This is a genomic window from Rhodospirillales bacterium, from assembly GCA_023898785.1.
Lineage (GTDB): Bacteria > Pseudomonadota > Alphaproteobacteria > Micavibrionales > Micavibrionaceae > TMED27.
The window spans coordinates 1,783,563-2,014,248 of sequence record CP060239.1 but is presented as its reverse complement, the minus strand read 5'-3'; the positions used below and the strand labels follow the sequence as shown (position 1 = coordinate 2,014,248).

Annotated in this window: 200 protein-coding genes, 2 tRNA genes, 1 other RNA gene and 4 pseudogenes (1 of these 207 running past the window's edge); 119 read left to right on the top strand and 88 right to left on the bottom strand. The window is 49.4% G+C overall.

What is annotated here, in order from left to right:
* The first annotated feature begins 177 nt into the window (after nucleotides 1-177).
* Both H6859_10025 and H6859_10020 read left to right on the top strand, forming a co-directional pair.
* On the top strand, nucleotides 178-1,584 hold the full coding sequence (locus H6859_10025; protein ID USO05460.1) for a hypothetical protein: 1,407 nt from the start codon (nucleotides 178-180) through the stop codon (nucleotides 1,582-1,584).
* Complete coding sequence (locus H6859_10020; protein ID USO05459.1) at nucleotides 1,538-1,792, top strand: helix-turn-helix transcriptional regulator; 255 nt, start codon at nucleotides 1,538-1,540, stop codon at nucleotides 1,790-1,792. Before H6859_10025 ends, H6859_10020 begins: the two co-directional genes overlap by 47 nt.
* Nucleotides 1,793-2,492: 700 nt before the next feature.
* Here H6859_10020 and H6859_10015 read toward each other — a convergent pair.
* From H6859_10015 to H6859_09990, 6 genes are all read right to left on the bottom strand, one after another.
* The gene (locus H6859_10015; GenBank protein ID USO05458.1) at nucleotides 2,493-2,744 is read right to left on the bottom strand and encodes a hypothetical protein; all 252 of its coding nucleotides are present in this window, start codon (nucleotides 2,742-2,744) and stop codon (nucleotides 2,493-2,495) included.
* Nucleotides 2,745-2,797: 53 nt separating this feature from the next.
* Nucleotides 2,798-3,592: an undecaprenyl-diphosphate phosphatase gene (locus H6859_10010; protein USO05457.1), complete on the bottom strand. Its 795-nt coding sequence runs from the start codon at nucleotides 3,590-3,592 to the stop codon at nucleotides 2,798-2,800.
* Nucleotides 3,593-4,022: 430 nt separating this feature from the next.
* Complete coding sequence (locus H6859_10005; GenBank protein USO05456.1) at nucleotides 4,023-4,478, bottom strand: TRASH domain-containing protein; 456 nt, start codon at nucleotides 4,476-4,478, stop codon at nucleotides 4,023-4,025.
* Between the two features lie 26 nt (nucleotides 4,479-4,504).
* Nucleotides 4,505-5,131: a DUF2231 domain-containing protein gene (locus H6859_10000; GenBank protein ID USO05455.1), complete on the bottom strand. Its 627-nt coding sequence runs from the start codon at nucleotides 5,129-5,131 to the stop codon at nucleotides 4,505-4,507.
* Nucleotides 5,132-5,141: 10 nt separating this feature from the next.
* Complete coding sequence (locus H6859_09995; protein USO05454.1) at nucleotides 5,142-5,873, bottom strand: copper resistance protein B; 732 nt, start codon at nucleotides 5,871-5,873, stop codon at nucleotides 5,142-5,144.
* Nucleotides 5,863-6,984 (bottom strand): multicopper oxidase domain-containing protein, encoded by a 1,122-nt coding sequence (locus H6859_09990; protein USO05453.1) that lies wholly within the window; start codon nucleotides 6,982-6,984, stop codon nucleotides 5,863-5,865. Before H6859_09990 ends, H6859_09995 begins: the two co-directional genes overlap by 11 nt.
* On the opposite strand from H6859_09990, the pseudogene H6859_09985 reads away from it, so the two are divergent.
* Nucleotides 6,881-7,186 (top strand): annotated as a pseudogene (locus H6859_09985) (DNA cytosine methyltransferase). The gene H6859_09990 and the pseudogene H6859_09985 sit on opposite strands and share 104 nt — an antisense overlap.
* A gap of 942 nt (nucleotides 7,187-8,128) precedes the next feature.
* Nucleotides 8,129-9,385, top strand: a complete 1,257-nt coding sequence (locus H6859_09980; GenBank protein ID USO05452.1) for a site-specific DNA-methyltransferase — start codon at nucleotides 8,129-8,131, stop codon at nucleotides 9,383-9,385.
* Between the two features lie 96 nt (nucleotides 9,386-9,481).
* Here H6859_09980 and H6859_09975 read toward each other — a convergent pair whose 3' ends face one another.
* On the bottom strand, nucleotides 9,482-9,853 hold the full coding sequence (locus H6859_09975; GenBank protein ID USO05451.1) for a DUF983 domain-containing protein: 372 nt from the start codon (nucleotides 9,851-9,853) through the stop codon (nucleotides 9,482-9,484).
* A gap of 237 nt (nucleotides 9,854-10,090) precedes the next feature.
* On the opposite strand from H6859_09975, the gene H6859_09970 reads away from it, so the two are divergent.
* The 3 genes and pseudogenes from H6859_09970 (at nucleotide 10,091) to H6859_09960 (ending at nucleotide 13,293) form a co-directional block, all read left to right on the top strand.
* Nucleotides 10,091-10,351, top strand: a complete 261-nt coding sequence (locus tag H6859_09970) for a helix-turn-helix transcriptional regulator (GenBank protein ID USO05450.1) — start codon at nucleotides 10,091-10,093, stop codon at nucleotides 10,349-10,351.
* Nucleotides 10,352-10,353: 2 nt separating this feature from the next.
* The gene (sulP, locus tag H6859_09965; GenBank protein ID USO05449.1) at nucleotides 10,354-12,036 is read left to right on the top strand and encodes a sulfate permease; all 1,683 of its coding nucleotides are present in this window, start codon (nucleotides 10,354-10,356) and stop codon (nucleotides 12,034-12,036) included.
* Nucleotides 12,037-12,187: 151 nt separating this feature from the next.
* A pseudogene (locus H6859_09960) lies at nucleotides 12,188-13,293 on the top strand (IS3 family transposase).
* Nucleotides 13,294-13,419: 126 nt separating this feature from the next.
* On the opposite strand, the gene H6859_09955 reads toward H6859_09960, so the two are convergent.
* On the bottom strand, nucleotides 13,420-13,653 hold the full coding sequence (locus H6859_09955; GenBank protein USO05448.1) for a hypothetical protein: 234 nt from the start codon (nucleotides 13,651-13,653) through the stop codon (nucleotides 13,420-13,422).
* A gap of 130 nt (nucleotides 13,654-13,783) precedes the next feature.
* Between H6859_09955 and H6859_09950 the strand changes: the two genes are divergently transcribed.
* On the top strand, nucleotides 13,784-13,996 hold the full coding sequence (locus tag H6859_09950) for a hypothetical protein (protein ID USO05447.1): 213 nt from the start codon (nucleotides 13,784-13,786) through the stop codon (nucleotides 13,994-13,996).
* On the opposite strand, the gene H6859_09945 is transcribed toward H6859_09950, so the two are convergent.
* Genes H6859_09945 through H6859_09930 form a run of 4 tightly spaced genes read right to left on the bottom strand, consistent with a single transcriptional unit; the run spans nucleotide 13,993 to nucleotide 17,668 of the window.
* The gene (locus tag H6859_09945; GenBank protein ID USO05446.1) at nucleotides 13,993-14,334 is read right to left on the bottom strand and encodes a hypothetical protein; all 342 of its coding nucleotides are present in this window, start codon (nucleotides 14,332-14,334) and stop codon (nucleotides 13,993-13,995) included. The genes H6859_09950 and H6859_09945 overlap by 4 nt on opposite strands.
* Complete coding sequence (locus tag H6859_09940) at nucleotides 14,315-15,214, bottom strand: ParB N-terminal domain-containing protein (GenBank protein ID USO05445.1); 900 nt, start codon at nucleotides 15,212-15,214, stop codon at nucleotides 14,315-14,317. Before H6859_09940 ends, H6859_09945 begins: the two co-directional genes overlap by 20 nt.
* Complete coding sequence (locus tag H6859_09935) at nucleotides 15,207-16,097, bottom strand: ParB N-terminal domain-containing protein (protein ID USO05444.1); 891 nt, start codon at nucleotides 16,095-16,097, stop codon at nucleotides 15,207-15,209. The genes H6859_09940 and H6859_09935 overlap by 8 nt, the downstream gene beginning before the upstream one ends.
* Nucleotides 16,097-17,668 (bottom strand): recombinase family protein, encoded by a 1,572-nt coding sequence (locus H6859_09930; protein ID USO05443.1) that lies wholly within the window; start codon nucleotides 17,666-17,668, stop codon nucleotides 16,097-16,099. The genes H6859_09935 and H6859_09930 overlap by 1 nt, the downstream gene beginning before the upstream one ends.
* Nucleotides 17,669-17,789: 121 nt before the next feature.
* On the opposite strand from H6859_09930, the gene H6859_09925 reads away from it, so the two are divergent.
* The 6 genes from H6859_09925 to H6859_09900 all read left to right on the top strand — a co-directional run bounded on the left by H6859_09925 (nucleotide 17,790) and on the right by H6859_09900 (nucleotide 21,955).
* Nucleotides 17,790-18,371, top strand: coding sequence for a DeoR family transcriptional regulator (locus tag H6859_09925; protein ID USO05442.1), 582 nt, complete (start codon nucleotides 17,790-17,792; stop codon nucleotides 18,369-18,371).
* A gap of 472 nt (nucleotides 18,372-18,843) precedes the next feature.
* The gene (locus H6859_09920; protein USO05441.1) at nucleotides 18,844-18,993 is read left to right on the top strand and encodes a hypothetical protein; all 150 of its coding nucleotides are present in this window, start codon (nucleotides 18,844-18,846) and stop codon (nucleotides 18,991-18,993) included.
* 22 nt (nucleotides 18,994-19,015) lie between these two features.
* On the top strand, nucleotides 19,016-19,576 hold the full coding sequence (locus H6859_09915) for a dCTP deaminase (GenBank protein ID USO06756.1): 561 nt from the start codon (nucleotides 19,016-19,018) through the stop codon (nucleotides 19,574-19,576).
* Nucleotides 19,461-20,879, top strand: a complete 1,419-nt coding sequence (murA, locus tag H6859_09910) for a UDP-N-acetylglucosamine 1-carboxyvinyltransferase (protein USO05440.1) — start codon at nucleotides 19,461-19,463, stop codon at nucleotides 20,877-20,879. Before H6859_09915 ends, murA begins: the two co-directional genes overlap by 116 nt.
* A gap of 97 nt (nucleotides 20,880-20,976) precedes the next feature.
* Nucleotides 20,977-21,219, top strand: a complete 243-nt coding sequence (locus H6859_09905; protein ID USO05439.1) for a hypothetical protein — start codon at nucleotides 20,977-20,979, stop codon at nucleotides 21,217-21,219.
* Nucleotides 21,179-21,955 carry a hypothetical protein gene (locus H6859_09900; GenBank protein USO05438.1) on the top strand — a complete coding sequence of 259 codons (777 nt, stop codon included), beginning with the start codon at nucleotides 21,179-21,181 and terminating at the stop codon, nucleotides 21,953-21,955. Before H6859_09905 ends, H6859_09900 begins: the two co-directional genes overlap by 41 nt.
* Nucleotides 21,956-22,048: 93 nt before the next feature.
* Here H6859_09900 and H6859_09895 read toward each other — a convergent pair whose 3' ends face one another.
* A complete protein-coding gene (locus H6859_09895; protein ID USO05437.1) occupies nucleotides 22,049-22,411 on the bottom strand; it encodes a response regulator in 363 nt (120 codons plus the stop codon).
* Between the two features lie 125 nt (nucleotides 22,412-22,536).
* Here H6859_09895 and H6859_09890 point away from each other — a divergent pair, with 125 nt between their 5' ends.
* The 7 genes from H6859_09890 to H6859_09860 all read left to right on the top strand — a co-directional run bounded on the left by H6859_09890 (nucleotide 22,537) and on the right by H6859_09860 (nucleotide 28,850).
* Nucleotides 22,537-23,196: an ATP phosphoribosyltransferase gene (locus H6859_09890; protein USO05436.1), complete on the top strand. Its 660-nt coding sequence runs from the start codon at nucleotides 22,537-22,539 to the stop codon at nucleotides 23,194-23,196.
* Nucleotides 23,193-23,687: a UPF0262 family protein gene (locus H6859_09885; protein USO05435.1), complete on the top strand. Its 495-nt coding sequence runs from the start codon at nucleotides 23,193-23,195 to the stop codon at nucleotides 23,685-23,687. Before H6859_09890 ends, H6859_09885 begins: the two co-directional genes overlap by 4 nt.
* Before the next feature lie 129 nt (nucleotides 23,688-23,816).
* Nucleotides 23,817-24,035 carry a translation initiation factor IF-1 gene (gene infA, locus H6859_09880; GenBank protein ID USO05434.1) on the top strand — a complete coding sequence of 73 codons (219 nt, stop codon included), beginning with the start codon at nucleotides 23,817-23,819 and terminating at the stop codon, nucleotides 24,033-24,035.
* The gene (maf, locus tag H6859_09875; protein ID USO05433.1) at nucleotides 24,025-24,606 is read left to right on the top strand and encodes a septum formation protein Maf; all 582 of its coding nucleotides are present in this window, start codon (nucleotides 24,025-24,027) and stop codon (nucleotides 24,604-24,606) included. Before infA ends, maf begins: the two co-directional genes overlap by 11 nt.
* A 21-nt stretch (nucleotides 24,607-24,627) precedes the next feature.
* On the top strand, nucleotides 24,628-25,857 hold the full coding sequence (locus H6859_09870) for a ribonuclease E/G (protein USO05432.1): 1,230 nt from the start codon (nucleotides 24,628-24,630) through the stop codon (nucleotides 25,855-25,857).
* Between the two features lie 246 nt (nucleotides 25,858-26,103).
* The gene (locus H6859_09865) at nucleotides 26,104-28,188 is read left to right on the top strand and encodes a PAS domain S-box protein (protein USO05431.1); all 2,085 of its coding nucleotides are present in this window, start codon (nucleotides 26,104-26,106) and stop codon (nucleotides 28,186-28,188) included.
* Complete coding sequence (locus tag H6859_09860) at nucleotides 28,185-28,850, top strand: response regulator (protein ID USO05430.1); 666 nt, start codon at nucleotides 28,185-28,187, stop codon at nucleotides 28,848-28,850. The genes H6859_09865 and H6859_09860 overlap by 4 nt, the downstream gene beginning before the upstream one ends.
* Nucleotides 28,851-29,195: 345 nt before the next feature.
* Here the strand turns inward: H6859_09860 and rplT are convergent, their stop codons facing one another.
* The 3 genes from rplT to H6859_09845 all read right to left on the bottom strand — a co-directional run bounded on the left by rplT (nucleotide 29,196) and on the right by H6859_09845 (nucleotide 30,697).
* Nucleotides 29,196-29,573 (bottom strand): 50S ribosomal protein L20, encoded by a 378-nt coding sequence (gene rplT / locus H6859_09855; GenBank protein USO05429.1) that lies wholly within the window; start codon nucleotides 29,571-29,573, stop codon nucleotides 29,196-29,198.
* A 3-nt stretch (nucleotides 29,574-29,576) separates the two neighbouring features.
* Nucleotides 29,577-29,825, bottom strand: coding sequence for a 50S ribosomal protein L35 (rpmI, locus tag H6859_09850; GenBank protein ID USO05428.1), 249 nt, complete (start codon nucleotides 29,823-29,825; stop codon nucleotides 29,577-29,579).
* A 104-nt stretch (nucleotides 29,826-29,929) separates the two neighbouring features.
* Complete coding sequence (locus H6859_09845) at nucleotides 29,930-30,697, bottom strand: hypothetical protein (GenBank protein ID USO05427.1); 768 nt, start codon at nucleotides 30,695-30,697, stop codon at nucleotides 29,930-29,932.
* Nucleotides 30,698-30,802: 105 nt separating this feature from the next.
* Here H6859_09845 and H6859_09840 point away from each other — a divergent pair, with 105 nt between their 5' ends.
* Nucleotides 30,803-31,645 carry an ion transporter gene (locus tag H6859_09840; protein ID USO05426.1) on the top strand — a complete coding sequence of 281 codons (843 nt, stop codon included), beginning with the start codon at nucleotides 30,803-30,805 and terminating at the stop codon, nucleotides 31,643-31,645.
* Between the two features lie 9 nt (nucleotides 31,646-31,654).
* On the opposite strand, the gene polA is transcribed toward H6859_09840, so the two are convergent.
* Together polA and rlmB are read right to left on the bottom strand one after the other, a co-directional pair.
* Nucleotides 31,655-34,501 (bottom strand): DNA polymerase I, encoded by a 2,847-nt coding sequence (gene polA / locus H6859_09835; GenBank protein ID USO05425.1) that lies wholly within the window; start codon nucleotides 34,499-34,501, stop codon nucleotides 31,655-31,657.
* A 470-nt stretch (nucleotides 34,502-34,971) separates the two neighbouring features.
* On the bottom strand, nucleotides 34,972-35,796 hold the full coding sequence (gene rlmB / locus H6859_09830) for a 23S rRNA (guanosine(2251)-2'-O)-methyltransferase RlmB (protein USO05424.1): 825 nt from the start codon (nucleotides 35,794-35,796) through the stop codon (nucleotides 34,972-34,974).
* 88 nt (nucleotides 35,797-35,884) lie between these two features.
* On the opposite strand from rlmB, the gene H6859_09825 reads away from it, so the two are divergent.
* Nucleotides 35,885-35,970 (top strand) — tRNA-Tyr (locus tag H6859_09825).
* Nucleotides 35,971-36,219: 249 nt separating this feature from the next.
* On the opposite strand, the gene H6859_09820 is transcribed toward H6859_09825, so the two are convergent.
* On the bottom strand, nucleotides 36,220-37,068 hold the full coding sequence (locus tag H6859_09820; GenBank protein USO05423.1) for a MerR family transcriptional regulator: 849 nt from the start codon (nucleotides 37,066-37,068) through the stop codon (nucleotides 36,220-36,222).
* Nucleotides 37,069-37,570: 502 nt separating this feature from the next.
* On the opposite strand from H6859_09820, the gene H6859_09815 reads away from it, so the two are divergent.
* Nucleotides 37,571-38,164, top strand: coding sequence for a hypothetical protein (locus H6859_09815; protein USO05422.1), 594 nt, complete (start codon nucleotides 37,571-37,573; stop codon nucleotides 38,162-38,164).
* Between the two features lie 29 nt (nucleotides 38,165-38,193).
* Nucleotides 38,194-39,048 carry a hypothetical protein gene (locus H6859_09810; protein USO05421.1) on the top strand — a complete coding sequence of 285 codons (855 nt, stop codon included), beginning with the start codon at nucleotides 38,194-38,196 and terminating at the stop codon, nucleotides 39,046-39,048.
* Nucleotides 39,049-39,552: 504 nt separating this feature from the next.
* Here the strand turns inward: H6859_09810 and H6859_09805 are convergent.
* The 4 genes from H6859_09805 to H6859_09790 form a co-directional block, all read right to left on the bottom strand.
* Nucleotides 39,553-40,365 carry a hypothetical protein gene (locus H6859_09805; protein ID USO05420.1) on the bottom strand — a complete coding sequence of 271 codons (813 nt, stop codon included), beginning with the start codon at nucleotides 40,363-40,365 and terminating at the stop codon, nucleotides 39,553-39,555.
* 87 nt (nucleotides 40,366-40,452) lie between these two features.
* Nucleotides 40,453-43,614: a hypothetical protein gene (locus tag H6859_09800; GenBank protein USO05419.1), complete on the bottom strand. Its 3,162-nt coding sequence runs from the start codon at nucleotides 43,612-43,614 to the stop codon at nucleotides 40,453-40,455.
* Nucleotides 43,615-43,857: 243 nt separating this feature from the next.
* Nucleotides 43,858-44,925 carry a glycosyltransferase gene (locus tag H6859_09795; GenBank protein ID USO05418.1) on the bottom strand — a complete coding sequence of 356 codons (1,068 nt, stop codon included), beginning with the start codon at nucleotides 44,923-44,925 and terminating at the stop codon, nucleotides 43,858-43,860.
* A 40-nt stretch (nucleotides 44,926-44,965) separates the two neighbouring features.
* Entirely contained in the window at nucleotides 44,966-45,652 is a 687-nt protein-coding gene (locus H6859_09790) for a hypothetical protein (protein ID USO05417.1), read from the bottom strand.
* 537 nt (nucleotides 45,653-46,189) lie between these two features.
* Between H6859_09790 and H6859_09785 the strand changes: the two genes are divergently transcribed.
* Both H6859_09785 and H6859_09780 read left to right on the top strand, forming a co-directional pair.
* On the top strand, nucleotides 46,190-47,383 hold the full coding sequence (locus H6859_09785; protein USO05416.1) for a Glu/Leu/Phe/Val dehydrogenase: 1,194 nt from the start codon (nucleotides 46,190-46,192) through the stop codon (nucleotides 47,381-47,383).
* Between the two features lie 3 nt (nucleotides 47,384-47,386).
* On the top strand, nucleotides 47,387-48,046 hold the full coding sequence (locus H6859_09780) for a hypothetical protein (GenBank protein USO05415.1): 660 nt from the start codon (nucleotides 47,387-47,389) through the stop codon (nucleotides 48,044-48,046).
* 262 nt (nucleotides 48,047-48,308) lie between these two features.
* On the opposite strand, the gene der is transcribed toward H6859_09780, so the two are convergent.
* The 4 genes from der to H6859_09760 form a co-directional block, all read right to left on the bottom strand.
* Nucleotides 48,309-49,748 (bottom strand): ribosome biogenesis GTPase Der, encoded by a 1,440-nt coding sequence (der, locus tag H6859_09775; GenBank protein USO05414.1) that lies wholly within the window; start codon nucleotides 49,746-49,748, stop codon nucleotides 48,309-48,311.
* A gap of 33 nt (nucleotides 49,749-49,781) precedes the next feature.
* Nucleotides 49,782-51,107 carry a PQQ-binding-like beta-propeller repeat protein gene (locus tag H6859_09770; GenBank protein USO05413.1) on the bottom strand — a complete coding sequence of 442 codons (1,326 nt, stop codon included), beginning with the start codon at nucleotides 51,105-51,107 and terminating at the stop codon, nucleotides 49,782-49,784.
* A gap of 6 nt (nucleotides 51,108-51,113) precedes the next feature.
* The gene (locus tag H6859_09765) at nucleotides 51,114-51,794 is read right to left on the bottom strand and encodes a hypothetical protein (protein USO05412.1); all 681 of its coding nucleotides are present in this window, start codon (nucleotides 51,792-51,794) and stop codon (nucleotides 51,114-51,116) included.
* Between the two features lie 77 nt (nucleotides 51,795-51,871).
* Nucleotides 51,872-52,423, bottom strand: coding sequence for a thioredoxin family protein (locus H6859_09760; protein USO05411.1), 552 nt, complete (start codon nucleotides 52,421-52,423; stop codon nucleotides 51,872-51,874).
* A gap of 40 nt (nucleotides 52,424-52,463) precedes the next feature.
* On the opposite strand from H6859_09760, the gene H6859_09755 reads away from it, so the two are divergent.
* The 4 genes from H6859_09755 to H6859_09740 all read left to right on the top strand — a co-directional run bounded on the left by H6859_09755 (nucleotide 52,464) and on the right by H6859_09740 (nucleotide 56,170).
* Complete coding sequence (locus tag H6859_09755) at nucleotides 52,464-52,796, top strand: hypothetical protein (GenBank protein USO05410.1); 333 nt, start codon at nucleotides 52,464-52,466, stop codon at nucleotides 52,794-52,796.
* Between the two features lie 268 nt (nucleotides 52,797-53,064).
* Complete coding sequence (locus H6859_09750) at nucleotides 53,065-53,814, top strand: hypothetical protein (protein ID USO05409.1); 750 nt, start codon at nucleotides 53,065-53,067, stop codon at nucleotides 53,812-53,814.
* Nucleotides 53,801-55,012, top strand: a complete 1,212-nt coding sequence (locus H6859_09745) for an NADP-dependent isocitrate dehydrogenase (GenBank protein USO05408.1) — start codon at nucleotides 53,801-53,803, stop codon at nucleotides 55,010-55,012. Before H6859_09750 ends, H6859_09745 begins: the two co-directional genes overlap by 14 nt.
* On the top strand, nucleotides 55,013-56,170 hold the full coding sequence (locus H6859_09740; protein USO05407.1) for a L,D-transpeptidase family protein: 1,158 nt from the start codon (nucleotides 55,013-55,015) through the stop codon (nucleotides 56,168-56,170).
* 392 nt (nucleotides 56,171-56,562) lie between these two features.
* Here H6859_09740 and H6859_09735 read toward each other — a convergent pair whose 3' ends face one another.
* Nucleotides 56,563-56,760: a hypothetical protein gene (locus tag H6859_09735; protein USO05406.1), complete on the bottom strand. Its 198-nt coding sequence runs from the start codon at nucleotides 56,758-56,760 to the stop codon at nucleotides 56,563-56,565.
* A gap of 215 nt (nucleotides 56,761-56,975) precedes the next feature.
* Nucleotides 56,976-58,154 carry an N-acetylmuramoyl-L-alanine amidase gene (locus H6859_09730; protein USO05405.1) on the bottom strand — a complete coding sequence of 393 codons (1,179 nt, stop codon included), beginning with the start codon at nucleotides 58,152-58,154 and terminating at the stop codon, nucleotides 56,976-56,978.
* Between the two features lie 420 nt (nucleotides 58,155-58,574).
* On the opposite strand from H6859_09730, the gene H6859_09725 reads away from it, so the two are divergent.
* Nucleotides 58,575-61,148, top strand: a complete 2,574-nt coding sequence (locus H6859_09725) for an Rne/Rng family ribonuclease (protein USO05404.1) — start codon at nucleotides 58,575-58,577, stop codon at nucleotides 61,146-61,148.
* Nucleotides 61,149-61,221: 73 nt separating this feature from the next.
* On the opposite strand, the gene H6859_09720 is transcribed toward H6859_09725, so the two are convergent.
* Complete coding sequence (locus H6859_09720; protein ID USO05403.1) at nucleotides 61,222-62,583, bottom strand: MBL fold metallo-hydrolase; 1,362 nt, start codon at nucleotides 62,581-62,583, stop codon at nucleotides 61,222-61,224.
* A 76-nt stretch (nucleotides 62,584-62,659) separates the two neighbouring features.
* On the opposite strand from H6859_09720, the gene H6859_09715 reads away from it, so the two are divergent.
* On the top strand, nucleotides 62,660-63,337 hold the full coding sequence (locus H6859_09715) for a TIGR00730 family Rossman fold protein (GenBank protein ID USO05402.1): 678 nt from the start codon (nucleotides 62,660-62,662) through the stop codon (nucleotides 63,335-63,337).
* Between the two features lie 38 nt (nucleotides 63,338-63,375).
* On the opposite strand, the gene H6859_09710 is transcribed toward H6859_09715, so the two are convergent.
* Both H6859_09710 and H6859_09705 read right to left on the bottom strand, forming a co-directional pair.
* Nucleotides 63,376-64,374, bottom strand: a complete 999-nt coding sequence (locus H6859_09710) for a TIGR00341 family protein (protein USO05401.1) — start codon at nucleotides 64,372-64,374, stop codon at nucleotides 63,376-63,378.
* A 13-nt stretch (nucleotides 64,375-64,387) separates the two neighbouring features.
* Complete coding sequence (locus H6859_09705; GenBank protein ID USO05400.1) at nucleotides 64,388-65,578, bottom strand: cation:proton antiporter; 1,191 nt, start codon at nucleotides 65,576-65,578, stop codon at nucleotides 64,388-64,390.
* Nucleotides 65,579-65,632: 54 nt separating this feature from the next.
* On the opposite strand from H6859_09705, the gene H6859_09700 reads away from it, so the two are divergent.
* From H6859_09700 to H6859_09680, 5 genes are all read left to right on the top strand, one after another.
* On the top strand, nucleotides 65,633-65,926 hold the full coding sequence (locus H6859_09700; GenBank protein USO05399.1) for a hypothetical protein: 294 nt from the start codon (nucleotides 65,633-65,635) through the stop codon (nucleotides 65,924-65,926).
* 362 nt (nucleotides 65,927-66,288) lie between these two features.
* The gene (gene radA, locus H6859_09695) at nucleotides 66,289-67,698 is read left to right on the top strand and encodes a DNA repair protein RadA (protein USO05398.1); all 1,410 of its coding nucleotides are present in this window, start codon (nucleotides 66,289-66,291) and stop codon (nucleotides 67,696-67,698) included.
* A 69-nt stretch (nucleotides 67,699-67,767) separates the two neighbouring features.
* Nucleotides 67,768-68,619, top strand: coding sequence for a hypothetical protein (locus H6859_09690; protein USO05397.1), 852 nt, complete (start codon nucleotides 67,768-67,770; stop codon nucleotides 68,617-68,619).
* Nucleotides 68,620-68,691: 72 nt separating this feature from the next.
* Nucleotides 68,692-69,417, top strand: a complete 726-nt coding sequence (locus H6859_09685) for a CvpA family protein (protein ID USO05396.1) — start codon at nucleotides 68,692-68,694, stop codon at nucleotides 69,415-69,417.
* A 6-nt stretch (nucleotides 69,418-69,423) separates the two neighbouring features.
* The gene (locus H6859_09680) at nucleotides 69,424-70,914 is read left to right on the top strand and encodes an amidophosphoribosyltransferase (GenBank protein USO06755.1); all 1,491 of its coding nucleotides are present in this window, start codon (nucleotides 69,424-69,426) and stop codon (nucleotides 70,912-70,914) included.
* Here H6859_09680 and H6859_09675 read toward each other — a convergent pair.
* From H6859_09675 to H6859_09665, 3 genes are all read right to left on the bottom strand, one after another.
* A complete protein-coding gene (locus H6859_09675; GenBank protein USO05395.1) occupies nucleotides 70,904-71,860 on the bottom strand; it encodes an EAL domain-containing protein in 957 nt (318 codons plus the stop codon). The two genes, H6859_09680 and H6859_09675, sit on opposite strands and share 11 nt — an antisense overlap.
* A 15-nt stretch (nucleotides 71,861-71,875) precedes the next feature.
* Complete coding sequence (locus tag H6859_09670; protein USO05394.1) at nucleotides 71,876-73,561, bottom strand: heparinase II/III family protein; 1,686 nt, start codon at nucleotides 73,559-73,561, stop codon at nucleotides 71,876-71,878.
* A gap of 65 nt (nucleotides 73,562-73,626) precedes the next feature.
* Nucleotides 73,627-74,286: a ribulose-phosphate 3-epimerase gene (locus tag H6859_09665; protein ID USO05393.1), complete on the bottom strand. Its 660-nt coding sequence runs from the start codon at nucleotides 74,284-74,286 to the stop codon at nucleotides 73,627-73,629.
* Nucleotides 74,287-74,542: 256 nt separating this feature from the next.
* Between H6859_09665 and H6859_09660 the strand changes: the two genes are divergently transcribed.
* Entirely contained in the window at nucleotides 74,543-74,950 is a 408-nt protein-coding gene (locus H6859_09660; GenBank protein ID USO05392.1) for a hypothetical protein, read from the top strand.
* A gap of 112 nt (nucleotides 74,951-75,062) precedes the next feature.
* Here the strand turns inward: H6859_09660 and H6859_09655 are convergent, their stop codons facing one another.
* From H6859_09655 to H6859_09645, 3 genes are all read right to left on the bottom strand, one after another.
* Nucleotides 75,063-75,227, bottom strand: coding sequence for a hypothetical protein (locus H6859_09655; protein USO05391.1), 165 nt, complete (start codon nucleotides 75,225-75,227; stop codon nucleotides 75,063-75,065).
* A gap of 130 nt (nucleotides 75,228-75,357) precedes the next feature.
* Complete coding sequence (locus H6859_09650; GenBank protein ID USO06754.1) at nucleotides 75,358-76,650, bottom strand: RsmB/NOP family class I SAM-dependent RNA methyltransferase; 1,293 nt, start codon at nucleotides 76,648-76,650, stop codon at nucleotides 75,358-75,360.
* Between the two features lie 65 nt (nucleotides 76,651-76,715).
* The gene (locus H6859_09645; protein ID USO05390.1) at nucleotides 76,716-77,027 is read right to left on the bottom strand and encodes a chorismate mutase; all 312 of its coding nucleotides are present in this window, start codon (nucleotides 77,025-77,027) and stop codon (nucleotides 76,716-76,718) included.
* Nucleotides 77,028-77,072: 45 nt separating this feature from the next.
* Between H6859_09645 and H6859_09640 the strand changes: the two genes are divergently transcribed.
* The 3 genes from H6859_09640 (at nucleotide 77,073) to H6859_09630 (ending at nucleotide 78,385) form a co-directional block, all read left to right on the top strand.
* Nucleotides 77,073-77,255 (top strand): DUF1674 domain-containing protein, encoded by a 183-nt coding sequence (locus tag H6859_09640; protein USO05389.1) that lies wholly within the window; start codon nucleotides 77,073-77,075, stop codon nucleotides 77,253-77,255.
* A 126-nt stretch (nucleotides 77,256-77,381) separates the two neighbouring features.
* A complete protein-coding gene (locus H6859_09635) occupies nucleotides 77,382-77,987 on the top strand; it encodes a DUF1223 domain-containing protein (protein ID USO05388.1) in 606 nt (201 codons plus the stop codon).
* Nucleotides 77,988-77,989: 2 nt separating this feature from the next.
* Nucleotides 77,990-78,385 (top strand): ankyrin repeat domain-containing protein, encoded by a 396-nt coding sequence (locus H6859_09630; protein ID USO05387.1) that lies wholly within the window; start codon nucleotides 77,990-77,992, stop codon nucleotides 78,383-78,385.
* A 10-nt stretch (nucleotides 78,386-78,395) separates the two neighbouring features.
* Here H6859_09630 and xth read toward each other — a convergent pair whose 3' ends face one another.
* From xth to ffs, 5 genes and pseudogenes are all read right to left on the bottom strand, one after another.
* The gene (xth, locus tag H6859_09625; protein USO05386.1) at nucleotides 78,396-79,196 is read right to left on the bottom strand and encodes an exodeoxyribonuclease III; all 801 of its coding nucleotides are present in this window, start codon (nucleotides 79,194-79,196) and stop codon (nucleotides 78,396-78,398) included.
* A gap of 10 nt (nucleotides 79,197-79,206) precedes the next feature.
* Entirely contained in the window at nucleotides 79,207-79,959 is a 753-nt protein-coding gene (locus H6859_09620; GenBank protein USO06753.1) for an SDR family NAD(P)-dependent oxidoreductase, read from the bottom strand.
* A 14-nt stretch (nucleotides 79,960-79,973) separates the two neighbouring features.
* Nucleotides 79,974-80,294: a YbaB/EbfC family nucleoid-associated protein gene (locus H6859_09615; GenBank protein ID USO06752.1), complete on the bottom strand. Its 321-nt coding sequence runs from the start codon at nucleotides 80,292-80,294 to the stop codon at nucleotides 79,974-79,976.
* Nucleotides 80,294-82,075: pseudogene (locus H6859_09610) on the bottom strand (DNA polymerase III subunit gamma/tau). The gene H6859_09615 and the pseudogene H6859_09610 overlap by 1 nt, the downstream one beginning before the upstream one ends.
* Nucleotides 82,076-82,136: 61 nt before the next feature.
* Nucleotides 82,137-82,235: signal recognition particle sRNA small type (gene ffs, locus H6859_09605), an RNA gene on the bottom strand.
* A 97-nt stretch (nucleotides 82,236-82,332) separates the two neighbouring features.
* On the opposite strand from ffs, the gene H6859_09600 reads away from it, so the two are divergent.
* The 5 genes from H6859_09600 (at nucleotide 82,333) to H6859_09580 (ending at nucleotide 92,531) form a co-directional block, all read left to right on the top strand.
* On the top strand, nucleotides 82,333-83,436 hold the full coding sequence (locus tag H6859_09600) for a cytochrome c biogenesis protein ResB (GenBank protein USO05385.1): 1,104 nt from the start codon (nucleotides 82,333-82,335) through the stop codon (nucleotides 83,434-83,436).
* Complete coding sequence (gene ccsA / locus H6859_09595) at nucleotides 83,433-85,298, top strand: cytochrome c biogenesis protein CcsA (GenBank protein USO05384.1); 1,866 nt, start codon at nucleotides 83,433-83,435, stop codon at nucleotides 85,296-85,298. The genes H6859_09600 and ccsA overlap by 4 nt, the downstream gene beginning before the upstream one ends.
* On the top strand, nucleotides 85,295-85,867 hold the full coding sequence (locus H6859_09590) for a TlpA family protein disulfide reductase (GenBank protein ID USO05383.1): 573 nt from the start codon (nucleotides 85,295-85,297) through the stop codon (nucleotides 85,865-85,867). The genes ccsA and H6859_09590 overlap by 4 nt, the downstream gene beginning before the upstream one ends.
* A 114-nt stretch (nucleotides 85,868-85,981) precedes the next feature.
* Nucleotides 85,982-87,541: a chemotaxis protein gene (locus tag H6859_09585; GenBank protein USO05382.1), complete on the top strand. Its 1,560-nt coding sequence runs from the start codon at nucleotides 85,982-85,984 to the stop codon at nucleotides 87,539-87,541.
* Between the two features lie 190 nt (nucleotides 87,542-87,731).
* Nucleotides 87,732-92,531: an NAD-glutamate dehydrogenase gene (locus tag H6859_09580; protein ID USO05381.1), complete on the top strand. Its 4,800-nt coding sequence runs from the start codon at nucleotides 87,732-87,734 to the stop codon at nucleotides 92,529-92,531.
* Here the strand turns inward: H6859_09580 and H6859_09575 are convergent.
* Nucleotides 92,528-93,433: a 4-hydroxybenzoate octaprenyltransferase gene (locus tag H6859_09575; GenBank protein USO05380.1), complete on the bottom strand. Its 906-nt coding sequence runs from the start codon at nucleotides 93,431-93,433 to the stop codon at nucleotides 92,528-92,530. The two genes, H6859_09580 and H6859_09575, sit on opposite strands and share 4 nt — an antisense overlap.
* A 93-nt stretch (nucleotides 93,434-93,526) precedes the next feature.
* Here H6859_09575 and H6859_09570 point away from each other — a divergent pair, with 93 nt between their 5' ends.
* From H6859_09570 to H6859_09525, 10 genes are all read left to right on the top strand, one after another.
* Nucleotides 93,527-94,237, top strand: a complete 711-nt coding sequence (locus H6859_09570; GenBank protein USO05379.1) for a 16S rRNA (uracil(1498)-N(3))-methyltransferase — start codon at nucleotides 93,527-93,529, stop codon at nucleotides 94,235-94,237.
* A gap of 152 nt (nucleotides 94,238-94,389) precedes the next feature.
* A complete protein-coding gene (gene coxB, locus H6859_09565; protein USO05378.1) occupies nucleotides 94,390-95,229 on the top strand; it encodes a cytochrome c oxidase subunit II in 840 nt (279 codons plus the stop codon).
* A 43-nt stretch (nucleotides 95,230-95,272) separates the two neighbouring features.
* A complete protein-coding gene (gene ctaD, locus H6859_09560) occupies nucleotides 95,273-96,859 on the top strand; it encodes a cytochrome c oxidase subunit I (protein USO05377.1) in 1,587 nt (528 codons plus the stop codon).
* Between the two features lie 129 nt (nucleotides 96,860-96,988).
* On the top strand, nucleotides 96,989-97,615 hold the full coding sequence (locus H6859_09555; protein USO05376.1) for a hypothetical protein: 627 nt from the start codon (nucleotides 96,989-96,991) through the stop codon (nucleotides 97,613-97,615).
* Nucleotides 97,616-97,661: 46 nt separating this feature from the next.
* Entirely contained in the window at nucleotides 97,662-98,567 is a 906-nt protein-coding gene (locus H6859_09550; protein ID USO05375.1) for a protoheme IX farnesyltransferase, read from the top strand.
* A 231-nt stretch (nucleotides 98,568-98,798) separates the two neighbouring features.
* Nucleotides 98,799-99,203 (top strand): hypothetical protein, encoded by a 405-nt coding sequence (locus H6859_09545; protein ID USO05374.1) that lies wholly within the window; start codon nucleotides 98,799-98,801, stop codon nucleotides 99,201-99,203.
* A 28-nt stretch (nucleotides 99,204-99,231) separates the two neighbouring features.
* Nucleotides 99,232-99,834, top strand: coding sequence for a cytochrome c oxidase assembly protein (locus H6859_09540; protein USO05373.1), 603 nt, complete (start codon nucleotides 99,232-99,234; stop codon nucleotides 99,832-99,834).
* A 37-nt stretch (nucleotides 99,835-99,871) separates the two neighbouring features.
* Nucleotides 99,872-100,777, top strand: a complete 906-nt coding sequence (locus tag H6859_09535) for a cytochrome c oxidase subunit 3 (protein ID USO05372.1) — start codon at nucleotides 99,872-99,874, stop codon at nucleotides 100,775-100,777.
* A 17-nt stretch (nucleotides 100,778-100,794) separates the two neighbouring features.
* Complete coding sequence (locus H6859_09530) at nucleotides 100,795-101,154, top strand: DUF983 domain-containing protein (GenBank protein ID USO05371.1); 360 nt, start codon at nucleotides 100,795-100,797, stop codon at nucleotides 101,152-101,154.
* A gap of 6 nt (nucleotides 101,155-101,160) precedes the next feature.
* Nucleotides 101,161-101,943 (top strand): SURF1 family protein, encoded by a 783-nt coding sequence (locus H6859_09525; protein USO05370.1) that lies wholly within the window; start codon nucleotides 101,161-101,163, stop codon nucleotides 101,941-101,943.
* 10 nt (nucleotides 101,944-101,953) lie between these two features.
* Here the strand turns inward: H6859_09525 and H6859_09520 are convergent, their stop codons facing one another.
* The 5 genes from H6859_09520 to H6859_09500 all read right to left on the bottom strand — a co-directional run bounded on the left by H6859_09520 (nucleotide 101,954) and on the right by H6859_09500 (nucleotide 108,576).
* A complete protein-coding gene (locus H6859_09520) occupies nucleotides 101,954-103,486 on the bottom strand; it encodes a peptidoglycan DD-metalloendopeptidase family protein (protein ID USO05369.1) in 1,533 nt (510 codons plus the stop codon).
* A 311-nt stretch (nucleotides 103,487-103,797) separates the two neighbouring features.
* On the bottom strand, nucleotides 103,798-104,304 hold the full coding sequence (locus H6859_09515) for a hypothetical protein (protein USO05368.1): 507 nt from the start codon (nucleotides 104,302-104,304) through the stop codon (nucleotides 103,798-103,800).
* A gap of 124 nt (nucleotides 104,305-104,428) precedes the next feature.
* Nucleotides 104,429-104,965 carry an RNA methyltransferase gene (locus H6859_09510; protein USO06751.1) on the bottom strand — a complete coding sequence of 179 codons (537 nt, stop codon included), beginning with the start codon at nucleotides 104,963-104,965 and terminating at the stop codon, nucleotides 104,429-104,431.
* 16 nt (nucleotides 104,966-104,981) lie between these two features.
* Nucleotides 104,982-106,253: a pyridoxal phosphate-dependent aminotransferase gene (locus H6859_09505; protein ID USO05367.1), complete on the bottom strand. Its 1,272-nt coding sequence runs from the start codon at nucleotides 106,251-106,253 to the stop codon at nucleotides 104,982-104,984.
* A 196-nt stretch (nucleotides 106,254-106,449) separates the two neighbouring features.
* Nucleotides 106,450-108,576: an acetoacetate--CoA ligase gene (locus H6859_09500; GenBank protein ID USO05366.1), complete on the bottom strand. Its 2,127-nt coding sequence runs from the start codon at nucleotides 108,574-108,576 to the stop codon at nucleotides 106,450-106,452.
* 113 nt (nucleotides 108,577-108,689) lie between these two features.
* Between H6859_09500 and H6859_09495 the strand changes: the two genes are divergently transcribed.
* The 3 genes from H6859_09495 (at nucleotide 108,690) to H6859_09485 (ending at nucleotide 113,511) form a co-directional block, all read left to right on the top strand.
* Nucleotides 108,690-110,804, top strand: coding sequence for a thioredoxin family protein (locus H6859_09495; GenBank protein USO05365.1), 2,115 nt, complete (start codon nucleotides 108,690-108,692; stop codon nucleotides 110,802-110,804).
* Nucleotides 110,805-110,824: 20 nt separating this feature from the next.
* Nucleotides 110,825-111,433 carry a redoxin family protein gene (locus H6859_09490; GenBank protein ID USO05364.1) on the top strand — a complete coding sequence of 203 codons (609 nt, stop codon included), beginning with the start codon at nucleotides 110,825-110,827 and terminating at the stop codon, nucleotides 111,431-111,433.
* A gap of 140 nt (nucleotides 111,434-111,573) precedes the next feature.
* Entirely contained in the window at nucleotides 111,574-113,511 is a 1,938-nt protein-coding gene (locus tag H6859_09485) for a PAS domain-containing protein (protein USO05363.1), read from the top strand.
* A gap of 10 nt (nucleotides 113,512-113,521) precedes the next feature.
* Here the strand turns inward: H6859_09485 and H6859_09480 are convergent, their stop codons facing one another.
* The 6 genes from H6859_09480 to H6859_09455 form a co-directional block, all read right to left on the bottom strand.
* Nucleotides 113,522-114,259, bottom strand: a complete 738-nt coding sequence (locus tag H6859_09480) for a hypothetical protein (protein USO05362.1) — start codon at nucleotides 114,257-114,259, stop codon at nucleotides 113,522-113,524.
* A 16-nt stretch (nucleotides 114,260-114,275) separates the two neighbouring features.
* Complete coding sequence (locus H6859_09475) at nucleotides 114,276-115,190, bottom strand: SDR family oxidoreductase (protein USO06750.1); 915 nt, start codon at nucleotides 115,188-115,190, stop codon at nucleotides 114,276-114,278.
* A 57-nt stretch (nucleotides 115,191-115,247) separates the two neighbouring features.
* On the bottom strand, nucleotides 115,248-115,916 hold the full coding sequence (locus H6859_09470; protein USO05361.1) for a glutathione S-transferase family protein: 669 nt from the start codon (nucleotides 115,914-115,916) through the stop codon (nucleotides 115,248-115,250).
* Between the two features lie 104 nt (nucleotides 115,917-116,020).
* Nucleotides 116,021-117,271, bottom strand: coding sequence for a cytochrome b/b6 domain-containing protein (locus H6859_09465; GenBank protein ID USO05360.1), 1,251 nt, complete (start codon nucleotides 117,269-117,271; stop codon nucleotides 116,021-116,023).
* 30 nt (nucleotides 117,272-117,301) lie between these two features.
* A complete protein-coding gene (locus tag H6859_09460; protein ID USO05359.1) occupies nucleotides 117,302-117,910 on the bottom strand; it encodes a polyisoprenoid-binding protein in 609 nt (202 codons plus the stop codon).
* Nucleotides 117,911-117,969: 59 nt separating this feature from the next.
* Nucleotides 117,970-118,188 carry a hypothetical protein gene (locus H6859_09455; protein USO05358.1) on the bottom strand — a complete coding sequence of 73 codons (219 nt, stop codon included), beginning with the start codon at nucleotides 118,186-118,188 and terminating at the stop codon, nucleotides 117,970-117,972.
* 50 nt (nucleotides 118,189-118,238) lie between these two features.
* Between H6859_09455 and H6859_09450 the strand changes: the two genes are divergently transcribed.
* A complete protein-coding gene (locus tag H6859_09450) occupies nucleotides 118,239-119,057 on the top strand; it encodes an undecaprenyl-diphosphate phosphatase (protein ID USO05357.1) in 819 nt (272 codons plus the stop codon).
* Here the strand turns inward: H6859_09450 and rsmD are convergent.
* Together rsmD and H6859_09440 are read right to left on the bottom strand one after the other, a co-directional pair.
* Complete coding sequence (gene rsmD, locus H6859_09445) at nucleotides 119,054-119,611, bottom strand: 16S rRNA (guanine(966)-N(2))-methyltransferase RsmD (protein ID USO05356.1); 558 nt, start codon at nucleotides 119,609-119,611, stop codon at nucleotides 119,054-119,056. The two genes, H6859_09450 and rsmD, sit on opposite strands and share 4 nt — an antisense overlap.
* The gene (locus H6859_09440) at nucleotides 119,611-120,363 is read right to left on the bottom strand and encodes an rRNA pseudouridine synthase (protein USO05355.1); all 753 of its coding nucleotides are present in this window, start codon (nucleotides 120,361-120,363) and stop codon (nucleotides 119,611-119,613) included. Before H6859_09440 ends, rsmD begins: the two co-directional genes overlap by 1 nt.
* Before the next feature lie 34 nt (nucleotides 120,364-120,397).
* On the opposite strand from H6859_09440, the gene H6859_09435 reads away from it, so the two are divergent.
* Complete coding sequence (locus H6859_09435) at nucleotides 120,398-120,832, top strand: nucleoside deaminase (protein USO06749.1); 435 nt, start codon at nucleotides 120,398-120,400, stop codon at nucleotides 120,830-120,832.
* Here the strand turns inward: H6859_09435 and purD are convergent, their stop codons facing one another.
* Nucleotides 120,833-122,125 (bottom strand): phosphoribosylamine--glycine ligase, encoded by a 1,293-nt coding sequence (gene purD, locus H6859_09430; GenBank protein ID USO05354.1) that lies wholly within the window; start codon nucleotides 122,123-122,125, stop codon nucleotides 120,833-120,835.
* A gap of 42 nt (nucleotides 122,126-122,167) precedes the next feature.
* A complete protein-coding gene (gene putA, locus H6859_09425) occupies nucleotides 122,168-125,248 on the bottom strand; it encodes a bifunctional proline dehydrogenase/L-glutamate gamma-semialdehyde dehydrogenase PutA (protein USO05353.1) in 3,081 nt (1,026 codons plus the stop codon).
* 47 nt (nucleotides 125,249-125,295) lie between these two features.
* Between putA and H6859_09420 the strand changes: the two genes are divergently transcribed.
* Nucleotides 125,296-126,753, top strand: a complete 1,458-nt coding sequence (locus H6859_09420; protein USO05352.1) for an exodeoxyribonuclease VII large subunit — start codon at nucleotides 125,296-125,298, stop codon at nucleotides 126,751-126,753.
* Between the two features lie 216 nt (nucleotides 126,754-126,969).
* Here H6859_09420 and H6859_09415 read toward each other — a convergent pair.
* Nucleotides 126,970-128,075: pseudogene (locus tag H6859_09415) on the bottom strand (IS3 family transposase).
* A gap of 20 nt (nucleotides 128,076-128,095) precedes the next feature.
* Entirely contained in the window at nucleotides 128,096-129,187 is a 1,092-nt protein-coding gene (locus H6859_09410) for a hypothetical protein (protein ID USO05351.1), read from the bottom strand.
* A 206-nt stretch (nucleotides 129,188-129,393) separates the two neighbouring features.
* Here H6859_09410 and H6859_09405 point away from each other — a divergent pair, with 206 nt between their 5' ends.
* The gene (locus H6859_09405) at nucleotides 129,394-129,918 is read left to right on the top strand and encodes a hypothetical protein (GenBank protein USO05350.1); all 525 of its coding nucleotides are present in this window, start codon (nucleotides 129,394-129,396) and stop codon (nucleotides 129,916-129,918) included.
* A 17-nt stretch (nucleotides 129,919-129,935) separates the two neighbouring features.
* Here H6859_09405 and H6859_09400 read toward each other — a convergent pair whose 3' ends face one another.
* The 5 genes from H6859_09400 to H6859_09380 form a co-directional block, all read right to left on the bottom strand.
* Nucleotides 129,936-130,577 carry a TerD family protein gene (locus H6859_09400; protein ID USO05349.1) on the bottom strand — a complete coding sequence of 214 codons (642 nt, stop codon included), beginning with the start codon at nucleotides 130,575-130,577 and terminating at the stop codon, nucleotides 129,936-129,938.
* 68 nt (nucleotides 130,578-130,645) lie between these two features.
* Nucleotides 130,646-131,629, bottom strand: coding sequence for a calcium/sodium antiporter (locus H6859_09395; GenBank protein USO05348.1), 984 nt, complete (start codon nucleotides 131,627-131,629; stop codon nucleotides 130,646-130,648).
* Nucleotides 131,630-131,702: 73 nt separating this feature from the next.
* The gene (locus H6859_09390) at nucleotides 131,703-132,443 is read right to left on the bottom strand and encodes a Tellurium resistance protein TerA (protein ID USO05347.1); all 741 of its coding nucleotides are present in this window, start codon (nucleotides 132,441-132,443) and stop codon (nucleotides 131,703-131,705) included.
* A gap of 71 nt (nucleotides 132,444-132,514) precedes the next feature.
* On the bottom strand, nucleotides 132,515-133,153 hold the full coding sequence (locus H6859_09385) for a DNA-3-methyladenine glycosylase I (protein USO06748.1): 639 nt from the start codon (nucleotides 133,151-133,153) through the stop codon (nucleotides 132,515-132,517).
* A 22-nt stretch (nucleotides 133,154-133,175) separates the two neighbouring features.
* Complete coding sequence (locus tag H6859_09380) at nucleotides 133,176-133,760, bottom strand: TetR/AcrR family transcriptional regulator (GenBank protein ID USO05346.1); 585 nt, start codon at nucleotides 133,758-133,760, stop codon at nucleotides 133,176-133,178.
* 274 nt (nucleotides 133,761-134,034) lie between these two features.
* Between H6859_09380 and ettA the strand changes: the two genes are divergently transcribed.
* The 4 genes from ettA (at nucleotide 134,035) to H6859_09360 (ending at nucleotide 144,646) form a co-directional block, all read left to right on the top strand.
* Complete coding sequence (gene ettA, locus H6859_09375; protein ID USO05345.1) at nucleotides 134,035-135,708, top strand: energy-dependent translational throttle protein EttA; 1,674 nt, start codon at nucleotides 134,035-134,037, stop codon at nucleotides 135,706-135,708.
* A gap of 263 nt (nucleotides 135,709-135,971) precedes the next feature.
* Nucleotides 135,972-138,971 carry a DotA/TraY family protein gene (locus H6859_09370; GenBank protein ID USO05344.1) on the top strand — a complete coding sequence of 1,000 codons (3,000 nt, stop codon included), beginning with the start codon at nucleotides 135,972-135,974 and terminating at the stop codon, nucleotides 138,969-138,971.
* A 69-nt stretch (nucleotides 138,972-139,040) separates the two neighbouring features.
* Nucleotides 139,041-141,812: a DotA/TraY family protein gene (locus tag H6859_09365; protein USO05343.1), complete on the top strand. Its 2,772-nt coding sequence runs from the start codon at nucleotides 139,041-139,043 to the stop codon at nucleotides 141,810-141,812.
* Nucleotides 141,813-141,862: 50 nt separating this feature from the next.
* Complete coding sequence (locus H6859_09360) at nucleotides 141,863-144,646, top strand: DotA/TraY family protein (GenBank protein ID USO05342.1); 2,784 nt, start codon at nucleotides 141,863-141,865, stop codon at nucleotides 144,644-144,646.
* Between the two features lie 41 nt (nucleotides 144,647-144,687).
* Here the strand turns inward: H6859_09360 and H6859_09355 are convergent, their stop codons facing one another.
* The 4 genes from H6859_09355 to lptF form a co-directional block, all read right to left on the bottom strand.
* On the bottom strand, nucleotides 144,688-145,356 hold the full coding sequence (locus H6859_09355; GenBank protein USO05341.1) for an ABC transporter substrate-binding protein: 669 nt from the start codon (nucleotides 145,354-145,356) through the stop codon (nucleotides 144,688-144,690).
* 43 nt (nucleotides 145,357-145,399) lie between these two features.
* Nucleotides 145,400-146,197, bottom strand: coding sequence for a VacJ family lipoprotein (locus tag H6859_09350; protein ID USO05340.1), 798 nt, complete (start codon nucleotides 146,195-146,197; stop codon nucleotides 145,400-145,402).
* A gap of 149 nt (nucleotides 146,198-146,346) precedes the next feature.
* A complete protein-coding gene (lptG, locus tag H6859_09345) occupies nucleotides 146,347-147,474 on the bottom strand; it encodes an LPS export ABC transporter permease LptG (protein USO05339.1) in 1,128 nt (375 codons plus the stop codon).
* The gene (lptF, locus tag H6859_09340) at nucleotides 147,471-148,703 is read right to left on the bottom strand and encodes an LPS export ABC transporter permease LptF (protein USO05338.1); all 1,233 of its coding nucleotides are present in this window, start codon (nucleotides 148,701-148,703) and stop codon (nucleotides 147,471-147,473) included. Before lptF ends, lptG begins: the two co-directional genes overlap by 4 nt.
* On the opposite strand from lptF, the gene H6859_09335 reads away from it, so the two are divergent.
* The 3 genes from H6859_09335 (at nucleotide 148,685) to H6859_09325 (ending at nucleotide 151,841) form a co-directional block, all read left to right on the top strand.
* On the top strand, nucleotides 148,685-150,211 hold the full coding sequence (locus tag H6859_09335) for a leucyl aminopeptidase (GenBank protein ID USO05337.1): 1,527 nt from the start codon (nucleotides 148,685-148,687) through the stop codon (nucleotides 150,209-150,211). The genes lptF and H6859_09335 overlap by 19 nt on opposite strands.
* 92 nt (nucleotides 150,212-150,303) lie before the next feature.
* Complete coding sequence (locus H6859_09330; protein USO06747.1) at nucleotides 150,304-151,386, top strand: lysine-2,3-aminomutase-like protein; 1,083 nt, start codon at nucleotides 150,304-150,306, stop codon at nucleotides 151,384-151,386.
* Nucleotides 151,387-151,391: 5 nt separating this feature from the next.
* Nucleotides 151,392-151,841, top strand: a complete 450-nt coding sequence (locus tag H6859_09325) for a DNA polymerase III subunit chi (protein USO05336.1) — start codon at nucleotides 151,392-151,394, stop codon at nucleotides 151,839-151,841.
* Between the two features lie 86 nt (nucleotides 151,842-151,927).
* Here the strand turns inward: H6859_09325 and H6859_09320 are convergent, their stop codons facing one another.
* The gene (locus H6859_09320; protein USO05335.1) at nucleotides 151,928-152,536 is read right to left on the bottom strand and encodes a cytochrome c family protein; all 609 of its coding nucleotides are present in this window, start codon (nucleotides 152,534-152,536) and stop codon (nucleotides 151,928-151,930) included.
* Nucleotides 152,537-152,669: 133 nt separating this feature from the next.
* Between H6859_09320 and H6859_09315 the strand changes: the two genes are divergently transcribed.
* Together H6859_09315 and H6859_09310 are read left to right on the top strand one after the other, a co-directional pair.
* Nucleotides 152,670-153,536, top strand: a complete 867-nt coding sequence (locus H6859_09315; GenBank protein ID USO05334.1) for a prephenate dehydratase — start codon at nucleotides 152,670-152,672, stop codon at nucleotides 153,534-153,536.
* A gap of 208 nt (nucleotides 153,537-153,744) precedes the next feature.
* The gene (locus tag H6859_09310) at nucleotides 153,745-153,957 is read left to right on the top strand and encodes a hypothetical protein (GenBank protein USO06746.1); all 213 of its coding nucleotides are present in this window, start codon (nucleotides 153,745-153,747) and stop codon (nucleotides 153,955-153,957) included.
* Here H6859_09310 and H6859_09305 read toward each other — a convergent pair.
* Nucleotides 153,954-154,322, bottom strand: a complete 369-nt coding sequence (locus H6859_09305) for a hypothetical protein (GenBank protein USO05333.1) — start codon at nucleotides 154,320-154,322, stop codon at nucleotides 153,954-153,956. The genes H6859_09310 and H6859_09305 overlap by 4 nt on opposite strands.
* A 292-nt stretch (nucleotides 154,323-154,614) precedes the next feature.
* On the opposite strand from H6859_09305, the gene H6859_09300 reads away from it, so the two are divergent.
* The 3 genes from H6859_09300 to recR all read left to right on the top strand — a co-directional run bounded on the left by H6859_09300 (nucleotide 154,615) and on the right by recR (nucleotide 158,525).
* Complete coding sequence (locus H6859_09300; GenBank protein USO05332.1) at nucleotides 154,615-157,122, top strand: DNA translocase FtsK 4TM domain-containing protein; 2,508 nt, start codon at nucleotides 154,615-154,617, stop codon at nucleotides 157,120-157,122.
* A gap of 136 nt (nucleotides 157,123-157,258) precedes the next feature.
* A complete protein-coding gene (locus tag H6859_09295) occupies nucleotides 157,259-157,918 on the top strand; it encodes an outer membrane lipoprotein carrier protein LolA (GenBank protein ID USO05331.1) in 660 nt (219 codons plus the stop codon).
* A gap of 10 nt (nucleotides 157,919-157,928) precedes the next feature.
* Nucleotides 157,929-158,525, top strand: a complete 597-nt coding sequence (recR, locus tag H6859_09290; protein ID USO05330.1) for a recombination protein RecR — start codon at nucleotides 157,929-157,931, stop codon at nucleotides 158,523-158,525.
* Between the two features lie 75 nt (nucleotides 158,526-158,600).
* Here the strand turns inward: recR and H6859_09285 are convergent, their stop codons facing one another.
* On the bottom strand, nucleotides 158,601-159,431 hold the full coding sequence (locus H6859_09285; GenBank protein USO05329.1) for a DNA-binding response regulator: 831 nt from the start codon (nucleotides 159,429-159,431) through the stop codon (nucleotides 158,601-158,603).
* Between the two features lie 154 nt (nucleotides 159,432-159,585).
* On the opposite strand from H6859_09285, the gene H6859_09280 reads away from it, so the two are divergent.
* From H6859_09280 to H6859_09235, 10 genes are all read left to right on the top strand, one after another.
* Nucleotides 159,586-159,673 (top strand) — tRNA-Leu (locus H6859_09280).
* Between the two features lie 104 nt (nucleotides 159,674-159,777).
* The gene (locus H6859_09275; GenBank protein USO05328.1) at nucleotides 159,778-160,389 is read left to right on the top strand and encodes a ribonuclease H-like domain-containing protein; all 612 of its coding nucleotides are present in this window, start codon (nucleotides 159,778-159,780) and stop codon (nucleotides 160,387-160,389) included.
* Nucleotides 160,390-160,464: 75 nt separating this feature from the next.
* A complete protein-coding gene (locus tag H6859_09270) occupies nucleotides 160,465-161,448 on the top strand; it encodes a KpsF/GutQ family sugar-phosphate isomerase (protein USO06745.1) in 984 nt (327 codons plus the stop codon).
* A 37-nt stretch (nucleotides 161,449-161,485) separates the two neighbouring features.
* On the top strand, nucleotides 161,486-162,205 hold the full coding sequence (lptC, locus tag H6859_09265) for an LPS export ABC transporter periplasmic protein LptC (GenBank protein USO05327.1): 720 nt from the start codon (nucleotides 161,486-161,488) through the stop codon (nucleotides 162,203-162,205).
* Nucleotides 162,202-163,044 carry an ostA-like family protein gene (locus H6859_09260; GenBank protein ID USO05326.1) on the top strand — a complete coding sequence of 281 codons (843 nt, stop codon included), beginning with the start codon at nucleotides 162,202-162,204 and terminating at the stop codon, nucleotides 163,042-163,044. Before lptC ends, H6859_09260 begins: the two co-directional genes overlap by 4 nt.
* A gap of 33 nt (nucleotides 163,045-163,077) precedes the next feature.
* Nucleotides 163,078-163,707, top strand: coding sequence for a LysE family translocator (locus H6859_09255; GenBank protein USO05325.1), 630 nt, complete (start codon nucleotides 163,078-163,080; stop codon nucleotides 163,705-163,707).
* 16 nt (nucleotides 163,708-163,723) lie between these two features.
* Nucleotides 163,724-164,503 carry an LPS export ABC transporter ATP-binding protein gene (gene lptB / locus H6859_09250; protein ID USO05324.1) on the top strand — a complete coding sequence of 260 codons (780 nt, stop codon included), beginning with the start codon at nucleotides 163,724-163,726 and terminating at the stop codon, nucleotides 164,501-164,503.
* A gap of 29 nt (nucleotides 164,504-164,532) precedes the next feature.
* Nucleotides 164,533-165,981 (top strand): RNA polymerase factor sigma-54, encoded by a 1,449-nt coding sequence (gene rpoN, locus H6859_09245; GenBank protein ID USO05323.1) that lies wholly within the window; start codon nucleotides 164,533-164,535, stop codon nucleotides 165,979-165,981.
* An 82-nt stretch (nucleotides 165,982-166,063) separates the two neighbouring features.
* Nucleotides 166,064-166,663 carry a ribosome-associated translation inhibitor RaiA gene (gene raiA / locus H6859_09240; protein USO05322.1) on the top strand — a complete coding sequence of 200 codons (600 nt, stop codon included), beginning with the start codon at nucleotides 166,064-166,066 and terminating at the stop codon, nucleotides 166,661-166,663.
* A 286-nt stretch (nucleotides 166,664-166,949) separates the two neighbouring features.
* The gene (locus H6859_09235; protein ID USO05321.1) at nucleotides 166,950-167,420 is read left to right on the top strand and encodes a PTS sugar transporter subunit IIA; all 471 of its coding nucleotides are present in this window, start codon (nucleotides 166,950-166,952) and stop codon (nucleotides 167,418-167,420) included.
* A 193-nt stretch (nucleotides 167,421-167,613) separates the two neighbouring features.
* On the opposite strand, the gene H6859_09230 is transcribed toward H6859_09235, so the two are convergent.
* From H6859_09230 to H6859_09220, 3 genes are all read right to left on the bottom strand, one after another.
* A complete protein-coding gene (locus H6859_09230) occupies nucleotides 167,614-167,844 on the bottom strand; it encodes a DUF1150 family protein (protein ID USO05320.1) in 231 nt (76 codons plus the stop codon).
* Between the two features lie 131 nt (nucleotides 167,845-167,975).
* Nucleotides 167,976-168,473: an Hsp20 family protein gene (locus H6859_09225; protein ID USO05319.1), complete on the bottom strand. Its 498-nt coding sequence runs from the start codon at nucleotides 168,471-168,473 to the stop codon at nucleotides 167,976-167,978.
* Between the two features lie 118 nt (nucleotides 168,474-168,591).
* Nucleotides 168,592-168,774 (bottom strand): zinc-finger domain-containing protein, encoded by a 183-nt coding sequence (locus H6859_09220; protein USO05318.1) that lies wholly within the window; start codon nucleotides 168,772-168,774, stop codon nucleotides 168,592-168,594.
* A 99-nt stretch (nucleotides 168,775-168,873) separates the two neighbouring features.
* Between H6859_09220 and H6859_09215 the strand changes: the two genes are divergently transcribed.
* Nucleotides 168,874-169,263, top strand: coding sequence for a hypothetical protein (locus H6859_09215; GenBank protein ID USO05317.1), 390 nt, complete (start codon nucleotides 168,874-168,876; stop codon nucleotides 169,261-169,263).
* A 24-nt stretch (nucleotides 169,264-169,287) separates the two neighbouring features.
* Nucleotides 169,288-170,019: a hypothetical protein gene (locus H6859_09210; GenBank protein ID USO05316.1), complete on the top strand. Its 732-nt coding sequence runs from the start codon at nucleotides 169,288-169,290 to the stop codon at nucleotides 170,017-170,019.
* Between the two features lie 100 nt (nucleotides 170,020-170,119).
* On the opposite strand, the gene H6859_09205 is transcribed toward H6859_09210, so the two are convergent.
* Nucleotides 170,120-171,493: a cysteine--tRNA ligase gene (locus H6859_09205; protein ID USO05315.1), complete on the bottom strand. Its 1,374-nt coding sequence runs from the start codon at nucleotides 171,491-171,493 to the stop codon at nucleotides 170,120-170,122.
* Between the two features lie 83 nt (nucleotides 171,494-171,576).
* Here H6859_09205 and folE point away from each other — a divergent pair, with 83 nt between their 5' ends.
* Nucleotides 171,577-172,179 (top strand): GTP cyclohydrolase I FolE, encoded by a 603-nt coding sequence (gene folE, locus H6859_09200; protein USO05314.1) that lies wholly within the window; start codon nucleotides 171,577-171,579, stop codon nucleotides 172,177-172,179.
* 185 nt (nucleotides 172,180-172,364) lie between these two features.
* Here folE and H6859_09195 read toward each other — a convergent pair whose 3' ends face one another.
* Both H6859_09195 and pyrC read right to left on the bottom strand, forming a co-directional pair.
* On the bottom strand, nucleotides 172,365-173,270 hold the full coding sequence (locus H6859_09195; protein USO05313.1) for a response regulator: 906 nt from the start codon (nucleotides 173,268-173,270) through the stop codon (nucleotides 172,365-172,367).
* Nucleotides 173,271-173,370: 100 nt separating this feature from the next.
* Complete coding sequence (gene pyrC / locus H6859_09190; protein ID USO05312.1) at nucleotides 173,371-174,465, bottom strand: dihydroorotase; 1,095 nt, start codon at nucleotides 174,463-174,465, stop codon at nucleotides 173,371-173,373.
* Nucleotides 174,466-174,489: 24 nt separating this feature from the next.
* On the opposite strand from pyrC, the gene H6859_09185 reads away from it, so the two are divergent.
* From H6859_09185 to rapZ, 17 genes are all read left to right on the top strand, one after another.
* Nucleotides 174,490-175,683 (top strand): hypothetical protein, encoded by a 1,194-nt coding sequence (locus H6859_09185; GenBank protein ID USO05311.1) that lies wholly within the window; start codon nucleotides 174,490-174,492, stop codon nucleotides 175,681-175,683.
* 168 nt (nucleotides 175,684-175,851) lie between these two features.
* Nucleotides 175,852-178,044 (top strand): EAL domain-containing protein, encoded by a 2,193-nt coding sequence (locus H6859_09180; GenBank protein ID USO05310.1) that lies wholly within the window; start codon nucleotides 175,852-175,854, stop codon nucleotides 178,042-178,044.
* A 55-nt stretch (nucleotides 178,045-178,099) separates the two neighbouring features.
* On the top strand, nucleotides 178,100-179,428 hold the full coding sequence (gene aroA / locus H6859_09175) for a 3-phosphoshikimate 1-carboxyvinyltransferase (protein ID USO05309.1): 1,329 nt from the start codon (nucleotides 178,100-178,102) through the stop codon (nucleotides 179,426-179,428).
* Nucleotides 179,428-180,102 carry a (d)CMP kinase gene (locus H6859_09170; protein USO05308.1) on the top strand — a complete coding sequence of 225 codons (675 nt, stop codon included), beginning with the start codon at nucleotides 179,428-179,430 and terminating at the stop codon, nucleotides 180,100-180,102. The genes aroA and H6859_09170 overlap by 1 nt, the downstream gene beginning before the upstream one ends.
* Nucleotides 180,103-180,214: 112 nt before the next feature.
* The gene (rpsA, locus tag H6859_09165) at nucleotides 180,215-182,068 is read left to right on the top strand and encodes a 30S ribosomal protein S1 (protein USO05307.1); all 1,854 of its coding nucleotides are present in this window, start codon (nucleotides 180,215-180,217) and stop codon (nucleotides 182,066-182,068) included.
* 391 nt (nucleotides 182,069-182,459) lie between these two features.
* Nucleotides 182,460-182,783 carry an integration host factor subunit beta gene (locus H6859_09160; protein USO05306.1) on the top strand — a complete coding sequence of 108 codons (324 nt, stop codon included), beginning with the start codon at nucleotides 182,460-182,462 and terminating at the stop codon, nucleotides 182,781-182,783.
* 23 nt (nucleotides 182,784-182,806) lie between these two features.
* Nucleotides 182,807-183,166: a LapA family protein gene (locus H6859_09155; GenBank protein ID USO05305.1), complete on the top strand. Its 360-nt coding sequence runs from the start codon at nucleotides 182,807-182,809 to the stop codon at nucleotides 183,164-183,166.
* A 27-nt stretch (nucleotides 183,167-183,193) separates the two neighbouring features.
* A complete protein-coding gene (gene pyrF, locus H6859_09150; protein ID USO05304.1) occupies nucleotides 183,194-183,889 on the top strand; it encodes an orotidine-5'-phosphate decarboxylase in 696 nt (231 codons plus the stop codon).
* A complete protein-coding gene (locus H6859_09145) occupies nucleotides 183,886-184,524 on the top strand; it encodes a phosphoribosylanthranilate isomerase (protein USO05303.1) in 639 nt (212 codons plus the stop codon). Before pyrF ends, H6859_09145 begins: the two co-directional genes overlap by 4 nt.
* Nucleotides 184,525-184,530: 6 nt before the next feature.
* The gene (gene trpB, locus H6859_09140; GenBank protein ID USO05302.1) at nucleotides 184,531-185,760 is read left to right on the top strand and encodes a tryptophan synthase subunit beta; all 1,230 of its coding nucleotides are present in this window, start codon (nucleotides 184,531-184,533) and stop codon (nucleotides 185,758-185,760) included.
* The gene (locus H6859_09135) at nucleotides 185,753-186,223 is read left to right on the top strand and encodes a GyrI-like domain-containing protein (GenBank protein ID USO05301.1); all 471 of its coding nucleotides are present in this window, start codon (nucleotides 185,753-185,755) and stop codon (nucleotides 186,221-186,223) included. Before trpB ends, H6859_09135 begins: the two co-directional genes overlap by 8 nt.
* Nucleotides 186,220-186,996, top strand: a complete 777-nt coding sequence (locus H6859_09130; protein ID USO05300.1) for a tryptophan synthase subunit alpha — start codon at nucleotides 186,220-186,222, stop codon at nucleotides 186,994-186,996. The genes H6859_09135 and H6859_09130 overlap by 4 nt, the downstream gene beginning before the upstream one ends.
* 77 nt (nucleotides 186,997-187,073) lie before the next feature.
* Nucleotides 187,074-187,940, top strand: coding sequence for an acetyl-CoA carboxylase carboxyltransferase subunit beta (locus H6859_09125; GenBank protein USO05299.1), 867 nt, complete (start codon nucleotides 187,074-187,076; stop codon nucleotides 187,938-187,940).
* A 15-nt stretch (nucleotides 187,941-187,955) separates the two neighbouring features.
* Entirely contained in the window at nucleotides 187,956-189,242 is a 1,287-nt protein-coding gene (locus tag H6859_09120; protein USO05298.1) for a bifunctional folylpolyglutamate synthase/dihydrofolate synthase, read from the top strand.
* 4 nt (nucleotides 189,243-189,246) lie between these two features.
* On the top strand, nucleotides 189,247-189,957 hold the full coding sequence (locus H6859_09115; GenBank protein ID USO05297.1) for a response regulator transcription factor: 711 nt from the start codon (nucleotides 189,247-189,249) through the stop codon (nucleotides 189,955-189,957).
* A complete protein-coding gene (locus H6859_09110; protein ID USO05296.1) occupies nucleotides 189,926-191,683 on the top strand; it encodes a sensor N-terminal transmembrane domain-containing protein in 1,758 nt (585 codons plus the stop codon). Before H6859_09115 ends, H6859_09110 begins: the two co-directional genes overlap by 32 nt.
* On the top strand, nucleotides 191,680-192,525 hold the full coding sequence (gene rapZ, locus H6859_09105) for an RNase adapter RapZ (protein ID USO05295.1): 846 nt from the start codon (nucleotides 191,680-191,682) through the stop codon (nucleotides 192,523-192,525). Before H6859_09110 ends, rapZ begins: the two co-directional genes overlap by 4 nt.
* A 258-nt stretch (nucleotides 192,526-192,783) precedes the next feature.
* Here the strand turns inward: rapZ and H6859_09100 are convergent, their stop codons facing one another.
* The gene (locus H6859_09100; protein USO05294.1) at nucleotides 192,784-193,170 is read right to left on the bottom strand and encodes a hypothetical protein; all 387 of its coding nucleotides are present in this window, start codon (nucleotides 193,168-193,170) and stop codon (nucleotides 192,784-192,786) included.
* 56 nt (nucleotides 193,171-193,226) lie between these two features.
* On the opposite strand from H6859_09100, the gene H6859_09095 reads away from it, so the two are divergent.
* The 3 genes from H6859_09095 to H6859_09085 all read left to right on the top strand — a co-directional run bounded on the left by H6859_09095 (nucleotide 193,227) and on the right by H6859_09085 (nucleotide 197,731).
* Entirely contained in the window at nucleotides 193,227-194,549 is a 1,323-nt protein-coding gene (locus H6859_09095; protein USO05293.1) for an adenosylhomocysteinase, read from the top strand.
* 443 nt (nucleotides 194,550-194,992) lie between these two features.
* Complete coding sequence (locus H6859_09090) at nucleotides 194,993-196,648, top strand: type I secretion C-terminal target domain-containing protein (protein USO05292.1); 1,656 nt, start codon at nucleotides 194,993-194,995, stop codon at nucleotides 196,646-196,648.
* A gap of 45 nt (nucleotides 196,649-196,693) precedes the next feature.
* A complete protein-coding gene (locus H6859_09085; GenBank protein USO05291.1) occupies nucleotides 196,694-197,731 on the top strand; it encodes a class I SAM-dependent methyltransferase in 1,038 nt (345 codons plus the stop codon).
* Between the two features lie 185 nt (nucleotides 197,732-197,916).
* On the opposite strand, the gene H6859_09080 is transcribed toward H6859_09085, so the two are convergent.
* A complete protein-coding gene (locus tag H6859_09080) occupies nucleotides 197,917-198,873 on the bottom strand; it encodes an ATP-dependent Clp protease ATP-binding subunit (GenBank protein ID USO05290.1) in 957 nt (318 codons plus the stop codon).
* A 129-nt stretch (nucleotides 198,874-199,002) separates the two neighbouring features.
* Entirely contained in the window at nucleotides 199,003-199,905 is a 903-nt protein-coding gene (gene serB / locus H6859_09075) for a phosphoserine phosphatase SerB (GenBank protein ID USO05289.1), read from the bottom strand.
* 124 nt (nucleotides 199,906-200,029) lie between these two features.
* Between serB and H6859_09070 the strand changes: the two genes are divergently transcribed.
* Nucleotides 200,030-201,208, top strand: coding sequence for a phosphoserine transaminase (locus tag H6859_09070; protein ID USO06744.1), 1,179 nt, complete (start codon nucleotides 200,030-200,032; stop codon nucleotides 201,206-201,208).
* 9 nt (nucleotides 201,209-201,217) lie between these two features.
* On the opposite strand, the gene H6859_09065 is transcribed toward H6859_09070, so the two are convergent.
* Nucleotides 201,218-201,850: a hypothetical protein gene (locus tag H6859_09065; protein USO05288.1), complete on the bottom strand. Its 633-nt coding sequence runs from the start codon at nucleotides 201,848-201,850 to the stop codon at nucleotides 201,218-201,220.
* 165 nt (nucleotides 201,851-202,015) lie between these two features.
* On the opposite strand from H6859_09065, the gene H6859_09060 reads away from it, so the two are divergent.
* A complete protein-coding gene (locus H6859_09060; protein USO05287.1) occupies nucleotides 202,016-203,593 on the top strand; it encodes a phosphoglycerate dehydrogenase in 1,578 nt (525 codons plus the stop codon).
* A 75-nt stretch (nucleotides 203,594-203,668) separates the two neighbouring features.
* Nucleotides 203,669-204,049, top strand: coding sequence for a hypothetical protein (locus H6859_09055; protein USO05286.1), 381 nt, complete (start codon nucleotides 203,669-203,671; stop codon nucleotides 204,047-204,049).
* Between the two features lie 59 nt (nucleotides 204,050-204,108).
* Here H6859_09055 and H6859_09050 read toward each other — a convergent pair whose 3' ends face one another.
* Together H6859_09050 and H6859_09045 are read right to left on the bottom strand one after the other, a co-directional pair.
* The gene (locus tag H6859_09050) at nucleotides 204,109-204,612 is read right to left on the bottom strand and encodes a hypothetical protein (GenBank protein USO05285.1); all 504 of its coding nucleotides are present in this window, start codon (nucleotides 204,610-204,612) and stop codon (nucleotides 204,109-204,111) included.
* 116 nt (nucleotides 204,613-204,728) lie between these two features.
* A complete protein-coding gene (locus H6859_09045; GenBank protein ID USO05284.1) occupies nucleotides 204,729-205,229 on the bottom strand; it encodes a response regulator in 501 nt (166 codons plus the stop codon).
* Nucleotides 205,230-206,476: 1,247 nt separating this feature from the next.
* On the opposite strand from H6859_09045, the gene H6859_09040 reads away from it, so the two are divergent.
* From H6859_09040 to H6859_09010, 7 genes are all read left to right on the top strand, one after another.
* Nucleotides 206,477-216,274 carry a VWA domain-containing protein gene (locus tag H6859_09040; protein ID USO05283.1) on the top strand — a complete coding sequence of 3,266 codons (9,798 nt, stop codon included), beginning with the start codon at nucleotides 206,477-206,479 and terminating at the stop codon, nucleotides 216,272-216,274.
* Between the two features lie 250 nt (nucleotides 216,275-216,524).
* Nucleotides 216,525-217,961, top strand: coding sequence for a TolC family outer membrane protein (locus H6859_09035; protein ID USO05282.1), 1,437 nt, complete (start codon nucleotides 216,525-216,527; stop codon nucleotides 217,959-217,961).
* Nucleotides 217,962-218,031: 70 nt separating this feature from the next.
* Nucleotides 218,032-220,347, top strand: a complete 2,316-nt coding sequence (locus H6859_09030) for a type I secretion system permease/ATPase (GenBank protein ID USO05281.1) — start codon at nucleotides 218,032-218,034, stop codon at nucleotides 220,345-220,347.
* Between the two features lie 83 nt (nucleotides 220,348-220,430).
* Nucleotides 220,431-221,846: an HlyD family type I secretion periplasmic adaptor subunit gene (locus tag H6859_09025; protein USO05280.1), complete on the top strand. Its 1,416-nt coding sequence runs from the start codon at nucleotides 220,431-220,433 to the stop codon at nucleotides 221,844-221,846.
* Nucleotides 221,847-221,858: 12 nt separating this feature from the next.
* Nucleotides 221,859-223,862: a threonine--tRNA ligase gene (gene thrS, locus H6859_09020; protein USO05279.1), complete on the top strand. Its 2,004-nt coding sequence runs from the start codon at nucleotides 221,859-221,861 to the stop codon at nucleotides 223,860-223,862.
* 6 nt (nucleotides 223,863-223,868) lie between these two features.
* The gene (locus H6859_09015) at nucleotides 223,869-224,330 is read left to right on the top strand and encodes a tryptophan-rich sensory protein (protein USO05278.1); all 462 of its coding nucleotides are present in this window, start codon (nucleotides 223,869-223,871) and stop codon (nucleotides 224,328-224,330) included.
* Nucleotides 224,331-224,451: 121 nt separating this feature from the next.
* Nucleotides 224,452-225,000, top strand: coding sequence for a translation initiation factor IF-3 (locus H6859_09010; GenBank protein ID USO06743.1), 549 nt, complete (start codon nucleotides 224,452-224,454; stop codon nucleotides 224,998-225,000).
* Nucleotides 225,001-225,041: 41 nt separating this feature from the next.
* Here H6859_09010 and trxA read toward each other — a convergent pair whose 3' ends face one another.
* The 3 genes in view from trxA to addB are tightly spaced (at most 50 nt apart) and all read right to left on the bottom strand, a layout consistent with a single transcriptional unit that may run on beyond the window.
* Nucleotides 225,042-225,362, bottom strand: a complete 321-nt coding sequence (gene trxA, locus H6859_09005; protein USO05277.1) for a thioredoxin — start codon at nucleotides 225,360-225,362, stop codon at nucleotides 225,042-225,044.
* Between the two features lie 50 nt (nucleotides 225,363-225,412).
* Nucleotides 225,413-228,943: a double-strand break repair helicase AddA gene (gene addA, locus H6859_09000; protein ID USO05276.1), complete on the bottom strand. Its 3,531-nt coding sequence runs from the start codon at nucleotides 228,941-228,943 to the stop codon at nucleotides 225,413-225,415.
* Nucleotides 228,940-230,686 carry the 3' portion of a double-strand break repair protein AddB gene (gene addB / locus H6859_08995; protein USO05275.1) on the bottom strand. 1,265 nt of this gene lie beyond the right edge of the window, so the window shows 1,747 of its 3,012 coding nt (coding positions 1,266-3,012); the start codon falls outside the window, past its right edge; its stop codon occupies nucleotides 228,940-228,942. Before addB ends, addA begins: the two co-directional genes overlap by 4 nt.

Below are 230,686 nucleotides of genomic sequence, written 5' to 3'. Positions count from 1 at the left end.
TGCGACATCCTGCGCAGAAATTCAAAAATAAACACTATTAAAAAATAATATTATATATGAATTAATTTGCAGCTAACACGCCACCATCTTGCCCCTTTATTCGAAAAATGTAAACTCAACATTCGAGGGGGTGATTGTATCCCCAACTTCAATCTACAGAAAATAAAGGATACCGTCATGTTTAGGAACGCCCTTTTACTTACGTCTGCGTCTGGTTTGATTTTTGCGGCAAGCCCGGCGCTAGCCGAGCAAATGTCGATGGAAGAAATTCAGGCGCAGCTGCAGCAATTATCGGCTCAGGTTCAAAACCTATCCAAAGTTGTTGAACAACAAAACGAAGTCATTAAGAATCAGGAAGCCGCGTTGCAAGCGCAAAAGCAAGCCTCTGCCGAAGCAATATCGGAGGCGGTTGCCAACATACAACCGGCTGCAGGAGGCGTTGTCGGCGACGTCAAAATTTCGATGAAGCCATCCCCGAAAATTGAATCGGCAGACGGAAAATACTCTTTCCAACCATTCGGTCGTGTACACCTCGATACGACACAGTTCGACGATGACGCTTTTGACTACGCCAACAATTCAAATTTCCGCCGTGCCCGCCTTGGGTTTAAAGGCAATCTCGGCGAAGACTTCAATTATAAATCTGAAATCGATTTTGCCGGCGAAGCTGTCGCTTTTAAGGAAGTGACCCTGACCTATACCGGACTTGATGCTGCGGACATTAAAGTCGGTCACCAAAAACCATCCGTAGGTATGGAACAAAACACAAGCTCCAACTATCTGATGTTTATTGAGCGCTCCGCTCCGACCAATGCTTTCACACGTGATGAGGAAATCGGTGTGAATGTTCTGGCCGGCGGGGACAACTGGTCCCTGGGTGCGGGCGTCTTCAATGAAGATGGAGGCAATAGTGGAACGGGTGAGGATGAAGACGTTACCTTCGATGTTCGGGGCTCTGTAAATGTTCTGGGTCTTGGCAGCAATGCCTCTGACAGTGTATTGCATCTTGGTGCCGGTTATAGCCACCGCGAACCCACAGGCAATGTCCGCTTCAGAGCCCGTCCCGGAACAGGCGACGGAGCCCGCACGATCGACACAGGGAATTTCGGTTCCGTTGACGATGTCGGCGTTTACAACGCCGAACTGGCCGCCGTGTTTGGCCCGGTCAGTTTCCAGGGTGAGTATTTAAAAGCGGATGTCAGCCGTAGCGGTGGAAATCAGGACGCTGATTTTGATGGCTATTATGCCCAGGCAGGCTGGTTTTTAACGGGCGAGAGCCGCCCTTACAACGGGAAAATAGGGAATTTCAAACGCGTGAAACCTAAAAATCCGTTCAGCCTGAAAAATGGCGGCTGGGGCGCGTGGGAAGTTTTGGCCCGCTATGATAATACGGATCTGAATGATGCAAGCGCGGGTATTACCGGCGGAGAAATGGATACTGTGAGCGTGGGTGTAAACTGGCACTTGACGGACCATATCCGCCTCATGGCTAATGTTATTGATGTGGATTCGGATGCTAACGCTGCCACCGCAGCAAATGACGATCCAACAGTTTATAACTTCCGCGCACAGTGGGATTTTTAAATCAAAAGCGACCCCTTTTAATTACAAAAAGCTCCGCGAACATGCGGAGCTTTTTTATAAAGACACTTTAAGCCAAAAACTCACGCAGGAACAACTGGCCGTTCTGGCGGGTGTGAGCAAGCCGACGCTCAACAGTTTCGAACAGGGCAAGACAACGATAAAGCTGGAGAGCGCGCTCAAGATTTTAAAGGTGCTGGGTCTGGCATAAGGAAAATTGCAAACATACTCTCATGATTTTTTGGACGAATCTTCGAAAATCACCCGTGACATTTCCGGAAAAGTATTGTAGTTTCCAGCCCATAGCAAAAGGCCGCGGTAGCTCAGTGGTAGAGCGCACCCTTGGTAATTAAGAAAAATTGCCTCCTCGCTTGGAAACTGGCGAGAGAACACTGCTCAAATTCGGGGAAACCTCCCGGACTTAAACAAAGTCCATGGCAATCCCGAGCCAAGCCTCTTAGAATGGGGGAAGGTGTAGAGACTAAACGGGCAGCACCTAAAGCCCCGGACTTGATCCGGGGGTATGGTGAAGAGATAGTCCAGGCTGCAAACGCCCCAAATTTCATATGATTTGAGGGGCGGCGGTGAAAGCCGTGGCGGTATGAAGGGTGAGGTCGAGAGTTCAATTCTCTCTCGTGGCACCATTTTAACAATTACGAACTTTGTCTACGCTTTTTCACCTCCCCTGTGAAGCCCAGTATATGTAAGGTTGCCCTGTGAATTTACCGCCCAAAAGACCACACCCTTCGGGGAGAGATTCTCTCTCTGGGGCCGTTTTTCTCTCAAAGGGTGTGACCTCGCGTAATTGAGTCACACCCCTAAGAATTGTTATTTTTAAGTATGTTGCAATGTATTAAAAAATTAACGGTTTAAGGATGCTCTGCATACCAATAGATAGGAGAGGCAAACTTTTAATGATGGTGCATAGTTTCATCCATAGCACCGTGATCATGGCTCATTTCCGGCATCGGGCCGCTGGCATATTTCTGGAAGTTTTCTTCATTCTCGAAATAATAGACCGTTTTGTCCGGTCCGGCACCAATAACAGCTTCGGCCTTATTTACGGTATTGCCGCTAACCGGATCGACAGCAGAACGAACAGGGTTTTCCGCCTGACGCGGATCGCGGACTGAATGACGATGGCCAGTACGTTGACTCGGCATACGCGAGAGCTGGATAGCAAGGTCATCAATTTCATGAAGAACGTGAAAGCAGCCTAAAAGAAAACAACCGCAATCACGATGCCTGCTGCGATGCGGTACCAAGCGAACGGCACAAAGCCGTGGCGGCTGATAAAATTCACGACAAACTTTATAACCAGCAGGGCGCTTAGGAAGGCAGCAATAAAACCTGCGGCCAAAAGCCCAGTTTGGTCAAACGCCATGATTGCTTCGCGGTTTTTATAAGTGTCGTAGAGAACAGCTGCAAACATCACGGGGATTGAAAGAAAGAATGAGAACTCTGTTGCCGCTGGTTTTGAAAGGCCAAACGTTAGCCCGCCCATGATGGTTGCGCCCGAGCGCGAAACACCGGGAATGAGCGCCAACATCTGGCAGCAGCCAATCAGCAGCGCCTTGCGCGGGGTGATTGCATCGACATTCTCGACCGTAGTGTTTGTAAAGCGTTTTTCAAAAATCAACATGATGATTGCGCCGATAATCAGCGTGAAGGCAATAACATGTGGATTATAGAGCATGGTTTTGATGGCGTCATGAAACAAAGCGCCAATAAGCAGGGCTGGCATGCTTCCGAGAATAAGGTTGAGTGCAAATATCTGTGATTGCTTTTCACGGAGGATGCACATGGCTGTGTGAAAAAGTTTAACCCGATAGAGCCACATCACTGCAAAAATCGCTCCGATCTGGATGAAAACCTCGAACACATGTCCCGGCGGCGAGGGGAAGTTCAGGCCATCGACAAGCACGATCAAATGCGCAGTCGAGGATACGGGGATAAATTCCGTCAGGCCTTCGACGATGCCGACAAAAATGGCGGTAAGAAAATCATACATCGGTGGGAGTATTCCGTTTATTTGAGTTATGGTGGTTCCGACTGGACTTGAATCCGCATGGCCTTACGGCCAACGGATTTTAAGTCCGTTGTTATAATATTGCACCCTTGATTTAATTTAACAATTTCATTTTTTATAAAAAAGCGTGTAAGTTTTTGTGCGCTTGTGTAAGCCAAAATCTGCTGCGCCTAAGTCAGCCGTAGACGCTTACACAGCGTTTTTCAGACTGATAAGTATAGAGATGTTACCACCTTTCAAAAGACCCAAAATTCCGATTTATAGACTTAGGCAGAAGTTAGTCACACTAAACGCAGCCGCAAGGTATTTGCTATCACGCTTATGATCCCAGCATGGGTGCGCATTATAATCATACTCATGATGAGAGTGATGCGATTTATCCTGATTCATTTTTTCTCTCTTAAATATAGAGTTAATGATGGTCTTCGTGTTTTTGAGGTGTATTATCTCCATTCATCATAGAGTGATCCATGCCTTCCATATGATCATGGTTCATTTCCGGCATCGGGCCGCTGGCGAATTTCTGGAAATTTTCTTCGTTCTCGAAATAATAAACCGTTTTGTCCGGTCCGGCACCAATAACGGCCTCGGCTTTGTTCACGGGATTGCCGCTAACTGGATCGACAGCAGAACGAACAGCGGGGTCTTTAGCAAGCCTGTCTTTGCACATCGGGCAGCAGCCGTAATAGGTTTTACCTTCGACCTCTACAGCGATTTGCGGCGTGTCGTAGCTTTGATTATTCACCATACATACAAATTGTGCCTCGACAGGCTTCAGCCAATCTGCGGCATGATCGTGGGAATGTTCCTGCGCCATGGCCGGAACAGTCATAATCGCGAGTATTAGTGTCATAAGTAGTTTTTTCATTTTCTTTCTCCTTTTTAGAGTTGGGGTTAATGTTGATGTGCGTTGTGATCGTGATGACTTTCATCCGTATCAGGCATTTCCGTGCTCGGCATGGTGTCGTGATGTTCTTCTGGGCTTTTTTCAGTATGCTCGTGTCCGCCGTGGCTATGGTGATGACCTCCGGCCATACTCATCTGCATGGGAATAACGCCAAGGCCGTGGCGGTAAACAAGCTCCGCTCCTTTATATCCGGTTGTCGCCAGCATAAGTCCAGCTATTGTAATAAGCCCTACAAAGACCAAATTTGTTCCTTTTCCGAAGTCAGCTTTGACGCGCAAAGTCACAGAAAAAGACCATAGTGCCAGAAGCACAAACAAGGCAGCGGTGCTTAAAGCCCATTTACGGTGATCGAGCATGGCAAGATGCTGATGTTCACTGCTATGGGGAACAGAATTAAAGGCATAAAATCCGGCTATCACCGTAGCAATAGTGGCCAAAGCCCCAAGCCATAAATTCCACCTTGCAACCGTTACAAGCTGGATATGCCAGGACTGTTTCCTGACAAATATCTCTGCGATAAACAACACGGCAGAGACGCTTAAAAGCGCGATTGTAAAATGCACCAATATGGGGTGCCAGTTTGGTATAATTTCCATGTTCATCATCATGTCCATGATCTTCCTCCTAAAACATTAAGCGCAGGCCGACCCCTGCAATAAAGTTGTCATTGTCCTCACCGTTACTTTTGGCAATCGAAGAGGTTTCACCGAATTTGCGCTCATAACGGACATCGATATAAGGCGCGAATTTACGGGTAAACTCGTAGCGGGTTTGAAGGCCGATTTCGCCATCAGTCAAACCTGCACCGATTTCCTGATCCTCAACATCCTGCGCCGATAAATTGACTTCTGCGTATGGCTGTAAGATTAGGCGCTGTGTTACAAGAAAGTCGTTTTCCTCTCGCAATCGCGCCGTAACATCGCCCTCGTCACTAACGAATAGATGCGCCTCCGTTTCAAAGAAATACGGCGCAAGCCCTTCAACCCCAAAGACTGCATAGGTAGTAGAAGTCGGCTGCGTATCGTGGCGAAGCCCTGCCTGTAAGTCCCAGAAGGTTGCAACATTACGGCTGTAGAGCGCTTGAAATTCGGCTTTTTCTGTTACGCCATCGGAGTTTTCAACTTCGCTTCTGAGCCAGAGTTTATTTTCATCCGTCCCATACCAGCCATCAATATCGAAACGGGCAACTGGGCCGTGTTCTCCGGCTCCGTAATCCGTTTCTACCCTGAACATGTGATAGGCTTCCGATCCATGCTGATGATCGGCAGGATTGTGGTTATGAGCCTCTTCAGCAAAGGCAGGCATAGCCATGGCCAATAAGAACAATGATGTTGTGAAAAAAAGTTTAGTGCGCATGGTTGTGCCCTCCTTGCGTTTCAGTTTTTGTGTCGTGGTTCATTTGGGAGTGATCCATTTTACTATGATCCATACCTTCCATGGCGGGCATATCCATTTTCATTTGCCCGTGATCCATTTGAGAATGGTCCATCTTGGAATGATCCATGCCGCCCATATCATGATGCATTGGCTTTGCCGCTGCATTCGGCCTATAAGGCGCGGCCTTTGCGTAATCAGGGATGTCCGATGGATCAAGTTTGGCGACAACAGCTTTCGTCATCATGCCAGCGGCCATGTGGTAGAGAAGATGGCAGTGGAATGCCCATTCTCCTGCCTCATCTGCCGTCAGCAATACAGAATAGCTCCCGCCAGGCGGTACAATCACTGTATGTTTATTGGGCAGCTTTTCCATCGGCTGGCCGTTTTCAAGCTGCACAAACATTCCGTGTAAGTGCATCGGGTGCGCCATCATGGTGTCATTGACAAATTTCAGTCTGACACGCTCACCATATCTTAACTTCATCGGCCCAGAGTCGGAGTATTTCTTGCCATTCATCGTCCAGATATAACGCTCCATATTGCCGCCGAGACGCACCAGAATTTCACGCTCAGGCTGGCGCACATCCTTTTGTGTGCCAAGATAGCGCAGGTCGGAATAGCTAAGCTGCTTATCACCCTTGGGGGTGCCCGCTTTCGCCCAGCCGCTTTCCATCTCAGCCATCATATCCTCCATTTCTTCTGGCGTCATTTTACTATGATCCATGCCGCTCATATCATGTCCCATACCCATGTCGGCCATGGTTAAAAGAGTGCGGAAACGCTGCTCAGGAATTTCACCCTTCATGCCGTCACGCGGAGCCAGTGTGCCAAGTGCAAAGCCACTGCGATCAATCGGTTCTGCTGTAATCGTATAGGCTTTATCTTCCTTGGGCGTTACGATGACATCGTATGTTTCAGCCACACCAAAACGAAACTCATCAACAGAAACAGGCTCAACATTCTGCCCGTCCGATGACACAACCTGCATTTTCAGGCCAGGTATCCTCACTGCAGGATATCCGTGCCAGCCGTTCTCAATCGCCGGATCCAAACGCGCCGAAAAAGACCCTCGGCACCTCTGGCCGCACATCAAGGATATTGTCGGCGTTATCGAACCAGAAATTTGTTTCTTTGAAAACGTCTCTCACCACCTACGTCTGGGCTTCCAGCAAGTCCATGACGACTTACGATCAATGGGTTACAGCGTTGCGGCGGGCTTGTTTACTGCGGAAGAAGTCGGTGCGCCGCATAAGCGAGAACGCTTATTCATCCTGGCCTACCGTGACCGCGACCGATGCCTCGGTGAACACGGCACGGCCTGCGGAGAAAATGATCCGCAAGGACGGTCGCAATGTGCTGCGGACACCATCGCTGGCGGAGACAGTCATGCAACCGGCCGACTTCCCGTACACGAAACAGGATCTGGAAAAACAGAAATCCGGTCAGGATTACAAGACGGCGAAAGTCCAGTGGCCGACACCTCGGGCGCACGAGCCAGGGTCGAACAAGCCGCCGTTCAGCAAGGGGCTGTCACAGACAGCACGGCAATGGCTGACCCCGCGGGTGAGCGAGAGTGGCGAGAAGCAGGAAACCTTCCTGAAGCGGATGAACGACCGGACGGACGAAGTCCACAGTTCTCTGACGGCACAAGCCAAAGCATGGCCAACGCCATGCGCTCGGGACTGGAAGGATTCCCCAGGCATGAACGACCGGAAGACGCAGCAGATTTCGTTACCGTTTCTGGCTTTCCGGTCTGGCCACCATCCCCAGGCGACCGAGAGCAATGGGGATATGTCGCAGATGCGTTTAAACCCGCTGTTCACCGAATGGCTGATGGGATGGCCTTTCGGGTGGACAGACTTCGGCTCTGTGGAAACGGAGTGGTGCCACTGGTGGCAGCTTATGCGTTCCGAATTTTGCTTGCTGCTCTCCGTGCATGAACGGCACATCGCATCGTAATCCTGTGTTGCGGGATTGTTGCGGGCTTTGTCAACCAAGTGCCGAATTGTCAACCAGAGCGATCCTGTCAACCAAGCGGAAATCAAGTCGAAAGATTATCTAAAGAAATCAAAAGGTTGCAATCCCTGTTCTGTCAACCTGTCAACTAAGTTGCGAGGTCTGACGCTAAAAAACAAATGCGCGTTCGCCGCCCGTATCCGTTCGCCGCCCACAGTACCTTTTTTATTTTTGCGCTCTCGCGCAACAACCCCAGCAACATGAAAGCAGAGTGAAAAATGCACGAGCTCAAGGTCGAGTATCGATCAATAAATGATGTCACCCCCTACGAGGGGAACGCCCGCGCACACAGCGAGCAGCAGATCAAACAAATCGAACGCTCCATCATGCGGTGGGGCTTCTATAACCCAATCAAGGTAGACCAGAACGGTATTATTATCGCCGGACACGGTCGCCTCAAAGCTGCACAAAACCTCGGGCTTAAAGAGGTTCCGGTCATCGCTGTTCACTGTGAGACCGAGGCCGACCGTCGTGCGCTCACCATCGTTGACAACAGCATTGCTGAGAACGCTACGTGGAATGAACAGCTTTTAAAGATCGAGGCTGAGTTTTTACGTGAGGTCGAGGATTTTGATCTGGAAGATTTGGCACTCGATCCAGTGTTTCTTGATGAGTTGTTACTGTCAGACGGCAGTGAGGACGACCAGGGCGAAGGCGAAGAAGAAAACGTGCCAGAGCCACCGGACGATCCGGTGTCGCGTGTGGGGGATCTGTGGTTATGTGGCAGGCATAAGGTGCTGTGCGGTGACTCCACAAAGAAAGAGGATTACGAGAAGCTCTTTGGGGCGGAAGAGTTGGCCGACATGGTGTTTACCGACCCCCCGTATAACGTGAATTATGGCCGGACGGAGGAGACACGCGCCCGTGGTAAGGGCAAGAAAATAAAAGGCCGTGAAATTAAAAACGATAATCTGGGCGCGGCATTCGGCAAATTCCTCTCCGATTTGTGCGCCCTGGCACTCGAATATACCAAAGGCGCCATTTACATCTGCATGTCCGGCAGCGAAATGGCCAATCTGGAAAAGGCATTTACTGAGAATGGCGGTCATGTTTCCACGCAGATTATATGGGCGAAAAACCATTACACGCTCGGCTGGTCTGATTATCACAAGCAATATGAGCCGATTATGTACGGCTGGCGCAAAGGTAACGACCATTACTGGTGCGGTGCGCGAGATCAAAGCGACTTGTGGCACGTAAACCGCCCACAGGTTAACACCGTCCATCCGACAATGAAGCCGGTCGCGTTGGTCGAAAAGGCGATCCTCAATTCCAGCAAAACGCAGGATATTATCCTCGATCCGTTTGGCGGATCCGGCACGACTATGATTGCTGCGGAAAATACAGGGCGTTATGCGCGTCTGATCGAGCTTGACCCCAAATACGTGGACGTGATTGTCGAACGCTGGCAAGAAGCCACAGGAAAAACGGCCATCCACGCTGATACGGGGAAGGCATTCAAAATGAATGATTAACAATATCTTTATATCAAACTTTACGGGTGAGAAGACTGCAATGCTCTGCTTTTGGCTTTAGAGCTTCTCCACATCTTTCGCAATTGACGATAAATTTCAGTCGCTGTCTTTTTTGTTTCGGGTAAGCCAGATTGCCGCAATGAAAAGTCCTTTGGCGCGCGGCAGAATAAGAAAGACGCAAAGCAAAGCTATTATAATCAGTATAGTTGTTTCTACAACGTCCGGAAAAACATCATGTGTTACAAAATAAAATATAAACGGTGCCATGATGTGGCCCGTAATAAGAATTGTCAGCCACGGCGGTGCATCATCAGCGCGGATGTCTGAGAAATCTTCATGACAAACAGAGCAAATTTTGTTTTGTGTTATATATGATTTAAAAAGATTCCCTTGTCCGCAATTCGGGCAATCCCCTTTTATGCCGCGCCAGAGCACGTCCTGGGTTTTGTTTGTCTTGTTTTTGTTCATTTTCATATGCGCCAAATGATGTTTTATACATGATATTTATATCTTGAAACATTCTTTTATAATGCTTATATATGATTTATGAAGTCAAATACACAGCCTAAAATTATCAAAGATGATCTTCCAATCAAAAAACCGCCTCAAAAACAGTGGATCGATAAGCGTGCAGCCAATCAAAAAGAGCCAAAATACTTACTTCCCAAAGAGGAAGATTGCAGCAACAGAGCTACGGATTGAGTCATGATTACGTCACCACAACTTCGCGCCGCCCGCGCCTTGTTGGGCTGGGATCAAAAACAACTAGCTGAGCTTTCCGGCCTTTCACTGCCAACGATCCAGCGTATGGAGAGCAGTGATGATATGGTACGTGGCAATGTCGATTCTCTTACAAAAATAATAAGCGCCCTAAATGAAGCTGGGGTTGAGTTGATCGGTGAATCCGTCATCAGCACCGGCCAAGGCCGGGGCGTTCGCCTTATCAATAAATCCGAAGCGTCTTGAATATGATTCCTGCACATTTTACACCCAAGCTTTTTTCACTTCTCCGTCAGGGCTATAATTTTGATACGTTTAAATCAGATGTTATGGCTGGGCTAACCGTAGCTATTGTGGCTCTGCCCTTGTCGATGGCATTGGGAATTGCCAGCGGCGCATCGCCGGATAAGGGACTAATTACTGCCGTCATTGCCGGATTTTTAATCTCGTTTCTTGGCGGGTCGCGGGTTCAGATTGGTGGGCCGACTGGCGCGTTCATTGTTGTTATCTTTAACGTGATTGCCCAGTACGGCTATGATGGCTTGATTCTGGCCACGCTTCTGGCCGGAATTATCCTTGTCATTGCCGGGTATGCAAAATTTGGACGGGTCGTCAAATATATTCCCTATCCTGTTGTCACAGGCTTTACCGCCGGAATAGCGGTCATTATAGCCTCCTCACAGATCAAGGATTTTCTCGGTCTGCATGTTCCCGAAGTCCCCGCAGAATTTATTGCCAAATGGCAATCCTATTTTTTGCATATTGATACATTTAGCCTGATAACCCTCATCGTTGGGTTGGCAGCATTGCTAACGATCATCTTGTTAAAACGCTTTGCACCCAAGTTACCGGGCTATCTTATCGCCGTGGCGATAACGGCACTCACCGTTTTTGTTTTTCACTTGCCGGTTGAGACAATCGGCTCACGGTTTCCCGATATGCCTTCGGGGCTGCCAATGCCCCATATCCCAGCTTGGGATTTTGAAAAATTTATTAGCATCGTTCCGTCTGCTTTTACCATTGCCTTTCTGGCAGGCGTGGAATCTTTGCTCTCTGCCGTAGTAGCGGACGGTATGACAGGATATAAGCATCGCTCCAATCAGGAGCTTGTCGGGCAAGGTGTTGCCAATATCGCCTCAGCCTTCTTCGGTGGAATGCCCGCGACTGGGGCCATAGCCCGCACGGCTACAAACATAAAAGCAGGTGGAAAAACTCCAATGGCAGGGATGTTTCATGCCTTATTCATCCTGCTGTTCATCCTGTTTGCAACCGATATCATGGCTTTTGTGCCGCTTGCCGCGCTATCGGCGATTTTATTTATCGTGGCCTGGAATATGAGCGAATTTCAACATTTTATCCATATCTTCAGGCTCTCAAAAAGCGACCGTACTGTTATGCTTCTAACTTTTGCCCTGACGGTTCTGGTTGATTTGACTGTGGCTATTGGTGTCGGCGTGACCCTAGCTTCCTTATTGTTTATGCGTGAGATGAGCAAATCCGTTGTACTGCGTTCTCAGGGACGTCATATACGCGATATCTTTAACGATAACGAAGAGGATGTAGAGCAAAGGGATGATCTCCCTGTCGGCGTTGAGGTTTTTCGCATCACCGGACCACTCTTTTTTGGTGTTGCCGGAACGATGCTCGAAACCCTCCAATCTATGGGCGAAGTGCCAAAAATTCTTATTATCCGCATGAAACTGGTACCGTATATGGATGTGGCAGGCTTGAATGCCATGAGAAATCTTATGAAGGGATGCCATACCAAACACACAAAAGTGATCTTGAGCGGTTTGCAGCCTCAACCTGGGGATATGCTGGACAAGGCGGATATAAAAGACAATCACACAAATTTATGGATATCGGCCAGTTACGATGATGCCATTGCTCTTGCGCACCAGCTTGTCGCGGAACCTACGGTTTCAATGTAGATTGATGTTTTATGTCTCTCTTTTTTTGATTACGTAACTTTCTTTTCTTCAGATTCTGTATCAAGTTTTTCGATTTTATAGGCAGAGGTGGCCCCAAGAATTCGGACAGTGAGTTAAGCTACGATCTATGACCGAAGGAGGGTCATGGATTATGAGTAAGACAAGGAAGAACTACCCGGCGAAGTTTAAAGCGCAGGTTGCGCTGGCGGCGTTGCGGGAGGACGCGCCGATCACGGAGCTGTCATCCCGTTACGGGGTGCATGCGACGGTCATTCACCGTTGGAAGAAGGAGGCTCTGGCTGCGCTGGAGGCGGGTTTTGCGGGCAAGCTGGAATCGCGAGCGGACGCGCATAACGCCGAGGTCAGGGACTTGCACGCCAAGATCGGACAGCTGACAGTGGAACGTGATTTTTTAGCCGATGCCTCCGCCCGGTTGCGGTCCGGGGGCGGCAGGAAATGGTAGACCCGTCCAATGACAATATCGGCATCGCGGCGCAGTGCCGGTTGCTGGGGATCAGCCGCTCTGGCTGGTATTACGAGCGGCGCGGGGAGAGCGCGGACAATTTGGCGCTGATGCGGCTGATTGACGCGCAATTCCTGCAAACCCCGTTTTACGGGTCCCGTCAGATGGCCCGGCATCTGCGCCGTCAGGGGTACGAGGTAGGCCGCACCCGCGTGCGGCGTCTGATGCGCCTGATGGGAATCGAGGCGGTCTATCAAAGGCCGCGCACTTCGATGCCGCATCCCGGCCACCGGATTTATCCCTACCGGCTCAAGGGGCTCACGATCACCCGCCCGAACCATGTATGGTGCGCGGATATCACGTACATCCCTGTCAAACGCGGGTTTTTGTATCTGGTAGCGATCATGGACTGGGCCAGCCGGAAGGTGCTGGCCTGGCGGCTGTCGAACACGATGGAAACGCGCTTTTGCGTGGAGGCGCTGGAGGAAGCCATCGCCCGCTACGGGCCGCCGGAGATCTTCAATACCGATCAGGGCAGCCAGTTCACGGCGGACGCGTGGACGGGCGTCCTGAAAGAAAACGGGATCGCGATCTCGATGGACGGCAAGGGCCGCTGGATGGACAATGTGTTCATCGAGCGGCTGTGGCGGAGTCTGAAATATGAATGCGTGTATCTGAACGCGTTCGAGAGCGGCCTGCAAGCCAGGCGGGATATCGGGCGCTGGCTGGCGTTTTACAACGCGCAGAGGCCGCATTCGGTATTTGATGGACAACCCCCGGACGACGTTTATGATGAACGAAATTTTGTTTCTCCGGCCTCGGGCTTGCCGCCGCCGCCTAACGGCTCCGGCGGCCGCGCCCTTCACCCGGAGAAACAAAACCACAGGCAGGCGGCATGACAATAACCAACCGATCGTAGCTTAACTTCGCCGCAAAGCTGGCCGAAGAACCGAGACCACCTCTCCATTCACGCCTTTGGGAAGAAGATCGGCAATTTTGTTAAGGGTATCGACGCTGGATTTATTCGCGTAATCTATGACGAGAGTCTTGGGATCGCAGGTCAAAACATTGAGAGGCAAAACGTCAAGCAACGCTGCAAATTCTGGTTTTGATGTTAAAAATGGAATTGTTTTCTTCAATGCAGCCTGTCCCATAAGGTCCTCCTAGGGGGGGGTATTTTTAATTTTCTTTAGTAATTTTAGACTTTTATCTTTAAGTTATAAAGGGGGGGGTAAACTGAACAGCATTATTTTTTGGATTTAAACAACTTTTTAAGGATTTCTTTTGAAGACTGTTGTTGATTTTAACGTAAAGAGGCAAGAACGCATAAAGGCGGAACAGGATGCTGAGGATTTAGCAGCCAAAGAGATACATACCTTAGAGCTTAGTTCCCATTTGATGCGTATTAGCTCATCTCTGCATGGCTTGCTTCCTGATCTTATGTTGCTGCAAGCAAAGGCATTGGAGCTGAATCAGGTTCTTAAAAAGAAGTTTTAATCCTGGATGTTTATATTTTGCGGCGCACTGACAGAAAGACCTGAAGCTATCCAACTGCCAGTGCGCTCACATTCCGGCGTATCCGAATTGATATGCTGGAAGGCTGGGCATATAACGCGCCAGCCTTGGCAAGCTCCGTGCGGGTTCGCCGCCATTCCTGCCGCCGTGCTCGCTCCATGTCTGGCCGTAACCAGACGGCTTCTCCCACGGTCCCGGCGCTTCTCACGGCTCGCACGTGAAAGGATCCCGGTCTCCTTATGGCCTCTTGAATGACGGCTGCGGGTAAATCCACGACCTTTTAAAACCGCGCCGCCTGCTTCAGCTTGATTTCGGGTCACCGCCCTTGAGCGTCATATCGGTGATTTTCTGAAATTCCTCCAGAATATCGGGATAATGCTGTCTCAAAAACCGCTCGACACGGGCATTATCCAGCAAGCGCGCCAGATAGTTTTTGGTGAATTGCAGAACGAGATTTTTCTGTCCCCGATCATCCTTGATGAGCTTGTATTCACGCGCCAGCTTGTCCATTTCCTCCTGCATGCGCGCGCGCTTTTCCGAGGACAAGCCTCTTTTCACTTTGGGTTTGATGGGATCTGTAAGCTCATCGTCTTTTGAGCTTTCCAGCAAAGCCTGGGCATAACGCACGGTAAAATCGTTCATGTCGACCATCAGCATGGCGCATTCGATCTGGCGGGCGGGTTTCATTTTCTTCAAATACCGGAACGCGATCGTCGCCACCATCTTGTCTTTGAGCAGATCGATGGCTTCGGGGCAAATGCCGTCGAGCAAGCTACGCTTTTGAATGATGCTTTTGACGTTGATATTGAGCGTTCTGGCAATCTTCGCTTCCGATACGCCGTTTTTCACCATCGTCTGGATCATCTTGTGTTCCTGAATGGGGGCTTTGCGGCTGATATATTTGTTATAAGTAAATGCCTCATCGTCGGTCGAAATCAGACAAACGGCGCTGGTCTCTCCCATCTGTTTCAGGGCTTCAAGGCGCATATGCCCATCCAGCAGCATATAGCATTTGGATTTTGGGGATTGCCTGCTAACTACGAGCGGTTCGATGATGCCGACTTCTTTGATTGAGGAGATAATTTGCTTAAATTTCCGGCTTTCCAGATTGGATTTGCTCAGTATCTTAAGCGGCACGATCTGATCCAGGTCAAGTTCGATGGTTTCGCCTTCAAAGCCGCTCGTGACATCATCAGACATGGCTGGCCTCCCGCTGCTCGATCATTTCTGCCAGAGTTTCCGGCATGGTGTTCAGGCTTTCAGCGCGCAGGAGCGTTTTGAAATTCTCATCCTGCAAAAGATTGTAAAAGGACTCGACAGCGATCATCAGCGTGGCTTCGGTCTTATTGGCCTTTTCGACAAGGGAACGCATCCTGTCCATTTCGGTTTTGAATTTCTGCACCATCTGCCGTGCAGACAAGGTTTCGCCTTCCTTGTTCTTGCGCAGGCCGCCGCCTTTCATGCCCTTGCCAAGGCTGCGGCGTTTTTCAATGAGGCGCTGCGCAGCGACAAAACGATTACCCCTCAAACCTTCTTTCTCATAGGCTTCCTGCAGAGCTTTTTGCTCCGCGCCTGGGGAAGACGCGATCTTTATAGCGATGCTTAAGGGAATGTGGCCTTTTTCAACGGCGGAAAGCAGCCGCTCCTCACCTTTGTTCAGCAATGTCAAAATGCCGGAAACATAAGAGTCCGCCAGACCCGTTTTGCGGGAAATATCCATCACGCCATATCCCTGGCTTTTCAGCAGATCTATCCCTTTCATCAAGTCCATGGCCGTATGCTGCCTGCGAGCCATATTCTCCACTAGACTCATGACATAGGCGTCTTCTTTGGAAAGATCATGCCGGACAATGGCCGGAATGCTATCCTGTCCCAGAGCAATAAAGGATTTTAAACGGCCTTCGCCGCAAACCAGATCATAGCCGTCGCTCTCATCGGACGGGCGCACGGTTACGGGCTTTTTAAGCCCAACACTTTCAATATTGCCTTTGACGGCCTGGAAGCTCTTTTCGCTGCGGTCGCGTGAATTGATGACGATGATTTTATTAATGGGAATAGTCTGAATGTCGTATTTTCGTTTCATTATGCAGCCTCCTGTATCGTGATGCGGCGGGTTAAAGGGAAAAAATCTTCCAGCTCGTCAAAGCGGTAACAATCAAGCGCCAGCCCGTTATTATCGGCCAGTCGCAATTTGGGGTCTTCAATATCGATGGCGGGCAGGATGTAATAATCGAGCGGGTGTTCATTGGCCGGATCCATGCGTACGACAATCGTGATGTCCGGCTCCAGCCCTGTATCCAGACGAACCTTCCATCTGTTACGACCGGCTTTGGTTTGGTGGCAGCGGGAAATAACAATCGAGACCTTGACCTCTTCATTGACCACGATCAGATCGGATGTAACCTCTCGGTAGACATGACCGCCCATATCCTCTATCCGGTGAATAACACCTTCGGCAATATCGGGGTGAAGCCTACGGATATGGCGGTTGATCTCGATATAACGTATGTCGCGGCTTGGCGTATAGCCGATCATTTTATACGCCTCAATCAGGCTTCCAAAACGGGAGGCATAAGCGCTGCTTGAAGGCATATCTTCGTTTTCGTCGATTAATATTCCCGAGAGCCAGCCCTGCCGCTCATGCAAAATCCGCAGTTTATCCAGCATCTCTTCATTGGAATATTTGCGGTTGCGCTCACGGATAATGCCCTGAGCAAAGTAAAAATAGCTGGGCTTGATGATGGCCTCGAAAGCGTTTTCCTTTTTAACCCATTCCTCTTCAGGGTTATTGATCCGCTTTTCTTTGAGTTTGAAAGATCGGCGGTTGAAAACATTGGTGCCGATATATTTCTCGTTGGTCAAAATCTGATGGACGCTTGCCCGTGTCCAGGGCCGTTCAAAATCCGTTAAAATCTCCCTGCGGTTCAGATCGGCGGCGATCTGGGTTTCATTCCAGCCCTCATCGACAAACATCCTGTAAATCCAGTTTACAATCTCAATCTCTTCTTCCGGCCCAGGTACCAGAATAACGCGGTCGGTGGTGATGCTTTTTTGTTCACCGATTTCAAGTTGGCCTTTGGGGTTGCGGTTTTCATCAATCAGCATACGTCGCAGACCAAATCCGGCCGGGCCGCCCTGCCGGAATCCGCGTTCGACATGATGGCACTGACCGTTAAAGACCTTGGAGGATAATTCGCGGCTGTATTCCGCCGCCATGGTGCGCTTGACGGTTTTAACCAGCTCGGAAATGGGGGAACCGTCATTGGTGAATTGTTCGGCTACGTAATGGACTTCCAGCCCCGCAAGGCGGCAGATATGCTCATAATGCGCGCTTTCGTCCGTGCGCTGGAACCGTCCCCAGCGCGAAACGTCATAGACCAGCAGAAGAGAAAAATCGAGATCGGCTTCCTTGTTTTCGACATCGGCAATCAGTTTTTGAAAAGAATGGCGTCCCGTTGCGACCACGCCGCTTTTGCCTTCATCGGCATAGGTGCAAACGATCTCAATATCGTTTTTCTCGGCATAGGCTCTGATAATTTTTTCCTGAATTTCAGTGGAGCATTCCTGCCTCGGATCTGACATCCGCAAATACATTGCGGCCCTCTTTCCACCCGCGGCCTGCCCGCCGTTTCCCTGATTACGCTCGTCGTACATTTATAATTAGCCCGTCTCATAGCCGTTAACTCGCTGCCAATGCTGATAATGACCCAGGGTAAAATCCTTGGATCGCCTGCATAACTGCTTCTTTTTGCATCATAAAGAAAGGAGCATACATATGTCTTTGCGTAAAACGGACCGGGTTTTTCAAACCCGAAATCAGGAACTATCCAACAAGAAACTGGCTGAAATTATTGCGGGCGCGCTGCGTTCGGATTTTGGCGATCTATACTCTTCGGTCAAGGAGATCGACAGGGCGACAGGCATCAAATTCAACACCGTGAAAAAATGGTATGAGGCAAGCACAGTGCCGTCGCTGCGGCATTTTTTATTGCTGCTCGAATGCAGTTCATCACTACGGGAATTTGTGCTGTGTTATTTGTTCGGAGAAGATATTCTGGATGATCTGGCGTTGATTTCAAGTGTAGATCAAAGCCGTCCAGTTTTTGAGAATAACACAGATTTTGAGCCAAAAAATGTCACTATAAATGACACAATAAGACTCAATGAACGACAGAAGTGGTTCCTTCTTTTACTACAGAATGAACGAAAGGCAGCAGCAAAAAACATCGTTGAAAAATGGGGTGTCAGTTTTAGAACGGCCAGAAGAGATATTCAGGGGTTGAAGGAAGATGGCAGAATCGAATATTGTGGCTCCAATAAATCTGGTCGCTACAGCATCAATAGATTAGGGCATTAAATTTAAGCCAAAAACGGGGATTGAAAAAATCTGTGCGATGATTTAATTGTAAAAACAAGCACTTGTGGCGGAGAAAAAGTTTCATTTTGGTCGCTCTGGTGCACCATATGCCTTATTTGCTTACCCCATTCCCTCATTATCCCCTGTTAGATTGCCTTTTCCACCCCTTGCTTACCCGGTGCTTACCCGGACAAAAATCGTGTCGGCAGGAAAAATGTCCGACCGCGCAAATATTTGATAAATTTAGAAAAAACGGGGCTAAGAATCGCCGGAAAAGATGAGGGCGTCACCTTACCAAGGGTGCGCTCTACCACTGAGCTACAGCAGCAGCTTTTGTAACGGCGCAAAAACTACAATAAAAGTTTGCGCCTGTCACGTCCCTTTTTACAGCGGGGGCGCATCAGAGCTTTCCCCAGAGAATTTTGTGCTCCAATCATTATTCCCTTTCGCTTTCCATATGGTTTTGTATGATATGACGATCATGAAAAACACCAAGCAGGACAAACTGGACAAGCGTGCGGCGGCGTTGCGGGATAATCTCAAACGCCGCAAAACACGGGCGCAGAGTGAAAAGGACGAAAAAAACGATGCCACAGATACTGAAAAAAACCGGGCAGGATAACCAGCAGGATTCCGCGAGCCTCATGCCGCCCGGCCTGCTGGCCGATCACCAGATTCGCGAACTCGCGCGCTCCCAAGGCATGATCGAACCCTTCGAAGAAAAACAAAAGCGCGAAGGCAATATTTCCTACGGACTGTCTTCTTATGGCTATGATGCGCGCTGCGCCGCCGATTTCAAAATCTTCACAAATGTCGATAACGCCATCGTCGACCCCAAAGACTTCTCGGCGCAGAGTTTTGTTGACAGAGAGACCAATGTTTGCATAATCCCTCCCAACAGCTTTGTGCTGACCCATACGGTCGAATATTTCCGCATCCCAAAAGATGTGCTGGTAATCTGCCTTGGGAAAAGCACCTATGCGCGTTGCGGCCTCATTGTGAATGTCACACCGCTAGAGCCAGGCTGGGAAGGTCATGTGACGCTGGAAATTTCCAACACCACACCCCTTCCAGCCCGCGTTTACGCCAATGAGGGCATTGCGCAATTTTTGTTTTTTAAAGGAAGCAAGCCCTGTGAAACCAGCTACGCAGACCGATCCGGCAAATATATGGGACAGCGCGGCGTTACGCTCCCGCGGCTTTAGCGAAAGCCCGCCATCCGCAAAAGCTCCAGCCTCATCTTCCCTCGATAAAATTAAGGTCGTTGGCGGTCGGCCTTTACATGGAGACATCCCAATCAGCGGGGCGAAGAACTGCGCACTCAAGCTGATGTGCGCTGCCCTGCTCACCGACCAATCCCTCTATTTCGAAAATTCGCCCAATTCCTTGCGCGATATGAACTCGCAAACCGAATTGCTCGAATATTTGGGGTGCGCCGTTAAACGCGAAGGGCCACTGATGGCGATCAATGCCGGACCGGTACATACCCAAACCGCACCGTATGATATTGTCCGCAAAATGCGCGGATCAATCCTCGTGCTCGGCCCGTTGCTCGCCCGTTTCGGCGAAGCCAAGGTCTCCCTGCCCGGCGGCTGCGCCATCGGCACCCGTCCCGTCGATATGCATATCAAGGCGTTGGAAGAACTCGGCGCAAAAATCACATTGGAAGAAGGCTACATCCACGCAACAGCGCCGCAAGGCGGACTGCAAGGCACCAAAATCCTCTTCCCCAAGGTGTCCGTTGGCGCAACCGAGAACCTGCTCATGGCTGCAACCTTATCCAACGGCGAAACGGTATTAGCCAACGCTGCGCGCGAACCTGAAATTACCGATCTGGGCGAATGCCTCATCAAAATGGGCGCAAAAATCACCGGATTAGGCACGGACACAATCCGCATCGAAGGCGTCAGCCACATGCATGGTGCGCACCACGCAATCGTCCCCGACCGCATTGAAACCGGCACTTATATGGTTGCCGCTGCCATGACAGGCGGATCTTTACGTCTGCAAAATGCCCACCTTGAACATTTAAGCGCCGCCGCCGGACATCTGTCCCAAACCGGGGTTGAAATTGATCAGGATGGCAGTGACATCATTGTCAGCCGCGATCCGGAGTGCCCGCTCAAGGCCATCGACATCATGACCGAACCGCACCCGGGCTTCCCCACTGACTTGCAAGCCCAGTTCATGGCCATGCTGACCATCGCCGAAGGCGCAGGCCTCGTCACCGAAACCATCTTCGAAAACCGTTTCATGCATGTACCAGAGCTTAACCGCATGGGTGCCAACATCACCGTACAGGGCCACTCTGCCATCGTGCGCGGTGTACCCAAACTGACCGGCGCCGAAGTCATGGCCACCGATCTGCGCGCCAGCGTTGCCCTCGTTCTTGCCGGCCTCGTCGCCGAAGGTGAAACCACCATCAACCGCATCTACCACCTCGAGCGCGGCTACGAAAATATCGTCGAAAAACTCAGTGCCTGCGGTGCACAAATTAAACACGCTTAAACCATCAAAACCGTCCTCCAAAAACAAATATGACAAAAGCTTGACATACCGTAAATATTATGGTAAAAGAGAGTGTTTTTTTGAGTATGGAAATATAATGAGTGGCGCAGTAGCATTCAATAATTTATCTTTTGACAAAGAGCAAGAAGATGAAAATTATAAAATTCGGGAAATGGAAGTTCCCGAGTCTTATATCCCTCTAATCGATGCACTCCAAAAACAAATCACAAACCAGCATAAAAACTGGACTGGGGAGAATGAAAAGCCTAAGGCCGTCAGCTGGATAGGCAAAGTTTTTTTTGAGCCTTACGAATGCTTTAGAGAATCTTTTTTGCGATAGAACCGCAGAAAATGTTCTGGCTTATGAACACGCACGCGATCAAGCCGATAGAGGTTTTTTCCGATTATTAACAAAAGATCCTCAAACTCAAACAAACGGCATTTTACGCTGCTATGTCCGAAAAACACGTGAATCCATAAACGCTCTGATCAATGATCAAGAAATTCAAGATCTCTGCCAAAGCACCTATGAAACTGATGTCCCTGAAATTTTTGATATCCTTAAGGCCTACCAAGACGGCAAGAAGCTTCAAGCTTTTAAAATGGCACACAAACTACAAGACTTACCTGAAGATGTAAGGACGCGCCAAAGTGATCTGGTTATTAAAGCGTATCGTTCAAACCAGCCATGGGCAATAAAATATAGAAAAATTTTACAAGAGGCCGGCGCTACACGGCCCCCCCATGCTTTTTCGCAACACACACAACAGGCTAAACCCAACACCAAATTCGTAAGCCCATGTCCAGAAATAGAAAGAATGCCCAAAAATATTCGTAATGTTCTCTTCGCATATGGAAATGAAAATACAACAAAAGCATATTCCCTTATTGATACGTTTTCCGTCATCAATCCACAACAAAACAGGATTGAAAGTGATTGCGTAATCAAAAACCTCAGAAATGGCTCTTCATGGGCTAAAGCTTTTGCAAAAATCGCAAGAGAAGCCAACACCGCGCGCTTTACCCGTCAACACCAGAAACCCTTGAACATTCTTGAATTTAGCCGAACACTTTAACTTTTGTCGCAACGCTCCATTCGCACAATACAAAACCAACCCATACTCGTACTGCCCAAGGGCCTGATTAATTTGACAGCATTTAAGCCAACCTTATGCTACCAGACGTTCAATCGTCTCGATAAGCTGATTTTTGTGGAACGGCTTGGTCATCACTTCATCAGCAAACATCTCAGCCAAAACCACATAATCCTCCAGCGCATTTTCCAACCCGCCTGTCATCGCCAAAACCGGCATGCTCGGCGTTTTAGATTTAACATAAGACGCGAGCTTCGTCCCATCCTTTTCCGGCATCACAATATCGGTAATCACCAAATCACACTCCGACCCGCCCTCTAAATACGAAATTGCTTCATCAACGTTACTTTTAGGATGAATCTTATAGCCTTGACCAGCCAACATTTTTGAAATTATCTCTAAAATAAAAGCATTGTCATCAACAATCAAAATATCCATAATGCCCCCATGAATCCTAAGCAACCATAACAATTTATCCTAAAGACTTATACAACGTAAAGCACAAGCTCTTACAGATAAGAAAAAATCTTGCCGCGGCGCATCATTCAGGCTATCCAATGGCCATGACTACTGATAGGAAACTCATTCTCGCTGTGCCCAAGGGCCGCATCCTCGAAGAGCTTATGCCTTTGCTCAGCGCCTGCGACATTGTCCCTGAGGATGATTTCATGAGCGACTCCAGCAGAAAGCTGAGCTTTTCTACTAATCACGCGGACCTCGACATTATCCGCGTACGTGCCTTCGATGTAGCCACTTTCGTTGCCTATGGCGGTGCCCAAATTGGCGTTGTCGGTTCTGATGCAATTGAGGAATTCAGCTATGACGAACTTTATGCCCCCGTTGATTTGGGTATTGGCAAATGCCGCCTGTCCGTCGCCATGCCCGATGCCGATGCGAAGAAACAGAATACCGTGCATGAAAGCCATATCCGCATTGCCACCAAATACCCCAGCCTTACCGCCCGTCACTATGCACGTAGCGGTATTCAGGCCGAATGCATCAAGCTGAGCGGTGCCATGGAAATCGCTCCCAGTCTTGGCCTCTGCCGTCGCATTGTCGATCTGGTTTCCACCGGCTCAACGCTCAAAGCCAATGGCCTCACCGAAACTGAAACAATCCTGGAAATATCATCGAAACTTGTTGTAAACCGCAGCGCCGTAAAAACGGATGCCGAACGTATTGGCCACTGGGTCAACGCTTTCCAGTCCGCCGTACAAAAATGACCAAGCCATCAAAAACAGCGATCAAATCCATCCGCATCGAAAATATCACAGCCGCGCCAGAAGGCACGCTCATTGCCCGCGACCGCGATATTGCCCTGCGCGATCTTGAAGCCGCCAGCCGCTTTATCCCCTTTAAAGATACCGCCGGCCCCTATGATGTTTGCTTGACGCTCGAAGAAAACCGCCTCGTCTTTCGCATACAAAATGCGCAAGGGAATAAATTGCCAATGCTGGTCCTGTCCCTTAAGCCCTATCGCCGTCTGATTAAAGACTATTTTCTGATTGTTCGCAGCTATGATGCGGCCGTTCAAGACGGCAAGCCATCACGCATTGAGGCCATTGATATGGGCCGCCGCGGCCTGCATAATGAAGGTGCCGGCCTGTTAATCGAGCGCCTTGAAGATAAAATAGAAATGGACGAAGACACCGCCCGGCGCCTCTTCACCCTCATCTGCGTTCTGCATAGCGCTCATGCGCCGGCACTGTGGTAACGCCATGTGGAGAAAAGCCGTTGCATTCTTGCCCGCAGCGGGTGTATACCCATATTCTCTAAAGAAACAACACCATAGAATTTTAAGGTGCGTGATAATGCAGCTTAAAAAACAAAGACACAGGACAAGATGGCTAAAGAAGATTTAATGGAATTCAAAGGGGTCGTATCCGAGATTCTGCCCAACGCGATGTTCCGCGTCACGCTGGAAAACGACCATGTCATTTTGGCCCACACCGCTGGTAAAATGCGTAAAAACCGCATCCGTGTGTTGCAAGGCGATGTCGTCATCGTCGAAATGACCCCCTACGACCTTACCAAAGGCCGCATTATTTACCGTGAAAAATAAACTCATCCTTGCCTCGGCGTCACCACGGCGGCTAGATCTCCTTAAACAAATCGGCATCATCCCCGATAAAATCCTTCCGGCCGATATTGACGAAACACCGCTTAAAGGCGAACACCCCCATGATCTGGCCCAGCGCCTCGCTCGCGAAAAAGCCGCCGCCATCGCCAAAAAGAATCCCGGTAACTTTATCCTCGCTGCTGACACAGTCGTTGGTGCAGGCCGCAAAATCCTCGATAAAGCCGAAGACAAACCCTATGCCCGTCATTGCCTGGAAAGCCTCTCAGGCCGCCGCCATCACGTCTACGGAGGTATAGCCCTTATCGCGCCCACAGGAAAAACCGTCCACCGCCTCATCGATACTTTGGTCCAATTCAAACGCCTCACCCCTTCAGAAATTGATCAATATCTCCACTTTGGGCAGTGGCGGGGCAAGGCGGGCGGTTATGCTATTCAAGGCTACGCCGAAAGCTATATAAAATTCATCCGCGGTTCATATTCAAACGTGGTCGGCCTATCGCTTTATGATACAATGAGAGTATTAGAAGGCGCTGGCTTTAAAACTGACGCCTAAGAGCAACAGTGAGGAAACACGGTGGATATACTCATAGAAGAGTTGGAAGGTAGTCTCTGGGCAGCAGCCCTTAAAAACGGACGCCTTGAAGGTCTTGAAGTCGACCCGCCGTACGAAGAAATACGCTGGGGTTCTATCTATTGGGCAAAAGTCAAAACCATCGATAAAGCGCTTGATGCTGTCTTTGTCGATCTCGACGGCGATAATACCGGAATTTTATACAATGCGGATGTACGTTGGCGCGACGATGATGGCAAAGTGCATAAAGGTGGCGACGAAAGTATATCCAAACGTTTTCAACCCGGCGATATGGTTGCGCTGCAGGCTAAAACCGCTTACTTATCAAACGATCAGGACGATTTTACCCCTTCCGAAAACAAAATTCCGCAAATGAGTATGGACATCACTCTGCCGGGCCGCTACCTGATCTATTGCGCCAATATGGACTGCAACCGCATTTCCCAACGCATCCGCGATAAAAAACTGCGTAAACAGCTCCATAAAATGATGGATAATATGGTCGACATTCAGGGTTGCATTCTACGCCTTGCCGCAGCTCACACCCAAAGCGATGTTCTGATCCGTGAAGGAAAAATCCTCAAAAGCGCTTGGGAAGAAATCCAGAAATACTTTGAAGGCCCAGAGCCGGGCTTAATTGCCCTTGGCCCCGATGCCATCCAGCGCACCTTAAGTGATCAGGCTAGCCAAGCCATTGATCGCATTGAAATTGTTACAATGGAGCATTTTAAACATATCGAGGAATGGTGTTCAATCTTCGCCCCTGATCTAGTTACCAAAATCGACCCCATTGAACTTGATAACGCCTCTGAAGATCTCGCTTTGTTTCACTATCGCGATATTATCGGCCAGATCGAAGACCTGTTTCACCCCTACGCCCTGTTACCAGGCGGAGGTAACATCATCATTCAGGGTACCGCCGCGCTCACCGCCATCGACGTCAATAAAGGTGGCAGCCGCGCTTCCCATCTGGACGTCAATATTGAAGCAGCCCGCGAAGCCGCGCGCCAGATCCGCCTGCGCAATTGCGGCGGCATCATCGTGATTGACTTCCTCAAATCCCAGGACCGCAAAGATCAAGGCAAACTCCTCGCCGCGCTCGAAGCAGCCATCGACGAGGATCCCTGCACCGTGCAAATCCACGGAATCACTGCTCTGGGCCTCATCGAAATCACCCGCAAACGCCGAACCCCTCCTCTGGCTGACCGTTTTCAAGGCATGCTGATTGAATAATTATTAATAAGGGGCTGCCCTATTTAATTAGGCCAATCATTGCCACAACCCATAGAAGAGTGTATAGTACCAGAACAAGCTGGACGGGTTGTGTTATACATGCATGCAAGCTCAAAAAGTAACCTATCCAGGAAGACGTTTTTGTATAAAATTCATGGTTGCAGATGACAGTCTTTCTGATGATGTGCCTAAATGGCATCAAAATGGCCGTTATTTCTGAATTTACGGAGATAAAATAAACAAGGTATGCTGCATGAGCCACAATCTTTTCTGGAACACTTCTTTCTCTTTGGCGATATTCCGCCAAACGCATATTATGGCACCTATGCCATTCCACTTGTTATTCTGTCTTATGTTATAGCATCGCTGGGATCTTTCACAGGCTTGCGGCTGGCAACCGACATTCATAAGGCCAAAACAGAAAAACAAAAATCATATCTTCATATTGGCGGCGCTTTTGCATTTGGAGCCGGAATATGGTCGATGCATTTTATCGGCATGCTGGCCTATAACATGGATATGGTGCACACCTATGACCCATTCCTGACTTTTGTATCCATGATCATTGCCGTTGCCATCGCCTATGGCGTTTTGCAGATTATCCGCACTGGAAAGATTGAGATTCTACAGTTAGTTATCAGCGCTTTATTGTTGGGAACAGCAATATGCGGCATGCATTATACAGGCATGGCCGCTATGGAAATGGATGCCGATTTACGTTATACGCCAGGACTGTTTTCCCTGTCCGCCTTGATTGCCGTAACCGCATCAGGTGCCGCCCTGTTCATCGTTTTTATGTTGGGACAGCATGAGGGGCGTGGAAAGACCTTTTGGCAGGCAGCGGCGGCATTAATCATGGGTGCGGCAATTTGCGGAATGCACTACACCGGCATGGCCGCTTCCGTTTTTATTCCTTATGCCGACTGCCGCTACGATTCTGTCCAAAGCTATAACGCGTTGGCGATGATTGTAGCCATAACCAGCAGCACTATTTTTGCAATCACCATAATCCTGAGTCTGTACAAGCCAACTGAAGGCAAGGCATCAGAAGTGGAAGACAATCAATATTCAGGGAATGCCGTTTTTCTTCAACTCTCATCGCTGTTAAGTCTCTTTCTGGTTCTTCTTGTGGGATCTTATTTTTTCTCCAACGCCAGCGTAAGCGAGAAAAAAAACGATAGTGCCCTGTTAAACGCAGCAAGCCTGCAACGTCTGTTGTTGGTTCACTACACACACCAAACCTCGATCATTATGGCTACTCATGCGGCACACAACTGGAAAGAAGCCGCGCAAAATAATAAGATTGTACAACAAGACGAAAAGCACATTGAGGCTAATTATAAAGGATTGCTTGAAGGCGGGATGGTTATTTTGAGCGTTGACGGAAACAAAACGCTTGAGATAACTCCTTTTAATGACAAGGATACCCGGTCAGCATTGCTGACAGCCCAAAAAGAATGGGGGCGTCTTAAACATCTGGCCGTCACAACATTGCAGTCTGACATCAAAACAATTATCAACACGCCGCAGAATGATGAACTCGCAACACAACTGCGCATAACGCTGGAAGCGCAAGACGAATCCGTTAAAAGCATCCAAAAATATCTGGAACAAAAAAGCCAGAATTTGGAGATCAAACAACAGATAATTCTAGGTATCGGGTTTTTAGTTTTTCTCTCAACGGTGCTTTATGCGCGTTTCTTTATTGCCAACCCGATTGAGAAAGCTCGAAAAGACCTTAAAAACAGCCGTGATAATCTTGAAAAACGCGTTGAGGAACAGACCGCAGATTTGCGGAAGTCCAAGGAAGACGCTGAGCACTTAAATGCCATTATCGAAAAAGAAAAAACGTATCTTGACGCTATTTTGAATAATATGATGCAAGGCGTCATCACGATAGATAAAAATGGCATCATTCAGACGTTCAACCAGTGGGCGGAATTTATTTTCAGTTATCAGGCTCACGAAGCTATCGGTAAAAATGTCAGCATGCTCATGCCGGAACCGCATCACAGCCAGCATGACCAGTATCTTAAGAACTATCTGGAGACAGGCGAATCCCATATCCTGGACACAGGAGTAGATGTTGAAGGCCTCAGAAAAGGCGGTCAAACCTTTCCTATGAAGCTGAGTGTGACAGAAATCAAAAATGATCATGAGACGACTTTTCTTGGATTGACTTTGGATATCTCAGAGCAAAAAGAAAAAGAAAACGCGTTAAAGGAAGCAAAACGGGTTGCCGAAGAGGCCAGTCGTGCCAAGAGCGATTTTCTGGCTAATATGTCGCACGAAATCCGCACACCAATGAATGCCATATTGGGAATGTCATGACCACAAAAGCTTGTCATTTATCACAGGCTGAAATTCTTGAAAAGCTATTAATCGCCTACAAAGAGCATGAAGGTATTGTTTATGCTCTCAAAGAACGCAAGATCGTTTGCCTGGTTCGCCTTGGCGTTATCAATAATTACGCTAATATAAAATCAGACTTAGAACAAAAGATGCCTGAGCAAGCATGTCGTGTGCTCGCCAGAAAAATGAGTCCCACAGGCTTAAAACAAATTCAAATCGACTTGTTGGATAAAGAGGATGGGCAATCCATAAATATGTTTCGAGAACGCGAAGAGCGGAAGAAAAACATTCTGATGGTTGCCGATGATGACATGTTTGTCCGCAAAGCCATGCAAAAAATTCTGGGTTTTTATGGAGACGTAGTAGAAGTCGATAGCGGTGACAAGGTAGTCAGTGAATATCTCAGGCATAATCCCGACGTACTTCTATTGGATATTCATATGCCGGGTAAAAGCGGACTTGAATTGATAGATAAAATTATCGAAGTCGATACAGATGCTTTTATTATCGTATTCAGTGCCGATAGTGTGGCGGATAACGTTCTACAGGCAATAGAAAAAGGCGCTGTTGGCTTTGTTTCAAAGCCGCCCAAAAAAGAAAGAATTATGGATTACCTAAATCGGTGCATCACAATCCATTAAACAGCGAGCAACAAAAATTCTACATGTCTGTAAAAATTCAGCATTAGTAACTTAGTATAGATAATTAATCCAGTTATCCGCGAAGAATATGGTGAGCGTGGCCTGAACCATGTGTTCGGGAGCAATCTGACGATAGGCCGGATAGTATAGTAATTTAAATTACTATATTTACCAAGGTTACCCAAAAAGCGCCGACCAGCCGATAATTCATAATCGTCAGATCAAGCCTTGACTTTTACACGTCAGATTAAACTCATCATTTTACACATAACAAAGCAAGGCGTTGACCACTAAGCGGTATGGCCCCTTATCAGATCCCTGCTTTAGCAGGGAAAACACGTTTTATTAAGCCACGGCTTTTTCAGCTTTACCAAGCGCATCCTTGGCTTGCTTGGCAATCGCAGCAAAGCCTTTCTCATCGTGGATAGCAATCTCGGACAGAGATTTGCGATCCAGCTCAATTCCCGCCAGCTTCAAACCATGCGTGAATGTTGAATACGTCATATCATGCAAACGCGCAGCTGCATTGATCCGCTGAATCCACAATTTGCGGAATTCGCGTTTCTTGGCGCGACGGTCGCGATATGCGTACTGACCGGCTTTTTCAACCGCTTGGACGGCCGTGCGGAAACAACTTTTCCGGCGGCCATAGTAACCTTTAGCCGCTTTGATAACTTTTCTGTGACGAGCGTGCGCTCTTGGTCCACCTTTAACGCGTGCCATAGTCTAGCCCTCCTTCTTTTCTGAAACGCCGCCAGACGCTTTCTTTTTCTTCCGGGAATAAGGCAACCAGTTACACAGCACAATGCGTTCATCGGCATCACACAACGTGGTTTGCCCTTTAGCCTTACGTTTCATGGACTTGGGTTTATTCATTTGCATGTGGCGCATTTTGGCCTGTTTGACCTTAACCTTGCCACTCGACGTAACGCGGAAACGCTTCTTAGCGCCCGACTTGGTCTTCATTTTCGGCATTTCATATCTCCTTAAAATAAGGTTGTTATCTGATAGCCGAGGCAGCCGTACTCGCCAGGCCATCTATTCGTATGCGGGTTTATAGCGCCATTGTCATGCAAAAATCAAGTATATTTCTCGATAAACTGGCGGATATGAAAAAACATCGATTTACGGTGGTTTTCTTGCGGCAGGCCGTGCGTTCCATCCTGAAAGCTGGTGATTTCAACACGGCGGTGGCCTGCGCAAGCGCGAAACATATCAAGCTGCTCAATCGGCGAAACCTTGTCCTGCGCGCCATGCATAATCAGCAGAGGCTTTCCAAGGTCTTTAAGGATCTTGGTCATTTTTGCTTTTTTAAGCTGTTGAAGAAATGGAATGCCGATACGGCTATCCTCTTTCATAATGTAGCCTGCCTTTTTCCAATCTTCTTCAATCTCTTCGGCCTGAAAAACATGCTGGGCAATCATCGGCAAGTCAACCATCGGCCACAACAAGACGTAACATCTTGCTTCCTTTGGAGCATTCATCAGCGCTATTGAAGCGCCGAGTCCATCACAGATAAAGACAAAGCGCTCATACCCCCTGTCTTTGGCCCATTTTATCACGGTTTCGAAATCTTCGGAGGCGCTGTAAAGCGTGAAATCTTCGGCCAGCCCGTCGCTGGCACCACAGCCACGAAAATCAAAACGCAGTGTGTGATAACGTTTTTCACTAAGAACATGTTCAAGGTCTACAAAAATATTATTACAAGCATTTTTATCACCCGGAAAGCCGTGAACCATGATAACCAGCAAGCGATCGACACTTTGCATTAAGTGCTCCTTTGGCTTTGCAAAAGAGGCCCGGATATATTGGCTCTGCCCTACAAGAATTTGGATGGTTTCATTCATAGATAAAAAACTCTTCCCTTACCTTCATAACAACATAAATTTTCAATTTAAAACAGAGGCAAAACTTGTTAGGAGTGAACAAACACATAAACAAGGACACTAAAAATGGTTCGCCCGACCAATCTCAAAGACATTCAGTTTACCGCTCTGCGTGGGCGCGTAGCACGTTTCATAGAAAATAAGACTTTTACCAATTTTATTATCGCTATCATTATCGTGAATGCCGCAATTCTTGGTCTTGAAACCGATTCCAGCGTTATGACCCGCTATAGCGATGTGCTGGTTTACCTCGATGAAATTGCACTGACGATCTTTGTTGTTGAACTTGCGCTCAAGTTATTTGTTTATCGCCTGTCCTTTTTCCGGCAAGGCTGGAATGTTTTTGACTTTGTTATTGTTGGCATTGCCCTTATTCCCGCCAGCGGACCTTTGGCTATTCTGCGGGCATTGCGGATCTTGCGGGTCTTGCGGTTGGTATCCGTGGTGCCCTCTATGCGCCGGGTGATCGCCGCGCTATTTCATGCCATCCCCGGTATGGCTTCCATCATGGCCGTGTTACTGATTATTTTTTATGTAGCGTCTGTGCTATCTACAAAGCTGTTTGGACAAACTGAGGAATTTGCCATGTTTTTCGGCACGATTGGAGCATCGATGTACACACTGTTCCAGATTATGACGCTAGAAGGCTGGAGCGAGGAAATCGTCCGCCCGGTCATGGAAGTCTATCCTTATGCCTGGGTGTTCTTTATTCCCTTTATTATCACTACGAGCTTTGCAGTCCTCAACCTTTTTATCGGGATTATCGTTGATGCCATGAATATCATCCATGAAAAAGAGGAATATAAAGGCCCAGAGCGACGGAAAAACAATATTGTCTCCGGGAATGAAATTATAGCACTGCACCGTGAAATGGCAGAACTGAAAGAACTTATCCGAAAAAAATCTTAGGCGCTCACGCTAATGCGCCTCAGCCCAGCTATGCCCGGACCCCGCCTCGGCGATGAGAGGTACGGAAATCTCCACGCCCATAATCTTCCATGCATTTTCCATGATCTCACGCACCAGCTTTGAGGTTGCTTCCAACTCTTCCACCGGCAGCTCGAAGATCAATTCATCATGCACCTGCAGCAACATCTTGGCTTTTAATCCAGCGCGCTCCAAAGCCACAGGCATTTTTGCCATCGCGATCTTCATAATATCCGCTGCCGTGCCCTGCAAAGGCGCATTAACGGCCGCACGCTCTGAGCCTGCCCGCTGGGCCGGGATTTTCGCATTAATATTGGGCGTAAAGCATTTGCGGCCATAGAGCGTTTTGACAAAGCCGTTGGCACGCGCTTCATCCTTTTTCTCTTCCATGTAATCCTTGATTTCAGGAAAGCGCGCAAGATAGCGCTTGATAAAATCAGCCGCATCTGCAGGATCGTAGCCCAGCTGCTTGGCCAACCCCCAACCAGATATGCCATAGATAATGCCGAAATTCACCGCCTTGGCCCGCCTGCGCGTTTCAGAATCGACATTATCCAGTGGAACATCGAAAACCTGGGATGCAGTCAACGTATGAATATCCACCCCGTCCTTAAAAGCTCGTTGCAATGCCTCAACGCCAGCCATTTCCGCCGCCAGCCGCAACTCAACCTGAGAGTAATCAACCGAGAGCAAGACGCAGCCCGTATCAGCGATAAAGGCTTCACGTATTTTGCGCCCGTCTTCGGTGCGGATCGGAATATTTTGTAAATTCGGATCGGACGAGGCCAAACGCCCGGTTGAGGTCCCGGTCATATGATAGGAGGTATGCACACGGCCTGTTTCCGCGACAACCTGATCCTGCAGCGCGTCCGTATAGGTGGATTTGAGCTTTGAAAGACCACGCCAGTCGAGAATTTTTTGCACAATCTCGTGGCCCTGCAAAGCAAGTTCTTCAAGCGTTTTTACATCTGTAGAATGTTGGCCGGTCTTGGTTTTTTTGCCACTATCAAGGCCCATCTGGTCAAACAGGATTTCGCCGATTTGTTTGGGCGAAGCGATATTAAACGGCGTACCGGCGAGTTTGTGAATTTCTTCCTCAAGATCGGCTATGCGCTTGCCGAAATCCGTGCTCATGGATTTTAAAATCGCAGGATCAACTTTGATTCCCTCCAGCTCCATCTGCGCAATAACCGGGATCAGCGGCCGCTCAATATTCTCATAGACGCTTACCATTTTCTCGAGTGCGAGGCGCGGTTTGAGCAACTTATACAGCCGCAGCGTGACTTCCGCATCTTCAGCGGCATAATCCAGCGCTTTTTCGATTGTCACCCGATCAAAGGTCACTTGTGATTTCCCGGTCCCCGCCACTTCTTTATATGGTATGGGCGTGTGGCCTAAATATCGCTCAGAAAGCGAATCCATCGAATGCTTGTGCGAAGAACCGTCCAGCACGTAGGAGATCAGCATTGTGTCGTCGCACGGAGCTACGTGAATTCCGGCCTGCGCAAAAATCTGCCAGTCATATTTCATGTTATGCGCGACCTTCATCACGCTTTCGTCCTCCAGTAAAGGTTTAAGCATCCCCAGCGCTTTATCCATCGGCAGTTGAGGGACGTCCGCACCTTGGGTCTCGCCTAAGAGGTCAGCTTGCTCGGCCACATGAGCGAGTGGAATATAGGCCGCCTTGCCCACCTCACTGGTCAGGGAAATACCCACTAATTTGGCCTTGGCCGGGGTCAGCGCCGTTGTCTCCGTATCGATACACACCGCACCGCGCTTATATGCATCATCAATCCATTCTTGCAGGGTCTTCTCATCATTAATGAGAGTATATTGGTTATCTTTTATTTCAGGTGCACGCTTAGTGTCTTCTCCACGCAAGCGAGAATCTTCTTCCAAGGTCCGCGCTTGCGCGGGAGAAACAGAAACAAACTCACCACCCAATCGCTTGATAATCGAATTAAAAGCATGTTTCTGCAGGAATGCCATTAACTCCGGCTTGTCCGGGTCGTGGATTTTTAGTTCCTCGATCGGCAGCGGCAGCGGCGCATCCTGATCCAGCCGCACGAGCTGTTCGGACACGCGCGCATCCTGCGCATGATTAACCAGTTTTTCGCGGCGCTTGGGCTGTTTAATTTCTTCAGCGCGCGCCAGTAATTCTTCCAGGGACCCATATTCATTGATCAGTTGCGCCGCCGTTTTCACGCCAATGCCCGGCACGCCGGGAATATTATCGGTGCTATCCCCGGCCAGCGCTTGTACGTCCACAACGTGCTCCGGCTTAACGCCGAATTTCTCAACGACTTCCGCTTCGCCCACCCATTTATTCTTCATCGGATCAAGCATGCGCACGCCGGGCTGGACGAGCTGCATCAAATCCTTATCAGAAGATACAATCACGACCCGTTTGCCCAACTCCAGCGCCCGTTTGGTATAAGCCGCAATCAAATCATCGGCTTCATAGCCCGGTTGTTCCAGCGCCGGGATATCAAAGGCCCGCGTAGCCTCACGCACCAGTGGAAATTGCGGCACCAGATCTTCTGGCGGCACATCGCGGTTGGCCTTATATTCGGGATAAAGATTATTGCGAAAGCTACCGCCCTTGGGGTCAAATACTACCGCCAGATATGGCGCGTGATAGTCGTTCAACAATTTCATCAGCATCTGTGTAAAGCCGAACACCGCCGAAACCGGAACACCATCGGGGTTGGTCATTTCGCCGCGACCAGAATAGGTCATCGCGAAATACGCCCGGAATATAAACCCCGAACCATCAACAAGATAAAGCTCACCATCTTGAGAGTCTTCGGGAGCAACAGAAATTTGTGAATCAGCCATGTCGTTAAAGTGGCCCAAGCTTCTGGCGGAGTCCAGAGTTGATGCTTAGCCATAAACAAAAAAAACCCCGCATGCAGGGGGAGAGCATGCACGGGGGCGGGAAGTATGGGTGAAACCAGCCTGAAGCCCTACAACAGGGAAAAGAGCTTTAAGCCTTAGCGGGTTTCCGGGGGTAACAATTGCAAAGGTAATTTTTACGCAGGAAAGGTTGCAGGAAAGGAAGGAGCGGCCTTACGCTCCGATAAAACCGAAAACAAGATACGATAATGTGAGATTCATTATGCGCTCTGCGCAGACTCGACTGGGCACCGATAAGCTCCATGATTGCACATCCCTCTACTTTTTACTGCCGTTGTCCGGCTCATTCTTGAGAAATCTTCTTTAGCGATTTCCTTGCCCTTTAATTGTACATTGACGGCTTAAGAGATGTCAAAAATTTTACTAAAATTGTATGTAAAGTTAGACTGGATCTAATTTTTGGAAAATTCGCACAGCGCCACCGCTGCCGCGTTTGAGACATTAATGCTCGGCATAGGGCCACGCATAGGCAAGGCAAGCAGACCATCGCAGTGTTCTTTAACTAGGCGTCGCAGCCCCGGTCCTTCTGCGCCCAGAACCAAAACGGATTTCCCGCCAATATTAGCAGTAGCAAGCGCCGCGCCGCGCTCATCTAGACCGTAAACAAAATAGCCATTTTCCTGCAGAGTTTCGATACAGCGGCTTAAGTTCGTTTCAAAAGCCACAGGCACATGCTCCAATGCGCCGCAGGCCGTCTTGGCCAAAACGCCGGTTAGCTCAGGCGCATGTTTCTTTTGTACAATCATCCCTGCCGCCCCAAATGCACAGGCCGAACGCAAAATCGCGCCCACATTATGCGGGTCGGTAACCTGATCAAGAATAATCAGCAAGCTGCGCTCATTTTTGCGCTCACGAATAAGAATGTCTTCAATTCCGACATCGTCCAGCGCGCTGCAGTCCAGCGCCAAACCTTGATGCACCGCGCCAAGTGGCAAAATCTTCTCTAAAGATTGTTTATTAAGAATTTGCGGCGCCGGACGCTCTAAGCCTTTTTTCCTTGTAGTCTCCAGAGCTTCCTGAAAACCATCCAGCGCACTTTGTGTACAATACAGCGCCTGAACGCGACGATTTTCATTCAGCCACGCCTCACGTACCGCATGAAATCCATAAAGGCTAGCAGTACGTAAACGCTGCTCTTGCGGTATAGGGTTTTTGTGACGGCGAGTATCCGGTTTGCCGCTATGCTTGATTTTGTCTTTTTTCGAGTGTTTTTTCATCGCCCAGCAGATTACAGGCTTGACATCAGGGGTGAAAGTCTTTTTTCTGCTGTTTAAATCTCACACGGGATTTTCTTATTATATGTGTGGAGGGGTGGTCGAGTGGTTAATGGCACCTGACTGTAACTCAGGCCTCTTCGGAGTACGCTGGTTCGAATCCAGCCCCCTCCACCATTTAGTCCGGCTTTCTGGACATTCGGAGAATTTCTCCCCGCAAGCCCCGCTGACAGCGGGGTTTTTGTTTTGGCGCATCGCCGAGACACACAGAGAATTTCATTTTTGGGCTCAGAACTACCATTTTTCTCTACAGCGCATTTTTGAGTGTCCCGAGATCCTGAATTCCCTGTTTATCAGGGAATTAACAGGGAATTTTTCTAAATTTTGAATGCTGAAGATGAAACAAAGCCAGAGAATATCTGTGCTTCAGAACAATTCACAATCAAAATAAACAGGGAAATATCGAGAATTATATTGCCATAAATATTTTGTTCGACTAACGACTTTACCCTTCTCTATACGAAGAAGAATATCGCCATAAGCTATTCCAGAAATGGCCTCATTTAGGGGAGATTTATCCGGCGGCTCTGGTATGATTTTTGTTATATTCACACCGTTTTTTGTACGTTTTGCGGTTAGCTCTTTGTAATCCTCCATGAGGATTGACTCGAAAACCTCAAGCTCATCTTCTTCCAGCTGAACGGTAATAGTTTTGAGAGGTTTATAGTTTTCAGTATTGAGTATTTCTCGACATAACCTGTTTATCGATATTTTAATAAAAGGGTAATGGCCGTCAGCCATCGTTTCTACTAATTCCAATCTGTTTTCAGTCGCTAAGTGGGCGTTCCCATCGCTAAAAACCAAAAGATAGATATGCTGGGGGGTTTTTCGTAGGCACAAACATATATAAGTTCGAAAAACTAAATAGGAATGGTCAACTCCTGATGTGTATAAAGAGGCGCGCGTATTTTCAATCTTCTCTAGCGGCATTCCAAACAAACGTAATTCCCTGATAATTCTAAGCCACACCAAGTCTATGAAATTGAACTTCTTCCACTTATCTTTATGATTATGCTCCCCTAGCAAGCCTTTGCTAGCCCAGTGATTAATAACCCTAGAAGAATAACCCCCCGTGCTTTTGACAGTGAATCTTTTGTCTTCAATAATTTTTGAAGCACCGTCCCACCCGTCTCCTCCCTCAACTTGATGTCTTAGAGCTAAATTGGGTTCGTCAAGAAACCCTCGAACGGCCTTATGAAATATGTCTATATCCATTTTGATTACCAGCGGTGTTTTATATGAAATCGAATCTTAGAATATTAAAAGTTTACACTAATGTAAACTTTTAATATTCTTCACCACTGTAAAAAACCCATAACACGCTGGAAACAAACAAAAATAATATTGACGCGTTGTTAGGCAATACAAAAAATTTCTCGGTCACTAAAGAGGGTATGCGCTCGAACGGCACCCGCAGGAGTAAAGGCTAAGAAGGACCCAACTCTCATGAGGTCTGTTTCGATTGTAATAGGCGATCCCGTGGTTTAAGTTCATCTCAGGCCTTTAATAAGGAGGCTCTGGGGCTTTTCATCCCCAATCGTAAGCGGCTAAGACACTGCCGGAAATGTGTCGCTACTCGGTCTATGGCTGGGTGGCGATGTCATGTCCAAGGCGTACGCCCAAAAGCATCGCGCCGTTTCTTGCGATACGGATGAAAACACCCAGTCACCAGAGCAATCTGGTGGCTTTTTTCTAACCACTGCAAGAAAGAGATATTATGAATAAAAAAACAAAAAAAGCACTATTGGGCAACATAGCAGGCTGGTTTTTTGGGATTCTATTCTTACTATCGGGAACTGTTAGTTTCTTTGAGCCCACAATGGGCGTGATCGCAGGGATATTTTATTTTTCGGCAGCGGTTTTGTGCCTTCCCCCAGCATATCAAGCTATATCCATGAAATTCAAAACACCACTCTCCACTGGCAAGAGGATCGCCTTTGCGGTTCTTCTTATGATAATGGCCCCATTAAGCATGAGCTTGTTAAATGCGGCGGATGAAGCAGCCAAAAGTTCTATTAAAGCTATTGAAAACAGTGTTCCAAGTAGCAAAGGACTGGTTGTAGAGGATGTCGAATTTAAAACGAAAAAATACGGAAATAAAGTATTGGTTGGTATTCTCAAAAACACAACCGATCGCGAATACGGATATGTGCAAATCCAATTTAACTTGTACGACAAAGACGGCGTTCAGGTCGGTAGCACACTCGCAAACGTAAATAACCTAGAGCCGCAGAGCACGTGGAAATTTGAGGCCGGTATCATCGAGGAAAATGTAACCATGTTTAAGGTTAAAGACATAACAGGCTTTTAGATGGGTTTTGGGTTGGTTAATATGGCGCGATGAACGCAACAAAGACAAAACTTCCTGATTTTTCGGATGTTGAAAAGGAAATATGCATCCTTTTATCCTGTCGAAAGTCTATAAAATCTATGGTTAATCGAGCCATGTTATGTGTTGGCGATTCCCCAGAGGGGGCGACCATAAGGCCTAACGATTCCTACAATGCCGAGTTATTTAACATTCTGCTCGTAGACTTTATTTCTCCCGTTAATTCTGACTTTGGCCAAGCGGATAGTCTTTGCTCAGCACTATCACAGATTTGCAACTCCCCTAATTTCGATCATGACAATTCACTCTCTGAATTAAAGGAAGCGGTAAGCGCGCTTTCTGATTGGATGAATCACGAGGCCATGTTTGAAAAAATTTGGCTCCCCTCCATAGAAAAAGAAATGTCGATTACGATGAAAAGAGAGGAATTTATCCGTATATGCGGTGATATTTCAAAACATAACCCACTGCGTTTGTCGAGAACGTCCAAACGGATATTCGATATTTTGCAAAAAAGCGAACCCACGCTGGATATTGAGGATGCTTTTTCGGTATTGGAAGAATTTTACGAATGGTTTCATAGGGACGTTTTTTATTATCACCTCACCAAAATATCAGAGCTCCTCAACAATATAGGTTGGGGGATTCAAACATATCTTGCTGGCGAATTTTCTCGATCCTATACCGTCGACCCAGAAAAGACGGAAAAATATGGTATGGGTCTGGACGTTTACTATTTCCAATACCCCCGCACTGTTAAAAGTAAGCTTGGGAAATATTATTACTGGGATTTAATGAATGAGATTAGGGCTGGAATGTATATTCCCCGATTTTCCACCTGTAAATACCTGCAAGGACGTTATTAGGCTTTTTAATAATGCTTTGCTCGCTCGCTGCGCACTGTGTGTGGGGCCTCCGCGTCGCTCGCTATCAGCATTGTTAAAAAGCCGCTGGGGGTTGGAATGCCTTCCGGTGGTAACAAAATGAGCAGAATTGTTGCAAAATGCCCCCTCCAGCGTCTATGCGTAACATCCATGATAATTTGATTGTTGGCGCTGGTGAAAGACTATTGCCCAGTTTTCCAAGATAGTGGATACTTGGTTCCAAGTTTCAGGTGGTATGTCCACCATTTCAGATTTTCCGACGTTAATTTCTCCTAAAACCAAAAATGGAAAGGCCTTTCCAGCGGTTTCAACTGCGCTGCCCAAGCTTGTATCTATGTTGTAAACTTGGCTAGGGAAAGCAACGCTCTATACGCTTTAACTGCTCCGGGGACAACAAAAACAAATCGCTCATAATGAAAGCTCCTTTCATCGCAAGTGAATCGCAATTTCTCTGCGCTGTGAATCCATAATCAATATGTCTAGAGCTTAACTTGCCTGATCCGAAGGCGGCGCTGAACAAGAAGAATCATCTTCTTCCTTTCGATCCTTTGAAGACACAAACTTCATCGACACGGATTTTTGCGCGGATTGCTCCCCTTGCGACAAAGCGGGCTGTTCAGCCAAAGAAGTTTCCTGCACAGGCGCAGCAACCTGCACGGAAGCAGCCTCGGGCGCAGGCTCAGGCGACGGCGCACCGGCAGGCGGCGATATTTCAATCGGCCTTACACGCTCATCCGGCAGACTCATATCAATCGGTTTCACGTCAAAGGGCTCAGAAACGGGATCGGAAACCATCTCAGAAGATTCTGAAACAATTTCTGTTTCCTGTGAACCTTCAGAATCCTTCACCGCTTCATCTTCTGTCTCAATCTGAAGAGGCTCAGGCGGCGGCTCTATAAACTTATCGACAATCTGACGGCCATACACACACAGCGCCAAATCACGCCCCATTTTTTCAACTTTCTCACGCACGAAATTAATCTGCAAAGCGCCTTTCTCAACGCTCCTTTCTTCAATCGCATCCATAAATTCCAATAGCGAAAGCCGTCGCTCTTCAGCCTCTCGTTCAAGCTCTGCCCGGTGCTCTTTATCATCCGCACCTTCCTGATCATACCGGATCAAATCCGCCCCCAAAACGTAAGCCGCCGGCGCTTCCCATTTTTGAGCAAACTGTATACGGCCGCTAATATTGGCGATAATATACAAAACCTCAAGCGCCTCTTTAAGCTCATCAAAATGCTCACTGGTCAATTGGTTTTCGGAGTTAACTTCTGAATTCGGTATAGAAGCATTAGACATAGTACTTGCACATCCCTAAAAATAAAAAACACAAAAACATGATAGCGCCATTCGAAACGTTAATGAAGGCTTAGTTACGCTTATGCCCTATTCCAGAGGACGGCTCAAATCATAAACCGGTGCAGGCTCTCGTAAGGGCAACGATTGCTGCCCGGCGCGATCTCCAGCAATTTCCCGTCCATTTTCTTGGATTTCGCGGGTTTTCTGAACAGATTGATCCGGCTTTTCGGAAGCACCAACGCCAAAAACTCTTTTGATTCCTTCAACCGCACTTGAAAAACCCCTCTTCATAGACGACCCCAATGCCTCCATCGCATTTTCGCTACGGTTAGGCCGGCCCATTTCAACTCTGTATTGTTCATTAGACAGATACACCGGAGGTCTGCTTGAAACTGAAAGGTTGCTCTGCAGTTCCACGCCCTTCATGAAACGCAAAAATTCCCTGCGAAAACCGAGATATTGATAAGGCTGTGAGGTATCGCCAGCCGAAAGAACGGCGCGCTCGGCACCCTTCGCAGAATAACCGTTCATCAAAGCGAATAATTCCGGCTGCTCTCTGCGAATCTTGTCCATCATCGTCATATCGTCCGTTTTATGCACCTCCTCCATAAGCGCTTTACGGGCAGCGGTATCACGAAGAACGCGCGGCGTTTCAATCAACCGGACTTTTTGTTCATGCCTGTCATAAAGAGCGATCAACGGACCGGAAGTACCACTTGGCATCTCAATGCCCTTAATCCGCACCTGCGTTCCGGCCTCAATAGAGCTTCCAAGCGTTAATTCCCGCCCCGCATTGCGGGAAAAAGCCTCAAGCACATCCCGGTCCCGCGGTCCCAAAACAACCGGACTGCTATAAAGTTTACGGCTGGTAAACTGGCTGATCAACTGCAGATCTTCGCTGCTGGGAAGCGCTGCCGCTTTATCAAATTCCGCTGCGCCCGCACGCCTGGCCGCAGACTTAAACTGCTGCGGCGCAGGCTCTTTAGGAATAAACAAATCAGGATTCCACTGCGCCTCATCGTTCAGGCGTTGAATATTGCCCGCATGAATATCTTGCGCCTCTTTCCTGTATTTCTGCACAAAATCCCCAAGCTTGGGAACATCTTCAGACTCAACATCCACCAAAAGATTCGAATACGAATACGAGCCATTTTGAATATGACCGCGCTGATCAACCAGCAAGGCAAAGCCGGGATCAAGATCGCGTATTTCAGTCCATGGCCTCCCCGGCTTATCTTTGAGGGCTTTTCTAATCGCCGCGACATCGATCTTCTCAACTGTGAAAATCATCGAATCTTTATCAATACCCGCAACATAACGCTGACCCTCATCATCCTGAAAAATCATAAATTTCTGCTGATAAAGCGGATTGGCCATCCCGCGCTTTTGAAAATCCCCCTGTGCAACCGCCAGATTATAATCATCATAAGCCTGGGCAATATCCGTAGAATTATAAGCATGCCCGCCGGACGTAATTTCAAGAGAGGTCAGCCCCGGCTTCCAGACCGGAACGCTCCGATCATAAGACTCAACATATGCAGGCGCGCCGCCTTCCTGCGTTTTATGAAGCTCTACCGCATACGTTGAAACTTTATCGGCAAACATTTTCGCCGCCGCGTCAGGATCACTGATCTTTCCAGCCTCCGCCAAAGCATCGCTCATCGCATCTTCAAAATGCTCACGATACGCGCGGTTACCATAGGGCAGGGTCATAGCCGTATTGATCAATATGATCATATCGGTATGAAAATTATCTTCTTTATCGCCGTATTTTTCCCGTGCTTCTTTATAAAACTGCGCCAGACGATCTCGCGGACTTTTGCTGGCGTCAATTTTTCCAAACAAATCCGGAATTGCCAGATCCGGCATCAATGCGGCCATACCCATAGAATTCGTATATGTGTGCGTCAGGGAATCAAGTAAACGCAGCATATCGGGATTACCATCTTTATGCTCTTCAATCCGCTGCGCAAATTGCCGCTCGACCAGATCCGGCATGCTCAAAATGCTGTTATCTGGATTGATAAACAACTCGTGGGAAATCATGCCCTCTTTAGCGAGATAATCCAGAGAATCGAGCAACTCAGGCAAAACCTTTTTCAGGTCCGCAAGCTGCTCATCACTGATTTTCCCTTTCAGCTTTTCTTCAAAATGCTCGCGAATATATTTACCTTTTGTGACCGTATACTCATGATCACCAACGCCCTTTTCAGCCGGGATTTCCAGCAACATCGGATGGCTCAAAACCAGCATCATCCCCTGCAGGGATGCCTGCGTGCGCATATCGAAAATACCATCCGGCTCACCAACTTCAGTTATGCGCCGATCAAGAATCCCGCCGGTAATGAAATCTTTAAGTAACTGCCCCATAAACCCACCGGGCATTTGCGCGTTCTTCTCTTCCAGCTGCGCATTCAACTTGGGCACGAGCTCGCCCAACATCGCCTCAACCTTCAGCGTTGCATCAAACGCGGTGAGCTGCTTTTCCGGCGGGTTATACGCCCCAGAGCTACGCAAAGCATCCAGCGCCGGAATAAAGGCCTGCAACTGCGCCGCGTCATAACCAGCCGGCACAGGGCCGGCAGCCAGTTGCTGTGTGAGTTTCTTCGAGGTTACCTCATCAAACGCGCCGTAACGCCTGGCTTCGGGAAAACCAAAATCACTTTGCAGCTTGGTAACATACTCTTTCAACGCGGCCTGCGTCTCCGGCGCATCCCACGCCTTGCCCTCCTGCCCGATGGTTTTAAGAACAGTTTCGGTATCGCTTTGCGTTTTTTCCACGCGCGCTTTTTGAACCTGCTGAACACCTTTGTCATTGGCAATCTCGTTTAGGTCAGCGACAACCTGCTTACGATCTTTGATGAACGCCAGCAAACCGCCAAGCTTAATCTTGCCCCATTGATCCTCTGGAATGCCCGCATCTTCCAAATAACCACGAATAACGCTCTTAGTTGGCGTCCAGCTCTTATCGAGTTCAAGATCAGAATTTTCTTTTATACTCTCAATATCTTCTGCTAATTTGCCGCTTTTTTCATTTGCCGCCAAGCGATCAAGCACCTGCCTGCCAAATTCCGGCGTATAGCCGGTAACACCAGGCATATCCAAAAACGCCGCCAAAAACCGCACCGCCTTATCCCGCGCATCGACAAACGCCTCATCTGCCACGCCATCAACTTGAGCAGGCGTAAGCAAACCAAGCCCCTGAAGCTTTTCTTCAATCAATTGAATTTTGGGAGTTAAGTCCGCCAAATAATCACCCCTCTTTATTTTTTTAAGCCGACCCTGCTTTTTTATCGTTTTATGGGCCGTTTACTCTATATATATATCGCCACCTTAACCACTTGTTTCCATTATATAGTTTTCATGCTCTTTTCGCGCATGACGGTTAAGTTAAGTGCAGTATGCCACAGAACTACACATTTTTCAAACTTTTTTCAATGAAATCAAATGGTTAACAAAAGGTTAACGCGCACCCCAGCGGCCATAACTCTGTTAACGACCCAAGAGACCTTCACGCTCAAGAATATCGTGATAAAATTGCAAATACCCCTGCAAACTCGCCTGCTTGGTAAATTCAGCTTCATAGCGCGCATGACCGCCGCGCACCAAACGCTCCACCAAGTCCGGCTCTTCAATCAACTGCCGGATATACGCCCCAATCGCCTCCACGTCATCAATAGGCGCCATCAACCCGTCTTCTTCGTGACGAACAAACTGACGCGGCCCGTCGGCCTCACACACCACCACCGGTATGCCCTGCGCCCAGGCCTGCACAAACACCGTACCAAACCCTTCATCGCGCGAAATAAACGCACAAATATCTGCCGCCCGCAACAAAGCCGCCCGGTCAGTGCGCCATCCCAAAAGCTTCACACGATTCCCCACGCCAAGCTTTTCAATTAAACTCTCCAGCTCCGCGCGCTGCGGCCCTTCTCCAGCAATCCACACATACAAATCCGGCTGCGCCGCCGCGACTTCAATCAACGTATCAAACGCCTTATCCGGATGCAGCCGCCCTAACCCCAGCACCAACGGGGCGCCTTCCGGCGTATCGAAATCAGCCCGGTTAATGGCCTGCGTAACAGGCTCGACCTCCGCAAAATTATTGATATGAACGACATGATCCCCGACCACACCATGCGCCAATATGTGCTCACGTATCAACGGCGTAATCGCAACAAAATACTCCGCCGTTTTGAAATACTTCATTTTGTATGGACTGCCCAGCCGCGCGACATGCACATAACGCGGACACCCCATCGAAGCCTTCCAGCGCGGCACCTTCGACGGTGCCCGGCTCATCCAGCTTTGCACAATATCAGGCCTGAATTTTTGGATAATTTTGCGCAAACGCGCGCCTGTATAAACATCCACTGCCCCGCCAAACGGCAATATATGCACCGGGATTCCGGCTTTTTGCAAACGAGGCACCCGAATATCATTGGCCCGGGTTGCTACTTCAACCACTTCCCCGGCCTCATGCAACGCCAGACACATATCGACAAAAGCTGTTTCCGCCCCGCCATGCTCCGCCCCGGCCATAACTTGAAGGATTCTCATGCGTATACGGCTTTTTTACAAACGGCGCTGTTCTTGGCTATCATCTGGTCTCAGCCTCACCGGCTTCTTCTTCCGCCTTTGCTCTCTCCGCCGCTTCTTTCTCCGCAGCCTCTTTCTCCGCCGCTACTCTGGCTTCTTCTTCCTTTTGCTCCTGATCCTGCTGCTGCATGACCATCGGCAAACTTACCAAAGTTGTTTTCAAAAGCCGGGTCATTTCAGGCTGAGTCTTATCCATATTTTCCAACAAAGTCTGACACGCCTCAGGCGACGTCACCGGAACTTTTTCAACCTCCTTGTCTTTATCCTTGCGCACCGTATCAACCAGCTTAAAAAATTTCTTAATCTCACGCGGCTTCGCATATTCCTGCGCCAAAATCATATTACCGACATTTGCATCAGCCTCTTCCATAATCGGCTTAATCGCCGCTTTCCATTCATCAAAACGCGTTTCCAGAGGCTCTTTCATATCCGGGTTAGTCTCACCGCAAGCTTCCACCGCCATCCCCACATGATCACGCACCGATTCAACGACCTTGATAAGATTATAATTTCCATACATAATACTAAAATGCCGTTGGCTTCGCTCATCCAGATCTTTCATGAACGCATCGGCCGCTTCTAAAACTTCATTCTTCTTAGGCACCTCTTCTGCTTTATCTTCGGCCCAAACGACTACGGGGCTAAAGGCAATAAGCAGGAAAGAAAATACAAATACTAACTTTTTCATGGATCACGCGCTCACTGTTTTTAAAATATTGCAGACATAAAAATAGCCCGTAAACGGGCAAAAAAAAAGCCTGTATGCTTTTTTGTCCGGGAATAAAATGGGGCAACACAATTCCCAAACTCATCATACAGGCCAGTGCGCATGACATAAGAGATAAACCAAAAATATTTTTAAAACCTTTTGTCTGAACGTTTTCAGACACGAACCCTAATTTTTTATTAAGCGGGCCTTCCCTTGCCCAATTCCGGCTTCTCGTCTCAAAAGAAGCCAATTTGTCCCTAAATCACTGGTCTTTCTACCAATTGAAGGAAAGGATCACACCGGAGTTACTGATCACTTACCCTATATATTTAACATAACATATAAAATCTAAAGAGAAAGTAAATAAAATTCGATATGAATTTCTTTAATTTTAAAGATGAATTTTGTAATATTTTCCTACGTTCTACTCTTCTAGATTTTTCAGGATTTTACTTGCGCATAAAGCCATTTTATGGCCTCTTAACCCATTAAAATAATTATATAAAAGTAAGAATCATGCAAAATACAAAAGCTTCGCCCCACATCAAACCGGAAAACATAGACGTCACAGAAATTTCTGCTGCGTCTCACCCCCAATATATGGACCATGAAAAAATCTATAAAATCCACGCGCCAGAGCAAAATATCACCGCTTTTGTTGGCATCCACAACACAGCTCTCGGACCAGCCTTGGGCGGCATCCGCTTCAAATATTACGAAGATGAAAATACGGCGCTGACAGATGTTTTACGCCTCTCCGAGGCCATGACCTGGAAAAATGCCGCCGGAAACCTTGACCACGGCGGCGGCAAAAGCGTAATCATGGCCCCATCTGCCGATCTGCGCCACCCAACCGATGAAATACTGGCTATATTTGCGCAAGGGCTCAACATCATCAACGCAGGCACACCCGTCTATTTCGGTGCTGAAGACATGAACACGGATGAAACCAGCATGAATAAACTGCTCGAAACAACCAGATGGATTAAAGGCGGCACCGCGCCCTCTCCTGATGTCGTTGGCGGCACGCCCTCTCCCCTGACCGCCATCGGTGTATTCGAATGCATGAAAATCGCAGCCCGCCACAAGCTCGGCAAAGAAAACCTTAAAGATGTGCATATCTCAATGCAAGGCCTTGGCAATGTAGGCGGCGCACTCGCGCAATATCTCCACGAACAAGGCGCAATTCTTACAGGCTGCGACGTCGTCGATTCCGTATTTGAAGATCTCGAAACTAAAGGCGTACAGGTTGTACGTGTCGGCCTTAATGAAATTTACGATGCACCAGCAGACATCTTCGCACCCAACGCCATTGGAGGCACATTAACGGACACCAACATCAAACGCCTCAAAACCGCAGACGTACAAATCGTCTGCGGCGCCGCCAACAACCAGCAACAAGATCAATCCGGTGGCCACCAAAGCCGCCTCATGCACGACCTGGATATGCTTTATTGCCCTGATTATATCGTCAATGCAGGCGGTGTCATCTGGGTTGCAAAAGTCGGACAAGACGCAAAAACTGTAACAAAAGAGATTAGCACCGGCGTCCCGCGCCGCTTCGAAGAAATCTTGCAAATCTACGAATCCGCCACTGACCAGGACATGGCCTCCCTCGCCGCCCGCTACGCCCGTCGGCGCGTTGAAACCGCCCAATCTCAAAACTCACAAAACACTGGGACCGAAACACACAACATGATAGGAGCTTAAAGCATGTACACTGAACGCGGAAATGTCCTGTGGTTTATTCTCATCGCCGTCGCACTGCTCGCCGCGCTCACAATGGTGCTCAGCCGTAGCGGATCAACCGTCGATCAAAGCGGCGATATTGAACAGCAACGCGTCAAAGCCAGCCAGATCCTGCGCACAGCCAAAAGCATCGAAGCCGGAATCCAGCAAATGCGCCTGCGCGGCGTCTCTGAAAACGATATGTCTTTCTGGCATGACAGCAATGGCGACAATACAGAAGACGGCTCCGACACTTACTACAACGCCAACTGTACCATAACCGATTGTAAGCTGTTCGACGCAGGCGGCGCAGGCCTTACCTATTCCAGCCCGCCCAGCGGCGTCAATGACGCCAGCGAATGGATTTTCAATGCCACCAATGACGTACTGGATGTCGGCACAGGCGCGCCCGACTTGCTCATCATCCTGCCAAACGTCAAAACCTCAATTTGCGCCCAAATCAACCGCATGCTCGGTGCCTCTTACGCCGGCACGGAAAGCGATGTCGATTTCACCGCCTTCACCGGCACGTTTACGCTGACCGAAACTATCGATTTGGCTGCAGGCCAGGAAGCAGGCTGCATTGACTACGACAACGCCGGCTCCACCGAACCCTTCTTCTACCAGGTCCTGATCAAACGTTAAAAAACAAGGATCTATACCACTTTAGCAGTCAATGTTTGGCGTATTTATAGCTAAATCTATAAATGACCGTAGAAACAGCTATAATCAACGCTATTCTCAACTTTCTTCTTTTCAGCGAAATACAAAACCCCGTGAAACCCCGCACTTGATGCGGGGTCCATATGATACATAGTCAAATTCCATGGACCCCGGCTTTTCGCCGGGGTTTCGTTCTTCTTTCTATTTCAATCCTTTAAAAGAAGTTGAGAATTAGGCACAATCACTATTTTTTTGTTTCTGCGTACGGGTTTTTAGATTTGCGTACAAGCAGGCGTATGGGGACGCCGGGAATCTTGTAATCACGACGCAGACCATTGATAATGAATCGTTTATGCGATTCAGGCAACTTATCAGGTCGGGCAACCCACAGGGCGAAAGTCGGCGGACGGGTTTTAATCTGGGTGATATATTTCAAACGGTTTGAACGTCCGGAGATCAGCGGAGCGGGATTTTGGCTTTCCATTTTTGCCAGCCAGCGGTTGAGACCGGCGGTAGAGATACGCTTGTTCCAAATAGTGTACGTGTCCAGACAGCGATCAAGCAGTTTGTTGATATTCTTGCCGTTAAGGGCTGAAATAGTTTGGTAGGGGATGTCTTTGAGCTGGGCGAGTGAAGTTTCAGCCTTGTATGCCAATTCTTCAAGGGCTTCATCACGATCACGCACGCTATCCCATTTGTTGACGGCAACAACCAGCGCGCGGCCCTCATTGATGATATGTTCGGCAATTTGGAGATCTTGTTTTTCAAAAATCGCATTGCCGTCGATGACGAGGATGACGATTTGAGCGAGGCGAATAGCGCGCATGGAATCTTCGACGCTCATTTTCTCTATATTATCCTGAACCTTGCTTTTCCTGCGCATACCGGCGGTGTCAACCAATTTGAAGCTGCGGTCTTTATAATCCCAATCCACAGCAATAGCATCGCGGGTAATACCGGCTTCGGGGCCGGTCATGACGCGCTGGTCATTGACGATGGAATTGAGCAACGTGGATTTTCCGACATTGGGGCGGCCGACAATGGCGATTTTAAGCGGTTTTTCAGGATCGTCTTCATCCTGATTGAAAGTAAAATCTTCACAGCCTTCGAGATCATCTAATCCCTCCTCACCCCAACCCTCTCCCTCAAAGGAGAGGGAATTTTCTTCACCGTCGTTGGTGGTGTCGGTTTTGGAAATGAGAGGTTCGAGCGCATGGTAAAGTTCTTCCATACCGATGCCGTGTTCGGCGGAGATACCGATGGGTTCGCCAAGACCTAGCCGAAAGGCTTCACCGATTGTGGTTGCAATCGCTTTTTCGTTTTCACCTTTATTAACGGCTAGAATCACAGGTTTTTTTTGTTTGCGCAACCAACCTGCGAAATGTTCGTCAAGCGGGGTGAGACCGGCGCGACCATCGATGATGAAGAGTACAGCATCAGCGTTTTTGAGAGCGGCCTCGGTTTGCTGGCGCATACGGCCTTGAATAGAGTCATCAAAGCTTTCTTCGAGACCGGCGGTGTCGATGATGCGTAAGGTGTGGTCGAACAGCGCCCCTTCAGCGCTGCGCCAATCGCGAGTGATGCCCGGCGTATCATCGACAATCGCCAGCTTTTTTCCGGCCAGGCGATTGAAGAGGGCTGACTTTCCTACGTTTGGTCTTCCAACGAGCGCGAGTGTAAACATGTGCGCTTGTTTACATGGTTCTTGTGAAACTGTCTAGCGATAAGCGGTCAGGGTTCCGTCATTGGTGAGCAGGTAGAGCGTTCCACCAGCAATAACAGGGCTTGTCGATACGGTGGCGCCCGCATCCCATTCGCCCAGGATTTTGCCGTTTTCCGGCGCGATTTCGATGACGCGGCCATCTGTTCCGGCTAAGATTAAACGTCCTCCGGCCAGAACGGGGCCGTTAAAAACTTGAGGATCATCATCTTCGAAGCGTGGGAGTTCTGTCGTCCAGCGGATGGAGCCGTTTTCGCGGCCCAGCGCAATGAGCTGGTTTTCGGAGGATAGCACAAAGATATGATTTCCGGCCATCCACGGGGTTTGCGATCCGCTGATCTCGCGTTGCCAGATGCGTGTGCCGGTGCGCTCGTCGATAGCGACGAGGCGGCCGGAAAAGCTGATGGCAAAAACGACACCTTTATCCATTACAGGCAAAGCGCGGATGTCTGAAATGGTCGACAATCCGCCAAAGCTGCGGACATTTGAGAGATTGTCCGACCAGGCAATGGAACCGTTTTCTATACGCAAGGCGGTGATTTCACCGGATGAAAAGACGGGCACGACGATGTCCTGATTGGCCGCTGGAGAGGCTGCGCCGACTAAGGTGGCGTCATCGCTGATGCCAGTATATTCCCACAGGATGCTGCCGTCTTTGGCGTTTAAAGCCATGACACGGCCATCAAGTGTGGTGACAAAGACGCGTTCTTCCATGATGGTGGGAGCGGCGCGTGACGGGGCGGGTATGGTTTTGCGCCATATGATCTGGCCATCATCCGGTTTTACAGCTAACACTTCGTTATAGCCATTGGTGACGTACAGCATACTGCCACTGAAAGCAATACCGCCGGCAATAACAGGGTCATCTTCGTTTTCGGCCTGCACGTCTGTGTCCCAGAGTTTTTTGCCGTTTTCGATATTGAAAGCAGACAGGCGGTTGTCGGTATCGAGTGTAAATATCCGATTATCGATGATAATGGGTTGTGTAATAAGTGGCAGTTCATCAGTGGCACCATCGCCAATATTAGCACTCCAAAGACGTTTTAAAGGACTGGCAGGCAAGGAGAGGTTTTGCATTGAATGGTTCGGGTAACCTCCGACTTGCGGCCAGAATTCGTTGTTCCATTCTGCTGGCGCTAAAAGCCCCTGGCTTTCCAGAACCGGATTGTCCGGTTCGAGATTTTTCTGCATTTGCATGACGCTGATGCGTTCACCTTCAAGCGGTGGTGGGCCGTCTTTTTCAAACCAGCCGGAAGCGCCGCAGCCGGAGAGGAAAACGGTCAGAAGGACAAGGGAAGTAAGGCATAGACAGCGTTTGATCATGGGATATTATCCTGTTTCATCTTGTTTTTCTGATACGGATTTATTTTTCATGTCGTACAGATGCGCCAGGGCACGAGCACGACCAGTCAGGCTTTGTGGCAAATCAGGCGTATCGAGCACAGCATTGAGATGTGTAAGTGCGCCCTTGTAATCGCCAAGTTTATCGGCGGTGATAAGAGCCGCTTCGATACGGGCATGATGGACCCATGGGCTTTGAGGATTGCTTATCAGCGGTATGAGTTGATCAAGCAAGGCCTGGCCACCCTGATCGTCTTGGTCTATTTGCAAGCGTACGCTCATGAGTGTGCCGAGATCTTTAAGTTCATCGGGAAGTGCTTTGTCATGGCTGATGCGTTTATATAGCATGAGAGCGTCTTCGGTTTTATCCTGATCGAGGAATTTTCCGGCTGCTTGCAAAAAGGCTATACCGCGCAGGCCTGCGCGCATTGGAAGCTTTTCGGCGGTCAAAATGTTGTCGGGATATTCCGGGGATTCTTGCAGGGCAATGAGCGCGGCGGTTTGCTTTTCTTTGACACTGGAATTCCAACTGCGATAGCCGGAAATTAGCCCGGTCAGTAAAATTGTGCCGAGAATGACGCCGATGATGTAGGTTTTATTTTCGGCCCAGAATTTCTCGACGCGCTCCTGGCGCATTGCTTCGTCTACCTCGCGGAACAAGTCGGCCATGTGTTACTCCTTCTATTTCTTCGCTTCTTTTTAGCATGAAGATCAAAAAAGTCACGCGAAGATCGCAACGTTATTTTTTATTTCCATTTAATTGAACAACCCATAGATGGGGTTTGGTTGGCGGGGCCGACGCCATCTTGAGCGATTTGTGTCATGGCGTTTACGAGTTCTTTGACCGTTTTGGAGGTCGCTTCGTTGGGGCCGGCGGAATCAAGACGGCCGCGATATTGAAGCTGGCCATTGGCATTAAAGCCGAAGATGTCGGGGGTGCATACGGCGCCATAGCTTCTCGCGACTTCTTGCGTTTCGTCGATTAAATAAGGGAAGGTGAAGCCGTTTTCTTCAGCGAAGAGCACCATGTTTTCTTGCGAGTCGGCCGGGTAGTTGCCGGTATCGTTGGGCATGATGGCGGCGACGGCAATGCCGAGATCTTGCAGAGTTTGGGCGTCTTGTACAAATCGTTCGATGATTGCCTGAACGTACGGGCAATGGTTGCAGATGAAGGCGATAACGGTGCCTTTTTTGCCTTTAATGTCATTATAGGTCAGAAATTTGCCGTCGATATTTTGGAGTTTGAAATCCGGAGCGTAGAAATTGTCGTCTTTTAAAGGTGTTTCGAGTAAGGCCATGGCTGTTCTCCTTTACTAAAAAAAGTGGTATGATGAACATATGTCAGAAATTATCCCTTTTTCAAGGGCGAGTCATGCTTCAGGTTTTACCAATGCGCAGTTCAAGAAACTTGACGGATTGTATTTGCGCGCGGCAGCAGCGGGCGTTTTGACTTATCGCAGTGTGGAGTGCGATTTTGATGAGGGCGTGGCCAGCTATACCTATTGCAAATCCGAGCATATGAGCCCGTACCTACAGTTTGTGATCCGTAAAGTGGGGCCGCGCGCAACGATGTATGAGGTATATTTGCAGGATAAGGGGCGCGTGATTAAAAGCGGAGTGTTTGATAAAGCGTTTGCACGCCTTCAGGATGAAGTGGAAAAATTATTTTAACCACCTCTGAACACAGCATAGACACAGATGTTTTGAGCATATAGCGTATCTGTGTTAATCCGTGTGTATCTGTGGTTTTTTAAAAGGTTTTTTTATGTCCAAGATCAAAGTTAAAATCTGGCCAATGGTCAAGGAATCTTATGCGCAAGTGAATAGAACACGCGCTATCTGGTCGCCTGTTGTCTGGTTGCCTCTGGCTTTGATTTTTGTGTGGTATTCTATATTCTGGTTTTTTCCCGAATTTCGTCTTTTTATCAGCACGGACCTGTTGAATGCAGGCGGGGGCGCCGATTTCTTTGATTACTGGTTTGTCTTTGAAACCTTTATGACGTCGGTTTTTATGGTTGCGTTGTACCGCTTTTTTATTCTGGACGAAAAACCGGACATAAAATATATCGAGTACAAAAAAGGCATTCCCGAACTCAAAACGGTTTTTAAGCTCCCCTATTATTTTCGGTTTGGCCGCCGGGAATTTGTGTTTGCGCTTTTTTCCTCGTTATTGGGCGTCTTTTTCTTATTGCTTCAGGATGTTTTTAGACTTTATTGGTTGAATAACCTGGCGGCTGATGGGCTTTCTGGTTGGATACAAGCTGATTTAACGCATTCTGCATTCCTTTATACGGGCATTGTCTATTTTTTACAGTTTTTAGAACTTTTGGTTTATACCGTTCTGGTTTTGGTTTTTCCGTTTTTGGCGCTCCACGATTCTTATGCTTTTAAAAATATTTCTGAAATGGTCAAAGCTGTTAAAGGGAATATCTTTCGGATTTTAATTATAGTGTCCCTGATATACTTGCCCTATGATGGTTTTAATTCAGCTATAAATCTGGTCTATGTCTATGCTTTTAAGATGGGTTTGTTATCCGATTCCTCTCCTTTTAGGGAGGATATTCTTTTTCACGTAGGCTGGATTCGTTATTATGCAAGTTTAGGTGTTTATTACGTCTGCGTTCTTGCTGATATTATATTTTTAAGCATCATTTATAAAAGGCTCGTACTCGAAAATGACAAAAATTAAAGTTAAAAATCCGATTGTTGAAATTGATGGCGATGAGATGACGCGCATTATTTGGGCGTTTATCAAGGAGCGTTTAATCCTGCCGTATCTCGATGTCGATTTGAAATATTTTGACTTGTCGATTCAAAGTCGCGATGCGAGCGATGACCAGATTACTGTGATGGCTGCGAATGCTATAAAAGAGCATGGCGTGGGTGTGAAGTGCGCAACGATTACGCCGGACGAGGCACGGGTGGAGGAATTTGGCCTTAAGAAAATGTGGAAGTCTCCGAACGGGACAATCCGCAATATTTTGAACGGGACGGTGTTTCGCGAGCCGATAACCACTGCAAATGTACCGAAATATGTGCCGGGCTGGATAGAGCCGATTGTCATTGGCCGTCATGCTTTCGGCGATCAGTATAAGGCCACGGACATTAAGGTGCCGGGGCCGGGTAAGCTGGAGCTGGTTTATACGCCCGAAGGCGGAGAGCCGGAAGTGCATGAGGTGTTTGATTTTCCATCCAGCGGCGTGGGGATGGCGATGTATAATCTGGACGAAAGCATTGAAGGCTTTGCAAGAAGCTCTTTTAATTATGGGCTTAGCCGAAAATATCCAGTTTATATGTCAACGAAAAATACGATCCTGAAACAATATGACGGGAAATTCATCGAGATTTTCCAGCAAATTTTTGATGAGGAATTTAAAGCCGATTTTGAGAAGCATGATTTGTGGTACGAACACCGTTTAATTGATGACATGGTGGCGCAGGCGATTAAATCCAAGGGCGGGTTTGTCTGGGCGTGCAAGAATTATGACGGAGACGTACAGAGCGATATTGTCGCGCAGGGATTTGGATCACTGGGGTTGATGACTTCTGTTTTGCTGACACCGGATGGGAAATGCGTTGAGGCGGAAGCGGCGCACGGAACAGTGACGCGCCATTACCGCGAACATCAAAAAGGCAATCCGACTTCGACCAATCCGATTGCTTCGATTTTTGCCTGGACGCGCGGACTCAAATATCGCGGGGAATTTGACGGGACGCCGGAGGTCGTTGATTTTGCCGATACGCTGGAGCGGGTTTGTGTGGAAACTGTTGAAGCCGGGCACATGACCAAGGATCTGGCGCTCTTGATTGGTGAGCAACAAAAATGGCTGACGACACAGGAATATCTTGATAAGGTTGTGGCTGGATTAGAAAAGGCAATGCAATAAATGCGTACGGTGTACGTTTTTCAAATTCTTGTTTCTGTATTTTTGGCTCTGGTCAGTGCGCAGGCTTATGCAGGCTATGATAAGCCGTATGTCGGCGACATGATTGAATATGATGCGAAGTATGAAGATACGTTTATTCATTTGGCGCGGGATTATAATCTGGGTTTTACAGAGCTTCGTGCGGCTAACCCTTATGTGGATCCGTGGATGCCGGGGCGAGGCACTGATTTAATTTTGCCAACGCGGCATTTGCTGCCCGATGCGTCGAGAGAGGGCATCGTGATTAATCTGGCAGATATGCGGCTGTATGCTTTTATCAATGGTGATGAAGCGCCTTACCATACGCCAATTGGTGTGGGGCGTGAGGGTCTTAGTACGCCGGAAGGGGTAACCGAAATTGTGCGCAAAGTGGAAGGGCCGGTCTGGCGTCCGACGCCGCGGATGCGCAAGGCAGATCCGACATTAAAAGAGGCTTATTATCAGGGACCGGATAATCCGATGGGTACGCATGCGCTGTATTTAGGATGGCCGCAATATGCACTGCATGGAACCAACCGGCCATTCGGAATTGGGCGGCGGGTTAGTTCTGGCTGCATTCGTTTATATCCGGAAAAAATATCCGAGTTATTTGAGCTTATACCTGTGGGCACGAAGGTAACAGTGGTTAATCAGCCGATAAAAGTCGCCTGGATTGATGATGAACTATTTTTGGAGGCTAACCCTTCTTTGGCGCAGTCAGTGGCGATGGAAGAATATGGCGAAGTCCCGGAAGAGAAAATCAGTAATGATGAGATGCGTTTGATTGTTAAAACGGCAGGAGACTGGCAAGATCGGTTGCGTTGGCCTGCGATTCGCAAGGCGCTGAAAGAGCGTAATAGCTATCCGGTTTCGATTGCCCGCCGCCCTTCACTGGAAGTTAAGGGCGATGTTATTATTGAACATGAGAAGGCTGCATTCATTGAAACACCTGAAGAAGCAAAGGATCTTATTGAAGGGTATGAGCCCGCACCTGAAAAACGCGATGATATAGAAAAGGCGCAGGATAAAAATTCCAAGACTGGTGAAGATACAGATAAGATTCGGATGGCTGAGGGTGAGACGACAGAGCAGGATCAGGATCAGGATCAGGATAATCCCGCCAGAATGCTTAATCCATAGAGTAGCGGTAACAGCGCTGGAAAAAGCAGGAATATCAGCCGTAATTTGCTTTTTACGAGAAAAAACCCCAGAGAAAATAATGCGCAAAAAATCCATGTTATCGCGGTGGCGGTGAAGAAATTTGTCTGCAGCGTTACTGCATTGGTCTCGAGCACTTCGGAAGATAGGTTTCCTGAAAGCAACGCAGCGTTATAGGCTATTGGCGCGGCCATAAAGCCCAAGCCGTTTGCGAGAAGAAATAAGACGATCTTACGGATAATGTTCATGTGGCTATTCTACTTTAAGAACGTCTGTTTAGCTTTTTCTACAGCTCATCTTACATAGAGTTTCTGCAAAGAAAAAGGGCCGCCTTAAGGCCGCCCTTAAATCTTTTTATCAGCTTAATATAAAGCTTATTTTGTTTGGTATTCTCTGAATACGCGCTCTGCAGGGGCCGGAGCCGGAGCAGGGGCAGGTTCGGATGCATAACCGGCTGTGCGCTCACTTGCGTAAGGAGGAGCCGTGTCAACATCACCCATTTTAGTTGTATCACATGCGGACAGAGCAATAGCTGTTCCGGCGATGCAAAGAGTTGCTGCAAATTTTTTCATTGTGACCTCTTTAAAATTTTAATGTTAAACCAAGAAAAACTATGCCCTGTAATATTGAGCAGTCGCTTCGTAGTCTCTCTTTATACACAAACGAAAACGCATTGCACACTGTTTTTCAAGAGTTTTTTTGTTTTTCTGGGTGGATGGTGGCGGATTTTTGAAAGATTAATACATTATAAAAAATATATAATTTCGACAGATTCGTTCAACGATGCCTATATCCTCTGGTTTTTGCGAACTTGTTCAAAATAGCGATCAATGCCTTTCGTGAGCGCGGTGGCAATTTTTTGTCGGTGGTGGCTGGTATTAAGTAAAGTCGCTTCTTTTTCGTTAGACATAAATCCTGCTTCGATCAGCACAGAAGGAATATCCGGGGCTTTTAAAACGGCAAAGCCGGCATAGCGGTGTGGGCGGGGCAGCGTTTTTACGCCATTGGCGTTAAAGCTGTTCACCAGGGTATTGGCAAAAAATTTTGACTGATTCATCGTATCGCGCATAGCCAGATCCATAAGGATGCCCACAACATCCTCATCTTCGATGCTAAGATCTATTCCTGCGATGAGATCGGCCTTATTTTCCCGGGCGGCGAGCTTGGCGGTCTGGGCATCGGAGGCTTTTTCGGACAGAGTATAGACCGAAGCACCTGTAATACTTTTATTTTCCATTGAATCGGCATGCAGTGAGATGAAGAGGTCACCTCCATGTTTGCGGGCAAATTTGACGCGGTTTGAGAGCTTGATGAAGTGATTGTCTGCGCGTGTCATTTTAACACGGTATTTGCCGGAGGATTCAAGCTGAACTTTGAGGTCTTTAGCCAGAGCGAGCACAACATTTTTTTCGTACAGGCCGTGCGGGCCGGAGGCACCGGGATCAATGCCGCCATGGCCGGGATCGATGATGATAAGAGGTTTTTGGTCTTGTGGTTTGGGCGGCGGCGGCGGGGCTAAAGTCGCAATATTTGCATTTTGTGTTTGGATTCTATCAGGATCAAGAGAGCCATGAACAGTGCTTTTGATTTGCTCAAACAAACTGGGCGAAACATTGCTGAAATCAATGACAAGCCGGTCAGGTTTGCCTGCGCCGCCAGGCAGCGTGAAGGCTTTTTGAATGCTGATCGGGCGATTGAGGTCAAAGACAATGCGTGAAATGCCGGGTTTGAGGCTGCCATGGCGGGTAGCTTGTACGCCCGCGTCTTGCGGGGATTGGACTTTTCCGGCTTGCCATTCAAAGCTGGGCAGGTCGATGACCATACGATAGGGCTCAGACAAGACGAAGGCGCGGAAATCGGCTGGCTTGTCAAGATCCAGCACAAGCCTGGTTTTTTCTTCGTAAAGGCCAAAGCGTACGGATTCTATATTGAGAGCACGCGCATTTAACGGCGAAAGCAGAGTCAATAGCAAGATCATTAGAGCAAAATGGAAGGGTTTCAATGCCAAGATAGTTACTCATTGATTGTGTTAAATATGCGCTTTCTTATATATCATAAATGGGCGTGGGTGTGTAAAGCTCTTAATCTCGTAAGCAAGGCTTGCCGCCTGTGGGAAGAGCGCTATTATGGTGGAGAAATTTTTAGCATTTATACTTGTTTTAATGCTTGTGTAATTTACCCGGCGCGTGTACTGTGCGCTTAAGTGTTTAGTGGATTGCGGTTTTAGCGCTTAAAGTTTTTAAAGGTTTCGCGAACTGCACTCCCCAAAATTGATACAACAAGTTTAGCGCGCTTTTGCGCCGCTTTCCCCTATGTAAACACTCGAAGTTTATCTTCAGCGGAGAAAGAGGAAGCGTTCTTATGCGCGTTTAATGGAGAATAAATAATGTCTAAGAAAATGTTGATTGATGGGACCCACAGTGAAGAAACGCGGGTGGCCATTGTTGAAGATGGACGGCTGGAAGAGTTTGATTATGAAAGCGCGTTCCGTAAACCGTTGAAAGGAAACATCTATCTGGCGAAAGTGACACGCGTTGAGCCATCGCTGCAAGCTGCGTTTGTAAATTTTGGCGGCAATCGCCATGGGTTTTTGCCGTTTTCTGAAATTCATCCTGATTATTTTCGTATTCCGGTGTCGGATCGCGAGGCGTTGATCGCCGAACAGGAAGCAGATCTGGAAGCACATGATGAAGAAGAGGCGCTGGAAGAACAGGAATTGCCTGAAGACGATGTTGATGAAGAAGACGCTGTTGAAGAGCTGGGCGGCGATTTAACTCTTGAGGATGGCGATAAGGATGGCGAGTCGGAGGAAGAAGACGTTAAAGCTGAGAAAAAACCGCGCGGGGGTCGTAAATCTAAAAAAGACACTGAGGTAGACACTGCCGATGCTGTGGATGCCGTGGAGGAAGATCCCGAGGATTCAATTGGTAACCGGATTGAAGAGCCGGAGGCAGATATTGATGGTAACAACGCGGATGCACAGGGTGAAGATGCCGATGGCAACATGTATGGTGGACGTGGGCGCGGACGTGGGCGCGGCAGACGTGATAATGGGCGCGGACGTGGCGGACGTAGCCGCAATGCAGCGCACCGGGCCAGGCGCGTAGAAACTTTTGGCGGCGAGGATATGGATGACGAGCAACGTTTCCGTTTTAATTTGCGCCGAAAGTACAAGATCCAGGAAGTGATCAAACGCGGTCAGATTATGCTGGTTCAGGTTTCAAAAGAAGAGCGCGGCAATAAAGGTGCTGCTGTAGGGTCGTATTTGTCTTTGCCGGGGCGCTATTGTGTGTTGATGCCTAATAGTCCGCGGGCGGGCGGTGTATCGCGCAAGATTTCGAATTATAAGGATCGCGCAAAAATGCGCGACATGATGAAGGATCTGGAAGTACCTAAGGGTATGAGCGTTATTTTGCGTACAGCGGGCGTTACGCGTACGAAGGTGGAAGTGAAGCGCGATCTGGATTATCTTTTGCGGCTTTGGAATACCATTCGCGAGAAGACGCTTGAATCGAGTGCGCCGGCTTTGGTGTATGAAGAGGCTGATCTTATCAAGCGCGCGGTGCGTGATTTGTATACGCGTGATATTGAGGAAATTCATGTAGCCGGGGACGAAGGTTTTAAGACGGCAAAAGAGTTCATGAAGATGATGATTCCTTCGCATGTAAAGAAGGTCAAAGAGTATAAGGATGTTGATACGCCTTTGTTCAACAAATTTAGGGTTGAGGAACAGATTGCCGAAATTGGCGAGACAGAAGTACGGCTCAAATCCGGCGGGTATCTGGTGATCAATCCAACTGAAGCGCTGGTGTCGATTGATGTGAACTCCGGCAAAGCAACCAAGGAGCGTCATATTGAAGAAACGGCGTTAAAAACCAATTTGGAAGCTGCCGATGAAGTGGCGCGGCAGCTTCGCTTACGTGATCTGGGGGGGCTGGTTGTAATTGACTTTATTGACATGGAGGACCGGCGTAATAACGGTAAGGTTGAGCGCAAGATGCGTGATGCGCTTTCCGGAGACCGCGCGCGAATTCAGATGGGACGGATTTCCTCTTTTGGTTTGATGGAGCTTTCACGTCAGCGTTTGAGCGCATCGTTGAGCGAAAGTCAGTTTGAGACTTGTCCGGGGTGTCAGGGCGCCGGACGGATACGTACGGCTGATGCGGCCAGTATTATGGTGCTACGCGCGATTGAAGCAGAAGGCATTAAAGGTCGTGCCTCACAGGTGATTGTACAGGTTTCCAATGAGGTGGCGCTGTATATTCTGAATAACAAGCGCGATAATCTGGCTGTTATTGAAGAGCGTTACGGTTTTGCTGTGCTTATCCGCGTTGATGATACGCTCGGGGCTTCGGGCTTCCGGGTTGAAGTGTCCAAGCCCGTTGATAAAACAGAGGATGATAGCGACGATACACCTGCTGGTGAGGATGATCAGGATGGTAATAATCGCCGTGACGGTCGTCGACGGGGCCGCCGTGGCGGCCGTAATCGCGGAATGCGTAATCAGCCCCGCAAAGATGATAATGCCGGTGAAGAACAAGCCGATCAGAAGTCACAGAATGCCGTAGTGCAAGCCGATTCGAAAGTGGACGAAAAAGCGCCTCAGGAGAAGAAGAAACCTTCTGCTTCCGCCGAGAAGGCTACAGTGGACGCGGCTTCGAAAAAGGTCAGGGTTAAGAAAGAAGAGTCTACAGGGAAAGACGATAAGAAGCCTTCTGCCTCCGCCAAGACCATGGCAGACGGGGCAACGAAGAAAGCTCCTGTAAAAAAGGCTAAGAAGAACGATGAGCCGGTCGAACCTAAAGATGAAAAGCCTGCCAAGGTGGTGAAAGTGTCCAACGATGATGCCAAGCCCAAAAAGGTTGCGGTGAAGGCAAGAAAAGACGATGCCCCTAAGGACTATGAAACCGTGAATGAGGCGCCGAAAGCGAAGAAAAAAGGCTGGTGGAACCTTAAATAATAGGCATCTTTTGCGCTGGACGTTGTTGTATTACTGATAACCTTTTCAAGTTATTATTAGGACAGCCCCAAAACTAAAGCTCCGCCATCTGTTCATATTCCGGGATTTCAACGTTCCAATCTAAATGCTCTTTGATCTTGAACTTAAATGAAGTGGCTGCTTTCGGCTCCCCATGCGTAAGGAAAGTTCTGCGCGGAGGTTCGCGGAAATGCCCGAGCCAATCGATAATTTCCTGATAATCGGCATGAGCTGAGATATTATCAAGCATGTCAATTTCAGCCCGCACCCTTAACAACTCGCCATGGATTTTGATTTCTACTTCACCGTGAGCCAATCGCGCGCCGCGCGTTCCCTCTGCCTGGAACCCGGCTAAAAGGACTGTGTTTCTCGGATCGCTAATATAATGTTTGAGGTGATGCAGGACGCGCCCGCCTGTAGCCATGCCGCTGGCAGAAATAATTACCGTCGGCATGCCGTTATTCTTGCTATAAATCGCCTTTGATTGTTCCACGGTTTGTGTGTAAATCACGCTGTTGCAAACCTTTGCGCATTCTTCCTTCGACAGGCGATGTTCAGCATGATGTTGCTGCAAAAGCTTCGTGGCGCTGATAGCCATGGGGCTATCGAGATAAACCGGAATACCGGGAATACGTTTCATTTCCTTTAGCTTGTAGATATAATACATCAGGCTTTGCGCGCGCCCGACGGCGAAAGCCGGAATGACGACCGTGCCGCCACGCCCAGATGTTCTGATGATAATATCTTCCAGCTGATCGAGAGGATCTGTCGTTTCATGCAGGCGGTCACCATAGGTGGATTCAAGGATGAGATAATCAGCCTCCTGAATCTGTGCCGGCACCTTCATCACCGGATCACGCGGACGTCCAAGATCACCGGAAAAAACAATATTGGTTTGCCCATCAGAAATATGCACACAGGATGCGCCCAGAATATGTCCGGCATGAGTTAAACGGAAAGAGAGTATATCGCTTAATGCATGTTCATCGCCAAAGGAAACGGGCTCTATTTTTTCAAGCGCGTTGTAGGAATCTTCCTGCGTATAAAGCGGCAGGGCGGGTTTGTGCCGCGTATAGCCGTAACGATTGGCCCGCTCTGCATCTTCTTCGTGTAGATGCGCACTATCAGGCAGAAGAATATCACACAAATCAGCAGTGGCGGAAGAACAATAAATCTGGCCGTCAAAGCCGTTCTTAACCAGCAAGGGTAAATAACCGCTGTGATCAATATGGGCATGGGTAAGGATAACAGCATTTATGGAAGCAGGATTAACGGGCAGATTCTCCCAGTTACGTTGCCGCAGCTCCTTCATCCCCTGAAACAAACCGCAATCGATCAATATCTTTTTGTTGTCATCTTCAAGCAGATATTTCGAACCGGTAACCGTTCCAGTTGCTCCCAAAAATGTCAGCTTCATTCTTCTTTCCTTTAAAACCGTTTTTCCTGTAAAAACGAATAATATATGACACCCACCTATACAACAGAGGATACCCGTGCAAAAAGACCCTGATTGTTATTTACTGAAAGAAAATAAAAATTCTTATCCGTTTGATCTCTGGCGCTCTTTTAAAATCTGGCGCGAATTTCAGAAAGGCTTTCGTGCCTTACGCTGCATCAATCATTGTATCACGTTTTTCGGTTCCGCCCGCTTTGGGGAAGATGATCCGTATTACAAGATGGCCAGGGAAACGGCTTTTGAGCTTGGCAAAGCAGGTTTTTCGATTATGACAGGTGGCGGCCCGGGCATCATGGAAGCCGCCAACCGGGGGGCAAAAGACGCTGGCGCTCTATCCATCGGATGCAATATCAAACTGCCGCATGAACAAAAACCCAACCCCTATACCGACATCAATATACAGTTTGATCACTTTTTTGTCCGCAAGGTCATGCTGCTCAAATATTCCTGCGCCTTCGTCCTTTTGCCTGGCGGTTTCGGAACAATGGACGAGATATTTGAAACGGCAACCCTGATTCAAACCGGAAAGATTTGTGATTTTCCGATCGTTGCTATGGGCAGTGAATACTGGGGCGCTCTGGGGCCTTTTTTAAGAAATACCATGATCGAGTATGGCACCATCGACGAGAAAGACCTTGATTTCGTGCGCATCACCGACCATCCAAAAGACGTTTTAGAGATTATACGGGCACGTAAAACAGGAGTGCATTTATAGGCTAAACACCCCACCTGCCCGCCGCAAAAGCACATTCCTTATCCTGTTCCCCCATGGTGCCAAAAATATATCAACGCAATAAGAAGCAAGAGTAAAATCCCCCAGAAAGTTAAACTGATTTTCAGGGATTGGCGGGATTTCTTGCGCTGATACCATGTGCGCGGGCGGATGCCTTTTAGCGTAAAAACAGCCTTGGCCGCGATATTGACGCAGATAATATTAATGGCCAGAAGAAGGGCCGCGCCATAGGCTTGTGCAAATGCACCTTCCCCCAGCGATAGCCCCATAGCGACAGCAGGCGGCATAAGCGCTACGGCGACCATGACACCTACCATCGTACTTGAAATCCCAGCAGTCAACGAAAGAACAGCCGCCGCTCCGGAAGCAAACGCCAGAATAATCCCGTCATAACCGACATTTGTACGCAGGAGATATTCCCGGCTGTCCGCAAAAACTTCATAGGGGATGAGAGCACCGGCCAGAATACTCAGCAACATTGTTAGACCAAACCCCATGGCATTGGCCTTCAGGGATTCCGCCACCATATCGCGGTCGCCAAGCGTCACCCCAAAACTCAGAGCTAAATTTGGTCCCAGCAGCGGCGCTATGACCATAGCCCCGATAATCACAGCCAGATTATCCGTGACCAGGCCGATGGCCGTGACAATCGTTGAAAGAACAACCAGAATGATAAAATCCGTGTTGGTTTTTGTTCCTTTTAAAATTTGGTCATACAGCGCCTCTCTGGTCAGGCTGCCATAGGCTTTCTTGGCGTTGGCATTTTCCTCTTCTTTTTCTTCATGGCGAGGAATGGTTGTTTCCACAGGTGTAATGATAATCCGCCATTCCTTTTCCTTACTAAAACGCCGTTGCAGCTTATCAACCAGATCCTGCAAGTATTCGGAAGCAACCAGAACATTTATTTCTCTGGGCTTTCCCTTTGGCTTTGCGCCGGACCAAAATTCAATGATGTTTGTCTCTTCAGCAAGAGCCTTAAGCGTTTCTTCACCTCCATTCGGAGCCAGTATCGTTAACATTCGCAAGGCCATTTTACGCTTCCGTTTTGTTTCGATACAACCAGTTTCGAAGAAGAAGCGGCGCAATAATCGTTGTTAGCAGGCTCATTAATATCAAACCCACGAAAGCGGGCTGCTCAATAACGCCGCTGATAAAAGCCAGCAGCGCAACCGTCATGGCGACTTCCCCCCGCGGCGACATACCTACGCCGACAACTAGGGAATCATGAACGCTCATGCCGCTTAATCGAGCCAAAATACCGCAACCGACAAGTTTTGTCAGCACAGCAACAATTGTTAACGCCAGCGCAAACCACGCTGCCTCCCATGTAAAGTTTTTGAAATCTGCCAGAATGCCCAGCGATATAAAGAAAATAGCACCAAAAACAATGCGCAGATACTCCGAGCCCACCCGAAAATCCTTGCTCCGCTGCGTATGAACATGCTCCAGTGAAACGCCCGCAACAAAAGCCCCAACAATCGCGGACAGCCCCATCAACTCGGCGGCCATAGCGTAGAAAAAAGCAACCATCATAATCAGGATGAATATGAAGTCCGGGTATTTTTCAGCAATTTTTGAGCGATCAATCCGATGAACCAGCGGCGTTAAAACCTTGTCTCCAAACAGGGCCCCGGCAACAAGAAAAATAATAGCCTTGAGGGTAAAAACGCCGACGACAGCGGCATCAACACCACCATCAGACAATTGCTGGGCAATGGCGAGCGCCAGAAGCGCCAGAACATCGTCAATGATGGCCGCGCCTATGATGGCCTGCGCGGCCTCGGATTTCAGTTTCCCCATTTCCCGGAGCGTATCGGCGGTAATTGCAATACTCGTTGCCGAAAGAGCCACGCCAATGATGATGGCTTTACTGAACTCAAAACCGAAAGCTAACGCGACTGCATACCCACCCGCCCAAGGTAGAAGGATACCGCCTAAAGCAATTAGGAAATAGGAGGGCTTCGTAATCTCTTTTAGGTGAAACTCCAGACCAATAACAAACAGAAGGATAATGGCTCCGATATGGCCGATACTGGCAACAAAATCAGAATAATGAATAAGATTGAAACCGGTCGGGCCTATCAGGATGCCCGCCAGAATAACGCCTACAACAGCAGGCTGACCAATACGATTGGAAAGTAGATAACCGCCCAGCGCCATAAAAAGCAGCAGACTCATCTGAAATTCAATAGATTCCGTTAGGGCATGTTCAGCAATTGTCATGAGCTATCGCTTTCGTGCACTTTATTAACTTCAATAAGAATAAGGTTTTTTTTCGTGAATGTCTTGCCGATTTTATTGAGTTTGGTGTTGCTGCTTGCAGGCGGCGAAGAACTGTTACGCAGCAGCGTGGCCTTGGCCCGCCGGCTCTATACTGAAAAAAACCGCCGTCACCGCAGATACGTCATTCGTCCCGGTCATAGGCTAACCAGACCCGGCATTTATTTCTTTTTTGGACAAGCCGCAAGCTTTACATTTATAGCGCTGTTTAGAATGAACTTTAGCGTTTTTAACCGCCTCGGTATGGCTATATTTAGGACATCGCATCCCGTAAGAATGCAATATCTATAATTATTTACCAAGACCTGGAATTTGAAGACCTGAAAATTCTTGTTGTCGAAAATATAGCCTTGCTCGAGAGCGTTATGGGCAAGCCTTCGCGTTTAAATTTTTAAAATACCGACCGGTCGGTATTTTTTGTGCGTTTGTTTGCAGGCGCGACGTTGTCCGTTTAATCTCTTTCAGGTTTAATTCCTCGCCGCTTGCGACGTAATCGTCATCGCGAGCGCAGCGAAGCGATCCAGTGCCACAAGGATAAATTTTGGATTGCTTCACCGCCTTTGGCGGTTCGCAATGACATGATACCTCGCCTCTTGGGGCGGGGGCGTTCATTTTGTTCTTGAATTGTTCTATTTTTTCGCTACAGTGATCTTATGGCGAAGGTGAAAAAATCATATGTGTGTCAGTCTTGTGGAGCAGTGTCGAGTCGCTGGGCTGGTAAGTGTGAATCGTGCGGTGAATGGAACAGCATCGCGGAGGAAACGCTAGCGCCTTCAGTGCCTAAAGGGATGGATGGCGCGAAGGGGCGCAAGATTGATTTCGTGTCGCTCAGTGATCCGGCCCGCAGTGATTACCCGCGGCATGTCTCAGACATTCAGGAATTTGACCGTGTTGTCGGCGGCGGATTGGTGCCGGGATCAGCGGTTTTGATTGGCGGTGATCCGGGGATTGGCAAGTCAACCTTGCTGTTACAGTTGGTGTGCAGACTTTCGCAAAAGAACACACGTTGCGTGTATGTGTCAGGGGAGGAGTCTGTTGACCAGGTGCGGATGCGGGCGCAGCGTTTGGAGCTGGCCGAAGCTCCGGTGCAACTGGCCAGCGCAACGAGTATACGCGATATTTTGGCAAGTGTGGAGCCTGTTGGTGATAATGGGCCTGTTGAATTGCTGATCATTGATTCAATCCAGACAATGTATGTTGATAATATTGATTCGGCGCCCGGTACAGTGACGCAGGTGCGCAGCTCGGCGCAGGAGATTATTCGTTATGCCAAAACATACGGAATGGCGGTGATGTTTGTTGGACATGTGACAAAAGACGGCCAGATAGCGGGTCCGCGGGTGCTTGAGCATATGGTTGATACGGTTTTGTATTTTGAGGGTGATCGCAGCCATCAATTTCGTATTTTGCGCGGCGTTAAAAATCGTTTTGGCCCGACCGATGAGATCGGCGTGTTTGAAATGGCGGGCGGGGGATTGCAGGAGGTGGAAAACCCGTCGGAGATTTTTTTATCGCAGCGTAATCAGGATGTTGCAGGAAGTGCAGTTTTGGCGGCGCTGGAAGGATCGCGGCCGATGCTGGTTGAGGTGCAGGCTTTGGTGGCGCCGTCATCGCTGGCGTCTCCGCGGCGCAGCGTGATTGGCTGGGACCCGAACCGGCTGGCGATGATTGTCGCCGTGCTTGAGACGCGCTGCGGTTTGCAAATTGGTTCATGCGACATTTTTCTCAATATTGCCGGAGGGATCAGGATTAATGAGCCTGCTGCGGATCTGGCGGTAGCGGCGGCGCTGGTGAGCGCTTTGCAGAATAATCCGTTGCCGCCGGAGACGGTATTTTTTGGCGAAGTTGGCTTGGCCGGGGAAATTCGGCAGGTGGCGCAGCCGGATTTGCGTCTGAAGGAAGCGTCAAAACTCGGCTTTCGTGAGGCTGTGGTGCCGAAGGGCAAGAAAAGTCAAAAACCGGAAAAGGTTTATGGAGATGCCATCCGCGTTTCCGAAATTGATCATGTGCAAATGCTGGGGGAAATTTTTGGCGATGGGCGGGCCCCGCGTGCGGTGGCATAGGCTCAGGCTATTAAAAAAACTTTACATTTTACGTAAACATCTATATTTCTTCTGCCTTGGAGGTTTAGGATGTTAAAATCCGAGAGGCAACATTTACCAGTTTTGATCAAGGCAGACGATCTTTCTTTTTTTATGCCAGGGCTTACTGAATTGGCTCAAAGCGCTTATTTGCAAAGACAGTTTGACGCTGCTGTCAGTGGGCCAAAGGAGTATCGTATAAAATTGAGAGATACGATTACTTTGTCTTGGGATGGCGGAATATCGCGCCAAAGACCTTCTGAAACTATGAGAGTGAATTACGATTGTGGGTATATTTATTCTTCTCAGGAGGCTAAGAGCGAGGTTTCAGTAGGGGCGCTCGGGTTTTCGGTGAATATGCACTTTCTGGATTTACAGCATATTGTTATCGAATCTTGTAATTTTGATGATAAGGCTGTTGGGTTGGTTCGTGAGCATATAGATGTTTCTCATGATATTAATGCAGACCCTGTTCATGAACAGCTCATTTATACGCTATTTTTTACTGCTTTGTCTCGTGCTTTGCCGTCGGGCACTTTACCATCTTCATCTGAAGGATCTAAGCATTCGAAATTTTTGGGCCTGGGGTTGAAAGCAGCGGCGGATTTGATTGCCTCAAAGATTGAGTCGAGCGGTCATCATGGTTATGAGCGCACTTTGTATTATCCTGTTCGTGTTGGAAATTCTGAGGATGTACAACATTATAATATGCTTCATCCTGGTGTTCCGGATTTTGTTCATAATGTTGTTACGCACTTTGCCCTCTCTCAGGGGCACAAAGGTCCTGATAAAATTATTCGTAAGAGCGATATCCCTTTATTGGATGTTCAACCATCCGCACCGCTTCAGAATCATCCATCGTCTGCTGTTTTATTGAAATATGAAGGCCCTGAAACAAACTGAGAAGGCTTGCTTTTTGAGATGGTTTTGCCTAAATATGAGGCTTATCTGATCCAAAAAGGACCTGACGTTTCCATGATCGCTGATATTTTTGTTCTTGCCGTTCTTTTGATTTCGGGCCTGATTGCCTTTCTTCGTGGTTTTATTCGTGAAGTTTTAACTATTGCCGGTGTTGTCGGCGGGTTGGCGGCGGCATATCTCGGCGGGCCGTTATTGATGCCGCATATGCATGGCTGGTTTGGGATTGAGGAAGGCGCTGAGGTTGAGCGACTGTTTGAAATTTTGCCTTATGGTATTATTGCAGACGCGCTGTCTTACGGGGCGATCTTTATTATTGTGGTGATTATTTTGTCTATTCAGAGCCATCTTTTGGCGGAATGGGCCAAAAAGATCGGGCTTGGGGCTATTGATCGCACGTTGGGGTTTGTGTTTGGTGTTGTGCGCGGGATTATTTTGCTTGGTTTGTTGTATTTGCCGGTGCATTTCTTTGTTGATCAGGAGAGAAAAGAGGAATTTTTTAGCGAGAGTAAAACGCATTTTTATTTGGAGAAAACCTCGGAAATTTTGGCTGGTTTTATTCCTTCCGGTGCTTTTGAGGAGGTTGAAGAGGGGGTTGCTTCGCTTGAGAAAACATCAAAGACGCGCAAGAAGCTTGAAGAGATTAATCTTTTAAAAAAAGACAATGGTGGCGGGGAGCAACAACAACCTGCCGAGTCTCCGGAGAGTAGTGGTTATAGCGATGAAATGCGTCAGCAGATGGACCAGCTGTTTGATGAAAAAACAGATGGTTTGAATGAGTGAGATATGATGATAGCGGATATGCCAGTTTTTGATGATGACAAGTTCCATGAGGAATGCGGCGTGTTTGGCGTGTTTGGTAGCGAGGATGCGGCTGCTTTAACGGCTCTTGGTTTGCATGCTTTGCAGCACCGGGGGCAGGAAGCGTGCGGAGTCGTATCTTATGACGGACAAAATTATTACTCGCATAAAGCTTTGGGGCTGGTGGATTCGAATTTCAGTGATGTGAGCGTTATTGAAAAGCTGAAAGGGCATGCCGCAATCGGGCATAATCGTTATTCAACAAGCGGTGAACCGGCTTTGCGTAACGTACAGCCGATGTATGCGGATATGGATTTTGGCGGTTTTAGCGTGGCGCATAACGGGAATTTAACCAATGCTCATATGCTACGCAAAGAGCTGGTCAAGCGCGGATCTATTTTTCAATCGACGAGTGATACGGAGACGATTGTGCATTTGGTGGCCGTGTCACGAAAGAAGTCTGTGGCGGATCGTCTGGTCGATGCGGTGAAACAGATTAAGGGGGCGTATTCGCTGGTGGCGTGTGCGCAAAGCCAGATCATAGGTGTACGTGATCCGTATGGTATTCGACCATTGGTTTTGGGACGGCTGGGTGATGCTTATATTCTGGCGTCTGAGACTTGCGCTTTGGATATTATTGGGGCGCGTTTTGAGCGCGATATTGAATCCGGTGAAATGGTGATTTTGGATGAAAGCGGTTTGAAATCTCTGTTTCCATTTAAAAAGCAACCTAAACGTTTTTGTATTTTCGAGTATATTTATTTTGCGCGACCTGACAGCTCTATGGAAGGACATAGTGTTTATGAAATGCGTAAAAATATTGGCGCGGAGCTGGCGCGGGAAAATCCGGTTGAAGGCGCTGATTTGATTGTACCTGTTCCCGATAGCGGCGTACCGGCGGCGATTGGGTATGCGGAGGCGAGTGGTGTGCCGTTCGAGCTTGGGATTATTCGTAATCATTATGTCGGGCGTACATTTATTGAGCCGACCGATAAAATCCGGCATTTGGGCGTACGTCTGAAGCATAATGCAAACCGGAAATTCATTGAGGGTAAAAGCGTTGTGCTGGTTGATGATTCTATTGTACGCGGGACGACGAGTAAGAAAATTGTCGAGATGATTAAAGATGCCGGGGCGCGAGAAGTGCATATGCGGATTTCTTCGCCGCCGACGATCAAAAGCTGTTTTTACGGGATTGATACACCGTCATCCAGCGAGCTTTTAGCCGGGCAGAAATCGGTTGAGGAAATTCGTGAATATATCAAGGCTGATTCGCTGGCTTATATTTCACTGGACGGACTTTATAAAGCCGTTGGGGAAACCAAGCGTAATGCCAAGGCGCCGCAATATTGCGATGCGTGTTTTACCGGTGATTATCCGGTTGAACTGGTGGATCATGATAGAAACTGTGCCGATGAAAAGGTGACTGACCTGCAAGAGCGCCGGGTGAAGCCCCTAAAAAAATTATCTAAGATCTAGCAGATGCAAGCCCCTGATCCGACTGCGCCGCCTTAAATTCACGCTGAAACACCTCACGTTCATCGGGCAGATATAATCCTTGCGCATAAAGAATCGATGGATATTTTTGTACAATATCCCATGCATGTTCCGCTGTTTGTACCCCTTCCGCGACACATAACGTACCGGGCATCAAAGTCTCCACAAACGACATCACCTGATCAAGCGCATAAGCCTCACCCTCTGGTGCACACACCGTATGTCGATCAAGTTTTACAAACTCCGCCAACCCCTCAAAATCCGCCAGACGCAACACATCATTCATATTCATCCCAACATCATCAATCACAAACCCGACCCCGACCGCCCGATAAAGCTCCAGAACCTGACGGCTTAAACTTAAATGCGGCGCACTTTCATGAATCTCTATCAAAACTTTCTCATCGCTGACCAGATCCAGACTTTCAAGCCGCGCTAAGGTCACCTTTACAAAATCAGAATCACGCAAAGACCGCGCTGAGATATTAATACTCACCTGCTTTTCACGCCCGGTTTGGCGCATACGCTGAAATTGACCAAGAGCAGCCAAAAATAAAATCCCGTCAATCTGCGCCGTATAACCATGATCGTAAAACGCCATAATCGCCTCATAAGGCGGCATATTCTTGTTCTTAAAATCCTTCACCCGCAGCAGCATCTCGCCAGGCATTGAAAGCGGGGCATGCGCAGAAATAATATGCCAGGGCTCAATCTCAAACATATCACGTTTCTGCAAAACCATATTGGCCAGAGCGACCAACACACGCAAACCGTAGACCATTGCCCCTTCACATGCCGAACCTTGCGCATCACGAACCTGTGCTTGAAAACCGCGAATAAGATCCTCTATACGCGCCAAAAGCTCCGTATCATAAACGCAACGTTTAGAGTCTTGCTTAGAGCCTTGAGAGGCCAATTCTTGCGTCATATACGCAGGCCTCCCTTAACCTTCGCGTTGCACAGCCCACTTTATTTTCGATGAATTATCAATAATTTGACCATAAATAACCAATTGTTTGCTCTTACGGATAGAAGTCCCGCACCCCAAATACACACTATCTTCCAGCTCCAACCGCCCATTGCGCAAATCCGATCCCTGATGAAAGCGCCAGCCAACCCCGCCAGGCAACCGCAAGAGCGCCTCTTGCCCATCGCGAATCAGCGATACCATCACCTTAGGATGCAAATGAAAGCGCACTGCCACATCCACAGGCCGTACCGGCAACACATCCGCGCTGAGCACATCCTCGCCGCGCACATCATGCCCCTGATCAGAAAGATAAATCCGGCGCTTATGATGAAACCCATTCACCGGAACATACCCGTTATGAGAAGCCTCCAGCAACGCCGCATGCCTCAAATCCTCACGTAAAACCACAGCAGGCGCAAAACTGCCACGCCCGCAGCGCCCCTGCAAACCACAAGCATTGCGCGCATCAAGGCTAAGGGCCGTATGCGCAGGCGTTGAACACAGCGCTTCACGCCAATCTTCATCCAGCGGGTGAGCGCCGCAATTCACAAACAACCGCGCCCGTCCGTAACTCATCTCAAAGCTGAGCGGTGAGGCATGCGCACTATCTGCATACGGCCAATCCGGCGCGCCCGCACAATCCATCATCACACACGTACGCCCCAGACTAAGACGCTCATATCCCGTGCACGGCAAGGCGCTCAAAATCTTTCCACGTGCCCCGGCTTGCTGCAAAACCGAATCGATCCGCTCCGCGGCGCCTTCTTGCGCACCCTGAAACAACGCCAAATGCTTGTCGCTATAACGGAAAAACCGTAAAGCCGGCCCCATCCGGTCAATAGCATGCTGAACTTTTTCCGGCAAAGGCCGATCAGCAGCGCGCAGCACCATACGTATATCGAGCAAAATCTGCAAAATCTCTAAGAGCTGCGCCGGAGAGCGCGAACGATGCGCCCCGTCCCCGGCAATCTGCGCATCAAGCTCAAACGCAAGCTGCTCAAGAGCCTGATCAGCCCAATGCTCAAAACCTTCAAACGCAATCCCCGCATACAGCAATCCCTGAACTGCATAAAACCGCCCGGGCCCCCGACACTCATCGACCTCACCATGCGCGATGGCGCGTGATAAATGCCGCGCCTGACGGGTGCAGCTATCAAAAAACGCATTCTGAAAATCTTCCTCATCCTCAGGCTCAATAAACTCAACCGCACTAAAAAATTCATACGCCGAAATCCACATCGCCAATCGCTGACCGGCCACATCCATCCGCCAGCTCTGCGGCTGCCACGTCTCATTCATTTCAATCCAGCTGCGGATCATCATCTTGGCATGCGTACGTGCCACCGCGCCCATTCCGCGCTCCCCGCTTAAAGACCGCAAATCCCTGAGCCATGAAAATCCATGCAAATGCGCCATCCACCCTTCCGGCAAATCATCCATCTGCCAACACCCTGCACCAAATGGCATCTGCGCACCTTCAAACATCAACGCGCCCTCACACAAAGCCTTGCCCGCCTCCATAGAGCCCGGCCACGGGTCTACCGGACGCACCACCATTCGCTCCGGCGCTTCGCCCTGCAGGCTCCAGTTATAAAACACGCTATTATAGGCCATCTGACTGGCGCGGCGTTTCAAATGCTGTATAAGCTGAACAGGCATCGATCCTCTTAAAACCTTGTAAATTCATAAAAAACGCACAACGACCGCCGCACGTTCAGGTAAAATCAGCCCCGCAGAGCTTCGATATTCTTCGCATAACTTTCCGGGCCATCCTTAAACACAGCCGTCCCGGCCACCAGAACATCCGCCCCGGCAGCAATACATTCTTTGGCCGTCTGCGAATTAACTCCGCCATCAACCTGTAAATCTATTTTCCGCCCAGATTTTTCAATCATTGCGCGCGTAGCGGCAATCTTGTCCAGCAACGGAATAAAACTTTGCCCGCCAAAACCGGGGTTCACAGTCATAATCAAAATCAAATCCACCATATTCATCACATGTTGGACAGCCTCAATCGGCGTATGCGGATTAAGCGAAACTCCGCACCTGACGCCTGCGGCCTTAATCGCCTGCAACGTCCGGTGCAAATGCGGCCCCGCCTCAACATGCGCAGTAATAATATCGGCTCCTGCCTCAACAAAATCTTCAATAAGCGGATCAACCGGAGAAATCATCAAATGTACATCAAACGGCTTCTTCGTAACTCCGCGAATGGCTTTGACCACTGGCGCACCAAATGTCAGGTTCGGCACAAAATGCCCGTCCATAACATCAATATGGATGTAATCGGCGCCCGCCTTATCAATCGCAACCACCTCCTCACCCAATTTCGAAAAATCGGCTGACAAAATCGACGGAGCAATGCGAACAGATTTTTGGGGCATTTCAAAACTCTTAACAACCGTGGATAGAACTGTGAATAAAGCACCTAAGCGCTTCACTTATAATAGTTTTAACAGAGTTTTATATGCAAATCTAGAAATGAGTGAACCATCGTCGAATTTATCTATATTTACGAACCAAAAAACACCTCCGTCATTGCGAGAAGCCCTGCGACGAAGCAATCCATAACACCACACCTCTACATCTCTATGATTAAAAACCCTTGACAAAATAGGAATAATATCCTATATATTGCACATGCTTGACCCCGATGAAATAGAACATCTATACAAAAAAGCCGAAGAACAGAGCGAATGCGCACGAATTCGCAAGCAAAAAGAACAGACGGAACAAAAAGCGCGACAAAAATATCATGACGGCCTATCCCCGGACGAACTGGCCCGCCGTCTCCGCTCCAGATGCAACCTCAACGGGCTAGAAACCTTGAAAGACCTTGAAAAACGGCTGCTGGACCAGGCCCTCACACTCGACAGCTCCTTTTTTGTCTCCATGCATCAGGCCGGGCTGGGCAAAAAATCCTCTCTCTCGCCCGAGGCCTTAAACATGGCTCTGCAAAGCCAAAGACTTTGCCGCCAAACCTTCAGCACTCTCAAAGAATCGCAAAAATCTGAAAACAAACTAAAGAACGATGAAAAATCAAAATAAAACAAAAGGATGGCCACCTGAAAGACGCGCCACCCAAGCCGCGCGCATCCGCGCGCACCGACCCTGGACCAAATCCACCGGCCCCAGAACCCCACAAGGCAAAGCCCGTTCATCACAAAACGCCACCAAACACGGTTTCCACAACCGCGATTGGCGCGCCCTGCGCGCCGCCCTCACCCTTTACCACAAATTCCTCAAAACCGCCCAAACCTTCCTCGCAAAGAGCAAACAGAACTTTTATCCTGCCCCAAAACAAAAGCGCAGAGAATTTGTGCAAGAGCTAAAAACATTCTCAAAGAGCGAACAGAATTTTTGCCCTGACAAGGCAGCCGAAGCGAGGTGCGCGGAACGTACACACCAGTACGTGAGCACACCGAGACTGAAGGATAACGCAGTCAGGGTGAAAATTATGGAGCGACCTTCGTTAACCGCGCAATGTAAAACCCATCCATCCCGCCAAGCGCAGCCTGATGGAACGGCAAGATCCGCAAATCTCCGTCCTCGGTGAGAGCCTCATCAAACCCGCCAAGCTCGCGCGCCGTTATTGGCAAACGCTGCGCATCTTGATGTGCAACCAAAAATCTTTCAATCTGACGCTCACCTTCCGCCTTTTGCAAAGAACACGTACAATAAACAAGTACGCCGCCAACCATCAGCATGTCAAAGGCATTCTCCAACAACGCTTCTTGTAAATGTGAAAGCCGCTCAATATCCTGCGGCACCTTCAAATGCAAAGCATCCGGATGACGGCGGATCGTCCCCGTCGCACTGCACGGCGCATCCAGCAAAACATACCCGGCCTCGCCTTTCGGCCGCCAACTCCCTGCATCGGCCGTAATGACCTCCACCCGATCCGAAAGCTGCATCCGCTCCAGATTTTGCTTCAATTTCTTCAACCTGTTAGCACTGCGATCCAGTGCCGTAACCTGCGCTCCCATGGCCGCAAGCTGCAAAGCCTTGCCCCCCGGCGCCGCGCACAAATCATACACATGCTGCCCGTCGACATCACCAAAAAGCTGCGCCGGAATCGCTGCGCTTGCATCTTGCACCCACCAATGTCCTTCATCAAAACCCTGTAAATCATGCACAGCGCCGCCCGAATTCTTGCGCAGCGTACCCGTCGTCATTTGGGTAGCCTTAAAATTACTCGCCCAGAAGTTGCGCGACTCGCGGTCCCGCACGGAAATATCCAGCGCCGCTTCAGACAAATTCGCCTTTGCAATCTCCGCCGCCATACGCAAGCCATAATCCTCAATCCAGATTTTCAAAAGCCATTCCGGCGTATTCAGCCGCACTTCATCTTGAAGTTCGCGCCAATGCACACCTTCACGCGTCACCGTACGAAGCACAGCGTTCACAAATGCTTTTTGCTTCTCCATACCCAGCTTTTCCGCCAGCTTAACAGACGTATCAACCGCCGCATGATCCGCCACATCCATAAACAAAATCTGGACCACGCCAATGCGCAAAACATTTTGCACAGTAATATTACGCGGCACTTCACGCTCAATCGCGCGCTCAATAATGTTATCAATTTGCCCCAAACGCCGAAGAATCGTCGAAACCATCATACGGGTAAAAGCCCGGTCACGCATCGGCAACGCCTTAAATGCCTGCTGCTGATCCAGCGCTTGATCCAACGCCTGCTTGCGCTGCAATACGTCTTCCAACAGCATCAGCCCCGCATACCGCGCAGCCATACCGTCAGTGGACACCTCTTCACTTTCAGACCGACCAACCTCAACAAGCGGTTTTTCCTGACTCATCACTCGCCCTTATCCTGCGCATCTTGCGCCAAAATCTCATGTTCAATATCATGTGCATAATCAATCATCACCTCATAAAGCCTGCGTATAAAATCGGAATCCAGACCCAGCTCCTGACCGAGCCTCACCGCCCGATCCTTCACAGCCTGCTCCCGCGCCGATTGAATCGCCTCCATCTGCGCACCAACCTTAAACGCACCAACCTGACGCACCACGTTAAAACGCCGCGCCAAAACATCAATCAATTCCTGATCACATTCATCAATTTGCTGACGAAAAACCTCAAGCTCTGGTGGAGTATCTTGATTCATGTTTACCCCTTTTCAAATACCTCTAAATGCCCTACATCATGAAATATGAACGATAAAAAACCAACCCCCGAAACACAGGCCGCCGCGAAAAAAAACAAAGCAGCAGAACAACACAAAAAGCCATCTGCAAAGACAGAAAAAGAAGTTGGCGGCTTTGCCGATTCCGGCCTTCTCGAACCCACCCGCTTTGGAGATTGGGAAGTTAAAGGACGTTGCAGCGACTTTTAAAAATAAAACAAAATGAACAAATTAGCCATTTACATCCAATTAATACCCCTACTCCTCTGTGCATCGAGTATGGCTTTTTATAGCCCCCAGGCACAGGCAACACAAGCAACGCAAAGTGCACAGACAATGCCAATTGTTGTAGAGCTTTTCACCAGTAAATTCTGCCCGGCCTGCCCAAATGCCGATCACAATTTTAACCAACTCATCGCGAAAGATCCCAATATTATCGGCCTGTCATGTCATGTAAGCTACTTTAACCGCAACGGGCGTGGCGACAAACTCGCCCGCCCCTTTTGCGACGCCCGCCAAAATGTATATAAACTCGCCCTTAATACCGGCGGCATCTATACGCCCATGACCATCATCAATGGCAGCGCCGTAACAACAGGCATCAAACAAAACGAACTCAACCCCTTAATCCAAAAGACAAAAACGGCAAAAAACCGACCGGTTGGTTTTTTGCGCAACGGCGAATATCTTAACATCAGCCTCCCACAAATAAATCTGCCCCACGGTGCGGACATATGGCTTTTTGAAATTGAAAATCGCCCTGATGAAGAAAACTACACACACTACCGCAACACAGTGAAAAACATCACCAAGCTGCTACGCTGGGACGGGAAGAAACTAAACATGGCTTTTCCGGCAGAGCAAAAGGCCGGCATTAGCTATGCCCTTATCATTCAGACATATAAAGGCGGCATCATCGCCGCCGCGCAAACAGGATCCTAAAAGTGGCAAAAAAAGAAAAACATAAAAACCGGCAAACACTTGAAGAAATTCTACAATCTATCTCCGGTATTATGTTTCCGGCAGAACCAGAAAAACATATCGACATAAATTGCCATGGTTATTGTGGAGACACGCCGCTACATGTAATGCTCTGGAATAACAATAACCACGGTGCGGAGTTACTGATCGAAGCTGGCGCAAACGTCAACACAAAAGGCGAAATGGACGAAACACCGCTACACGTTGCATTACGGCAGAAAAACACCAAACTCATTAAACTGCTTCTGCAAAAAGGGGCAAAAGACAATATAAAATCAGAATTTGACGAAACACCTCGTGAAATGGCAAGGTTTATGGACAAGGATATCCAGAAACTGTTTCAGTTCAAAAACCTCTAAAAACCAGCATTTAAAGTTCTATATCAACAATTACAGGTGCATGATCAGAAGGCTTTTCCCAATCCCGTGCTTTCGAAAACACCTGATGCGCCTCCAGCGATTCACGAAGCGGCGGCGTTACCCAGACATGATCCAGCCGCCGCCCGCGATTAGATTTTTTCCAATCCCGGTTACGATAGCTCCACCACGTATAACACTTCTCATCCATCGCCACAAAGCGCCGCGCAACATCCACCCAATCTAGCGAACCAAGCATACCGGCCAGCCGGTCTGTTTCCGGAGGCGTATGTGAAACAACATTTAAAAGCTGCTTATGCGACCATACATCATGCTCATAAGGCGCAATGTTAAAATCACCGACCGCCACCAGCTTTTGATCCGCGCTATAGCGGTCCTTAAACCAGTCGGTCATTTCATCAACAAAATCCAGCTTATGCGCAAACTTATCATTCACATTCGGGTCCGGCTCATCCCCACCCGCCGGAATATACAGATTATGCAGCTCGAATCCCCCGGAAGGCGTGGAGATACTCGCCGCAATATGCCGACAATCCTCGCGCCCAACCCGGTGGTGTACATCGCGCGCATCCATCGGCAAACGCGACAATATCGCCACGCCATTATAACCCTTCATCCCGTGAAAATGCTGATGCTCATAGCCCATCGCCCGCAAATCACCAGTCGGAAAATACTCATCCGGGCATTTGGTTTCTTGCAAGCATAAAATATCCGGCGCAGCTTCTTCAGTAAGTCTTTTCACTAGCGGCAAGCGCAAGCGTACAGAGTTTATATTCCAGGTCACCAGCCGCATGCACGCTCCTCTAATCCCGATCCACCGCCAAAGGTCCCGGTGCCTGACGGGTTGGCATTAACTCAATCCGGTTTATATTGACATGGCTGGGCTGACTTGCTGCCCAAAAAACGCTTTCGGCTACATCATCGGCTGTAAGCGGAGTTGTGTTTGCATAAACCGCATCCGCAGCTTTTTGATCGCCTTTGTAGCGAACCAACGAAAACTGCGTTTTCACCATGCCCGGTTCAATATTGGTTACGCGGATATTTTTGCTGTACGTATCAGCCCGCAAAGCCAAAGAAAACTGCTTCACAAACGCCTTCACCGCACAATAAACATGCCCACCTGGATACGGGTAATTCCCCGCTGTCGAACCGATATTAATGATATGCCCACGCCGCCGCACGCTCATCCCCTGCAAAACAGGATGTGTCACCGCCACCAGTGCACTGTTATTGATCTCGATCATTTTCAGCCAATCATCCAGCGTACTTTCATCAGCCGGAGATTGCCCCAGGGCCCCGCCCGCATTATTGATCAGCAAATCGATTGCACCAAACGCTTCCGGGATAGAGTCTATCGCCTCGGCTATCGCAGCTTGATCGGTCACATCAAAGCAAAGTGTATGCGCACGTACATACGGAAATTCTTCAGCCAACGCATCAAGCTTTTCCTGCGAACGTCCATGTAAAATAAGCGCAGAGCCAACCCCTGCAAAGCGCCGGGCGAACGCCCGGCCAAAATCACCCGTTGCCCCGGTAATGAACACTATTTTGGGAATGTAACCCGTCACACTTAAAACGGCAGCTTCGTGCCCGCAGGCAAGCCCAGCCCTTCCATCATACCCGTCGTTTCGGTTTTAATGCGCTCGTCTTTAGCATCATTGGCGTTATTCATTGCCGCAACGATTAAATCTTCCAATGTCTCTTTATCATCAACATTGATGACAGAAGAATCAATTGCGATAGCGCGCACTTCACCGCCGCAAGACATCGTCACCTTGACCATGCCGCCGCCAGCCTCGCCTTCGACCTCGATATCCTTCATCTTTTCCTGCAACTCTTCGAGCTTGAATTGCATCTGTTGAGCTTGCTGCATCATATCTTTAAAATTCATCATGGCTTGTCATGTCCCTTATTGTTAACCATTTCGATTGATTGTATTTCCGCATCTGGAAACACGCTTAAAATTTCCTGCATTATCGGCAGCTTGATAATCTCTGCTCGCTCGGCCTCCAAGCGCGCTCCGGCCACCTGCGCCAACGTCGGCTCTCCGGGCGCACCTGAGACACTGACAATCCAGCGCGCTTCTGATATCCGGCTCAGCGCCTGTCCCAGATCCTGCGCCATTTTCGGCGATGCCTCGGCTTCAGGACGAATTTCTATCAATCCCTTCTCCAGCTTCACCAAATGCGCATATTGATACACCTGTGAAGCCAGCAACACCTCACGATGTTCTTCCAGCACCCATACAATATCTTCAAGATTGCGAATTTCCAAGGGCGATGGTGGCTCAACCTTCGGCACAACCGCCAGAGCCGCACGCTCACCGCCAGATCCTTTCCCGGAAGGGGGGCCAGCAAAAGACCGACCGGTCGGTATGCCTGTGCGTGCTCCAGCATTCAAGGATTGAGACGGAGAAGACGCGTTCGAAACCGGCGCACCTACAGGAGCAGATGCAGACTGTGAAATGCCGCCAGCATTTGATGTCACAGGCCCGCTCTCTTGCCCTTGCAAGGTTTTGATCAACGCTGCCGGATCTGGCAAATCCGCCGCATAAGCCAAGCGTATCAACACAATCTCTGCGGCGCTTTGCGGGTTGGGCGCTGCCTGCACTTCTGCCAAACCTTTCAACAATATCTGCCACGTTTTGCCCAATGTCGGCATTGAAAGCTTCCCAGCCAACTCTGCCGCGCGTTTAACCTCATCGGCTGCCATCGCATGGCTCATTTCTTTGGCTTCAGGCACGGCGCGCAACTTCGTCAGCGTATGCGTCAAATCCAGTAAGTCTTGTATAAGTGCTACCGGGTCTGCTCCGGCGCGATACAAATCATCCATGATTTCCAACGCCTCCGGCATATCGCCGCTCAAAGCTCGCTCCAGCAGATCAAGTGACCGCGCCCGGTCAGCTAGCCCTAACATATCTTCCACGGCCTGCGATGTGATAGATTCCCCATTCAATGCCATTGCCTGATCAAGAATCGACAGTCCGTCGCGCACCGACCCATCCGCTGCACGTGCGATCATCGCAATAGCTTCAGGTTCGGCCTTAACGCTTTCTTTTTCGCAAATCGAAGTAAAATGCGCGGACAATGTCGGCACATCCACCCGGCGCAAGTCAAAACGCTGACACCGCGAGAGCACGGTAATCGGCACTTTACGAATCTCAGTCGTCGCGAAAATAAACTTCACATGTTCCGGCGGCTCTTCCAGCGTTTTAAGCAAAGCGTTAAACGCGTTTTTCGAAAGCATATGCACTTCATCTATCACATAGACCTTATAACGTGCCTCGCTCGGCGCATAGCGCACCCCGTCCAGAATTTCACGAATATCATCAACGCCCGTGCGGCTGGCCGCATCCATCTCAATCACGTCCGGATGCCGGTCCTCGGCAATCGCCTGGCAAATTTTACAATCCTCAGTCGCCCCCGTTGTCGGCCCGGCCTTACCATCAGCCCCGACATAATTAAGCGCCTTGGCAATAATCCGCGCCGTCGTAGTCTTCCCGACGCCCCGTACACCGGTCAACATAAACGCATGCGCAATCCGCCCCGATTCGATCGCATTGGTGAGCGTACGCACCAGCGCATCCTGACCAATCAATTCATCAAAACTTTGCGGACGATATTTCCGCGCCAAAACGCGGTATGGAACTTGAGCCTCAGACATACCTTATATGTAGGGCGATTCCCTTACCAGAACAACACCAAACAGCTTTTCATTTAGACAGGAAAAAACATTAAGTGGAAGACGGACACGACCCGAAAAAATCACTTACGGCTGCTGGCTCTCGCCCCTGACCGGGTTGGGCAATATCTCGCCCGCGCCGCCTTCCGGCATCTATATAGAAAACCTGCATCCAAAACGCAAGGGGTGATGAATTTTCTTCGGCCAGCATATTTCACTTCGCATCACTTTATGCTTTAACAGCATCCATGAAAAATCTGGTCTCACTCCTCACCCGCCTCGCCGATGCCGATATGGTGTTCTGGCTGCTGCCGCCGCTCATGGCGCTGCTGGTCTCCGGAACGCTGGCCCAGCGCTGGATGGGTCTCTGGCCCGCGATGGAAATGTTCTTTTCCAGCTTCATCATTTGGGCCGGCCCTGTCCCACTGCCCGGCGCTTATACATTGCTCGGCATTCTCAGCATAAACCTGACACTCAAATTCCTGCTTAAAAGCCGCTGGCAATGGGAAAAATCCGGCATCATCCTCTCACATCTGGGCGCCATCATTCTGCTGCTCGGTGGCCTGCTCACCGCCATGACTGCCCGTGAATATTACATGCTGATCCCCGAAGGTCAGGAAAGCCCCTTTATCTATGAGTATCACCGCCGCGCTTTGAATATTTTCGAAAATGACCGCCAGATCGCCCGTCTACCCTTTGAAAACATTGAAAACTGGGACCTGTCAGCCCTGCCATTCCAGATACGCATACAAAATTCATGTCAAAACTGCGACATCCAAAAACGCCAGGAACAACCGGGTTACGATCCGGAGCAGCCCTGGCAGGGTATGGCGCGTTTTATGGTCTTCGACCCTAAACCAAATGAAAAAGACCCGGAAAGCGATCTCTCCGGCCTGCAGTTCGAAGTAACAGGAACGGATCAGGACGGCATCTACGTCGCCTTCGATGCCATGCCCAAACCAATTGAAATTACAAAAGGCGAAGCCATCTATCGCCTCATGTTCGGTAAACGCCAAAGCATCCTGCCCTTCACTATTGCCCTTACTGATTTCGTCAAAAATGAATATGGCGGCACCGCTATGGCGCGCAGTTATCACTCCGACATCATCATCAAAGACGGCTCCCTCGAATGGCCTGCACGCATTGAAATGAACAAACCGCTGCGCTATCGCGGCTACACATTTTTCCAATCATCATTTGAACAAGGCCCCGATTTCGAAGCCACCATCCTCGCCGTCGTTGAAAATAAAGGCCGCCTGTTCCCCTATATCGGCAGCATAGTCTTAGGCCTTGGCCTGATCCTGCATATGGGGCTTATACTGATCCGAAAAAACACAAGGAGCAAAGCATGAGAATTTTTTTGATCCTTGCCTCGATCATCACCGCATTATTACTCCCCCAAAATGCAGGGGCTGAGGCGCATTTTGAAATGCAGTATTTCAAAACATTGCCAATCCTGCACGAAGGCAGAGAAAAACCGTTATCCAGCTTCGCCGACATCATGCTGCGCCAATTTTCAGGACAGGAAAAACTGCAAAATATGGATGCAAGTCAGTGGCTCACCCTTACACTTTTTGACCCGCAAAGCGCCGCCGAGTTGCCCGTCTTTACCGTGTCCGATGAAACCCTGATCACCAAATTAAAACTGGATAAAACCCAGAATCTCTACAGCTATGCGCAGATCCAGCCCGCTCTCAAAGCCATGCGTGATGAAGCACTGCCGCTTTTTTCAAAAGAAGAAACCGCCTTGACCGGGCAAGAAAAAACGCTGCTGCGCCTGTATGAAAATACAGCGCTTTTTACCGCGCTTTTGCGCAGCTTCACGGCACTGCTCCCGCTTGATTTATCACTCCCCCCCGCCTATCAAGACCAAATCGATGGAGCACTGAATTTTACCGAACTGCTAAAAGTCGAAAAACAACTGGAACAAGACCTCACCGGAATCATTACACGAAAAGGCCGCGATCCATCGAAATACACACCCCGGGAATTGACAATCGCCAAAGCCTCTTTCCACCTGCAAACTCTGCGTGCAGGCGCTCAGGATAATGAGCTACTACGCATCATCCCGGTGCAATGGGAAGACAGCAAAGACCAATGGGCCACGCCATGGACAATCATGCTGCAAGGTCAGGGTGGGCCTGGGGCCGCATTTTTACTCTCCCAATGGACGGATTTAGCGGGCGCCTACCGCCAAAATGATGCCCGGCGCTGGAAAACAATAAGCGAAGACATCCTTGAAGAAACCCTGCTCCAAAGCCCGCAAAGCCTGAACATCAAACGCCTGAAAATCGAACAACTCTACCGCACTGTTCACCCTTACACGCTGATAATAACGCTTTACGGACTCAGCATTTTTGCTGCAACATTTTTACTGTTCAAACAACCAACCGCGCGCCTTCTGAGATTAGCGCCAACCCTTCTTGCTCTCACAGGCATCGTACTCCATATAGTTACCCTCACAGCACGAATATATATTCTGCAGCGCCCGCCTGTCGGCACACTCTACGAATCCATTTTATTTGTAACCCTGATTTGCGCAGCGCTTGGTATTTTATTGCAACGCGCCCGCACCTCATTCATCCCGTTAATAACCGGAACAGGAACCGCCGCCGCGCTCCTGATCTGCGCACCCGTCTTTAAACCGGATGGTGACAGTCTCGAAGTTCTTGCCGCAGTACTCAACACCAACTTCTGGTTAACCGTTCATGTGCTGTGCATTACCGCCGGCTATGGAGTCTGCATTCTCGCCGCCATGCTCGCCCATTCCGGGCTGTATATCAGCGGCTTCAAACACAACAAAGAACTATCGAAAAAACTACGGCAAAATGTCCACCGCACCTCCATCGCCGCTCTGCTGCTCACGGCCATAGGCACCGCTCTGGGAGGCATTTGGGCCGACCAGTCCTGGGGCCGTTTCTGGGGTTGGGACCCAAAAGAAAACGGCGCACTGCTCATCGTTCTGTGGCTTGTCTGGGTACAGCATGGCCGCATCAGCAAGCATCTCTCTTCCACAGGCTTCATGGCCATGAGCGCCGCGCTGAACATCATCATCGCCATCTCATGGTTTGGCGTCAATTTACTCAACGTTGGATTGCATTCCTACGGGTTCACCAGCGGACTCGCAGGCAGCTTAATAGCCTTTTGCATCGCTGAAATTGCACTCATCACATTTCTATATATCGCAGCAAAAAAACAGGAATGCGCAGCATGAAAATAACCCCTCTGATCAATTTCGCCGTTCTTGTCTTCATCGGGTGCGCCGCCTACCTAGCTACGCTTTACCTTGACCGTCAAGCGCCCGATATCAAAACCGCCCCCGAATCGGTTTTGAAACAAACCGAAAACAACCAATCCGTGCCCAATTTTTCCTTCACCGGCACAGACGGCAAAACCCTCTCAATAAAAGACTTCCAGGGTAAAGTTATCATTTTGAACTTCTGGGCTTCATGGTGCACGCCTTGCATAAAGGAACTCCCCCTTTTTCTAAAAGCTGCAAACGAAAACCCTAAAGACCTGATTTTCATCGGCCTATCCTCAGATCTGGAAAAAGAAAAAATGATACGTTTCCTGAAAAAACAAAAATTCGACATCTCTCAAAAAAATATTTTTTTCGCTCTGGATTCCGAAAACATTACCCAAAGCCTTTTCCAGACTTTTCGCCTTCCGGAAACAATCCTGATTGATAAAAACCAGATCATGCGCACAAAAATCATCGGCGCAAACTGGACTTATGAAGAGCTAATATCAAAAATAAAGGCCGCCCAAACCTTACAACAATAAATTGTGAACCATATCACCGTATTCTCACATTATTTTTATACACTTCTCAATAAACGTGCTACCATACGGCTCTGCGCGTATCGATTTTAAGCATACTTAATGGGGAAAATATCTATGCAAAATGCTGCCACCAATCTTGTACCGTTCATGAGTTCGAAGCCGGAAGCCGTAACTATCCTCAATATGTTGCCAGTCAATGTCATGACATGCAACCCAAACACGTTCGTCATCGACTACGCGAATAAACGAAGCATAGAAACGTTAAACTCCCTTCAACATCTGCTACCTGCAGGTATTTCCGGTGACAACATCGTCGGTCAATGCATCGATATTTTCCACAAAACGCCGCAGCGTCAGCGCAAAATGCTGGCCAATCCATCAAATTTACCGCACCAAGCAATCATCCGTTTGGGGCCGGAAATGCTGGACCTCCATGTCGATGCCATCATGTCAGGCAACAAAATAAAAAAACTGCTTTTAAGCTGGAGCGTCTGCACAGAGCGTGAACGTCTGAAGATCATGATCGACAATATGCCGATCAATATCATGATGTGCGATCCGCAATCCCTGAAACTAACCTTCCTGAACAAGACCAGTATTGAAACATTGCGCTCTATCGAGTATGCCCTGCCAGTAAAAGCGGATAACATGATGGGGGCCTGTATTGACGTATTCCACAAAAACCCGCAAATGCAGCGCCAACTCTTGGGCGATCCCAATAATTTGCCTCACAAAGCCAAAATCCGTGTGGGCGATGACGTTCTAGATCTAAATGTAGCCGCTATTCTGGATGATTCCGGTCATTATATTGGCCCGATGGTAAGCTGGGCGGTGATAACGGCGCAAGAAAACCTCTCCAAATCAGTTCTGGAGGTATCAGAAAGTGTTTCAGCCTCGTCAAACGATGTGCAAACAACGGCCCAAGCCCTCTCTGCCGCCGCTGAAGAATCATCGGCGCAAGCCACATCCGTAGCAGCCGCTTCCGAAGAAGCTTCAACAAACGTTCAAACTGTAGCAGCCGCAACCGAAGAAATGACCGCCTCAATCAAGGAAATTTCAGCGCAGATTGCAAAATCCAACGAAACAGCCGGCGAAGCCGTAAAAAAAGCCGAGGAAACCAACAGCACAGTTGAAGCCCTGCACGAAGCCTCCAACCAGATTGGTGAAGTCGTCAATCTCATCAACGACATTGCTGAACAGACAAATCTTCTGGCCCTAAACGCAACCATTGAAGCCGCACGCGCTGGTGAGGCAGGAAAAGGCTTTGCCGTTGTCGCCTCGGAAGTGAAATCACTCGCTGCCCAAACAGCCAAGGCAACGGAAGAAATTCGAACGCAAATCGATAAGATGCAATCAACCACGTCCGATGCCGTAACTGCAATCGGTTCGATTCGCACGACAATTTCAGCCATCAGCGATGCAACAAGCTCGATTGCCGCCGCGATCGAAGAGCAAACGGCTACCACATCGGAAATTTCTCGCAATGTGCAAGAAGCCTCACGCGCCACAGCGGAAGTAACTTCGAACATATCCGGCGTTCAACAAGCCGCCTCTGAAACAGGATCTGCCTCAACGCAGCTTCTCGAACTGGCAACCCAACTCTCCGAACGTTCAAATGAAATGAACAAACAGGTCAACGATTTTATGAACGCCGGCCAGAAAAGCAAAAAATAAATGAAAACTCAAACCTGTATAATAACCTCAACGCCCCCTTCCAGGGGCGTTTTTCTTGGCAAGTCCCGATCAGTACATCCACACAGCACCCGATAAAAAAACAAATAATGATTCTTGTTTTCGTGACCCTAGTGTATCATACGTACTTCCGTAAATGTTAAACGGCAACATAAACGACAAAGCAACGCCCATGTCTAAATCTCTGATCAAAGAAGCTCTGAAAGCTCTTCCCGGGAAACCTTCCGCAAACAAAACAGAGCTTCTCGAAAAACTCGCGCAAAGCATGACGCAAGAAGATCAGGATCATTTCAACCATACATTACTGGCCAAGATCGTAGAAATACACGAAAAATTGGCCGAAAAAAGAGAAAATGGAGACCCGCAACTCAAAATATACACCGTTACAGATTCACACCTCGGACCGCGCAAAACCATTATCGACGTTGTCAGCGATGACAAAGCATTCCTCGTTGACTCGGTCGTCGCCGAAGTCAACAAAAACTCATTCCTGATTGACCTGCTTCTTCATCCAATCATCTATGCCAAATATAGCGAAGACGGCAAATTGTTAAAAACCTCTCCGACAGAAAAAGAAGGCTTTATCCGGCAATCCCACATCCATATCCAAATTAAGGACACACTACCGGAAAGTGCTGTAAAAGCGTTAGAAATCGGGCTGTATGAGGCTGTCCAAGACGTGCACATCGCCAACAAAGACTGGCGCGAGATGCTCGAAAAGCTCAAAGACGCGCGGCAAGCTCTGGAAAACGCAAAAACGCGCCGCCCATTAAAAGAAGTCCAGCAATATTGCGCCTTTTTAGACTACCTGCATAACAACAACTTTACCCTGCTGGGCTACCGGGAATATAAATTCGTTGAAAAAAACGGCGAAGTGACAAGCCGCACCGTGCCCAGTTCCGGTCTAGGGCTGCTACACAAAGAAGTTCGACCGGCCTATATCAACGATCACGATGAAGGCCTGCCGCGAAACCTGCAGGAAAAACGGCGTAACCTGCCACCGCTCTCTATATCAAAAACAAACCGCCTGTCCACTGTTCACCGCCGGGTTCCGATGGACGCCATTGCCATCAAAACTTATGACGAAGACGGCACGATTACCGGAGAAAAACTCTTTATCGGCCTGTTTACCTCCGTAACCTATTCCCGCAGTGTCGGCGACGTACCATATATCCGTGAAAAAGTCGAAGAAGTCATGGAAATGGCCGGCTATTCTATAGGTTCACACGACCGCAAAGCTTTGCGGCACATTTTGGAAAAATATCCCCGCGACGAACTCTTTCAGATCAGTACAAAAGAACTGTTAAAGACCACCACCAGCATCCTGAAGCTTCAAGAACGCCAGCGCATCGCACTGTTTATGCGCAAAGATCCGTTCCGCCGCTACGTTTCTTGCCTGGTCTATATTCCCCGCGACCGCTTCGCCACATCCTTACGCAAAACCATGTGTTCTATTTTAGAAAAACAGCTCAACGGAACATGCGACACATTTTATACATCACTCGATGATTCCGTTTTCGCACGCGTCATGTTCATCATTAACATCCGACAAACTGATGACCCCATGCTGGATGTCAAACGCATCGAAAAAATGCTCCAGGAAGCTGGTCAAACCTGGCAAGAGCTTCTTGCACAGGCTCTGAGCGAAGTATACGCCAATGAAAATAACATCACAGCTACGTGCCAAAAATATGGCGAGGCTTTTCCCGTTGCTTACACATCACGTTACCGCCCAAAACAGGCACTCTTCGACATCGATAAAATCGAACAAGTCCTGGACACAAAAAATCTGCAACTGGACCTCTATCGTCCTGACGACATAGATCCTAAACAACTACGATTAAAAGTATACAACCCGCAACGTCCCTTAACACTATCTGACGTCATGCCCATTCTCGAAAATCTGGGTCTGCGCGCAATTTCCGAACTTCCTTTCGAAGTGCGCCCATATAAGGAAAAACAATCCATCTGGATTCATGACTTCCTGCTCGAAACGCCCGAGATGGATGAGATCGTAGACGTAGCATCTGTAAAACAGAATTTTGAACGCGGATTTTCAAAAATCTGGAGTAGCGAGATGGAAAATGACGGCCTAAACCGTTTGATTCTTGCCGCTAACATGAACTGGCACGAAATCACCATCCTGCGTACATATATACGTTACATGAAACAAATCCGCTATCCGCTCAGCCGCCCTTACACAGAAAAAGCATTAACCGTCCATGCCAATATCAGCCGCATGCTGGTTACTTTATTCAAAAGCCTGCACGATCCAAAGCATCAAAAAACATCCGCCAAAAAAGCCAGGGAATGCATGGCAAACATAGAAAACGCCCTTGAGAAAGTTGAATCTCTGGACCACGACCGCATTTTGCGTACAATCAGCAAACTCATCGAGGCAACCTTGCGCACAAACTATTACCAGCGCCTCGATAATGGCCGCGCAAAATCCTATCTCTCTCTTAAGATTGAGAGCGCCAAAGTACCGGAAATGCCAGCCCCACGTCCCTATCGTGAAATTTTTGTTTATTCGCCTCGCGTTGAAGGGATTCATCTGCGCGGTGATAAAATCGCCCGCGGTGGCCTGCGTTGGTCAGACCGTCATGAAGATTTCCGCACCGAAGTCTTGGGACTCATGAAAGCGCAAATGGTTAAAAACGCCGTCATTGTGCCAATGGGTTCCAAGGGCGGCTTCGTTGTCAAACAACCAACCCACAGCCGCGAAGAATTCATGAAAGAAGGCATAGAGTGCTACAAAACCTTCATTCGTGGCCTGCTCGACCTTACCGACAACCGCAAAGGCAACCTTATAATTCCGCCGAAAGATGTCCTGCGCCGTGACGATGATGATCCATATCTGGTCGTCGCCGCCGATAAAGGCACCGCCAGCTTTTCCGACATCGCAAACGGCATCGCCCGCGAATACGGCTTTTGGCTCGACGACGCTTTCGCCTCCGGCGGCTCTGCCGGATACGACCACAAGAAAATGGGCATTACCGCCCGTGGTGCCTGGGAATCGGTTAAACTGCATTTCCGCCAACTTAATCACGACACCCAAACCCAGGATTTCGATGTTGTCGGCGTCGGTGACATGGGGGGCGATGTCTTTGGTAACGGCATGCTGCTATCCAAACATATCCGCCTGATCGGCGCGTTTAACCACCTGCACATTTTCTGCGACCCCAACCCTGATCCGGCTACAAGCTGGGACGAACGTAAACGTTTGTTTGATGGCGTAAAAGGATGGGGTGATTACGACACCAAAAAACTCTCCGCCGGCGGCCGTATCTTCGAACGTTCAGAAAAAACGCTCACGCTCACACCTGAAATTCAAAAACGTTTCGATATTTCAAAAGAAAAAGTTACCCCGGGTGAATTAATGCGCGCCATGCTTAAAGCCCGCACCGACCTGCTCTGGTTCGGAGGCATCGGCACCTATATCAAATCAAGTAAAGAAAGCCACGCCGACGTGGGCGATAAAGCAAGTGATGCCCTGCGCATTAATGCGCCTGATTTACGCGCTAAAGTCATTGGCGAAGGCGCCAACCTCGGCGTTACACAACTGGGCCGTATCGAGTTTTGCGAAAACGGCGGCAAAATGAACACCGACTTTATAGACAATTCCGGCGGTGTAAACTCCTCTGACCTCGAAGTGAACATCAAAATCCTGATGACCGATGTTATGGGCGGAAAAACACACAACATGGACATAAAGGCCCGTAATAAACTGCTGGAAAAAATGACCGATGAAGTCGCCGGACTGGTCTTGCGCAATAACTACCAGCAAGCACAAGCAATCAGTTTGGCGGAACTGCAAGCACGTGAAAATCTTCAAATTCAGGATGAATTCATGAAAGACCTGGAACGCGAAAAGGGCCTTAACCGCGCCCTTGAAGGTCTGCCCGAAGAAGAAAAAATCGAACAGCGCCTACGCGCCGGCAAAGGCCTGACCCGCCCCGAACTCGCAGTACTCGTATCCTACGCCAAAATATCCTTCACACAGGACCTGATGGCCTCCGACATTCCTGAAAGTGTGGATATGGAAGACTGGATTATCAATTACTTCCCTGGCGATCTGCGAAAAAAATACATCAAGGAAATCAAGCGCCACCGTCTGGCCCGTGAGATTGTCGCCACCTCCATGGCCAACTCGCTCGTCAACCGTATGGGCCCAACCTTCCTCAAAGAAAAAATGAACAAAACCGGCTCCAGCGCTGCCGAAATCGCCAAAGCCTATATCATCGTACGCGATGCATATAATCTGCGCGCGCTCTGGGATCAGGTCGAAGCCCTCGATAATAAAGTACCGGCAGAAGTCCAGCTCAAAGCCATGCGGGAAATGGCGCTTCTCTCAGAACACTCCATCAGTTGGTTCCTTACCCGATTAGGGCATGATTTGGATATAGGTCGTGAGATTAAAGATTTTGGCGAAGGCATAAAAAATCTCAGCAGCAATCTCAGTAAACTCCTGACCAATGATCTTAAAGCCAGCGTCAACATGCGCATTGCCGCAGGACAGCGCGACGGTCTACCCAAAGCCCTGGCCGAACAAATTGCCCTCATGCCTGTACTATCCTCGGCATGTGACATCATTCGCATTGCTCTCGAACAAAAAACCGATCTATTGAAAACAGCCCGAACTTATTTCGAAGTCGGCGAAGAATTTCACATGGACTGGCTACGCCAGCAAGCACGTTACCTCCCTTCCGACGATCATTGGCAAGCCGAAGCCGTCCGTGGCCTCGTCGACCAGCTCTTTGGCGCGCAAGCCGCCTTGACTGTACGTATCTTAATCGACACCAAGGACAAAACAAACAAAGGCAAAACACCCGCAGAAACATGGATGGATGACCACGCACATAAAGTCATGCAACTCACACCGCTCTTCGCAGACTTGCGCCGCGCCGGAACGATTGAATTGCCGATGCTGATCATCGCAGAGCAGCGCCTGCGCAATCTGGCAGGTTGTTAAAATCCGCCGGCAAAAATAACGGCAAGGACCAACAACCCTAAATCGCGGTTGGACTTAAACACGGCCAAAGAGCACGCAGGATCATCCATATCCCAGCGCCCGATCTGCCAGAACAAATGCATACCAATCAGCGCCAACCCCGGAAGTGCAAACGCATTCAGCGAAGACAGCGCAAACCCCCATCCCAGAAACACCAGCATCACCGCATAAAACCCGCTCACCCATTTCTTGCTGTTCTCACCAAATTTTAGCGCAGTCGATTTCACCCCGATGAGAGCATCATCCTCCTTATCCTGGTGCGCATAAATCGTATCATAGCCGAGCGTCCACAAACACGCCGCCACATACAATAAAAGCGCCTGCGCGCTTAAACCATCCATCACCGCCGCCCAGCCCATAAGCGCACCGAAATTAAACGTCAACCCGAGAACCGCCTGCGGCCAGAACGTCACTCGCTTCATCAGCGGATAAATAACGATCAGAGGAACAGCCAGTAAACCCAGCAAAATGGTTATGCCATTCATCAAAATAAGAATACAAAAACCGGCCATCAATAACCCGAACAGAAAAATAAGAGCTTGCTGCACACTCACTTCGCCACTGGCCAAGGGACGTACGCGCGTACGATCGACCTGTGCATCCAGCTTCCGATCCCAAATATCATTAACCACACATCCGGCTGCGCGCATCACGGAAGCGCCCAGAGCAAAAAGGAAAATCAACCACAAAACTTTAAAGCTAAAACCGCTCAAATGCGAAGCGGCCAACGTTATTCCCCACAAGGCCGGCAGCAATAAAAGCCAAATCCCGATCGGACGGTCCAGCCGCGCCAGATAGACATACGGCCTGAAACGTTCAGGCAATTTCTCAATCCAGTTCCATAATCGAATATCGGTAAACATGACCACATGATGCCTGCACACCGCCGCACGAACAATCCTAAAGTAATAAAATATATATGAAGAACTGCAAGCTTATGATTTATTACAAAGATTATGAAAGACACACACAAAACCCCGCGTCTCTACATTGATCAGCCGCTAAATGCTGGTAAAGATGTGATACTTGAAACGCCGCAAGCCCATTACCTGAAGTCGGTCTTGCGCTTTGAAAAAGGCACACCTGTACGTGTTTTTAACGGCCGGGATGGGGAATGGCTCGCCACAATCTCTGCGCTGGAGAAAAAATCCGCTGTGCTAACGCTCACAAACCAACTGGCCAGGCAACCCGTACAACCTCAACCGTTACATCTGCTCTTCGCTCCCATCAAAAAACACCGCATGGATTTCCTGATCGAAAAAGCCGTTGAACTGGGTGTAACAGACCTCACACCTGTCATCACCGCCCACACGCAAACACGCAAAATCAACGAAGAGCGCCTTCACGCCCAAATCATCGAAGCCGCCGAGCAATGCGAACGTATGAGCCTGCCAACCCTTCATAAAGTTGAAACACTGCCCGGTGCACTGCAAAAATGGAACCAACAAATACCTGTATATTGGGCGGCCGAGCGTTTAAAAAATACGCCCCATATCAAGGAAATAATAAGCCCTGAGGCTTTCCTTATCGGCCCCGAAGGTGGTTTCAGCGAACAAGAAAGCGACTTTCTGCAAACACAGGAAATCGTAAGGCCAATCTCTTTGGGAAAAAATATTCTGCGCGCCGAAACGGCCGCTCTTTTTTGCCTGTCCCATGCGAATCCGTGAAAGCATTATCTATATGTTTAATTGGGATCAATTCAGCATATTGACCTGACTTGTTATAGCCTATACGCTCATCCATTAGCTTGGGTGTTTTTGAAAAACATGCGGGCTTTTGGAAACCCGTTTTACAACTTAAAGCAGCAGATTTTAAGACAATGATCAAAAGATTCCTGACCTTTGCCTTGGCCGTATTTGTCTCATTTCCAGGTGCCCCCGCTTTTGCCGGACAACCAATGCCTTGGCAGATTGGCCTGCAAGAACCCGCATCACCTTCGGCGCTGCGAATTTTTGAATTCCACGACATGCTGCTCTATATCATTTTCTCCATCGCAATTTTTGTCCTGTTGCTGCTGGTCTGGGTCATTATCCGCTATAATGCAAAAGCCAATCCCCAGCCCGCACAATTCTCTCACAATGTCTTAATTGAAGTCCTGTGGACTGTGATTCCCATCGTGATCCTCATCATCATAGCTATTCCATCTTTCAAGGTCCTGTATTACAACGACCGCGTTGAAAACCCGGACATGACTCTGAAAGTTACAGGATATCAATGGTATTGGACGTACGAATATCCTGATCATGACGGCTTGAACTTTTCATCCTACATGATCGCCGACAAAGACATAGACGAAAGCAAAGACCAGAAACGCTTGCTCTCCACCGATAATGTCGTGGTCCTGCCCATCGACACCAATATCCAGATTTTGATCACAGCCGGTGACGTAATTCACTCTTGGGCTGTGCCAGCTTTAGGCATCAAACTCGATGGTATACCGGGCCGCCTCAACGAAACTTGGGTCCGCATCGAAAAAGAAGGAACATACTATGGCCAATGTTCAGAGCTTTGCGGCAAAGACCATTCTTATATGCCTATTGAAATCCATGCTGTCAGCAAGGACGAATTTAAAAACTGGCTGATAACCGCCAAAAAAGAATTTGCATCCCTTGATGCAAGCGACGATTCGCTAATCCGCATGGCCGGATTTCAGAAATAAAAACAACAGATAAAGAACAAATAAACCAAGGAAGACGATAACAATGGCTGATCATAAACCGGGATTTTTTGCGCGCTGGTTCATGTCTACGAACCACAAGGACATTGGAACGCTCTACATCATTTTCTCAATCTTTGCCGGAATTGTTGGCGGCCTGTTTTCCATGATCATGCGTATGGAACTTCAGGACCCCGGCGTCCAGTTCATGGTCGATAGCGCCGGAAACCCCGATGGCCATATGTGGAATGTTTTCATTACCGCCCACGGCCTCATCATGGTCTTCTTTGTCGTTATGCCGGGCCTGATAGGCGGTTTCGGCAACTGGTTTGTCCCGCTGATGATCGGTGCGCCGGATATGGCCTTCCCACGCCTGAACAATATTTCCTTCTGGCTTATCATTCCGGCATTCCTCCTTCTGCTTTCTTCTGCAGTGATCGGCGGTGGAGCAGGAACGGGCTGGACCGTCTACCCGCCGCTTTCGAGCCTTCTGGGCCACCCGAATCTCGCTGTTGATATGGCAATTTTCTCGCTTCACCTCGCCGGCGCCAGCTCCATTCTCGGCGCAGCCAACTTCATCACCACCATCTTCAACATGCGCGCGCCGGGCATGACGCTACATAAAATGCCACTCTTTTGCTGGGGTATGCTGGTGACCGCCTTTTTGCTGGTCCTCGCCGTACCTGTGCTTGGCGGTGCGATTACCATGCTGCTGACCGACCGCAATTTCGGCACCTCCTTCTTTAATCCCGAAGGCGGTGGCGACCCTCTTCTCTACCAGCACCTCTTCTGGTTCTTCGGCCACCCTGAAGTTTACATCATGATCCTGCCGGCTTTCGGCATCATCAGCCACATTGTTTCAACCTTTTCTAAAAAGCCGATCTTCGGTTATCTCGGGATGGCCTATGCCATGGTCGCTATTGGCTTTGTAGGATTTATCGTCTGGGCCCACCATATGTACACAGTCGGCATGGATGTTGACGTTCGCGCCTACTTCACTGCTGCCACCTTGATCATTGCCGTGCCGACAGGCGTTAAGATTTTCTCCTGGATCGCAACTATGTGGGGCGGCTCGATTGAGTTTAAAACCCCAATGCTCTGGGCCATCGGCTTTATCTTCCTCTTCACCGTTGGCGGCGTCACCGGAGTCGTCCTGGCCAATGGCGGTATGGATGTGGCTCTGCACGATACTTACTATGTTGTTGCCCACTTCCATTACGTCCTGTCGCTCGGCGCCGTCTTCGCCCTGTTCGCAGGCTTCTATTACTGGATCGGCAAAATGTCCGGCCGCCAATACCCCGAATGGATGGGGCAGGTCCATTTCTGGCTAACCTTTATCGGCGTCAATACGGTCTTCTTCCCGCAACATTTCCTAGGGCTGGCGGGTATGCCCCGGCGCTATATAGACTATCCTGACGCTTACGCTGGCTGGAACGAGATCTCATCCTACGGCGCATATCTAACCGGTATTGCGACTGTGTTCTTTATCTTTGTCGTCTTCTACACGCTGCTCAAAGGCCGCAAGGTCGGCGACAACTACTGGAACGCACAGCCGCAATCAATGACACTGGAATGGACCGTATCTTCACCCCCACCATTCCACCAATTTGAGATTCAGCCAGCGGTAAAATGATGAAATCATTGGTGAGCAGCATCGCTGCGAACCTTGAGCACTCTCGGTCATTCCGGCAGAAGCCGGGGTCTGTAGCCGTAATATGGTATTAAATTTGCTTTTTTGACCATAAAGTGCTAATAAAGTCTTATGAATATCTCGGCGGCAAAATTCTATCTCCCGGAAAGCGAAGGGAGAAAACCGCAAGCACTGGGAAACTATGACAAGCTTTCTGGGCCGTTTTCCGCTGCCATAAACCATTCAGAAATCAAAGTACCAAATAACAAAGCCTTATACGCGGTAAATACCGACCAATATGGTGAAACAGACGCCCTGTTTTTCAACCCCTACGATAAAACACTCCAACAACGCATTTTCGAAAAAATTGCAAACGGAGTCCACGGCGAAGCCCTCGATTTACTTTTTAAACACCTCGATGGCCGCGATCCAGAATACACACGTGAAACACTCGAATATTTCCGCGACGAGTTCGAAGACCGCGGCCTCGATGCCCTCGCCCTCATTCTCGAAGAGATACTCTCATACGAGCTTCCGATGTTGGATCTGAGCGATCTACATAAACAAATGGACAGCTTGGCAGCATGGGGTGTTGACGAAGATTTATCCGGCCTCGCCGACGGCATCACCCTTGCAAAAATGATGGAAGCTCAAAACATCGCCCGTCAGGCCGATGAAGTAGAATTATTACAAGCACAACAAGAATACCTCTTTGTACCCGCAGAACCATCCCTCATACCCGCACCACGTTTCTTCTAAGAAACCCCGGCTTGCCGAGAAACTGCTTTAGCGCTATACAAAAAGCATGAACAACACCGCCAGCGCCGAAATGACGACAATCATCTCCGAAGCAACCGTTTCGGACTATTTTTCCCTGCTTAAACCCAAAGTGATGAGCCTGGTCATCTTCACAGGCTTTGTCGGAATGTGGGTTGCCCATAAAACTGTAGAGGGCATGGCACAAACTCACCCCTTCCTGCTCGCCGTTGCCATGCTCTGCCTCGCCGTCAATGCCGGCGCTGCCGGAGCCATTAACATGTGGTATGACCGCGATATAGACGCCATCATGCATCGCACCAAAAACCGCCCCCTGCCAATGGGGCGCATACACCCGGATGAAGCACTATCCTTCGGCGTGATTCTCTCTGTGCTCTCAATCATGGTCATGGGACTGGCCCTGAACTGGACCGCCGCCGCGCTGCTCGCCTTCGCGAACCTGTTTTACGTGTTTGTCTATACAATCTGGCTCAAACGCCTTACCCCACAAAATATCGTCATCGGCGGGGCTGCCGGAGCCTTCCCGCCAATGATAGGCTGGGCCGCCGTCACCGGAGACATCACGCTTTATCCACTCATCATGTTCCTCATCATATTCATGTGGACCCCGCCCCATTTCTGGGCGCTCTCACTCTTCGCCAATGAAGATTACCGACGCGCGAATATCCCGATGATGAGCGTTACCGCCGGAGCCCGCAAAACCAAAATCCAGATGCTGCTCTATACGCTGGCACTGGTCCCGCTCACCATATCCCCGGCCTTTTTAGGACTGGCCAGCCTCCAATACGGCCTCATCGCCGCCACGCTCGGCACCCTCTTCATCCTCTCTTCAATCCGGGTTCTGGCCAGCGACAACCTTAAGCATGCCAAAATCATGTTTAGCTATTCGGTTTTTTACCTTTTCGCCCTGTTTCTTGCCATCATGATGGGATAAAATGCCCCCATGAAACCTCTACACCAAACAGAAGTTCACAAAAAGAAGCTCAAGAAAAACCTAGCCGTTCTTGGGATGATCATGGGCTTTTGCGCCCTGATCTGGGTTATAACCATGATCCGCATCGCCGGAGGCTAAGATCAAGATCTAATCTGGGCTTTGATCCACAGCCACAGATCAGGTATGCTAGAAAAGTAAGCAGTTTCTATTCGCCTCGGAAGGTTAAAACCCATGCACAAAATACTCTTTGGACTATCCCTGATTGCACTGATCGCTATGCCAACCATATCCTTCGCCGGTGAACTACTGCCTGGCGGCACCCCGGAAAAAGCAGGCGTATCGCCAGACGCCACCGTTTCTCCAGACGCCGCCGACATGCGCGATATTCATCAACGCCGCCTTGATTACCGCGAGGAAGAGATCAAACTGAAACAGCAAATGCATGTACGCGCCGAAAATTTTGCCACGCCACGCCGAGAATCCCTCAAACGCTACGAAGAAGGGCTTGCCGCCTTAAACGAAACCCGTACGTCTGTTGAAACCGAGGAAGAAGACGAAGAATTACTTGAGATAGACGAAAGCGAAGAAATGGATGAAAGCGCCGAGACGGACGAAAATCCAATCATTAACGAATAAAAAATTCGTGTTTGCTTAAAACATCCAGATGAACGCCCCACCCTCTCAACCAGATCCGCACACCGCCATGGCCCAAAAAAATGCGCGCCTCGGCCTGACCATTCTCGGTGTCGTGTTGGGCATGGCCGCACTGGCCTACGCCTCAGTACCACTCTATGACATGTTTTGCCGCGTCACCGGATTCGGCGGCACCACGCAAACATCCGACGCTTGGCCAGAGCAAATCATTGATCGATCACTTACCATTAATTTTAACACTGATACATCCCCAAACCTGCCATGGGACTTTTCCCCCGAAAAGCGCTCCATAGAGGTAAAACTCGGGCAAAAAGGCCTCATCGCCTTTCATGCAAAAAATAAAGCCAATACACCCCTTGCCGGATCGGCCATTTACAACGTAACCCCGCTCAAGGCCGGAAAATATTTTCATAAGGTTCAATGCTTTTGCTTTGACGAACAAATCTTACAGCCCGGCGAAAATGTCTCAATGCCGGTCATGTTCTATATCGATCCGAAAATGAATGACGACCCCAACATGGATGACGTACAAACCATCACATTATCGTATACTTTTTTCACCAGCGAGTCCGAAGAGCTTGAACAAGCGCTCGAAGACTTTTACAATCAATAACCTAAGATTTCTTTATAGAGACAGAAAGATAACGAACATGGCAGGAAACATCGAATACACGACGACCGGAAAGCCGCACCCATACCACCTCGTGCGCCCGAACATCTGGCCGCTGATCAGCGCTTTTGCTGGTGGCTTCTTTGCCATGATGATGCTCATGTACTTCCCCGGTTACCGCGAAGCCCTGCAAGCCGGCGGCACAGACCTGCCTTTCCCGTGGGGGCCTCTGCTCGGCGTCGTATCCATAATGATCTGTATGTTCTTCTGGTGGAAGGACGTGATCTATGAATCGGTTGTCGAAAAAGCCCACACTAAAATCGCAGAAATCGGCCTACGTTTTGGAATGGCACTGTTTATTGCCTCCGAAGTGATGTTCTTTGTCGCCTTCTTCTGGGCATTTTTTAGCTCATCCCTTTTCCCAAGCGAGGCCATAGGCTTTGTCTGGCCCCCTAAAAATATCCATACCATTGCCGCCTTTGATCTGCCTTTCCTGATGACCATGATTCTGCTCCTCTCAGGTTGCACAGTTACATGGGCACACCATGCCGTCCTGGAAGGCGATAATAAAAACGCCGTCAAAGCCCTCGGCATAACAGTATTCTTAGGCCTTGCCTTCCTGTGCTTCCAGATTTATGAATACGCCCATGCTCATTTCGGCTTCACCGAAGGCATCTTCCCTTCAACATTCTTCATGGCCACTGGTTTTCACGGCTTCCACGTCTTTGTCGGCACTGTTTTCCTTGCCGTATGCTGGGCCAGAGCCCAAAAAGGCCACTTCACTCCCGATCGCCATTTCGGCTTTGAAGCCGCTGCCTGGTACTGGCACTTTGTCGATGTTGTCTGGCTCTTCCTGTTCGTCGCTATCTACTGGTGGGGCAGTGAAATCGGTATGGACCACACAAGTCTGCATCCGGCTGTTGAATCCGCAGCTATGGCCCACTAGGCAATTTAACAAGCCACATGCCGATTGATCACGAACTCATCAAAACCGGCTGGGCCTGCAAATGCCCCAAATGTAAAACAGGCAACCTCTACCAGCCCGGCTTTACAATGACCCTGCGGGATAAATGCGAAGAATGCGGACTGGACATTAGCCGCAATGACAGTGCCGATGGCCCTGCCGTCTTCCTGATTTTCATTTTAGGCTTTTTACTCGTCCCCGTCGCTCTGATCGTCGATGCGCTTTATGGTTGGCCACTCTGGCTCCACGCCCTTATATGGGGTGCATTGGCGATTGTCCTAACCGTTGGAGCCCTGCGCCCGCTTAAAGCCTATATCATCGCCTTGCAACACAAACACCGCCCCGAAGATTGGGTATAGAATTACATGACAAAAAAAACACAACAAAACCCTCTCAAGCCGCCCTTCTGGGCCACTTTTCTAACCCTCATAGGAGTTTGTATTCTATGCACCCTCGGCACTTGGCAACTCCAGCGCTTGGCATGGAAAAACGATCTAATCACCAATCTTGAGACGGCTTATAAGACGCAATTCAACACTCCACTAGATTTCGATGAAGTGAACATAAAAAAAACCATAAGTGGAGGTACGAGGGGGGCACCGACAATCAGTACAACCATCGTGCAGCCACAAGAATTTAAATATGGAAGAGTGACTGGCAAACTGCTTAACGAAAAAGCATTTCTTGTTGGACCACGTACGTTAGACAAAAAAATTGGCCATAACTTAATTATTCCTATGAGCATTAACTCCAGTCAAAAAACATTATTGATCAATTTAGGATGGACAGATGCGCAACTGCATGAATTATTAATAGACAGCTTTTATGATCAAACAATTTGGTTTGAAGGAATAACCATCGTTCCGAAATGGAACAAATTCACACCCAAAAACGTGCCCGAGAAAGATTTATGGTATCGGCTGGATATCAAACAAATCGCAAAAACAAAAGACCTTACGAACGTCGAACCCTTTATTCTTCGTGCAGAAAGATCATCCGAAAACTTTGGTGGAAAGCTTCCAAATAACAAAAAGCTCTATCCAAACAACAATCATCTGCAATATGCTTTGTTTTGGTTCACAATGGCCGCAGCGCTTACAATAATTTATGCCTTACGCTTTATCAAACGCAGGAAAAATCCTTCATAGAATAATGATTTTATTGGAGGCTGGTCTTAGGCTTATCTTGCGTATTCACACGGTTCTGGGCAAATTTAAGCCCCTGCCCCAAAGAAACATATTGCTGATGAGTCTGGCCCTGCTGCAACTTAAAGCGCTTGAGCTGCTGTCCCGCAAGCTGCTCACCGGTCGGTAAATTCACACTGCGTGGATTAACCTGCTCACCATTAAGCAAGACTTCATAATGCAAATGCGGCCCCGTAGAACGCCCGGTAGTCCCGACATAACCAATAATCTGCCCCTGACGCACACGAGACCCTTTACTCACACTCGACTTAATTCGATGCAAATGCGCATACGCCGTCTTCAGTTTCGAATTATGACGAATGCGAACATAATTTCCAAAGGAACCATTACGTCCTGCGCGCTCCACAACACCATCCCCAGCGGCATAAATCGGCGTCCCTGTCGGCGCCGCAAAATCCATCCCCTTATGCATTTTGGAATAGCCCATAACAGGGTGCTTACGCATCCCAAAACCAGAGGAAATTCGTGCCCCGTCAACCGGCGTTTTCATAAGAGTTTTACGAATACTGATACCATCGGGTTCAAAATAATCGACTCGACCGTCATCCATCTCAAACCGATAAATCGGATAATCGCGATTGCCGACATTGAGACTGGCAAACAACACATTGCCATAGCGCGCAAACTCTCCATCCTCCGTTTCAAAGGCCTCATATAGCACTTCAATTTTATCACCTGAACGAATATCGCGTTGAAAATCAATATTCCAGGAATAAATCCGAATCATCTCTGCAATCACAGCCGAAGGAATATTCGCTCGCGCCGCCGAACCGTAAAGCGATGTTTCAATCCGCGTTTTACGCGCATATAACTTTGGAAACAGCTCTTTTTCATTCAGATCAGCCTTAAACTCCCCATCATCAGTGCTCAAAACACTAACCTCTTTAACGGGATCAAGCCTCATAGAAAGCTTGGAAAATTGAAGAGCGTTATCATCGCCTGATTTAAAATGCACATCAATCCTTTGACCGGATTTGACCTTACGTACATCATAATATTTTTCCAGCGCTTTCACCGCGCGGTGCGATTCAGACCCGCTCAAACCGGCCTCTTGTAACAATCCGGCTACAGTATCTCCAGACTTCACCACCAGCTCTTTATAACGCGGCTGCTCCGGCTTTTGAATCGCCAAAGAGGCCTGACGAATAGCGCTCGATATACCGGCCTGCAACTGCGCGTGGGCCGGATCAACACTTTGAACAAGTTCTGATTTATGTACTGCAAGAGCTGGCCCCAGCTCATAAGCGATCTTATAATCCTCAGCTATACGCAACGCCATCGATGAACCCGGTACACCCAGAACACTGAACAGCCCGACCAAAGCAACAGCCATGCAACTCGTAACGTAACGCATACGCAAACGATTATCCCGCGTTACGAAATAACGTTGACGTAACGGCATAAGACGATAAAGCGCAAATTTAGACTTAAGCGATGCGCAAAACTGCATCCAGAACCACTCCAAGACATTTCGAAGGCCCGCCAACGTCAATACATCCCTGCGACGATGGGCGGCGAACCAAAATCTGTTTCTTACTGTTCTGCGTAACATACTCAATCTTCTAAACCAATAAATTGGTGCTTGAGAGGTACAAAAGACTTCTGGATAAAAAGAGTCAAGGAAGAACTAGCACACCAAAAGCCGAAATACTGCGGATTCAAAATAAACCTACAGAGCACCAACACCATTACCACTACCATTATATGACAAAAATATTAAGGAATTCAAGCCTACGGCTGTGTAAGAGCCACAAAAGCGCATTCACATGCCATCTACAAGACTTTAGATAACATCATCTATTGACACTCACTATTCATACGCTCATACGCTTTGCTTGATCCTTTCAAACTAAACGTATCCGTCGTCAGCGTACCGCGCGCCGAAGTTCCTTTAACCACCATCTTACTACCATCACGAAGGGCCTGCGAAAGCTTTTTATCCGTGTCTGCATCCGGCGCCCAGGCTGTTTCATCTTGCGTAAACAACATAAAATCACTGCCGTCAATTGTGACAGTTGCCTCGCTTCCGGCTTTATACGTATAACCGGTAATATAGCTAAACACATCGCGGGTATTTTCCACAGGGCGATGCGTAATCAACGCAAACGGCTCACCACGCTTGGTATAATCCCCTTGCTTCAACTTCGGCTGACTGGCGATATAACAAACCTTATTACCATCCTCAAAAAACACATACACTTCCCAATCGCCATGCGTCGCCATCAAGCGGGGCTGCCCGGCAAAAGCCTGCAAAGGCGTAAGAAAAATACAAAACGCAAAAATTGTCAGGGCAAGAGTTTTCATGGTGCTTCTATGTCCGTTAGTCATTGAATATATATCAGCCATTTTTCTATCAAAAAATACCGCCACATCATACAGCGCATTTCAAAAATTTCCAATCACGTTCTGAAAATCAAGAAAAACGCACCTAAATCTTAGGTGTACGCACCTTCCGGCGATGTCCCGTTGACCTTTCCGGTAAAACCTCGGTTGGCCCGCCTGCGCGCACCGGGCGATCCGCAAACCGGCCCATCGAAAGCAAACGGTCATACATCACCAAAGCCCCGGCCACCCCTACATTTACACAAAATCTCATCGGAATCTGGATGATATGATCACACCGCTCCACCAGTGCAGGAGATAAACTCCCCATCTCCGGCCCCAACACATAAGCCGCTCGAGCAGGATGGCGAAAGCTGGGAAGCTCAATCGCCCCGTCCAGCAATTCCACCCCCACCAACGCGCATTTATCAGGCAACGCCAGTTCCGCCGGGCTGGCATACTCGTAATACGGCACATGATCGAACGCATCCGACGTATCGGAAACCCGCATCAATTCGACATCAACCTGCGGATCAATCGTGAAAAAGAAATTCGCGCCAAAGGAATGTGCAGACCGGGCAATCGTGCCGACATTTTGCTCTTTGCTAATGCCTTCAACGCCAATCCCGAAATATCCACGCATATCCCGAACCATAGCGCTATGCCTTGAGTACGCGTTCCATCCGGTCCAGCGCCTCGCTCAAGCGCCGCTCTGATACCGCAAAACACATACGAATATAACCTTTAGCCGTTTTCCCGAACGCACAGCCCGGCGAAAGCAACACGCCCGCCTCATCGACAAAACGCTTGGTCAGCTCTTTACAATCATCTTGCCCGTCAACCTTGAAAAAGGCATAAAATGTTGCCTCCGGATAGGCCATATGCACATTGCCAAGCTTTTCAAACCGCTCAACCAGCAAATCCCGGTTCGAACGCCATAAATCAATCTGACGCTTGAGAAACTCTTCACCCTGTTCCAGCGCCGCAATCGCACCGTACTGAGTGAAAGTCGGTGGGCACAGATTATTATACAGCGCCACATCGCGAATCTTATCTTCCGCCGCCGGTGGCCCTACAATCCAGCCCAAACGCCAGCCCGTCATCGCCCAGCTTTTCGAAAAGCTGTTAACCACCAGCAAAAGATCATCCGGCTCGGCCACATCCAGAAAACTATCCGCGCGCAAATGCGTATGCTTGCTTTCATAGACAATCCGCCCATAAACCTCATCGGCCAGCACCCAGATCCCACGCGCACGCGCAAACTCCAAAATCGCGCGCATTTCATCCTGCGACGCGCTCCAGCCCGTTGGATTCGAAGGCGTCACCACGAGGATAACCTTGGTCTTATCGCTGCAGGCGCCAAACAATTTCTCCAGATCCAGAGTCCAGCCTTTCTCGTCGGAATAATCCAGAGAAACCTGTACATTATCCGCTTGAGTTAACTCAATCGCCCCGATCAAATTCTTCCAGATCGGTGTAATCGCCACGACCTCATCGCCTTTATCCAGCAAAGCCGCCAAAGACAAATGCATCGCCGTCGAGCCCGACGCCGTCACAAAAAAACGGCTCGACGGAATTTCCAGCTCGTAAATCCGCTTATAATAATCCGACAAAGCCGTGCGCAGCTTGGCCTGACCCAAAGTTGGGCCGTAAACCGTGTGCCCGTCCTGCATTGCTGTAAAAGCCGCCCGCGCAATAAAATCAGGCGTCGGGGAATCACCCTCACCTTGCGCCAGCGTAATCATATTCTCCTTTCCAGCCGCATAATTCATCATCTCAACGCCTGGATTGGACGTCAATGCATGCAACACAGGGCGAAATTTCGGCCCCTGTCGAACCTCATTCACGGTTTCGTCGTTGTTTAAATGCTCGTTATTGGTCGTTTTAATGCTCATATATTCCAAAACTTTCATGTCTAAACTTTCAGCCACGCCCGATGCATATACATGCGTTCAAAGCGCTATTCAATTAATTTAAATGGGAAACGGGGCGTGCGCTTATGCACTATGGGCGAAAGTACAGCGGGCCTGACCCGCCGCAGTTGCTGCGGCCGCTGATGCTGGAGCGATAAACGCGATCTGGCGGCTGTTCGTATTCATAAAACGATTAAAACCATGACTTCAGAAATCATGCAAGCTTTTTGTGCGTATCAGCAAAACCATATGCCGGTTTCTGCCGCAACTGCTCACCAATCTGCTTAAACAATTCAACCTTCAACGCCCCGCTATCCGGATCTTCGCCATACGTCTCTCCGGCCTTCACAGTCTTGCCGCATAATGCTTGCGCCGTAGGCTTCTCCGCCTTTTTTCCATTCGGCGTTTTGAGAATATAAGCCACGGCAAGAACCTCGTGCGGCGTTGACAAGCGCCCAACAGAATCCGAAATCACGCCCTTGATCCGCTTTTTCAAATCCTCATCCAGCACCCGATCCTGCAAAACCACAAACAGCGCCGTATGATCACCCCCTTGTGCATCTTTAAAACTCGCCGCCAGCGCATCCTCAATCACTCCTTCAAAATCAGGATGCATCAAGGCGTCATAAAGTTGTTGTGTTCCAATTCGCACCCCCCCCTGATTCAGCGTTGTATCGGATCTGCCCTCAATAACCAACTGCCCCGAAGACATGAACTTAACCGCATCGCCATGTCGCCACACCGGCGGATCACAATCAAAATACTCAAAATACTCCCCGCGAAACCGCGAACCATCTTCATCGTCCCAAAAATACAATGGCCGCGAAGCAAACGGACTTTTAACAACCAGCTCACCCACCTTACCCACAGGCATCACTGTGCCCTCATCGTCCCAGATCTCAATATCCATACCCAAAACAGGCCCTTTTAAATGCCCAGCCAATGTTGGCGTAAAGACATTCCCGGCGGCATAGCATCCAACAAAATCAGTCCCGCCACATATACCGTTCACACTAAGACCCGGCTTGATCGCTTTTTCTATATACGCAAACCCCTCATCGGACAAAACAGATCCAGTATACATCAAGCTTCGCAATGCTAATAAATCCAAACGCTCGGCGCGCACACCGCTTTTCGCCCACACATCCTGAATAATTGCTGCAGCCGTGCCCAAATGCGTACAATCATATTCCGCAGCAAACTGAAGCTGCGCATCAGCCTCCGGATACGCCGGATTACCGTCATAAATCATGATTGTTGCGCCCTGCGCAAGCCCGCTGGCCAGCCAGTTAAACATCATCCAGCTTGTCGTCGAATGGAAAAACACACGATCCCCAGGCCGCACATCAGCCTGAAGCTGGTGCTCAATCGCATGCTTAAGCAGCGTACCGCCAACCCCATGCACAAAGCATTTCGGTTTGCCCGTAGAGCCCGAAGAAAACAAAATCGCCAACGGCTGATTAAAATCCCGTCGTACAAATTCCAACGGCTTTACCGAAAATTGCTGCAGCAAATCATCAGCTAAAATCACATCTCTCAAATTCGAAATATCCGGCTCATCAGATAAGTTTTCAACCACAACCGTACGCTCAATACTAACCACATTCTTTTGCAGTTCCGCAATCAAACCCATCCTGTCCTCAGCTTTACCCGGCTGCCCGGCTTGCTTCATATGCATATACCCATCCGCAGCAATCAACACTTTCGGCCTTATCTGTTTAAATCGTGTCGCCGTGGCCTGCGCGCCCATTTCCGTGCCCACAGAAGAAAATACGCCCCCACGCTGCGCCACCGCTATCAATAAGACGTAAGCTTCCGGTCCATGCGGCAAATAAGTTGCCACCCGATCACCTTCACCCACACCGATACTTTCTAACGCCTGCTCCCAGACACTCACCCGCCCGCAAAGCTCTGACCAGCTTAAAACCCGGTCACCCGTCGCCCCGGCGGTTCGCGAAACAATCGCCGGATCATCGGGGTGCGTCTGCGCACGTGCCAGCATATTTTCCGCAAAAGAAATTTTTGAATCCGGAAAAAATACCGCCTCTAAAATCGAATCCGGATTTTTAATGGCGATTTGCCCCCGATCACCCAGTATTCCACAAAAATCCCACACCAATCGGTGAAATTCCTCCAGATTCTTCACCGACCAGCGATGAAGAGCCCTGTAAGCCTCCGGCCCCGGCGCGCCAAAATCCTGCCCTGTGCGCTCTTGCACGAAAGCCTGAAACCGTCCAAGCCGGGAGCCTCGCATCTCTTTTTTACGCGGCACTTGCAAAACGCCACTTAAACCATCCTCAGCCTGCATTCTCGCTAATAATCTTGCCAATATCGTAAACATATCTCTCTCACTGTAACCTCACTCCCACAATACCCGAATAGGCCTATAGCTTTAAAGCAATAAATCATTATCATGGTTACAGGTTTTAACTGATAAAAAAGGCAGCTCCCTTTATGCGCATTTTATTTTTAATCTTATCGCTCTTATTCGCAAGCCTAAGCGCAACATCAGCGTATGCACAAAACGATGAAAGCCCGAAGGTCAAAATCCGCCTGCTGCCGGAACATGCAAACGTGCAGCCCGGCGAAGAACTCTGGATAGGCATAGACCAGTCTATAGCGCAGGGCTGGCATACCTACTGGAAAAATCCGGGAGATTCCGGAACGCCCCTAAACATTTCATGGACAAACCTAGATATAGAAGCCGGACCGCTACACTGGCCGAGCCCGCATAAAATCCCCTATGAGCGATTAATGAATTACGGCTACGAAAACAAACTCGTAGTGCTGCAAAAACTCAAGTTACCTGAAAACCTCCCGACGCATCTTCCCGTCACCCTCACCGCAAACATCGAGATACTCGTATGCAAGGAAACATGCATTCCCGAATACGGCACCTATAACCTAACGCTCAATGAACCTGACACACGTTCGGAAGACAACAGTGCATTCATAAATAAAGCGCGCCAAAACCTGCCGCAAAATGCCGGTTGGACGGCCTCTTTTAATCAAGTCGATCAGGATTTAGTCTTAAAACTAAACCCACCGGCAGAACTCCTGAAAACCATCAATCTTGCCAGCATCGAGCTTTTCCCCGAAGACTGGGGCCTAATCAGCAATCCGGTCAAAACCCAGGCCTTCATTCAAGACGGCGCCCTCATAATTAAACAAACACGCGGCGAGCGCCCTTTAAAAGAAATCAAGCAAACTTCAGGCATACTCGCCTTTGAAACAAACGACGGTGTGCACGCTGCCTATCATTTCACAGCCACCAAAAATGCAGCAAAAACCATCCAACAGGAAACATCAAAAACCGCTCAATCCGGCAGTCTAAATTTTATCACCGCCGCATTATTCGCACTACTCGGCGGCCTGATTCTCAATTTAATGCCATGCGTTTTTCCGGTCTTGTCTATCAAAGCCCTAAGCCTCATAAAAATATCAGAAAAACACCCTGACCTTGCTCGCCTCCATGGCCTGTCCTATACTGCAGGCGTAATCTTAAGCTTCCTGCTCATTGCCGGAGTACTCATCACCTTGCAAGCGGGCGGCGCCCAAATCGGCTGGGGCTTCCAACTCCAGAATCCATGGATTGTCGGCACACTGGGCTATCTGCTCTTTATCATTGGCCTCAACCTGATCGGTTTTTTCGAATTTGCCAACCCGTTCGCCAATACTGGTGGAAAGCTCACACAAAATGACGGGCTAGCGGGATCCTTCTTCACCGGTATATTGGCAACATTGGTCGCCACGCCCTGTACCGCACCCTTTATGGCGGGCGCCATAGGCTATGCGTTCATTCAGCCCCCCATCGTATCATTAGTCATTTTCACAATGCTGGGATTAGGCCTTGCCCTGCCCTATCTTGCGCTATCTTTCGTCCCGGCCCTGCAAAAAATCATGCCCAAACCCGGTGCATGGATGGTAATTTTTAAACAAGCTCTGTCCTTCCCCATGTTTATCGCTGCGCTCTGGCTGCTCTGGGTTCTGGCTCAGCAAACCGACGCTTATGGCATCACCGCTGCCCTGCTCGGCGCAATTAGCATAGCCTTTGGCCTGTGGCTACTACGTCACTGCCCCAAAAACAAAACAACTCTCTCGGCCCTGCGCATCATGGCAGGCCTGTCTTTCCTCGGAGCATTAGCGCTGCTGCCCATCTGCGCCCGCCCCTGCGCCCAGCCAATGGGCGGCGGTTTAACCCAGACCCTCATCAGCCTGCCCTACTCACAAGAAACCCTGCAAAGCGCGCTGGATAGCGACGATCCAGTCTTCACAGAAATGACCGCCGCCTGGTGCATCACCTGTAAGGTTAATCACGCCGTTGCGATCAATATTGATTCAACCAAAACATTGTTTTCCAAGCATAACATCCGCTACATCGTCGGCGACTGGACCAACGAAGACCCGGAAATCACAAAATATTTACGAAAACATGGACGCAGCGGCGTACCGCTCTACGTCTATTACGGTCCGCGTGATCCTGAAACAGGCCGGCGCCCGGATGCAAAAATTTTACCGCAGGTTTTAACGCCTGCAATCGTAAAAAACTTTATTGAAAACAATACTTAACCCTATAAAAGGAGAGAACCATGTCAAAATTTTTAGCCTATAGCCTGGCCGCCATCGTCCTGGCCTTTGCCGCCTTGCCGGTAAATGCTGCCGTAGAAATCGGCCAGCCCGCCCCGGAAATCGAAGCCATCACCACCAACGGCCAGCCCTTTAAACTCAGCGAGCACAAAGGCAAAATCGTTATTCTCGAATGGACCAACCACCAATGCCCGTTCGTCGTAAAACACTACGATTCCGGCAATATGCAAGCCACACAAAAGGCGGCCCACGAAAATGGCGTCGAATGGATCTCCATAGTCTCTTCCGCCCCCGGCCGCCAAGGATATGTCAGCACCGAAGAAGCCAACAAAATCGTTAGCGATGTCGGCGCAACCATAACAGCCAAAATACTGGATGAAGACGGCCACATAGGCAAAGTCTACGATGCCAAAACCACGCCGCATATGTTCGTCATTGATGCAGAAGGAAACATAGCTTACGCAGGCGCAATCGACAACCAACCAAGCCCTAACCCGGCTACAATCGAAGGTGCAACCAACTATGTCAGCGCCGCCATTGACGCCCTTGAAGCCGGACAACCCGTTGAAGTTACACAAACCCAACCCTATGGCTGCGGCGTAAAATACTAACGCCCGCAAAAGTCCTTCCAAAAGCCGCCCCTGACAAGGCGGCTTTTTGTTAATTTTCGAAACGCTGCGAAGCGCTTGTCAGAATCCCATATTTGCCTTAAGCTGATAGGCAGGTTGACCTTTCTAAGTACACTCCTGATATGTTTGCAAAACAAAATATATTCTCTCGTCCCTCCGCGTCCGACAAACCCAGCGCAGACAAAGAACCTGCACGTATCGCAATCACCGAGGATGGCCGCATTGTTTACGCCAGCACTGCCTTTTCCGAACTTTCCGGAACAAAAAAAGAAACCTTAAGCGGACGCACGGCTAGCACAATCATCAATTTTTCGGAAACTTCACAAACCAGCCCCGATTTTAAAACTATAGAACCCGGCCTGCACAAAATTTTTATCAAAGGCCACGCAAACAGTTTTGACTTTCATTTTGACTGGCTTACAACGCCAGACAACAAGCGCTTTCTGATCGGCTCTCAAACATCAGAAAATAAAAAACCTTCCAAAACACAGATGAAAAATTTCATCCGCCGGTTAAAAGAGATTGAGACTGCCCCAGAAATTTCCGCCGCACTATCACCGCAGGAAACGGAAAATTTTCTAAACCTCTCTCACGAAGTGATGCTCATCGTCACAGATTTAGGCGAAATCACCAAAGCCAACCAGACTTTTTGCGACCTGACCGGCTATAACCTTAAAGATTTGCACGCCATTCCCTTCATCGAGCTTTTCGATGAACAAGACCGCTCTTATGTCCGCAGCACAATGCAGGCTTTCAACCCCGCAGGCTACGAGTTTGCACTAGGCGCGGCGCAAAATTTTGAAGCCCGGATCGTTACCAAAGACAGGCAATGTCTCTGGATGGAATGGCGTCAACAATTCGAAAACGGAACGCTCTATTGCACCGGACGAGATATTACTGCGATCAAGCAGCAGGAAAAAGCGCTTCTCCGCCGGGAAAAGCAACTCTTACAAGCCGAAAGCATTGGCCACATGGGCCATTGGAACTGGGTCATCGGCGAAGAAACCATGGACTGGTCAGACGAAATCTATCGCATTTTCGGCGTCGAAAGAACCGGCTTTTCTCCCACACTTGAACATATGGACGATATGGTCCACCGCGAAGATATTGCCCGCGTTAACCAGGCCTTCCAGCGCGCAATTATCGAAGAAAACGACTATGATATGGAATTTCGAATTAACAGACCCGATGACACGATCCGCTTCGTTCGTTGCGAAGGCCGCTGCGCCTTTGATGACAAAGGCGAAGTTATAGCCCTCTACGGTATCATGCAGGATATGACCGAGCGTACGCTGTATGAACGCGACTTGCGTAAAGCCAAAGAACAAGCCGAAGCCGCCTATGCTTCACGTACACAATTCCTCGCCAATATGAGCCATGAATTGCGCACACCCTTAAACGCCATTATCGGCTTTTCAGAAATGATAGAACGACAACTACTTGGCCCCATCGGCACCGAAAAATACCTCGAATATATTTCCGGTATCCGGGAAAGCGGGCAACACCTGCTCGATCTCATCAGCGACATACTGGACATGTCCAAAATCGAAGCCGGAAAGTATGAACTCACTCTCGAAGAAATCAGCATCGCTAAAATCATACAACTTTGCGGCCATATGATGGAAGGCCGTGCCCATGAATCCGGGGTAAAAATCACACTCGACCACACCCTGGACGAAGACTTCAAAATTATCGCAGACCGGCGTGCCATTTTACAAATCTTGCTCAACCTGCTTTCCAACGCTGTTAAATTCACCCCCGAAGGCGGAGAGATTACCCTTACAGGATTACAGCGGGAAAATTATCTGTCTCTTAAAATCGCCGACAACGGCATCGGCATTCCCGCCAATAAACTGGCCAGCGTCACAAAACCTTTCGAACAGGTCTCCTCGTCCTACGCCCGAAATCATGAAGGCTCCGGCCTTGGGCTGGCCATCAGCAAAGAACTCGCAGAAATGCACGGAGGAACATTATTCATCGAATCGGCCGTGGGACAAGGCACAACCGTAACCGTACGCATCCCCTTCGATGCTTCTAAAACCCTAAAAAACAGCGCTTAAATTAACGATCTTAATCGTAAAAACAGCTATGAAATTGCTCACGAAGAACTTCCTTGAGGAAAATGGGTACATCTCTAACATTTTCTCCACGTGGTATACATATCTGCTTTTCCCACTGCCCGGAGGCAGCCATGTCCCAAAAGAAAATTCCAACATCGCCGCTATACACCCACACACGGTCCTCTTCATCATCCCACATGATGTATGTACGATGCCGTGTATAGAATTTTTCTTCCGGCACCAACACAGTCTCTACCGTTTTATATATTTCACTGTCACTTTGTCGTGTTGTGGAAAGCACCTGAAATTGTAGATAATGCGCATCATCCCGCCCTTCTACAATTTGCAACTCATACAGTCCCGACGGAGACTTTTGTGGTTCGGATGTCGTGGCCGGTACGGAACATTCCTCTTTTGAACCGCAAACACGCTCTACCCTTGTTGCCATTTCAAACAACATTGCCGATCCCACAGAAAAAATAATAAAAACGCCGACAATGAACACAAGCAATTTTGAACCAAATTTTCCGTACAACCACCCCAACACACTGCCAAGAAACGCTGTCGGAACGACATAAACAGGAAAAGAGACAATAAAAGCGATAAAAAACGACACCCTTCCATCAGGAGAATCTTGTGAAAACCATGAAGCAAAAGCGCTTAGAATGAGTACAAAAATTATTGATACGACAAACCCGAAGGCACCGCCTTTCTGCCAACTTTTCAGTTCTTTGAATCGCCTATGCACTGATCATCGCTCTGCATTAAAATAATTTTCCATTCGACTTAAACACCGACAGAGCATATTCCTCAGCATCTAGACACGCCTGAAGACCTTCCCTGTACGTCTTGTATTTAAGCACCACACCCAGCTCATTTTTTATCCGCTCATTCTTCACACGCTTATTATCATAGTAAAAGCTCCGCGCCATAGGCGATAAATCCGCCTCATCAAACATCTCAAGCTCCGGCACCGGACGCCGCAATAACTTACAGGCATGTTCAATGACCTTGTGACTGGGCGCCGCCTCATCATCCGCAACATTATAAATAGCGCCCGGATTAGGACGCTGCATAGAGGCCTGCAAAACACGTACAATATCTTCTACGTGAATACGGCTAAAAGCATGCCCGGGCTTATCAATCCGCCGCGCCCGCCCCGCACGAATGGAATCCAGCGCACTGCGGCCCGGCCCGTAAATCCCGGCCAAACGAAAAATATGCAGTGGTAAACCATAATTCTTAAACAACGATAGCCACTGATCTTCCGCCTTTTCCCGCCGTGAACCGCGCTGCGAGCTAGGTTGGCGCTGCGAAGCTTCATTAACCCATTCACCGCCCCGATCCCCGTAAACACCAGTCGTTGAGAGATAGCCGACCCACTGTAAATTCGGCAAACTCAAAATATCCTGCGCATGCGCCTGAAAAACGGGGTCCCCTTCACTATCGGGCGGTGTAGAAATCAACAAATGCGTGGTATTTTCCAAAAGAGAAGCCGGATCAGGCAAAGGCACATCCTTATCAAAAATATATGCCTCAACGCCACGCTCTTTCAAAATATCACGCTTCTCCGCATCGCGAGTGGTACCGGCCACTTGCCAATCTTCACGCCCAACCAAATCATACCCCAAATAATCACAGCAATAGCCGTAACCAAAACAAAACAGCCGATAGGGTATAGACGCTAAAGACAAAAAAGCCTCATCACATTCGTTAAAAATTAAAGGACTGGTGAGCTATGTTCCAACGGCCGCCAGGTCGCCAACCGACGCAAATCCAGGAATACGCTCTTCCAAAAGCGGTTGGAAACTCTCACGCGCCGTAATTTTCTCATACCAGACTCGCGCCGCCCGGTGCTCTTCCCATGGCACATCGCCAATATAATCAACCGCCGAAAGATGAGCCGCTGCCGCAATATCGGCCAACGAAAATTTATCACCGGCCAGCCACTCCCGCTTTTCGGTCAAAAACCCGATATAATCGAGATGATAATGGATATTGGCATGCCCGGCGCGAATCGCAGGGCCATGCGGCTCCCCAACCTTCAAAAGCCGCTTCATAATCTTTTCGCCAACGATATTATCCGTAACCTCACGATTAAATTTCACATCAAACCAGCTCACCAGCCTGCGTGCTTCAGAACGCTGCACCGGATCATGGCCAAGCAAGTTCACTTCCGGATAAACCTCTTCGAGATATTCACAAATCACTTGCGAATTGGCCAAGGTTGTTCCGTCCTTTTCAATCAACACCGGCACATCACCCGCAGGGTTCAGAGCCAAAAAGTCCGTGCGCCGCTCCCAGACCTTTTCAATCTGAAGTGTGAAGTCGAGCTTCTTCTCGGCCAGAACGATCCGAACCTTGCGCGAAAAAGGATGCAACCACAAATGATACAATGTTCTCATAGGGAAAATCTTAGCGCAGTTTTTCGAATCAGTGCAATCGCCTTTACACAGGAAAATACAAAATAAAAACCCTGGTTTTTAAAAAATAAGCGCCTTCCGCACACTCAAATTCCCGACGCTCTGGCTACAATATTGACCCGTACATTCACCGAATTTCCTATAGCTTCCGTGCTTTTCCATGTTCCCTGACCAATCCCTAAATCCAGCCGGTTAAGCGTAAAATCACCCGCCATTGTCGCCTGTTTAGCTCCACCATCAAGCGGGGTAATTGTTAAAGAAAAAGGAAAAGACAGCTGGTTTTTCACTCCACGCAAGCTCAAAACACCATCGGCACGATACCGATTCGCCCCCAGACTTTCAAATGATTCGCTTTCAAAAATCGCCCGCGGATAAGTCTGTACATCAAACCACTCCTCCCCGCGCACCTGCACATCACGCTCCATGCTACCCGTTTCCAAACTGGTCATATCAATTTCAGCGCGAACAAAACTATGATCAAGCCCCTGTGGATCAAACACAATCTGTGCCTCCCAATTCATAAACGCTGCATCAACGCTCTGGCCATATTGTAAAAATGATAACGCAATGACACTCTCCATCGGGTCAATGACCCATTCTGACACACTCTCTCCGTCCTGATTATTTTTGACCACTTCCACCCGCAGCTCATGAAACGAGTCACGCGAGTCATTGACTGCATTATGACCATTCTCAGACTCTGCGCTCACCAAATCTAAGATCTCATCCCCCGCCAACAAACTGGACGCCATCAACAACAAAACACCAATTATTGCAAACGTACGGTTTCCACCCATCCGACGAACCGTTTCATCCCGGTCAATCAGATGATGTTTCAGCGCTCCAGCCACATGCAGGCCCAACGCACCAACAAGAACCACCGCAAAAGTCAAATGAACCGCCTCCATAGCTTCAAAAACAACCTCATTTTTAGAGCCAAGCGCCGGCATTTCAAACAAACCAAAAAAACGAACAGGATGCGCCCCTGCTGAAGACATAACCCAACCTGAAAGCGGCATAACAAAGATCGATACATAGAAAACGATATGTATCGTTTTTGACAAAAACCGCTCCCAGCGCACATGAGTAGACAACGACAAAGGATATGCGCTCATGAACCGCCAAATCAAACGCATGAACCCAAAGCCCAAAACAAGCAATCCCATAGATTTATGCAAACCATAAACCTGAAACTTCATTGGACTGGCAGGTAAATCAGTCATCACAAACCCAACAATCAACAACCCGAAAATCAACAGCGCCATCCCCCAATGGAACAAACGTGCAAGCCGATTATAGTCCTGAGAAACAGTTTTCATCATAAATATTTCATGCACCTGCATGCCTCTTTATCAATCGTAAAACATCTACGGGTTATTCGTCCCTTCGCCCTCTTGCTCCTCGCGAATACCTTCAACTTCCAAACGAATCTGAACCTCATCTGCAACGCCCGGAATACCGTAATTCATTCCAAAATCAGAACGCTTCAAAATCGCGCTCCCCGAAAAACCGGAAACATATTTACCGCTAAACGGATGCTTGTCCGATTTATTATGCACCACCGCCAGCGTCACCGGATGAGTAACGCCCAGGAGCGTCAAATCACCGGTAATATTGGCGCTATTATCCCCGGTAATCTCAATGTCTGTACTTTTGAAATGCATCGTCGGAAACTTCTCAACCGCGAAGAAATCAGCCGTTTTTAGGTGCTCATCCCACTTCTCATCATCCATATCGATACTGGCGCTCTGGATTGTTACATCAACACTCGAATTTTCAGGATGCGTCTGATCAAAAGTAAAAGACCCGTCATAATCGTGAAACTCGCCCTGCGAATTCGAAAACCCGAGATGATTGACGAAAAACAAAATCTGCGTATGCGCCTTATCAAAACTATATTTTTCAACCTGCGCCTGCACAGACGCAGGAACGAACAACAAAGCCGCCGCTACAACCGATAACGATAAACGTGACATAATCTCTCTCCTAAAAAATAAAAGTAATTGTACAAAAAATAGATGCACCGCCTGTAAAATCAAGACAGGACGGCAGACGGAAAATAAACTTTATAAATCTCGACAAAGGAATATGCTCCGAGCGCCGCACACCCCCAGCCAATCAATCCATATTTTATCTTCAACATACGATCTTCTAAAAGCTCTTGGTTGGTTTTATGACGAAGCAAAAAATACAACACCATCTGCCCGAATATAAATCCGCCAATAAACCCAACAATGCCAATCACATAAATCATACCCACTATTTTGCTTTAACTGCAGCAAAAATCAAGTTAAGCCTATAGCCATGACAGTGCTTCCTTTAATCATTCTCGCCCTCGTGCAAGGCATAACCGAATTCCTGCCCATCAGCTCCAGCGGCCACCTCATCCTGGTCCACAGGATATTCGGCGACATTGAAAGCTGGGAAAACCGGCTAGTTCTAGACGTTGCCGTACATGTCGGCACCCTGTTTTCAGTCCTCATCTATTTTCGTAAAGACGTTATCGCCATGCTCTGTGGCCTTATAAACACCCTGCGCGGAAATTTCACGCATAGAGGCGCCCGACTCAACCTCCACCTGATTATCGCCTCACTCCCGATTATCATCGCAGGCCTTATCGTACAAATCCTCCAACCCGGCTGGCTCCTGCTACTCAATGTGATCGCGCTAACAACCCTCATCTTCGGCATCTTGCTATGGATTGCAGATCGCAAACCAGCCGAGGGAAAAACACTTGAAAATCTCAATTTCAAGGATGCTTTCCTCATTGGCTGCGCACAAACGCTCGCCCTTATCCCCGGCACCAGCCGTTCCGGTATCACCATGACTGCCGCACGCTTTCTGGGCTATTCACGCACCGAAAGCGCACATTTCTCACTGCTACTAGCCATTATTGCTATCACCGGCGCCGGAACGCTGGCCAGCCTTGAACTTTACCAATCCGGCGATATAACCTTGGGCCTTGACGCTTTGCTCGCCACAATCCTCGCTTTTATCGCCGGATGGGCTTCAATCGTGCTCATGATGAAATGGCTAGAGCGCGCCAGCTTCACAATCTTTGCCATTTACCGCATCATCTTGGGCGCCGTTTTACTCATAATCCTCAACACCGGAATTTTCTAAAGTTGACCGGTATAATTCAAGAATTGAACCTGCGTATCACCGTAGGTTTTGGTTGATTGAACCGTAAATGAACCACTCATATTAGGCGCATAACCCTTCTCGCTCTCCAGCACAATCACGGCCGCCGTATCGAAACACTCACCCTCCTCCAAGGCCTGTAAAACAATATCAATTAGACCTTTTCGATACGGAGGGTCTAGAAATACAAGGCTGTATTTAGGCATACTTGAGGGTCTTATGAACCGCTGTGCATCACGCAAGAAAAACTCACTTTGCAGCGCCGCGTCCAAACGTTCGGCATTACTACGCGTCAACGCCAAAGAGCGCTTGTCTTTATCCATAAAGCTGCAAAACTCTGCCCCCCGAGAAAGCGCCTCCAGCCCCAGCGCCCCTGTTCCGCAAAAACAATCGAGCACCCGCGCACCGCGCACCGCGCCCATAGACTCCAAAGCGTTAAAAACTGCACCGCGCACCTTATCGCTGGTAGGACGAATATCCCGGCCTCCGGGAACCTCCAACCGCCGTCCACCATATTTTCCCGCCACAATCCGCATCACACATGACCCTTAAAATATCCCGGAATCTGCGCCTTCATCACGTGCGCCTCCACTTCCTGCACACCGCCACACGGCAATTTATTCAATTCGAACGGACCATACCCAACGCGAATCAACCGATTCACCTGCAACCCCAATGCCCCCATAACCCGGCGGATCTCGCGGTTTTTCCCCTCGCGTAAAGTCACCGAGATCCAACGATTAGCCCCGCTTTTCCCCGTCTGCTCAAGCTTGGCTTCAATCGATTTATAGCGCACCCCTTCAACCGTAATCCCGCCTTTCAAATCCGCCAGCCGGGCTTCATCAACCGCGCCTAAAACCCGCACACGATAACGCCGGGACCAACCCGTTGCAGGCAGCTCCAAGTAGCGTGACAGGCCCCCATCATTGGTCAGCAGCAGCAACCCTTCCGTATTCAGATCCAGCCGCCCCACGCTCATAACCCGCGGTAATTCTTTAGGAAGCATATCAAACACCGTCTTACGCCCGCGCTCATCCTTATGCGTACTCACCAGCCCGGATGGCTTGTGATAAAGAAACAGCCGCGCCTCCTCGGCCAGACCCAGCAGCCTGCCATCCACCTCAATCCTATCATCCACGCCAACAACGCACGCCGCGCTCGCAAGCCGCTCACCATTAACCTGAACACGCCCGGCCTCAATCCAGCACTCAGCCTCACGCCGCGAACACAAGCCTGCCCGCGCCATAACTTTTGCAATCCGCTCGCCTTTGTGGTTTTCTTCACTCATGACATCTCATACCTCAGATCAGGACCATATCTATATGCGCGCCGCATTGGAAGAGGCAAAAACAGCGGAGGCCTTGGACGAAGTCCCGATCGGCGCCGTTCTGGTAAGCCCTGAAACCGGTGAAATTATCGCCGCCCACGGCAACCGCACCCGCACAATGTGCGACCCCACTGCCCACGCTGAAATCCTGTGTATCCGCGAGATCTGCTCTTTCGAAAAAGCCCAGCGCACACCGGGCTATGACCTCTACATAACCCTTGAGCCTTGCGCCATGTGCGCCGCTGCAATCTCATTTGCACGCCTGAACCGGGTCATTTTTGGCGCACATGACCCAAAAGGCGGCGGCATCCTGCACGGCGGAAAATTCTACGACCAGCCGACCTGCCACCACCGCCCAGCCGTAACCCACGGCATCCTCGCCGACGAATGCAGCCAGATCTTGCGCGATTTTTTTAAAGCGAAACGCTAATTAGGCAGCTTCTTCCGCCTTCAAAGCCCGCCAACCGATGTCTTTACGGCAAAACCCATCCGGCCAATTAATCTTGTTCACACCCATGTAAGCCCGGCGCTGCGCCTCCGCAATTGTCTCGCCCAGTGCCGTAACCCCTAAAACGCGCCCACCCGTGCTAATAATCTGCCCGTTTTCATCCTTGGCTGTTCCGGCGTGAAACACCGTCACATCCTTCACTTCCGCCGTATCTTCCAATCCCTTAATCACTGTGTTTTTCGGATAAGATCCCGGATACCCCTTTGTAGCCATCACCACGCACAGCGCTGATTTATCGCTCCATGAAACCCGATCGGCAATTTCCGCCAAACGCCCATGTGCCGCCGCATCCAGAATTTCAAGCAAATCCCCTTGCAAACGCATCATCAACGGCTGACACTCCGGATCACCAAACCGCACATTATATTCCAGCAATTTCGGCTCACCATCGACCATCATGATTCCCGCATATAAAACGCCCGTAAACGGACAACCCTCTGCAGCCATCCCGTCAATCGTCGGCTGAATAATGCGCTCAAGTATCTTCTGCTCCAGCGCATCGTCCATTAAATGCGCCGGGGAATATGCGCCCATTCCACCGGTATTCGGCCCTTCATCGCCATCATAGGCACGCTTATGGTCCTGCGCGGAACTTAGCGGCAATACGCTCTTGCCATCGGCCAGCGCAAAATAACTCAGCTCCTCACCATCCATAAACTCTTCAATCACAATTTCTGTACCAGCCTCACCAAAGCTTCCGCCACTCAGCATCTCGCGCGCCGCTTCAACAGCCTCAGCCTTGTTATCACACATAATCACGCCCTTACCGGCAGCGAGCCCATCGGCTTTCACCACAACATTGCCGGGTTGATCTTCAATAAATTGCTGCGCCGCTTCAATATCCGTAAATCGGCCATAGCTGGCCGTCGGAATATCGTATTTTGCGCACAAATCTTTCATAAAACCTTTGGAACCCTCAAGCTGCGCCGCCTTTTTATCCGGCCCGAATACTGCAATATTCACTGCAGCAAGCCCGTCAGCCAACCCCGCCACCAGCGGCGCTTCAGGCCCAATCACCACCAGATCAATCGCTTTATCTTTGGCAAAACCCACCAATCCTTGTACATCTTCCGCACCAATACCCACGCACTCCGCGCAAGCCTCAATACCCGCATTTCCCGGCGCACAATATAGCGCATTACATTTTTCCGACGCTGCCAAAGCCCACGCCAACGCGTGCTCCCGTCCACCTGAACCAACCAATAAAACCTTCATTTTCCAATCCTTCTTATAAAAGAAAACGCTTTGGATAATAAACTATTCGCTTAAGGATACAAGAGACGCATTCCCCCCGGCTGCAGTTGTATCAACGCTGATCACCCGCTCGCTCGCGAAGCGCGCCAGATAATGCGGCCCGCCGGCTTTCGGCCCCGTACCCGACAACCCGCTTCCGCCAAAGGGCTGCGAGCCAACCACCGCGCCAATCATCGAACGATTCACATAAACATTCCCGGCACGTACACCCGCCGCCACATACTGATGAAAACTCTCGAGCCGGCTATGAATTCCCAGCGTCAAACCATACCCGCTCGCATTTATATCCCTCAGCAAATCATCCAAACCATCTTTAGAATAGCGAATCACATGCAAAATCGGTCCAAAAACTTCTTTGGTGAGCGCCCCCATGCCGGGAATTTCATATGCGCACGGCCCAAAATAATGCCCTTTACGTGCAAGCGCATTTGAGACCGTAACCTTACCAATACACTGACCAAACCCTTTCAAAGCTTCATGATGATGCACAAGCATAGCCATAGCCTCCTCATCGATCACTGGTCCGACATCCGTAGAAAGCCGAGCAGGATCACCAATACACAGCTCATCCATAGCCCCGGCCAGCATCCGCACCACCTTATCGGCAATATCCTCCTGTACACATAAAACCCGTAACGCCGAGCAACGCTGACCCGCGCTGCCAAACGCGCTCAAAATCACATCATCCACAACCTGCTCAGGCAATGCCGAACTATCAACAATCATCGCATTCTGCCCACCCGTCTCGGCAATCAGCGGTACAATCGGACCATTCTTCTCAGCCAAAGCCCGGTTTATAATCCGCGCCACCTCGGTCGAACCGGTAAAAGCAACCCCGGCACACAGCCCGTGCTCCACCGCGCACGCACCTACGCGCCCGTCACCAGGCAGCAAATGTAATGCTGCAGGAATCACGCCAGCCTCATGCAGCAATTCCACCATTTTATAAGCAATCAGCGGCGTCTGCTCCGCTGGTTTTGCAATCACCGCATTCCCCGTCATCAACGCCGCAGCCACCTGCCCGGTAAAAATCGCCAAAGGAAAATTCCATGGGGATATACACACAAACACCCCGCGCCCTTGCTGATAAAGCCGATTCCGCTCCCCGGTCGGCCCCGGCAAAGCTTCGCCCTCAGCCGCAAAAAGCTTGCGCCCTCGACTTGCGTAATAACGCAGGAAATCGACCGCCTCACGAATTTCGGATACCGCGTCCACCAACGTTTTCCCGGCTTCGCGCACCAGCAAAGCCATAAATTCACCGCGCCGCTCTTCCAACATGTCCGCAGCGCACTCCAGCGCCCGCGCCCGCACATCCGAATCGCACGCATTCCACTCCACAAAACCAGCTTGCGCAGCCTCAAACGCACGCTCCACCGTTTTGAAATCCGCATCATAAACCTGCCCCACCACATCGGCCCGATCCGCCGGGTTCAAAGCCGTCCGCGCAGCCCCGCTTTTCAATGTCCTTCCATCAATCAATGCTGCCGCACTGACAGAACTGTTATCATACGCACCAATTTCCTGACTCAATTGTGCAAGCGTCTCGGGCGCATCAAGGTCCACACCAGAAGAGTTGGCTCGACCTTGCGGCGTTTCATCCATAAATAAATTTTTTGGCAACACAATTTTAGGGTGCTTAAACTCTTTGCGGTTTTTAGACTTATCCACAGGATCAACCACAAGACTTTCCACCGATGCATCCGGGTCCAGCCCCCGGTTCACGAAGGAGCTATTGGCCCCATTTTCAAGCAACCGCCGCACCAGATAAGGTAACAGATCCTTATGCGGCCCAACCGGCGCATAAATACTCGCCACCGCCCCGCGATCTAAAAGTTGATCAAACAGCGCGCCCCCCATACCAAATAAACGCTGAAATTCAAATGCGCCCGCTCCAACATTATGTGCCATATCCATAATCGCCGCCACGCTGTACGCATTATGCGTTCCAAACATCGGATAAAGCGTATCCACGTAATCAAACATTTTATGCGCACACACCAAATACGACGTATCGCTATGGCTCTTGCGCGTATAAACCGGAAAATCGCAAAGACCCGCCACTTGTGCCTTTTTAATCTCGCTGTCCCAATATGCGCCCTTAACCAGCCGCATCTGAATGCGCCGAGTACGCGCCTTGGCCATTTCAGCCACATGATCAATCACCGCCGGCGCAGCCTTGTGATAGGCCTGCACCGCAAGCCCAAACCCATCCCAATCTCCCAAGGATGCATCACCCAAAACCCGCTCAATAATCTCAATCGACAAATTCAGCCGTGCGCATTCCTCCGCATCGACCGTCAACGCCAGATCGTACGAAGCTGCCTTTTGCAACAAAGCCAATAACCGCGCCGCCATTTCAGGGACGCAGATCTCGCTCTGCGCAAATTCATAACGCGGATGCAACGCAGAAAGCTTAACCGAAACCCCGGGACGCCGAACCAGCTTTTTATCGGCCCGCTGGCCGATATACTCAATCGCACTTTCGTACGCCTCATAATAATGCTGCGCATCAGCCGCACTGCGCGCCCCCTCGCCAAGCATGTCATACGACATTCGATAGCCGCGATTCCTGAGCGGCAAAGCCTTTTGCATCGCCTCTTCAATATCTTGGCCAAGCACAAACTGCCCGCCTAACATCCGCATGGCTTTGAGCATCGCCTCGCGCACAATCGGCTCACCGATTTTACTCAAAGCGCCATTCAAAGTCCTGGAAGTCATAAACAACCCGACCCCGGCAGCTTTAACCACCCAATCCTTCGATCCGCCCACACCCTCAAGCCAATTCGCCGCCGCAACCTTGTCCCGAATCAACTCCCGGCGCGTTGCCTTATCAGGAATACGGAGCAAAGCCTCAGCCAACATCATCAGAGCCAGCCCCTCCTCCGTATCCAACGCATAATCACGCATAAAGGATTCCAGCTGACCAACCTCCTGTTTCTGGCCCCGCATGGCCTCAATTAGCGCCGCCGCCTCTTTACCAATCCGCGCTGCCCTACCTTCATCCCAATCAAAATCTTGAAGCAAGCCCTTAACGGCAGCTTCCTCGCTACGCTGGAAATAAGGAGAAAAGGAAGGAGACGTCATTGAAAAAAAACCTTTCAAGCTTCAAAGGCTAATCCTATCATAAAACCATGTCCGAATCCGAAGCCCAAAAAACAAAAATACAAACAGAAACCCACAGATCTAACATACCGGAATTTTCCGTCAGCGATCTGGCGCTTTCACTCAAACGTACACTCGAAGAAAATTATGGCCGCATTCGCGTCCGCGGAGAGCTTTCCCGTATTTCAATCGCGGGCTCCGGGCACCTTTATTCATCCCTCAAAGACGATCAGGCCGTCATCGATGCCGTATGCTGGAAAGGCGTACTCTCCAACCTCTCCGTTAAACCTGAAGAAGGCCTTGAAGTCATCTGCACCGGGCGTATATCCAGCTACCCCAAAAGCTCAAAATACCAACTGATCATCGAATCGATGGAACTGGCCGGAGAAGGCGCACTCCTCAAAATGCTTGAAGAACGTAAAAAGAAACTGGGCGAGGAAGGTCTCTTCGCCCCGGAAAGAAAAAAACCGCTGCCCTTCCTGCCCCAGACCATCGGCGTCGTCACCTCACCCACCGGCGCAGTCATTCGCGATATTCTCCACCGCCTGGCCGATCGCTTCCCGCGCCATGTGCTGGTCTGGCCCGTCCTCGTGCAGGGCGACGGCGCGGCTAATCAAGTCGCCAGCGCCATCCGCAGCTTCCAAACCATTCATAAACACGGCCAGCCCCGCCCCGACTTGCTCATCGTCGCGCGCGGCGGCGGCTCTCTCGAAGATTTAATGCCCTTCAATGAAGAAGACGTTGTCCGCGCGATTGCCGAAAGCGAAATCCCGATCATCTCCGCAATCGGGCATGAAACCGACACCACACTTGCCGACTTCGCAGCTGATGTCCGCGCACCAACCCCCACCGGCGCTGCAGAAATGGCCGTGCCTGTACGTGCCAACCTCATCGCGCAAATTCTGGAAGACGAACAGCGCCTGATCTCCGGCATGACCCGCCTACTCTCCGAACATCGCCACAAAATAGAATCACTCAGCGCCCGCCTTGGTGATCCCGCGCGCCTCCTCGAAACGCAGACCCAGCGGATCGACCACCTTTCCTATAAACTCTCCGGACTTTTTAGCCGTTTCCTCGATACAAAAAAACATGCGCTATCCGAGCAAACCGCCAGGCTTCGCCACCCACGCGAACGCCTCGCAGAAGCATCACAAAATCTATCGCGTTGGAACGAACATCTGGAAACGCTCAGCCTCAAACTCACCCGGGAACCAACACAAAAACTGGACCATCTTGGTAAAATGCTCGAAGCATACAGCTTTGAAAATATTCTCCAGCGAGGTTTTAGCGTCGTGCGCGATGAAAAAGGAACTCTTATCCCCGATGCCAGTAACATCCACCCGAACCAGGTACTGGACATACAGTTTCGTAATCAGGGCCACATCCAGGCAATCACAACATCAAAAAAAGCTTCAAAGCCCAAAACGAAAAAAAGAAAAGCGCCACCACCTGCGCAAAACGACCCTCAGACAAACCTGTTTGACTAACCCAAAACCAGATTTCAAACAAATTATTCGCCGTCTTCTTCTATGGCAGAGGTGGTCTCGGTTCTTCGGCCAGCTTTGCGGCGAAGTTAAGCTACGATCGGTTGGTTATTGTCATGCCGCCTGCCTGTGGTTTTGTTTCTCCGGGTGAAGGGCGCGGCCGCCGGAGCCGTTAGGCGGAGGCGGCAAGCCCGAGGCCGGAGAAACAAAATTTCGTTCATCATAAACGTCGTCCGGGGTTTGTCCATCAAATACCGAATGCGGCCTCTGCGCGTTGTAAAACGCCAGCCAGCGCCCGATATCCCGCCTGGCTTGCAGGCCGCTCTCGAACGCGTTCAGATACACGCATTCATATTTCAGACTCCGCCACAGCCGCTCGATGAACACATTGTCCATCCAGCGGCCCTTGCCGTCCATCGAGATCGCGATCCCGTTTTCTTTCAGGACGCCCGTCCACGCGTCCGCCGTGAACTGGCTGCCCTGATCGGTATTGAAGATCTCCGGCGGCCCGTAGCGGGCGATGGCTTCCTCCAGCGCCTCCACGCAAAAGCGCGTTTCCATCGTGTTCGACAGCCGCCAGGCCAGCACCTTCCGGCTGGCCCAGTCCATGATCGCTACCAGATACAAAAACCCGCGTTTGACAGGGATGTACGTGATATCCGCGCACCATACATGGTTCGGGCGGGTGATCGTGAGCCCCTTGAGCCGGTAGGGATAAATCCGGTGGCCGGGATGCGGCATCGAAGTGCGCGGCCTTTGATAGACCGCCTCGATTCCCATCAGGCGCATCAGACGCCGCACGCGGGTGCGGCCTACCTCGTACCCCTGACGGCGCAGATGCCGGGCCATCTGACGGGACCCGTAAAACGGGGTTTGCAGGAATTGCGCGTCAATCAGCCGCATCAGCGCCAAATTGTCCGCGCTCTCCCCGCGCCGCTCGTAATACCAGCCAGAGCGGCTGATCCCCAGCAACCGGCACTGCGCCGCGATGCCGATATTGTCATTGGACGGGTCTACCATTTCCTGCCGCCCCCGGACCGCAACCGGGCGGAGGCATCGGCTAAAAAATCACGTTCCACTGTCAGCTGTCCGATCTTGGCGTGCAAGTCCCTGACCTCGGCGTTATGCGCGTCCGCTCGCGATTCCAGCTTGCCCGCAAAACCCGCCTCCAGCGCAGCCAGAGCCTCCTTCTTCCAACGGTGAATGACCGTCGCATGCACCCCGTAACGGGATGACAGCTCCGTGATCGGCGCGTCCTCCCGCAACGCCGCCAGCGCAACCTGCGCTTTAAACTTCGCCGGGTAGTTCTTCCTTGTCTTACTCATAATCCATGACCCTCCTTCGGTCATAGATCGTAGCTTAACTCACTGTCCGAATTCTTGGGGCCACCTCTGGCATATCCGCCACGTTCAAAAAGATCAATTAGCCGATCTGAAATTTCATCCATTCTCTGCGCACGATTATACGCCGTTTCAACAATCTCACGAGCCTCTTCAACCGGCATTTCCGGCTCAAGATTGATATAATCCGGCTTGCTCTTTATCCGTGCGTAAAAATGAATGACCTCACTCGAAAGCTGATCACCCAAAATATCAAGCTTGTCCGTATTGCGATCAAAAACTGAACGCTCCATCGCTGGCTGCGCCTGCACAATATCGCCCGCCTTTTTATATTTGGGTTTTTTATCCGGATCTTTCAAATCCTTAAGCATCTCGTCATACACGACCAAATAGGCTTCAACCTTGGACTTGTTCGCTTTAATCTCCGAATCAAGCATCGTTGCAAAAATTTCGCGTTCTTTATCTCGAAGCGCTCGCTCGCGAGCCATCATATTCATACTTTGAGTCTGTACGTCTGCGACTTTTTGGAACCCCTTCATAATAATCAACGTCAAAACCGAAAATGCGCCGAGCAAACACAGAATTAAAATACCGCCCGCAATCATCATAAAAGCGCCGTCATTCTCCGAAGATCTGCTCCCTTCTTGCAACCAGACACCAAGCCCCTGCTTCTGCGCATCTTTCTCAGCCTGAATATACGATTCTTCAAACGCACCACCGAACACAGCCGCCCGATCCACCACGGCAAACCCACGCTGAAGCATATACAATCCCAAATCCTGATCGAAACTATTGGTACATTGGGCAACAACGCCGGAAGCATCCCGGCTTTTCATTTCACAGCGCACCTTATTATACCCCAGTACAGCATCAAGCGCCGCGCGAACATTCACCGAAAATTGCGCCGGCATGCCTTCAATCGGCTGAATCCCCCAAAGCTTGATTGGTGTTTTCCCGGCCATCAAAGTCCCGCCGTCAACAGCTCTGGCTTGAGTATCAAAAAACCGCGACGATGATTCAGATGTTTTTAAAGAAGGCGCCCCAGACTGCGCCGCACCGGCAGAAACGGGAACAACATTTGCAATTACCAGCATCATAAAAATTACAAAGAGCCTAAATTTCACGCACATCGCTCCGAAAAATAATCGCCTTAATCTCAAAATCATATCACTCTTTCATTAAAAAAATGAACGCTTTCTAAACAAATCGGCCAGGCATTCCCACAAGCAATTCTTGAATAACTCTGATAAAATTATGTATGGTACCAAGCACGACATACAAAACCCCCAACACGGCACGATAAATGCGTTTTGAGCTTATAAAATTCTTGCAACAACTCGGCGTCAATCATGCGCTCTCTCCCTATGAGACACAGCCATGGCTCGTTTACAGCGAAGAAAAAAAACTCACATGTAGTGCAGAAGTCCGCATGGGACCAACCGGTGAAGACATCGAGGCCGAAATCCAGTTTCTTCACGATGAAACAGATGACGATGATGAGGACGGCGGCGCATCCTCCGGCGGCGGCCGGGAACAAATCTTATGGATGCGCGCTGAGCCTGTCGGTGAAAACCAATGGGGACCTAAACATCTGCGCATTAAGGGCAAAGACTACGTCAACGAGTTCCACGGCTGGGAAGAAAAAGGCTGCGAATTTTTTCTCGCATGTGTCAGCGCCCTGCAAATGAATGAAATCCCCGACATTGATATGCTGATCGAAGATAAAATGAAAGATGATAGTTTTGGAGGCGGCGGCCGCCGTGGAAAAATTGGACGAAAATCACCCAAAGTAAAACCGGCTGCCCTCATGGGTATGAAAAAACCCTAGGAACAGGACTTATTAAGTTACTCCTGATTGATAATAAGCCCAAAACGTTTACCCAACTCGCTCAAACCGCCAGGCACAAAATCAGCCGCAGGTTTAAAATGCCATTTAGGCCCTTCACGATTTAAGAAGCCGATAATTACACCGGTTTCAGTTCTGTCTTGTAGAACCTGATCAATAACAAAACGACAAATTTCATGACGAGTATCTACATTCACAATACGAACATACGCATTACGAAGCATCTCAAGATTCTGCTCTTTTTCATACCCTTTATAAATCGTGACACAAATAGCAACGCGAATAATATCGAACGGAACCGCATGCAAATCAACAAGAATACTCTCATCATCACCATCACCGGCGCCTGTACGGCTATCCCCCCTATGCTTTACACCGCCATCAAACGTCTCGGGTTGGTTATAAAACACAAAATCGCCATCCTCGCGTGTCACATTTTCTTTATTAAGCAAAAACACGGACAAATCGAGATCAAGAGTGTCGGCATTAAACGCATTAACATCCCATCCCGCGCCAATTAGAACATTACGCAGAGCCGGATCAACTTGCATCAGGTTTAAATCATCATTCAGATAAACCAGATTGTCCGCCAAATCGACTTCTTTACCTTCAAATCGTGTATCGAGAATATCATCGACCATTTGATTGATCCCATTTCGAGTTTAAAAAGCCCAACACCAGCTTCCAGTGTAACACAACCGACACAAAATTATGTGCCGAAATTAATCGCATAAATATAAATCGTATAAACGACATACGCGCTAACAAATATACCGCCGATTACCGGTGTAATTTTTCTATAACCGGCAACCAACGCCGCAAAAACCACCGTTACAGCCAACATAAACCAAATATCAAACTCTAAAAGCTGATCGGCATATGAACCCTGCGCGATTGGCTTCACCAGCGCGGTAATGCCGATAATTATCAAAATATTAAAAACATTCGAACCGACAATATTGCCCAGAGCCATTTCCGCGTGACCGCGCCGCGCGCCGATAATACTTGTAGAAAGTTCCGGCAGCGACGTGCCGAAAGCAATAATACTCAAAGCCACAACATCCTCAGGAACGCCAAGTATGGCCGCAGACTGGCTAGCTCCGCGTACCAAAAATTCAGCCCCAACGCCTACGCCACAAAGCCCTAAAACCAAAAACACGTACGGCTGGGCTGGATGCTTGAAAAAAGGTAAATCTTCCCCATCAACAACAATCTCACCCTTCATCGCCATGCGGTATTGAACAAATATATACATCAACAAAATCGCCACCATACCTAACCCGGCAATCCGTCCAATTTCGCCGTAAAGCATCAAACCCATCAGCAAAAATGCAGAAAGCAACATCATCACCAGATCTTTAATCAGGCCCTTACTGAGCGTAATCTGCATTGTCACCAAAACTGAAGAACACCCAATCACCAGTAAAATATTGGCGATATTCGAACCGATCACATTGCCCATCGCGATTCCTTCAGAACCCCGTAAAACCGCTAATATAGAAACAATCAACTCCGGCAAAGATGTACCAAACGCCAAAATCGTAAAACCCACCACCATTGGCGACAGACCAAACCGCCGTGCAATAAACACAGCCGAATCAATCGTCCAGTTCCCTCCCTTAATCAGCAGGGCAGTGCCAAACATTATCAAACCCAGCGGAATGACAAGTGCCTGCAATGTCACAACATCCATAAATATGCTTTCTAAAACCGAAGTTCCCTTGAAGAATTAAGAGGAAGTGCTTAAGGCCAATAAAAAACCAAACTTACTCTTTCCGTCCTTCACCCCACTCTAACCCGAAACCAAAGGCACGATCCATCTCATAGTGACCAGGAAAATATTCCGTATAATTCGTCAGCTTGATCCCGCCGCGTACGCTTTCCAATCCACCAACCGCGCACAACGCCAACGCATCATCATGCGCCCCCAGCGTTACAACCAAATCATTCTCACCGGGCACATCCAGAATAATCTGCGGATTAATCTCGCTCCAACGCGGCGCTCCCTTATATATATATATATAAACCAAAATACGTTTTATATCATCCCAATGCGCCCCGTTCACATGAATAACCTCATCATGTCCCTCCGCGTTACCCGTACGCTCATCCCCCGAAAGCCATATATAGGGCGGCGCATCAAATTTTCCAAACTTCTCACCAAATGCCTGAATCGCACCGCGCGTACCGTCTTTCATTTCGTATAAGCAGCCAATATCGAGATCCACCCCAACCTTTCGCGCTTTTTTAAACATCTTGCCGAAAAACCCACTCTGCTCAAGCCGCACATTATCCCAGGCCACACCAATATCAATCGAAGTAAACCCTTCCAGCCCCGGACTGATAGCAATCGTCGAACCAGGTTCATTCAAAAATTCACAATTCTCGGGGTGCGAAGAGGCCTCCCGATAACCGGCAGCCCCCAAAGAACCGTTATGACCAGAAAAATCTACAACGCTACGCGAAGCTTCAGCCATCGAATCAATAGAGGTTTTTTTCTTATCCATATTCACTCCATAAACAATACGAAACCATAGCACTGCAATCCCTAAAAGCCAAAAGAATAAAGGACTTAGGCTTAGAATTTAGAATCAGAAGCTATAAAATGCTGAAACGCCCGGCGATGCTCTTCAACAAGCGCACACTGCCCGCACCCTTCAACATGATCATTAACCATTCCCATCGCCTGCATAAACGCATACACGGTTGTTGGCCCAACAAATTTCCAGCCACGCTTTTTCAAATCTTTCGAAAGCGCTTTTGAAATATCCGTCACCGCTGGAATGTCCACATAAGATACCGACCGGTCGGTATCTTCCGGCGCCCACCTCCAAAAATAAGCCGCTAGCGAACCAAACTCTTCTACCATTTCCATGGCGCGGCGCGCATTATTGATGGTGGCTTCAATTTTGCCCCGATGACGAACAATCCCCGCATCGCCGAGCAAACGCTCAATATCTTGCTCATCAAAATTTTGAATTTTAGTAAAGTCAAACCCGTCAAATGCAGAGCGAAAATTTTCACGCTTACGCAAAATCGTAATCCAGCTCAAACCGGACTGAAACCCCTCCAGACAAATCTTCTCAAACAACCGAATATCATTGCTAACGGGCCGCCCCCACTCCTCATCGTGATAACGAATATATTCAGGATCATCACCGCACCACCAGCAACGGACCTGCCCATCAGCGCCTTCAATCAAACCGTCTTGAACCATATCAAAAAACCGACCGGTCGGTTTAACCGCGAACCATGCGCTCAATTAATTCCGCAAACGCCTGAAACTCACGCGCTGCACGATTTTTATCCTTATGAACCTTGGCCGTCATCGTAACCCCCTGCAACGTCGCAATCAACAACCGCGCAAATTGCCGCGGCTCCATCATAATCTCACCCGTGCGCGCCGGATCTTTGAAATAATTGGTCAGTTGATTTTCCCACTCCAAGAAAATCTTTGCTATTTCATGACGCGCCGCCTCATCGCCGTCCGATAGCTCCAGCGCCATATTACCAAGCAAGCACCCACCCTTATATTCATCTTGCGCATAAGACTGATAAATCTCCATCCCCCAATTCAAAAGCGCCTCTTTGGTATTTTGCGTCTTGGTAAAATGCGTCTGCAACAATCCAAAAATATTTTCCTGCGCATATTTGCGCAAAACCTGCGAAGTAATATCCTTTTTGTTGCGAAAATAATGAAACACTGCGCCCTTGCTCTGACCCGCATCATTGGCAATTTTATCGAGCGAACTCGCCCGGTGCCCGTAATGCCAAAACAATTGCTCAGCGCTATCCAATATCCGTAAATCTGTTGCTTTTTTCATCCCTGAATCCTCCTGCCCCACAAATATACCGACCGGTCGGTTTTTCATCAAGCCTTACTTCTAAAATGCCCTCAACTTTTCCCGCGAAATACGCTGCCAAGCGCTTACCTTGTCTATACAACCAGTGAAAAACCACGACATGAACGTTCTTTCAAAGCCTTTCACACCCACCGCATCTCCGACGATGAAGCCTTTTTCCAAGATCGCTTCTAAAGATTGATTTGCACGCAGTTCTGCGCTAACTCTATGCTTCTAAAATCACAAAGGAGTAAAAATGTCAGCCCAGTACGTCTATGTTATGAACGGCTTGTCTAAATCTTTCGACAACAAAAAGATCCTTGAAAACGTTACACTCAGCTTCTTGCCCGGCGCAAAGATAGGTGTGCTCGGCCCCAACGGCGCGGGTAAATCCACCCTGCTCAAAATCATGGGCGGCGTTGATAAAGATTTCACAGGCGAAGCTTGGGCCGCCGATGGCGTACGTGTCGGCTATCTCGAGCAGGAACCACAACTCGACGAAAGTAAAACCGTTGAAGAAAACGTCATGGAAGCCCTGGCCGAAACCAAAGCCATGGTGGAACGTTTCAACGCGATCGGCCTGGAAATGGCCGAGCCCGACGCCGACTACGACGCTCTCATGACCGAAATGGGTGATTTACAAGAAAAAATCGACGCTGTTGATGGCTGGGAATTAGAACGTACAATTTCCATAGCTATGGACGCTCTGCGCTGCCCACCGGGCGATTCAGCCATCACCAACCTGTCCGGAGGAGAGCGCCGCCGCGTCGCCCTGTGCCGTCTGCTGCTCGAAAAACCGGACTTGCTACTTCTCGATGAGCCAACCAACCACCTCGATGCCGAAAGCGTCGCGTGGCTCCAACGCTTCTTAAGCGATTACACTGGCACCGTCGTTATGGTCACCCACGACCGCTACTTCCTCGACAACGTAACAGGCTGGATTCTAGAAGTCGACCGCGGCTCTGGCATTCCCTACGAAGGCAATTACTCCGCCTATCTGGAAGCCAAGCGCAAGCGCATGGAACAGGAATCACGCGAAGAAGATACGCGCCAAAAAACACTCAAACGTGAACAGGAATGGATAGGACAAAGCCCATCTGCGCGCCGTTCCAAATCAAAAGCCCGAATCAACGCCTACCAAGACCTTTTGGCCGAAAGTGCCAAACTCGACAAGCGCAGTTGCCAAATCGTCATTCCCACCCCGCCTCGTCTTGGCGATCTTGTTATCAAAGCACAAAACATCAAAAAAGGCTTTGACGATCACCTGCTCATTGAAAATCTCTCCTTCAAGCTCCCCCCCGGGGGCATCGTCGGTGTCATCGGCCCCAACGGCGCGGGTAAATCCACGCTCTTTAAAATGATCACCGGTAATGAAACCCCGGACGAAGGCACCTTCAAAGTCGGCGACACTGTCAAGCTCGGCTATGTCGACCAAAGCCGCGATTCCCTTGATGGCGATAAAACCGTCTGGGAAGAAATCTCCGGTGGCACCGACATCATTAAACTCGGTAAAATCGAGATGCAAAGCCGGGCGTACGTGTCGGCCTTCAACTTCCGTAAATCCGACCAGCAACAACTGGTTAAGAATCTTTCTGGCGGCCAGCGCAACCGTGTACATCTGGCTAAAATGTTGAAATCAGAAGCCAATGTCATCCTGCTCGACGAACCGACCAACGATTTGGACACCGAAACCCTCGCCGCACTCGAAGAAGCCATCGAACGCTTCCCGGGCTGCGCCGTCATCATCTCCCACGACCGCTGGTTCCTTGATCGCCTCTGTACGCATATCCTTGCTTTCGAAGGCAACAGCCATGTCGAATGGTTTGAAGGCAATTATCAGGACTACGAAGCCGATTACAAACGCCGTATGGGCCATGATGCCGACACGCCCCACCGCATCAAATACAAACCTTTGCGCAAAGCCAGCTAACTGCCCTAAAGCACCGAGCTTAAAATACCATATAAAAAGCCTGTAAAACCAAATCTTTACAGGTTTTTAAGGCAATTGTGACAAAATTGTGTCTGAGCAAAACATGTATAAAAAAACAACATGTTATAGAAATAAACAACTTTATAATGGGGCGAAAACCATAAAATACGAACAAATTAACTAAAATTTTAACTATTTTCGCGCTACACTATATATTGAAGTGGTGAGTATTTGACGTGAGCGGTATAAAAGCAAAAACAGTTTTGAAATACGCAATAATGCCGGAGATAATCCCCCGGCTAAAGCGCCTTGTTACGTCCGGCTTCGGCTATATTGCCTTCCTAATGGCACAAATTTATTCAATGGTTCGCCTGCTGCCGAATAACCACCCTTATCTGAACCCTCAAAATATTGGCAAATACGGCATCCGCCACGTCATCGCCGAAGCCGCCAACGCATTGGTCATCAACCATAATAATATCGACCAATTGATTGTTTTCACGCTCATGCTCACCGGCGTTGTGATAATAGGCACACAAATAATTATGCTGGCGCTCGGCCTGTTTTTCGGCTCGGCTATAGCCGCTTCAATTTTCGTAACGCCCGCACCGACATATGATATTGCCTACATGCTCATGGACCAGGTTTTCGGCGTTGGAGACGGCGTAAACAACTTTTTTGATTCCTGCGTATCGCAAAATATTGAATGCAACCCGGATAAACCGCCAGCAGCAACGGGCGCAGTATACCCCTGGCCATTCCATCTTGCGCTCCATAATTTATTTAGATTCTACTCCATTGGCATCCTTCTGATCGGAACCATCATTTTCTCTTACTATGTGGTCGTCGTCATAGTCGAAACGGCAGTAACAGGCTCGCCCTTCGGTCAACGTTTCAAAAACCTCTGGGTGCCGGTACGCCTGGTCGTCGCTGTAGGATTGTTGATCCCTTTAGGTTTAGGATACAACTCAGGACAATATATTACCTTCGCTGCCGCCAAGTTCGGCTCAAGCATGGCCACGAATGGCTGGATCACGTTTAACCAGCAGGTTGCCGCAAACATGCCCGGTGGCGCAGCAGGAAACATCGCCGGCGAAGCGGAAAACCTGATCGCCATGCCAAAGCCCCCGGATGCCTCTTTACTCGCCGAGATGTTCTCAATCGTGCACGGCTGCGCTTATGCGCATTATCTGCACGATCCACGCATTGCGAAAAACACAGCGCCGGCAAACCCGCCTGGAGATATACGAGTCGATTACCCCGAAAACCCGGGACAAATACCCACTTATTTGAACAACCGCTACGGCGTAAAACCTTATCTGGTCAAAACCCCGACCGCCTGGCAGGCAGGCATCGATCCCAATGAATTTCTTGAAGTCCTGCCCGGAACAACATATGAACAGGCGCTGCAATTTTACACCAGCGGCGACATCGTCATCCGCTTTGGCCGTCGTGGCGATTGGGACATTAATGGTGACTGGACCATATCCGACCAGGAAGAAGAAATGTTCAAAGACGAACCTGGACAGGTCCAGGCAACCTGCGGTGAAATCCGCATCCCTGTAACAGACCGGCGCCCGACCAACGCTGGTAACGTTCACGCCACAGACGGATATCTGGGGTCTGTCGCCGTCCAGCGCATGTATTTTGAACTCATCCGCGACCACTGGCACGACGTAAATATAAACGAAAACTACATCGATTTTGCCGGCCGCATGGCGATGCTCGAACAAAACCCGTCAAAAAAACCTGAAGATTCAGCCTGTAATATCGGCTGCGCAGGTGGCGGCTTATTCTCCCCAAACCTTGACCTTCCGCATAACGATTGTGGCGCCCCGCTTCCTCCTCCCAAAACAGAAGACAAGCGTGATTGCGCGACCCACAACATCTCGGCAGAGTGGAAACAAGAAGCAACAAACGAATTACAAGTTACGCTCAACACCAAACTAACCCAAATTTGGGTCGACTATAATCAGGGCACCAGAGAATTCGCTGTTGATAATGCCCTGCTCCAACGCGGTTGGGGCGGCGCAGGTATATGGTTCAACAAAATCGCCCAAGCCAATGGCGCTTTCATGAACACCTTCTTCAACGTACCGGAAATGAACGTTTATCCATATTTAATGGAAAAGGTAAAAAAGGAAAAAGGTAAACAAGACAGCGACCCTTCCGGCATCCAGGCCTACAACCCTAACACCAAATCACAAAGCGCAGGCCTTAAACTAAGCCACGTGGAATCAGGCGCTGCCCCAATTGCGATGATTGAATATCGTGTCCTTGAATACTGGAATAAAAGTAACAAAAACATGGCAAAAAGCGAAAAAGCCAATACCACAAACGCCCTTGAAACGGGTATGAATCTCGTTTTCGGAACAAACGGCTTATTCGCCATGAACGACGAAAACGCAAACATCCACCCGCTGGCACAACTCGTCGCGCTCGGTAAAGGCCTTGTCGAATCCGCCATCCGAAATGTTGCAGGAGCCTCTATGGGCGCTGCTGGTGGTGGTATTTCCAAAGCGCTCGACACCGCGGCCGGTCCGTTAGCTGACGCCGTCAGCGGCCTCGTATTATCTACTGCTTTCGTCGGACTGACAGCAGGGCTCGTACTCTTTTACGTCCTGCCATTCCTGCCATTTGTATATTTCTACTTTGCTGTAGCCTCATGGATTAAAACCATTTTCGAAGCAATGGTTGGCGTACCGCTATGGGCCTTGGCACACTTAAGAATTGACGGCGATGGACTGCCCGGCGAATCCGCCTTAAATGGGTATTTCCTGATTTTTGAAATCTTTGTACGTCCGATTTTGTCGGTCGCAGGCCTCATCGCCGCCATGCTGATCTTCACCGCACAAGTACGAGTCTTGAACTTCATCTGGTTGATGGTCACAGACAATGTCGGCGGCCATAACAGCGACCCGACAATCGCCATTGCCGCAGACTTCAAGTTCAAACGTGCCATTGTCGATGAATTTTTCTATACCGTTTTATATGCGATCATCGTATATATGCTCGCAACCGCGTCCTTCAAACTGATCGATAAAATTCCGGACAACATCCTGCGCTGGATGGGACAAGGCGTCTCATCCTTCGGCGACATTAACCAGGACCCGACAGAAGGCCTGACCCGCTATGCCGCTCTGGGTGGTATGACCGCTGGCCGCGAAATTGCTGGCGGAGTTAAAGATCTGGCCGGTGGTCTTGGAGGCGTTGTAGGAAACGTCGCAAGAGGTGCAGCTACCACAGAAAGAGCTGCTCCATAGAGTAAGAAGGAGGAAAGAAATTTAAACATGCAAAGTGTAACGCGAAAAAATATAATAAAATACGCAGTAATGCCGGGCTTTCGGCAGCGTTTTCGCGATCTCTTCGCCTCCGGCTTTCAATATATTCCTTATTTCATCGCCCTTGTATACGGCTCGGTGCGTCTTTTACCTGCAGAGCACCCCTACCTGAACCCTTCAAATATGGGACGTTTCGGCATCCGTCACGTTCTGGCCGAAGCCGCCAATAACATTGTTTTTTCAACAAAGAACATCGACCAGATCTTATTATTCTTCTGTATCCTGTTTGGCCTCATATTAATGGCCTTACAGTTTGGTTTGTTAAGCCTCGCCGTATTTATGCAACCGGCAATGGCTGCAATGCCGACAACCTTTCCAGGATTTTTCTCAACAGCAGCCTCAGGCAATGAAGCACAAGACATCGCCAACATATTGATGGATATGGTCTTTGGCGTCCCGGGTATCTTCAACTCCTGTGTTTCAGTCGGCGTACCCTGTACCACTATTGATGGAAACCCTATTGCAACCGCCGCAGGCGCACCGGGCGGAACATGGTCATATGACCCGACAGTATTCCCTTTCGCCATTCATAGAGGCCTACACCAACTCTTCCAACTTTATAATATCGGCCTCACCGTGGTTGCAGCATTCATAGGAATGTATTTTATTTTCACAATCGCTCTGGAAACGGCGGAAAGCGGAACCCCGATGGGCAAACGTTTTAACAAGGTCTGGGCGCCGATCCGCTTTGTCATGGCTTTTGGCCTGCTTTTTCCAATCGGCTATGGATATAACTCAGCGCAATATATTGTGCTTTATGCTGCAAAATACGGCTCGGGTTTTGCGACCAACGGCTGGAACCTGTTTAACGACACATTAAACGCCACATATGGCAGCGCCTTTGAAAACCTTCTGAACAGTGACACGGCCTCAGCAGCCAACCTTGTGGGCGTTCCCAACGTCCCGGAAGTCGGCGGACTTTTACAATTCATGTATGCTGCAAAAGTATGCACCGAAGCTGAAGCCGTTGCCCATGCCCCCCCTCAGCCTGTTAAATTTTACCTGGTCGGCGATCCTTTAAAACTGCCCGAAAATCATCTCGAGGTAAATAACACAAATGTCTCATATGCGCAGCTCATAAATTTTGCAGACGGCGAAAACCAGGTCATCATCCGCTTCGGACGCCGGGATGAAGACAAATACGGCGACCTCATGGGCTATGTCCACCCGACCTGCGGCGAACTGACATTTAAACTTTCTGATCCCAGAGCCCCCGGCACGGCAGAGCCTGGCATCGAAACACTACAGGAATACTACTGGTTTATCCTCAAGGAATTATGGTTCGTAACCATGGAAGGCAATGGTCCAACCCCGGCATTGACAGTGCCGCCCTACGCCCAGAATTTAGTCAAAGTAAAAACATTCTTTTCAACTGCACCGACCAGTTACCATCAACAAGGCTTAAACCTCCATACAACTGAATGGAAAACCGCCCTGCAGGACTTCTACCGGCTTGACCTGCGTGAAATATTAACCGGTACTCCAAGTACGCCATCCACAGGCATCTTGGGCGCGTTGGGCACCAACGGCGCCGCACCGGAAATGCGCCAGTCCCAGCGTTGGCAAACTGACGCCAATCTGCGTGACAAAGGCTGGGCCGGCGCCGGGATCTGGTACAACCGCGTTGCCGACATGAACGGCGCGCTGACAACGGCCACGCTCAACATTCCGATGCCCTCACGCTACCCGCACGTCATGGAAAAAGTATACGCAAAAAAACGCCAGGGCGAACAAAACGTTGACTTTAATGAACGCTTTAATCCAACATCAACCTCAAGTGCTGCCACAGGAGGGCTAAAGCCCATAGAAGAAAAAATCGCCCCCATTCTATGGGAAGCCTTTGATTTCTTTCAAAAAGGCGGCGGCGTCACAACATCGCACTCCGCCCCCACAGGCAACGCAATGATCGACATTATGAATACGTTTCTGGGCACAAACGGGCTGTTCAGCATGCGTCAAAACTCCGACGTACATCCCCTGGCTCAACTGGCCGGCGTTGGCCGCTCGCTTATCGAAGCCTCGGTTCGAAACCTCGGCTATGCCGGTATTGGCGCACTGACAGGTACATTAGTAAAGAATCTGGACATGACCGGAGAAGCGGCAAAAATTGCATCAGGCTTCATCATAACATTTTCAACAATCGGCCTGACCGCTGGATTCGTCCTGTTCTACGTAGTCCCCTTCCTGCCCTTTATCTACTTCTTCTTTGCAGTTGGCGGATGGGTAAAAGGTATTTTTGAAGCTATGGTCGGCGCCCCGCTTTGGGCTTTGGCGCATTTGCGAATCGACGGCAACGGCTTGGCCGGACAAGCCGCGGTCAGTGGCTATTTCCTGATTTTCGAAGTCTTTTTACGACCCATTTTAATCATCTTTGGACTGCTGGCCAGCATCTCGATTTTCTCGGCGCTGGTCAGTGTATTAAATCAAACATTTGATCTGGTCGTTGCTAACCTTGGCGGTTTTGATACCGAACTCGAACTCTCAGGCGCCGCCGCAACCTCAAAAGTCGCAGAATGGCGGGGAGCAATTGATGAATTCTTCTTCACGGTTATCTACGTCATCATCGTTTATCTGATGGGAATGTCCTCCTTTAAACTGGTCGACATGATTCCAAACAACATCCTGCGCTGGATGGGACAATCTGTTGCAACATTTGGAGACCAGCGCGAAGATGCAGGTCAAAGCTTGATCGGAACGGCAACCGTCGGCTCACAGCAAACACTTGGTGCTATCGGCGGCGGACTAAAAGGACTGTTTAAATAACAAAAGATAGAAACGTACAAAAAACAACGTTTAAAGATGAAAATGGATAAATGGGAACACAAAGTAAAATCCTGAAATATACGCTCCTCCCCGGGTTCATTCCCCGGATTTCTGCGCTTTTCAAAAACGGTTTTACACATTTGGCTTATACGATAGCGCTAATTTTTAGCAATGTCCGCCTTCTCCCCACAGGACACCCTTATCTGAACCCTCAAAATATAGGTCAGTTCGGAATTCGCCATGTCATGGCCGAAGCGGCAAACAACCTCGTTTTCGACCGAAAACACATAGATCAGATCATTATTTATTTTACAATTCTTGTGGGGTTAATTTTATTAGGACTGCAATTCATACTTCTGATCGTCGCGATCACGGCCGAACATCCTGCCCTTGCGTTAGGCATCACCGACCTGTTCCCAAACCCGAATACAACAACCGGTTCACTCGGCCCGGAACAGGATATCGCGTTCATCCTTCTGGACCGAATTTTTGGACTAACAGGTTTTTTTAACTCCTGCATCTCCAATCTTGGTGTACCTTGCACAGATCTAAAAGGCGTTACTTTATCCAGCACACCCACCGCTTACCCTTTCCCCTTCCATATCGCCTTGCACCGCATCTTACAGTTTTATGCTTATGGAATTTTCTGGGTTGGTTCTCTTGTCATCATATATCTGTGTATTGCAATAATCGCTGAAACCGCCGCTTCAGGAACGCCCTTCGGACAACGCTTTAATAAAGCCTGGGCCCCCGTCAGATTAATTTTATTTTTTGCCCTGCTTGTCCCTATGAACTGGGCAGGCGGCCCCAATCAGGGTCTCAACGCAGCCCAGTTAATCACTTTTAAAATAGTGCAGCTCGGCTCCAACATGGCGACAAATGCCTGGACGGTCTTTAATGGCGGAGGGCCATCACCAAGCCTGTCTGCAAACTATTTAAGCCAGCAATATGATCTGGTGGCCCAGCCCAACACACCGATTTCAGAAGTCAACGACCTGCTCCAAACGATGTACCTCGCCCGAACCTGCGCTGCAGCTTACCACCTTCAGGAAGGCCCCGAAAAAAAAATAGATGCTTATGTAGTGCGTTCCACTCCCCCGGCAAACATAACCCCAACCATAAACGGGGCAACGCTTACACCAAATGCGCTCGATTTTAACGGCTTAAGCTACCCCAACGCCCTTGATTTTGCCTATCGTGGAACAATAACCATACGCTTCGGCCGCTTAGGTGAAGCTGGAGACGACCCCGCAAAACCCGGAGAACTCTCAACACAATACCAAGGACTCAAAGGAAACGTAAAACCCTACTGTGGTGAAGTCATGATACAGGTTCAAGGCATTGAAGAACCCGGTGCAAATATGATTTTCAACGTATACTACGACTTGGTAAAAAGCCTGTGGAATGATCAACAATATAAAGACCGATCCGAGTGTTTTGTAAAACACAAAATCACAGAAGAAGCTTACGATCCAAACTGCAGCCCCATTCACGACGAAACCTGGGTAAAAAGCGAAATTGCATTTTACGTAAACTCTGTAAAACTCGTCACTATGGGCGCAATCCAGATTCAACGCGCACAAGGCGACTTCGCTGTGCCAACCGAAATCATCGAACGCGGCTGGGCCGGCGCAGCCATTTGGTATAACAAAATCGCAGCAATGAACGGTGCCATCACCACCGCCTCACTCAATATCCCTAAAGCATCACTCCTCCCACTTCTCATGGAAACCGCAATGAGAAATAACAGACAGCAAAATGAGCTCATCAGAACAAGTAGCCTCTTCAACCAAAATATGGCAGACGCTATGGGCGTCAATGTCCTCATGGAGATAAAAGACGACGAGCGCAACATGCTAACCGCTATGGTTGAGGCCTACGAATTCTGGACACAAAACGGTTCTGCACAACAATCAAACTTCGATCAACCAACAGGCAACATCATAATCGACTACGTCAATTCCCTGTTTGGTACAAACGGCCTGTTTGAAATGCGCAACAATACAAACGTACACCCACTGGCACAACTCTCGGCTCTCGGTAAAAGCATGATGGAAGCCGTAGTACGCAACGCTGCATACGGTGCTGCACTAAGCGGCGTCAAAGGGCTTGGTTTTAAATTGGATCAATTCGCAGAAGGCGCTGGCCCCGCCGGAAACTTCCTGTTCGCTTTGGTCATCATTACAGTCGGCATCGCAGCAATTCTATACTACGTTCTGCCATTCCTGCCCTTCATTTACTTTATGTTCGCCGTCAGCGGATGGATCAAAAGCATATTTGAAGCCATCGTTGCCATGCCGCTATGGGCGCTTGCGCATTTACGCATTGATGGTGAAGGCGTTGTCGGCCCGGGCGCAACAAACGGATACTTCCTGCTACTGGAAATCTTCCTGCGCCCAACCCTTATCATCTTCGGGTTTGTGGCCAGCATCAGCATATTCTCAGCGCTGGTAAATGTATTAAACCAGATTTTTGATCTCGTCATTGGCAATTTGGGAGGCTATGACGAAGAGCTCGAAGCCAATATAGTAACCGGCAGCGCACCGGCAGGAACACTTTCCAACCTTAATATCGCCCGAGGCACAGTAGATGAGTTTTTCTTCACCGCAATGTACGCCATTATCTGCTACCTGATAGGACTATCCTGCTTCAAGCTGGTTGACCTTATTCCAAACAACATCCTGCGCTGGATGGGCGTTTCAGTTTCAACCTTCCAGGAAAACGCAGGCGATCCGGCTGGAAAACTATCCAGCAATGTATATAAAGGAACGCTGCTTATCGGAAACCAGGTCCGCGGCACCGCCAAAGGCGACCTGGCAATCATCGCAGATTAAAAAACGAAAAATACACTCTTAAAACTTGAGCAGGAAACAACCTATTCTTGGCGCAAATGCACCAGAAGAGCTTCTACATCGCCGCCACCGCGTTGCACGACAGAAGAAAAATCAGAGCGCTGCGTCATCGCCATGCTCACACCCTCCACAATCACATCTATAACCTGATAAGCGCCGCTGCGATTACGAACACGCCAGTCAACTTTGACATCCGGCCCACCATCTTGCCGAAGAAGTGAATGCACGAGAATATCGCGTTCACCTTCTTTACGCGACCCTACAACTTCAATTTCCTGCCCCTGATAATCGCTAAAACGCGCAGAATAAACATCCACGATCATCTTTTTAAACAACACCACATACTCGTCACGCTGCGCCTGCGTAGCACTGCGCCAATACCGCCCCAATGAAAAACGGGCAATAGTGTTCATATCAAAATTTTTATTCAATAACGCTTTAAATTCGGCGCGCCGTTTCTCTTCCGTAATTTTCTTATCAGAAAGAAACCCTATGCCCTGATCTGCCAATGCAGCAACAAATTTTTCAGCCGCCAAAGCCACCTCATCCCCGTGCGCATTAGCAGCTACAAAATGCGCAAACCTGGAATTTAAAACTGGAGCAGCTGAAGTGCTCAAAAGCGAAGCATGAGAAGCGATCCCGGAAACCAGACCCAACGCCAAAACACTCGAAAACAGGAATCTACGTTGCATGATCAAAGAGCCTAAATTCATTTAATAGCCTAAAACACGCATCTTAATAATCATCATAATCAGGAATAGCTGGCGCAGTAATCACGTCAGACCCCTGATCATTAACCAAAGCCTCGCGACGTTGATAATACGCACTGCGCGTAGCAGCATAATAATCTATAGAACTTTTCTCAAGATCTTCCAGAACATCAACCAAAGACGCCCGCAAATTCAGGTAATCTGCACCGACCTTACCGTAATAAATACCCTCTTCTTCAATATTAAAGAGATACCAGCGCAACGGATCGGCAAAAGAATCAACCGCATATCCGATATAATCGCGTGTAGAAGACGGCCCTAAAATTGGCACGACCAAATACGGCCCATGACCAACGCCCCATGTAGCAAGCGTTTGCCCAAAATCTTCAACTTCGTATTCAATACCCTCATGGCCGGCCAGATCAACCAAGCCACCAAGACCCAAAAGCGTATTTACAACGGCACGCACAACCACATTGCCCGCACCGTCAAAATCACCTTGCAAGACCTGATTCGCGAAATTCGCAGGACTACGCAGATTCTTCAGCGCATTATCAATACCTGTACGTGCAGGATTCGGCACAACCGCATTGTACCCTTTGGCAACAGGATGAATAACCGCTTTATCCACCGCAGTATTAAACGAGAAAATTGCCCGGTTAGCCTTCTCGAACGGATCGCTAACTTCAACCTCACCAGCCATAACGCGGTCTTCACCATTTGATGCGCACCCGCCAACAAGCAAAACCATCGCTGATAAGGCTACCAGTGCTTTAAAATTCCATACAATATTATTCATGTCTGCCGCTTTAGGTTTAAACATAGATCCGACCTTTTATAAGTGATTGAAAGAAGTACGCAAGTCAAGAATGGAAACTTATTTTTCACTATTTAACCAGCGCAAACTTATTAAAAGGTTAACGCCACCGTAAAAATGTTAAAAAATAAAATATTATAAAAAATAACCACGATCTAACCGTCTTCAAGATGAATCATCGCACTCACCCCATATAAAAAACATACAATTGCCGGAGACCACGCCGCCAAAATCGGCGGAATTTGATTGGAAGAGCCAAGCGCCTGTAAATAACTGGAAACAAAGAACACGACAAAACCGATAAACACGCCCACAGCGAAGAGCATCAAACCGCCACCCATTCGCGGCGGGCGGATAGAAACGCTTGCCGCAAGCAAGACCATAGCTACAAAAAACAAAGGCTGAGACAACAAACTATGAAAATATACCCGCAAACGGCTGGCATCAAAACCGGTCTGCTCCAATGTCTCTATGTGCGCCGGAAGCGCCCAAAACGGTACTGTTTCAGCAGAAGAAAAACTCTCCTCAATATCTTCAATCGTAAGTGTCGTCGGTAAAACCATCTCTGGCTTACTGATCTTCACGGATCCGGACCTATGAATAGCAACATCCTCAAACACCCAGCGCCCCGGCTCTAAAGAAGCGCTTTTGGCATCCGCGCGCATGCGAAATACGTCATTCTGCCCAAAATAAAATACGCTCACCTGACTAAGCCCCCAATGCGGCGGCTTAACCTTACGCGCATGAAGTATCACATACCCCTTTTGTACATCGTCATCATCTTCCAGAATATGACCATCCGTACTCTGACGAAGCCAAAGTCCCTCTTTAAACAACGCAATTTGGCTATCTTGCTTATCAAGATACTCTTTTTCCAACCGTTCATATTTTTCCACCAGCAATGAGCCAACCGGATTGATGACCCCAACTTGTAAAAAACCAACACACAAGGCCACCGCCACCACAGGCATCAAAAACTGCCAGACTGAAAAACCGGAAGAACGCAGCACAACCAGCTCAGAATGGCGATTAAATTGCCAAAATGTCAGCATCGCACTAAACAAAACAGCAAAAGGAAACAAAATCTGCCCAACCTCGGGCAATTTCAATAACCCCATCTGCAACACCAGTCCCAACGGAACAGAATCGCTTTTACTGGCCCGGCGAACCAATTCCACCGTGTCAAACAGATAAATCACCCCTAGCAAGGCAAAGAGCAAAAAAAGCATATTCATAACATAAGTTCGCGCCATATAACGGCTAAGCGTCATTGTCACCTTCATGCCTGTCCTCCTTGCCAATGATAGAGCACCCGGCGGCGTAAATTCTCACTCATCCCGCTCAAGGCAAAAGAACACAACCCAAGCGGAAAGAATACCAGCCCATACATAAACACCAGCCCCGCATCACTTTGCCGCGCCATATTATAGGCCGCAATATACAGCCCCTGAATCACCACGACGCTTGCCACAGCCAGCATAATGCGCCGCATCTGCCCGCGCCGGTCAATCGGCCCGATCAACAGCGCGCTACATGCGATAAGCGTAAATACCACCGCCAAAAGCGGACTGACAATCCGCCGATGAAGATCAACCTGAAAATCGCGTAAACTCTCCAAATCGCGTTTCACACGTACATCTGGATTAAGCAGCTCAAAAATCGTCCGCTCATCCGGCTCCGCCCAACGCTGGCGCACCGGATCACTCTCAGGCAAATCAATCGTATAACGATTAAAATTCAGCCGTTTCAGTATCCCTTTTTCAGCATCATATTCCTGACGCGATCCCTCATACACAACAATCCTGTAACCCTGCTCAGCAGAAACCAGCGTCCCGCGTTCGGCAAAAATCGTCGAAGCTGGTTGCCCGGAAGCGCGGCTATCATGAATTATCAAGCCCACAAGCGATCCGGCTTCACCACGCGCCCGCACATAAAGCGTCAACCCTTTGCCCACCTGATTAAAAACACCTTCACGGAAAAGCAGCGTCGAGAACTGCGCCTTAATCATCTCGCGCTTTTCCTGCATCGTGCTAATTGATTTTGGTGCAACCCAGAGCGTAATCCCCATCAATAAAAGCGTTACAATCAACGCCAGAATCATGGCCGGCCGCGCCAAAGCAGAAGGCGCATAACCGGTTGCGCGCACCACCACCAACTCAGAATCACTGGTCATGCGGCTATAAACAAACAACGTCGCCGCCATCAACGACAACGGCAAAATAATTTCGAAAAACCGTGGCAAAGCCAGCATCGTCAAAACCCAAAACGCGCTGCTCGAAGCCCCGGATTCAATGACCAGCTCCAAGAACCGCAAGGATTGCGTCAAGAAAATCACCACCGCCAGCGTCACGGCAACAAACACCGTGGCAATCAAAAGATTTTTAAAAATATAGCGATCAAAAATATTCATATGCGTTTTGGCTCTGGCCAATCTCGTCAAAAACAGTATATCGTTTATAACCTTCATCCACATATAAGAGAAGATGAAAGACGATGAGCCTAAAAATTTCATTCCCTAAATCCAGCGCAAAACCCAAAGGCGCAATTGTTGTTTGCGCCTTTGAAGGTGGGGAACTGGGGACACAAGCCAAAGCGCTGGACAAAACACTTAAGGGCTTCATTACCGCAAACCTTAAAAACAACGCACAATTTACCGGTAAAAATGGTGAAATTATGAGTCTCGGCGCCCCGGCAGAAAACACAGTGACACATATCACACTGCTCGGTCTGGGCAAAGATCAAGATCTGGACGCGCTAAAAGCAGAAACAGCCGGTGGTAAACTGGCGGCCGTACTTACCAAATCCAGCACTGAAACTGCCGTACTGCTCGGCGAAAAAAGTAAAAAACTCAAAATTGAAACCCTCACCGCGCATCTTGCCAATGGCTTTGCCCTGCGCGCCTATGATTTCGACCGTTATAAATCAAAACCTGATAAAAAAGATAAACCGCCGCTCAAATTCAAAACCTTAGACGTCATAACGCCAGATCCGGCCAACGCCAAAAAACTGTTCGAAAATCTAAGCCACGTGCGTTCAGGCACTTTCCTAGCCCGCGATCTGGTCAATACAGCGCCCAACGACCTCTACCCGGAAAGCTACGCCAAAATTATCCAAAACGAGCTCAAACCACTCGGTATTGAAATTGAAATTATCGACGATAAAAGGCTCGAAAAACTTGGCATGGGAGGCCTTTCCGCCGTCGGCCAGGGCTCAAGCCGCAAACCGCGAATGGTCATCATGCGCTGGAATGGCGTCCCAACTTCAAAAAACAAAACCCAAAACACCCCCACCCTTGGCTTTGTCGGCAAAGGCGTCACCTTTGACACCGGCGGCATCTCGCTTAAACCTGGCCCGAACATGGATGAAATGAAAATGGACATGGGCGGCTCGGCTGCCGTTGTTGGCCTGATGAAAACTCTGGCCCTGCGGAAGGCCAAATGCAATGCTGTCGGCGTTGTCGGCCTGGCCGAAAATATGCCATCCTCAAACGCGTACAGACCCGGCGACATCATCAAAACCTACGCCGGAAAAACCATCGAAGTCCTCAACACAGATGCGGAAGGCCGGCTCGTTCTGGCCGATTGCCTAACCTATATACAAAAAACATACAAACCCGAATTCGTCATTGATCTGGCCACCTTAACCGGCGCAATTCTTATCGCACTAGGCCACGAATATTGCGGCACCTTTGCCAATGACGATACCCTGTGGAAACAAATGGAAAAGGCCAGCGAGCAAAGCGGCGAAAAACTCTGGCGCATGCCTCTTGATGAAGTCTGGACAAAAGAAGTCGAAAGCGAAGTCGCCGACCTGCAAAATACCGGCAAAGGCCGCAATGCCGGCTCTTGCACCGCCGCAGCCTTCCTCGGCCATTTCATTGAAGATGGCACACGCTGGGCACACATGGACATTGCCGGCACCGCCTGGCGCAAATCCGACCAGCCAACCGTGCCCAAATTCGGCTCCGGCTTCGGTGTACGTGTCCTCAACGACCTTGTCGCAAAATATTATGAGGGCTGATGCCTAAACACTTCGCATCGCAAACGACTCAAAATCCCGACGAGCCAAAAGCCTCTTCACCGCCTTACACCCCACATTCCTCCTTCTTGAAAATGTGTTATATAAAATTAAAAGGCGGAGATATAGATACCGCATTACTAAAGAAATACGCCTATCGAATAACGCAAAACATCAAACATGCGATCAAAGGCGATATTACAAACGACCCCATCGCCAAACAATATCTCCCGCAAGCCTGTGAACTGAAAGTCCTGCCCGAAGAACGCTCAGACCCGATCGGCGATGAAGCCCATAGCCCCGTAAAAGGCATCATCCACCGCTATCCAGACCGGGTATTGTTCAAACCCGCCAATGTCTGCGCAGTTTATTGCCGTTACTGTTTTCGCCGCGAACAAGTCGGCCCGAAAGACAAAAAAATCCCCGGCAGCCTGAACCCTAAAGAATACACCGCCGCACTCGATTATATCCGTTCGCACCCCAAAATCTGGGAAGTCATCCTCACCGGCGGCGATCCACTAGTGCTCTCGCCGCGTCATCTAGGTGAAATCATGAACGCGCTGCGCGCCATCGATCACGTCAAAGTCATTCGTATCCACACCCGTGTGCCTATCGCTGATCCAGCCCGCCTCACGCCCGCCCTGATAGACGCTCTAGCAAGCTCTCCAATATCCCCTCTCATCAAAGCGAACAAAGAAAAGACCGACCGGTCGGTATGCTACCCTGATAAAGCGCTCTATATGGCCCTGCATATCAATCATGCCCAAGAACTTACACCAGAAGTTCGCCGCACAATAAAAACACTCCACCAACGCGGCATCTCGCTGCTCTCACAATCCGTCATGCTCAAAGGCATTAATAATGACGCCGCCACTCTCGCAAATCTTTACCGCGAATTGATCACCCTGCATGTTAAACCCTATTACCTCCACCATCCCGATCTTGCCCCCGGCACCAGCCATTTCCGCCTCTCGATCAAGGAAGGACAAAGCATTATACGCGCCCTGCGTGGCCATCTCTCCGGCCTGTGTCAACCAACCTATATGCTCGACATCCCTGGTGGCTACGGCAAAGTTCCCCTCACCCCTTGCGCCCTTGAACCTTTACCGGCAGGCGGCTACAACGTTACAGATTATAAGGGCGGGCAGCATATCTATGCACCGCAAAGCGAAAGCTAAAAACCATGACTGAAATTCGTTTCTATCACCTTGAACGCACCGAACTAGAACAGGTCCTGCCACAACTGGTCACCAAAGCCCTGAGCGCTGACCACCGCATCATCGTAAAAACCTCAAACGAACAAGAAACCCAGCGCCTAAACACTCATCTTTGGACCTATAATCCGAACAGCTTCCTGCCTCATGGTACAAAAAAAGAGGGCAACCCAAAAGACCAGCCCGTCTGGATCACCGCCGAAGATGAAAACCCGAACAATGCCGATATGCTCATCCTCACCCATGACCAGAACATCCCTGATAACCAAGAATTCGCGCTGATATGCTATATCTTTGATGGAAGCAATTCCGAAATACTCTCTAAGGCCCGTGCACGCTGGAAAACACTTAAAAACGCAGATGCCAATCTTTCTTACTGGCAACAAAGCCCGCAAGGATGCTGGGAGAAAAAAGCCTAACTCGAAACAGGCCAACCTTCACAAAAAACCGCCTGCTTAAAAAACAGGCGGCTCTTTTACAATTCCATAGTCATTTGAGTTAAAGCTTAATGCTCAGCAGGCGCCTCCGCCGCTTCCCCGGCAGCAGATTCGGCTGGTGCCGCCTCCGCCGCAATCTCCGCCGCACTCGGCAACGCCAAAGGACTGCCAGACTGCGTCCGCAACCATGCAATCAACGCCGCCCGGTCATCCGGCTTTTTTAAACCGGCATAACTCATCTTCGTACCCGGCGCATATTTCTTAGGCTTCCAGAGAAAATTATTCAACTCGTCATAACCCCATACTCCCCCCAAACCAGACAAAGCGCCGGAATATTGGAACGCGCTTTTGCTCGCTTTTGAAGCGCCGACAATACCATACAAGTTCGGCCCGACCTTGTCCGGACCGCCATTTTCAAACGAATGACACGCCGCGCAGACTTTAGAAAGCTTCTGCCCCTTGGCCACATCCGCGCTCGCAATCAACCCCAATATCGGATCAGGACCATCAGCCTTATCCGCTCCGGCTGCGTTGGCTGAACCAATCATGGCAACCTCGATCGTCACAGCATCCTGCTCAGGATATTCTGAAATAACCGCCCTGTCCGCAATAAACCCGCTAAGCATTGCCGCTATTCCAGCGACCAGAACCGCCGCAAATATCTTATTGTTTTCCATACTTTTATCGCTTTCAAATATTGAGTTAACCCTATGAAACTATAGCAGCTTGAAACCGCTTGTCGACACAGATAAACAGTTTGCGTATAGTCATTCAACCAAAATTTTTACAAGTAGAAAGCCGCCATCCAAAATGGACCTAAAAAATATCAAAAAGATCGCCTTTCAAGGTGCCAAAGGCGCCTACTCCGATCTCGCCTGCCGCACCGTATTTCCGACGCTGAAAACCGTACCATGCGACTCATTCGAAGATACGTTCACCGCAGTAACAGGGGGAAAGGCCGATCTGGCCATGATCCCGATCGACAATACCATCGCAGGGCGCGTCGCAGACGTACACCACCTGATGCCCAACGGAAACCTTTACATTATCGGCGAACATTTCCAACCCATCCGCCACGCGCTATTAGGAATAAAAGGGTCAAAAATTGAAGATTTAAAACACGTCCACAGCCACGTACACGCCATTCCTCAATGCCGTAAAATTATCCGGCGTCTGAACCTGAAAGCCCACATCCACGCCGATACGGCAGGTGCTGCAGAAGATATATCAAACCGCAACGATCCCAGACATGGCGCCATAGCTTCCGATTTAGCCGCAGAAATTTACAATCTCGAAATCCTTGAACACCACATTCAAGACGAACATCATAATACAACCCGCTTTTTGATTTTAGGACCGCAGCCAGAAATTCCAGACGAAGATGTCCCCACAATCACCTCGCTTATTTTCGGTGTACGCAACATTCCCGCTGCGCTCTACAAATGCCTCGGAGGCTTCGCCACCAACAATCTCAGCCTGTCAAAACTCGAATCCTATGTCGATCCAAACTTCCAGGCAGCCCGCTTTTTCTGTGACATCGAAGGCCACCCGGACAAAAACAGCTTCAAACTTGCCCTCGAAGAACTCGGTTTTTACGCTACAGACGTCAAGTTCCTGGGAGCCTACCCGGCCCACCCGTTTCGCGCCAACAACAACAAAGGCACCAGCATAAATTAACCAATATAGACAATTAAACCTTGTGATGCCTGGGCCTGGCCGTGTTAGGGTAGCAGAAGTATAGAATTTTAGGAGTTAAACAATGCCCACCCACGCCGAACTTGCCTCAAAATTACTGATCGATGCCGCAGATTTTTTCCTTACCCTTGGCGAACAAAACCCCCCACTCAAGGATCAAATGGAAGAAAACGCCACCGTCTTTAAGCAAATGGGCGCACTGCTCACACAAGAACCACAAGGCGCACTCAATGACACCCCGCACGGCGAACTGGCAGGAAAACTTCTGATTGATGCGGCAACATTTTTTACAACACTGGCCGAACAAAACGAACCAATCAAAGAACAAATGCTGGAAAATGCCAATGTTTACAAACAAATTGGTGAATTGGTCATAAAAGACCCGCTCGGCATTTTGGATTAATTAGCTATAAAAGCATAAGCCAGCGTTGCCGCTGCGCCAAAAACAACCGCCAACGCACATCGCCGCTTAAAAATTTCTTTATCCGAATCGCAATCAAAAACCTTAAAAATCGTATCGCGCGTCCGCGCAGATTTAGAATCATGTACGCGCTTTTTTACCTCAACCCTGCGATAACCAGAACTTTTATACAAAGATTGAGCATCCTGTAACGCCGTCTTTAAATCAGATGTCAAAGTCCGCATTTCCCAATCATTTTGCCCCTCCATCTGGTTTTCGGGATAATGATAAACATAAACGGCGTAAGCTGGCTCACCGTTGGAAACAAAGGGCTGCACAGCTTGTGTATAAGCAAAACCCTTTGGCATCAAAACCTCCCGTAAACTGAGTGTGTTAAAAACGAAATTTGAAAAAGAAACGCAGGATCAATAATCTATACATAACACCAAAAAGATTAACGAAAACTTAATATCCTCTGAATCCTGCGCAAAATCTGGCTTTCATAGAACTCAAAACCAAATAACCGGCAAAACACTGCAAAACTTGTCTTTAGCGCTAACCTTCTGTAAACTTAACGCTCATCAAGGCTTTGGATGATTCTTCAGCTTCAGCCCCTTCCAGTAACAAAAGCAACCACACTACAACTTTATTGAAAACATTATGGCCAGAACACGTACAATCCGCCGCGCGCCTAAACGCCGCTCTACCCGCAAAAAACAACCTTTTTTACTAAAGTTTTTGCCTGAAAGCCTCCAGGCTTTCATCGCCCGACGTTTTGTTGACGGATTTGCCTCAGCATCGACACTCAGCGGATTGTTCATCTTACTGGCCCTGATCAGCTATAACCCTGCAGACCCTTCATGGAATACCGCCAGCAGCGAGGGAAATGATGAAATATCAAACTGGATGGGTGCTTCCGGCGCATGGCTCGCCGACCTGTTTTTACAAACGCTCGGCATCGGCGCTGCCCTGTTCTCTCTTGTCCTGATTTCATGGGGTATCCGCAGCTTTAACCGCCAGCCCTTACACCCGCTTTGGCTCCGAACCATCGCCCTGCTCACAGGCGCTCTCTTTTGCGCCATCGCCTTTTCACAAATGCCCTCCGGCGACTGGATCGCCCACCCCTACATGGGCTCAACTCTGGGCACACTTATCCTCAGCAAAGCCGGCCTGGCCGGACAAGAAATTTCTCCCTGGCTCAGCCCGCTCGTCATCACAACAATCGCCACAATAATCGCCCTGCCTTTGGCTGTCTATGCCAGCGCCACAAAAATGAATGAGATTGGTTATCTCATTCAAAAAAGTTGGCGTCTTATAGTGCATACAGCGCTATTTATTATCGCTGCGGCCTACAGATTCCAACAATGGCTTGCCCACCATAACAATCCAGATTACCGCCCTGACCCTCTCGCCCCGTTCAAAGCTTTTCCGATAAAAATACCGCAAAAACTGGCAACACGTACGCCCCCACAAATCAGCACCCCACAAACCCAGAATGCCGCCGCCATAAACCAGGTGCCAACGCCACCAACACCTGCTCCAATGGCCAAACCCGCAGAGCCAATTCCTGTTGTCACGCCACAGACAAGCGGCACACATAACGCCAGCCCACAACAACGTTTCAGCCTCTCGGATGTTGAAAACTGGGAACTGCCGAACCTTAATCTCTTACAGGCCGTCGGGACAGACAATCAATCCCCGCAGCTCAATGAAAACGCCCTGCGGCGTAATGCGGAGCTACTGCAAAACGTACTGGCGGATTTCAATATCGAAGGCGAAATTACCTCCATCCACCCCGGCCCTGTTGTCACGCTTTACGAACTCGAACCCGCACCGGGTACAAAATCCTCCAAAGTCATTGGACTGGCCGATGACATCGCCCGCTCTATGTCCGCCATCTCTGTACGCGTCGCTGTCGTGCCAGGCCGCAACGTCATCGGCATCGAACTACCCAACAAAAACCGCCAAATCGTTTATATGCAGGAACTCCTGACCACATCACTCTATGAAAAAACCAGCGCAGGCCTGCCGCTGGCTCTTGGTAAAGACATTAGCGGCCAGCCTATCGTCGCCGACCTCGCCAAAATGCCTCACCTCCTGGTTGCCGGGACCACTGGCTCGGGGAAATCCGTGGCCGTGAATACCATGATCCTCTCACTGCTCTACCGCCTGCCACCGGAAAAATGCCGCTTCATCATGATCGACCCCAAAATGCTCGAACTCTCCGTCTATGACGGCATCCCGCACTTGCTCGCCCCCGTTGTAACCGAACCCGGCAAAGCCGTCGTCGCCCTCAAATGGACGGTGGCGGAGATGGAAGAACGCTACCGCTCTATGTCTAAGCTCGGCGTACGCAATATCAACGGCTATAATGAACGCGTCCGCGAAGCCGTCAAAAAAGGCGAAAAAATCATGCAAAAAGTCCAGACCGGTTTCACGCCCGATACCGGCGCACCAATCTTCGAAGATCAGGAAATGGACCTTTCCGAACTGCCCTATATCGTCGTCATCGTCGACGAATTTGCCGACCTCATGCTCGTCGCAGGCAAAGACGTTGAAAGCGCCATCCAGCGCCTCGCCCAGATGGCCCGCGCAGCCGGAATCCATTTGATCATGGCCACGCAGCGCCCTTCAGTCGATGTCATCACCGGCGTCATCAAAGCCAACTTCCCGACCCGTATTTCCTTTCAGGTCACATCAAAAGTCGATTCACGAACTATTCTGGGCGAAGGCGGCGCCGAACAACTTCTGGGTATGGGCGACATGCTCTATATGGCCCCGGGCGGACGCATCACACGCGTACACGGCCCGTTCGTCAGCGATGACGACGTCGAATGCGTAGTCAGCGACCTCAAATCCAAAGCCGAGCCCTCTTACATCGATTCCATCACTGACAGCGATTTTAGCGATGCCAGCGAAGTCATGCAGGCCATCTTCGATGATCGGGGTGGGACAGGCGAAAAAATAGATGAGCTTTATGATGAAGCCGTCGCCCTCGTCGCACGCGAAGGCAAAGCCTCCACCAGCTTCGTTCAACGTTATTTGCAAATCGGCTATAACCGCGCCGCACGCATTATCGAGGAAATGGAACGCCAGGGTGTGATCTCAAAAGCCAACGCCACCGGCAAACGCGAAGTCTTGATCAGCGATTTCTCCGACGCGGGTTGATCGAATAAAACACGGCAAATACCACAAAATACCGCCCAGTCTGTATTTTAAAATATCTCGCAGACACGCAAACATCAAATCCTGACCACCAAACAAATCTTTTACCAAAGGGTTTGCAAAGCCGCCTGCGTATACTATGTGTATGAGAGCAACAAAACAGGATACGCAAACATTGAGAATTCTTCTTCTAACAGCCCTCAGCGCTGCGCTAATTTTTCTACCTTACACAGGTCGGGCGGAAAAAACAGAAAGCTTCAACAAAGATGTGAAGATGGTCGAATCCTACCTGCAGAATTTATCGACCGCGCGTGCCCGCTTCGTACAAACCACCCATGACGGCACACAGCTTGTTGGAACTTTTTACCTCCAGCGTCCCGGCAAGCTCCGCTTTGAATATGACGAACCCATCAAGGATTTCGTCGTTGCCGACGGTTTTTTTATCTATTTCTATGATGCGGAATTGGGAGAACAAACCAACGCGCCCATCGGCCAGACATTAGCCGATTTTTTCCTGCGCAAAGATTTGTCACTGGAGGAAGACATTAAGGTCGAAAGCGTCCGGCGTAAAGGCGGCTTTTTACAGGTCCAGCTCATCCAGCGCTCCGACCCTGAAGCAGGCTCACTTACACTGGGCTTTAAAGAAGACCCGCTAACACTCAGTAAATGGCGAGTCGTAGACGGACAAGGCCTCATCACCGAAGTAGAGCTCTTCTATATGAAAACCGATATTAAGCACCCGGCAGATCTGTTTGTTTACGCTGATCCAGCGCGCGGCACCTCCGAATTTAATGATTAAAGCTTAGCAAATGCAGGACGGCCCTTTACAACATCTTATCAAAACACTCTCCGGCCTGCCCGGCCTAGGTAATCGCTCAGCCCGGCGCATCGCCCTGCATATGCTCGCCCATAAAAACCAAACCATGCTGCCACTGGCCGATTTACTGAAACGTACGGCCGAAGAAATCCGCACTTGCAGCATTTGCGGCAATCTCGATATGCCCGATCCTTGCAATATTTGCCAGGATGCCCGGCGCTCTAAAACGCAAATTTGCGTGGTTGCACAAGTCAGTGACCTCTGGGCAATCGAACGAACCTCGGCCTATAAAGGACAATATCATGTTCTGGGCGGATTACTCTCCGCACTTGATGGCATCGGCCCGAATCAACTCAACCTGAGCAGTCTAATCGCCCGCGCAGCCGATCCCGACATTACAGAAGTCATCCTCGCCCTCAGCGCGACCGTGGACGGCCAAAGCACAGCGCATTACATCGCCGATCACATCAACCGCCCGCAGTTGGAAGTCACCCACCTCGCCCACGGCGTACCGGTTGGCGGTGAGCTTGATTATCTCGACGACGGCACCATCACCACCGCCCTGCGTTCACGCAAAAAAAGCGTCTGATTACACCAGTCATAATAGAACATACCGACCGGTCGGTATGTTCTGGCTTAACTCTGCAATTTTAAAGGGTTCCGCTTAATTTTCAACGGTTTCATTAGGCTTGAAAACATGCTCAACAAGCCGCGTACCAGTAGGAACATCGATCAAGGAAACCAAAACTTCAGCAGGTTCAGCACGTCCCGAATCAATGTCTTTAAGCGCAGCAAGCTCCTGCGCAAAACGATTGGCGGCCTCGGTTGGCTCCGTCTCATAAATCGGACGTTGCAACAACAAACTATATTCATTCTTGGCCGTTTGCCCGATAATGTCACTCTGTCGGCGCAAAAGCACCAAATACTGACACAGCTTCGCCACAGCAAACTCAGCCGCATATGAACCGCTCCCTTCAAGCAACTCCTTATAATTATTTAAAGAAATCTGTAAAATAAACGTCCGTTCACCATAACGATCCGCACGATCCATCGCTGAAAGAAACAGCTGATTAAAGGCCGATTTAGCAATCACACCACCGGCACTGGGAAAATCTTCAGATTCATCGCCAATACGCTGGACTAATTTAATCAAACGCTTGGCATTATCCATCTTTTGCAAAAGAAGCGCCGAATCAATCGGTTTTTTAAGAAAATCATTCGAACCGCTCTTAAGCGCTTCTTCTTGAGAAATACTCTGCGATATTAAAACGATATAAGGGTAATTTTTAACACTGCGCCGCGCATTTAAAATCATAGGCCGTGGACTTGTCAGAGGACTGGGATCAAACAAAACCACATCAAAATCATCTCCTGCAAGCCTTTCAACCGCATTATTTTTCATCGGTTCCTCGACAACCTGATGCCCAATTGCCTCAAGCTTGGAACGAATAAGTTGCGTAGACATATCATCCTGATCAACGACTAAAACTTTCATAGTGCTGTTCTTCCCCTATATCGAACAAATCTCTCCCATTATGATCGTTTAAAATTAATAAAATGCAAAGGCCTAATTTATAGAACTTTCTCAAATCCCGTATTTGACAACCTTGTCTGAGTACGATAGACAATCACTCACTTTGAATGAATGTGCCCAGGTGGCGGAATTGGTAGACGCGCTAGCTTCAGGTGCTAGTTCCCCTTGTGGGAGTGAAGGTTCAAGTCCTTTCCTGGGCACCATTGATTTTCTTATATAAAAAGACGACTATTAAGAAAATTGAAGGCTGAAACAGCATATGAAAAGAGGCTGCAGCGTAACTTTCATACAATAAAAAGGCGTATAAATGAGTATTACCCTCCATAAAGGCGACATCCCGGCAGATCTTAATTTTGGCAATGCTCTGGCCATAGACACGGAAACTCTGGGCTTAGCCCCACATCGTGACCCATTATGCCTTGTACAACTCTCCAGCGGTGACGGCAAAGCCCACATCGTTCAGCTTAACCGCGAAACCTATGCTGCTCCAAACCTCAAAACGCTGTTAGCCGACGAAAAAACGTTGAAAATCTTTCATTTTGCGCGCTTCGACATTGCCGTAATTAAAAAATATCTTGAGGTCGATTGCGCCCCGATTTATTGCACACGTACAGCTTCACGACTCGCGCGCACCTATACCGACCGCCACGGCCTGCGCGACTGTTGCCGGGAATTGCTCGGCATTGAACTCAATAAACAACAACAATCCTCAGATTGGGGAGCAGAAGACCTCAAAGACGTACAGCTCAAATACGCGGCCAATGACGTTCTCCACCTCCACGAACTCAAAGAACGTCTTGACATCATGCTAAAGCGCGAAGATCGCATCGATCTTGCACAAAAATGCTTTGACTTCCTGCCCATACGTGCCGCGCTAGACCTGGCTGGATGGAGTAATGAAGATATTTTCGAACACTAAAAGCTGCCACGCTCAAACAATATAACGCGCGCGAACATTGAAAGACGAGCCATGAATACACCGGCCCCCAAAAACATGCAAAATCAAAGCGATCAAGACCACGCCCGCACTGTTCTGCAAACAGAGATAGAAGGCCTCAGTGCGCTCAAAGATTCTCTCGACAAATGCTTCGATGAAACTGTTGAAACCATCCATACAATGAAACAATCAGGCAATCACGGTCGCCTCATCATTGCAGGCATCGGCAAAAGTGGCCATGTTAGCCGTAAAATCGCTGCCACCCTCGCCTCCACCGGTACGCCTGCTTATTTTGTTCATCCCGGCGAAGCCAGCCACGGGGATATGGGCATGATAACCGAGCATGATGTGGTCCTCATGCTCTCCAATTCCGGCGAAAATACTGAGCTATCCGACCTCATTCACTACACGCGGCGCTATAATATCCCGTTGATCGCTATGACCTCCAACCCGCAAAGCACCTTGGCCACTCACGCCGATATATGCTTAAAACTACCCAAGGCCCCCGAAGCCTGTCCCAACGGCCTGGCCCCGACCACCTCGACCACCATGATGATCGCACTCGGCGATGCCCTCGCCGTTTCGCTGCTCCATCGCATGGGGCTGACGCCCGAACAATATAAAATCTTCCATCCGGGCGGAAAATTGGGCCAAAAACTCATGACCGTCGCCGAACTGATGATCCCCTATGACAACCTGCCCCTTGTCGACGAAACCGCGCAGATGGACAAGGCAATTTTAATGCTGAGTGAGAAAAACCTTGGATCGGTAATTATAATAAACGAAGACGGCGCCGTACAAGGCATCATCACCGACGGTGATCTTAAACGGCACATGGATGCAAATTTGCTGCAAAAACCCGTGACAAGAATCATGAGCACCAGCCCCAAAACCATTGAAAAATTCTCACTGGCCGTCGAAGCCGTCAATATTATGACAGAAAATCCCGGACACTATATCTCCAGCCTGCTGGTCATGGAAAACGGAAAACTCGCCGGAATGATCCGCCTACAAGATTGTATTCAAGCCGGACTTCTGTAATATACCCCATTCAATAGGGCGATTAAAGGCAAACAGGATGGACAACATCCAACAAAAAAATAATCAGAATCATGCGGCTGAGGCACATACAGGCGGCCCTATAAAATTCAGCCAGCTCACCCGCGCCGAAAGCTCCCGTAGCCACGAGGGAATGCGACGCTACTCTGCCTTCATCCGCTCTCTGGGCATCGCACTCCCCCTCATCGCCATCGCAATCACAGCCATTGTCTTTTCATGGGACGTCCTGAAAACGAACGACATCGCCGCCGTGCCCGATATTAAAACCGCTAAAACCATTGGCAAAAACGAATTGCTTAACCCCAAATTCGACAGCGTCGATAATAAAAACCAGCCCTTTTACATCACCGCCAAACGTGCCCTGCAAGATCAGGACGATGCGCTGATGCTGCTCGATGAACCCATGGCCGACATCGCACTCAATAACGGCAACTGGCTGGCCGTCACCGCGCGTCAAGGTGCCTATCGCCAGGAAACCCAGCGCCTCCTGCTCAAAGACAACGTCACACTCTTTCATGATGCAGGCTATAAAGTCACCACCCAGGAACTTGACGTCGACATGAACGTCGGCACCGCTCAAACCGAAACATCCATTTCAGGGCACGGCCCTCTAGGCACACTAAACGCCAAAGGCATGCACGCTGATTCCAAAACACAAACGCTAATATTTACAGGCCCGGCAAAGCTTGTCATTTATGACACCAAAACCTCAGGCGCAGGGAAAGTACTCAAACCATGAAATGCAAACCGTTTTTCATTTTAATCCTTTTACTCACGCTAAGCGCAGCAAACGCACAGGCTCAAGGCCTAAACACAAATTCAAAAGACCCTCTCGAGATCACCGCCGATGGGACCCTCGAATGGCTGCGCGGAGAAAAACTGTTTGTCGCCACAAAAAATGCCCGCGCGAAGCAAGGAGACGCTTCTGTCGAAGGAGGACGTCTTAGCGCATATTACCGCGAAGGCAAAGATGGCAATAACATGCAAATCTGGAAAGTCACCGCCGACACAAACGTCATTTTGAAAAACCGTGACACCATAATATACGGCGAAAATGCACACTATGATTTAGACCAGAGCCTCGCCACCATGACCGGAGGCAACCTCAAAATGATTTCACCCGATCAAACCGTTACCGCGCGTGATAAATTCGAATATTGGGCCGCCGACGGCCGCGTCAACGCCATCGGCAACGCGCAAGTCGTGCGCCCCAAAATCGGCGGCGGCCAGGACACCCTGCGTGCCGACAAAATCTCCGCCGTGCTTAAGAACAATGCCGGGAGTCAGCAAGTCCTCCACTCTTTAGAAGCCATCGGCAATGTCGTCATCATAACGCCAACCGAAACCGTCACCGGCGCTTACGGTATCTATAAAGCCGATACCAATATTGCCGAACTGACCGGCGGCGTTAAAATTCTACGCGGACCCAATACGCTCGAAGGCCAGCGCGCCGTAGTCAATCTGAACACCAATATCAGCACCATCCACGGCGGAGATCAAACCACCGAAGTGCCCGGCAAAGGCCAGGTACGCGGCGTTTTCTACCCCGGATCGCAAGATAAAACTGATACCCCCTAGTCTTTTTGTTAGGATATGAACATGGAATTTATAATGCTTTGGCTCGTTTTCGCTTCAATCAATCTCGCCGCAACAATATCACCCGGCCCGGCCTTCGTCATCACATTGCGCAATGCCATGGCCTATGATCGCAAAACCGGAATCTTCACCGCAATCGGCCTCGGCCTTGGTGTTGCCATCCATGCCATTTTCGCCCTGGCCGGCATCGCCGTAATTCTGGCACAGTCCGTATTCATTTTTAATGTCATAAAATATATAGGCGCAACTTACCTGATCTATATCGGCATCAAAGCCCTCCAAGCCAATAAACACAACAACAAAGCCGTAAACGCCCAAAAACAAAGCAATGGCAAGACCAATATTTCAACCTACAAAGCCTTGCAAATCGGCTTCCTAACCAATGTACTAAATCCCAAAGCTTTGGTCTTTTTCCCTGCCTTTTACATGCAGTTTATCTCGTCCGAAACAAGCCTGACATGGCTAACCGCCTTTGGTATAACATCAATACTAACCGAAATCATTTGGTTCAGCCTCGTCACAATCGTACTCACCAACCCCCACATCAAAGCCCGCTTCATGCGCATCGCCCACTGGATTGAGCGCATCTGCGGTGGACTTCTCTTAGCGCTTGGTGTACGTTTAGCCTTAAGTAAAATACATTAAAGACCAAGCTAACCGCATGATCGCCACACCCACAAAACCACCACGCCGCAAAGAAGTCCCACTGAAAGTGGTCAAGGAAGGTCTGTGCGTACAGCACCTCTCCAAAGCCTATAAAAAACGCCCTGTCCTGCGCGACGTTTCATTCTGCCTTAAGCGCGGCGAAGTCGTCGCCCTGCTCGGCCCCAACGGCGCTGGTAAAACCACGTGTTTCTACATAACCACCGGACTGATAGCCCCGGACGGCGGCTATATCCTGTTAGATGGCCAAGACATCACCGCCCTGCCGATGTACCGCCGCGCCCGCCTAGGCATCGGCTACCTGCCGCAAGAATCCTCGATTTTCCGCGGCCTCAATGTTGAGGAAAATCTCCGCGCTGTTTTGGAATCTCAAAATCTCAACTCCGAAGACCAGAACCTCCTGCTCGAAGAACTCTTAAGCGAATTCGGCATTGAACATTTGCGGCGTACACCCTCCCCGGCCTTGTCCGGCGGCGAACGCCGCCGCGTCGAAATCGCCCGCGCTCTGGCCGCCCGTCCAGACTTCATCCTGCTTGATGAACCGCTGGCTGGAATAGACCCCATCGCCGTCGGAGAAATCCGAAATCTCATCTCACACCTGAAAGAACGCGGCATTGGCGTCCTGATTACCGACCACAATGTCCGCGACTGCCTGGGCATCGTTGACCGCGCCTATATCCTGCACGATGGAAAAGTCCTTATGGAAGGAAACGCCGAAGAAATTATCAGCGACAAAAACGTCCGCCGCGTCTATCTCGGTGAAGGCTTTAAACTATAATTAGACCACAATCGTGGTATAATGACCGCATGAGTAAGCTCTCCCAAAACCTCAATCTCGGCCAATCGCAGGCACTCGTCATGACCCCGCAGCTGCAGCAGGCCATCAAGCTTCTGCAACTCAGCAATGTTGAGCTGACCGAGGTCGTCGAAGAAGAACTGGCCACCAACCCGCTGCTCGAAAAAGATGAACGCACATCTGAAGACAACGACAGTGAAAACGCGCCGGAAAAACACGGCGAACAAGACGAAATCGACGAAGCCTTTGAAAAATCAAACACCAATGATGATTTTGACCCCGGCTCCTCCATGGCCGACATCGGCGCAGGCGGTAATTCAAAATTTGAGGACATTGAAAATGCCTTTGAAAACCGTATGTCCGAAGATAAAACCCTGCGCCAACACTTAATCGACCAGCTCCACATGACCTTTGAAGATAACCGCGACCACATGATCGGTGCGCTCCTCATCGACCATCTCGACGAAAGCGGCTACCTGCGCGAAGACCCCGAAGAACTCGCTGAAAAACTCGGCTGCTCGATCGAACGTATAAACACCCTCATCCGTGAACTCAAAGGTTTTGACCCCACTGGCATCTTCGCCCATGATCTCGCCGATTGCATGGCGCTTCAGCTTTCCGAACGCGGCCAGCTTGATGGCCCAATGACCACGCTCCTTGACCATCTCGACATGCTCGCAAATCATGATTTTAAAGGTCTGGCAGAAATTTGCGGTGTCAACGAAACCTACCTCAAAGACATGATTGAAGAAATCCGCAGCCTTAACCCCAAACCGGCCGCAGAATTCGACCACCTCGTCGTTCAGACCGCCATTCCCGACGTAATCATGAAGCGCCTGCCCAAAAACCTCGGCGGCGGCTGGCGCGTCGAACTCAACACGGAAACCCTTCCCCGCGTATTGGTCAATAACGAATACTACGCCGAAGTCGCACGGTCCGCGACCCAGAAAAAGGATAAGGAATATCTAACCACCCAGCTCCAAAACGCCAACTGGCTGGTGCGCGCAATGGATCAACGCGCCCAAACCATTCTCAAGGTCGCAGCCGAAATCATCGAACAGCAAGACGGCTTTTTCAATTACGGTATCGAATTTCTCAAACCCCTCAAACTCTCTGATATAGCCGCCGAAATCGACATGCACGAAAGCACGGTTTCCCGCGTCACCACCAACAAATATATCGGTACGCCGCGCGGCATTTTCGAACTGAAATATTTCTTCTCCACCGCCCTGGTTTCTGAAAGCGGCGCGGCCCACAGCGCAGAGGCTGTCAAGGCCCGTATTAAAACCCTCACCGATGAAGAAGACCCGAAGAAAATCCTTTCTGACGATAAAATCGTCGCAATCCTTAAAGATGAAGGCATAGACCTAGCCCGAAGAACTGTGGCCAAATACCGCGAGGCCATGCATATCGGCTCATCCGTCCAGCGCCGCAAACAAAAGAAACATTTAGCGCCTTAAACGCCGAAACGCGTTGCATTCCGCCCGCCGAAGGTGCTAAATTGTGACCAGAAAAAACACATACACATAAGAGGAAGACCAAATGGAACTCAATGTTCATGGCAAACAAATTGACGTCGGTGATGCTCTGCGCACCCATGTTGAGGACAAGCTCGAAGACCTCAACCAGAAATATTTTAATCACGCAACCTTCGCAACTGTAACCTTCTCAAGAGAAGGCCACGGCAAAGCAAGTACAAAAGCGCATATTTCGGTTCAGCTCGGCAAAAACATTATGGTCGTCGCCGATGCAACCGACCCGGACCCTTACGCATCTTTCGAAGCCGCAGCTGAAAAAGTCGGCAAACAAATGCGTCGCTATAAACGCAAATTACGTGACCATCATGAACGCCTCGAACAAACGCCTGAAAACGAAATCTTTAAGGCCCGTGACTACGTTCTGGCAGCAGCCTCCGAACAGGATGACGAGCCCGAGGAAAGTCTCGACCAAGAGCCTTTGGTCATTGCCGAAATGACCAAAGACATCGAAACAATGAGTGTTTCCGAAGCCGTCATGCGTCTGGATCTGTCCGGCGAACCATTCTTGGTATTCTTTAACGCCAAAAATGGCACTCTGAACATTGTCCACGCCCGCGAAGATGGCAATATCGGCTGGATCGATCCTGAAAACGGTGAAAATTGATCAAAAACCTGTCAGAAAAAACTTTTTTCACTATCCACAAATTTAAAAATTTTTCTTTTCGGGGGCCCAAAAAGCCCCCGAATACTTTTTTCATAGACATTAAAGCATCAAAAATTAACTCCAGCAAAAATCCTCGCAAAACCGCGCCCATATTCAAAAAATCTAATGATGCATCGCAGCATATTTTTCCCTGGACCCGCCCATAATATAACAGTACTGACATGCTCAACAACACTCTGGGTTGTTTGAAAAATCAAACAAATCTAAACGTTGGGGAAATAAAAATATGAACGACTATAACCGTGATTTGCAATTTGATGTCATAATGCCGAACTTACGCGCCATCAGTGCAAAACAAGTCCTTATGATATGCGCAAAAGAAGCTGAAAAACATCTCGGCACCCCCGCATCAATGCTATTCAAACTCATGGTCGCCAAAGAGACCCAATCAAACTCTGGAATCGGTGAAAACGTCGCCATTCCCGACATCCAAATCCGCGGCCCGAAAAAACCGTTCACCATGCTGGCAACGCTTGCTCACCCTATTGACTTTAATGCCGCTGATAATCAGCCTGTTGATATAGTTGGTTTTGTATTGTCTCCGGAAAGTGATGGTCCTCGCCACCTTCGGCGACTCTCGCGCATCTCCAGATTGCTAAAAAATCAAGACCTGCACCGCAAACTTCACGAATCTCACGACCAACAAACCATAAACACCTTGCTCATGGACCCCGACGGATGGTTAATGGCGGCATAAGATACAGCCTCTCCCAAAAGAAACCCCGCATTCAATGCGGGGGCCCTATAATCTCTCCCTCTTCCACCGTCATCGCAAGCGTAGCAAAGCAATCCACAAAACACCTCCGCCTCTCCGCTCCTCCGCGTAAATTTCTTAAAACAAAACCGCCTTTAATAACAAGGCGGTTTTTTACATTCCAAACTACTAATGCTTAATGCAAGATTGCGGATTCTAAATCATTATGACGAATGATATGCAGCGCTTCTTCCAGACTATCCATGACAGACAGCGGCGTCCCATCAGCCGCATGCACCGCAAAACCATCACGGCCATCAACATGAATTTCGCGTACATACGCAATATTCTGCACACCATAAGACAGGAAATCCTGCGGTGAAAGTTTTTTAAGATGTTCTGGTGTTTGTCTTTGATTGTTGATCATTTTATACCCTCATCAAGCTTTTAGTATAGCCCGTCTACGCCCTAAAAACATTAAAAATCGTACACAAAGACTAGGGTCAAAAATTTAATACGCGCAGAATGGATGAAAGCAATGAGTTTTGACCCTAAGATCTACTCGCCCCGCTTACCCTTCTTCTCCTCAGAATCAGACGCTTCGACATCAATCGCCTTGGGCAACACGCCGTTTTTCTTGACACCCTGAATCTCGATCTTGCGAGCGCTTGATTCCGGAATAACCCGCTCCAGATCTATATGAAGCAACCCGTTATCCAGCGATGCCCCGCGCACCTCAATCCCATCGGCCAGCACAAAGCTGCGCTGGAATTGTCGCCCCGCTATCCCGCGGTGCAAATACACACGCTCTTCATCCTCCTCAGGCTGCCGCCCGCGGATCACCAACTGATTACTCTCAACTTCAACATCGAGAGTCTCCATAGTAAACCCAGCCACAGCCAGCGTAATCCGCAAGCCGCTTTCGCCAATTTGTTCAATATTATAAGGAGGATAACCTTCTGCGCCAGATTTACGCATACGGTCAAATGTCTTTTCAATTTCGTCAAACCCCAAAAAAAGCGGGCTGTCGAACAACGTCAAACGTCCTGTACTCATTGTCTTGTCTCCTCATATGAGCGAGTTAAACCATCATATATGCAGCCCTTCATAGGCACCGCGCACCAATTATATAGGATTTTATAAATTTGAATCAAGCATCGCTGCGATAGCAGCTTTACGGGCCCTCTTTCACAAACAACCTGTTACAATAACTACACTCCACGCTATCCCGATCTTCAAAACTGTACCAAACCTTCGGATGACCAAAAGCACCCCCGCCACCATCACACAAAACGCCATCGCACGCTTCAGGCACACTTATAATCTCCGGGCTTTGCACATGCATACTATCAGTCATATTTTCGTAACCCTTTTACAATTTATTAGTTCATTACAGGTTATAACAACCCTAAGAACACTGTATTAAACCACATCTCGGAACCAAAACAATCATCAAATGAATGCGAAGACCGCCATAGAGTTTACAGACAACAAAACCGCACAGATGCGGCCGGACCAATATATCGAAATCACAATTGATATAGCGCGCACGCTCGAAAGCTGGAAAAACTCACTCTACAGCTTTGAATGGTTGGAAAATGACGGCTCAATTAAACCCTTAAACGCCTTAAGCGAAAACGAACAAGCCAAACGCCGGGCAGTTGAAGAAGCGCTCGAAACCGGACAGCCCCTCGAAAAACCGCTACTGGGCATCGGCATACTCGACAATATCGAAATCGGCTCAGGACGGGCAGTTCTCCTCACCCTGGCCGCTAAAGGGCAAACAACCATGCCCGTCCATATTCCAAAATCTTGCGAAAGCGATTTCAAAGCGTTTCGCGCTTAAGCCGAATTCAGCTATAATAAAAAAATGAAACACGCACGTACCAAACACCACCTTGATCATCAAAATGAAAGTGGCAATGTCCTGTTTTATATCCTGATTGCTGTCGCCTTAATTGCCGCACTATCCTTCGCCGTGGCCAACTCCACCCGCGGCAATATCAAACAACTCAACGCTGAACGCGCACGGCTCTACGCTACCGAAATAATCGAATTCGCCAACGTCATAGCCTCAGCCGTCAGCCAGATCCGCCTACGCGGCACAGATTTAAGCGCCCTGTGCTTTGACCACGCAAGCTGGGGGGCAAGCGACTATAACCACGCTGGATGCGGCGACGACCTCAATAAAATCTTCCACCCCAGCGGAGCCGGACTAACATGGACACAGGCTCCTTCCGAAGCTATGGATTCGACAGCAACGCCTGATAATCTCTGGCACATATATGGAGATAACGAAATTGAAAATGTCGGCACCACCTGCGGTGCAGCCGCTTGTGCAGATCTGATCCTGATCGTCGACGAACTCCAGCTTGTCGTCTGCCAGCAGCTCAACGACCTGCTTGGCGTGACAGATGCCTCGACAACCCCGCCAACCGACTCCGATTTTAGCGAAACCCGCTATATTGGCAGCTTCGGCTATAATGAAACCATTGGCGATGAAGCCGGCGGCGAACCGCTTGATGGCAAGCTCACCGGATGCTTCCAGAAAACAAACGCTCCAGCCGAATATGTTTTCTACAAAGTCCTGGTCGCCCGGTAAAAGCACCCTCCGTCATTGCGAGCCGCAGGCGAAGCAATCCATCTCTTAAGGATTAGATTGCCGCGTCGAGCTATCGCTCTCCTCGCAATAACAAAATGAACTAAGAGATTTTCCGCCACTTCGTCCCTTCAGACGTATCGAGAATTTCAATCCCCATAGCCGTCAACTGATCACGGATTTCATCCGCCCGCGCAAAATTCTTCTCTACTTTTGCTACAGCCCTTTCTTGCAGCAATACTTCAATAGAGTCATTGTCGCCGCTTTCTACATCACCAGAAAACCCTAACCATTCTTGGGGATTTTGCTGCAATATCCCCAATAAATTCCCCGCAGCAAGAATCTCACCTTTAAGTTCCGGAGAATTCTCTTTTTTCAAAAGCGCATTCATCTCCGCCATCGCCTGCGGCGTATTCAGGTCATCACATAAAGCATCCAAAACCCCTTGCGGCACATCCGTTTCAACCGCATCCATCTCCGCCATCTCATCCAGACGGGTATAAAATCGGTCAAGCTGTTTCCGGCTTTGCTGCACCTTATCTTCCGACCAGTCCAAAGGCTGACGATAATGCGCCGACAACAACGTCAAACGCAACGCCTCACCCGGATATGTCTCTATCAAATCGTGCACAAGCAAAAAATTGCCCAGCGATTTGGACATTTTCTCACCATCAACGGTGACAAAACCGTTATGCACCCAGACTTTCGCAAAAGCGCTTAAGTCATCTTCATGCCCTGATGCGCAGCAACTTTGCGCAATCTCGTTTTCGTGATGCGGGAATTTCAAATCCGCCCCACCGCCGTGAATATCAAACGGCAGGCCCAAATGCTTCGCGCTCATCGCACTGCATTCAATATGCCAGCCCGGACGGCCCCGCCCCCATGGGCTATCCCAACCCGGCTCATCATCCGTTGAAGGTTTCCACAACACAAAATCCGCCGGATCTTTCTTATAGGACGCAACCTCAACCCGCGCCCCGGCAATCTGCTCATCCCGGCTTCGCCCTGAAAGCCCGCCATAACCCTCAAAAGACGGTACATGAAACAAGACATGCCCATCTGCCTCATAAGCATGCCCGTGCTCAATCAAGGCTTCAATCATTGCAATCATCTCGCCAATATGCTCAGTCGCCCGCGGCTGAATATCGGGCGCAGCGCACCCCAGCGCGGCCATATCATCATTATAAATTTTCTCATATTTGCGTGTAATCACATCAATCGGCTCACCCGTAGCCTTGTGCGACGCAATAATCTTGTCATCTACATCCGTAATGTTGGATACATAGGTAACCTTCGGATAAAGGCTCTTAAGCACACGGGTCAGCAAATCAAACACCACAGCCATGCGCGCATTACCAATATGCGCATAATTATAAACCGTTGGTCCACACGCGTACAGCCGTACATGCGCAGGATTTAAAGGCACAAAATCCTCTTTTTTACGGGTCAGACTGTTGAAAAACTGAGGGCTCGACATAGCTAATTCTACTTTTTGTGTGTTTTTTACTGGAAAATCCAGCGCTAAGACGCTAGAAGACAACAAACATAAGGATTTTTCAAATGGTTTCATCCAAAATTGTCGAAATAGGCAGCGACAAAAAACCAAGCCGCGAAGAAGCAGAAGAAGCGATCAGAATACTCCTGCGCTATATCGGCGAAGACCCTGCGCGCGAAGGACTAATCGAAACACCAGCGCGTGTTGTACGCGCCTATGACGAATTTTTCGAAGGCTACAACCAGAACCCGGCCAAAGAACTCTCCAAAACCTTTGAGGATATTGAAGGCTTTGACGACATAGTTCTGGTCAAAGATATAGAATTCACCTCACACTGTGAACACCACATGGTGCCGATTAACGGCGTGGCACACGTCGCCTACTGGCCGGATGAAAAAGTTGTCGGCATCTCCAAACTCGCGCGCATCGTCGATATACTCTCCAGCCGCCTTATCTCCCAGGAAAACATGACCAGCGGAATCGCAGAATGTATCGAAACCACCCTCAAACCAAAAGGCGTCGCCGTCTACATCGATGCTGACCACCAGTGCATGTCGATCCGCGGCGTCAAAAAACGCCAATCCTCAACCGTAACATCAACATTCACTGGAAAATTTAAAGAAGAAGCCGTTCAGACTCGTTTCCTGCGCATGATAGACAAAAACTAACCTCGGAAGAAATGAACACCCCCACCCCAAGAGGCGAGGTATCACGTCATTGCGAACCGCCAAAGGCGGTGAAGCAATCCAGAATTTATTCTTGTGGCGCTGGATCGCTTTGCTGCGCTCGCGATGACGATTACGCCGCAAGCGGCAAGGAATTAAACCTGAGAGAGATTAAAACTGCCATCGTTTTAATGGAACATCGTTTCACTGCCCGCCCGGTCACTGCGCGTCAACTCACGCACGTAAGGTGAGTTTTTAACAATTTCAATCAAGCGCTCTTTGGTAAACGGCTTCTTGACAAAATTACGTGCCCCCATCTGGCTGGCCCGCACAATATTATCCCGCACTGTATCCACGCTCAACATCACCACAAACCCTTGTGGATCAACTGCATGAAGTGATTGCAACACATCATGCCCGCTCATACCGGGCAAGTGAATGTCCAAAAACACAATATCCGGTGCATGTTCAATATAAGCCTGCACAGCCTCTTCACCGTCTTTACAAACAATCAGATCAAAATCCGTGCTCAAAATCATTGAAGCGTAATGCGCTGTAAAACGGTCATCTTCTACAACCATAACAAGCGGCGATTCCCGGCGCTTACGCCGCACTTGAATGCTGGAAATTTTGTGCTTGTCGGCCATAGCCTGATAAGCCTCAAACTTACGCGCGCTCAAAACTTTTTCATCGGCAAACTTTTGATAATTGCGCAGCTGATTGGCCAACCCGTCCATACCCGCATAGCCTTTAGGTAACTTTGCTTTCATCTTATTAAAAGCTTCATCAAGATGTTTTATATCCATCTTATCGCGCACCTGCACCAGGGCAAAAACATCCAAATCTTCAAAAACGCAAAGTGAACCCTTGAAATAATCCTTCAAAACGCCATACAACTCATCGGCAAATACGTCACTACGCGCCCGGGCAGCATCAATTTTTTGTGCCATCATAGTAATATCAGAAACAAGATCCGTATGATCCAATATTTTGGACAAACAAAAATGCAAACCATACCAATGAGTTGGCTGCCCTTTCAAATCATCCAGTACTTTCATGAAATAATGTTCAGTACTACCCCGTATCAGTTCCATCGCCCTTCACCCTTGCCCACGCCCAATTGCGGACGTTTTTTATACTCCCACCATCAATTTTAAGGAAAAAGCCTTAATTTTCTGTATATATATTACGGAGTTACGATATCCGCCAGGGCAAACCATCTTGTTTCAAACCCAGCGGCAACGGCGTAATCGTCCCCTCGGGTGTTTCGAGCATTTCCACCGGCTGAAACGCTTTTTCAAGAGTGAATGTCTCTTTCGCAGCCGCAAGCTCGTAAAACGCAGGGCCATTACGACATAAAAACGCTTCAAACACCTTTTGCCCGGCCTTTGTTTCCAAATTCACCCCCGCCTCTTCAAACGCCATTGCATAAAGCTGCGGCGCGATGGCCCCGGTAAAACATCCCGCCGCGCAGCCACAATCCGTAGCCTTGGTCGTATGCGGCGCGCTATCCGTTCCGGCATAAAATTTAGCATTAGCCGGATCGACCGCCGCCGCCCGAAGCGCAGCGCGGTCTTCTTCAAATTTAAGCAACGGCAAACAATATAGATGATATTTAAGCCCCTGCAGCAAATGCCCGACCGTATAAAGCAAATGCTGCGGCGTAATTGAGGCTGCAACATTCACCCCCGCACCTTGTACAAAAGCCACAGCTGTGGCCGTCGTCACGTGCTCACACGCAACTTTTAAGTCTGGGAAAGCCTCTACAAGCTTGGGCATCCGCTCACGATAAAAGAAATCCTCCGCATTCGTCCCCGCAGCAAAATAATCCTCGCCCCTCATGTGATGCTCTTCACCATGAACGCACAGAACAACGCCATAGTCTTGCATCGCTTCAAACACGCCATTGTCAAAGAAATTCATAAACGGATAACCAAAATCCGCACCCGTCGTCCCATGCGGCGGATAATATTTACACGCCCTAAGCACATCCGCCTTCGTGCCTTTCTCAATCATTTCCGGCATCGTATCTTTGGTCAGATACAGCGGCACGAGTATATCCTGAAATGCATCCCCTCCGGATTTTTTAATCAAATCGACATAATCTTCAATGCACCAGTAATCCAGCGGATCATCACGAAAAACCTTGGCCACCGGCGGTTTGGTATTAGGCATCGCCAAAACGCCGCAACAGCCCATATCAATCTGAGATTGAACAATCGGCCCAACTAACGGATCCTGACGCAAATGTACGTGCAAATCATACCATTTCGGGAATGTCATTTTCATGACTAATGATTTACCCTAACAACCATGTCTTGGCAAAGCCTTTTAAACCCCGATATTCAAGAATTCATCACCGCGCATGAAAAAGACGATATCGCCGCGCTCGCGCTAAAAAAACCTCCCGTTGCCGATTGGGACTACAAGCTGATTCTCGACCAAATCAAATCCCGCCAAAAAGCCCGGCAAAAAATCCCGCTCTGGCTTACTCACCATAAGAACATCATCTTCCCGCCGCCGGATTTACTCGAACAAGCCTCTTCTGCCGCAACGGCGCGCTATAAAGCCGGACTGATCCAGGGACAAAATTTTGTTGATCTCACTGGCGGCTGCGGCATCGACACCTGCGCGTTCACCGAGCATTTCACAAACGGCACTTGCATCGAAAAAGACAAGAGCGCCGCAAGTCTGCTCGCACACAATTTAACCCTACTCAGCAGCGTCCCGGTCGAAATTATCAATACCAGCGCCGAAAACTTTATCAAAACCATGCCGCCGCTTGATGTCGCGCTCATTGACCCCCAGCGCCGTGATTCCAATCAAAAAGGTAAGTACCGGTTTGAAGACTGTGCACCCAACATTTTGTCGCTGCTCCCCAATCTGCTGGAAAAAACCCGAACCGTAATCGTCAAAACTTCACCCATGCTCGACATCACACAAGGCATCGCCACCCTTGAATCTACCGGCGCATCTGCTCGCGAAGTCCATTGCATCCAATGGCGCAGCGAATGCAAAGAAGTGTTGTTTATCCTAAACAACAATACAAAAACCATGCCGGCAATCATCGCCGTAAGCCTTGATGACAGTGGAAATCCTTTATATGAAATGCGCTTTACGCAAGAAGAAGAAAAAACCTGCCGGGCCCCACTTTCACAACCCTTATCCTATCTTTACGAACCCGGACCCGCCTTTCAAAAAAGCGGCGGATTTAACATGATCGCCCCAAAATACGCCGTTCATAAACTCGCGCCCCAAACTCATCTCTACACCTCCGATGAATGGGTTGCGGATTTCCCTGGCCGCAGTTTCGAAATCATCGGCCAGTATCCGCCAAAAGCTGAAAAAATACCATTAAAACAAGCGCATATAACCGTCCGCAATTTCCCGATAAACGCCCCAACCCTGCGTAAAAAACTCAAAATCAAAGATGGAGGACAAGATTATCTTTTTGCCTGTACGCTTGCGAACGGCACAAAAACTATGTTACATGCCCAAAAAATTTAAGGAAAATACAATTCTCAATTAGACTAAAATCACAAAAATAAAGACGTTTTTAAGTTTTTCCTCTTAGAATTATAGACAGCTAAAGAATCGTAGAATTCCATATTAACAAAATAATAGATAAATTCGCTTTTTCCTGCGTTAAAGCCAATGTAGAATGTTTAGGTCTGGATGTTACCTACAAACACAAAAACAAGTTTCCTTAGAACCTCAAACAAAACCACGAGTAACAAAAAGTTGAGCCCAAAACGACACGATAAGCCCAAAAGACTAAACCGCGCCCTGACATCTTCTTCCAGCCAAATCTGGAAAAGCAGGCTAAGCTGGCGTATCGCCGCAGCCGTGTTCATGACCATTCTGCTGGTACAAACCATGATCATGAATTTCGGGACTGTGCCGGCCTTCCGGCAACGCCTGCTTGACGACCTCAAAGAAACAAACAGCACTGCAATCGCCGCAATGATTAACCCGTCAGCAGGGTACAACGAAGCACCTTTCACCAGCGAACAAGCTGCACGCTTTATGATTATCAGCAACGTCAAAGGCATAAGCATATATTCATACCAAAATGAGTCTATTGCCTCCTATGGAGCTGCACCAAGCATCAAAAAAGAACACATGACAGCGCGCGGGCATTCTAAATACATGCCTGACATAGGGTTGTATGAGATCGTTCTCAATGCGGCAGACCTCAAACGACCCTACTATATCGCCATAAAAATAGATGCCGATTCTGTACAGGAGCAAATCGCCTACTTCATCACCGATACCATTAAAATCATGCTGATCATGTCGCTCTTCGTCACAACCGTATTGATGATTGCTCTGGGACACTGGTTGCTGGAACCTATGCTCTTCATGCGCAGCAACTTGCTCGCCGCCTTTAAAGCACCGGAAGAGCCAGATATTCCGAAATCCCCGTTTGATAACCGTGATGAAATCGGCAGCGCCATTGAGCTCACACAAAAACTCATCCATCAAAATGCCGAAAATCTCACGCGCATCAAAAGCGCCGCCGAGGATAAAATTCACAAACTGGCATATTACGACACGCTTACAGGTCTGCCAAACCGAACTCTCTTTGTCCAAACACTCAACGAACAGGCCCGCCAAAAACAAGATGGCAGTGCCGAACGCTTTGCCGTTGTCACAGTTGATTTGGACCATTTTAAAGATATTAACGATTCCATGGGTCACAACATTGGCGATGCAATTCTACGCAGCGTTGCCCGCCGCCTGCGCTCTGCAATGCCCGAAAGCGCTGTAGTTTCAAAATCCGGCGAGGACGAATATGTAATAATGATGCCGCTCTCAACTGAAATCAGCTCATCACGTGCTGTCGCTGAAAAAGTCTGGCACGTCATCCGCTCCGAGCCTTTCAAGGTTTTCAACGAATCCTTCCAGGTCCGCGCTTCTATTGGCGTTGCAACATTCCCGGATGATGCCATTGATCCAGATCAAGTCTTGAAAAATGCCGACATCGCACTCAACCGTGCCAAAGAAGAAGGCCGCGACACTATCAAGGAATATTCCGAAGATTTCGACCGCGCCGTGCAGGCCCGTTTCCAAATGCTGCGCAATCTGCGCGATGCCATGGAACATGATCAACTCGAACTCTATTACCAACCCCAGATTGACCTGCGCTCAGGTGAAATCATCGGCGCCGAAGCACTGCTGCGTTGGTTCAAACCCGACAATTCTAAAGAAGGCGGAACTTTTATTTCCCCCGCAGACTTCATCCCCGTGGCCGAACAATCAGGCCTCATCGTCCCGATCGGCGAATGGGTCATGCTCACAGCTTGCAAAATGGCAAAAAGCTGGAAAGACGAACATGGTATCGACATCCGCATTGCCATCAACGTTTCAGCGCACCAATTCTCACAAAGCGACATCTGCGCCTTCACACAAAAAACAATCTCTGAAGTGGGCATCGATGCCCACAAAGTTGAACTGGAAGTCACAGAAAGCGTCTTTATGGACGATATTTCTCATACAATCCAAACGCTGCAAAATCTTCATGCCATTGGCGTAGAGCTTGCCATTGATGATTTTGGCACCGGTTATTCTTCCCTGTCATATCTGCGTCAGTTCCCGATCGACCGCCTCAAAATCGACCAAAGCTTTATCCGCAATGCCCTGAATGACCAGGATGATGCTTCCATCGCACGCACCATCATTGCCCTGGGCCACGCACTAAACCTGAAAGTTATCGCCGAAGGCGTAGAAACGATAGATCACGAAGCCTTCCTTATCAAGGAAGGCTGTGACGAAGTCCAGGGCTTCCGCTATTCTCGCCCTGTTCCGGCAAAAGACTTCTTACACTTTGCAAAAAACTACAAAAACGATCTCAACCCTGTCGATTAGAGCCCGTCAAGAAATACGGTTGAATCAAGCGCCCTGAACCTGTATCTGTAAGCGCATGAACGCACTGATCTCCCACAAAACAAAAATCCTGACAGGTCGTCCCCGCATTCCGGGCGACAAATCAATATCGCACCGCGCCCTGATGTTTGGCGCACTGACCATCGGCGAAACCATGATTTCCGGCCTGCTTGAAGGGGAAGACGTTCTGTGCACCGCCCAAGCCATGCGCGGGCTCGGCGCAAAAATTGAAAAAAGCCCCGACGGTCTGTGGCGCACCTATGGCGTAGGCATCGGCAATTTACAAACGCCGGCTGCCCCGCTCGAAATGGGCAATTCAGGCACCTCCACGCGCCTGCTCATCGGCCTTGTCGGCGGTCATCCGATCAAAGCCACTTTTACCGGCGACGCCTCACTGTCAAAACGCCCGATGCGGCGCGTCATCACCCCACTCGAAATGATGGGCGCGGGCATAGAAGCCACCGATGGCGATAAACTTCCTCTCACCGTCACCGGGCCGGAAGATACGCTCGCCATCGAATACCGCTTGCCCGTAGCCAGCGCGCAAGTCAAATCCGCCATCTTGCTCGCAGGACTGAATGCGCGTGGTACCACCACGGTCATCGAAGAAAAACCTACCCGCGATCACACCGAAAAAATGCTCACAGCTTTCGGCATCGACGTACAAATCGAAACATTGGAAAACGGCGCCAGCGCCATTAGCATTCTCGGCCAGCAAGAACTCCAGCCCGGCGCAGTTGACGTACCCGCAGACCCGTCCTCCGCCGCTTTTCCGGCCGTTGCCGCCGTACTACACGAAGGCTCTGAAATCACGCTGGCCAACATCGCGATCAGCACCCGTCGTAACGGCCTGTATCTCACGCTCCAGGACATGGGCGCCGATATTACATTCGAAAACAAACGTCTTCAGGCCGGTGAAGAAGTTGCCAATATCATCGTGCGCGGCAATGGCGCACTCAAAGGCATCGATGTTGATCCGGCCCGCGTCCCGTCAATGATTGACGAATTCCCTATTCTCGCTATGGCAGCCAGCTGCGCCAACGGCACAACGAAAATGACCGGGCTGGCCGAGCTGCGCGTCAAGGAAAGCGATCGCCTGCTCATGGTCGCCGAGGGTTTAAAAACCTGCGGTGTAAACCTTGAAATGGGTGAAGACTGGCTCACTATTCATGGAACCGGCAAACCGCCCAAAGGCGGGGCAACCATTCAAACCGCCCTTGATCACCGCATCGCGATGAGTTTCCTCGTTCTGGGCAGCGTCACCGATGAGCCCATCTCCATCGACGACGGCACCCCCATAGCGACCAGCTTCCCGAACTTCGTCAAACTCATGAACGAACTCGGCTGCGATATTAAGGTCCTGTGATGAGTAAAAACATCATCGCCATCGACGGCCCTGCAGCCAGTGGAAAAGGCACATTGGCCCGCAGCCTTGCCGCCCGTCTCGGCTTTGCCCATATGGATACCGGCGCACTCTACCGCGCTACCGCGTTAGAAGTTCACGACGCAGGCCTCAGTGCGCAAGACGAAAACGATGCCCGCGACGGCGCGCAAATCCTTGCTCAAAAGATTGCCAATGCCGCTAGCCCATCCGATGTGCTCGATAATCCAGCCCTGCGCACAGATCAAATCGGCCAGCAAGCCTCCATCGTTGCAGCCCACCCGCGCGTACGTGAAGTCCTCAAAAATATTCAGACCGACTTTGCTGAAAACCCCGGCAAAGGCTATAACGGCGCTATTTTAGACGGCCGCGATATCGGCACAATCATCGTTCCAGATGCCCCGCTCAAACTCTTCATCACCGCCAATGTCGAGATCCGCGCAAAAAGACGCTTAAAAGAGTTGCAATCGCGCGGGATTGCCGCTACATATGGGGCCGTTTTGAAGGATATGCGTGAAAGAGACGCGCGTGACGCTGACCGTAAGGCCGCTCCGATGAAACCGGCAGATGATGCAATCATTATAGATTCTTCCGATCTTAATGCCGGTGAAATGCTTGAAAAAGCTGTGTCTCTGGCCAAAGAGCGTTTAAAGCTCTAAACGCATTCACACATCGCTTTCAAAACGTGCTCGCCGCTCCTTTTAAACAAAGGATAACAGGAACGGTGGAAAGCACAAAAAAACCCTAACCCTAATTGAAGGAAATTTAAATATGGCCAGTGTAGCCGCAAAAATCCAAGATAAAACAGACTCAAAAGAGTTTGCCGCCCTTCTCGAAGAATCTCTCAAAGGACAGGAAAACTTTACAGGTTCCGTTGTAAACGGAACCATTATTGCCGTCACCGACGATTTCGCAATCGTTGATGTCGGCCTGAAATCCGAAGGCCGCATTCCCTTGCAGGAATTCTCTCGCCCAGGCGAAGACGCCGAAATCAAAACCGGCGACGTTGTCGAAGTTTTCGTAGAGCGCATGGAAAACCGCGATGGCGAATCCGTACTATCTCGCGAAAAAGCCCGCCGCGAAGAAGCCTGGATCGAACTGGAAAAAGCATCAGAAAAAGAAGAGCGTGTAACCGGCGTAATCTTTGGCCGCGTCAAAGGTGGCTTCACAGTCGACCTCGGCGGCGCTGTAGCCTTCCTTCCCGGCTCTCAGGTTGACATTCGCCCTGTACGCGATGTATCGCCACTGATGGATACACCGCAGCCGTTCCTTATTTTGAAAATGGACCGCGCCCGCGGCAATATCGTCGTTTCACGCCGGGCCATTCTAGAAGAAAGCCGCGCCGAAGCCCGTTCAGACCTGATGGACAACCTCAAAGAAGGTCAAGTCCTGCAAGGCGTTGTCAAAAACATCACCGATTACGGTGCGTTCGTTGACCTTGGCGGTGTTGATGGCCTGCTCCATGTTACCGACATCTCATGGAAACGCGTCAATCACCCATCTGAATCCCTGCAGGTCGGTCAGACAATCGACGTACAGGTTATTCGTTTTAACGAAGAAAACCAGCGCATCTCGCTAGGCATGAAACAACTCGAAGACGATCCGTGGAAAGACATCGACACGCGCTTCCCAATCGGCACACGGCTCAAAGGCCGCATCACCAACATTGCTGATTATGGCGCTTTTGTTGAACTGGAAGATGGTATCGAAGGCCTGGTTCACGTCTCTGAAATGTCATGGACCAAGAAAAACGTCCACCCGGGCAAAATTGTTTCAACGTCTGAAGAAGTTGAGGTTATGATTCTGGAAGTCGACGAAGAAAAACGCCGAATTTCACTGGGCCTGAAACAATGCCAGGATAATCCCTGGGGCGCTTACGCAGCCAGCCATAAAGAAGGCGAAGAGTTCGAAGGCGAAGTACGCAACGTCACTGAATTCGGCCTGTTCGTCGCTCTCGATGATGAAATCGACGGCATGGTTCACTTGTCTGATATTTCCTGGGAAGACGAAAGCGAAGAAGCCCTCAAAGCCTATAAAACCGGCGACAAAATCAAGGTCAAAATCCTTGAGATTGATCCGGACAAAGAACGCGTCGCTCTAGGCATTAAACAGCTTACAGAAGATCCATTCGAAGGCGCGATGGACGGTGTCAAGAAAGGCGCTGTTGTCACCTGCACTGTCACCGAAATCACCTCCGGCGGCATCGAAGTCTCGGTCAACGACAACATCAAAGGCTTCATCAAAAAAGCTGACCTGTCGCGCGAACGCTCTGAGCAACGCCCGGACCGCTTTGCTGTTGGCGAAAAAGTCGATGCGAAAATCACCTCTATGGATAAAAAATCCCGCAAAGTGGCCCTGTCAATCAAAGCCCGCGAGGTCGATGAAGACAAACAAGCCATGAAGGAGTTCGGCTCAACCGAATCGGGTGCATCTTTGGGTGACATCCTCGGCGCCGCTTTAGAAGAGAAAAAAGGCAAAGAAGCCAAAGAAGAAAAGCCCAAAAAGACCCCGGCGAAAAAAGCTGCGGCCAAAAAAACAACATCCAAGAAAAAAGATGATGAGGCCAAAGCAAAAAGCGCAGATAAAAAAGCTGACAAAAAAGCCGATAAGAAAAAAGAAGACTAAAACACGTCTCATATACAAATTCAAAAGCCGGGCCGACAAAGCCCGGCTTTTTTATACTTGAAACACTTCATCGAACACATGCATGTGGAAACAAAGTCTGAAACGACCGCAATCGAAGGGCCAAACAGCCGTATCAGGCATGCTCTTGCACGATTTCATTGCAAAACATTCTGCTATTTCAATTCCAAAGACATACACATGGTCCAGACCACGCTCACCATATTCTTCACGGATAACTAAATTGATTATCTATACGAAGTTATTAATGCCGAATTTTTTGTGCTTTTTCTTGACGCCGAGGTTAGATTTCAGGCAGTGTAGACTCATCCGTATATAAAAGACAGCCTGTGAGATACGAGCTAAGCCTCTATAAAGAAGGATTAAAAGTGTAATGACAAAATCAGAACTTATTCAACGTTTGGCTGAACGCAGCCCGCACTTGTATTTGCGCGACATCGAAAAAATCGTCGATACAATTTTTGACGAAATCACACAGGCTCTGGTCGATGGAAATCGCGTCGAACTCCGCGGATTTGGAGCTTTTTCTGTCAAACACCGCGATGCGCGTATAGGCCGCAACCCGCGCACTGGCGAATCAGTTCATGTCGAAGCCAAACGCCTGCCATTTTTCAAAACTGGCAAGGGCCTGCGCGAACGTCTTAATGACAAAACACCGAGTGATGATTCCTCGTCCAGCGAGGATTCCTGGTACTAAATTCAGAAACTAAAGCTTAAACCATGAGCTTCATCCGCGCCATTTTTGGATTTATCATTGCCATTGCCCTCGTGGCTTTCGCTGTATCAAACCGTCAGAATATCGCGCTGAACTATAGCCCTGTCCACGATCCGCTCGAAATTCCACTCTACCTGCTCACATTGTTGTTCATGGCGCTTGGATTTATCTTCGGCGCATTCATCATGTGGATGAACACCGCCCCCACCCGCCGTAGCAGCCGCCAACAACGCAAAACCATCAAAGCTTTGGAAAAAGAACTCGCAAACGCGCAAAATAAAAAAACATCGCCCGCAAATGCTCCGCCATCCGAACTTTTCCGCGCACTACCCACCAGCGCAGCAGAAAAACACCACCTTGCCTAAAGCCCAAAATTCCGCCATAAAACAAGGATGAGTTCTCGTCCTTTGATATTTTGTGCCCTCGACACCGCCGACCTTGAACAAGCCCGGCTTTGGGCACGCACAATCGGTCCCGTCACCGGCGCACTGAAACTCGGTATGGAATTCATCAACGCCCACGGCCCTGCAGGCATAGAAACCGTCAAGAACGCCGCTCCCGACGCCGCCCTGTTCATCGACCTCAAATTCCATGATATCCCCAATACGGTCGCCGGCGCAGTGCGCACCATCTGCGCCAATTTCGCCCCAGCCTACCTAAACGTCCACGCCGCCGGTGGCCGTAAAATGATGGAAGCGGCAAAAGAGGCCTGCACGCCGCAAACAAAACTCTTGGCCGTCACCATCCTCACCTCCCTCTCAGAAAATGAATTATGTAAAATAGGATATAAAGAAGGCCTCCCTGAACGCGTTATCCAAATGGCCCGGCTCGCCGAAACCAGCGGCCTCGATGGCGTCGTCTGCTCCTCCCATGAAATCACCCTCATCCGCGAATCATGCGCCGATTCATTTGAAACCATGGTCCCGGGCATCCGCCCCGCTGGAAGCGCAAAAGCAGACCAAAACCGGGTCATGACCCCAAATGAAGCGGTGCAAAAAGGAGCCACCCATCTGGTCATCGGCCGCCCCATAACAGGCGCCCCTGACCCGGCCAAAGCCGCACAAGAGATCATGGATAGTCTCAAATGACTGCCGTTAAAATCTGTGGCCTCAAAGACCCGGAAAACCTCAGCGCCGCCACGTCCGCCGGTGCGCGCTATGTCGGCTTTGTCTTCTATCCGCCAAGCCCGCGTAACATCGCCGCCGACAGTGCAAAGGAACTCAGCCTGACGCTTCCCACCGGCGTCAAGGCCATCGGCCTGTTCGTTAACCCCACCAACGAACAACTCGAACATATCTTGGGCATTGTCCCGCTCGATATGCTGCAGCTTCACGGCAGTGAAAGCCCCGAGCGCGTGCAGCAAATTAAGGACAAATTCGCCATGCCGGTGATGAAAGCAACCAAAATCCGCGAACCCGCCGACCTCGAAACCGTCCCCGCTTACGAAGAAACCGCCGACTGGCTCCTCTTCGATAGCCGCCCCGAGGCCGCAACCCTGCCCGGCGGCACCGGCCATAGCTTCGACTGGTCGCTGCTCGCCGGAAAAACCTTCTCGCGGCCCTGGATGCTCTCCGGCGGCCTCACACCCGAAAATGTAGCTGAAGCTCTGTCCCAACTCTCCCCAACAGCCGTTGACGTCTCCTCCGGCGTCGAAAGCGCCCCCGGCGTTAAGGACCCGGCTAAAATTAAAGCCTTTATCGACGCAGTCAAAAGCGCTATATAAGCGCCCATGAGCCAAAAAAACCTAAAAACCAATTCTTACCGTAACCAACCCGATGAACGCGGCCATTTCGGCCCCTATGGCGGACGCTACGTCGCCGAAACCCTGATGCCCCTCATTCTCGAGGTTGAAAAGGCCTATGAAGCCGCCAAAGCCGATCCGAAATTCTGGGAAGAATTGGAAAACCTCCAGCGCAACTATGTTGGCCGTCCCTCCCCGCTCTATTTTGCTGGGAGCACAACCGAAGAACTCGGCGGCGCAAAAATCTATTTCAAGCGCGATGAACTGAACCATACCGGCGCGCACAAAATCAATCACTGCCTCGGTCAAATCCTCGTAGCAAAGCGTATGGGCAAAACCCGCATCATCTGCGAAACCGGCGCAGGCCAGCACGGCGTCGCCACCGCCACCGTCTGCGCTCTCTTTAACCTGCCATGCGTAGTGTTTATGGGTGCAACCGATATTGAACGCCAAGCTCCCAATGTTTTCCGCATGAAGTTGCTTGGCGCCGAAGTCCGCGCCGTCAAAAGCGGCGCAGGAACGCTCAAAGACGCCATGAACGAAGCCATGCGCGACTGGGTCACCAACGTCCATGACACATACTACCTGATCGGCACCGTTGCCGGCCCGCACCCCTTCCCGGCCATGGTCCGCGATTTCCAGTCCATCATCGGTACAGAAGTGCGAAAGCAAATCATGGAAAAAGAAGGCCGCCAGCCTGACCATCTCGTCGCCTGTATCGGCGGGGGTTCCAACGCCATGGGCCTGTTCCACCCGTTCCTGGATGATGCAGATGTGAAGATGATCGGCGTCGAAGCCGGCGGCCATGGCGTTGGAACAGGCCAGCATGCCGCCAGCCTCACCGGCGGCAAGCCCGGTGTGCTGCACGGCATGAATTCCTATTTCCTGCAAAATGACGATGGTCAGATTCAAGAAGCCCATTCGATTTCCGCCGGACTGGATTATCCCGGCATCGGCCCTGAACACGCCTGGCTGTTTGATCAACGGCGCGTGGAATACGTCTCCGTCACTGATGATGAAGCCATTGAAGCCTTTCAAACCATGGCCCGGCTCGAAGGCATCCTGCCCGCGCTCGAACCCGCCCACGCCTTCGCACATGTCATGAAACGCGCCCCCACCCTGCCCAAAGACGATATCATCGTGATGAATCTCTGCGGCCGCGGCGATAAAGACATCTTCACCATCGCCGACAAGCTGGGAGTGAAGATCCATGGCTAATTACGAAGTCCGCGCCGGGCTAGCAGAAGTTGAAGCTTTTGATGTTGTCGGCATTTCCACCATAACCGACAATCAAAAAGGTACTGACGATATCAACGCCCTGTGGGAACGATTTTTTTCCGAAAGCATTGGACAACAAATTCTCGACAAAACTGACGACGCGATCTATGCCGTCTACAGCGATTATCAAGGCGATCACGAAGCGCCCTACCGCCTCACTATCGGCTACCGCGTCAGCAATGACGCGTGCGCTATTGATATGCACCGCGTACGCGTACAGCCGCAGGAATACGCCGTGATGAGCGCGGCCGGTGAACAACCCAAAGCCCTGATCGAAACCTGGGAAGCCATCTGGTCTTCAGATATCGAGCGCTCATACACCACCGATTTTGAAGTTTACGGCCCGCGCTTTTTCGAACAAGGCGTCAACGAAGTTTTGGTGCATGTTGGAGTAAAATCATGAGCCGTATAGAAGCCACATTTAAAGCCCTCAACCGTCCCGCCCTGATCACCTTTATCATGGCCGGAGATCCGGACGCCAAAACCTCCTTGGACGTGCTCAAGGCCCTGCCGGAAGCTGGCGCTGACATTATCGAACTCGGCATGCCCTTCACCGATCCCATGGCCGACGGCCCCACCATCCAGCTTGCCGGACAGCGCGCCCTGAAAAGTGGCGCAAACATGAAACAAACGTTGCAAATGGTTCGCGATTTCCGCAAAGGCAACAATACAACCCCCATCGTCCTGATGGGTTATTTCAACCCCATCCTGCAATACGGCGTTGAAAAATTTATGAACGATGCCAGCGCCGCCGGAGTAGACGGCCTCATCATCGTCGATCTGCCGCCCGAAGAAGCGGGCAAAGCGCAGGAAATCGCCAAAACCAACAATCTGGACATCATCCGCCTGCTCACCCCAACAACAACCATGGGCAGATTGCCCAAAATCCTCGAAGGCGCCAGCGGCTTTCTCTATTACGTTTCCATCACAGGCGTCACTGGCGCCGCACAGGCCGATTTAAACAAAATAAAACCCCATATCGAACAGATCAAAACCCACACCGATCTGCCTATCGCCATCGGTTTCGGCATCAAAACCCCGCAAGATGCGGCGCAAATGGCCGCCCTGGGCGATGCCATCGTCGTTGGCTCATCCATCGTCCAGACCATCGCAGAAAAACGCGACGCCAGCGCCGTTTCCGAGCAAGTCAAAGCCCTGTCCGATGCCCTGTCATAAATTCCACTTTAGCTTGACTTTTGCCTACCAAAAGCCGATAAAGTGGCGGTATTTTACGACAATAAAAGGTATTTTACATGAACTGGTTAACAGACTTTATCAGACCCCGCGTCCGTTCTTTGGTAGGCGAACAAAAGGAAGTGCCCGATAACCTCTGGCAACAATGCCCATCGTGCGAAGGCATGCTGTTCCACCGCGACCTCGCAGAAAATATGAACGTTTGCTATCACTGCAACCACCATTTGCGCATCACCGCCAAAGAACGCCTGAAAATAATGTTCGATGCCGGTAAATACGAAACCCTCGGGGTGCCGTCCGTCCCGCACGACCCACTCAAATTCAAAGACCGCAAAAAATACGCTGACCGCCTGAAAGAAACCCAAAGTAAAACCGGCCTCAAAGACGCCATCACCATCGCCAAAGGCACCATTGACGGACAAAAAGCTGTCGTAGCCGCTTTTAACTTCAGCTTTATGGGCGGCTCTATGGGCACAGCCGTAGGCGAAGGATTAATCAAAGCCGCACAAGAAGCCGTGAAAGACCATGCCGCTTTCATAGCCATCCCTTCATCCGGCGGCGCACGCATGCAAGAAGGCATGCTCTCCCTCATGCAAATGCCACGCTCGATCATCGCCGTGGAAATGGTCAAAGAGGCCAGGCTGCCTTATATCGTCCTGCTCACAGACCCGACAACCGGCGGCGTCAGCGCCTCCTTCGCTATGGTTGGTGACATTCATCTGGCCGAGCCCGGCTCAATGATCGGCTTTGCCGGTCGCCGCGTCATTGAAGAAACTGTACGCGAAACACTGCCTGACGATTTCCAGACCGCCGAATATCTGCAGGAACACGGCATGGTCGATATGGTCGTCAACCGTAAAGACCTGCACGAAACACTGGGCCGTATCCTTAGGTTATTAATGAATACTGAAAAAAAAGCCGCATAACATAAAGCTGGCACTATGTATCAAAGTGACCTCAATCACCCGGAAAAATCTCTGGAAGACAAGCTGCACCAGCTTTATCGCTTAAATCGCAATAAAACGATCGACTTGTCTTTCCGCCCGCCCTATCTGGACCTGCTCGAAAAGCTCGGCCATCCTGAACGCAACCTCCCCCCCGTCATCCACGTCGCCGGCACCAACGGCAAAGGCTCCACCATCGCCATGCTTCGCGCCATTTTGGAAAGCGCCGGATATAAAGTGCACACGTACACCTCACCGCATCTCATTCATTTCAATGAACGCATCATACTGGCTAACCAGGAAATCGATGATCAAGCCCTCGAAACCCTGATTGACGAAACACTGGAATTAAATGAAGGCGGCGACTTAACCTTTTTCGAAATCACCACCGCTATCGCCTTTGCCGCCTTCGCCCGCACGCCCGCTGATATTTGCCTGCTCGAAGTCGGCATGGGTGGTCGCCTCGATTGCACCAACGTCATTGAAAACCCGCTCGTCACAATCATAACCTCCATCGGACTTGATCATACCGAACATCTGGGCAACACATATACCGCCATAGCCGCCGAAAAAGCAGGCATTATGAAACCGAAGGTGCCATGCATCATCGCACCCCAAAGCAACCAGGCCTTAAACGCAGGCGTTATAGACGTGTTCGAAGAAACTGCCCGGCGCATAAAGGCCGCGCTTTATCAAACCGAAGACGTTCCGAAAAATCTAACCTGCGCCCTCATCGGCCCGCACCAACGCGCCAATATAGCCGCCGCCCTCAAAACATTGGAACTCATCAAAGATCGCTTCCCGCTCACAGACGAACAGATTAAAACCGGATTGGCCATGGCCCAATGGCCCGCCCGCCTGCAAAAACTCAATACCGAAGATTACAATCTTTCACCAGACTGGCAGCTATATCTTGATGGCGGCCATAACGAAGATGCCGGGCACGCCGTTGCTGAACAAGTAGCTATATGGAAAAAACAAGACGACCGGCCTCTCCACATCATTCTCGCCATGCTCCAGGGCAAAGACGCACGCGCCTATTACGCGCCCCTACGCCCCTTTGTCGATACATTGTCTTTAATCACTATTCCCGGTGAACCCAAAGCCCAAAGCCCGGAAGACCTACAAAAAACCCTATCCGGCGGACAAATTTTCGAAAACTACCAAAACGCACTAACCCATATCGAGCAAACCAGCCTCTCACCCGGCCTCATCCTCATCACCGGATCGTTATACCTTGCAGGACATGTCTTGAAAGATGCAGGCAAATCAGCGCATACTTAACCTCATGAGTGCAAAAATTACCCTCGTTGATGACGACCGCAATATTCTCACCTCCGTGTCAATGGCACTGGAAGCCGAAGGCTACGAAATCACCACCTTCAATGACGGCGAAGCAGGCCTTAAAGGCATTCTAGAAGAAACACCGGATCTGATTGTTCTCGACATCAAAATGCCGCGCATGAACGGCTTGGAAGTCCTGGAAAAACTCCGCGAAACTTTAACTATTCCCGTGATTTTCCTCACATCCAAGGATGATGAAATAGATGAAATCCTCGGCCTGCGCATGGGCGCAGATGATTACATCTCCAAACCTTTTTCCCAGCGCCTGCTGATCGAACGCATCCGCTCGCTCCTGCGGCGTCATAGCCTTATGCAGGAAAACGGCAAAGCGCAAAAAACGCAAGATGCCACTGAGAAATACACATACGGCCCGCTGGAAATGGACGACCAGCGCCACCTATGTACATGGAACAATGAACCCGTCAACCTGACAGTTACCGAATACTTACTCCTAAAATCCTTGGCCCAGCGCCCTGGAATTGTCCGTAACCGTGATCAACTCATCGACATGGCCTACGGTGAAAACATCTACGTCGATGACCGCACCATCGATTCCCACATCAAACGCCTGCGCAAAAAGTTTAAAAAAACAGACCCTGACTTTAACCAGATTGAAACACTTTATGGCGTCGGATACCGATACAAAGAAAACTGAGAACCAAAATCACAACGGCGACAAAGCCCGCTGGTTCCGTCTGGCCCCCGTGCGTCCGGATTTACCGGAATTTGACCACTTGCTCGATTTTTACTGGGGCGGCCCCGAGCGCCGTATCACCGGTATCACCCTGCGCATTATCGCAGTCAATGCTATCACCCTGCTCATCCTGATGTTTGGAATGCTCTATCTTGGACAATACCAAAACAACCTCATCAATGCGCGTCTGCAAACTTTTGAAACCGAGCTGAATTTAATATCCACAAGCCTTTCAGAAAAAGAAATCCCCAACACCAACCTAGATATTGATGCAAATCGTGTCATATTCAAAAATTTAGAGAAACTTGCCTCTCGCTTTGCCAAAACGAGCCGTCAGCGCATTCGTATTTTTAACACTCAAGGAACCCTTATTCTCGACACCCGCACCCTGCCAGACCACGATGATCGCCTTTGGGCCTTAGAAGACAGAAAAACACAGGATTTTCATAGCATAAAAACCCTGAAAAAAATGATGCGCTTTATTATCGATCTCCTGCCGGAACACCAGTCTCTTCCGACCTACCCGGAAAATACTGAAATCCCCCCAGGCCTTATAGACGCACTCAATAAACAAATTACCCTTTCCGCATGGCAAAACAAACAAGGGCGTATCATTTTATCTGCGGCTGCCCCGCTCTTAATGAATGAAAAACCAAGCGGCGCTATATTGCTAACCCATGAAAGCACTGAAATTGAACAAGATATTTCCCGCGTCTGGATTGACGTCTTAAAAATCTTTTCAGGGGCCTTGGCCATGACAATCCTGCTTTCCATCTATCTCTCTGGAGTCATCGCCCGCCCGCTCAAAAAACTTGCAAACGCCGCCGAAAACGTACGCCGCGGTCAAGCTCGATCCGACGACATACCGGACCTGTCTCACCGGCACGACGAAATTGGCGAGTTATCACTCGCTCTACGTCAAATGACCAGCGCCTTATGGAACCGAATGGACTCCATTGAACGCTTCGCCGCCGACGTCGCACACGAACTCAAAAATCCACTAACGTCTCTCAATAGCGCTATCGAAACAGCTTCCATCGTCAAAAAAACCTCAGATCGAAAAAAACTCATGGACATCATCAAACACGATGTCCAGCGCCTTGATCGTCTGATTTCAGATATTTCCAACGCCTCACGCATCGATTCGGAACTATCCCGTGAAGCGTTTGAAAAAATAAACTTGCACACATTGCTGACAACCCTGCTTGAAACTTACGCTGCCAACCCGCTTGAGCGTTCTAACGGCGCTGAACAAGACTGGACACGCTCTATCCAAACCCCTAAAGCCACCATTGAACTTCATAATACCCAGCCAAAAAATATTTTTGTCTGGGGACTGGAGAGCAGACTAGCGCAAGTCTTCCAAAACCTGCTCTCCAATGCCCTGTCTTTCTGCCCCGCCGACAGCAAAATAACCGTCAACGTAACCCCCTTGGCCACAAAAGTACACATTACAATCGATGATGAAGGCCCAGGCATCCCTGAAAACAAAATGAAAACAATCTTTGAGCGTTTCTATTCGGAACGCCCACAGCACGAACATTACGGCCAACATTCTGGCCTTGGCCTGTCAATTTGCCGTCAAATCATTGAGGCTCACGGCGGCCAGATCTTCGCTGAAAACATCTACGGCCCCGAAGAAAAACCGCGCGGTGCCCGGTTCACTGTGATATTGAATAAAATATGAACGAACAAACCAATCAAACACCGCTAATCATTACCGGCCTGTCTGGTGCAGGCCTGTCCTCAGTCCTCAAAAACCTTGAAGATTTGGGCTACGAAGTCTTCGATAACTTCCCGCTAAGTCTCGTCCCCGCTCTCATCAAAGACAGCCCCCATCCTAGCACTTTAGCAATAAGCATAGACACACGCACACGCGGCTTTGCGCCCGATAAAGTACTGGAAACCGTAAAAAAGATAAAAGCACTCCTGATCTACATCACATGCGATGACGCAGTGCTGCAAAAGCGCTTCACCGAAACCCGCCGCCGCCACCCGTTGGCCGATGACGCCCCGGTCAGCATCGGCATCGCCCGCGAACGTGATTTATTATGCCAGATCAAAGACAAGGCCGATCTCACCATAGACAGCTCAGACCTCTCCGTGCACGACGTCCGCCACATTCTCGAAGGCCATTTTGGCTCCCGCCACGAAAAAACCTTAAGTATTTCTTTGATTTCCTTTGGCTTCCGCCATGGCTTACCCCGCGAAGCCGATATTGTTATGGACGTACGCTTCCTGAAAAACCCGCACTGGAACAAAACCTTAAAACCTAAAACCGGACTGGACGCCGCCGTAGGCGATTACATCAAAACAGATCCTGACTTTTCCGGATTTATAGAGCGGTTTCAAACTTTGTTAGAGCCCCTCATCCCCCGTTATATGGAAGAAGGCAAACATTACCTGACCATCGCCATCGGCTGCACCGGGGGACGTCACCGTTCTGTTTTTGTCACCGAAGAAATAAACCGCTGGCTCTCCAAATGTGGCCTCGCCACTCACGTTACACACCGTGACCTACCGACCTAATTTGGCCCGCCTTCAGGATCGAACGTTAAAGTGCACTCTGCACTGGCACTAACTTGCGTGATATTCGCTGCATTCTCTGCAAAAAGACAACAAAGCTCTTTTTGGGGAGGTAATCCTGACATTTTATTACACCCTTTGCTCTGGTTGTTTTAACGCCGCAAATCCAGCCCCATTGGTTTTTCCAAATTATGCGCCGGCGAAACCGTTTCAACCGGCCCGCTCGCTGCACTCAAAAACTGTTGAATTACAGTTGAAAATTCAGGTTTGCCCGCCATCTTTAAATACACCTTTTTCTATTACAAGAATGGCATTCTCTTTTGAAATGCCATCTCCATCGTAGGTGCGAAAGATTAATTTTTTATTAATAGCACCTTCTTCCTCAGGCACTTGCGTAAATAACAAACGGGATTTTGTAAGCTCGCCCAACTGTTGAAGTTCACGACGACCGTTCAGAATGGCAATAAGATTAGCCATTTTTTTCTCAGTTAAATCAGAAGGTTCATCTAAATCCAGCACAGTATATTCGCCAACAGGCTCATAATCAGCCTTCCCCTCTTTCAGGGCAAAGATTCGCCACGCATGCTCCACCAAAGGGTTGCGTTTGTATATAAATGGCGGCTTCGAACTTTCTTCATTGAATTTCATGCTCATGCCCCTATAGTAAGCCCAAATCATTAATTTTTAAAGAGGATCTAAACAAAATGAGCGCTGTGCCGAAGAGCTTGGAAAATGACTACTGGGTTGCCGATATTTCACTGGCCGAATGGGGCCGCAAGGAAATAGAGCTGGCCGAAATTGAAATGCCCGGCCTCATGGCCTTGCGCGAAGAATATGGTACCAAACAGCCTCTAAAAGATGCGCGCATTGCCGGTTGCCTCCACATGACCATCCAAACCGCCGTCCTCATCGAAACGCTGCAAGCCTTGGGTGCCACAGTGCGCTGGAGCTCCTGCAATATCTTCTCCACGCAAGACCACGCCGCTGCGGCTATCGCCGCCACAGGCACACCGGTCTTTGCCAAAAAAGGCATGAACGACGAGGAATTCTGGTGGGCCATCGACCAAACCATCGAAGGCCCGGATGGCCAAGGAGGAATATGGACTCCCAACATGATCCTCGATGACGGCGGCGATTTGACCGTACGCATGCATGAAAGTTTCCCGAAATTGCTCGATGATGTCAAAGGCATCTCCGAAGAAACCACCACCGGCGTCCTGCGCCTGTATGAGATGGAGAAAAAAGGCAAGCTGCGCTGCCCGGCCATCAACGTCAATGACTCGGTCACCAAATCCAAATTCGACAATAAATATGGCTGCCGCGAAAGCCTGGTTGATGCCATCCGCCGCGCCACCGATGTCATGATGGCCGGCAAAGTCGCCATGGTCTGCGGTTACGGCGACGTCGGTAAAGGTTCTGCCGAATCCCTTCGGAAAGCCGGTTGCCGCGTGCTCGTCTCCGAAATCGACCCCATTTGCGCCCTCCAGGCCGCCATGGAAGGCTACGAAGTCGTCACCATGGAAAACGCCGCCCCGCGTGCGGACATTTTCTGTACCACCACCGGCAACAAAGACATCATCACCGTTGATCACATGCGCGAAATGAAAGACAACGCCATTGTCTGTAACATTGGCCACTTCGACAACGAAATCCAGGTCGAACCGCTGCGCAACATGAAATGGACCAACATAAAACCGCAAGTCGACCAGATCGAATTCCCCGACGGCAAACGTATCTTACTGCTCGCCGAAGGCCGCCTGGTAAACTTGGGCTGCGCCACCGGCCACCCGTCCTTCGTGATGAGCGCCTCGTTCACCAACCAGACATTGGCCCAGATCGAACTCTGGCAAAACCACAGCGCCTACGACAATAAAGTCTATGTCCTGCCCAAACATCTGGATGAAAAAGTCGCCGCCCTGCACCTGGAAAAAGTCGGCGCGCAGCTTTCAAAACTCACCGATGCACAGGCTGAATATATTGGCGTTTCACCCAACGGTCCGTTCAAAAAAGACGATTATCGTTACTAAGCATTTTCCGGGCTACACTAGGCTCAGGCATCATTTATAAAAGTCAGTTATTGATTTTTGTGACATGCATTTCTTATGGCGTCACACCGATTTCAACGCCTCTTCTTAATGGAGGGTAACGCCTGCAGTCAATATGCTTCCTGTGGAATAGTTGGTCAGGTTACCAAAGCTCTGACAAGAAACAATACAATCTATCAATAAACCATATAAATCAATTGGTTACTTTATATTTCCTATTCAAAACCATAAAAATTTGGTTAATTTTCCACCTTAAAAAGCCCATTTTTACTGACCAAAAGGCGTATAAATCTTAAGATTTTACATAAAATATTAACTAAATTAACGTATTCTGACAAGTGTGGGTAAAGGTTGCCTGATTACCATGGGGATATAAAAAGGCGCTTTTGGGGCAAAAATAAAAAATAAGCAGGCGGGGATATAATATGGCGACTGACGGAACAGATATAATTTTTTTTACTGGAACGCTTCAACAAATTACAGTGACACTTGTTAATCCTTACAGTAGTAAATCTTATGATGTTGACGAAGAATTTCGTGTCAATTCGAGCGCGTATGACGGGCTTGGCGGTACAGATTTTTTATTCATGACCGATGATGGTGATTTCTTAAGCCTTACAGACAATGTTGGTATGCAGGTTGTGCATAATATCGAGCAGTTTTTTGCAAGTAACGGCGGGGATGTGATCAATCTGGCTGATGCGAATACCACCTATGGGGATGTAATTATTTTGGGTGGCGCCGGAGACGATATTCTTTGGGCAAATATTGGGAATGACCAGATTTTTGGATCATATGGAAATGATATTATTGATGGCGGGCCAGGAAATGACATTTTGAACGGAAATGACGATAATGATCAGATTTTTGGCGGTCAAGGAGATGACCGGCTTGACGGTGGCGCCGGAGACGACATTCTTTATGGCGGCACAGATCTGGGGTTGATGGATCTGGATAAGGACTTCATCGACAATATTACGTTTCCAGAGTTGATCGAAGGCACGAATATTCAAAGTCTTATCCCGCCAGGTACCCCGGCGTTGGGGATTAACAGCGATAACCTGACGGTCAGTTATGATGCTTCGGCAACATTGACATTCCGTGATGGTTTTGCCGGATATAATAATACGCTGGGTATATATAGCATTACGGCAGACGGCACGATCGAAATGGCATCTGTGCTGTGGGCGAATGTGAAGGACGCGGGAATCAACATAGATCACCAGATTGAATTACCAGTTGGCGAAGCTGGTGGTCAGTTTGGATTCTTTATTATTGCCGACGGTGATCGGGTTAATAGTGAGTATCTTGGCCTGGATATTACCGGTGATAATGTCATAAGCTTTGTCTATGATTACGGTGGCGTGAATGAACGCGCTGCGACAATTAATGATGACGGGAATCTGGTTTCGGTTGTTTATAATGATGGCACAACCGAGCAGGTTCTAAACGGTTATCATTATCACACAACGCCGCGCGGAGATTCTCCGGACATTAACTGGGACGGCGATACACACGCAGTATCCGGTTTGCTGGATCTGGCCAATCAGAATGTGCTGCGCATAGGTTTTGAAGATCTGCCGAATTTGGGCGATGCGGATTATGAAGACGTGCTGTTTGATCTGGATATTGACCGTATTCGTGTAGATGCCAGTGAACAAGGCTCTGATACGCTCATTGGCGGTCTTGGAAACGATATCCTTTATGGTGAGGGTGGCGATGATGTCCTCTTTATCGGAGAAGGTTTTGATCAGGCTTATGGCGGCACAGGGAGCGATACATTTGTGATGTTATTGCCGGATGCGTTGGCCGATAAAATCTTTGATTTTGAAGCTGGCGTTGGCGGAGATATTTTGAATATCGCAGATATTCTGGTTGGTTACAGTACTGTCGATGATGCCTTAAGCGATTTTGTACAATTGGTACAAAATGGCAGTGATACGGAGCTTCATATTAACGCTGACGGTGATATTGGCGGCACATTTGAAGCCATTGCCGTTTTTGATGGCGGCTTGAATGCAACGCTGGCGGATTTGATCGCAGACGGTAACATTGAAGCCGAGACATCAATTCCAGTTTAGAAAAACTCCTGTTTTTTCATTGTTCTTGCGCGTATGGTTGGGCCTATGGCTTTACTTGATGACGCAGCGCTGCAAATACTTTTCTATCCATTTGAGTCCGGTGCTTTGCCGTGGCCATCGGCCGGGCAGAAAACCCTTTTTTTGAATGCGCAGGTCACGTTAGCACTGCGGCAATTTGATCAGTGCGACTTAACCTTGCAGCAATATTTTAAGCCGTATGAAAGCGCATTACAGGCGCAAGGTTATACAGCGCTTCCCGGTCTTCCTGACGAGGGGACATCGTATGATGTTGCGTTATTGGCCGCACCGAAAAACCAGATTGAAACACTCTATTTGATGGCGTACGCACTGGAGATTCTTAAGTCTGGCGGTCTACTGGTTGTCGCAGCGGGCAACAAGGCCGGCGGCGGACGATTGGCCAAGAACATGGATACTTTGGGTTTGTATGATATTTGCAGTGAATCACGTCATAAAGCGCGCGTTGTGTGGGCGTACAAAGACAATGTTGATAAGGCGGCGCGTAAAAAGGCATTGGCCGCCGGGCAGCCGAAAGAGGTTATTGATGGCACATTTCGCTCCTGGCCTGGCATTTACGGCTGGAATAAAGTTGACCAGGGCTCGGCGCTTTTAGCGCAGCATTTGCCAAATGATTTACAGGGCAAAGGAGCAGATTTTGGATGTGGTTACGGATATTTGGCGCGCCGTGTGCTTGCGCATTGCGCTGTAAAATCATTGGCATGTCTGGATGCAGATTGGCGGGCTTTGGAGATGGCACGTCAAAATCTTGCGAGGCCGGATATATCAGCAGCGCTGGAATTTTTGTGGTGTGACTGTACAAAACACAGTTTAAGGGGTTTGGATTTTATTGTGATGAATCCGCCGTTTCATGAAGGAAAATCTGCCGACATCACAATTGGGGAGGATTTTATTGTTAATGCGTGTCACAGCCTGAAGCCTGGAGGCGCATTATGGATGGTGGCGAACAAGCATTTGCCGTATGAAGCTATTTTGAAGCAGCATTTCAAGGCGTTTGAAAAGATATTTGAAGCACAGGGTTTTAAGGTTTTTTGCGCACAAAAATAGTGCAGGAAACGCAGCAAAAATCTTGGTTAATGAACACCCCGCCCCAAGGGGCGAGGTATCATGTCATTGCGAACCGCCAAAGGCGGTGAAGCAATCCAGAATTTATCCTTGTGGCACTGGATCGCTTCGCTGCGCTCGCGATGACGATTACGCCGCAAGCGGCGAGGAATTAAACCTGAAAGAGATTAAATATAATAAGTGTAGCCTTCACCTTCAATTTCGCGAACCTGTTTCATAATACGCTGGATTTTCTTTTCATCATGCAGCGCTTGTTTGTTCAGGCCTGTTTCACGGCCAATCATATAATAAATTGAATCGAGTGTAACTTCACTGTTTCTGCCATAGGTTTTAACGTGATAGGCCATGGCGGAATCCATGGTGATAATAGATTTATCCGGTTGGTTACGCTTACGCATATGCTCATCAGTCAGTTGAACAATTGTCATGAGATTATTGTTTGAAATGGTAACGCCGTGGTGTTTCTCATGACTTGGCCGCAGAGCTTTGAGAATGGCATATGTTTCCGCAGTGTTTGGAACACTTAAGAAAACCTTTTGAAAACGTCTCTCCAGTGCGGCGTCTTCAGCAATATACATACGAAATTCGTCAAGCGTTGTCGCGCCGATGACCATCAGGTCGCCTGCGGTTAGGTAAGGTTTCATGACATCTGACAAGCCCGCATAGGACGAGCCGACACAACCAGGCATAATCTGGTGAATTTCATCCATAAATAGAATGATACGCGGATTTTCTGGGTTATGATAACGCTCCGCGACGCCTTTACAAATCGGGATAAAACGTTCCTGAAATTCTGCCGGGCTGTTGGTTCCGGCGGCCATACGAGCCATGTCGATTTCTATGACGCGCGCGTCCAGCAGATAATCCGGAACGTCATCAGCAGCAATTTTTTGAGCCAGAGCGACAACCATTGCGGTTTTACCGACCCCGGCCGGGGCGAGCAAGACAGCGTTTTTACGACCTTTTTGCATCAGGATAAGGATGGTTTCATCCACTTCCTTGTCCCGTCCGGTAATCGGCCCGTAACGTCCTTGTTTTGCCAGGGTTGTGAAGTCGGTACAATACAGCCGGAACAACTCTTCCAGTTCGTTGTTTGTAACGCTATATGACCATTGCTCAGACATGATATTTGCTCTGGGTGTTTGTTGAAGTTACAAGAGAAACTCAAAAAATGTACGCACGGCAAGCACGCACAACGCCATTATAGCGCAAACCCTATAATAACGGTAGAGGGTTAAGACTTGGTTTGTTGTTTATGTTAAATAAAAATCGCTGTCAGTGAAGCCTTGCGCATAGAGTGCAGCGCTGAGATCACCATGTATGATGAGATTGTCAATTTGGTTTGCTACGGCGGGTTTTGGCTTATAACCGATGCCAAGGCCTGCCGTTTTTAACATGGGGATGTCGTTGGCGCCATCGCCAATGGTGAGGCAATCTTTAGGTTTGAGGTTGAAACGATCCATATAGGTACGCAAGCATTCGACTTTGGCGTGTTTGTCTAAAATCGGCGGTTTGACCTTGCCGGTAAGTGCGCCGTCTTCGATTTCCAATACGTTGCCGTGATGAGCCTGAAAGCCGACCTGCTTTGCGACGGCGCTGGTGAAAAAAGTGAAACCGCCAGAAACCAGTACGCAATGAGCGCCGTGCTTATGCATCGTCCGAATAAAGTTTTCCGCACCGGGATTGATGATCATGGTGCTTAAGGTTTTGTCCAGAGCTTCGATTCCCAGCCCCTTAAGCAAGCCAACGCGTTCATTGAGTGCCGCGTGGAAGTCCAGCTCACCGTTCATGGCGCGGGCAGTAATTTCGGCAATCTGGTCTTTAATGCCAGCATGTTCGGCCAGATCATCAAGTGTTTCACCGCGGACAATGGTGGAATCCATATCGGCCAGGACCAGCTTTTTGCGGCGGTTTTCGATGGGAGTGATGAAAACATCGATGGCGTCTTTTTCTAAAAAATCGCGCAAATGCATGAACAGCGCGCTGGATGTGTTGTCGCTCACGCCGATTTCAGCAACCTTTTTCGGTTTGATCCAGATGGGCTGGCAGGTGGGCTGGACGTTATAAGCGCCTAAGATTTTGATTACTTCGCGCGTATGTCCGTCACACAAGGGGCGCCTGGGGTCAGAGGCGACAAGGGTTAAAACTGTACTCATGCGTTATTTCCTGCTTGTCATCCTGAGCGAAGTGCGTTAGCACGAAGTCGAAGGATCTTTGTTCGTTATTCCAAGGCTAAGATTCCTCGACTTCGCTTAGAATGACAAGTTAAAAATGAGAGACATAATGGAAAAGCCAGCCCTCAAACCTAAAAATCCCTGTTTTTCTTCCGGCCCGTGCGCCAAGCGGCCGGGATGGAGCTTTGACAATCTTAGTCATGCGCTCCTAGGACGTTCGCATCGTGCGGGACCGCTTAAAAAGCAGCTCAAGGATGTGATCGAAAAGCAAAAGGAATTGCTGGGCATTCCGCAAGATTATGTGGTGGGGATTGTACCGGGTTCGGATACCGGCGCGTTCGAAATGGCGCTGTGGTCTTTGCTGGGGCCGCGCGGGATTGATGTGTTTGCGTGGGAGAGTTTTTCATCCGGGTGGCTGAGCGATATTACCAAGCAATTGAAACTTGAAAATGTAAACGCCTACGAAGCGGAATACGGGCAACTACCGGATTTATCGCAGACCGATCCGGCCAATGATTGCGTGTTTGTGTGGAACGGGACGACTTCGGGTGTACGGGTGCCGAATGGAGACTGGATTTCCGCAAGCCGCGAAGGGCTGACCTTCTGCGATGCAACTTCGGCGGTGTTTGCCTATGATCTGCCATGGGACAAGCTGGATGTGACAACATGGAGCTGGCAGAAAGTGCTCGGCGGGGAAGCGGCGCACGGGATGCTGGTGCTGTCCCCGCGCGCGGTGGAGCGGCTGGAGAGCTATACGCCAGCCTGGCCGTTGCCGAAAGTCTTTCGCCTGACCAAAAAAGGCGCACTGATCGGCGGGATTTTTCAGGGCGAAACGATCAACACGCCGTCCATGCTGGCAGTGGCCGATGCTTTGGATGCACTGCGTTGGGTGGAAAATATCGGCGGGCTTCGCACGACAATCGCGCGGGCGCAAGAAAACCTCAAGGCGATTGAAAACTGGGTGGCTAAAACCGACGGATTTGAATTTCTGGCCGAAGATCCGGCCAGCCGTTCGGCGACGTCGGTATGTTTGAAAATCACCGATGCATGGTTTCAAGGCTTGCCCGAGGATGAGAAAACGCCGTTTATCAAGGCGATGTGCAAATTGCTTGAGGAAGAACATGTTGCCTATGATATTGCCGGATATCGCGACGCGCCTGCAGGCCTGCGCATCTGGTGCGGAGCAACGGTCTCAGGCGATGATGTCGAAGCTCTGATGCCTTGGATCGGTTGGGCGTTTGCAGCAGCCAAGATGGAAAAGCAACGCCAGAGTGAGGCTGCTTAGAATAGTATTTTAGACTGAGCAATCTGCTGAGATACCCTCAAGTTTTTGTTGTCGGTGTTCCTCGAAAAGATGGTGCAATTTGCGTTGATCTAGAATAGGGAGTATGCGCGTAACTTCAGCGATGGCTTCTACTGCGGGCCAGTGTTGCATTAAAATTTCCCATGCCTTCATTTTTGCTGTGGCAAGCATCCGTCTTACAGATCTCTCAAAATCAGGGGCTGATTGGTTGTGCCCTTCAACAATGAGAAGGGTGCGCGCGTATATTTCAGCGAGGTGAAGGTCTTGACCGTCGCCCGTCGTCATGTGCCGCGTACGTTTTGACATTTTCACCGCCTCACCACCTGCTAAAAGACTGATTATTGCATCGCCTAATTCTTGTTTACTGTTTCCGTAGTTTACAGCCGTTGTTTCTCTCAAAATATTGATATAGGAAACGCTTATATGTGGTAGCGCCATAGCAGTAACAGCATGCCCGGCTTCATGTATGGCCACAGTTTCTTCCCATCTGCCAATATCTTCCGTTGGAGGCGCCATGGCACTTGCGAGCCGAACGACATGCTGCTCGTTGATGTTTAACAAAGATGTTGCCACCTTATAGCGTGCTCTTAAAAACCCTTTTTTGATGTCTGTGCCTTTAAGCATGGCGGGATTATGAGGGCGGGGCTCTGCCGTGTCAATGAAATTATGAAAATATAAAACCGGTTTTGTGGTTTACGATTTTTGTAAAATCCCTCTTTACTTCCCATCCAAACGTGATACTCCTGAACGCCTGTTTGCCTAAACAAGACAAAATTAGGAGTTAAAATTATGGCGAAAGTTCTTATCAGCGACAAGCTGGACCCTCTGGCTGTCGAAATCTTCGAAAAAAACGGTATTGAAGTCGATTTTAAACCCGGCCTTTCCCCCGAGGAACAGCTGGCGATTATCGATCAATATGACGGGCTGGCGGTGCGCAGCGCGACAACGGCGACGCCCGAATTGATCAGGGCTGGCAAGAAACTGAAAGTGATCGGCCGGGCGGGTATTGGCGTGGACAATATCGATATTCCTACCGCCACAGAAAACGGCGTCGTGGTGATGAACACGCCGTTTGGAAACTCTATAACCACGGCTGAACACGCGATTGCGATGATGTTTGCGCTGGCGCGGCAGATCCCGCAGGCCAATGAATCGACGCATGCCGGAAAGTGGGAAAAGAAAAAATTCATGGGCACAGAGCTGTATAACAAAACTCTGGGCGTAATCGGCTGCGGAAATATTGGCGGCATCGCGGCCACCCGCGGCGTTGGCCTTAAAATGCATGTGATTGCGTTTGATCCGTATCTTACGGAAGAGCGTGCGGCGGATCTGGGCGTTACGAAGGTCGAGTTGGATGAATTGTTGGAAAATGCCGATTTTATCACCATTCATGTGCCGAAAAACGACAAGACGGCGAATCTGATCAACAAAGATTCAATCGCGAAAATGAAAGACGGCGTGCGGATTATCAACTGCGCGCGCGGCGGGATCGTCAATGAAGCCGATCTGAAAGTAGCGCTGGAATCCGGGAAAGTGGCCGGCGCGGCGCTGGACGTGTTTGAAAAAGAACCGGCGACGAACAATCCGCTGTTTGGCATGGATAATGTGGTGTGTACGCCGCATCTGGGCGCGGCGACGACCGAAGCGCAGGTCAATGTCGCGCTGCAAGTGGCCGAGCAGATGAGCGATTATCTCAATACCGGCGCGGTAATGAATGCGATCAATATGGCCTCGATTTCTGCTGAAGATGCGCCGAAGCTGAAACCCTATCTGAAATTGGCCGAACAGCTTGGCAGTTTTGCCGGGCAGATCAGCAATACGGCGATCAAGAAAATCGAGATTGAGTATGAAGGCACGATTACGCAGGTCAATACCGACCCGATTACCTCAACCTTACTGGCGAGCCTGCTGGGGCAGCAAACCGAGAGCGTGAATATGGTCAATGCGATGCAGGTGGCGCACGCCCGCGGGATTGAGCTCAAGCAAAGCTATAACGACGAGTCGAAAAACTGGCGCAGCATGATTAACGTGATTGTGACATCCGAGGAACGCACGCGCAATGTGACGGGCACGCTCTTTACCGGCAAGGAGCCGCGCATCGTCAATATCGAAGGCGTGCCGATCGAGGTGGCGCTCAAACCGCACATGATCTTCATCCGCAACGATGACCAGCCGGGCATGATCGGTGAGCTGGGTACGCTGCTGGGGCAAGAGGGCCTGAACATTGCCGATTTCCGCTTGGGACGCAAGGAGGATGCTTCGGGCGCAATTTGTCTGGTGGCGCTGGACGGCCCGGTCAATGACGAGGTGTTTGCGAAGATCAAGGCGCAAAAGCAAATTACCAGCGCCAAGCGGCTGTCGTTTTAGACCGGATATTTCGTTGACATAAAAATAATTTCTTCTTACACGGCCCGTTGGTGTTTGATGACAAGGGGTAAAGAGATGTCCAAAAGCGAAACTGGTGCAAAGAGCGATGCCAAACCGCTTCAGGAAGAATTTTCAGGAGCGGCGGCGGTTGTTGAGCGGCTCTTGCAGGATCTTTGCGTCAGAATGGACGAGATGCTTGCCAGACAAGATACCGCCTTTGAAGAAATCAAAGAGCAACTTGGTGGAATGAATAGAATCCTTGATCGTACAGAGCAACATATTGCGGCTCTTAGAGAAGGTTCCGGCGGCCGTTCATGCCGCACGGAGGTTTCGGAAGACTTTACCAATTCTGCTCCTTACCCAGGAGCGTGTTTTCCAAAACCACGGTGCACTCTCGATCGTCTTGGTGAAATCGTTCGCCTGTCGAACGGCGGACCGTTCCTTCGGATACCATAGGATCTGAGAACCATAAGCATTTATCTTCGTGAAGAGCCGTTTCCTTGTAAGCGGCTTTTCTATCGCATGCGTTTAGCGAAATATCGTTTGCAGGCGGCTTTGAGCTCGTCTTCCATTTGCTTGCCAATGGCGCCACCATCACCACTCATTTTTTTCAAAACAATAGCTTTGAGCGTTTGGTGGTGCGCATTGACAATTGCAATAGCGTCATTGTCTATTTCCTGGATACCTTCGAGAAAGCTCAGCATAATGTTAGCCATATTGCCGATCAGGGTATAATGGAAGGTTGAAGCGTTGGCTTTGAGCTGCATGACAGCGTTTGTCATTTCTTGTATGGATTCTTCTTTCGATTTCTTTCTGGCAATGGCACTTTTTATCGCATTTTCAAGCTTTTCAAGGAATTCCATAGCTAAAGGGGCAAAATCAACGTCGTTGTTATTCATGACGTTTTGGCAACGTTCAATTGCCTTTTCATCAAGCGGGCCTGTGCCAACTTTATTCTGAAGGTGTGTATCTGCCTTATAGATGCGGGGTTTATTTTCAGAATTATTTGTCTTGGACATTTGCTGGTAAACTTAGTTCCTGGTAACTGTCTTCGTATTTATTTTTGTTCATATATCTGCAAGTTAAGTGAAAACCCTTTAATAATCCAGAGGTTTAATTTTTCCGGGAAAACAAATTAGGGTACTAACAGGTCACTGGCACGGCGATAAGGACCCTTATAATTTTCTCCTTTACGGCGGCGACGATCAGGCCCGAAATAGTCCGGGGTTTCAATAAAATCGCGAGGGCGGTTGATGACGTAGGCAATGCGCCGGGCCAGGTCATTGGCCGAGAACGGCTTGACCAAAAATTCGGTTACGCCGGTATCGCGCGCTTGAGCGACTCGCGGCATTGCGCTAAATCCTGTCATCATGACAATCGGAATCATACGGTTTGGAGAGGAGCTATTGTTGCGCATTTTATCAACAAGCTCGATACCTGAAATGGGACTCATGTGCCAATCTGTGACAACAATATCAGGATTGTGTTCGCAATATATTTTATAGCCTTCATCACCATTTGAAGCCGTATATATTTTGCCGACGCCAAGTGTGTCGAGTACAGAGGAAACAAGTTTGAGCATGGGGATAGTGTCTTCTACGATCAGGACACTGAGTTTTTCAAATTGGAAAGCCATATATATAAATTATCCGAAACCCGTTAATATTCGTTTATTGCTTATATCAATGGTGTTGAATTGCGTTTTAATTCCAAAAATAGTTCTACGTGAATTTTAGAATTGTAACAAGAGTTGAGATAACAAAGAACCCCGGCATCCAAATCCCATTTGACCGAAGTCATAATGAAAGACCGAATACCGGGGCCTGATGGGAAGCATGATCCTGAAGCATTATTACAGGTACGAAGTACGGTTGTAATAACCACAGGTGTCGCCCAGATTAGATTTTGCAGAGTTTGTAAGAGCGACTTACATTTTTTCTGCGCATCCGTGGATGAACCCCCATCCACTTTATTTATCGTGGCAATCAACCACTCATCAGCACATCTCGCGAGTGTGCTGACATTTCAGAGCAAAATACAAACGCTTGGACTTTTAATCTCTTAGGTAACCTGCTCACGTTTTCATGTGCGCGACCACAAGTCCGGTTGTCAAAGAGTGTCTTTTGCTTTTTTGCTCCTTAAGCCTCCGGCGCTCCTCTTGCAAATCCGAAGATTCTCAAAAGTGCGGGTTTCCGAAGACCCGAACCGATGACTAGACGGCTCTCGTATCAGTCATTTGTCTTTCGACCAGTGTCTGAACTTGATTTTCAATTTAACGCTATTTTGATTGATGTCGAGTCTTTTTTGTCAATTTTTGTAATTTATTTTCTCCAGAGCAGAATTAATGGTAATATTATTACGTTTATTAACCGTTTTGTTTTTATCAAAGAATCTAGAAAATCCACAAAATTATCCACAGCTTGTCCAAAGATTTATAAAATTTGATGTCGGAATTAATAAAGCGCTTTTTGAAGCGAAAATCATGGTGGATTTCATCCAATTTTAACGAATCACGGGTAAAACTTTATAAGGCTTTTTGTTTGAAAACCCTGATTCGCACGAGCGATTCGCACGAGCGATTCGCACGAGTGATTCGTGCGAGCGATTCGTACGAGCTGAGGGCGTAGATCGCGGGGAACGTATATTTGGTAGGAATGCTATATGGTATTTTAAGCTTAAAATTTATTTTTTGGGCAGTTGAAGATTTATTCAAGACACGGCTTGTTTTTAACATAATTGTTGACAGCAGGCTTAACGATAGGTTAAAAATTATTTCATTCTGTTAAGAACCTGTTAAAAGTAGCTCGTACATGTTTATGAGCGGCCAATTGAGGAGAGGGCGTTAAGCCTGATTTTGGTTTACGTATATTTAAGGAGAGAACCATGGCAAATGAGAATGCCGATGCCAGCCAACCGTCTGAAACAGTTACAAATACTGAAGAAAATCAGGTTAATGTCACATTGGTTGACGGTGTGTGCGTTGTAACCACAGAAGATGCGACGGAAACGCTCACAGCCCCAATCATTATTGAAAAGCCCGCTGCTGGTAAAACGACTCAGATTGATGTGGCTGCAGGACAGAAATATTTTTTCGATTTTGATAAAAATAATGTGCAGTCCTTTGAGCAGGACGGCGATAATTTGACGCTGCGTTTTGCTGATGGCAGCGCGGTTATTCTTAACGGATTTGGCGTAGCAGCTTCAAGCGTTTTGCCCGCAACTTTGACTTTTGGTAATACGCTTAGCGCTGATGAGCTTAAAAGATTGATCAAGGTGGTTGATACAACGCCCGGTGAAGAAGAATTGCAAGAGCCTCAGGCTGAAATACGCGAAGTTGCTAAAGAGGCTTCCTCCACTGAAAAGACTACTGAGGGCGAAGGCAAAGATACGCAAGTAGCCAGTGTTGAGCCTGCGTCTGGCGAGCAGAGTGCGCAGCAGCTTGCGCAAATTGAACCGGCAGCCGGCGAACAGCCGGGTGGTGGCATACAAAATACCGGTTATGGTTTTAACAGTTCTCCTGAAATTACCCCGGTTGGGCCGTTGGCGGCGGTGGGGCCAATCGACCCGACGGCACTTCAGTACGGCATCGAGTTTCAGAATGATACGCTGTTTCTTGAGGAAGAACCTGACGATCAACCGGAAGTGGCTGGTCCTCAGAAACATATTTTGGATGAAACAAACTTAAATCTTTCCCAAAGCGGTAAAATTGATGCTGAATTTGGCAATGATGGTCCGGGCGTAATTATTCCTAACGGTGCTTTTGCCGTTTCCGGTTCTTTGTTGGGCGGGGTTCTAAGTTCCGGCGGGCAGGCAATTACGATTACACCAACGGCAAACGGTTATGTTGGGACAATTAATGGCGGCGCAACAACGGTGTTTGAATTGGTGATTAATCCGGCAACGGGTGAATATATTTATAATCAGCTTCTGCCGTTTGACCATGCCGATGCGACGAATCCGAATGATGCCGTAACGCTTGATTTCGGCGTTATTGCGAAGGATAGCGACGGTGATACGGCCACAACAAAAATTATTATTACCGTGTTGGATGATGCGCCGGTTATGGCGGATCCGGATGATGAGAGCATTAACGAAAATGCGCTGTCCGGCGGGCCTGTTACCGTGGGCGATACGCTGAATATCGATTACGGCAATGATACGCCGGGTGAAATGGTGCAAAACGGCACATCTTCCGCTACGGGTGCTTTGTTGGGCGGGGTTCTAAGTTCCGGCGGGCAGGCAATTACGATTACACCAACGGCAAACGGTTATGTTGGAACAATTAATGGCGGCGCAACAACGGTGTTTAAATTGGTGATTACCAATGCGACCACGGGCACATATGAATTTACACAGTTTGCGCCGTTGGATCATTCGGCGGCAGGCACGAATATTGATCTGAATTTTGGCGTCAATGTTGTTGATTATGACGGTGATGCGCTGGACACAACAATTACAATTCACATTACAGACAGTGTGCCGGATATCAATGACAAGCCGGAAGTTGGCAAAGGTATCGAGACGGTTGATGAAACCAATCTGCCGGGCGTTTCAGTGAGCGGCAAGCTGGATATTGATTTCGGGACGGATGCTCCGGGCGTTCTGGCTCCGAATGGTTCAACGAATTCTTCCGTGCCTTTGACCTCACACGGTCAGCCGGTGACAATTACACAAACGACCACCGGTTATGTCGGTTCGACGGCAGCAGGCGACGTGTTTACGCTGACCATCCAGCCGGATGGATCTTATACGTTTAATCTGCTGGGCGTTTTGGATCATCCGGATGCCACGAATCCAGATGATGCGATTCAACTGGTGTTTGGTGTAACGGCCAGCGATAGCGACGGTGATACGGATACGGGCACGATTACGATTAACGTGAAAGATGACGGGCCGATCGCTTATGACGATTGCAATGAGTTTAGCCTGCAGGCGATCAATAAGGACTTTAACGTTGTTCTGGTTCTGGATATTTCGGGTTCAATGGCTGGTGAGAGGCTGACTCTTTTGAAAGCGGCAGTTGCCAATTTGCTCGGCGATTTCAATGATTATAAAGGCGGCGAGATCAAGGTTCATATCGTGCCGTTTTCTACGGATGCCGGCGCTGGCCAAACATTTGATGTGAGCACCAATACGGGCTTTAACGCAGCCGTAAATTATTTGAATGGGCTAAATGCCGACGGCTTGACGAACTATGAAGCGCCGCTGGCTTCAGCGATCGACTGGTTGCAGGGTGCAAGCGCCAATGATCCGATTCCTGGCGCGGATACGTATACGTATTTTGTGAGTGACGGTGCGCCGAATCGTTATCTGGATGATTTGGGTAATGTCGTCAATCCGCCGGGGACAGATGCCGAGGAGCAGGCAATTCTTCAAGCCGAGATCACCGGGACGAGTGTAACGACCAGTGACGGCACCTTTGGTGACAACAGTGACGAAGTCGGGACTTTGCAGTCTTTGAGCAAGGAAGTAATCGGCGTTGGAATTGGTGTGAGTGGCACAACACTGGCGCGTCTGGGTGTCATCGATTCTGATGGCAATGCGCTGGATGTTCAGGACCCGAATGATCTGGATGCAGCTTTGCAGGGCACGAACCCTCTGAAAGGCAGCGCAACCGGTAACGTGATTACCGGCGAAAACGGCGGTCCGAATGCGACCGATGATTTGAGCGAAGATGTTCAAAATACTGTCACCAAAATTGCGTTCAAAGGCACAGTCGTTGTTGTCGATCCTGTTAATGGTGCAACAATTGATGGTGATCATGGAACATTGAAAATTTTTGCTGATGGTTCATACACATACACAGTGATAAGCGGTAGTGCGAAGAACGATATTGTTGAACAGTTTGTTTACACATTAACAGACTATGACGACGATAGCCGTGAAGCGACATTGACCCTGAAGGGCAATGTGCCGTTGAGCATCGATGCGGATGAGTTGCTGGTTGATGAAAGCGATCTGAATCCGACGGACACGGATTCCGGTGTTGTCACCGGTAATTTTGCGCCTGGCGTTACCGTTGATTATGACAGCGATGGTGGATTTAGCTCGTCTGTGCCTTTGACTTCACAAGGCCAGCCTGTAACGGTTACGGTTGTGGGTAATGATTATGTCGGTAAAGTTGGCACTGAAATCATCTTTACGTTGATTCTCAACCAAACGACCGGTGCTTACACCTTTACGCTGATCGGTGTTTTGGATCATCCAGATGCGACAAATCCGAACGATCCAATTACGCTCAGCTTTGGCGTAACAGCAAATGCCAGTGACGGGGATTCCGACAGTGGCTTTATTCAGGTGAATGTTCTGGATGACGGGCCGGTGGCTGTGAATGACGGCAATACGGTTTTGCAAAATACAACCACTGTTAACGGCAATGTTCTGGCCAATGACGACGGCGGAGAAGATGTTGTCGCCACAGTCACAAATGTTCGTTTTAACGGCGTGGATCATGCGGTTGTCCAAGGCGTGGCGACGGTTGTGAACGGTCAGCACGGCATTTTGAGCATTCATGCGGACGGTTCCTACACTTATGTATCTAACGGCACAAACACGACCGTGGTGCAAGATGTATTTACCTATACGCTGACCGATTTTGATGGCGATAGCGATACGGCGAATTTGAGTATTACTGTTCAGGATGTTGATGATAAGCCTGTTCTGGCAGATCCTGCTCCGTTATTGGTGGATGAAACAGATCTTAATCCAACCGATAGTGATAACGATACGGTAAGCGCAAACTTTGGCAATGATACCCCAGGTACATTTACGGTCACTGGCGCCGGGACTTTTACATTTACCGGTGCAACCAACAACACGCTGACATCAAATGGTGTGCCGGTTAATGTTGCGGTTGAAGGCAATGATTATGTCGGCCGGGCAAACGGCGGCGAAGTGTTCCGTTTAAGCTTGAATAATACAACAGGTGATTATGAGTTCATTCTTTCGGGTGCTTTGGATCATGCAAACACAACCGATCCGGATGATGTTATCGAGCTGAATTTTGGCGTGACGGCAACCGACAGCGATGGTGATAGCAATACGGGTGCGATCGTTGTGCAGGTTAAAGATGATGGACCAATGGCTGTTGATGATACAGGCACGGTCGCACAAAATACGACAAGCGTAAGCGGCAATGTTCTGGCCAATGACGACGGCGGAGAAGATGTTGTCGCCACAGTCACAAATGTTCGTTTTAACGGCGTGGATCATGCGGTTGTGAACGGCATTCCTACAGTTGTCAACGGCCAGTATGGTGTGCTCACGATCAATGCGAACGGCTCTTATACATATGTGTCTAATGGCACGAATCCAAACGCGGTTCAGGAAAGCTTCACCTACACGCTCACCGATTTTGACGGCGATAGCGATACGGCGAATTTGTCGATTTCTATCGATGATGTGGATACACGTCCCGAGGTTGGCCCGACGGAGGTCAGCGTTGATGAGACAGATCTTAATCCGACAGATTCGGCTTCGAATGTTGTTGATGGTAACTTCGGCAGTGACGGCCCAGGAACTTATGTGGTGACCGGTGCGGGAACGTTCGGTTTTATCGGAGCGGAGAATAACCAGTTAACCTCCGGCGGCATTCCTGTAGCGATCAGCGTGGTTGGCAACAGCTATGTCGGAAAGGCCGGCGCGGATACGATCTTTACGCTGGTGTTGAATGAAACAACGGGAGCCTACACGTTCACGCTGATCGGCACACTGGATCATGCCGATGAGACCAATCCGGATGATGTGATCAAACTGACCTTCGGCGTCACGGCTGAAGATGCGGACGGCGATACCGATACCGGCTTTATCACGGTGAACGTTTATGATGACGGTCCGGTGGCTGTTGATGATACAGGCACGGTCGCACAAAACACAACCACTGTTAACGGCAATGTTCTGGCCAATGACGACGGCGGAGAAGATGTTGTCGCCACAGTCACAAATGTTCGTTTTAACGGCGTGGATCATGCGGTTGTGAACGGCATTCCTACAGTTGTCAACGGCCAGTATGGTGTGCTCACGATCAATGCGAACGGCTCTTATACATATGTGTCTAATGGCACGAATCCAAACGCGGTTCAGGAAAGCTTCACCTACACGCTCACCGATTTTGACGGCGATAGCGATACGGCGAATTTGTCGATTTCTATCGATGATGTGGATACACGTCCCGAGGTTGGCCCGACGGAGGTCAGCGTTGATGAGACAGATCTTAATCCGACAGATTCGGCTTCGAATGTTGTTGATGGTAACTTCGGCAGTGACGGCCCAGGAACTTATGTGGTGACCGGTGCGGGAACGTTCGGTTTTATCGGAGCGGAGAATAACCAGTTAACCTCCGGCGGCATTCCTGTAGCGATCAGCGTGGTTGGCAACAGCTATGTCGGAAAGGCCGGCGCGGATACGATCTTTACGCTGGTGTTGAATGAAACAACGGGAGCCTACACGTTCACGCTGATCGGCACACTGGATCATGCCGATGAGACCAATCCGGATGATGTGATCAAACTGACCTTCGGCGTCACGGCTGAAGATGCGGACGGCGATACCGATACCGGCTTTATCACGGTGAACGTTTATGATGACGGTCCGGTGGCTGTTGATGATACAGGCACGGTCGCACAAAACACAACCACTGTTAACGGCAATGTTCTGGCCAATGACGACGGCGGAGAAGATGTTGTCGCCACAGTCACAAATGTTCGTTTTAACGGCGTGGATCATGCGGTTGTGAACGGCATTCCTACAGTTGTCAACGGCCAGTATGGTGTGCTCACGATCAATGCGAACGGCTCTTATACATATGTGTCTAATGGCACGAATCCAAACGCGGTTCAGGAAAGCTTCACCTACACGCTCACCGATTTTGACGGCGATAGCGATACGGCGAATTTGTCGATTTCTATCGATGATGTGGATACACGTCCCGAGGTTGGCCCGACGGAGGTCAGCGTTGATGAGACAGATCTTAATCCGACTGACGAAGCTTCTAATGTTGTTGATGGTAACTTCGGCAATGATGGTCCGGGAACATTTACAGTTACGGGCGCGGGAACATTCGGCTTTATGGGCGCTGAGAATAATCAGCTCACTTCTGGCGGCGTTCCTGTCACGGTGAGTGTGGTTGGCAACAGCTATGTTGGGAAAGCCGGCGCGGATACGATCTTTACGCTGGTGTTGAATGAAACAACCGGTGCTTACACATTTACATTGATCGGGACTTTAGATCATGCGGATGAAACCAATCCGGATGATGTGATCAAACTGACCTTCGGCGTCACGGCTGAAGATGCGGACGGCGATACCGATACCGGCTTTATCACGGTGAACGTTTATGATGACGGTCCGGTGGCTGTTGATGATACAGGCACGGTCGCACAAAACACAACCACTGTTAACGGCAATGTTCTGGCCAATGACGACGGCGGAGAAGATGTTGTCGCCACAGTCACAAATGTTCGTTTTAACGGCGTGGATCATGCGGTTGTGAACGGCATTCCTACAGTTGTCAACGGCCAGTATGGTGTGCTCACGATCAATGCGAACGGCTCTTATACATATGTGTCTAATGGCACGAATCCAAACGCGGTTCAGGAAAGCTTCACCTACACGCTCACCGATTTTGACGGCGATAGCGATACGGCGAATTTGTCGATTTCTATCGATGATGTGGATACACGTCCCGAGGTTGGCCCGACGGAGGTCAGCGTTGATGAGACAGATCTTAATCCGACAGATTCGGCTTCGAATGTTGTTGATGGTAACTTCGGCAGTGACGGCCCAGGAACTTATGTGGTGACCGGTGCGGGAACGTTCGGTTTTATCGGAGCGGAGAATAACCAGTTAACCTCCGGCGGCATTCCTGTAGCGATCAGCGTGGTTGGCAACAGCTATGTCGGAAAGGCCGGCGCGGATACGATCTTTACGCTGGTGTTGAATGAAACAACGGGAGCCTACACGTTCACGCTGATCGGCACACTGGATCATGCCGATGAGACCAATCCGGATGATGTGATCAAACTGACCTTCGGCGTCACGGCTGAAGATGCGGACGGCGATACCGATACCGGCTTTATCACGGTGAACGTTTATGATGACGGTCCGGTGGCTGTTGATGATACAGGCACGGTCGCACAAAACACAACCACTGTTAACGGCAATGTTCTGGCCAATGACGACGGCGGAGAAGATGTTGTCGCCACAGTCACAAATGTTCGTTTTAACGGCGTGGATCATGCGGTTGTGAACGGCATTCCTACAGTTGTCAACGGCCAGTATGGTGTGCTCACGATCAATGCGAACGGCTCTTATACATATGTGTCTAATGGCACGAATCCAAACGCGGTTCAGGAAAGCTTCACCTACACGCTCACCGATTTTGACGGCGATAGCGATACGGCGAATTTGTCGATTTCTATCGATGATGTGGATACACGTCCCGAGGTTGGCCCGACGGAGGTCAGCGTTGATGAGACAGATCTTAATCCGACTGACGAAGCTTCTAATGTTGTTGATGGTAACTTCGGCAATGATGGTCCGGGAACATTTACAGTTACGGGCGCGGGAACATTCGGCTTTATGGGCGCTGAGAATAATCAGCTCACTTCTGGCGGCGTTCCTGTCACGGTGAGTGTGGTTGGCAACAGCTATGTTGGGAAAGCCGGCGCAGAAACGATCTTTACGCTGGTGTTGAATGAAACAACCGGTGCTTACACATTTACATTGATCGGGACTTTAGATCATGCGGATGAAACCAATCCGGATGATGTGATCAAGCTGACCTTTGGCGTAACGGCTGAGGATAGCGATGGTGATACCGATACGGGCACGATTACCGTGAATGTGAAAGATGACGGGCCTGTGGCCGTTGATGATGGCGCTCTGGTTGATCAGGGTCAGACTACAATCAATGGTAATGTTCTGGCTAATGATGATAGCGGTGCGGATGTTCCGGCGAGCGTGATCAGTGTCAGCTTTGGCGGTGCGGATGTTCCGGTTGTTGCTGGTACGCCGAGCGTGATTAACGGCCAGTATGGAACGCTGAGCATTAATGCGGATGGTTCATATAGCTATGTGTCAAATAATACCAACACCACTCAGGTGCAGGATGTGTTTGGTTACACGATGGCTGATTATGATGGCGATCCTGATAGTGCGCTTTTGACAATTACGGTTGCGGATGTGCCGGAGTTGTTTATTGTCGGTAATAATGTCGATGACATTGACGGTCAGACTACACCGTGGGTTATTGGCAGCGGTAGTGAAGCCATTATCGGCGGCGCCGGTGCGGACGTTCTGGTTGGGGATTATGGCGGCTCGCAGGTTGTAAACCAGACGCAGGATTATAACTTTGTTTATATTCTGGATACGTCAGGTTCAATGGGCACAAATAATCCGGCTGACGGTGTAACCAGCCGCGTTGAAATTATGCTTGAGGCTGTGAAAAACCAGATGGCTCAGTTTGATGCTTATCAGAACGGTCAAATCAAGGTTCATCTCGTTTCTTTTTCTACGGACGTAAAATCAACATTTACAGTTGATTTTGCAAGTACAACCGCGCTAGCGGATGTGACGGCATGGCTTGATGCACAAACCGGCACTGGCTTGACAAACTACGAATCTCCTTTGCAAGCAGCCAATGCATGGTTATCTGGTACTGAACCTTTGGGCGGAAATGCGATTACAACGACGTATTTCATCTCTGATGGTGAGCCAAACCGCTATGTGAACGATCAGGGCACTGTTCTGAATCCTCCGGGTAACGCGGCAGAAGAAGATGCGATTATTCGCGCTGAAATCACTGGAACGACCGTAACAACAAGTGACGGTACGTTTGGGGATGACAGCAACGAGGTTGGCGCTTTGAAAGCTCTGAGTGATGATGTTGTGGCTGTCGGTATTGATGTGCCTGACAATCAAAACCTCAACCTGATCGATTCAGACGCAAGCGCGACTTATATTGATGATGCCAATGATCTGCAGGCTGTTCTGGCAGGCAATAATCCATTGAACTTGCTGGGCAGTGTTGGCAACGACGATATTCAGGGTGGCAACCGGTATGATTTAATCTTTGGTGACACACTGAATACGGATGATCTGGCTGATACACAAGGCCTTGCCACGAATGACGGTGCAGGTTTTGAGGTCTTTGAGCGCCTTGAAAACGGCGAAGGTAGTGATACTGGCTGGACCCGCGCTGATACGATCAATTACATTCGTGCCAATGCGGAAAGTTTGGCTGTTGAGTCTGTGAACACTCAAGGCCAGGGCCGTCAGGGCGGCGATGATACGATTACCGGTGGGGCCGGAGATGATGTTATTTTCGGTCAGGAAGGCAATGATCGCATTACCGGCGGTGAAGGTAGCGATACGCTGTATGGCGGATCGGGCCAGGATGACTTCATTTTTGAGGCGATCACTGATGGTGTAGATACAATCAAAGACTTTAATGTTGCTGAAGGCGACGTTCTGGATGTCTCTGCGTTGCTGAACGGTTATGACGCTTTGCAAGACAGCATTAACGACTTTGTTTTCGCTACCGAAGTGGCTGGTAATACAGTAATTTATGTTGATGCGAATGGTAGTGGCAATATTGCGAATGCGACGCAGATTGCTGTTTTGGAGGCGGTTACAGGTCTGGATCTGACATTGGCCACCAATAATGGTGAAACAACCGTATAAAAAGGTTCTTAACAGAAATGCAGACTTTTTAAGGTTTGCGGTTCTTTCCAAAAAACCCGGTTTTCTTTATAGAAGGTCGGGTTTTTACCATCCTTGTAAACACGCGTTGCAAAAATGAGCCTTCATACAGGGTTTCAGGCGATAAAAATTATGCAAAGCGCTTGCATCTTGTAGAGAAAAGAGGCATAACTGTGAAGAATTCAGGCTGTGGATAAGTATGCTAACAGCCCAAGAGCTTTTAAGAATTTTTATGAGTGAGAGGAACAGTCCCGTGATTTTAAAGAAAAACTCTATTCGTATGTTGTGCCTGACGGTTTCAAGTGTGGCCTTGCTTGGTTTAAGCGCTGGCTCTGCTTTATCTCAGGATGAAGCTTTGCACCAGTCTTTGAGCGTTTCTTTGAAGGATGCTGTGGCAACGGGCGTATCTACAAATCCGGAATATGGCGTTGTTGCGGCGAGCCGCCGGGCAACGGATGAAGAGCTTAAACAGGGCCGGGCTCTGTATTTCCCTTCTATTGATATGCGTGCTGATGCTGGTTTTGAGCATAGTGATGATCCGGCAACGCGCGGAGGAACGGACAGTGATGATGAAGAAAATCTGCTGCGTAAAGAAGTCTCCCTCACGCTGACACAAATGTTGTTTGACGGATTTGATACGAAGTATGAGGTTGAGCGCCAAAAAGCGCGGGTAAATTCTTCTGCTAACCGCGTTCGCGAAACGGCTGAACTGGTCGGGCTTTCTATTGTTGAGTCTTATCTTGAAGTGCTGCGTCAGCGTCAATTGCTGGTAATTTCACGTCAGAATGTGGCCGATCACATTTCTATTCTTGATCAAATTCAAGATGGCGTTGATGCCGGACGCTCAACGCAAGCGGATATGGAGCAGGCCAAAGCTCGCCTTGCGGCGGCGAAAGCGACAGAATCCAGCACGCGTCAGGCTTTGCGCAATGCGGAAAGCCAGTACCGTTCCGATGTTGGTGATGCGCCAGGGCAACTCTCTATGCCGGTTATTCCTTATGATGTTCTGAGCGCAAGTGCAGAACAGGAAGTTGAGAAAGTTTTGGCATACAGCCCGACTTTAGATATTTTCGAATCCGATATTGAAGTGGCCTATGCCGAGGCGCATCAAACACGCTCGACCTTCTATCCGCAGGTTGATTTTCAACTCAATGGACGCACCGGACATGATATTAATGGCGTTGAGGGTACGGATACAAGCGCATCTGCTTTGGTGGTTGTGAACTGGAATTTGTATCGCGGCGGCGCGGATATGGCGCGCTCACGCGAGTTTTTGCATCGTCACCAACAGTCTAAAGAAAGCCGCGCGGAAGCAGCTCGTCAGGTTGAGAATGATGTGCGTCAGACGTGGGCGGCAATGGTATCAGCGGGTGAACGCGCGCGCGAGTTTGCAGCGCAGGCTGATGCCAATGTTGAGGTTGTAAAAGCGTATAAAGATCAGTTTAATTTGGACCGCCGGACGCTTTTGGATGTTTTGGATGCACAAAATGAGCTGTTTGTTTCGCGTTCCAACACGATTAATGCTGAATTTCTGGAAATGTTTGCCGTTTATCGCTTGATGGCGTTAAAAGGCAGCTTGCTCCCGACCCTTGGTGTCGAGTATCCTAGAGAAAGTGTTGTGGCTGCTGATGATAGCTGGAGCACATCCAAGAAGATGGAGGCCAGATAGGCACGGCGGCTCTGTATGCCGGTATGTTTCAAACAAGGCCTCTTTTCCCTAAGCGAAGAGGCCTTTTTTAATGGTGAATGATAAGAGTTCGAAGGAATCGAAGGACGTGCAGGAACCACAAGACGCACCTGATAACGGCGTTGCTGTAAACATCGTTGATAAAGAAGGCGATCCATGGCCGTTGCAGGCCGACCGGATGGCGATCCGGATGCCGCTGGTCGATTGTCTGCGTATAATGGCCGGGCATTATGGGCGCCGCACCAGCAATGACGCTTTGGTGGCAGGCTTGCCCATTCCCAATAAAGGCATTACGCCATCGCTGTTTATCCGCGCCGCTGAGCGCGCGGGGATGCAGGCGCATCTTGCGGATCGTTCGCTGGATTCTTTGGCCATTGCGCCGAACCTGCCATGCATTCTGGCATTGGAAGAAGGCCAGGCATGCATTTTATGGGACATTAAGTATCCTGAAAAACATACGCCGAAAAAACGGGATAATCAGAATGTTGTTATTCATCCCGAAACAGCGTTTATTGTCCAGTTTCCCGAGACTCCCGATGAGCGCCAAAAACTCACATTAGAGCAGCTTAAAAATCTTTACAGCGGCTATGCGTTTTTTATTCGTCCGGTGGCGCGGGTGGATGACCGGGCCGGGCCGGCGGAAATTGATACGGGCCGGGACTGGTTCTGGTCGGCATTTTGGAAGAACAAAACGCTGTATAAAGAAGTCGCGGTGGCGGCGATTATGATCAATATGTTCGGGATTGCCGGATCACTCTTTATCATGAATGTGTATGACCGGGTGGTGCCGAATAATGCGTTTGAAACGCTATGGGTTTTGGCCGCCGGGATTTTGATCGTTTATTTCTTTGATTTTATGCTGCGCAATTTGCGGGCGCATTTTCTTGATTATGCGGGGCGCAAAGCCGATGTGGTGATTTCTTCAGCACTGTTTGAACAGATGATGGGGATGAGTATGGAAGCGCGCCCGGCCAGTGCGGGCGTACTGGCTGCCAATATGAAAGAGTTTGAAACGCTGCGCGATTTCTTTACCAGCGCGACGATGGTAGCGCTGATTGATCTGCCTTTTGTATTGCTGTTTATCGCGATTATCGCTGTTTTAGGCGGGCCGATTGCGTTTGTACCGCTCGCAGCCATTCCGCTGATTGTCGGGATGGGTTTTTTCCTGCAAAAGCCTTTGCAGAAGGTGATAAAAGCGTCTTTGCAGGAAAGTGCGTTGAAAAACGCTTTGCTGTTCGAAACGATTATCGGGCTGGAAACGATCAAAGTGCAGGCCGCAGAAGGCCATACGCAGCGTAGCTGGGAAGAGCTTACCGATAAGGCATCGCGGACGTCTGTTAAATCGCGGCAGATTGCGGCGTTCGCGCAGAACTGGGCGATGTTTGTTCAACAGGCTGTAAGCGCGGTGATTGTAATTGTCGGAGTGTATTTGATTGCCGCCGGTTCGCTGTCCATGGGGGGATTGATTGCATGCGTGATTTTATCGGGCCGGGCGATGGGGCCGCTCGCGCAAGTTGCTGGATTGATGACGCGCTTTAGTCAGTCCCATGAGGCGTTGAAGCAGCTTGATGATTTGATGAAAAAGCCGGTGGAGCGCCCTGCGGGCAAGCATTTTGTAACTTTACCGCATATTCGCGGGCAACTTGAGTTTCGAGATGTTGTATTTCATTATCCGGGGCAGTCTACGCCGGCACTTAACCATATCAGCCTTACGATCGAGCCAGGTGAGAAGGTCGGGATTATTGGCGCGGTTGGTTCAGGGAAGACGACGCTGGAGCGGTTGTTGATCAACCTTTATGCGCCGGCAAGCGGCTCGGTGCAGATTGACGGGACCGACGTACGCCAGATTGATCCGGGTGATTTACGCCGGAATGTCGGGAGCGTACAACAAAGCCCGCAACTGTTTTTTGGCTCTGTACGCCAGAATATCACAATGGGGCATGAAACGGCGCCGGACCGGGCCGTGTTACGGGCGGCACAGCTTTCAGGCGTGATGGAATTTTTGAAAGATTCTCAAGCCGGGCTAGATACGCAAGTAGGTGAGCGCGGGGAAGCACTTTCCGGGGGTCAGCGCCAGGCGGTCGCGATTGCACGCTCTTTACTTTATGACCCACCGATTTTGGTTTTGGATGAGCCGACGGCATCGATGGACCCGGCTTCAGAAAACCGTCTCAAGAAACGTCTTGATGAAATTTGTAGGGATAAGACCGTAATGCTGATTACGCATAAGGGCGCGATGCTGGATCTGGTTGATAAACTGATCCTGATCGATCGCGGACGTTTGGTGGCGTATGGCCCGAAAGATGAAGTGATCCGTAAATTGCAGGCCCGCCAGTATGGGACAGAAGCAGAGAATACACAGGTGTAAATATGAGCAAGAATATAAAAAAAACCAGGAAGAATGCGCCTTCGAAAAAGCATGAGAAATCCAGATTGCCCAAGGAGTTTAAAATGGCCTCGCCATCGGGACAGGGCCGACCGATTTATGATGATAAAAAAACGATCAATGATACCGACGAATGGCAAGGCGTCCGTGATAGCTGGGCCAAGGAACAGGCCGGAAAGGTGCATGCGCGAGCTTTGGCCGTGTTTGATACTGATGATGATATGCCGCTTTCCAAGCATCTTTTGTTTATGGCGATCACATCATTTTTTGTAATTTTTATTGTTTGGGCAAATTTTGCTTCGCTGGATGAAGTCACGCGCGGGAATGGCAAGGTGATCCCGTCAAGCGATATTCAAGCGCTGCAAAGCCTGGATGCCGGTGTTGTTGAGAAAATTTTGGTGCATGAAGGCGACCTTGTCGAGGCCGGGCAGGCTTTGATGCAACTTGATCAGATTGAAGCGGAGTCGGATTTGGGCGCCAATAAAGCGCGCTATCTGGGTTTGCTGGCCTCCATTACGCGGCTTTCCGCTGAAGCGGAAGGCAAAGGCACGGTTGAGTTTCCTCAAGAAGTTATGAAGGGCGCACCGCAAAGCGTTACAGAAGAGCTCAACGCGTTTCGGGCTAATCAGCAGTCGATGAACGGGCAACGTAACGTGTTGCAACAGCAGATGAGTCAACGTGAATCCGAGCTGCGTGAAGTGGGCACGCGCATTGCCGATACGCGCGGGGTGATTGCTTTGCAGCGCCAGGAAGCAGGTATGGTGCGTCCGTTGGTTGAAAAAGGCTCGGCGCCGAAGATGGAATTGCTGCAGCTTGAGCGCACAATTAAAGAGAAAAATGCAGAGCTTAACAGCTATACGTCGAGTGTGCCGCGGATCAAAGCTTCGATTGAAGAGGCGCGCGGGCGGATTGCCGAGTTGGAGACGAATATGAAGGCGCAAGCCCAAGCCGAGCTTTCAGCCAAGCTGATCGAGATGAATGAGATTAAGGAGCGGCTGGCGGCGCTGAAACAGCGCAAAGGACGCACTGTTTTGAAATCGCCGGTGAACGGGACTATTCAGGAAATTACGGTGAGTACGATTGGCGGGGTTGTGCGCCCGGGTGAGGACATCATCAAGATTGTGCCCAAGGATGATCAGCTTATTGTCGAAGCGAAAGTCAGCCCCAAGGACCGGGCCTTTATCTTTCCAGGGCAAAAGGCGGTGATTAAGCTCACAGCCTATGATTTTTCCATTTATGGCGGGCTGGACGGTGAACTGGTTGATATTTCAGCCGATACGATTGAGGATCAGGAAGGTAACAGTTTTTACCGGGTGAAATTACGCACCGATAAAACCGAGCTGGTGCGCAAAGGCGAGGTGCTGCCGATTACGACCGGGATGGTGGCGAGCGTCGATATTTTGACGGGCAAGAAGACAGTGATGCAGTATTTGCTAAAACCCTTTATAAAGACTCTCGACAACGCCATGAATGAACGCTAGTTTCCTTTGATTATGGAACAAAAAGCAGAAAAACAAATTCAAATTACATTGCCTGATGGAGCGGTGCGCACATATGCGTCCGGTGTGACGGCGCTCGACATTGCCGAAGATATTTCGAAATCATTGGCCAAGGCGGTGATTGCGGTGCAAATTGATGGCGAGCTTAGCGATTTGTCACTGCCGATTACGGGCGATGCTTCTATCGCTTTGGTTAAGCGCAACGGGGATGATGATAAAGACATTGCCCTGGAGATGATCCGCCATGATGCAGCGCATGTGATGGCGCAGGCCGTGCAGAGTCTTTTTCCGGGGACGCAGGTGACAATCGGTCCGGCGATTGAAAACGGGTTTTATTATGATTTTGCGCGCAATGAGCCGTTCAGCACGGAAGATCTTGAGGCTATCGAAAAAGAAATGCGCAAAATCGTTGAACGCGGCGCGCCTTTCGAGCGCGAGGTTTGGGATCGCGGCGCAGCGATTGCCTATTTCAAAGACAAGGGCGAGTATTACAAGGCCGAGCTGATCGAGGATTTGCCAGAAGGCGAAGAGATCAAAATTTATCGGCAGGGCCAAGGGGAGAATGGTTGGCTGGATTTATGCCGCGGGCCGCATATGCCAACAACGCGCCATGTCGGTACGGCATTTAAATTGTTGAAAGTCGCCGGGGCCTACTGGCGCGGGGACAGCGACAAGGCGATGCTGACGCGGATTTACGGCACAGCCTGGCGCGATGATAAGGAACTCAAAGCCTATCTGACGCAGCTTGAAGAAGCGGAAAAACGCGATCATCGCAAACTTGGCAATGAAATGGATTTGTTCCATTTTCAACCCGAAGCGCAAGGGTCATGTTTCTGGCATCCCAAAGGCTATGTGATTTATCATGCGCTGGAAGATTATATCCGCCGGCGGGTGAATGATGATGGCTATAATGAGATCAAGACGCCGCAATTGATTGATAACAAGCTTTGGGAAAAATCCGGGCATTGGGGGAAATACCGCGAAAATATGTTCGTCGTGCCCGATGAAATTCCTTCGGGCGAAGATGACGGGCCGGTGGTATCGGACAAGGCGTTTGAAAAGCTGATGGCCTTGAAGCCGATGAACTGCCCGGCGCATGTGCAGGTGTTTAATCAGGGGATTAAGTCCTACCGCGATTTACCGATCCGTCTGGCTGAGTTTGGCTGTTGCCACCGAAATGAAGCGCATGGAGCGCTGCACGGGCTGATGCGCGTACGGCAAATGACGCAGGATGATGCGCATATTTTCTGCCGCGAGGATCAAATTACCGAAGAATCGATTCGCTTTTGTAACCTGATCAAGCGCGTTTATACGGATCTGGGCTTTGAGGATGTACGTGTAGTGCTGGCTTTGCGCCCGGAAATGCGTGCAGGCAGCGATGAGGTTTGGGACAAGGCTGAAAATGGTTTGCGTAAGGCGCTGAATGAAGCTGGCCTCGAATTTGAGGAAGAAGAAGGCGAAGGTGCATTTTACGGGCCGAAGGTCGAATATCATATTCGTGATGCGATTGGGCGGAGCTGGCAATGCGGGACATTACAGCTCGACTTTGTTTTGCCGGAGCGCCTGGATGCAAGCTATATTGGCGAGGATGGGGCCAAGCACCGCCCGGTGATGCTGCACCGCGCAGTTTTGGGAACGCTGGAGCGGTTTATCGGCATATTGATTGAAAGCACGGGCGGGAAATTGCCGTTATGGCTTGCGCCGGTGCAGTGCGTGGTGGCAACGATTACCGGCAGCGCCGATGATTATGCAAAGGATGTGTGCGCGGCTCTGAAAGCGGCGGGCATACGCGCCGATCTGGATATTCGCAACGAGAAAATTAATTACAAAGTGCGTGAGCATAGCGTTGCCAAAGTACCGAATTTGTTTGTGGTCGGTGCGCGTGAAGCCGAAGAGCGCACAGTGGCTATTCGCCGGTTGGGCTCGAATGACCAGAACGTTGATCCTCTGGATGATGCAATCTCTGCGTTAGTGCAAGAAGCTCAACCTCCGTTTTAAAGAAATATGAAATATATCGCTCCAACATTATGGATTTTGGTGTTTCAGGTGATTGGCTGGGCGATCGGTCTACTGACGCGCCAGAATATGGGCTGGTACGACACGCTGATTAAATCGCCGTTCAATCCACCTGATATTGTGTTTCCGATTGTCTGGAGCACGCTCTATGCTTTGCTGGCGCTGGCCGGATGGCTGGTGTGGAATGCACGAAAGAAACCGGGCGGTAACCAAGCGCATAATCTGTATTGGATGCAAATGTTTTTAAACTGGGGATGGACATTCATATTTTTTGAATTTCATCTGATACTGTTGGGGTTCTTCTGGATTCTGGCGTACTTGGTGGCCATGTTGGCTTTTGTTGCTGCGGCTTGGACTGTTGAGCGCCGGGCAAGCCTGTTGGTTATTCCGACAATTGTGTGGGGCTGTTTTGCCGCGTATCTGAATTACTCTATATGGACCCTGAATTGATGCGTTGTGTGCGCCGATGGGAAACGCTTGCGAATTAAGCGAAAAATCCGTATTAATGATTTCCAAACCATTATAAATTATGATTTTGAATAACGTTTTAACAATTACAGGAGACTAAACCATCGCCAGACCAGTGAATAACCGCCCGCCGCGCAAAGATGACGGGCCCCGGATTAACGATGATATTACAGCTTCAGAAGTTCGCGTTGTTGATGCGGATGGTGAAATGCAGGGCGTTATGTCTGTTGCGGAGGCTATAAAACTGGCTGAAGAAGCCGGTCTGGATTTAGTTGAGGTTTCCCCGAATGCATCTCCGCCGGTTTGCAAGATTCTCGATTTTGGCAAGTATAAATACGAGCAGCAGAAAAAAGCTTCTGAGGCACGGAAAAAACAGAAGATTGTTGATGTTAAAGAGGTAAAAATCCGCCCCGGCATTGAAGAGCACGACTATAATGTGAAAATGCGCAGTGCGCGGAAATTCCTGAAAAATGGCGACAAGGTTAAGGTGACAATGCGTTTTCGCGGCCGTGAAATGGCTCACCAGGATATTGGTTTTGACCTGCTTAAGCGCATGACCGAAGAGCTTGCCGATGTCGGCAAGGTCGATCTACAGCCCAAAATGGAAGGACGTCAGATTATTATGGTGCTGTCCTCGGAAGTCCAGAAGTAAGAAGGAAGAACTCTTCCCTCTTATCTTCTTCCTTCTTATTTTTAAACCTGACCTTCGATCCATTCCTGAAGCTGGGATTTGGGCATGCCGCCGACGCGGGTGTCAACCACTTGGCCTTCCTTGAAAATCATCAAAGTCGGAACGCCGCGTACGCCATATTTGGTTGGCGCTTCCGGGGCTTCGTCGATATTCACTTTCACGACTTTCACCGCACCGCCTAAATCTTCGGCCAATTCGTCAATTACGGGTGAGAGCTGCTTACAAGGTCCGCACCACTCTGCCCAGAAATCAACGATGACGGGCTTGTCAGATTGGAGCACTTCACTATCAAAATTCGAATCTGTAACGGCTACGCTGGGCATGTTTTTATCCTTTCAAAACTACGCAATATGAGCACTTCATTGACTATAGGCTACATGATTTTGAGATCAAGGGGCATGAGAATTGGGCCGTCTGTCCACAACAAAGCCGCGTGGATGGTGCGGCCGGGGTAGATTTTTTTGAGCACGGCGGCGTAGGTATGCATTTGACTGCGGTAGATTTCCGGGATTTGCGCCGGATTTTCCGGTGGAGGGCGATTGGTTTTGTAATCGATAATCGAGATTGTATTTTCATCAATATAGAGCCGGTCGATTTGGCCGCTGATGAGACCTTTTCCTTCTAAATGGCCGCTGATCGGGACTTCGGCCATGGAACCGGGACCAAATAATGGAGCAAAATCCGGGTGATTTAAAACTTTGAGTGTTTCGCAGGCAATTTCGCCCCGAATTTCAGCGCTTAGGGTTTTTGCGTAGCGCTTCAGGAAAGCCTGAGCGGTATTTTCCCAGTTTTTCCGAGGGATAGTCGGGAGAAGCTGTAACAGCTTGTGAGTCAGGTTCCCACGCACAAAACGTTGATTGTTGGTGCCTTGAAGTGGGGAGATGGCAGTGTCGGCAATATGTGAGGGGCGGATAATGGTTGTTGTCTGACTTTCTGATGGCGGATGTGTGTGCAGCCATTGTGGCGTAGGCTCTATCAGTGGAGCGGTTTTTCCCGGTACTTTGGGTTTTTCCGGTTCATGAATCTGCGGATTGGTCAGGCGCAAACCGCCGTTTTTCAGGTCTTCGATATCTTCGAGGTTTTGCAGGCCTTGCGCAATAAGATCGTACCAGCAACCACCGGGCAATTTTTCAGGGCTTTGGCTTTTGCCCAGCGCACCGCCAATATAAAGGCGGTCTTCGGCGCGGGTCATGGCGACATAGAGCAAGCGGCGATATTCTTCGTCAAGACGCTGGTTAAGCGCGCCCATGGCTTCACGATAGGCCTGGTAATCGCATTCTTTGCGTGGAGACCATAGCGGCAGGTTAAGGCCGGTCTGGTTTGGCCAGAGCAGGCGTTTTTCAGCACGGGCAGCCTCTTTCGCCGCGCTGGTGATCGTATCGGGCAGGATAACAATGGGGGCCTGCAGGCCTTTGGAGCCGTGGATGGTCATGATACGCACTTCGCCGTCAGTTTCGCCGTTATCGCTGTGATGCTCGCGTTTGATTTCCTGATGGCTGGCACGTCTGTCATGGATGAATTTTTGCAAAGAGGGCGGGGATTGTTTTTCAACCGTGCGTGCGAGACTTAAGAGTTCGTCGAGGGGATCGAGAGTATCCTTTCCTAAACGCCGCATGATGGCACGCCGAGCGCTGATTGTGTCTGTCGGGCAGGGGGATTGAAGAATGTGGGAGAAAAATTCGAATGGCGTTGTCTTTTTTGACAAGGTAAGCAGGTTTTTTAAATAGGCGGTGATTTTCTGATGATCGCTGGCTTGCAAACTTTCCCAGAGGCTTTTTTTGCCGCGGTAGGCGCTGAGGTTGAAGATTTCGTCTTCATTGAGGCCGATGAGCGGAGATTTAAGAACACTGGCAAGCGTCAGGTCATCCAGAGGCTGGAGCGCGCATTCTGCCGCCGCCAGCAGATCTTGTACGGCAAGTTCCTGAGACAAAACCATGCGGTCCAGACCGCTGACAGGAACATTCAGGTTTTTGAGCTCGTAAGCGATCTGGTTTACAAGGTTTGAGCGGGTACGCACCAGAATCATAATATCCCCGGGGCGGATGGGACACGCTTTTGAGGGGAGTATTTCTTGGGTGCTTAACCATGTTTTGATGGTTTTAGCGATATGAACGCTGAGTTTTTTGCGACCAGTTTGAGCTTCTTCAGCGCTGGTAAGCGGAGTCCAGAGATCTGTCTGGCCGCACTCGTCGCTCTCAAAGAGGGGCCAAAGTTCGACAAGGCCAGCCTGGCCGCGGCGAAAGGCTGTGTGCTCAATAGGCAGGGCGCTGAGACCTTTGCGAGTGTGTGCAGCGGCGAAAACCGAATCGACAGCGTTTAGAACACTGCTGGTAGAGCGGAATGAGATGTTCATGGGGACGCTGTCCCATGTTTGCAGCGCATTTTTGGTTTTACGTTCGAAATCGCTTTGCATGCGGGCGAATTCTTCGGGAGAAGCGCGCTGGAAGCTGTATATAGATTGCTTTTCATCACCCACCGTAAATACGGTTCGTGTCATATTGTTATCAGGAGCATTGCTGTAGAACTCGTCACAAAGAGCTTCTATGATTTGCCATTGTTCTGGATTGGTGTCCTGGGCTTCGTCGATCAAGATATGGTCAAGACCCTGGTCGAGTTTGTAATGGACCCAACTTCCAGCGTTGACAGCGTTTAGCCCCATGCTTTTACCTCTAAGCAGGTCGAGGGTTTTCAGAATGAGATCATCGAAATCAAGCGCGCCCTGGCCGGTTTTGAGAATTTCATATTCGTCTAAAATACTTTCCCCTAAAATCAGAATATCACGGGTAAGTGCAGCGCTGGAGCTGGCGGCCATAGCGTCTTTCAGGGCGATGAGGCGCTCTCCCTCGCGGGTGAGAATGTCAAGGATTTCGGGGTTGGCCTCAATGCTGTTTTTTAGCGCCAGCCGGGCTTTAATCTGCCCGTCGGATTTTTTCAGGAAGGCGCTTTGATACAGGGAAAAGTCCTGCATGCGTTGCTCTGTAGAGGCGGCAAGCCAGTTAAAGATGATTTCGGCGTTAGTTTGGTCCTGGCCTTTGCCCTTTTGCATGGTCAGCGCTGCACTGCGCAGCGCATTAGCGTTAAAGGATTCGTCGCTACAGGCATCGTTGAGAAGATTTTGAGGCGTTGTATGAGGGGCAATGCCCAAATGTACGCATAGAGCGCTGTAGAGACCCTCAAGGTCAAAATAACGGGCTTTCAGGCGCGCAAGTTGACGACGTTCACGAGTAATATCATTGAGCAGGCTGAGGAACTGATCTTCGTTGATGGTGGCAGCGATGCGCTCAAGGGCTTGTCCGAGTTCTGAGCCGGGTTGTTTTTCGGCGTTGGCGAAGGCGCGGTTGCGCGCGGCTGTTAAAAGCGCTTCACTGGCGGAATCTTCAAGAATGGTGAGGTGCGGGTTGATACCGGCTTCAAGGGGGAAACGGCCGAGGATCGACTGGCAAAAGGCATGGATGGTCATGATTTTGAGACCGCCAGGCACATCGATTGTGTCGGCAAAAAGTTTGCGTGCGGCTTTGATTTCGATTGTACTGGGCGCACGGCCCAGAAGACCGCGCAATTCGGCATACAGGGTTTTTGTGCCTTCCGGTCCATCAAGCGGCATGATAGCCCATGCGCTGAGGGTTTTTGAGATGCGCAGGGCCATTTCGCTGGCTGCGGCCTTGGTGAAGGTGAGGCACAGGATTTTATGAGCCGGGGCGCCGGGGATAATCTGGCCGGGGCGTTCTTCACGCGGCAAAAGCAAGCGCAAAACACGATCGGTCAGAACCTTGGTTTTGCCGGTTCCGGCTGAGGCGCTGACCCAGACTGAGGCGTCGGGGCGTGAAGCCCTGCGTTGCAAAACATTGGGTTCGACTTCACGAACGGTTTCGGTTTGTTTCCTGGGTGCGACCTGCGCGCTCATGCGGCCTCCGTTTCTTCAGAGTCAGCGCTGATTGCCCATTCCTTAACGCGTTCGAAATGTTCATAATCATTAAAGCGCGGAGCCTGATCCGGGCGGGGCTGACATAGATAGGCCCTATCAGGGTTATCGTAACTGGTAATGAGCGCGGTAAGGTTCTCGGCGGTTCGTTTTACGAGTTCATCTAAAGCATTGTCATAGATTGTGAGCTTCGCGCCGTCGCCTGTGCCATTGAGAACCCAGTATTGTAGTGAGCCGGTTACATATGGTTTCAGGTTTTTGAATCCGCCTTTTTCGAGAATAAGGGCTTCAAGCGGGAGTTGCGGCAGGGTGCCATTTTCGATGGCTTTGGCGCTGTATGTGCCGCCGGATTTATAGTCTATCAGCGCGGCTTTGCCATCCGGAAGCAGGTCTATGCGATCGGCAATAGCGGTGAGATTAAAATCGCCGCCCGGCGCTTTGATGTCGATTTCACCGCGAGCTTCGACAGCCAGATTACGGGTAGCTTCACGCAAGCCGCGCTCGTGAGAATCCAGCCACTGGGCCGTCTTTGCAAAGCGCGGCCACCAGAAACTCCACAGATGCGGATCATCGCCGCGCCGGTCTATTTCTTCGCGAGCAATTTTCAAGGCGAGAGCGGCGCTACCATCGGGCAGAGCATCGCGCGTTTCAAGAACGTAGCGTTCGAGGATTTTATGAAGGAGTTGACCGCGCTGGGCCACATCGACAGGTTTTTCAAGCGGATCGAGGATTTTGAGACCAAGGATGTAGCGGGCATAGATTGCATAAGGATCGCGCAGCCAGGTTTCAATTTTTGTGACGGAAAGATGGCGCGGGCGCATCTCGACAGGAGGACAAGGAGAAGGCATGTCAATCGGTTTCACTTCGCTTGTGTGATCCAGCAATCTTGCCCAGTGCAGAATATTACCGCCTTGCGGGGTTTCAAGATTTGCTGCATGCAGGACGGCTTCCAGTCGTTGCAACCAGCGCGAAGGGACGGTAGGCGCACCATCTTGTTTTTCGGCGCGGGTGAGGATAACACAAGGAGCGCACAGGCCTTGTACGAAATCATGGGCGGCCAGGCCGATGCCGCGTTCAGGTGCGGGCAGGCCGAATTCTTTGCGCATAGGCCGGGACATCCATGGATCAGTAGCCGGTTCAGGCGGCCATACACCTTCATTGAGGCCACCAAGAATGACCAGATCAGCATCAATCAGGCGAGCTTCCAATGTGCCGAGAATTTGCAAGCGCGGGTGGGTGCCAAAGGCCGGGCGGATCTGGGTTTGGTTCATGAAATGTGCGAGCACTGCAGCATAATCGCGCAAATTTAGTGTGTCCAGCGCGTGAGCATGGTCAAATAATTCGCTGAAAAAGCGGCTGGCATGGCGGCCAATTTCGCCGTGCCAGAGATTTTGTGCGCCTTCCCGGTCTTCACTGGCGCATAAAGATTCACATATATGCAGATGAGTTTGCAGGATTTGCCTGAATGTTTTCGGCTCAGCTTGCAGCGCAAGAAGAGGCGTGAATATGTCTTCGAGTTCAGACAAGAGGCCCAGCACTTCGGCTTTGAGGTTTTCGTCCAAACTCTCTTGTTTTTCAATATGCTTTTTTAGGCCCGTAAAACCCGCAGACGGTTTATTGCCACGCAGGACAAAGTCTAACGCTGTGGTTTGGCAGACATGCGCCTGTACGTTTTTACCCATCTGGCAAAAGCCTTGTTTAAGCAGACTAAGCAGCGCGATGGGA

What these genes read in the sequence shown, in the direction of transcription:
- pyrF (USO05304.1), top strand. Translation starts at nt 183,194, where the DNA reads ATGAGTTCTCGTCCTTTGATATTTTGTGCCCTCGACACCGCCGACCTT.
- H6859_09690 (USO05397.1), top strand. Translation starts at nt 67,768, where the DNA reads ATGTTAAAATCCGAGAGGCAACATTTACCAGTTTTGATCAAGGCAGAC.
- H6859_09860 (USO05430.1), top strand. Translation starts at nt 28,185, where the DNA reads ATGACCACAAAAGCTTGTCATTTATCACAGGCTGAAATTCTTGAAAAG.
- H6859_09185 (USO05311.1), top strand. Translation starts at nt 174,490, where the DNA reads ATGTCTTGGCAAAGCCTTTTAAACCCCGATATTCAAGAATTCATCACC.
- thrS (USO05279.1), top strand. Translation starts at nt 221,859, where the DNA reads ATGGAACAAAAAGCAGAAAAACAAATTCAAATTACATTGCCTGATGGA.
- H6859_09585 (USO05382.1), top strand. Translation starts at nt 85,982, where the DNA reads ATGCAAAATGCTGCCACCAATCTTGTACCGTTCATGAGTTCGAAGCCG.
- H6859_09670 (USO05394.1), bottom strand. Translation starts at nt 73,561, where the DNA reads ATGCCTGTTCAGCTTATACAGCATTTGAAACGCCGCGCCAGTCAGATG.
- H6859_09885 (USO05435.1), top strand. Translation starts at nt 23,193, where the DNA reads ATGACCAAGCCATCAAAAACAGCGATCAAATCCATCCGCATCGAAAAT.
- pyrC (USO05312.1), bottom strand. Translation starts at nt 174,465, where the DNA reads ATGAAAATGACATTCCCGAAATGGTATGATTTGCACGTACATTTGCGT.
- H6859_09350 (USO05340.1), bottom strand. Translation starts at nt 146,197, where the DNA reads ATGTTTAAACCTAAAGCGGCAGACATGAATAATATTGTATGGAATTTT.
- H6859_09385 (USO06748.1), bottom strand. Translation starts at nt 133,153, where the DNA reads ATGGTTCAAGACGGTTTGATTGAAGGCGCTGATGGGCAGGTCCGTTGC.
- H6859_09215 (USO05317.1), top strand. Translation starts at nt 168,874, where the DNA reads ATGAATGCGAAGACCGCCATAGAGTTTACAGACAACAAAACCGCACAG.
- H6859_09920 (USO05441.1), top strand. Translation starts at nt 18,844, where the DNA reads ATGACGATCATGAAAAACACCAAGCAGGACAAACTGGACAAGCGTGCG.
- H6859_09515 (USO05368.1), bottom strand. Translation starts at nt 104,304, where the DNA reads ATGAAAACTCTTGCCCTGACAATTTTTGCGTTTTGTATTTTTCTTACG.
- H6859_09135 (USO05301.1), top strand. Translation starts at nt 185,753, where the DNA reads ATGGCTAATTACGAAGTCCGCGCCGGGCTAGCAGAAGTTGAAGCTTTT.
- H6859_09180 (USO05310.1), top strand. Translation starts at nt 175,852, where the DNA reads ATGTTACCTACAAACACAAAAACAAGTTTCCTTAGAACCTCAAACAAA.
- ettA (USO05345.1), top strand. Translation starts at nt 134,035, where the DNA reads ATGTCAGCCCAGTACGTCTATGTTATGAACGGCTTGTCTAAATCTTTC.
- H6859_09530 (USO05371.1), top strand. Translation starts at nt 100,795, where the DNA reads ATGCCGATTGATCACGAACTCATCAAAACCGGCTGGGCCTGCAAATGC.
- folE (USO05314.1), top strand. Translation starts at nt 171,577, where the DNA reads ATGGTTTCATCCAAAATTGTCGAAATAGGCAGCGACAAAAAACCAAGC.
- H6859_09470 (USO05361.1), bottom strand. Translation starts at nt 115,916, where the DNA reads ATGAGAACATTGTATCATTTGTGGTTGCATCCTTTTTCGCGCAAGGTT.
- H6859_09355 (USO05341.1), bottom strand. Translation starts at nt 145,356, where the DNA reads ATGCAACGTAGATTCCTGTTTTCGAGTGTTTTGGCGTTGGGTCTGGTT.
- H6859_09365 (USO05343.1), top strand. Translation starts at nt 139,041, where the DNA reads ATGCCGGGCTTTCGGCAGCGTTTTCGCGATCTCTTCGCCTCCGGCTTT.
- trxA (USO05277.1), bottom strand. Translation starts at nt 225,362, where the DNA reads ATGCCCAGCGTAGCCGTTACAGATTCGAATTTTGATAGTGAAGTGCTC.
- H6859_09315 (USO05334.1), top strand. Translation starts at nt 152,670, where the DNA reads ATGGACCTAAAAAATATCAAAAAGATCGCCTTTCAAGGTGCCAAAGGC.
- H6859_09030 (USO05281.1), top strand. Translation starts at nt 218,032, where the DNA reads ATGGTGAATGATAAGAGTTCGAAGGAATCGAAGGACGTGCAGGAACCA.
- rsmD (USO05356.1), bottom strand. Translation starts at nt 119,611, where the DNA reads ATGCGGATTGTGGCGGGAAAATATGGTGGACGGCGGTTGGAGGTTCCC.
- rapZ (USO05295.1), top strand. Translation starts at nt 191,680, where the DNA reads ATGAACGAACAAACCAATCAAACACCGCTAATCATTACCGGCCTGTCT.
- H6859_09050 (USO05285.1), bottom strand. Translation starts at nt 204,612, where the DNA reads ATGTCCAAGACAAATAATTCTGAAAATAAACCCCGCATCTATAAGGCA.
- H6859_09305 (USO05333.1), bottom strand. Translation starts at nt 154,322, where the DNA reads ATGCCAAAGGGTTTTGCTTATACACAAGCTGTGCAGCCCTTTGTTTCC.
- H6859_09840 (USO05426.1), top strand. Translation starts at nt 30,803, where the DNA reads ATGGTTCGCCCGACCAATCTCAAAGACATTCAGTTTACCGCTCTGCGT.
- rpmI (USO05428.1), bottom strand. Translation starts at nt 29,825, where the DNA reads ATGCCGAAAATGAAGACCAAGTCGGGCGCTAAGAAGCGTTTCCGCGTT.
- H6859_09045 (USO05284.1), bottom strand. Translation starts at nt 205,229, where the DNA reads ATGGCTTTCCAATTTGAAAAACTCAGTGTCCTGATCGTAGAAGACACT.
- H6859_09545 (USO05374.1), top strand. Translation starts at nt 98,799, where the DNA reads ATGCACAAAATACTCTTTGGACTATCCCTGATTGCACTGATCGCTATG.
- H6859_09915 (USO06756.1), top strand. Translation starts at nt 19,016, where the DNA reads ATGCCGCCCGGCCTGCTGGCCGATCACCAGATTCGCGAACTCGCGCGC.
- H6859_09220 (USO05318.1), bottom strand. Translation starts at nt 168,774, where the DNA reads ATGACTGATAGTATGCATGTGCAAAGCCCGGAGATTATAAGTGTGCCT.
- rplT (USO05429.1), bottom strand. Translation starts at nt 29,573, where the DNA reads ATGGCACGCGTTAAAGGTGGACCAAGAGCGCACGCTCGTCACAGAAAA.
- H6859_09100 (USO05294.1), bottom strand. Translation starts at nt 193,170, where the DNA reads ATGAAATTCAATGAAGAAAGTTCGAAGCCGCCATTTATATACAAACGC.
- H6859_09145 (USO05303.1), top strand. Translation starts at nt 183,886, where the DNA reads ATGACTGCCGTTAAAATCTGTGGCCTCAAAGACCCGGAAAACCTCAGC.
- ccsA (USO05384.1), top strand. Translation starts at nt 83,433, where the DNA reads ATGAGAATTTTTTTGATCCTTGCCTCGATCATCACCGCATTATTACTC.
- H6859_09420 (USO05352.1), top strand. Translation starts at nt 125,296, where the DNA reads ATGTCCGAATCCGAAGCCCAAAAAACAAAAATACAAACAGAAACCCAC.
- H6859_09635 (USO05388.1), top strand. Translation starts at nt 77,382, where the DNA reads ATGCCAATTGTTGTAGAGCTTTTCACCAGTAAATTCTGCCCGGCCTGC.
- H6859_09460 (USO05359.1), bottom strand. Translation starts at nt 117,910, where the DNA reads ATGTCACGTTTATCGTTATCGGTTGTAGCGGCGGCTTTGTTGTTCGTT.
- H6859_09495 (USO05365.1), top strand. Translation starts at nt 108,690, where the DNA reads ATGCGCATTTTATTTTTAATCTTATCGCTCTTATTCGCAAGCCTAAGC.
- H6859_09930 (USO05443.1), bottom strand. Translation starts at nt 17,668, where the DNA reads ATGTACGACGAGCGTAATCAGGGAAACGGCGGGCAGGCCGCGGGTGGA.
- der (USO05414.1), bottom strand. Translation starts at nt 49,748, where the DNA reads ATGTTTACACTCGCGCTCGTTGGAAGACCAAACGTAGGAAAGTCAGCC.
- H6859_09040 (USO05283.1), top strand. Translation starts at nt 206,477, where the DNA reads ATGGCAAATGAGAATGCCGATGCCAGCCAACCGTCTGAAACAGTTACA.
- H6859_09780 (USO05415.1), top strand. Translation starts at nt 47,387, where the DNA reads ATGTACACTGAACGCGGAAATGTCCTGTGGTTTATTCTCATCGCCGTC.
- H6859_09685 (USO05396.1), top strand. Translation starts at nt 68,692, where the DNA reads ATGATCGCTGATATTTTTGTTCTTGCCGTTCTTTTGATTTCGGGCCTG.
- H6859_09300 (USO05332.1), top strand. Translation starts at nt 154,615, where the DNA reads ATGGCCAGAACACGTACAATCCGCCGCGCGCCTAAACGCCGCTCTACC.
- H6859_09995 (USO05454.1), bottom strand. Translation starts at nt 5,873, where the DNA reads ATGCGCACTAAACTTTTTTTCACAACATCATTGTTCTTATTGGCCATG.
- H6859_09080 (USO05290.1), bottom strand. Translation starts at nt 198,873, where the DNA reads ATGTCTGAGCAATGGTCATATAGCGTTACAAACAACGAACTGGAAGAG.
- H6859_09725 (USO05404.1), top strand. Translation starts at nt 58,575, where the DNA reads ATGTCTAAGAAAATGTTGATTGATGGGACCCACAGTGAAGAAACGCGG.
- H6859_09310 (USO06746.1), top strand. Translation starts at nt 153,745, where the DNA reads ATGGGCGCACTGCTCACACAAGAACCACAAGGCGCACTCAATGACACC.
- H6859_10000 (USO05455.1), bottom strand. Translation starts at nt 5,131, where the DNA reads ATGGACATGATGATGAACATGGAAATTATACCAAACTGGCACCCCATA.
- H6859_09065 (USO05288.1), bottom strand. Translation starts at nt 201,850, where the DNA reads ATGCTTAAAGGCACAGACATCAAAAAAGGGTTTTTAAGAGCACGCTAT.
- H6859_09400 (USO05349.1), bottom strand. Translation starts at nt 130,577, where the DNA reads ATGGTCGATGATATTCTCGATACACGATTTGAAGGTAAAGAAGTCGAT.
- H6859_09125 (USO05299.1), top strand. Translation starts at nt 187,074, where the DNA reads ATGAACTGGTTAACAGACTTTATCAGACCCCGCGTCCGTTCTTTGGTA.
- H6859_09570 (USO05379.1), top strand. Translation starts at nt 93,527, where the DNA reads ATGAAAGACACACACAAAACCCCGCGTCTCTACATTGATCAGCCGCTA.
- H6859_09090 (USO05292.1), top strand. Translation starts at nt 194,993, where the DNA reads ATGGCGACTGACGGAACAGATATAATTTTTTTTACTGGAACGCTTCAA.
- H6859_09130 (USO05300.1), top strand. Translation starts at nt 186,220, where the DNA reads ATGAGCCGTATAGAAGCCACATTTAAAGCCCTCAACCGTCCCGCCCTG.
- H6859_09865 (USO05431.1), top strand. Translation starts at nt 26,104, where the DNA reads ATGCTGCATGAGCCACAATCTTTTCTGGAACACTTCTTTCTCTTTGGC.
- recR (USO05330.1), top strand. Translation starts at nt 157,929, where the DNA reads ATGCAGGACGGCCCTTTACAACATCTTATCAAAACACTCTCCGGCCTG.
- H6859_09745 (USO05408.1), top strand. Translation starts at nt 53,801, where the DNA reads ATGACAAAAATTAAAGTTAAAAATCCGATTGTTGAAATTGATGGCGAT.
- H6859_09450 (USO05357.1), top strand. Translation starts at nt 118,239, where the DNA reads ATGACAGTGCTTCCTTTAATCATTCTCGCCCTCGTGCAAGGCATAACC.
- H6859_09615 (USO06752.1), bottom strand. Translation starts at nt 80,294, where the DNA reads ATGAATTTTAAAGATATGATGCAGCAAGCTCAACAGATGCAATTCAAG.
- H6859_09395 (USO05348.1), bottom strand. Translation starts at nt 131,629, where the DNA reads ATGGATGTTGTGACATTGCAGGCACTTGTCATTCCGCTGGGTTTGATA.
- H6859_09755 (USO05410.1), top strand. Translation starts at nt 52,464, where the DNA reads ATGTCAGAAATTATCCCTTTTTCAAGGGCGAGTCATGCTTCAGGTTTT.
- H6859_09170 (USO05308.1), top strand. Translation starts at nt 179,428, where the DNA reads ATGAGTAAAAACATCATCGCCATCGACGGCCCTGCAGCCAGTGGAAAA.
- H6859_09770 (USO05413.1), bottom strand. Translation starts at nt 51,107, where the DNA reads ATGATCAAACGCTGTCTATGCCTTACTTCCCTTGTCCTTCTGACCGTT.
- H6859_09815 (USO05422.1), top strand. Translation starts at nt 37,571, where the DNA reads ATGAATAAAAAAACAAAAAAAGCACTATTGGGCAACATAGCAGGCTGG.
- H6859_09550 (USO05375.1), top strand. Translation starts at nt 97,662, where the DNA reads ATGAACAACACCGCCAGCGCCGAAATGACGACAATCATCTCCGAAGCA.
- H6859_09335 (USO05337.1), top strand. Translation starts at nt 148,685, where the DNA reads ATGAGCCTAAAAATTTCATTCCCTAAATCCAGCGCAAAACCCAAAGGC.
- putA (USO05353.1), bottom strand. Translation starts at nt 125,248, where the DNA reads ATGACGTCTCCTTCCTTTTCTCCTTATTTCCAGCGTAGCGAGGAAGCT.
- H6859_09845 (USO05427.1), bottom strand. Translation starts at nt 30,697, where the DNA reads ATGAATGAAACCATCCAAATTCTTGTAGGGCAGAGCCAATATATCCGG.
- murA (USO05440.1), top strand. Translation starts at nt 19,461, where the DNA reads ATGAGGGCATTGCGCAATTTTTGTTTTTTAAAGGAAGCAAGCCCTGTG.
- H6859_09095 (USO05293.1), top strand. Translation starts at nt 193,227, where the DNA reads ATGAGCGCTGTGCCGAAGAGCTTGGAAAATGACTACTGGGTTGCCGAT.
- H6859_09735 (USO05406.1), bottom strand. Translation starts at nt 56,760, where the DNA reads ATGAAAAAATTTGCAGCAACTCTTTGCATCGCCGGAACAGCTATTGCT.
- H6859_09405 (USO05350.1), top strand. Translation starts at nt 129,394, where the DNA reads ATGCGTTTTGAGCTTATAAAATTCTTGCAACAACTCGGCGTCAATCAT.
- H6859_09765 (USO05412.1), bottom strand. Translation starts at nt 51,794, where the DNA reads ATGGCCGACTTGTTCCGCGAGGTAGACGAAGCAATGCGCCAGGAGCGC.
- H6859_09320 (USO05335.1), bottom strand. Translation starts at nt 152,536, where the DNA reads ATGGAAAACAATAAGATATTTGCGGCGGTTCTGGTCGCTGGAATAGCG.
- H6859_09120 (USO05298.1), top strand. Translation starts at nt 187,956, where the DNA reads ATGTATCAAAGTGACCTCAATCACCCGGAAAAATCTCTGGAAGACAAG.
- H6859_10010 (USO05457.1), bottom strand. Translation starts at nt 3,592, where the DNA reads ATGTATGATTTTCTTACCGCCATTTTTGTCGGCATCGTCGAAGGCCTG.
- H6859_09060 (USO05287.1), top strand. Translation starts at nt 202,016, where the DNA reads ATGGCGAAAGTTCTTATCAGCGACAAGCTGGACCCTCTGGCTGTCGAA.
- purD (USO05354.1), bottom strand. Translation starts at nt 122,125, where the DNA reads ATGAAGGTTTTATTGGTTGGTTCAGGTGGACGGGAGCACGCGTTGGCG.
- H6859_09285 (USO05329.1), bottom strand. Translation starts at nt 159,431, where the DNA reads ATGAAAGTTTTAGTCGTTGATCAGGATGATATGTCTACGCAACTTATT.
- serB (USO05289.1), bottom strand. Translation starts at nt 199,905, where the DNA reads ATGAGTACAGTTTTAACCCTTGTCGCCTCTGACCCCAGGCGCCCCTTG.
- lptB (USO05324.1), top strand. Translation starts at nt 163,724, where the DNA reads ATGATCGCCACACCCACAAAACCACCACGCCGCAAAGAAGTCCCACTG.
- H6859_09360 (USO05342.1), top strand. Translation starts at nt 141,863, where the DNA reads ATGGGAACACAAAGTAAAATCCTGAAATATACGCTCCTCCCCGGGTTC.
- H6859_09680 (USO06755.1), top strand. Translation starts at nt 69,424, where the DNA reads ATGATAGCGGATATGCCAGTTTTTGATGATGACAAGTTCCATGAGGAA.
- H6859_10005 (USO05456.1), bottom strand. Translation starts at nt 4,478, where the DNA reads ATGAAAAAACTACTTATGACACTAATACTCGCGATTATGACTGTTCCG.
- lptF (USO05338.1), bottom strand. Translation starts at nt 148,703, where the DNA reads ATGAAATTTTTAGGCTCATCGTCTTTCATCTTCTCTTATATGTGGATG.
- H6859_09705 (USO05400.1), bottom strand. Translation starts at nt 65,578, where the DNA reads ATGACAATTGCTGAACATGCCCTAACGGAATCTATTGAATTTCAGATG.
- rlmB (USO05424.1), bottom strand. Translation starts at nt 35,796, where the DNA reads ATGAAAAAACACTCGAAAAAAGACAAAATCAAGCATAGCGGCAAACCG.
- H6859_09015 (USO05278.1), top strand. Translation starts at nt 223,869, where the DNA reads ATGAAATATATCGCTCCAACATTATGGATTTTGGTGTTTCAGGTGATT.
- addA (USO05276.1), bottom strand. Translation starts at nt 228,943, where the DNA reads ATGAGCGCGCAGGTCGCACCCAGGAAACAAACCGAAACCGTTCGTGAA.
- H6859_09980 (USO05452.1), top strand. Translation starts at nt 8,129, where the DNA reads ATGCACGAGCTCAAGGTCGAGTATCGATCAATAAATGATGTCACCCCC.
- H6859_09330 (USO06747.1), top strand. Translation starts at nt 150,304, where the DNA reads ATGTGTTATATAAAATTAAAAGGCGGAGATATAGATACCGCATTACTA.
- H6859_09380 (USO05346.1), bottom strand. Translation starts at nt 133,760, where the DNA reads ATGAAAAAAGCAACAGATTTACGGATATTGGATAGCGCTGAGCAATTG.
- H6859_09925 (USO05442.1), top strand. Translation starts at nt 17,790, where the DNA reads ATGTCTTTGCGTAAAACGGACCGGGTTTTTCAAACCCGAAATCAGGAA.
- H6859_09665 (USO05393.1), bottom strand. Translation starts at nt 74,286, where the DNA reads ATGCCCCAAAAATCTGTTCGCATTGCTCCGTCGATTTTGTCAGCCGAT.
- H6859_09590 (USO05383.1), top strand. Translation starts at nt 85,295, where the DNA reads ATGAAAATAACCCCTCTGATCAATTTCGCCGTTCTTGTCTTCATCGGG.
- H6859_09955 (USO05448.1), bottom strand. Translation starts at nt 13,653, where the DNA reads ATGGGACAGGCTGCATTGAAGAAAACAATTCCATTTTTAACATCAAAA.
- H6859_10015 (USO05458.1), bottom strand. Translation starts at nt 2,744, where the DNA reads ATGCCGAGTCAACGTACTGGCCATCGTCATTCAGTCCGCGATCCGCGT.
- H6859_09230 (USO05320.1), bottom strand. Translation starts at nt 167,844, where the DNA reads ATGATCAACAATCAAAGACAAACACCAGAACATCTTAAAAAACTTTCA.
- H6859_09580 (USO05381.1), top strand. Translation starts at nt 87,732, where the DNA reads ATGTCTAAATCTCTGATCAAAGAAGCTCTGAAAGCTCTTCCCGGGAAA.
- H6859_09975 (USO05451.1), bottom strand. Translation starts at nt 9,853, where the DNA reads ATGAACAAAAACAAGACAAACAAAACCCAGGACGTGCTCTGGCGCGGC.
- sulP (USO05449.1), top strand. Translation starts at nt 10,354, where the DNA reads ATGATTCCTGCACATTTTACACCCAAGCTTTTTTCACTTCTCCGTCAG.
- H6859_09295 (USO05331.1), top strand. Translation starts at nt 157,259, where the DNA reads ATGTGTATGAGAGCAACAAAACAGGATACGCAAACATTGAGAATTCTT.
- H6859_09390 (USO05347.1), bottom strand. Translation starts at nt 132,443, where the DNA reads ATGGATAAGAAAAAAACCTCTATTGATTCGATGGCTGAAGCTTCGCGT.
- H6859_09575 (USO05380.1), bottom strand. Translation starts at nt 93,433, where the DNA reads ATGTTTACCGATATTCGATTATGGAACTGGATTGAGAAATTGCCTGAA.
- H6859_09660 (USO05392.1), top strand. Translation starts at nt 74,543, where the DNA reads ATGCTTGACCCCGATGAAATAGAACATCTATACAAAAAAGCCGAAGAA.
- H6859_09540 (USO05373.1), top strand. Translation starts at nt 99,232, where the DNA reads ATGAACGCCCCACCCTCTCAACCAGATCCGCACACCGCCATGGCCCAA.
- H6859_09740 (USO05407.1), top strand. Translation starts at nt 55,013, where the DNA reads ATGCGTACGGTGTACGTTTTTCAAATTCTTGTTTCTGTATTTTTGGCT.
- H6859_09110 (USO05296.1), top strand. Translation starts at nt 189,926, where the DNA reads ATGGCGTCGGATACCGATACAAAGAAAACTGAGAACCAAAATCACAAC.
- H6859_09805 (USO05420.1), bottom strand. Translation starts at nt 40,365, where the DNA reads ATGTCTAATGCTTCTATACCGAATTCAGAAGTTAACTCCGAAAACCAA.
- H6859_09255 (USO05325.1), top strand. Translation starts at nt 163,078, where the DNA reads ATGCTTTGGCTCGTTTTCGCTTCAATCAATCTCGCCGCAACAATATCA.
- H6859_09035 (USO05282.1), top strand. Translation starts at nt 216,525, where the DNA reads ATGAGTGAGAGGAACAGTCCCGTGATTTTAAAGAAAAACTCTATTCGT.
- H6859_09235 (USO05321.1), top strand. Translation starts at nt 166,950, where the DNA reads ATGAACGACTATAACCGTGATTTGCAATTTGATGTCATAATGCCGAAC.
- H6859_09710 (USO05401.1), bottom strand. Translation starts at nt 64,374, where the DNA reads ATGTTAACGATACTGGCTCCGAATGGAGGTGAAGAAACGCTTAAGGCT.
- H6859_09195 (USO05313.1), bottom strand. Translation starts at nt 173,270, where the DNA reads ATGGAACTGATACGGGGTAGTACTGAACATTATTTCATGAAAGTACTG.
- H6859_09675 (USO05395.1), bottom strand. Translation starts at nt 71,860, where the DNA reads ATGACGCAAGAATTGGCCTCTCAAGGCTCTAAGCAAGACTCTAAACGT.
- H6859_09905 (USO05439.1), top strand. Translation starts at nt 20,977, where the DNA reads ATGAGTGGCGCAGTAGCATTCAATAATTTATCTTTTGACAAAGAGCAA.
- rpsA (USO05307.1), top strand. Translation starts at nt 180,215, where the DNA reads ATGGCCAGTGTAGCCGCAAAAATCCAAGATAAAACAGACTCAAAAGAG.
- H6859_09990 (USO05453.1), bottom strand. Translation starts at nt 6,984, where the DNA reads ATGTGCGGCCAGAGGTGCCGAGGGTCTTTTTCGGCGCGTTTGGATCCG.
- H6859_09155 (USO05305.1), top strand. Translation starts at nt 182,807, where the DNA reads ATGAGCTTCATCCGCGCCATTTTTGGATTTATCATTGCCATTGCCCTC.
- H6859_09760 (USO05411.1), bottom strand. Translation starts at nt 52,423, where the DNA reads ATGGCCTTACTCGAAACACCTTTAAAAGACGACAATTTCTACGCTCCG.
- lptG (USO05339.1), bottom strand. Translation starts at nt 147,474, where the DNA reads ATGAAGGTGACAATGACGCTTAGCCGTTATATGGCGCGAACTTATGTT.
- H6859_09970 (USO05450.1), top strand. Translation starts at nt 10,091, where the DNA reads ATGATTACGTCACCACAACTTCGCGCCGCCCGCGCCTTGTTGGGCTGG.
- H6859_09650 (USO06754.1), bottom strand. Translation starts at nt 76,650, where the DNA reads ATGGCTGCGCGGTATGCGGGGCTGATGCTGTTGGAAGACGTATTGCAG.
- radA (USO05398.1), top strand. Translation starts at nt 66,289, where the DNA reads ATGGCGAAGGTGAAAAAATCATATGTGTGTCAGTCTTGTGGAGCAGTG.
- polA (USO05425.1), bottom strand. Translation starts at nt 34,501, where the DNA reads ATGGCTGATTCACAAATTTCTGTTGCTCCCGAAGACTCTCAAGATGGT.
- H6859_09085 (USO05291.1), top strand. Translation starts at nt 196,694, where the DNA reads ATGGCTTTACTTGATGACGCAGCGCTGCAAATACTTTTCTATCCATTT.
- aroA (USO05309.1), top strand. Translation starts at nt 178,100, where the DNA reads ATGAACGCACTGATCTCCCACAAAACAAAAATCCTGACAGGTCGTCCC.
- trpB (USO05302.1), top strand. Translation starts at nt 184,531, where the DNA reads ATGAGCCAAAAAAACCTAAAAACCAATTCTTACCGTAACCAACCCGAT.
- H6859_09795 (USO05418.1), bottom strand. Translation starts at nt 44,925, where the DNA reads ATGAGAATCCTTCAAGTTATGGCCGGGGCGGAGCATGGCGGGGCGGAA.
- H6859_09490 (USO05364.1), top strand. Translation starts at nt 110,825, where the DNA reads ATGTCAAAATTTTTAGCCTATAGCCTGGCCGCCATCGTCCTGGCCTTT.
- H6859_09325 (USO05336.1), top strand. Translation starts at nt 151,392, where the DNA reads ATGACTGAAATTCGTTTCTATCACCTTGAACGCACCGAACTAGAACAG.
- H6859_09270 (USO06745.1), top strand. Translation starts at nt 160,465, where the DNA reads ATGCAAAATCAAAGCGATCAAGACCACGCCCGCACTGTTCTGCAAACA.
- H6859_09535 (USO05372.1), top strand. Translation starts at nt 99,872, where the DNA reads ATGGCAGGAAACATCGAATACACGACGACCGGAAAGCCGCACCCATAC.
- H6859_09820 (USO05423.1), bottom strand. Translation starts at nt 37,068, where the DNA reads ATGGATATAGACATATTTCATAAGGCCGTTCGAGGGTTTCTTGACGAA.
- H6859_09525 (USO05370.1), top strand. Translation starts at nt 101,161, where the DNA reads ATGACAAAAAAAACACAACAAAACCCTCTCAAGCCGCCCTTCTGGGCC.
- H6859_09510 (USO06751.1), bottom strand. Translation starts at nt 104,965, where the DNA reads ATGCGTGGATATTTCGGGATTGGCGTTGAAGGCATTAGCAAAGAGCAA.
- H6859_09115 (USO05297.1), top strand. Translation starts at nt 189,247, where the DNA reads ATGAGTGCAAAAATTACCCTCGTTGATGACGACCGCAATATTCTCACC.
- H6859_09160 (USO05306.1), top strand. Translation starts at nt 182,460, where the DNA reads ATGACAAAATCAGAACTTATTCAACGTTTGGCTGAACGCAGCCCGCAC.
- H6859_09790 (USO05417.1), bottom strand. Translation starts at nt 45,652, where the DNA reads ATGAAAAAGTTAGTATTTGTATTTTCTTTCCTGCTTATTGCCTTTAGC.
- H6859_09785 (USO05416.1), top strand. Translation starts at nt 46,190, where the DNA reads ATGCAAAATACAAAAGCTTCGCCCCACATCAAACCGGAAAACATAGAC.
- H6859_09025 (USO05280.1), top strand. Translation starts at nt 220,431, where the DNA reads ATGGCCTCGCCATCGGGACAGGGCCGACCGATTTATGATGATAAAAAA.
- H6859_09895 (USO05437.1), bottom strand. Translation starts at nt 22,411, where the DNA reads ATGGATATTTTGATTGTTGATGACAATGCTTTTATTTTAGAGATAATT.
- H6859_10025 (USO05460.1), top strand. Translation starts at nt 178, where the DNA reads ATGTTTAGGAACGCCCTTTTACTTACGTCTGCGTCTGGTTTGATTTTT.
- coxB (USO05378.1), top strand. Translation starts at nt 94,390, where the DNA reads ATGATCAAAAGATTCCTGACCTTTGCCTTGGCCGTATTTGTCTCATTT.
- H6859_09640 (USO05389.1), top strand. Translation starts at nt 77,073, where the DNA reads ATGAACGATAAAAAACCAACCCCCGAAACACAGGCCGCCGCGAAAAAA.
- H6859_09440 (USO05355.1), bottom strand. Translation starts at nt 120,363, where the DNA reads ATGAGTGAAGAAAACCACAAAGGCGAGCGGATTGCAAAAGTTATGGCG.
- H6859_09485 (USO05363.1), top strand. Translation starts at nt 111,574, where the DNA reads ATGTTTGCAAAACAAAATATATTCTCTCGTCCCTCCGCGTCCGACAAA.
- H6859_09890 (USO05436.1), top strand. Translation starts at nt 22,537, where the DNA reads ATGACTACTGATAGGAAACTCATTCTCGCTGTGCCCAAGGGCCGCATC.
- H6859_09935 (USO05444.1), bottom strand. Translation starts at nt 16,097, where the DNA reads ATGAAACGAAAATACGACATTCAGACTATTCCCATTAATAAAATCATC.
- xth (USO05386.1), bottom strand. Translation starts at nt 79,196, where the DNA reads ATGCGGCTGGTGACCTGGAATATAAACTCTGTACGCTTGCGCTTGCCG.
- H6859_09500 (USO05366.1), bottom strand. Translation starts at nt 108,576, where the DNA reads ATGTTTACGATATTGGCAAGATTATTAGCGAGAATGCAGGCTGAGGAT.
- H6859_09455 (USO05358.1), bottom strand. Translation starts at nt 118,188, where the DNA reads ATGATTTATGTGATTGGCATTGTTGGGTTTATTGGCGGATTTATATTC.
- H6859_09205 (USO05315.1), bottom strand. Translation starts at nt 171,493, where the DNA reads ATGTCGAGCCCTCAGTTTTTCAACAGTCTGACCCGTAAAAAAGAGGAT.
- H6859_09435 (USO06749.1), top strand. Translation starts at nt 120,398, where the DNA reads ATGCGCGCCGCATTGGAAGAGGCAAAAACAGCGGAGGCCTTGGACGAA.
- H6859_09055 (USO05286.1), top strand. Translation starts at nt 203,669, where the DNA reads ATGTCCAAAAGCGAAACTGGTGCAAAGAGCGATGCCAAACCGCTTCAG.
- H6859_09225 (USO05319.1), bottom strand. Translation starts at nt 168,473, where the DNA reads ATGAGTACAGGACGTTTGACGTTGTTCGACAGCCCGCTTTTTTTGGGG.
- H6859_09720 (USO05403.1), bottom strand. Translation starts at nt 62,583, where the DNA reads ATGAAGCTGACATTTTTGGGAGCAACTGGAACGGTTACCGGTTCGAAA.
- raiA (USO05322.1), top strand. Translation starts at nt 166,064, where the DNA reads ATGGAACTCAATGTTCATGGCAAACAAATTGACGTCGGTGATGCTCTG.
- H6859_09260 (USO05326.1), top strand. Translation starts at nt 162,202, where the DNA reads ATGAAATGCAAACCGTTTTTCATTTTAATCCTTTTACTCACGCTAAGC.
- rpoN (USO05323.1), top strand. Translation starts at nt 164,533, where the DNA reads ATGAGTAAGCTCTCCCAAAACCTCAATCTCGGCCAATCGCAGGCACTC.
- H6859_10020 (USO05459.1), top strand. Translation starts at nt 1,538, where the DNA reads ATGACGATCCAACAGTTTATAACTTCCGCGCACAGTGGGATTTTTAAA.
- infA (USO05434.1), top strand. Translation starts at nt 23,817, where the DNA reads ATGGCTAAAGAAGATTTAATGGAATTCAAAGGGGTCGTATCCGAGATT.
- lptC (USO05327.1), top strand. Translation starts at nt 161,486, where the DNA reads ATGGACAACATCCAACAAAAAAATAATCAGAATCATGCGGCTGAGGCA.
- H6859_09645 (USO05390.1), bottom strand. Translation starts at nt 77,027, where the DNA reads ATGAATCAAGATACTCCACCAGAGCTTGAGGTTTTTCGTCAGCAAATT.
- H6859_09275 (USO05328.1), top strand. Translation starts at nt 159,778, where the DNA reads ATGAGTATTACCCTCCATAAAGGCGACATCCCGGCAGATCTTAATTTT.
- H6859_09410 (USO05351.1), bottom strand. Translation starts at nt 129,187, where the DNA reads ATGATGCTGGTAATTGCAAATGTTGTTCCCGTTTCTGCCGGTGCGGCG.
- H6859_09600 (USO05385.1), top strand. Translation starts at nt 82,333, where the DNA reads ATGAAAAATCTGGTCTCACTCCTCACCCGCCTCGCCGATGCCGATATG.
- ctaD (USO05377.1), top strand. Translation starts at nt 95,273, where the DNA reads ATGGCTGATCATAAACCGGGATTTTTTGCGCGCTGGTTCATGTCTACG.
- H6859_09810 (USO05421.1), top strand. Translation starts at nt 38,194, where the DNA reads ATGAACGCAACAAAGACAAAACTTCCTGATTTTTCGGATGTTGAAAAG.
- H6859_09210 (USO05316.1), top strand. Translation starts at nt 169,288, where the DNA reads ATGAAACACGCACGTACCAAACACCACCTTGATCATCAAAATGAAAGT.
- H6859_09940 (USO05445.1), bottom strand. Translation starts at nt 15,214, where the DNA reads ATGTCTGATGATGTCACGAGCGGCTTTGAAGGCGAAACCATCGAACTT.
- H6859_09555 (USO05376.1), top strand. Translation starts at nt 96,989, where the DNA reads ATGAATATCTCGGCGGCAAAATTCTATCTCCCGGAAAGCGAAGGGAGA.